Origin of the sequence: Pseudoalteromonas sp. SCSIO 43088, from assembly GCF_023650795.1 — a bacterium.
GTDB lineage: Bacteria > Pseudomonadota > Gammaproteobacteria > Enterobacterales > Alteromonadaceae > Pseudoalteromonas > Pseudoalteromonas shioyasakiensis.
The window spans coordinates 2955845-3186530 of the sequence record NZ_CP072675.1 but is presented as its reverse complement, the minus strand read 5'-3'; the positions used below and the strand labels follow the sequence as shown (position 1 = coordinate 3186530).

Annotated in this window: 206 protein-coding genes, 1 tRNA gene, 4 pseudogenes and 1 riboswitch (2 of these 212 cut by a window edge); of the genes and pseudogenes, 124 read left to right on the top strand and 87 right to left on the bottom strand. The window is 41.9% G+C overall.

Going from position 1 to position 230686, the window contains the following annotated elements:
• The 12 genes from J8Z28_RS14695 to rsmD form a co-directional block, all read right to left on the bottom strand.
• Positions 1–360, bottom strand: partial view of an EAL domain-containing protein gene (locus tag J8Z28_RS14695; RefSeq protein WP_062566447.1) — the beginning only. It extends 2139 nt beyond the left edge of the window; only the first 360 of its 2499 coding nucleotides appear in the window; the start codon lies at positions 358–360; the stop codon falls past the left edge of the window.
• A 94-nt stretch (positions 361–454) separates the two neighbouring features.
• Positions 455–1741, bottom strand: a complete 1287-nt coding sequence (gene purD, locus J8Z28_RS14690) for a phosphoribosylamine--glycine ligase (RefSeq protein ID WP_062566446.1) — start codon at positions 1739–1741, stop codon at positions 455–457.
• Between the two features lie 15 nt (positions 1742–1756).
• Positions 1757–2578, bottom strand: a complete 822-nt coding sequence (locus J8Z28_RS14685) for a class I SAM-dependent methyltransferase (protein WP_058585847.1) — start codon at positions 2576–2578, stop codon at positions 1757–1759.
• A 102-nt stretch (positions 2579–2680) separates the two neighbouring features.
• The gene (gene purH / locus J8Z28_RS14680) at positions 2681–4267 is read right to left on the bottom strand and encodes a bifunctional phosphoribosylaminoimidazolecarboxamide formyltransferase/IMP cyclohydrolase (RefSeq protein ID WP_054551039.1); all 1587 of its coding nucleotides are present in this window, start codon (positions 4265–4267) and stop codon (positions 2681–2683) included.
• A gap of 230 nt (positions 4268–4497) precedes the next feature.
• Entirely contained in the window at positions 4498–4788 is a 291-nt protein-coding gene (fis, locus tag J8Z28_RS14675) for a DNA-binding transcriptional regulator Fis (protein ID WP_002957804.1), read from the bottom strand.
• Positions 4789–4809: 21 nt separating this feature from the next.
• Entirely contained in the window at positions 4810–5781 is a 972-nt protein-coding gene (gene dusB, locus J8Z28_RS14670) for a tRNA dihydrouridine synthase DusB (protein ID WP_054560983.1), read from the bottom strand.
• 271 nt (positions 5782–6052) lie between these two features.
• Entirely contained in the window at positions 6053–6934 is an 882-nt protein-coding gene (prmA, locus tag J8Z28_RS14665; RefSeq protein WP_055020740.1) for a 50S ribosomal protein L11 methyltransferase, read from the bottom strand.
• A 64-nt stretch (positions 6935–6998) separates the two neighbouring features.
• Entirely contained in the window at positions 6999–8858 is a 1860-nt protein-coding gene (rpoD, locus tag J8Z28_RS14660) for an RNA polymerase sigma factor RpoD (RefSeq protein ID WP_062566445.1), read from the bottom strand.
• A gap of 123 nt (positions 8859–8981) precedes the next feature.
• Entirely contained in the window at positions 8982–10733 is a 1752-nt protein-coding gene (gene dnaG, locus J8Z28_RS14655) for a DNA primase (protein WP_062566444.1), read from the bottom strand.
• 136 nt (positions 10734–10869) lie between these two features.
• Positions 10870–11316, bottom strand: a complete 447-nt coding sequence (locus J8Z28_RS14650) for a GatB/YqeY domain-containing protein (protein WP_054551044.1) — start codon at positions 11314–11316, stop codon at positions 10870–10872.
• A 21-nt stretch (positions 11317–11337) separates the two neighbouring features.
• Entirely contained in the window at positions 11338–11553 is a 216-nt protein-coding gene (gene rpsU / locus J8Z28_RS14645) for a 30S ribosomal protein S21 (RefSeq protein ID WP_002957797.1), read from the bottom strand.
• A gap of 145 nt (positions 11554–11698) precedes the next feature.
• Positions 11699–12316, bottom strand: coding sequence for a 16S rRNA (guanine(966)-N(2))-methyltransferase RsmD (gene rsmD / locus J8Z28_RS14640; protein WP_062566443.1), 618 nt, complete (start codon positions 12314–12316; stop codon positions 11699–11701).
• Positions 12317–12525: 209 nt separating this feature from the next.
• Between rsmD and ftsY the strand changes: the two genes are divergently transcribed.
• From ftsY to glsB, 5 genes are all read left to right on the top strand, one after another.
• The gene (gene ftsY / locus J8Z28_RS14635) at positions 12526–14622 is read left to right on the top strand and encodes a signal recognition particle-docking protein FtsY (protein WP_082710969.1); all 2097 of its coding nucleotides are present in this window, start codon (positions 12526–12528) and stop codon (positions 14620–14622) included.
• A gap of 53 nt (positions 14623–14675) precedes the next feature.
• Positions 14676–15353: a cell division ATP-binding protein FtsE gene (ftsE, locus tag J8Z28_RS14630; protein WP_054560978.1), complete on the top strand. Its 678-nt coding sequence runs from the start codon at positions 14676–14678 to the stop codon at positions 15351–15353.
• Complete coding sequence (gene ftsX / locus J8Z28_RS14625; protein ID WP_054551047.1) at positions 15350–16336, top strand: permease-like cell division protein FtsX; 987 nt, start codon at positions 15350–15352, stop codon at positions 16334–16336. Before ftsE ends, ftsX begins: the two co-directional genes overlap by 4 nt.
• 225 nt (positions 16337–16561) lie before the next feature.
• Positions 16562–17425 (top strand): RNA polymerase sigma factor RpoH, encoded by an 864-nt coding sequence (rpoH, locus tag J8Z28_RS14620; RefSeq protein WP_054551048.1) that lies wholly within the window; start codon positions 16562–16564, stop codon positions 17423–17425.
• 81 nt (positions 17426–17506) lie between these two features.
• A complete protein-coding gene (gene glsB / locus J8Z28_RS14615) occupies positions 17507–18427 on the top strand; it encodes a glutaminase B (protein WP_054560977.1) in 921 nt (306 codons plus the stop codon).
• Between the two features lie 6 nt (positions 18428–18433).
• Here glsB and J8Z28_RS14610 read toward each other — a convergent pair whose 3' ends face one another.
• Positions 18434–19738, bottom strand: coding sequence for an inosine/guanosine kinase (locus J8Z28_RS14610; RefSeq protein WP_054560976.1), 1305 nt, complete (start codon positions 19736–19738; stop codon positions 18434–18436).
• A 180-nt stretch (positions 19739–19918) separates the two neighbouring features.
• On the opposite strand from J8Z28_RS14610, the gene tadA reads away from it, so the two are divergent.
• The gene (gene tadA, locus J8Z28_RS14605; protein ID WP_054560975.1) at positions 19919–20416 is read left to right on the top strand and encodes a tRNA adenosine(34) deaminase TadA; all 498 of its coding nucleotides are present in this window, start codon (positions 19919–19921) and stop codon (positions 20414–20416) included.
• On the opposite strand, the gene J8Z28_RS14600 is transcribed toward tadA, so the two are convergent.
• Positions 20417–20587 (bottom strand): hypothetical protein, encoded by a 171-nt coding sequence (locus J8Z28_RS14600; RefSeq protein ID WP_165385080.1) that lies wholly within the window; start codon positions 20585–20587, stop codon positions 20417–20419.
• Between the two features lie 94 nt (positions 20588–20681).
• The gene (gene mltF, locus J8Z28_RS14595) at positions 20682–22151 is read right to left on the bottom strand and encodes a membrane-bound lytic murein transglycosylase MltF (protein ID WP_062566442.1); all 1470 of its coding nucleotides are present in this window, start codon (positions 22149–22151) and stop codon (positions 20682–20684) included.
• A gap of 311 nt (positions 22152–22462) precedes the next feature.
• Between mltF and purL the strand changes: the two genes are divergently transcribed.
• The 4 genes from purL (at position 22463) to J8Z28_RS14575 (ending at position 29470) form a co-directional block, all read left to right on the top strand.
• Positions 22463–26347, top strand: a complete 3885-nt coding sequence (purL, locus tag J8Z28_RS14590) for a phosphoribosylformylglycinamidine synthase (protein WP_062566441.1) — start codon at positions 22463–22465, stop codon at positions 26345–26347.
• Between the two features lie 134 nt (positions 26348–26481).
• Complete coding sequence (locus J8Z28_RS14585; protein ID WP_130166220.1) at positions 26482–28950, top strand: intermembrane phospholipid transport protein YdbH family protein; 2469 nt, start codon at positions 26482–26484, stop codon at positions 28948–28950.
• Positions 28943–29125 carry a YnbE family lipoprotein gene (locus tag J8Z28_RS14580; RefSeq protein ID WP_054551055.1) on the top strand — a complete coding sequence of 61 codons (183 nt, stop codon included), beginning with the start codon at positions 28943–28945 and terminating at the stop codon, positions 29123–29125. Before J8Z28_RS14585 ends, J8Z28_RS14580 begins: the two co-directional genes overlap by 8 nt.
• A gap of 9 nt (positions 29126–29134) precedes the next feature.
• Positions 29135–29470: a YdbL family probable chaperone protein gene (locus J8Z28_RS14575; protein ID WP_054551056.1), complete on the top strand. Its 336-nt coding sequence runs from the start codon at positions 29135–29137 to the stop codon at positions 29468–29470.
• 75 nt (positions 29471–29545) lie between these two features.
• On the opposite strand, the gene J8Z28_RS14570 is transcribed toward J8Z28_RS14575, so the two are convergent.
• Both J8Z28_RS14570 and waaA read right to left on the bottom strand, forming a co-directional pair.
• The gene (locus tag J8Z28_RS14570; RefSeq protein WP_062566595.1) at positions 29546–30088 is read right to left on the bottom strand and encodes a DUF1415 domain-containing protein; all 543 of its coding nucleotides are present in this window, start codon (positions 30086–30088) and stop codon (positions 29546–29548) included.
• A gap of 50 nt (positions 30089–30138) precedes the next feature.
• Positions 30139–31398, bottom strand: a complete 1260-nt coding sequence (gene waaA, locus J8Z28_RS14565; RefSeq protein WP_062566439.1) for a lipid IV(A) 3-deoxy-D-manno-octulosonic acid transferase — start codon at positions 31396–31398, stop codon at positions 30139–30141.
• A 188-nt stretch (positions 31399–31586) separates the two neighbouring features.
• On the opposite strand from waaA, the gene J8Z28_RS14560 reads away from it, so the two are divergent.
• Together J8Z28_RS14560 and hldE are read left to right on the top strand one after the other, a co-directional pair.
• Positions 31587–32177, top strand: a complete 591-nt coding sequence (locus J8Z28_RS14560) for a D-sedoheptulose-7-phosphate isomerase (RefSeq protein ID WP_058585836.1) — start codon at positions 31587–31589, stop codon at positions 32175–32177.
• On the top strand, positions 32177–33616 hold the full coding sequence (gene hldE / locus J8Z28_RS14555; RefSeq protein WP_062566438.1) for a bifunctional D-glycero-beta-D-manno-heptose-7-phosphate kinase/D-glycero-beta-D-manno-heptose 1-phosphate adenylyltransferase HldE: 1440 nt from the start codon (positions 32177–32179) through the stop codon (positions 33614–33616). The genes J8Z28_RS14560 and hldE overlap by 1 nt, the downstream gene beginning before the upstream one ends.
• Before the next feature lie 33 nt (positions 33617–33649).
• Here the strand turns inward: hldE and J8Z28_RS14550 are convergent, their stop codons facing one another.
• Positions 33650–35224 (bottom strand): capsule assembly Wzi family protein, encoded by a 1575-nt coding sequence (locus tag J8Z28_RS14550; RefSeq protein ID WP_062566437.1) that lies wholly within the window; start codon positions 35222–35224, stop codon positions 33650–33652.
• A 212-nt stretch (positions 35225–35436) separates the two neighbouring features.
• On the opposite strand from J8Z28_RS14550, the gene J8Z28_RS14545 reads away from it, so the two are divergent.
• Positions 35437–36450, top strand: a complete 1014-nt coding sequence (locus tag J8Z28_RS14545) for a glycosyltransferase family protein (protein ID WP_244269410.1) — start codon at positions 35437–35439, stop codon at positions 36448–36450.
• On the top strand, positions 36447–37538 hold the full coding sequence (locus J8Z28_RS14540; RefSeq protein ID WP_062566435.1) for a glycosyltransferase: 1092 nt from the start codon (positions 36447–36449) through the stop codon (positions 37536–37538). The genes J8Z28_RS14545 and J8Z28_RS14540 overlap by 4 nt, the downstream gene beginning before the upstream one ends.
• Here J8Z28_RS14540 and J8Z28_RS14535 read toward each other — a convergent pair whose 3' ends face one another.
• Complete coding sequence (locus tag J8Z28_RS14535) at positions 37539–38258, bottom strand: 3-deoxy-D-manno-octulosonic acid kinase (RefSeq protein ID WP_062566434.1); 720 nt, start codon at positions 38256–38258, stop codon at positions 37539–37541.
• A gap of 124 nt (positions 38259–38382) precedes the next feature.
• Here J8Z28_RS14535 and J8Z28_RS14530 point away from each other — a divergent pair, with 124 nt between their 5' ends.
• The 6 genes from J8Z28_RS14530 (at position 38383) to glpG (ending at position 43603) form a co-directional block, all read left to right on the top strand.
• Positions 38383–39441, top strand: a complete 1059-nt coding sequence (locus J8Z28_RS14530) for a glycosyltransferase family 9 protein (protein WP_062566433.1) — start codon at positions 38383–38385, stop codon at positions 39439–39441.
• Positions 39441–39992, top strand: a complete 552-nt coding sequence (gmhB, locus tag J8Z28_RS14525) for a D-glycero-beta-D-manno-heptose 1,7-bisphosphate 7-phosphatase (RefSeq protein ID WP_062566432.1) — start codon at positions 39441–39443, stop codon at positions 39990–39992. Before J8Z28_RS14530 ends, gmhB begins: the two co-directional genes overlap by 1 nt.
• A gap of 149 nt (positions 39993–40141) precedes the next feature.
• Positions 40142–41338: a glycine C-acetyltransferase gene (locus tag J8Z28_RS14520; RefSeq protein WP_054560964.1), complete on the top strand. Its 1197-nt coding sequence runs from the start codon at positions 40142–40144 to the stop codon at positions 41336–41338.
• A gap of 55 nt (positions 41339–41393) precedes the next feature.
• A complete protein-coding gene (gene tdh / locus J8Z28_RS14515; RefSeq protein ID WP_054551064.1) occupies positions 41394–42419 on the top strand; it encodes an L-threonine 3-dehydrogenase in 1026 nt (341 codons plus the stop codon).
• A 54-nt stretch (positions 42420–42473) separates the two neighbouring features.
• Positions 42474–42791, top strand: coding sequence for a thiosulfate sulfurtransferase GlpE (glpE, locus tag J8Z28_RS14510; RefSeq protein ID WP_062566431.1), 318 nt, complete (start codon positions 42474–42476; stop codon positions 42789–42791).
• Entirely contained in the window at positions 42788–43603 is an 816-nt protein-coding gene (gene glpG, locus J8Z28_RS14505) for a rhomboid family intramembrane serine protease GlpG (RefSeq protein ID WP_062566430.1), read from the top strand. The genes glpE and glpG overlap by 4 nt, the downstream gene beginning before the upstream one ends.
• A gap of 41 nt (positions 43604–43644) precedes the next feature.
• Here glpG and J8Z28_RS14500 read toward each other — a convergent pair whose 3' ends face one another.
• Positions 43645–44013 (bottom strand): flagellar basal body-associated protein FliL, encoded by a 369-nt coding sequence (locus tag J8Z28_RS14500; protein ID WP_371351978.1) that lies wholly within the window; start codon positions 44011–44013, stop codon positions 43645–43647.
• 201 nt (positions 44014–44214) lie between these two features.
• On the opposite strand from J8Z28_RS14500, the gene J8Z28_RS14495 reads away from it, so the two are divergent.
• Positions 44215–44760, top strand: coding sequence for a chorismate--pyruvate lyase family protein (locus tag J8Z28_RS14495; RefSeq protein WP_062566429.1), 546 nt, complete (start codon positions 44215–44217; stop codon positions 44758–44760).
• Entirely contained in the window at positions 44757–45635 is an 879-nt protein-coding gene (gene ubiA / locus J8Z28_RS14490; protein WP_062566428.1) for a 4-hydroxybenzoate octaprenyltransferase, read from the top strand. The genes J8Z28_RS14495 and ubiA overlap by 4 nt, the downstream gene beginning before the upstream one ends.
• Here ubiA and J8Z28_RS14485 read toward each other — a convergent pair whose 3' ends face one another.
• The 4 genes from J8Z28_RS14485 to J8Z28_RS14470 all read right to left on the bottom strand — a co-directional run bounded on the left by J8Z28_RS14485 (position 45636) and on the right by J8Z28_RS14470 (position 49388).
• Entirely contained in the window at positions 45636–46256 is a 621-nt protein-coding gene (locus tag J8Z28_RS14485) for a 2OG-Fe(II) oxygenase (RefSeq protein WP_062566427.1), read from the bottom strand.
• Between the two features lie 140 nt (positions 46257–46396).
• Positions 46397–47284 carry a LysR family transcriptional regulator gene (locus J8Z28_RS14480; RefSeq protein ID WP_054560958.1) on the bottom strand — a complete coding sequence of 296 codons (888 nt, stop codon included), beginning with the start codon at positions 47282–47284 and terminating at the stop codon, positions 46397–46399.
• A gap of 118 nt (positions 47285–47402) precedes the next feature.
• Positions 47403–48929 carry a response regulator gene (locus J8Z28_RS14475; protein WP_062566426.1) on the bottom strand — a complete coding sequence of 509 codons (1527 nt, stop codon included), beginning with the start codon at positions 48927–48929 and terminating at the stop codon, positions 47403–47405.
• Between the two features lie 51 nt (positions 48930–48980).
• Positions 48981–49388, bottom strand: coding sequence for a DUF2721 domain-containing protein (locus J8Z28_RS14470; RefSeq protein WP_054560956.1), 408 nt, complete (start codon positions 49386–49388; stop codon positions 48981–48983).
• Between the two features lie 86 nt (positions 49389–49474).
• Here J8Z28_RS14470 and J8Z28_RS14465 point away from each other — a divergent pair, with 86 nt between their 5' ends.
• The 3 genes from J8Z28_RS14465 to tsaD all read left to right on the top strand — a co-directional run bounded on the left by J8Z28_RS14465 (position 49475) and on the right by tsaD (position 51490).
• A complete protein-coding gene (locus tag J8Z28_RS14465; RefSeq protein WP_055198283.1) occupies positions 49475–49840 on the top strand; it encodes a putative signal transducing protein in 366 nt (121 codons plus the stop codon).
• Entirely contained in the window at positions 49824–50414 is a 591-nt protein-coding gene (locus tag J8Z28_RS14460; RefSeq protein WP_054551075.1) for a YjaG family protein, read from the top strand. The genes J8Z28_RS14465 and J8Z28_RS14460 overlap by 17 nt, the downstream gene beginning before the upstream one ends.
• Positions 50415–50476: 62 nt before the next feature.
• Positions 50477–51490 carry a tRNA (adenosine(37)-N6)-threonylcarbamoyltransferase complex transferase subunit TsaD gene (gene tsaD / locus J8Z28_RS14455; protein ID WP_054560954.1) on the top strand — a complete coding sequence of 338 codons (1014 nt, stop codon included), beginning with the start codon at positions 50477–50479 and terminating at the stop codon, positions 51488–51490.
• Positions 51491–51499: 9 nt separating this feature from the next.
• On the opposite strand, the gene plsY is transcribed toward tsaD, so the two are convergent.
• A complete protein-coding gene (gene plsY / locus J8Z28_RS14450; protein ID WP_250659647.1) occupies positions 51500–52102 on the bottom strand; it encodes a glycerol-3-phosphate 1-O-acyltransferase PlsY in 603 nt (200 codons plus the stop codon).
• Between the two features lie 228 nt (positions 52103–52330).
• On the opposite strand from plsY, the gene folB reads away from it, so the two are divergent.
• The 8 genes from folB to trmB all read left to right on the top strand — a co-directional run bounded on the left by folB (position 52331) and on the right by trmB (position 58486).
• Positions 52331–52687 carry a dihydroneopterin aldolase gene (gene folB / locus J8Z28_RS14445; protein ID WP_062566424.1) on the top strand — a complete coding sequence of 119 codons (357 nt, stop codon included), beginning with the start codon at positions 52331–52333 and terminating at the stop codon, positions 52685–52687.
• Positions 52688–52689: 2 nt separating this feature from the next.
• Positions 52690–53178: a 2-amino-4-hydroxy-6-hydroxymethyldihydropteridine diphosphokinase gene (gene folK, locus J8Z28_RS14440; RefSeq protein WP_062566423.1), complete on the top strand. Its 489-nt coding sequence runs from the start codon at positions 52690–52692 to the stop codon at positions 53176–53178.
• Positions 53175–53978, top strand: coding sequence for an undecaprenyl-diphosphate phosphatase (locus J8Z28_RS14435; protein WP_054560951.1), 804 nt, complete (start codon positions 53175–53177; stop codon positions 53976–53978). Before folK (J8Z28_RS14440) ends, J8Z28_RS14435 begins: the two co-directional genes overlap by 4 nt.
• Before the next feature lie 160 nt (positions 53979–54138).
• Complete coding sequence (gene mpl / locus J8Z28_RS14430) at positions 54139–55482, top strand: UDP-N-acetylmuramate:L-alanyl-gamma-D-glutamyl-meso-diaminopimelate ligase (protein ID WP_062566422.1); 1344 nt, start codon at positions 54139–54141, stop codon at positions 55480–55482.
• A gap of 22 nt (positions 55483–55504) precedes the next feature.
• Positions 55505–56128 carry a flavin prenyltransferase UbiX gene (locus J8Z28_RS14425; protein ID WP_054551081.1) on the top strand — a complete coding sequence of 208 codons (624 nt, stop codon included), beginning with the start codon at positions 55505–55507 and terminating at the stop codon, positions 56126–56128.
• Positions 56125–57054, top strand: coding sequence for an ABC transporter ATP-binding protein (locus tag J8Z28_RS14420; protein ID WP_054551082.1), 930 nt, complete (start codon positions 56125–56127; stop codon positions 57052–57054). The genes J8Z28_RS14425 and J8Z28_RS14420 overlap by 4 nt, the downstream gene beginning before the upstream one ends.
• Positions 57054–57821 (top strand): ABC transporter permease, encoded by a 768-nt coding sequence (locus J8Z28_RS14415; RefSeq protein ID WP_036970898.1) that lies wholly within the window; start codon positions 57054–57056, stop codon positions 57819–57821. Before J8Z28_RS14420 ends, J8Z28_RS14415 begins: the two co-directional genes overlap by 1 nt.
• A complete protein-coding gene (trmB, locus tag J8Z28_RS14410) occupies positions 57821–58486 on the top strand; it encodes a tRNA (guanine(46)-N(7))-methyltransferase TrmB (protein WP_062566421.1) in 666 nt (221 codons plus the stop codon). The genes J8Z28_RS14415 and trmB overlap by 1 nt, the downstream gene beginning before the upstream one ends.
• On the opposite strand, the gene J8Z28_RS14405 is transcribed toward trmB, so the two are convergent.
• The gene (locus tag J8Z28_RS14405) at positions 58483–60333 is read right to left on the bottom strand and encodes a bifunctional diguanylate cyclase/phosphodiesterase (protein ID WP_062566420.1); all 1851 of its coding nucleotides are present in this window, start codon (positions 60331–60333) and stop codon (positions 58483–58485) included. The two genes, trmB and J8Z28_RS14405, sit on opposite strands and share 4 nt — an antisense overlap.
• A 248-nt stretch (positions 60334–60581) precedes the next feature.
• On the opposite strand from J8Z28_RS14405, the gene panP reads away from it, so the two are divergent.
• Positions 60582–62210: a pyridoxal-dependent aspartate 1-decarboxylase PanP gene (gene panP / locus J8Z28_RS14400; protein WP_054560945.1), complete on the top strand. Its 1629-nt coding sequence runs from the start codon at positions 60582–60584 to the stop codon at positions 62208–62210.
• A 19-nt stretch (positions 62211–62229) separates the two neighbouring features.
• On the opposite strand, the gene argE is transcribed toward panP, so the two are convergent.
• The gene (argE, locus tag J8Z28_RS14395) at positions 62230–63381 is read right to left on the bottom strand and encodes an acetylornithine deacetylase (RefSeq protein ID WP_062566419.1); all 1152 of its coding nucleotides are present in this window, start codon (positions 63379–63381) and stop codon (positions 62230–62232) included.
• A 221-nt stretch (positions 63382–63602) separates the two neighbouring features.
• Here argE and argC point away from each other — a divergent pair, with 221 nt between their 5' ends.
• From argC to J8Z28_RS14355, 8 genes and pseudogenes are all read left to right on the top strand, one after another.
• Complete coding sequence (gene argC / locus J8Z28_RS14390; RefSeq protein ID WP_062566418.1) at positions 63603–64613, top strand: N-acetyl-gamma-glutamyl-phosphate reductase; 1011 nt, start codon at positions 63603–63605, stop codon at positions 64611–64613.
• A complete protein-coding gene (gene argB, locus J8Z28_RS14385) occupies positions 64613–65374 on the top strand; it encodes an acetylglutamate kinase (protein WP_054560942.1) in 762 nt (253 codons plus the stop codon). The genes argC and argB overlap by 1 nt, the downstream gene beginning before the upstream one ends.
• Before the next feature lie 7 nt (positions 65375–65381).
• On the top strand, positions 65382–66302 hold the full coding sequence (locus tag J8Z28_RS14380) for an ornithine carbamoyltransferase (protein ID WP_055198268.1): 921 nt from the start codon (positions 65382–65384) through the stop codon (positions 66300–66302).
• 9 nt (positions 66303–66311) lie between these two features.
• Positions 66312–67514, top strand: coding sequence for an argininosuccinate synthase (locus J8Z28_RS14375; protein ID WP_054551091.1), 1203 nt, complete (start codon positions 66312–66314; stop codon positions 67512–67514).
• A gap of 52 nt (positions 67515–67566) precedes the next feature.
• Positions 67567–69431: pseudogene (argH, locus tag J8Z28_RS14370) on the top strand (argininosuccinate lyase).
• A gap of 251 nt (positions 69432–69682) precedes the next feature.
• Positions 69683–69889, top strand: a complete 207-nt coding sequence (locus J8Z28_RS14365; protein WP_062566416.1) for a hypothetical protein — start codon at positions 69683–69685, stop codon at positions 69887–69889.
• A gap of 18 nt (positions 69890–69907) precedes the next feature.
• On the top strand, positions 69908–70438 hold the full coding sequence (locus J8Z28_RS14360) for a hypothetical protein (RefSeq protein WP_058585809.1): 531 nt from the start codon (positions 69908–69910) through the stop codon (positions 70436–70438).
• Positions 70439–70946: 508 nt separating this feature from the next.
• Positions 70947–71480 (top strand): hypothetical protein, encoded by a 534-nt coding sequence (locus J8Z28_RS14355; RefSeq protein WP_062566414.1) that lies wholly within the window; start codon positions 70947–70949, stop codon positions 71478–71480.
• 10 nt (positions 71481–71490) lie between these two features.
• Here the strand turns inward: J8Z28_RS14355 and J8Z28_RS14350 are convergent, their stop codons facing one another.
• Together J8Z28_RS14350 and coaD are read right to left on the bottom strand one after the other, a co-directional pair.
• Positions 71491–72867 carry a capsule assembly Wzi family protein gene (locus J8Z28_RS14350; RefSeq protein ID WP_062566413.1) on the bottom strand — a complete coding sequence of 459 codons (1377 nt, stop codon included), beginning with the start codon at positions 72865–72867 and terminating at the stop codon, positions 71491–71493.
• Entirely contained in the window at positions 72864–73346 is a 483-nt protein-coding gene (gene coaD / locus J8Z28_RS14345; protein ID WP_058585805.1) for a pantetheine-phosphate adenylyltransferase, read from the bottom strand. Before coaD ends, J8Z28_RS14350 begins: the two co-directional genes overlap by 4 nt.
• Before the next feature lie 217 nt (positions 73347–73563).
• On the opposite strand from coaD, the gene J8Z28_RS14340 reads away from it, so the two are divergent.
• Positions 73564–74217, top strand: a complete 654-nt coding sequence (locus J8Z28_RS14340; protein WP_054560933.1) for a TetR/AcrR family transcriptional regulator — start codon at positions 73564–73566, stop codon at positions 74215–74217.
• Positions 74218–74325: 108 nt separating this feature from the next.
• Entirely contained in the window at positions 74326–75783 is a 1458-nt protein-coding gene (gene thiI, locus J8Z28_RS14335; RefSeq protein WP_062566412.1) for a tRNA uracil 4-sulfurtransferase ThiI, read from the top strand.
• A gap of 133 nt (positions 75784–75916) precedes the next feature.
• On the opposite strand, the gene J8Z28_RS14330 is transcribed toward thiI, so the two are convergent.
• A complete protein-coding gene (locus J8Z28_RS14330) occupies positions 75917–76810 on the bottom strand; it encodes a ketopantoate reductase family protein (RefSeq protein WP_062566411.1) in 894 nt (297 codons plus the stop codon).
• Entirely contained in the window at positions 76803–77153 is a 351-nt protein-coding gene (locus tag J8Z28_RS14325) for a VanZ family protein (protein ID WP_055021578.1), read from the bottom strand. The genes J8Z28_RS14330 and J8Z28_RS14325 overlap by 8 nt, the downstream gene beginning before the upstream one ends.
• A gap of 158 nt (positions 77154–77311) precedes the next feature.
• Between J8Z28_RS14325 and J8Z28_RS14320 the strand changes: the two genes are divergently transcribed.
• The 3 genes from J8Z28_RS14320 to J8Z28_RS14310 all read left to right on the top strand — a co-directional run bounded on the left by J8Z28_RS14320 (position 77312) and on the right by J8Z28_RS14310 (position 80410).
• Positions 77312–77794, top strand: coding sequence for a YajQ family cyclic di-GMP-binding protein (locus tag J8Z28_RS14320; RefSeq protein WP_054551104.1), 483 nt, complete (start codon positions 77312–77314; stop codon positions 77792–77794).
• Positions 77795–77937: 143 nt separating this feature from the next.
• Positions 77938–78177: a hypothetical protein gene (locus J8Z28_RS14315; RefSeq protein ID WP_054551105.1), complete on the top strand. Its 240-nt coding sequence runs from the start codon at positions 77938–77940 to the stop codon at positions 78175–78177.
• Between the two features lie 189 nt (positions 78178–78366).
• A riboswitch (cobalamin riboswitch) is annotated at positions 78367–78522 on the top strand.
• 34 nt (positions 78523–78556) lie between these two features.
• Entirely contained in the window at positions 78557–80410 is a 1854-nt protein-coding gene (locus J8Z28_RS14310) for a TonB-dependent receptor domain-containing protein (RefSeq protein ID WP_062566410.1), read from the top strand.
• 148 nt (positions 80411–80558) lie between these two features.
• On the opposite strand, the gene msrA is transcribed toward J8Z28_RS14310, so the two are convergent.
• The 3 genes from msrA to J8Z28_RS14295 form a co-directional block, all read right to left on the bottom strand.
• The gene (gene msrA / locus J8Z28_RS14305; protein ID WP_054560929.1) at positions 80559–81092 is read right to left on the bottom strand and encodes a peptide-methionine (S)-S-oxide reductase MsrA; all 534 of its coding nucleotides are present in this window, start codon (positions 81090–81092) and stop codon (positions 80559–80561) included.
• Between the two features lie 84 nt (positions 81093–81176).
• Positions 81177–84275: an efflux RND transporter permease subunit gene (locus tag J8Z28_RS14300; protein WP_062566409.1), complete on the bottom strand. Its 3099-nt coding sequence runs from the start codon at positions 84273–84275 to the stop codon at positions 81177–81179.
• A gap of 2 nt (positions 84276–84277) precedes the next feature.
• Positions 84278–85330, bottom strand: coding sequence for an efflux RND transporter periplasmic adaptor subunit (locus J8Z28_RS14295; protein WP_062566594.1), 1053 nt, complete (start codon positions 85328–85330; stop codon positions 84278–84280).
• 241 nt (positions 85331–85571) lie between these two features.
• Between J8Z28_RS14295 and J8Z28_RS14290 the strand changes: the two genes are divergently transcribed.
• The 4 genes from J8Z28_RS14290 to J8Z28_RS14275 all read left to right on the top strand — a co-directional run bounded on the left by J8Z28_RS14290 (position 85572) and on the right by J8Z28_RS14275 (position 88928).
• Positions 85572–86279: a DUF2982 domain-containing protein gene (locus tag J8Z28_RS14290; RefSeq protein WP_062566408.1), complete on the top strand. Its 708-nt coding sequence runs from the start codon at positions 85572–85574 to the stop codon at positions 86277–86279.
• A gap of 33 nt (positions 86280–86312) precedes the next feature.
• On the top strand, positions 86313–86645 hold the full coding sequence (locus J8Z28_RS14285) for a hypothetical protein (RefSeq protein ID WP_062566407.1): 333 nt from the start codon (positions 86313–86315) through the stop codon (positions 86643–86645).
• A gap of 83 nt (positions 86646–86728) precedes the next feature.
• On the top strand, positions 86729–88405 hold the full coding sequence (locus tag J8Z28_RS14280) for an Lcl C-terminal domain-containing protein (protein ID WP_062566406.1): 1677 nt from the start codon (positions 86729–86731) through the stop codon (positions 88403–88405).
• A gap of 1 nt (position 88406) precedes the next feature.
• Entirely contained in the window at positions 88407–88928 is a 522-nt protein-coding gene (locus J8Z28_RS14275; protein ID WP_062566405.1) for an Lcl C-terminal domain-containing protein, read from the top strand.
• Here the strand turns inward: J8Z28_RS14275 and J8Z28_RS14270 are convergent.
• Positions 88916–90025, bottom strand: a complete 1110-nt coding sequence (locus J8Z28_RS14270) for a tRNA nucleotidyltransferase/poly(A) polymerase-related protein (RefSeq protein WP_062566404.1) — start codon at positions 90023–90025, stop codon at positions 88916–88918. The genes J8Z28_RS14275 and J8Z28_RS14270 overlap by 13 nt on opposite strands.
• A 125-nt stretch (positions 90026–90150) precedes the next feature.
• Here J8Z28_RS14270 and J8Z28_RS14265 point away from each other — a divergent pair, with 125 nt between their 5' ends.
• Both J8Z28_RS14265 and J8Z28_RS14260 read left to right on the top strand, forming a co-directional pair.
• Positions 90151–91068, top strand: a complete 918-nt coding sequence (locus tag J8Z28_RS14265; protein WP_062566403.1) for an ExeA family protein — start codon at positions 90151–90153, stop codon at positions 91066–91068.
• A gap of 13 nt (positions 91069–91081) precedes the next feature.
• Positions 91082–92134 carry a general secretion pathway protein GspB gene (locus J8Z28_RS14260; RefSeq protein WP_062566402.1) on the top strand — a complete coding sequence of 351 codons (1053 nt, stop codon included), beginning with the start codon at positions 91082–91084 and terminating at the stop codon, positions 92132–92134.
• 18 nt (positions 92135–92152) lie between these two features.
• On the opposite strand, the gene J8Z28_RS14255 is transcribed toward J8Z28_RS14260, so the two are convergent.
• Positions 92153–93361, bottom strand: coding sequence for a cyclic di-GMP phosphodiesterase (locus tag J8Z28_RS14255; RefSeq protein ID WP_062566401.1), 1209 nt, complete (start codon positions 93359–93361; stop codon positions 92153–92155).
• Between the two features lie 160 nt (positions 93362–93521).
• Positions 93522–97325 carry a bifunctional proline dehydrogenase/L-glutamate gamma-semialdehyde dehydrogenase PutA gene (putA, locus tag J8Z28_RS14250; RefSeq protein ID WP_062566400.1) on the bottom strand — a complete coding sequence of 1268 codons (3804 nt, stop codon included), beginning with the start codon at positions 97323–97325 and terminating at the stop codon, positions 93522–93524.
• Between the two features lie 166 nt (positions 97326–97491).
• Here putA and J8Z28_RS14245 point away from each other — a divergent pair, with 166 nt between their 5' ends.
• On the top strand, positions 97492–97974 hold the full coding sequence (locus J8Z28_RS14245; RefSeq protein WP_054551119.1) for a winged helix-turn-helix transcriptional regulator: 483 nt from the start codon (positions 97492–97494) through the stop codon (positions 97972–97974).
• A 48-nt stretch (positions 97975–98022) separates the two neighbouring features.
• On the opposite strand, the gene J8Z28_RS14240 is transcribed toward J8Z28_RS14245, so the two are convergent.
• The gene (locus J8Z28_RS14240) at positions 98023–98622 is read right to left on the bottom strand and encodes a TIGR04211 family SH3 domain-containing protein (RefSeq protein ID WP_054560918.1); all 600 of its coding nucleotides are present in this window, start codon (positions 98620–98622) and stop codon (positions 98023–98025) included.
• A gap of 213 nt (positions 98623–98835) precedes the next feature.
• On the opposite strand from J8Z28_RS14240, the gene J8Z28_RS14235 reads away from it, so the two are divergent.
• The 3 genes from J8Z28_RS14235 to J8Z28_RS14225 all read left to right on the top strand — a co-directional run bounded on the left by J8Z28_RS14235 (position 98836) and on the right by J8Z28_RS14225 (position 101486).
• Positions 98836–100356, top strand: a complete 1521-nt coding sequence (locus tag J8Z28_RS14235) for a CYTH and CHAD domain-containing protein (RefSeq protein ID WP_054560917.1) — start codon at positions 98836–98838, stop codon at positions 100354–100356.
• A gap of 37 nt (positions 100357–100393) precedes the next feature.
• Positions 100394–101002 (top strand): START domain-containing protein, encoded by a 609-nt coding sequence (locus tag J8Z28_RS14230; protein WP_062566399.1) that lies wholly within the window; start codon positions 100394–100396, stop codon positions 101000–101002.
• A gap of 79 nt (positions 101003–101081) precedes the next feature.
• The gene (locus J8Z28_RS14225; RefSeq protein ID WP_062566398.1) at positions 101082–101486 is read left to right on the top strand and encodes a diacylglycerol kinase; all 405 of its coding nucleotides are present in this window, start codon (positions 101082–101084) and stop codon (positions 101484–101486) included.
• A 37-nt stretch (positions 101487–101523) separates the two neighbouring features.
• On the opposite strand, the gene J8Z28_RS14220 is transcribed toward J8Z28_RS14225, so the two are convergent.
• Both J8Z28_RS14220 and metK read right to left on the bottom strand, forming a co-directional pair.
• Complete coding sequence (locus J8Z28_RS14220) at positions 101524–102852, bottom strand: IS4 family transposase (protein ID WP_442961228.1); 1329 nt, start codon at positions 102850–102852, stop codon at positions 101524–101526.
• 123 nt (positions 102853–102975) lie between these two features.
• A complete protein-coding gene (metK, locus tag J8Z28_RS14215) occupies positions 102976–104127 on the bottom strand; it encodes a methionine adenosyltransferase (RefSeq protein ID WP_054551125.1) in 1152 nt (383 codons plus the stop codon).
• A 266-nt stretch (positions 104128–104393) separates the two neighbouring features.
• Between metK and tkt the strand changes: the two genes are divergently transcribed.
• The 6 genes from tkt (at position 104394) to J8Z28_RS14185 (ending at position 110524) form a co-directional block, all read left to right on the top strand.
• A complete protein-coding gene (tkt, locus tag J8Z28_RS14210) occupies positions 104394–106385 on the top strand; it encodes a transketolase (RefSeq protein WP_054560913.1) in 1992 nt (663 codons plus the stop codon).
• Positions 106386–106645: 260 nt separating this feature from the next.
• Complete coding sequence (locus J8Z28_RS14205) at positions 106646–107320, top strand: winged helix-turn-helix domain-containing protein (protein WP_240701461.1); 675 nt, start codon at positions 106646–106648, stop codon at positions 107318–107320.
• Between the two features lie 173 nt (positions 107321–107493).
• Positions 107494–107820, top strand: coding sequence for a hypothetical protein (locus J8Z28_RS14200; RefSeq protein WP_062564831.1), 327 nt, complete (start codon positions 107494–107496; stop codon positions 107818–107820).
• 91 nt (positions 107821–107911) lie between these two features.
• On the top strand, positions 107912–108223 hold the full coding sequence (gene ppnP, locus J8Z28_RS14195; RefSeq protein WP_054551131.1) for a pyrimidine/purine nucleoside phosphorylase: 312 nt from the start codon (positions 107912–107914) through the stop codon (positions 108221–108223).
• Positions 108224–108405: 182 nt separating this feature from the next.
• The gene (hpf, locus tag J8Z28_RS14190; RefSeq protein WP_054551132.1) at positions 108406–108762 is read left to right on the top strand and encodes a ribosome hibernation-promoting factor, HPF/YfiA family; all 357 of its coding nucleotides are present in this window, start codon (positions 108406–108408) and stop codon (positions 108760–108762) included.
• Positions 108763–109351: 589 nt separating this feature from the next.
• Positions 109352–110524, top strand: coding sequence for an NRAMP family divalent metal transporter (locus tag J8Z28_RS14185; protein ID WP_425272495.1), 1173 nt, complete (start codon positions 109352–109354; stop codon positions 110522–110524).
• A 245-nt stretch (positions 110525–110769) separates the two neighbouring features.
• Here the strand turns inward: J8Z28_RS14185 and J8Z28_RS14180 are convergent, their stop codons facing one another.
• From J8Z28_RS14180 to J8Z28_RS14170, 3 genes are read right to left on the bottom strand one after another with little or no spacing between them, the layout of a single operon-like run.
• On the bottom strand, positions 110770–111957 hold the full coding sequence (locus J8Z28_RS14180; RefSeq protein WP_062564833.1) for a vWA domain-containing protein: 1188 nt from the start codon (positions 111955–111957) through the stop codon (positions 110770–110772).
• A gap of 1 nt (position 111958) precedes the next feature.
• The gene (locus J8Z28_RS14175) at positions 111959–112807 is read right to left on the bottom strand and encodes an AAA family ATPase (protein ID WP_250659646.1); all 849 of its coding nucleotides are present in this window, start codon (positions 112805–112807) and stop codon (positions 111959–111961) included.
• A gap of 52 nt (positions 112808–112859) precedes the next feature.
• A complete protein-coding gene (locus J8Z28_RS14170; RefSeq protein ID WP_371319660.1) occupies positions 112860–113093 on the bottom strand; it encodes a DUF1653 domain-containing protein in 234 nt (77 codons plus the stop codon).
• A gap of 63 nt (positions 113094–113156) precedes the next feature.
• Between J8Z28_RS14170 and J8Z28_RS14165 the strand changes: the two genes are divergently transcribed.
• From J8Z28_RS14165 to rpoS, 11 genes are read left to right on the top strand one after another with little or no spacing between them, the layout of a single operon-like run.
• A complete protein-coding gene (locus J8Z28_RS14165; protein ID WP_062564834.1) occupies positions 113157–113639 on the top strand; it encodes a DUF2947 domain-containing protein in 483 nt (160 codons plus the stop codon).
• 59 nt (positions 113640–113698) lie between these two features.
• Positions 113699–114331, top strand: coding sequence for a hypothetical protein (locus tag J8Z28_RS14160; protein ID WP_062564835.1), 633 nt, complete (start codon positions 113699–113701; stop codon positions 114329–114331).
• Positions 114332–114353: 22 nt separating this feature from the next.
• A complete protein-coding gene (gene ftsB, locus J8Z28_RS14155) occupies positions 114354–114644 on the top strand; it encodes a cell division protein FtsB (protein WP_054560903.1) in 291 nt (96 codons plus the stop codon).
• A complete protein-coding gene (ispD, locus tag J8Z28_RS14150) occupies positions 114634–115335 on the top strand; it encodes a 2-C-methyl-D-erythritol 4-phosphate cytidylyltransferase (protein ID WP_054560902.1) in 702 nt (233 codons plus the stop codon). The genes ftsB and ispD overlap by 11 nt, the downstream gene beginning before the upstream one ends.
• Positions 115332–115814, top strand: a complete 483-nt coding sequence (gene ispF, locus J8Z28_RS14145) for a 2-C-methyl-D-erythritol 2,4-cyclodiphosphate synthase (RefSeq protein ID WP_055198208.1) — start codon at positions 115332–115334, stop codon at positions 115812–115814. The genes ispD and ispF overlap by 4 nt, the downstream gene beginning before the upstream one ends.
• Positions 115811–116839 carry a tRNA pseudouridine(13) synthase TruD gene (gene truD, locus J8Z28_RS14140; protein ID WP_062564836.1) on the top strand — a complete coding sequence of 343 codons (1029 nt, stop codon included), beginning with the start codon at positions 115811–115813 and terminating at the stop codon, positions 116837–116839. Before ispF ends, truD begins: the two co-directional genes overlap by 4 nt.
• Positions 116840–117604 (top strand): 5'/3'-nucleotidase SurE, encoded by a 765-nt coding sequence (gene surE / locus J8Z28_RS14135; RefSeq protein WP_062564837.1) that lies wholly within the window; start codon positions 116840–116842, stop codon positions 117602–117604.
• Entirely contained in the window at positions 117594–118232 is a 639-nt protein-coding gene (locus J8Z28_RS14130) for a protein-L-isoaspartate(D-aspartate) O-methyltransferase (protein ID WP_054551144.1), read from the top strand. Before surE ends, J8Z28_RS14130 begins: the two co-directional genes overlap by 11 nt.
• A gap of 11 nt (positions 118233–118243) precedes the next feature.
• Positions 118244–118822, top strand: a complete 579-nt coding sequence (locus J8Z28_RS14125; RefSeq protein WP_054551145.1) for a YqaA family protein — start codon at positions 118244–118246, stop codon at positions 118820–118822.
• A 42-nt stretch (positions 118823–118864) separates the two neighbouring features.
• A complete protein-coding gene (locus J8Z28_RS14120) occupies positions 118865–119689 on the top strand; it encodes a peptidoglycan DD-metalloendopeptidase family protein (protein ID WP_055021015.1) in 825 nt (274 codons plus the stop codon).
• Positions 119690–119749: 60 nt separating this feature from the next.
• On the top strand, positions 119750–120733 hold the full coding sequence (rpoS, locus tag J8Z28_RS14115) for an RNA polymerase sigma factor RpoS (RefSeq protein ID WP_250659645.1): 984 nt from the start codon (positions 119750–119752) through the stop codon (positions 120731–120733).
• Between the two features lie 86 nt (positions 120734–120819).
• On the opposite strand, the gene mutS is transcribed toward rpoS, so the two are convergent.
• A complete protein-coding gene (gene mutS / locus J8Z28_RS14110; RefSeq protein ID WP_055021014.1) occupies positions 120820–123393 on the bottom strand; it encodes a DNA mismatch repair protein MutS in 2574 nt (857 codons plus the stop codon).
• 21 nt (positions 123394–123414) lie between these two features.
• On the opposite strand from mutS, the gene J8Z28_RS14105 reads away from it, so the two are divergent.
• Positions 123415–123912 carry a CinA family protein gene (locus J8Z28_RS14105; protein WP_062564839.1) on the top strand — a complete coding sequence of 166 codons (498 nt, stop codon included), beginning with the start codon at positions 123415–123417 and terminating at the stop codon, positions 123910–123912.
• A gap of 58 nt (positions 123913–123970) precedes the next feature.
• Positions 123971–125017, top strand: coding sequence for a recombinase RecA (gene recA / locus J8Z28_RS14100; protein ID WP_054560894.1), 1047 nt, complete (start codon positions 123971–123973; stop codon positions 125015–125017).
• Positions 125018–125096: 79 nt separating this feature from the next.
• On the opposite strand, the pseudogene J8Z28_RS21925 reads toward recA, so the two are convergent.
• The 3 genes and pseudogenes from J8Z28_RS21925 to J8Z28_RS14090 form a co-directional block, all read right to left on the bottom strand.
• A pseudogene (locus J8Z28_RS21925) lies at positions 125097–125177 on the bottom strand (hypothetical protein); the annotation flags it as partial.
• Between the two features lie 179 nt (positions 125178–125356).
• Positions 125357–127480: a TonB-dependent siderophore receptor gene (locus J8Z28_RS14095; RefSeq protein ID WP_062564840.1), complete on the bottom strand. Its 2124-nt coding sequence runs from the start codon at positions 127478–127480 to the stop codon at positions 125357–125359.
• A 192-nt stretch (positions 127481–127672) separates the two neighbouring features.
• Positions 127673–128839 (bottom strand): DcaP family trimeric outer membrane transporter, encoded by a 1167-nt coding sequence (locus J8Z28_RS14090; RefSeq protein WP_062564841.1) that lies wholly within the window; start codon positions 128837–128839, stop codon positions 127673–127675.
• 282 nt (positions 128840–129121) lie between these two features.
• Between J8Z28_RS14090 and acs the strand changes: the two genes are divergently transcribed.
• Positions 129122–131062, top strand: coding sequence for an acetate--CoA ligase (acs, locus tag J8Z28_RS14085; protein WP_054551154.1), 1941 nt, complete (start codon positions 129122–129124; stop codon positions 131060–131062).
• 96 nt (positions 131063–131158) lie between these two features.
• Positions 131159–131809 (top strand): response regulator transcription factor, encoded by a 651-nt coding sequence (locus tag J8Z28_RS14080; protein ID WP_054551155.1) that lies wholly within the window; start codon positions 131159–131161, stop codon positions 131807–131809.
• A gap of 52 nt (positions 131810–131861) precedes the next feature.
• Here the strand turns inward: J8Z28_RS14080 and purU are convergent, their stop codons facing one another.
• Positions 131862–132692: a formyltetrahydrofolate deformylase gene (purU, locus tag J8Z28_RS14075; protein ID WP_062564842.1), complete on the bottom strand. Its 831-nt coding sequence runs from the start codon at positions 132690–132692 to the stop codon at positions 131862–131864.
• A 340-nt stretch (positions 132693–133032) separates the two neighbouring features.
• Between purU and J8Z28_RS14070 the strand changes: the two genes are divergently transcribed.
• Positions 133033–134394, top strand: coding sequence for a hypothetical protein (locus J8Z28_RS14070; RefSeq protein WP_062564843.1), 1362 nt, complete (start codon positions 133033–133035; stop codon positions 134392–134394).
• Between the two features lie 106 nt (positions 134395–134500).
• The gene (locus J8Z28_RS14065; protein ID WP_250659644.1) at positions 134501–137104 is read left to right on the top strand and encodes a DUF2339 domain-containing protein; all 2604 of its coding nucleotides are present in this window, start codon (positions 134501–134503) and stop codon (positions 137102–137104) included.
• 23 nt (positions 137105–137127) lie between these two features.
• On the opposite strand, the gene J8Z28_RS14060 is transcribed toward J8Z28_RS14065, so the two are convergent.
• Positions 137128–140568 (bottom strand): PAS domain-containing hybrid sensor histidine kinase/response regulator, encoded by a 3441-nt coding sequence (locus J8Z28_RS14060; RefSeq protein ID WP_062564845.1) that lies wholly within the window; start codon positions 140566–140568, stop codon positions 137128–137130.
• Between the two features lie 387 nt (positions 140569–140955).
• Between J8Z28_RS14060 and J8Z28_RS14055 the strand changes: the two genes are divergently transcribed.
• The 12 genes from J8Z28_RS14055 to J8Z28_RS14000 all read left to right on the top strand — a co-directional run bounded on the left by J8Z28_RS14055 (position 140956) and on the right by J8Z28_RS14000 (position 154584).
• Positions 140956–141219 carry a DUF4212 domain-containing protein gene (locus J8Z28_RS14055; RefSeq protein ID WP_054551160.1) on the top strand — a complete coding sequence of 88 codons (264 nt, stop codon included), beginning with the start codon at positions 140956–140958 and terminating at the stop codon, positions 141217–141219.
• Positions 141220–141229: 10 nt separating this feature from the next.
• Entirely contained in the window at positions 141230–142954 is a 1725-nt protein-coding gene (locus J8Z28_RS14050) for a sodium:solute symporter family protein (protein ID WP_062564846.1), read from the top strand.
• 119 nt (positions 142955–143073) lie between these two features.
• Positions 143074–144912, top strand: a complete 1839-nt coding sequence (locus tag J8Z28_RS14045; protein WP_062565099.1) for a DUF294 nucleotidyltransferase-like domain-containing protein — start codon at positions 143074–143076, stop codon at positions 144910–144912.
• A gap of 8 nt (positions 144913–144920) precedes the next feature.
• Positions 144921–145544: a 3'-5' exonuclease gene (locus J8Z28_RS14040; RefSeq protein WP_062564847.1), complete on the top strand. Its 624-nt coding sequence runs from the start codon at positions 144921–144923 to the stop codon at positions 145542–145544.
• The gene (locus J8Z28_RS14035; RefSeq protein ID WP_062564848.1) at positions 145541–146002 is read left to right on the top strand and encodes a methyltransferase family protein; all 462 of its coding nucleotides are present in this window, start codon (positions 145541–145543) and stop codon (positions 146000–146002) included. Before J8Z28_RS14040 ends, J8Z28_RS14035 begins: the two co-directional genes overlap by 4 nt.
• A 451-nt stretch (positions 146003–146453) precedes the next feature.
• The gene (gene epd, locus J8Z28_RS14030) at positions 146454–147470 is read left to right on the top strand and encodes an erythrose-4-phosphate dehydrogenase (RefSeq protein WP_054551164.1); all 1017 of its coding nucleotides are present in this window, start codon (positions 146454–146456) and stop codon (positions 147468–147470) included.
• 42 nt (positions 147471–147512) lie between these two features.
• Complete coding sequence (locus tag J8Z28_RS14025) at positions 147513–148688, top strand: phosphoglycerate kinase (RefSeq protein ID WP_054551165.1); 1176 nt, start codon at positions 147513–147515, stop codon at positions 148686–148688.
• 196 nt (positions 148689–148884) lie between these two features.
• Positions 148885–149949 carry a class II fructose-bisphosphate aldolase gene (gene fba, locus J8Z28_RS14020; RefSeq protein WP_054560883.1) on the top strand — a complete coding sequence of 355 codons (1065 nt, stop codon included), beginning with the start codon at positions 148885–148887 and terminating at the stop codon, positions 149947–149949.
• Between the two features lie 400 nt (positions 149950–150349).
• The gene (locus tag J8Z28_RS14015; protein ID WP_062564849.1) at positions 150350–151300 is read left to right on the top strand and encodes a porin; all 951 of its coding nucleotides are present in this window, start codon (positions 150350–150352) and stop codon (positions 151298–151300) included.
• 146 nt (positions 151301–151446) lie between these two features.
• Positions 151447–152136 carry a phosphate regulon transcriptional regulator PhoB gene (phoB, locus tag J8Z28_RS14010; RefSeq protein ID WP_054551169.1) on the top strand — a complete coding sequence of 230 codons (690 nt, stop codon included), beginning with the start codon at positions 151447–151449 and terminating at the stop codon, positions 152134–152136.
• 56 nt (positions 152137–152192) lie between these two features.
• Positions 152193–153524, top strand: coding sequence for a phosphate regulon sensor histidine kinase PhoR (gene phoR, locus J8Z28_RS14005; protein ID WP_062564850.1), 1332 nt, complete (start codon positions 152193–152195; stop codon positions 153522–153524).
• A 91-nt stretch (positions 153525–153615) separates the two neighbouring features.
• A complete protein-coding gene (locus J8Z28_RS14000) occupies positions 153616–154584 on the top strand; it encodes a PstS family phosphate ABC transporter substrate-binding protein (protein WP_062564851.1) in 969 nt (322 codons plus the stop codon).
• 52 nt (positions 154585–154636) lie between these two features.
• Here the strand turns inward: J8Z28_RS14000 and mdoH are convergent, their stop codons facing one another.
• The 10 genes from mdoH to sfsA all read right to left on the bottom strand — a co-directional run bounded on the left by mdoH (position 154637) and on the right by sfsA (position 165079).
• The gene (gene mdoH, locus J8Z28_RS13995) at positions 154637–156619 is read right to left on the bottom strand and encodes a glucans biosynthesis glucosyltransferase MdoH (RefSeq protein ID WP_062564852.1); all 1983 of its coding nucleotides are present in this window, start codon (positions 156617–156619) and stop codon (positions 154637–154639) included.
• Positions 156591–158309 (bottom strand): OpgD/OpgG family glucan biosynthesis protein, encoded by a 1719-nt coding sequence (locus J8Z28_RS13990; protein WP_130166529.1) that lies wholly within the window; start codon positions 158307–158309, stop codon positions 156591–156593. Before J8Z28_RS13990 ends, mdoH begins: the two co-directional genes overlap by 29 nt.
• A gap of 346 nt (positions 158310–158655) precedes the next feature.
• On the bottom strand, positions 158656–158856 hold the full coding sequence (locus J8Z28_RS13985; protein ID WP_372799652.1) for a hypothetical protein: 201 nt from the start codon (positions 158854–158856) through the stop codon (positions 158656–158658).
• Positions 158857–158952: 96 nt separating this feature from the next.
• On the bottom strand, positions 158953–159804 hold the full coding sequence (gene panC / locus J8Z28_RS13980; RefSeq protein ID WP_062564855.1) for a pantoate--beta-alanine ligase: 852 nt from the start codon (positions 159802–159804) through the stop codon (positions 158953–158955).
• Positions 159805–160599: a 3-methyl-2-oxobutanoate hydroxymethyltransferase gene (panB, locus tag J8Z28_RS13975; RefSeq protein ID WP_062564856.1), complete on the bottom strand. Its 795-nt coding sequence runs from the start codon at positions 160597–160599 to the stop codon at positions 159805–159807.
• A 29-nt stretch (positions 160600–160628) separates the two neighbouring features.
• Complete coding sequence (gene folK, locus J8Z28_RS13970; protein ID WP_062564857.1) at positions 160629–161117, bottom strand: 2-amino-4-hydroxy-6-hydroxymethyldihydropteridine diphosphokinase; 489 nt, start codon at positions 161115–161117, stop codon at positions 160629–160631.
• A 2-nt stretch (positions 161118–161119) separates the two neighbouring features.
• Complete coding sequence (pcnB, locus tag J8Z28_RS13965) at positions 161120–162406, bottom strand: polynucleotide adenylyltransferase PcnB (protein ID WP_244269378.1); 1287 nt, start codon at positions 162404–162406, stop codon at positions 161120–161122.
• A 292-nt stretch (positions 162407–162698) separates the two neighbouring features.
• Complete coding sequence (gluQRS, locus tag J8Z28_RS13960) at positions 162699–163643, bottom strand: tRNA glutamyl-Q(34) synthetase GluQRS (protein WP_062564858.1); 945 nt, start codon at positions 163641–163643, stop codon at positions 162699–162701.
• Between the two features lie 20 nt (positions 163644–163663).
• Positions 163664–164107 carry an RNA polymerase-binding protein DksA gene (dksA, locus tag J8Z28_RS13955; protein WP_054551179.1) on the bottom strand — a complete coding sequence of 148 codons (444 nt, stop codon included), beginning with the start codon at positions 164105–164107 and terminating at the stop codon, positions 163664–163666.
• Between the two features lie 252 nt (positions 164108–164359).
• On the bottom strand, positions 164360–165079 hold the full coding sequence (gene sfsA / locus J8Z28_RS13950) for a DNA/RNA nuclease SfsA (protein ID WP_062565101.1): 720 nt from the start codon (positions 165077–165079) through the stop codon (positions 164360–164362).
• 149 nt (positions 165080–165228) lie between these two features.
• Between sfsA and pepB the strand changes: the two genes are divergently transcribed.
• Positions 165229–166524 (top strand): aminopeptidase PepB, encoded by a 1296-nt coding sequence (gene pepB / locus J8Z28_RS13945; RefSeq protein WP_054560873.1) that lies wholly within the window; start codon positions 165229–165231, stop codon positions 166522–166524.
• A gap of 207 nt (positions 166525–166731) precedes the next feature.
• Complete coding sequence (locus J8Z28_RS13940; RefSeq protein WP_054560872.1) at positions 166732–167298, top strand: phosphoribosyltransferase; 567 nt, start codon at positions 166732–166734, stop codon at positions 167296–167298.
• Positions 167299–167513: 215 nt separating this feature from the next.
• On the opposite strand, the gene J8Z28_RS13935 is transcribed toward J8Z28_RS13940, so the two are convergent.
• From J8Z28_RS13935 to J8Z28_RS13925, 3 genes are all read right to left on the bottom strand, one after another.
• Positions 167514–168479 carry a hypothetical protein gene (locus J8Z28_RS13935; RefSeq protein WP_250659643.1) on the bottom strand — a complete coding sequence of 322 codons (966 nt, stop codon included), beginning with the start codon at positions 168477–168479 and terminating at the stop codon, positions 167514–167516.
• Positions 168470–169441, bottom strand: a complete 972-nt coding sequence (locus J8Z28_RS13930) for a hypothetical protein (RefSeq protein WP_250659642.1) — start codon at positions 169439–169441, stop codon at positions 168470–168472. The genes J8Z28_RS13935 and J8Z28_RS13930 overlap by 10 nt, the downstream gene beginning before the upstream one ends.
• A gap of 383 nt (positions 169442–169824) precedes the next feature.
• Entirely contained in the window at positions 169825–170481 is a 657-nt protein-coding gene (locus J8Z28_RS13925) for a Crp/Fnr family transcriptional regulator (protein WP_054560870.1), read from the bottom strand.
• Positions 170482–170749: 268 nt separating this feature from the next.
• On the opposite strand from J8Z28_RS13925, the gene J8Z28_RS13920 reads away from it, so the two are divergent.
• A complete protein-coding gene (locus J8Z28_RS13920; protein WP_062564860.1) occupies positions 170750–170980 on the top strand; it encodes a YgjV family protein in 231 nt (76 codons plus the stop codon).
• A gap of 2 nt (positions 170981–170982) precedes the next feature.
• Here the strand turns inward: J8Z28_RS13920 and J8Z28_RS13915 are convergent, their stop codons facing one another.
• From J8Z28_RS13915 to J8Z28_RS13895, 5 genes are all read right to left on the bottom strand, one after another.
• Complete coding sequence (locus J8Z28_RS13915) at positions 170983–172623, bottom strand: amidohydrolase (protein WP_062564861.1); 1641 nt, start codon at positions 172621–172623, stop codon at positions 170983–170985.
• Positions 172624–172716: 93 nt separating this feature from the next.
• Positions 172717–172950, bottom strand: coding sequence for an EF-hand domain-containing protein (locus J8Z28_RS13910; protein ID WP_054560867.1), 234 nt, complete (start codon positions 172948–172950; stop codon positions 172717–172719).
• Between the two features lie 4 nt (positions 172951–172954).
• Positions 172955–173188: an EF-hand domain-containing protein gene (locus J8Z28_RS13905; RefSeq protein WP_054560866.1), complete on the bottom strand. Its 234-nt coding sequence runs from the start codon at positions 173186–173188 to the stop codon at positions 172955–172957.
• Positions 173189–173291: 103 nt separating this feature from the next.
• Positions 173292–173519 (bottom strand): PLC family EF-hand domain-containing protein, encoded by a 228-nt coding sequence (locus tag J8Z28_RS13900; RefSeq protein ID WP_054551189.1) that lies wholly within the window; start codon positions 173517–173519, stop codon positions 173292–173294.
• Positions 173520–173528: 9 nt separating this feature from the next.
• Entirely contained in the window at positions 173529–173756 is a 228-nt protein-coding gene (locus J8Z28_RS13895) for an EF-hand domain-containing protein (RefSeq protein WP_062564862.1), read from the bottom strand.
• Positions 173757–174068: 312 nt separating this feature from the next.
• Here J8Z28_RS13895 and J8Z28_RS13890 point away from each other — a divergent pair, with 312 nt between their 5' ends.
• Genes J8Z28_RS13890 through J8Z28_RS13875 form a run of 4 tightly spaced genes read left to right on the top strand, consistent with a single transcriptional unit; the run spans position 174069 to position 177910 of the window.
• Positions 174069–175526 (top strand): HAMP domain-containing sensor histidine kinase, encoded by a 1458-nt coding sequence (locus J8Z28_RS13890; RefSeq protein WP_062564863.1) that lies wholly within the window; start codon positions 174069–174071, stop codon positions 175524–175526.
• A gap of 1 nt (position 175527) precedes the next feature.
• Positions 175528–176055 carry a hypothetical protein gene (locus tag J8Z28_RS13885; RefSeq protein WP_062564864.1) on the top strand — a complete coding sequence of 176 codons (528 nt, stop codon included), beginning with the start codon at positions 175528–175530 and terminating at the stop codon, positions 176053–176055.
• Positions 176056–176057: 2 nt separating this feature from the next.
• The gene (locus J8Z28_RS13880; RefSeq protein WP_250659641.1) at positions 176058–177401 is read left to right on the top strand and encodes a sigma 54-interacting transcriptional regulator; all 1344 of its coding nucleotides are present in this window, start codon (positions 176058–176060) and stop codon (positions 177399–177401) included.
• An 8-nt stretch (positions 177402–177409) separates the two neighbouring features.
• The gene (locus J8Z28_RS13875; RefSeq protein ID WP_058585737.1) at positions 177410–177910 is read left to right on the top strand and encodes a DUF1543 domain-containing protein; all 501 of its coding nucleotides are present in this window, start codon (positions 177410–177412) and stop codon (positions 177908–177910) included.
• A gap of 211 nt (positions 177911–178121) precedes the next feature.
• Here the strand turns inward: J8Z28_RS13875 and J8Z28_RS13870 are convergent, their stop codons facing one another.
• The 4 genes from J8Z28_RS13870 to pdsR form a co-directional block, all read right to left on the bottom strand.
• Positions 178122–178331 (bottom strand): hypothetical protein, encoded by a 210-nt coding sequence (locus tag J8Z28_RS13870; protein WP_054551195.1) that lies wholly within the window; start codon positions 178329–178331, stop codon positions 178122–178124.
• 50 nt (positions 178332–178381) lie between these two features.
• Positions 178382–178552, bottom strand: a complete 171-nt coding sequence (locus J8Z28_RS13865; protein ID WP_156426462.1) for a hypothetical protein — start codon at positions 178550–178552, stop codon at positions 178382–178384.
• Between the two features lie 113 nt (positions 178553–178665).
• Positions 178666–180792 (bottom strand): proteobacterial dedicated sortase system histidine kinase, encoded by a 2127-nt coding sequence (gene pdsS, locus J8Z28_RS13860; RefSeq protein ID WP_062564866.1) that lies wholly within the window; start codon positions 180790–180792, stop codon positions 178666–178668.
• A complete protein-coding gene (gene pdsR / locus J8Z28_RS13855; RefSeq protein WP_062564867.1) occupies positions 180792–181481 on the bottom strand; it encodes a proteobacterial dedicated sortase system response regulator in 690 nt (229 codons plus the stop codon). Before pdsR ends, pdsS begins: the two co-directional genes overlap by 1 nt.
• Before the next feature lie 219 nt (positions 181482–181700).
• On the opposite strand from pdsR, the gene pdsO reads away from it, so the two are divergent.
• Genes pdsO through J8Z28_RS13840 form a run of 3 tightly spaced genes read left to right on the top strand, consistent with a single transcriptional unit; the run spans position 181701 to position 185040 of the window.
• Positions 181701–182438 (top strand): sortase-associated OmpA-like protein PdsO, encoded by a 738-nt coding sequence (gene pdsO, locus J8Z28_RS13850; protein ID WP_062564868.1) that lies wholly within the window; start codon positions 181701–181703, stop codon positions 182436–182438.
• Between the two features lie 26 nt (positions 182439–182464).
• Positions 182465–184465 carry a marine proteobacterial sortase target protein gene (locus tag J8Z28_RS13845; protein ID WP_062564869.1) on the top strand — a complete coding sequence of 667 codons (2001 nt, stop codon included), beginning with the start codon at positions 182465–182467 and terminating at the stop codon, positions 184463–184465.
• Positions 184453–185040 (top strand): class GN sortase, encoded by a 588-nt coding sequence (locus J8Z28_RS13840; protein WP_062564870.1) that lies wholly within the window; start codon positions 184453–184455, stop codon positions 185038–185040. The genes J8Z28_RS13845 and J8Z28_RS13840 overlap by 13 nt, the downstream gene beginning before the upstream one ends.
• On the opposite strand, the gene J8Z28_RS13835 is transcribed toward J8Z28_RS13840, so the two are convergent.
• Complete coding sequence (locus tag J8Z28_RS13835; protein WP_062564871.1) at positions 184947–185894, bottom strand: DMT family transporter; 948 nt, start codon at positions 185892–185894, stop codon at positions 184947–184949. The genes J8Z28_RS13840 and J8Z28_RS13835 overlap by 94 nt on opposite strands.
• 122 nt (positions 185895–186016) lie before the next feature.
• Here J8Z28_RS13835 and proB point away from each other — a divergent pair, with 122 nt between their 5' ends.
• From proB to gltX, 4 genes are all read left to right on the top strand, one after another.
• The gene (gene proB, locus J8Z28_RS13830) at positions 186017–187120 is read left to right on the top strand and encodes a glutamate 5-kinase (RefSeq protein ID WP_054560854.1); all 1104 of its coding nucleotides are present in this window, start codon (positions 186017–186019) and stop codon (positions 187118–187120) included.
• A 63-nt stretch (positions 187121–187183) separates the two neighbouring features.
• On the top strand, positions 187184–188155 hold the full coding sequence (locus J8Z28_RS13825) for a GGDEF domain-containing protein (RefSeq protein WP_062564872.1): 972 nt from the start codon (positions 187184–187186) through the stop codon (positions 188153–188155).
• 66 nt (positions 188156–188221) lie between these two features.
• Complete coding sequence (locus tag J8Z28_RS13820; protein WP_054560852.1) at positions 188222–188581, top strand: glutathione S-transferase N-terminal domain-containing protein; 360 nt, start codon at positions 188222–188224, stop codon at positions 188579–188581.
• Positions 188582–188661: 80 nt separating this feature from the next.
• Positions 188662–190146, top strand: a complete 1485-nt coding sequence (gene gltX / locus J8Z28_RS13815; protein WP_054551203.1) for a glutamate--tRNA ligase — start codon at positions 188662–188664, stop codon at positions 190144–190146.
• Between the two features lie 124 nt (positions 190147–190270).
• On the opposite strand, the gene J8Z28_RS21870 is transcribed toward gltX, so the two are convergent.
• Positions 190271–190399: a hypothetical protein gene (locus tag J8Z28_RS21870; RefSeq protein ID WP_269407463.1), complete on the bottom strand. Its 129-nt coding sequence runs from the start codon at positions 190397–190399 to the stop codon at positions 190271–190273.
• Positions 190400–190661: 262 nt separating this feature from the next.
• Between J8Z28_RS21870 and J8Z28_RS21865 the strand changes: the two genes are divergently transcribed.
• On the top strand, positions 190662–195983 hold the full coding sequence (locus J8Z28_RS21865; protein ID WP_062564873.1) for a S8 family serine peptidase: 5322 nt from the start codon (positions 190662–190664) through the stop codon (positions 195981–195983).
• A gap of 331 nt (positions 195984–196314) precedes the next feature.
• Complete coding sequence (locus tag J8Z28_RS13800; protein ID WP_062564874.1) at positions 196315–197157, top strand: MipA/OmpV family protein; 843 nt, start codon at positions 196315–196317, stop codon at positions 197155–197157.
• Here the strand turns inward: J8Z28_RS13800 and J8Z28_RS13795 are convergent.
• From J8Z28_RS13795 to J8Z28_RS13785, 3 genes and pseudogenes are all read right to left on the bottom strand, one after another.
• Positions 197141–198331, bottom strand: coding sequence for an ATP-binding protein (locus J8Z28_RS13795; protein WP_062564875.1), 1191 nt, complete (start codon positions 198329–198331; stop codon positions 197141–197143). The two genes, J8Z28_RS13800 and J8Z28_RS13795, sit on opposite strands and share 17 nt — an antisense overlap.
• Positions 198328–199017 (bottom strand): response regulator transcription factor, encoded by a 690-nt coding sequence (locus J8Z28_RS13790; protein WP_054560845.1) that lies wholly within the window; start codon positions 199015–199017, stop codon positions 198328–198330. The genes J8Z28_RS13795 and J8Z28_RS13790 overlap by 4 nt, the downstream gene beginning before the upstream one ends.
• Positions 199017–199316: pseudogene (locus J8Z28_RS13785) on the bottom strand (DUF3019 domain-containing protein); the annotation flags it as partial. The gene J8Z28_RS13790 and the pseudogene J8Z28_RS13785, both read right to left, overlap by 1 nt.
• A gap of 639 nt (positions 199317–199955) precedes the next feature.
• On the opposite strand from J8Z28_RS13785, the gene J8Z28_RS13780 reads away from it, so the two are divergent.
• From J8Z28_RS13780 to J8Z28_RS13770, 3 genes are all read left to right on the top strand, one after another.
• The gene (locus tag J8Z28_RS13780; protein ID WP_062564877.1) at positions 199956–200657 is read left to right on the top strand and encodes a DUF3581 domain-containing protein; all 702 of its coding nucleotides are present in this window, start codon (positions 199956–199958) and stop codon (positions 200655–200657) included.
• Between the two features lie 95 nt (positions 200658–200752).
• On the top strand, positions 200753–201988 hold the full coding sequence (locus tag J8Z28_RS13775; RefSeq protein ID WP_062564878.1) for a DEAD/DEAH box helicase: 1236 nt from the start codon (positions 200753–200755) through the stop codon (positions 201986–201988).
• A 48-nt stretch (positions 201989–202036) separates the two neighbouring features.
• Positions 202037–203005, top strand: a complete 969-nt coding sequence (locus J8Z28_RS13770; RefSeq protein WP_062564879.1) for a sensor domain-containing diguanylate cyclase — start codon at positions 202037–202039, stop codon at positions 203003–203005.
• Here the strand turns inward: J8Z28_RS13770 and J8Z28_RS13765 are convergent.
• Complete coding sequence (locus J8Z28_RS13765; RefSeq protein ID WP_250659640.1) at positions 203002–203958, bottom strand: methylenetetrahydrofolate reductase; 957 nt, start codon at positions 203956–203958, stop codon at positions 203002–203004. The two genes, J8Z28_RS13770 and J8Z28_RS13765, sit on opposite strands and share 4 nt — an antisense overlap.
• 247 nt (positions 203959–204205) lie before the next feature.
• On the opposite strand from J8Z28_RS13765, the gene J8Z28_RS13760 reads away from it, so the two are divergent.
• Positions 204206–207091: a M16 family metallopeptidase gene (locus tag J8Z28_RS13760; protein ID WP_062564881.1), complete on the top strand. Its 2886-nt coding sequence runs from the start codon at positions 204206–204208 to the stop codon at positions 207089–207091.
• Positions 207092–207126: 35 nt separating this feature from the next.
• Here J8Z28_RS13760 and J8Z28_RS13755 read toward each other — a convergent pair whose 3' ends face one another.
• The 3 genes from J8Z28_RS13755 to J8Z28_RS13745 all read right to left on the bottom strand — a co-directional run bounded on the left by J8Z28_RS13755 (position 207127) and on the right by J8Z28_RS13745 (position 209075).
• A complete protein-coding gene (locus tag J8Z28_RS13755) occupies positions 207127–208068 on the bottom strand; it encodes a sensor domain-containing diguanylate cyclase (RefSeq protein WP_062564882.1) in 942 nt (313 codons plus the stop codon).
• Between the two features lie 281 nt (positions 208069–208349).
• Positions 208350–208667, bottom strand: coding sequence for a helix-turn-helix transcriptional regulator (locus J8Z28_RS13750; protein WP_062564883.1), 318 nt, complete (start codon positions 208665–208667; stop codon positions 208350–208352).
• Between the two features lie 3 nt (positions 208668–208670).
• On the bottom strand, positions 208671–209075 hold the full coding sequence (locus J8Z28_RS13745) for a hypothetical protein (protein WP_062564884.1): 405 nt from the start codon (positions 209073–209075) through the stop codon (positions 208671–208673).
• 338 nt (positions 209076–209413) lie between these two features.
• Here J8Z28_RS13745 and cysE point away from each other — a divergent pair, with 338 nt between their 5' ends.
• Together cysE and J8Z28_RS13735 are read left to right on the top strand one after the other, a co-directional pair.
• Positions 209414–210238, top strand: coding sequence for a serine O-acetyltransferase (cysE, locus tag J8Z28_RS13740; RefSeq protein WP_054560835.1), 825 nt, complete (start codon positions 209414–209416; stop codon positions 210236–210238).
• A gap of 86 nt (positions 210239–210324) precedes the next feature.
• On the top strand, positions 210325–210912 hold the full coding sequence (locus tag J8Z28_RS13735; RefSeq protein WP_062564885.1) for a hypothetical protein: 588 nt from the start codon (positions 210325–210327) through the stop codon (positions 210910–210912).
• A gap of 2 nt (positions 210913–210914) precedes the next feature.
• Here J8Z28_RS13735 and xseA read toward each other — a convergent pair whose 3' ends face one another.
• Complete coding sequence (xseA, locus tag J8Z28_RS13730; protein WP_062564886.1) at positions 210915–212249, bottom strand: exodeoxyribonuclease VII large subunit; 1335 nt, start codon at positions 212247–212249, stop codon at positions 210915–210917.
• Positions 212250–212383: 134 nt separating this feature from the next.
• Here xseA and guaB point away from each other — a divergent pair, with 134 nt between their 5' ends.
• The 5 genes from guaB to rimI all read left to right on the top strand — a co-directional run bounded on the left by guaB (position 212384) and on the right by rimI (position 216558).
• Positions 212384–213853, top strand: coding sequence for an IMP dehydrogenase (guaB, locus tag J8Z28_RS13725; RefSeq protein ID WP_054551225.1), 1470 nt, complete (start codon positions 212384–212386; stop codon positions 213851–213853).
• Between the two features lie 100 nt (positions 213854–213953).
• Positions 213954–215531, top strand: a complete 1578-nt coding sequence (guaA, locus tag J8Z28_RS13720) for a glutamine-hydrolyzing GMP synthase (RefSeq protein WP_054551226.1) — start codon at positions 213954–213956, stop codon at positions 215529–215531.
• Between the two features lie 146 nt (positions 215532–215677).
• Positions 215678–215754, top strand: a tRNA-Trp gene (locus tag J8Z28_RS13715).
• Positions 215755–215822: 68 nt separating this feature from the next.
• Positions 215823–216125, top strand: a complete 303-nt coding sequence (locus J8Z28_RS13710) for a hypothetical protein (protein WP_062564887.1) — start codon at positions 215823–215825, stop codon at positions 216123–216125.
• On the top strand, positions 216112–216558 hold the full coding sequence (gene rimI / locus J8Z28_RS13705; protein WP_054551230.1) for a ribosomal protein S18-alanine N-acetyltransferase: 447 nt from the start codon (positions 216112–216114) through the stop codon (positions 216556–216558). The genes J8Z28_RS13710 and rimI overlap by 14 nt, the downstream gene beginning before the upstream one ends.
• Here the strand turns inward: rimI and J8Z28_RS13700 are convergent.
• Positions 216555–219209, bottom strand: a complete 2655-nt coding sequence (locus J8Z28_RS13700; RefSeq protein ID WP_055020975.1) for a hybrid sensor histidine kinase/response regulator — start codon at positions 219207–219209, stop codon at positions 216555–216557. The two genes, rimI and J8Z28_RS13700, sit on opposite strands and share 4 nt — an antisense overlap.
• A gap of 1102 nt (positions 219210–220311) precedes the next feature.
• Between J8Z28_RS13700 and J8Z28_RS13695 the strand changes: the two genes are divergently transcribed.
• On the top strand, positions 220312–220632 hold the full coding sequence (locus tag J8Z28_RS13695) for a helix-turn-helix domain-containing protein (protein WP_250659639.1): 321 nt from the start codon (positions 220312–220314) through the stop codon (positions 220630–220632).
• Complete coding sequence (locus tag J8Z28_RS13690; RefSeq protein WP_250659638.1) at positions 220625–221839, top strand: type II toxin-antitoxin system HipA family toxin; 1215 nt, start codon at positions 220625–220627, stop codon at positions 221837–221839. Before J8Z28_RS13695 ends, J8Z28_RS13690 begins: the two co-directional genes overlap by 8 nt.
• A gap of 427 nt (positions 221840–222266) precedes the next feature.
• On the opposite strand, the gene J8Z28_RS13685 is transcribed toward J8Z28_RS13690, so the two are convergent.
• From J8Z28_RS13685 to J8Z28_RS13675, 3 genes are all read right to left on the bottom strand, one after another.
• On the bottom strand, positions 222267–223508 hold the full coding sequence (locus tag J8Z28_RS13685; RefSeq protein WP_250659637.1) for a tyrosine-type recombinase/integrase: 1242 nt from the start codon (positions 223506–223508) through the stop codon (positions 222267–222269).
• Position 223509: 1 nt separating this feature from the next.
• The gene (locus J8Z28_RS13680) at positions 223510–223656 is read right to left on the bottom strand and encodes a hypothetical protein (RefSeq protein WP_250660401.1); all 147 of its coding nucleotides are present in this window, start codon (positions 223654–223656) and stop codon (positions 223510–223512) included.
• 125 nt (positions 223657–223781) lie between these two features.
• Complete coding sequence (locus J8Z28_RS13675) at positions 223782–224756, bottom strand: ParM/StbA family protein (RefSeq protein ID WP_250659636.1); 975 nt, start codon at positions 224754–224756, stop codon at positions 223782–223784.
• Positions 224757–225238: 482 nt separating this feature from the next.
• On the opposite strand from J8Z28_RS13675, the gene mobI reads away from it, so the two are divergent.
• Positions 225239–225664, top strand: a complete 426-nt coding sequence (gene mobI, locus J8Z28_RS13670) for a conjugative transfer protein MobI(A/C) (protein ID WP_008845657.1) — start codon at positions 225239–225241, stop codon at positions 225662–225664.
• A gap of 10 nt (positions 225665–225674) precedes the next feature.
• On the opposite strand, the gene umuC is transcribed toward mobI, so the two are convergent.
• Positions 225675–226847, bottom strand: a complete 1173-nt coding sequence (gene umuC / locus J8Z28_RS13665) for a translesion error-prone DNA polymerase V subunit UmuC (protein WP_008845658.1) — start codon at positions 226845–226847, stop codon at positions 225675–225677.
• Between the two features lie 274 nt (positions 226848–227121).
• Here umuC and J8Z28_RS13660 point away from each other — a divergent pair.
• Positions 227122–227949: pseudogene (locus J8Z28_RS13660) on the top strand (Tn3 family transposase); the annotation flags it as partial.
• Between the two features lie 78 nt (positions 227950–228027).
• Here J8Z28_RS13660 and ggt read toward each other — a convergent pair.
• Entirely contained in the window at positions 228028–229731 is a 1704-nt protein-coding gene (ggt, locus tag J8Z28_RS13655) for a gamma-glutamyltransferase (protein ID WP_250659635.1), read from the bottom strand.
• A gap of 232 nt (positions 229732–229963) precedes the next feature.
• Here ggt and J8Z28_RS13650 point away from each other — a divergent pair, with 232 nt between their 5' ends.
• Positions 229964–230686 carry the 5' portion of a S9 family peptidase gene (locus tag J8Z28_RS13650; RefSeq protein ID WP_250659634.1) on the top strand. 2139 nt of this gene lie beyond the right edge of the window, so only the first 723 of its 2862 coding nucleotides appear in the window; it begins with the start codon at positions 229964–229966; the stop codon falls past the right edge of the window.

Genomic DNA, 230686 nt, shown 5'->3' with positions numbered 1-230686 from the left:
AACATGATAAACGCTAAGATAATCAACCATAGGGTTATCAAAGTGAATCGCCAGCTCCACAGGCTTTGCTTGACGGTTTTCTAAATCAAGCTTTAACCAATAATCTTGCGCCGCTAAATCCCACTCAACATCTTTAAAAGGGCGCTGTTTAAGTTTGTCTGGTTCAGCTAAAAACTGCTCGAGAGTCAGCGCTTTACTACTATCTATTCGATAAGCTGTATTACTGTAGATGGGGGCTGTTTTATCTATAGTGTAGCGGGTAGGGCTGGCTAAATGTGCAGCTAGGGTAGCAATGATAAAAAACAAAATTGTCAGAATAAGAAATGAAACAAAGTTATATTTCAGTGCTTTATTATTCAAAATTAGTTCTTTATCTAGGTAAATGTTCTTAACAGTGTAGCATTAAAAAAGCGCAGATAAACTGCGCTTTTTTCAGAATTAGACTGGTTTGACCTTAATTCTGTTCGCGAGCAATAGCACGGTAAGCGATATCAGTACGATATTCCATGCCTTCCCAGCTGATTTCATCAACTAGTTTATAAGCACGTTGTTGCGCTTCGGTTACTGTGTTGCCAAGTGCCGTAGCACAAAGTACACGACCGCCAGCAGTTACAACGTTTTCGCCATCTTGCTTAGTCCCTGCGTGGAATACTTTCTCACCTTCAGGGTAAGTAACTTGCAAGCCGCTGATTGCATCACCTTTCGGGTAGCTATCTGGGTAGCCTTTAGCTGCTAATACAACACCGACTGCTGCACGTGGGTCGAACTCGATTGCTGTTTTATCTAGTTCTTCACGGTTAGCCGCTTCGATAAGTTCAACAAGGTCAGACTTAAGACGAAGCATCATAGGTTGTGTTTCAGGGTCGCCAAAACGACAGTTGTATTCGATTACTTTTGGCGTACCATCAGCGGTGATCATTAAACCTGCGTATAAGAAACCTGTGTAAGGGTGGCCTTCTTTTGCCATACCTTCAACCGTTGGGTTGATCACTTCGTTCATAATACGTTGGTGAATTTCATCAGTCACCACTGGAGCCGGTGAGTATGCACCCATGCCACCAGTGTTTGGACCTTGGTCACCGTTGTAAGCGCGTTTGTGGTCTTGGCTAGTTGCGAATGGCAGTACGTTTTTGCCATCAACCATCACGATGAAAGAGGCTTCTTCGCCTTCTAAGAACTCTTCGATAACTACACGGCTACCCGCTTCACCGAAGCTGTTGCCTGCAAGCATATCGCGGATAGCTTCTTCAGCTTCAAGCTCTGTCATCGCAACGATAACGCCTTTACCAGCTGCTAAGCCATCAGCTTTAACAACAATTGGCGCACCTTTTTCTTTTAGGTAAGCAAGTGCAGGGTCGATTTGTTCAAACGTTTGGTAATCAGCTGTTGGAATGTCGTGACGTGCTAAGAAGTCTTTAGTGAATGACTTAGAGCCTTCTAGCTGTGCAGCACCTGCTGTTGGGCCAAAGATAGCTAGACCGTTTTCACGGAAAGTATCAACGACACCTAAAACAAGCGGTACTTCTGGACCAACAATAGTTAACTCAACGTTGTTTTCTTTAGCAAAAGTAACTAAACCTGCCAGGTCTTCAACGTTGATAGCAACGTTTTCAAGTTTTGGCTCTAGTGCAGTACCTGCGTTACCTGGAGCAACGAAAACGGTGTTTACTTTAGTATTTTGTGCAGCCTTAAACGCAAGAGCGTGTTCGCGGCCGCCACTGCCGATGACAAGTACATTCATGGCGTATAATCCTATTTATAGCGGTTTTTTAAACTTCAGCGTCATACGATCACTTTCACCAATCGCTTTATATTTAGCAGCATCTTTTTCGTCAAGTGCTAAACGCGGTGGTAGTGTCCACACCCCTTTAGGGTGATCCGCTGTATCAAGAGGGTTTGCATTAATGTCACTGCTTGCCACTAGTTCAAAGCCAGCTTGCTTTGCAATTTCAATTACATAGCTTTGCTTCATATAACCTGATGATTTCTGATCTTCATCGCTGCGCGCTTCAGGTAGGCGGTGTTCAACCACACCTAAAGTGCCGCCTGGTTTAAGTGCTTTATAAAATGCTTTAAACGCACTTAACGCGCCTTCTTTATCTTTACCCATGTACCAGTTGTGTACATTTCTAAATGTTAAGACAAGATCTGCGCTACCCGCTGGTGCAATATCAAGATGTGTTACTGGCGCAAATTCAGTTAGTTTAACTTCACTGAAGCGTGCGTCATCGCTCATCTTTTTCTTAAAACCAGCTAATGAACGTTGGTAATAACCCACCTCAGAATCAGCAGGGAAATGTGCCGCGTAGTAAACACCATGGCCTTTTACAGCTGGCGCAAGAATTTCGCTATACCAGCCACCGCCCGGTGCAATTTCAACAACTGTCATGTTTGGCTTAAAGCCAAAGAACTCAAGTGTCTCAACTGGATGGCGATATTTATCACGTGCGCTATTTTTAGCATCACGTTCGCTTGATTGCACAGCTTGTGTAAGCGCTGATTCATGAGAATGGCTTAAAGCCTGTGCTGATGTCAGTGCAAGGCTGGCAACGAGTAACGATTTTACGGCAAATTTCATCATCTGTTCCTTCATTATATGGGTAATTATTATTATTAATCAGAATACGTGAATTTGTGGCAAACAAAAAGGGTTAAGCTATGTGCTTAACCCTTTATGTGATTAGTGGCGGAAATGGCGCATACCTGTAAATACCATTGCCATACCAGCTTCGTCAGCTGCAGCGATAACTTCTTCATCGCGCATTGAACCACCTGGTTGAATAACTGCTGTGATGCCAGCCTCTGCTGCTGCATCAATACCGTCACGGAATGGGAAGAATGCATCCGATGCCATAACTGAACCTTTTACTTCAAGGTTTTCGTCAGCAGCTTTGATACCAGCAATTTTCGCTGAGTAAACGCGGCTCATTTGACCTGCACCTACACCAATTGTCATACCGTCACGTGCATAAACAATTGCGTTAGACTTAACGAATTTAGCTACTTTCCAGCAGAATAATAAATCTTTTAATTCTTGCTCAGTTGGTTGACGCTTAGATACAACCTTAAGGTCGCCTTGCGTTACCATGCCTAGGTCGCGGTCTTGAACTAGAATACCGCCATTAACACGCTTGATGTCGTGACCTGTTGCATTACCCGTCCATTCACCACATTCTAATAAACGAACATTTTGCTTAGCAGATACGATTTGTGCAGCGGCTTCAGATACTTTAGGTGCAATGATAACTTCAACGAATTGACGAGCAACAATTGCTTCAGCTGTGTCTGCATCAAGCTCTTTGTTGAATGCGATGATGCCACCAAATGCTGATGTAGGGTCAGTTTTGAATGCGCGATCATAGGCTTCAAGAATGTTGTCACCAATTGACACACCACAAGGGTTCGCATGTTTTACGATAACACACGCTGGTACGTCGAATTCTTTTACACACTCTAATGCTGCGTCAGTGTCAGCAATGTTGTTGTAAGAAAGTGCTTTACCTTGCAGTTGAACTGCAGTCGCAACAGATGCTTCAGTTAGGTCGTTTTCAACATAAAAAGCAGCGTCTTGGTGTGAGTTCTCACCGTAGCGCATATCTTGCTTTTTAGTGAACTGCATGTTGATAGTACGTGGGAATTTAGTCTCTTCAGCAGCTTCCTCTGTGTAGTCAGGAACCATTTTGCCGAAGTAGTTTGCAATCATGCCATCGTACTGAGCTGTGTGCTCGTAAGCAGCAATAGCTAGATCAAAACGTGTTTTATAAGTTGTTGAACCGTTGTTGCTTTGCATTTCGCTGATCACACGGTCGTAATCTTTTGCATTAACTACGATAGTTACGTCTTTATGGTTTTTCGCCGCAGCGCGAACCATAGTTGGACCACCGATATCGATGTTTTCAATCGCATCTTCTAGGCTGCAGTCTTCTTTCGCAACAGTGTTTGCGAAGGGGTATAAGTTAACTACAACGATATCGATAGCAGAGATGTTGTTCTCGCTCATTACGTCTTCATCTTGACCGCGACGCGCTAAGATGCCGCCGTGAATTTTTGGATGAAGTGTTTTTACGCGACCATCCATGATCTCAGGGTGACCAGTATGGTCAGATACTTCAGTGACTTTGATGCCGTTATCAGCAAGTAATTTGCAAGTACCGCCAGTTGATAAAATATCCACGCCTTGTGCTTCAAGAGCGCGAGCAAATTCAACGATACCGGTTTTATCTGACACACTTAATAGTGCGCGACGAATTGGACGATGTGTATCCATTGTAGTTTTGATTACCTCAATGTTTGAGCTAGCTTAGAAAGGCGGTATTTTAACTGAATCTGCTTTAAAAAACGACGTTTAAAGCGTGAGGATTTTGCATAGTTTTTAACAGCTATAAAAAAAGCACCCTAAGGTGCTTTTTTCAAATAACTTATTACCAGTTACTATGAAGCTGTAAGCAATTATAACGATGGCTCGTTAAACTGATTACGGATTCAATATAACGGGTATTAGTTCATGCCGTACTTTTTAAGTTTCTTACGTAAAGTACCACGGTTGATACCTAGTAAGATTGCAGCACGAGTTTGGTTACCACGCGTGTACGTCATTACTTCTTCAAGTAATGGTGCTTCTAGCTCAGAAAGAACAAGGTCGTATACGTCTTGTACGTCTTGACCATTAAGTTGCTTTAAGTAGTGATGAACAGCTTTTTTCACTGCATCACGCAACGGCTGTGGTTTCTCGTGTGACTGTACATGAGGGTTTGTGATAAATGGAGAAGTCACGTTTTGTTCGAACATCGTTATATGTCTCTTTCTTTCTTAGTTAGCTGCTAGTGTTTTAAAGTATTCTTCTAATGCGTCGACTTGTGCCTGTGGGTTATCTAACGCATTAAATACTCGCCTAAACTGACCGTCACTGTCATGGGTTTGCAAATACCAAGATACATGCTTTCGAGCGATACGCGCTCCCATTGGCTCCCCGTAAAACTGATGAAGATTGTCTAAATGCTCCATCAAAATGCTGCGCACTTCTGAAATTTCAGGTGCTGGCAAATGTTCTCCAGTTCGCAAATAGTGGTCTATCTCCCTAAAAATCCAAGGGCGACCTTGGGCGGCTCGACCAATCATAATGGCATCTGCACCCGTATAATCCAAAACCTGCTTTGCTTTTTCTGGTGAAGTAATATCACCATTGGCAACGACAGGGATAGACACTGAACGTTTAATATCCCTAATTGTGGCGTACTCTGCTTCACCTTTATACATACATGCGCGCGTTCGCCCGTGTACTGCCAGTGAGGCAATGCCATAACGTTCAGCTATTCTCGCAATCTCGACACCATTACGGTTATCCTGATCCCATCCGGTACGGATTTTTAAAGTGACAGGGACATCGACAGCATTAACAACGGCATCGAGTATCTCTTGTACTAATTCAGGAAACTGTAATAAGGCAGAGCCTGCGAGTTTCTTATTCACTTTTTTAGCTGGGCACCCCATATTGATATCTATGATCTGTGCACCATTGCTGACATTGAATTGTGCTGCCTGTGCCATAAGCTCAGGATCGGCTCCGGCGATTTGCACCGAACGAATTCCCGACTCACCGCTGTGATCCATACGGTTCATCGATTTTTCAGTTTTCCATACTTTCGGGTTTGACGAGAGCATTTCAGAAACAGCAAGGCCCGCACCTAAGCGACGGCAAAGTTGTCTAAATGGTCTGTCTGTAATGCCTGCCATTGGCGCGACAATTACATTGTTCTCAAGTTGGTATGAACCGATACGCACTGTTATTCAATTGGCCTCTTTTCAAGGGGCGCTAAGTTTACGGCTTTTTTTACAAAAATCAAAGGCTATAAATTGAACAAAAGTGACTTTTTTTTGCCCTTTTCGTATTGACTTTTGATAACAGTTTGACGGGTAGGTTGATTTGTTTGATATTTGAACAGAAAAATTTTTTACTCACAAAAAAGTGAGAAACTACTAACTGTAAAAATAAGGTAAAGCCTGTTAAATACTGGCTTTACCTATTATGTTTGAGTAAATACTCTAGTGCTATTTAGGCTTTCTTGATGCCGCTGACTCGGGTCCATTCACCCTCAACAGCCACGTCATCAAGTGCTAAAAACGGGGCGTAAACATCGGCTACAGACTGAGCTTGTTCTTCTAAAATACCTGACATAGCAATTTTACCATTCGGTTTTAAAAGACCTAAAATCACTTCATGTAGTTCGCGAAGTGGTTGAGCTAAGATGTTTGCAACCACAATATCGGCTGTAAATTCTGGCTGATCTTCAGGTAAATACACTTCAAGTTTATCTGCAACGCCATTACGTTTTGCATTATCGCGGCTTGCTTCAAGGGCTTGAGGATCTATATCGATACCGATCATACGTTCAGCGCCGAGTTTGATCGCCGCAATTCCTAAAATACCTGAGCCACAACCAAAGTCGACCACGGTTTTACCTGTTAAATCTTGGCTTTCTAGCCATTTTAAACAAAGCGCAGTCGTTGCATGGGTGCCTGTACCAAAAGCAAGGCCAGGGTCGAGCAATACATTAACCGCATCAGGATCTGGAATATCGCGCCAGCTTGGGCAGATCCATAAGCGCTCACCGAATTGAATAGGGTGGAAGTTATCCATCCACTCACGCTCCCAATCTTTATCTTCAAGCTGTTCAATTTTATAAACGAGCTTATCGGCGAGTGTTGCTTCAGCATTTAATGTTGCTACTACGCTGTCCATATCATGGTTAGCGTCATACAGGCCAATCACAGTGGTATCAGCCCATAACTGCACAGTACCAAGTTTTGGCTCATAAATAGGGGTATCTTTGGCATCAACATAGGTGACTGACGCACTGCCAGTGTCCATGAGTAAGTCGCTGATTAATTCTGCGTTGTCTGCATTTGCGTTGATGCGAATTTGGATCCAAGCCATGAATATCTCTCGAATAGAAAAAAGGCCGCAACAGCGGCCTTTTAGTTAATAACGCGATACTAAATTACTTAGCATCTAAGAAGCTTTTTAGTAAGTCAGAGCGAGAAGGGTGACGTAATTTACGTAACGCTTTCGCTTCGATTTGACGAATACGCTCACGTGTTACGTCAAATTGTTTACCTACTTCTTCTAATGTATGGTCAGTGTTCATGTCGATACCGAAACGCATACGTAGTACTTTAGCTTCACGTGCTGTTAAGCCCGCTAGTACATCGTTTGTTGCGCCACGTAGTGATTCCATGGTTGCAGAATCAATAGGTGAGTCGATAGTGGTATCTTCAATGAAGTCACCTAAGTGCGAATCTTCATCATCACCGATTGGTGTTTCCATTGAAATTGGCTCTTTAGCGATTTTAAGTACCTTACGGATCTTGTCTTCAGGCATTAACATACGCTCAGCTAATTCTTCTGGGCTCGGCTCACGACCCATCTCTTGTAGCATTTGACGAGAGATACGGTTTAATTTGTTGATCGTCTCAATCATGTGCACAGGAATACGGATGGTACGTGCTTGGTCAGCAATCGAACGTGTGATTGCTTGACGGATCCACCATGTTGCATAAGTTGAGAACTTATAACCACGGCGGTATTCGAACTTATCAACCGCTTTCATTAGACCAATATTACCTTCTTGGATAAGGTCTAAGAACTGTAAACCACGGTTGGTGTACTTTTTCGCAATTGAAATTACAAGACGTAAGTTCGCTTCAACCATTTCTTTCTTCGCACGGCGGGCTTTCGCTTCACCAATACTCATACGACGGTTGATATCTTTAATTCGTTCGATGCTAAGACCTGTGCTTTCTTCAATTGCACTTAGTTTGCTGATGCAACGAATTATTTCTGGTTTAACTGATTCAAGTGCTACTGAGTATTTCTCGTTTGCAGCAATCTCAAGGTCAATCCAGCTTGTGTCTGTTTCGTTATTTGCAAAGTGCTTGATGAAGTTCTTTTTCGGTAACTTAGCAATTTGTACAGCTTGCTTCATGATGATACGTTCTTGTACACGAACGCGGTCCATCATTTCACGCATGTTGTTAACCATGCGGTCAAACTGTTTTGGCACTAATTTAAATGTTTTAAATAGTTCGCCGATTTCTGCAATAGCTTCAAGTGAATCAGGGTGTGAGCGACCTTTTTCTTCGAACGTTTCGCGTGCTTTGTTATAAAGCTCACGTAAGTTTTCGAAGTGAATACGGGCTTCTTCAGGATCTGGACCTGTGTCGCCATCGCTATCATCATCGCTATCATCATCACTATCTTCGTCATCATCGTCTTCGTCGTCTTCTTCGTCGAGTTGCTCTTCGTTTAACTCAGAACCGATGTGTGTTGCAGAAATTTGTGATTCGTCTTCATTATTAGGATCAAAGAAGCCAGAGATAATATCGCTTAAGCGCATTTCTTCAGCTTCGAATTTGTCCCATTGCTCTAGTAGATAAGTAATTGCTTCAGGGTATTCAGCAACTGAAATCTGTACTTGGTTAATACCTTCCTCAATACGCTTAGCGATTACGATTTCGCCTTCACGCGTAAGAAGTTCAACAGTACCCATTTCACGCATATACATACGTACAGGGTCAGTTGTTCGACCGATCTCTTTTTCTACAGTCGCAAGTGCAGCTGCCGCGGCTTCTGCTGCGTCTTCGTCTGTCGTTGTTTCTTGCATCATTAATTCATCGGCATCAGGTGCGTTTTCGCTTACCTTGATACCCATATCATTAATCATGCTAATGATATCTTCTACCTGATCTGAGTCGATAATGTCTTGTGGAAGGTGATCATTAACTTCTGCAAAAGTTAAATAACCTTGCTCTTTACCTTTTTGAATCAGAAGCTTTAATTGTGACTGAGGAGTTGGATCCATAGAGATTTATTCTTCCACTCTGAAAGTTGATACAACAGGCGCCAGCTCGCTTACTAATTAAGCGACACGAAAACTAACTAGACGCAGTGAATAGCACAGTATAACAGCATTATTCAATTCTGACTAGCTGTTGCTGCCTTTTAACGCTTGCGTCAGTAAGTGGCATTCTAGCCTTTCTTCGCTGCTTAAGCCTTGGGTCTTGTCTTTTATTAATAGGGTCTCTAGTCGATAATTTAAACACTGGTCTTCAATAAATTTAAAAGTATTTTTAAAAACCGTCTCTAAACGATCGTCATTTATTTGGTGCTGCCAAGTTGCTAGTTTCACTAGCGCGTCATATTCAGCGCCATCCCTAAATGACTCTAAAATTTGTGCCGTCGTGATACCTTCACGTTCTAGTGCTAAGTGCTGAATGCGTAAAAATAGCTCAATACCGGCTATTTTCATCTCAGCTAACTCTGGCATATAAGCAATGCTGGTCGCCAAATTTGGGTGTTGTAATAAAATACCAATCGCTTGGCGCATCGGCGTTATTTTAAATTTACGCTCAATCGCATGCTGTTGCTTTGGCGACTTAACGCGATTATTTAATTGCTCTCTTGTTCGACCAATTAAGCGGCCAAGATGTTCCAAAATATTTTCTTGGTAAAAATCACTAGGGATTTTTTCAATTAGTGGCAGGGCATCACTAAGGAGCTTTGCTTTACCTGCGTCTTGAGTAAGGTCTATCTCTTGGCTGAGTTTATTAAACAGCACCTTAGTAAAATCATCCGCTTCGCTTAACCTTGCTTCGAAAGCGTCTTTACCTTCTTGTTGTACCAGTGAATCAGGGTCTTCACCATCTGGTAAAAACACAAACTTTAACGACTTACCATCACCAAGATAAGGCAGTGCATTTTCTAGTGCACGCCAAGCAGCATCGCGGCCAGCACGGTCACCGTCGTAGCAGCAAATCACTTTATCTGTGGTTCTAAATAAAGTGTGCATATGTTCTGCGGTCGTTGCTGTGCCAAGGGCGGCAACGGCATATTCGATGCCTTGCTCAGCTAAAGCAACAACATCCATATAACCTTCAACAATTAAAATATGTTCAAGTTTTTTATGTGCTTGCTTGGCTTCGTATAAACCATATAGCTCAAAGCCTTTATGGAAAATACGGGTTTCTGGTGAGTTAAGGTATTTAGGACCTTGATCCGCTTGCATAACACGGCCACCAAAGGCAATCACCCGACCGCGTTTATCGCGAATAGGGAACATGAGTCGATCACGGAAGAAGTCAAATTGGCGACCAGGCGACTTTTCAGAGGCTAGTTTTAGTTCTACAAGCTGCTCTTTTTGTTCTTTGTTGCGGCCAAGTTGCTGGCATAGCGCTTCCCATTCACTTGGCGCATAACCAATCATGAACTTTTTCGCTGTTTCACCACTTAAACCACGGCCCTTGATATAGTCGATAACCGTTTTTGAGTTGGCATGATGCTTTAACTGATGCTGATAAAAGCGAGCAGCATGTAACATTAAATCGTAATCGGAGCGCTTTTGTTCTGCGGTGCGTTGTGGGCCTGAACTTGTGCCTTGTTCGCGAGGTACGTCTAAATTGAGCATACTCGCTAATTCTTCAATGGCGTCAACGAACTCTAATTTGTCGTATTCCATGACAAACGAAATTGCATTGCCATTGGCACCACAACCAAAGCAGTGGTAAAACTGTTTATCTTGAGAAACGGTAAATGAAGGTGATTTTTCGTTATGGAATGGGCAACAGGCTTGGTAGTCTTTACCTGCTTTTTTAAGGCCAACTCTCGAATCAATTAACTCAACAATATCTGTGCGAGCAAGTAAATCATCAATAAACTGTCGAGGGATCTTTCCGGCCATAGCTGTTGTATTTTCCTGCGCTATCTATGCGTTGTAAAATAAGATTTGAACACAATTACTGTGTTTATGAAAGACTAAAAGCAAGAAACCGAGCACTAGGCTCGGTTTGCTTGAATCATACATCTGTATGTGGGGGTTAGGCAGTTAATCGTTGCTTGATTAAGCCAGAAATCTTACCTAAATCGGCACGACCTTCAGCTTTGCTTTTGATAACTCCCATTACCTTACCCATGTCTTGCATACCCGCTGCGTTTGTATCAGCTATAGCCGAGTCAATAAGAGCAATGATTTCTTCTTCACTCAATTGTTGAGGTAAGAATTCTTCAAGTGCTTTAATCTCACTGGCTTCAATTTCAGCTAAATCTTCACGACCCGCATCAATGTACTGGGTGTAAGAATCGCGACGTTGCTTAACAAGCTTTACTAAAACAGCGGTAATACCGTCGTCGTCAAGCGTAATTTGCTCGTCAATTTCACGTTGCTTGATTGCAGCAAGTACCATGCGGATAGGTTTAAGACGTTCTTTGTCTTTTGCCTTCATCGCATCTTTTTGCGCATCTTTTAGCGTTAATAAAAGGCTCATTTATACAAGACCAAATACTGATTAGTATAATTTAACGCGACGTGCGTTATCGCGAGAAAGCTTCTTCATGTGACGCTTTACTGCAGCAGCTTTTTTACGCTTACGCTCAGCTGTTGGTTTTTCATAGTGCTCGCGACGACGAACTTCTGAAAGGATACCTGCTTTTTCACATGAACGCTTGAAGCGACGAAGTGCTACGTCAAACGGTTCGTTCTCTCTTACTTTAATTACTGGCATTAAAAATTCACCTACCTAAATAATGAGCGTTGCTCAAGTTGATCGAATAACGACCAAGTGGTTCAAAAATGGTGCGGTATTGTAATCCGAAGCAACACCACATGTAAAGAATAATATTAACAGAAACTAGGTTTGCAAAACAGAGTTAATTTGTCTCGCGTTGATATAGCCGACAAATCACTTGTCCGGCAGCTTTTTCTTTTAAAAGCATCCAGTTATCTGGAGTATCTAGGTCGCTTAGTTCGCTTTCGACCTCAACATATATAAGTGCTTGAGCAGATAGCCAGTTATTTTTTTCGAGTAAAAAACAACTTTTTTCAGCTAAGTTTTGTCGAAATGGTGGGTCAACAAAAATTAGATCAAATTGCTCGTTTTGCGTGTTTTGTTCTAATAATGAAAGGCTATTGCCTTGTTTTACGGCTGCATTATCCAATTTAAGGGTGCTAATGTTTTCTTTTAGTTGGCTAGCGGCGCCTTTATCTAGTTCGAAAAACACAGCATGATCAGCAAAGCGCGATAACGCCTCAAAACCTAAACCGCCGGAACCGGCAAAGCAATCGAGTACCGCTGCGCCTCGGGTATCTTGCATTAGCCAGTTAAATACAGTTTCTTTTATTCGGTCTGTGGTTGGGCGCAAGCCTTGCACATCTTTTACGGGTAATTTTCTACCGCGAAATTGCCCACTTATAATACGAATAAAACCATTTGCTGATTTATTGTTCGCTGCTTTAGCTTGGCGGTTAGCTGTTGATTTTTTTCTCATTTAACTCACTAATCATTGGTAACTGACCACTAGCTCAGATAATATTGTATGCAATAGCTAGCGCGTCATTTTTCTACTGCGCTAAAAGTGATAGTATTGCGACCTTAGCGATAGATGGTACCTGTTTATGTTTGGCTTAAAAGCTGAACTGTCACCAAACTATTATTCATGTAAGTTTATCAGATTTTTATAAGTGGTTATTAGCAAGTATGGCAAAAAAAAGTAAATTCCTGTCTTGGTTTGGTTTTGGCAAATCAGATAAGCAACAAGCAGAGCAAGCAGCAAAAGAGGCTGATAACCAGAAGCAAATAGAAGAACAACAGCGAATTGAAGCCGAAAAAGCAGAAGCGGAGCGTTTAGAGCAAGAGCGCATTGCGGCAGAAAACGCAGAGGCTGAGCGTCTAGAGCAAGAGCGTATCGCTGCTGAAAAAACAGAAGCGGAGCGTTTAGAGCAAGAGCGCATTGCGGCAGAAAACGCAGAGGCTGAGCGTCTAGAGCAAGAGCGCATTGCGGCAGAAAAGGCAGAGGCGGAGCGTCTAGAGCAAGAACGCATTGCGGCAGAAAAAGCAGAAGCTGAGCGTTTAGAGCAAGAACGCATTGCGGCAGAACAAGCAGAAGCTGAACGTTTAGCTCAAGAGCAGCAAGCGGCAGAACAACAACGTCAAGAACAACAAGCTCGTCTTGCTGAGCAAGAAGCAGCAATGAAATTAGAGCAAGAGCGTGCTGCAGCAGAACAGGCGCAGCGTGAAGCCGAGCAAGTTGCTGCGCAGAAGGCCGAGGCAGAACGTCTAGAGCAAGAACGTATTGCGGCAGAAAAGGCAGAAGCGGAGCGTTTAGAACAAGAACGCATTGCTGCAGAGAAGGCAGAAGCTGCTCGCTTGGAGCAAGAACGTATCGCTGCTGAACAAGCAGAGGCTGAACGTCTAGAGCAAGAACGCATTGCTGCAGAAAAGGCAGAGGCGGATCGTTTAGAACAAGAACGCATTGCTGCAGAAAAAGCAGAAGCGGATCGTCTAGAGCAAGAACGTATTGCTGCAGAGAAGGCAGAGGCGGATCGTTTAGAGCAAGAACGCATTGCTGCAGAAAAGGCAGAATCGGAACGTTTAGAACAAGAACGCATTGCTGCAGAAAAAGCAGAAGCGGATCGTCTAGAGCAAGAACGTATTGCTGCAGAGAAGGCAGAGGCGGATCGTTTAGAGCAAGAACGCATTGCTGCAGAAAAGGCGGAAGCAGCTCGCTTAGAGCAAGAACGCATTGCTGCAGAAAAGGCAGAAGCGGAGCGTTTAGAGCAAGAACGCATTGCTGAAGAACAAGCAGAAGCTGAGCGTGTAGAGCAAGAGAAAGCTGCTCAAGCCGCTGCTGAAAAACCAAAGAAAGAAGGTTTCTTCGCACGCCTTAAAAAAGGTCTATTAAAAACTCGCGTTAATATTGGTTCAGGCTTTGCGTCTATTTTTAGTGGTAAGAAAATTGACGATGAGTTATTTGAAGAACTAGAAACACAATTACTAACAGCCGATTTAGGTGTTGATACAACAATGAAGTTGATTGATAACCTAACCGATGCCGCTGATCGTAAGCAATTAAAAGATGGTGATGCTTTATATGAGTTAATGAAGCAAGAAATGGCTAGTATGCTTAAAACCGCCGAGCAGCCGCTGGTTGTAAGTGGTGATAAAAAGCCATTTGTTATCTTAATGGTGGGTGTAAATGGTGTAGGTAAAACCACCACGATTGGTAAATTAGCTAAGCAGTTCCAAAACGAAGGTAAGTCAGTAATGCTTGCTGCGGGTGATACGTTCCGCGCTGCAGCGGTTGAGCAGTTACAAGTATGGGGTGAGCGTAATAGCATCCCAGTGATTGCTCAGCATACAGGTGCAGACAGTGCGTCAGTGGTATTTGATGCATTTCAGGCTGCAAAGGCTCGTAATGTTGATGTGTTAATCGCCGATACAGCAGGTCGCTTGCAAAATAAAGATAACCTAATGCAAGAGCTTGAAAAAATTGCCCGTGTAATGAAGAAAATTGACCCAGATGCGCCACATGAAGTTATGCTAACTATTGATGCAGGTACAGGTCAAAACGCAATTAGCCAAGTTAAATTATTTAATGAGTGTGTTGGTTTAACGGGCATTACTTTATCTAAACTAGATGGTACCGCCAAAGGTGGTGTGATTTTCGCCGTTGCAGATAAATTTAATATCCCAATTCGTTACATTGGTGTTGGTGAAGGTATTGATGATTTACGTACCTTTAATAGTAGTGACTTTATTGATGCACTATTTAGCCAAGACGAGGATGACGCATAATTAACTAAAGGGAGCTTGCTCCCTTTTTCGCTGCAAGATGATTGATAACTAAAATGATAAATTTTCAGCAAGTCAGTAAAACATATCCAGGTGGCCATCGTGCCCTTGAAAAAGTCAGCTTTCATATTAAGCCTGGCGAACTGGCCTTTTTAACCGGGCACAGTGGGGCAGGTAAAAGTACACTATTGAAGCTTATCAGCTTGATGGAGCGTCCATCAGCCGGGCAGGTGCTTATTAATGGTGTTGATTTAAATGCTGTTAAATCACGCCAGATCCCTTATGTGCGCCGCGATATTGGTATCATCTTTCAGAATCACCGCTTACTAGAACGTTACTCAGTGTTTGATAATGTTGCCTTACCTTTAATCATTGAAGGTACGCACCATAAGCAAATAGCTAAACGTGTTCACGGTGCGCTTGATAAAGTAGGGTTACTTGATAAAGCTAAGTGTAATCCAGCAACCTTATCAGGTGGTGAGCAGCAGCGTGTAGGTATTGCTCGCGCTATTGTCAATTCACCGCCAATCCTATTAGCCGATGAGCCAACTGGTAACTTAGACCCTGAACTTTCGATGGACATTTTACGTTTATTCGAAGACTTTAATAATCATGGTACAACCGTGCTGATTGCAACCCATGATATTGGTTTAATTGCGCGTATGCGTTATCGCAGCCTAACACTGAAAGATGGCCGTATGATTGACGATCCGTTAGCTGAGGGGGCACTATGAGTTTATTGTTTAAAAGCCGCAACAGCCAAAACGAACGTCAGAAGAAGTCATTTTTAGCAGCGCCTTATTTCTTCTTTATTAATCTTATTCGCCAAGGTGTGCACAGCCTCGGTGAAATGTGGCGAACGCCTTTAGCCTCATTGATGACCATTGCGGTATTGGGATTAAGCTTAACACTGCCAGCGACGCTTTATTTAGTGGTTAAAAATGTCTCGCAAGTGAGCAGTGGCTTTGAAGATGCCGCAGAGATCTCGTTGTTCGTAAAAGAAACTATGAGCGAACAGCAAACGCAAACCTTGGTTAAGCGTTTAGCACTCTACCCTGAAGTAGATAAAGTGGAGTTTATATCAAAAGGCGATGCCCTCACTGAATTTAAACAAGTATCAGGATTTGGCCAAGCACTTGAATATTTAGATGCGAACCCGTTACCTGATGTTGTTATTGTTACGCCGACAGCACGATACCGTCAGCCAAATACGGCAAAACAATTACTGCAAAAACTTGAAGGCGAAAGAGAAGTTGATTTTGGTAAACTCGATATTGCTTGGCTTGAGCGATTAAATGCACTTTTAAGTTTATTAAAAGAAAGCGTGATCACCATTGCTCTACTATTATTAACCTCCGTCACCCTGATCATTGGTAATACTATCCGCTTATCAATCATGGATAAGAAAGACGAAATTCAAGTTATGAAGTTAGTTGGGGCGACAAACACCTTTATTCATGCGCCATTTTTATGGACAGGGATTTGGTACGGTATTATTGGCGGTTTGTTCTCTTTTATTTGTGTTGCGTTAATGATGTGGTGGCTTGGTGCTGCTGTAAGTGATGTTGCGGGTGTTTATGAAACCAGCTTTGACTTGATTGGTTTAACACTCACAGAGTTTGGCATTTTAGTCGCTCTTGCAACAGGCTTAGGATTTGTTGGTTCATACTTATCAGTTAACCGCTACATAAAAGAAATTGAACCCGATAAAGTGTAACAATTCATTGTTACACTGCTCTTTTAGCGATAAATATTAGTCGCTGTTAATTTATCAAAATATCACTCCAAGCTAGAATTCATCGCTTATTCAGCGTGTTAGCGTAGACTAAAAATAGATGCAAAAACCACTTGATTTGAACTTTAAAAAAGTTTTTAATTGAAGTTAGCACTCTCGCTTAAAGAGTGCTAAGATGGTTTCAAATGTTTATCACTGAGGTGAAAAATGAGTAAAGATTTATACGCAATGGCACTTACTGCAGGTCAACAGAGCGCAAGTATGGACGGCTACCTTCAAGCGGTTAGCACTATTCCTATGCTTGATGCAGAGAAAGAAAAGCAGTTGGCGACACGTCTTCAGGAAGAAGGTGATCTTGAAGCTGCGAAGCAACTCATTATGTCGCATCTACGCTTTGTTGCTCATATTGCGAAAAGCTATTCAGGTTATGGCTTACCGCAAGCTGATTTAATTCAGGAAGGTAACATCGGTCTGATGAAAGCGGTAAAACGTTTCGACCCAAGTGTAGGTGTTCGCTTAGTTTCATTCGCAGTACACTGGATCAAAGCTGAAATTCATGAATACGTACTGAAAAACTGGCGTATCGTGAAAGTTGCAACTACAAAAGCGCAACGTAAATTATTCTTCAACCTGCGTAAAAACAAAAAACGTTTAGGTTGGTTTAACCAAGCTGAGGTTAGCACAGTTGCTAATGAGCTAGGTGTAAGTGAAAAAGAAGTACGTGAGATGGAATCACGTATGAGTGGCCAAGATATGGGCTTTGACTTAACGGGCGACGACAATGACGACGCACCGACAAGCACATACTCGCCAGTACAGTATTTAACAGATGGCAGTGCTGACCTTGCTGATGATATCGAAGAGCAGCAATGGCAAGAACAGTCTCATGCACGTTTATTCAGCGCCTTAAAAACCCTTGATGAACGTTCTCAAGACATCGTAAGTGCACGTTGGTTAGCTGACGATAAAGCAACATTACAAGAGCTTGCTGAGAAATATAACGTTTCAGCAGAGCGTGTTCGTCAGCTAGAAAAAACAGCGATGAAAAAACTGCAATCAGCGATGAGCTAATAGCAATCGCTATAGCAAACCATCTTTAGTAGACTACAAAGCCTCGCAAATGCGGGGCTTTTTGTTTTAAAAGGACGCGGTATGTCACAGATTGATTATCAACATGTATTAGATGAAATCACAAAAGAAGTTCAACCATTACTGAGCCAAGGTAAGGTTGCTGATTATATTCCTGCGCTTGCAGAGGTTGAGCCAAACCAGTTTGCCATTGCTATTCATACAGTAGATGGGCAAACCTATTGCGCGGGTGATTGTAGTGCGCGTTTTACAATTCAATCTGTTTCGAAAGTAATGACCTTAACTTTAGCACTTCAGCGTTATGGTGATGAGCTGTGGCAACGAGTCGGTAAAGAGCCTTCAGGCACCGCTTTTAACTCACTTACACAGCTTGAGTTTGAACAGGGCATACCACGCAACCCATTTATTAATGCCGGCGCGATTGTCACCTGTGACGCGTTATATAGCCGTTTATCTGCGCCAATGCACTCTATGCTTGAGTCATTTCGTCAGTTATCAGGAAATGCTCAGGTTGTTATTGATAAGAAAGTGGCAAATTCTGAATATGAGTTTCGTCATCGCAACGCCGCGATGGGGCATCTAATGAAGTCATTCGGCAACTTTAATAATGAAGTTGATGATGTGTTATGGGCTTACTTTAACTTCTGTGCCATAGAGTTAAACTGCGTAGAATTAGCAAAAGCTTACAATTACTTAGCAAACCAAGGTAAAGATGCCAATGGCCAAGAAGTACTCAGTGCAAGGCAAAATAAGCAGTTAAACTCGTTACTGTTTACCAGTGGTTTATACGATGCTGCTGGGGATTTTGGCTACCGTGTTGGTATGCCGGGTAAGTCTGGGGTGTCGGGTACTATTTTAGCTGTATTACCAAATCAATTTACTGTGGCTGTGTGGGCGCCAAGACTTAACTCGTATGGTAACTCAGTAGCTGGGATAGCGGCTCTTGAGCGTTTATCCCAGAAACTGGATATTTCGATTTTTTAGTCGCGCTTACTGATCCCAGTAAACTTGCTCTAAACAATCTTCACGTTCAGGTAAGCCACGAGATAAACGTGGCGAGTGCTGAACAAGTACTTCATAACTTGCACGGTTAGCGTATTTACTAATTTGTGCAAGCGATGAGTAGGTCATAGCAGGCTGCTGATGCTTCGCTGAGTTTGCCACATTAAGTTTGTGGTAAACGTTTGCTGATAAGTCATGTAGTACCGCGGCCAGAGCACAATCGCCTGCGCCATTGGTATTTTTAATACTATCTGGGCCGCCCATAAACGGTGCTGTGTGGCTGTAAGCACGAATTGGGTTTTGGCAGTCGTCTTTACGCATTGCGCGCGAAAATTCATAACGGTTAAAGTCAGCAATCGCGCCTGGTAATAACGGGTATTCTGTTTCACGCTTGAATGAGTCGTCTACGTAACCGGCCATAAACAAGCCTTTTTCGCCAGCCGTGCAAATAACTAAATCAGTCCAATCTAGCGCTTTGTCGGCTGCCAGAAGCGGATCTTCAAAGCCAGTAATCGCAAGACCTTCCTCTTCGTTCATAGCAAGAATATCAACATGCTCTTTTACAAAGTCAGCCCACCAAGCAGGGTCTTGTTCAATTAGAAACTTAGTGCCAAGGGTTAAAACCACAGGGACACCTGCATCATTGGCATATTTCACTGCCTGCATGGTCGCTTCTGTCATGGTTTCATCACCTTGAGTACGCATTAGGTATGCGCTGATCACCAGTGCTGATGAATTCTCAATAAGTGCCTGATCGATTGATTCAGGGCGCAGGTGATTCATAAGCCCCGCGCTGATTGCGAAGGTACGCTCACCGGTCTCGTCAATTAAGGTAAAACAACGACCAATAGGGCCATCTACAGGCTGAAGGTAGTCAAGGTCAACGCGGCTAGAGGTGTTACATAAAAAACGGTATGCATAGCTGCCGATTTTGATATTTTCACTCATTACCCCTAACAGTACTGATCGGTCGTCAGCTAGGGTAGAGTAGTTGTGCATGGTGTTACCTACCGTACCACCGGCAAACTCATAATCGATCATATTGTCGAGTTTTAGTCTGTCGTATAGCGCGTTGGTAATATCGTTATCGATCACTTGCGACATGCCACGGCGCAATTGAAATTCATCTAGGAAAGCTTGATCAACTTTCGCTTCAATATCTACCACAATTTGGTCGATACCCGTAATATAACTACGTTGTAGTCGGTCGGTTGAGTTAAGTTGATTCGTCAGTGGATCTTTGGCTTCCACCGGAAAATAATGTTTATGCCTGCGGCGTCCAGGAAATTTCATTTGCTACCCGTGTTGTAAGCTAAATAAAAAAAGCGCGAGATTATAGCGCAATATGGGTCCATTGAGCCATGAAAAAGCCACTAAATTTTGCGTTAATTTTTAAGTGTAGCAGTATTTATTGCCGACATTTTTCACTAACTAGGTATAATTACTCACAGTTTTACAAGATTTGTGTGATATATGAGCGAACAATTTAGCGACCAATATTGGATGGAAAAAGCATTAAACTACGCTAATGAAGCGGCTGCTATTAATGAAATTCCGGTTGGTGCTGTGCTGGTAAAAGACAATCAACTGATCTCCTATGGTTATAACCGCTCAATTATCGATAACGACCCATCCGCTCATGCTGAAATGATGGCAATCCGCGAAGCAGGTAAAGTACTTAATAACTACCGATTAATCGATTGCACCTTGTATGTTACGTTAGAACCTTGTTCTATGTGCGCAGGTCTGTTGGTACATAGCCGTATTAAGCGATTGGTATTTGGTGCTAAAGATGCCAAAACGGGATCGGCAGGATCAATTATGAATCTGCTGCAAGAACCTAGGCTTAATCATCAAGTTGAAGTAACCGGTGATGTTATGAGTGAGCAGTGTGGGGCGGTAATTTCAGCGTTTTTTAAGCGTCGTAGAGAAGAGAAAAAGGCGGCAAAGCAGGCTGCTCGCAACGCCTAGTTATACAACCGGCGTTGCAGGAACTTGTGCTTCCATTAACTGCATCGCAAATAAGCGGCGACGCCAAATAACTTTTTTGTGTGTATTACGTAGCATGATACGACGGCGGGTCGCCGTTGAGTAAATAACATTACGCTTGAACTTATGTGTCGTGCGTCTTCTTTTTAACATGAGTGCTCCTTAAGTGAGAGTAAAGCATTATATTGATCTCTACAGGAAGATAATGATCATTTGATGACAAGTAAACAGATTTCGGTGCTTGAAGTTAGTTGTTTTCTAATTCTTGCTGCTCCGAGTTGGTTTGTTGCGTGTTGTCATTTGGCTTTGGTTCGCTCGCTTGCGCTTCAGGTTGAGCTTCTTCAGTGCTTTGTTCTTCTTCGCTTGGGTTAGCAATCGCATCATTTTCATCAAGCCAAACCAGTGCGTCGTAATAGCGACGGATATTATCAACGTACTTTACTGCAACATCGCCACGGGCATAACCATATTTGGTTTTTCGATAGTAACGCTTTTTAATTAAAAGCGGTAAGCGCTTTTTAACATCAGCCCACTTATCGGGGCTTGCACCTTCTTGCTCGGTAATAATACGTGCGTCGTTGACGTGTCCCCAGCCAACATTGTAAGAGGCTAAGGCAAACCAGGTTCTGTCGGGCTGCGGAATGCGTTCAGGGATCCAAGAAATCACTTTGGCAAGATACTGCGCACCGCCTTTAATATTTTGCTCAGGCTCTAGTCGATTTGTTACGCCGACCTGTTTTGCTGTTGCTTGGGTTAGCATCATTATGCCACGTACACCGGTTGGTGACTTAGCCCTTGGGTTCCACATTGATTCTTGATAACTCAAAGCTGCCAGTAATCGCCAGTCTATGTTACCTGCGTATTGCTCAAACCAAGGTTGGTATTTAGGTAAGGTGTCTTTTATTGCTTCGATATAAGCAAGGGTATTCACATAGTTAAACTGACGAACATGGCCGAAGTATTTTTCTTCTAACACATAAAGCTGGTTGCTTTTCTTAACGTCGCCAAAAAATGGCACCATCAAGGCATATAAAGAGTCGTCACCATCTTTTCTTAGTAACCAAGCGATAGGGTCGTTACGGGTAACCGAAAAGCCGATACTCAAATTTGGGTGATAGCGGCGAAACAGCGATAAGGTGTGTGAATCTGCTAGGGTGTAATCAATTTCACCGTCTATAACTGCTTGCAGAAGCTCTTCTTCATCCATATCTTCTGTTTCGTTCCAGCTAAGTTCAGGATGCAGTTGTTTTAATTGTTGTAGTGCTAACGAGTGGCTGCTTTTGGCTAAAACAGTGAGATTACCGGTTAAATCCTCAAACTCTCGAGGGCGAGTACGGCCTTGTTTGTAAACTAATTTTTGGCTAATTGTGCGATAGGTTGGGCCAAATCGATAATGCTCTGCCCGAATCGTATTATAGGTAAGACCTGAAGCTATAATATCTAAATCGCCACTTTCTAAGCGTGCAAACATATCGGATAGATTAAAAAAAGGCACCATCTCGAGCTCTACACCAACATAGTCAGCAAACTCTTGGGCAAGCTCATATTCAAAGCCTTGCACACCTTGTGGAGCCTGATAGTAGTTACTCGCGCCAGCTAATGTGCCTACTCTAATTTTGTTCTGTGCCTTGATATGAGCAAGTTGCGACGGTTGCTGTTGCATATCACACGCACATAACATGAGCACTAAACTAAAAATAGCGAGTAACTTTTGCATAGATTATAAATGCCCCTTAAACCATTACCTTAGTGTTATAACAAAACTTCTAAGCCACGTCACTTGGCGAATAGTTTTAGTTATCTATTTAAAAATTAATAACTATAACAAGGCAGCTGGTAGATAAGTCATACAGAACAAGTACCTGCAGAGAAATAAAGACGACTAAGATAGTTAATTGTTGCAACCATAAAAGCGGTTATGAAGATTATTTAAATAAAAGCGTAATTTTGAGTTAAATCTAGACGTTATTTGCACTATAATATGCGCCTAAAATATCGTTCAATCCCTAACCCCGGATGAAAATACCTATGTTGATCCTTCGTGGTGCACCAGCACTTTCCGATTTTAGAGTTCAGAAAATTTTAGCGCGTTGCCAACAGGCACAACTTCCAGTCACTGACGTTTATGCTGAGTTCATGCATTTTGCTGATCTTACAGCCGAGCTTTCAGCTGATGAGCAAACCAAGCTGGAAAAACTGCTTACTTATGGTCCAACAATTGCCGAGCATACCCCTGCTGGCACGTTAATTCTTGTAACGCCGCGTCCAGGTACTATCTCGCCTTGGGCATCAAAAGCAACTGACATCGCACATAACTGTGGCTTAAGCCAAGTTCACCGTGTTGAGCGTGGTATTGCATACTACGTAGAAGGTAATTTATCAGCTCAGCAAACAGCTGAAGTTGCAGCGTTATTACATGACCGTATGACTGAAGCAACGCACGCGGATATGGCTGATGCAGCTAAATTATTCCGTCATGATGAACCGCGTCCAATGTCATCAGTTGACATTTTAGGTGGTGGCCGTGAAGCGCTTGCTAAAGCAAACGTTGAGCAAGGTTTTGCGCTTGCAGATGACGAAATTGATTACTTGGTAGAAAACTTCCAAAAGTTAGGGCGTAACCCGAACGACATCGAATTATTCATGTTCGCGCAAGCAAACTCTGAGCATTGTCGTCACAAAATCTTTAACGCCGATTGGACAATTGATGGCATCGAACAGCCAAAATCATTGTTCAAAATGATCAAAAACACTTACGAGCAAAACCCTGAAAACGTGTTATCTGCATATAAAGATAACGCTGCGGTAATGAAGGGTTCTGTAGCGGGTCGTTTCTTCCCGAATAGTGAAGGCGAGTACGCATACCATCAAGAGAACATCGAAATCTTGATGAAAGTTGAAACGCACAACCACCCAACAGCGATTGCGCCATTCTCAGGTGCATCAACAGGTTCTGGTGGTGAAATTCGTGATGAAGGTGCAACAGGCCGCGGCTCTAAACCTAAAGCTGGTTTAGTTGGCTTCACTGTATCTAACCTACGTATTCCTGGCTACGAGCAGCCATGGGAAACAGACTTTGGTAAGCCTGGTCGTATCGTTAATGCACTTGATATCATGACTGAAGGTCCATTAGGTGGCGCGGCATTCAATAACGAATTTGGTCGTCCTAACTTACTTGGTTACTTCCGTACATACGAAGAGAAAGTATCAAGCCATAACGGTGAAGAAGTACGTGGTTACCACAAGCCAATCATGCTTGCAGGTGGTTTAGGTAACATTCGTTCTGAACATGTTCAAAAAGGTGAAATCCCTGTAGGTGCTAAGCTAATTGCACTAGGTGGTCCGGCAATGAACATCGGTCTTGGTGGTGGTGCTGCCTCTAGTATGACATCAGGTCAATCAAACGAAGACTTAGACTTTGCATCTGTTCAGCGTGAAAACCCAGAAATGGAACGCCGTTGTCAGGAAGTTATCGACAAATGTTGGCAGTTAGGTGATGCAAACCCAATCGCTTTCATCCACGATGTGGGTGCAGGTGGTCTTTCAAACGCATTCCCTGAGCTTGTAGACGACGGTGGTCGTGGTGGTAAATTCCAACTTCGTGATATTCCAAACGATGAGCCGGGTATGGCACCACACGAAATTTGGTGTAACGAATCTCAAGAGCGTTACGTATTAGCTGTTGCAGCAGAAGACTTCGCGCGCTTTGAAGCAATCTGTAAACGTGAGCGTGCAGAATACGCTGTTATTGGTGAAGCAACAGAAGAGCGTCACTTAACGGTTGAAGATAGCCACTTTGGTAACAACCCTGTTGATCTACCGCTTGATGTTTTACTTGGTAAAGCACCAAAAATGCACCGCGAAGTTGAGTCTAAAAAAGCACAATCACAACCATTAGACGTTGCAAACATTGATGCTGCAGATGCTGCACAACGTTTATTACGCCTACCAACGATTGCTGAAAAAACATTCTTAATCACCATTGGTGACCGCACGGTAACGGGTTTAGTTGCTCGTGACCAAATGGTAGGTCCTTGGCAGGTGCCAGTAGCAAACTGTGCGGTAACAGCCGCTGCGTTTGATACTTACCACGGTGAAGCAATGTCACTAGGTGAACGTACACCAGCTGCACTGTTAAACTATGGAGCTTCTGCTCGTTTAGCTGTGGCTGAGTCATTAACGAACATCGCGTGTGCTAACATCGGTGGCCTTGAAAATATCAAGCTATCTGCAAACTGGATGGCCGCAGCTGGTCACCCTGGCGAAGATGCAGGTCTTTACGAAGCTGTTAAAGCGGTAGGTGAAGAGCTTTGTCCAGCACTTGGTTTAACAATCCCTGTGGGTAAAGACTCAATGTCGATGAAAACTCAATGGGATGAAAACGGTGAGCAAAAATCGGTTACTGCGCCATTATCACTAATCATCACTGCCTTTGGTCGTGTTGAAGATGTGCGTAAAACAGTAACGCCACAGCTACGCACTGATAAAGGTGAGTCATCACTATTATTAGTTGATTTAGGTGCGGGTCAAAACCGTATGGGTGCATCAAGCCTTGCACAGGTTTATAAGCAATTAGGTGATGTAACACCTGATGTTGATAGCCCTGAGTTATTAAAAGGTTTCTATGAAGCAATGCAAGCGCTTGTTGCTGATAACAAGTTACTTGCCTACCATGACCGTTCAGACGGTGGTTTATTCACAACTGTTGCGGAAATGGCATTTGCTGGTCACACGGGTGTTACTGTTGACCTTGCAGGCCTTACAGGTTCAGACATCGAAGCACTTTATAATGAAGAGCTAGGTGCGGTTATCCAAGTGGCTAATGCTGATTTAGATGCAGTGAAAGCCGTTCTTGCTGATCACGGCTTAGCAGCTATCAGCCATGAAATTGGTGCATTAAACGCTGATGACCGTGTGGTATTCACTCGTGGTGATGATGTGGTACTTAACCACACGCGTACTGAGCTTCGCACTATTTGGGCAGAAACAACTTACCAAATGCAAGCACGTCGCGATAACCCAGAGTGTGCTAAGCAAGAATTTGACGCTAAGTTTGACGCAAAAGACCCAGGTCTAAACGTAAAACTAAGCTTTGACTTAAACGAAGACGTTGCTGCGCCTTACATTGCAACTGGTGCGAAGCCGAAAATGGCGATTCTACGTGAGCAAGGTGTTAACTCTCATTTAGAAATGGCTGCGGCATTTAACCGCGCTGGCTTTGCAGCGGTTGACGTACACATGAGCGACATCCTTGAAGGTCGTTTAACACTTGAGCAATTTAAAGGCTTAGTGGCATGTGGTGGTTTCTCTTACGGTGACGTATTAGGCGCAGGTGAAGGCTGGGCTAAGTCAATCTTATTTAATGAGATGGCGCGTGAGCAGTTCCAAAGCTTCTTCCACCGCGAAGATACATTCAGCCTAGGTGTGTGTAATGGCTGTCAAATGCTTTCAACATTGAAAGAATTGATCCCAGGCACTGAGCACTGGCCACGTTTTGTAACCAACAAGTCAGAGCGCTTTGAAGCTCGCTTTAGCCTTGTAGAAGTGCAAGAAAACCCATCAGTATTCTTTAACGGTATGGCTGGTTCTCGTATGCCTATCGCTGTTTCTCATGGTGAAGGTCATGCTGAATTCGCTAACAGCGATGCAGTTAAAGCTGCGCTTGAGTCAGGCACTGTGGCAGTGAAGTTTGTTGATAACTACGGTAACCCAACAACGCAATACCCAGCTAACCCGAACGGCTCGCCTGAAGGTATCACAGGTATTACCTCTACTGATGGTCGTGCCACGGTTATGATGCCGCACCCAGAGCGTGTATTCCGTACTGTTGCTAACTCATGGCACCCAGATGAGTGGCGTGAAGATAGCCCATGGATGCGTATGTTCCGCAACGCACGTAAAAACGTTGGCTAAAACTTAGCTATATACCTAGCTATACAAGCTAGGTTCATACAAACCGTTTAAACTAAAAAGGCTGCACTATTAAGTGCAGCCTTTTTGTTTATAATGGTGCTAGTAAGTGTAAGTTCAAAGGCAAGGAGAGTTTTTTGAGTTTTAAGCGGGTAAGCGTAGGGTTGCTAGGTATCGTGCTAAGCATGCTGCTGTTGGCGTATCTGTTCAGGCTACCACTGACATCGTGGTACTTAACGCCTATGCTTAGTAAAAATGGCGCTGAGCTTCACTGCATTGATTGGTCATTGACCAGCCAGCTTGATTTAAATATCGAGAAATTATGCTTAACTTATCAAGGGCAGCAAATAGAGTTAGCTGGTATCCTTGCTAACAAGCAACAGGTTAGGGTTTCTCGCGCTAATCTCATCGTTAGCGACCTTGCAAATAAAAAACAACCAGAATCAGCACAGACTGAATTTAAAAAGCTCGCTTTAGTATTACCAGAGCAAAGACCGCTAATAAGCATTGAGCAGCTTGATGTAGTCTCACCATTTACCGATAGCCCTGTTAGGTTGGCAATACAAGAAAAACGCTTAAACCATTTTACGATTTCACGTGATCTTAATGCAGATGTTGAAATATCTAATTATGAAATAAAAGCCAACATCACCCTTGATGAGCAAGTAGCTAGGCGGTTCATAACATTGCCACAAAGCAGCCATTTTGGCACTCAATCGCAGGTTAAGTTTGATGGTATTACGGTTGCAATTGAAAGCACCGTCAATGCAAGTTATCAGCATGCTCTAGCGCAATGCGACCTAGGTTTTACCACCGAAGGGCAACTGAGTGCGAAGTATCAATTAAACCAACAGCATTTATATGCGGATTTATCAGCGTTACAAAATCAACTTAGCGCAAACCAAGCATGTTTAAGCATCATCAAAGACCAACAGCATCAATCATTTGTTGAAGCGCAGTTACCGCTTACTTGGCAGTTACACATTGACAAACCAGTTAGTGTAGAAGCCGAGCAGCTATCAGTCCCAATCGTAAAACTGCTAGCAACTAAAGGGCAAAGTGAAGTGACAGTCAGTAATACTACCTTTTCTTTACAGGATCCGCTCGCATCACTTAATAGCCAAGTTAGCATTGATTTTAACAGTAAAGATATTGATGAGCTTAAGCTAAATGCGCATTTGCATGAAAGTGACGTTAGCGCTGATTTTCAACTGTCACTTGATTCACTCCCTGCATTTTTAGATTTTCAGGCTGACGGTGCTCTGGTTGAGGGTATTGGGGCTAAAGGAAAGCTAAATATCGATGAGTTATTTACTAGCCCTACAGCTAAACTGAATACCAATATCAGTGCTAAAAATGCGCTAATATCAGGTGCACAGTTAGCTGATTTTAGCAGCGCGATTGACGCTGAGTATAATGCCCAGCAGCACCTCGTTGTTAAAGCCAATAGCAAGGTTAAATCATTAAATTATGATGATATTAGCGCAGTAAAAATAAGTAATGAGCTAACCCTTAGTACAGACCTCAGTGTGGGGGAATTATTTGCTGATATTGATGCCAAAACCACTGTCGCTAAATTATCAACAGCAGAGCTTAGCTTAAATAAGTTGTCTGTCGTTACAAATGCCCTCCAAAGCCGCGCCCTGCAGGCAACGCATCATGTGTTTGCAGATGGCTTTGAAGCGCTTGTTAGCCATCATATGTCTAAGGTTGCGCACCCATTTGAATTGGTGATACCTGAGCAGGCAGTAGCCAAGCTTAATCCGATAATTGCTCAGTTTGAGCCCCTTGCAACCATCACTGATGGGGTGGTTTCAGGGATTATTAAAGGTGATGTAAATCTTCAGCAAGCAGAAGGTAGTGTTCACATTAATAAACTCAGTGCGCTTTATAATGACTACCTAGCAAATGATTTTGCCGTGGATTTAGATGGGACGTTTAATTCAGGGCAGCTTAATATTGCAGCGACTAAATTTACACTCAATGAACTGCGCGCAGGTGCTGTGGTCAAAAATATGCAGGGTCAGTTGCAGGTAACGGCTAATCAGCCTTGCGCAGCTGATCTAACCGGTCAGGTTATGGGCGGCAAATTTGTGGTGAATAAATACTGCCCACTGAGTGACAACCAAACCGCGACCGTTAAGTTTGAAAATATTGATGCCAGCAAATTAGTCACCCTTGATGCCGAGTCTGGAATTAGTTTAAGCGGGCGCTTAGCGGGCACCTTACCTGTTGTTATAAGCAAACAGGGCATAGAGGTAAAGCAAGGGCAGCTAGTTAATCAAGGTGATGGTAAATTACTGATCACTAATAATGCGGGTTTTGAAGCTGTAAAAGCGCAGCAACAGGAGCTGAGTACAACGCTGAGTTTACTCGAGAATTTAGATATTAAAAAACTACGCAGCAGTGTTAACCTCAAACCTGATGGTTGGTTACATTTAGGTGTTAATTTAGAAGGTTATAATGAAGCGCAGCAGCAAGCAGTGAACTTTAATTATAACCATGAAGAGAATGTATTTACTTTACTTAGAGCGCTGCGTTTAAGTGATGAAATTACTCAAAAAGTTGAGAAAGAGTATGCAAAAAAAGGAAGCAATGATGGCTAAGTGGTTAGTAATGCTGACGGCAGTAGGCATGCTGAGTGCCTGTACTCACCGTGTTGAGGTGGCAGCAAAAGAGCCGATTACAATCAACTTAAATGTAAAAGTTGACCATGAGATCCGCGTAAAAGTGGATAAAGAACTTGATACCTTATTCAGTGATGACAGCGAATTATTCTAAGGAGCACACATGCGTAAATTACAACTTAAAAAACTAAATGTGATCACCTTGATCAGTGCTGTTTGTTTATCTTTCTCAGCTTGGGCTATCAGCCTTGATGATGCAAAGAGCCAAGGTTTGGTGGGTGAAGACAGCTCAGGCTATTTAGGTTTAGTGGTTAATAACAGCGAAGCAAAAGCGGTCGTTGATGAAATTAATGCAAAGCGTAAAGAGCAATATTTAAAACTTGCGAAAAAGAATAATCTTTCGTTAGCGCAAGTTGAAGCCCTTGCTGCGGCAAAAACTATCGAAAAAACTAAGCCGGGTCACTACATTGAAGTGAACGGTGAGTGGGTAAAAAAATAGCTCACTAAATTTAATAGCTATAAAAAATAAAAAGCCAGCATTGCTGGCTTTTTATCTATTAAACGCCGGTAGGTGTTAGCGCTTATCGATGCAGTTTTGCAGCAGCTGCTGCCAAAAGTCGATGCCTTTGCGCCTTGCTAGTTTAATGTTGTGCTCTGGGATAGATTCGGGTTCATTGTAGCTGTCTAACGCTTCGCTCATGCTGGCTTCACGGATCAAATGCAGTGTTGGGTAAGGTGCACGATTCGTATAGTTTGCAGCATCGCTGTCATCGCTATCAGCAAACACATAGTCAGGATGAAAGTTGGCTATTTGATACTTACCTTCATAGCCTTGCGCAGCTAAAAGCGCATTGGCTAAATCGACTAAATCTAAGAACTCTTCAAAATCCTTAAAGCCTTGCTCAAACATTAACAAAGTGGTTTCGCGCTCTGCTTGTTGGTCTAATGCGCTACATTGCTCAAGCATATCCATTACTGCATCATCAAGAGTAGTAGACTGGCTGATTTGATAATGAATGCAATTGCTTTCAACTTCTTTACGGGCAAATGGACAGAAATTGTATTTTACGATTACGCTTGATACCCATTCGCGCATTTGTATTTCTGGGCGATTCATCGCTTGCTTTGAAGTCACATTATTTCTCTATTCTATTTTACTTTTCTATCTTACTTTTCTAAGTAATGCTCAATTAAATTAACCGTTTTACTGATGGCGCCTTGATTGTTAGCAACGCATTTCGCAGCTTGTTGACCGAGCTTAATCGTCTTTTGTACATCAGTGCTCAAAGCGATAAGTGTGTCAGCAAGGTGATTTTCATCGGTAACGGTTTTAGCTCCCTGAGCACTAATCAGTTCAGGATAAATATGGTCGAAGTTATAGGTATGAGGGCCTGCTAATACGCCAACAGAAAACGCTGCTGACTCTAACGGGTTATGGCCGCCTCGCTCTATTAAACTACCGCCAACATAGCTGATGTTTGCCACACCATATAAGCATTGTAACTCACCTAACGTGTCAGCTAACACAACTTGTTGGTTGTTATAGTTATCTTCACTGCGACGACTAAAGCTCAAATTTGAGCTTTTTAATATCTCCGCGACTTTATCAAATTGCTCTGGGTGACGTGGAGCAATAATCAAAAGTGCGTGGGGTAACGCTTTTAATAGCTTCTCATGAGCAGTTAAAATAAGCTCATGTTCAACAGGATGAGTGGAGCCTGCAACCCAGATAAAGCGCTCGTTGTTATACTGTTTTTTTAGTGCTGCAACTTTATTTAATTGCTCTTCTGTAGGCGTGATATCAAATTTAATTGAGCCAAATACGCGTGCCTTTTCAGGTTTTAAACCAAGTTCAATAAAACGTTTGGCATCATTTTGATTATGACTAGCAAGATCGCTAATAGACTGCATGATCACCTTAGTTAAAGGCATTACCTTTTGGTAGCCTTGCTGTGATTTAGCTGAAAGCCGGGCATTTAAAACAAGTACTTTTGTGCCGGTGTTGCTGCTTTGCGCCATCAGGTTTGGCCAAAGCTCAGTTTCTAAAATACACAGTACCTTTGGCTGGATTCGTTTTAAAAATCGATTGGTAGCGAAGAAAAAATCAATCGGTAAATAACTACAGCTAACCGCATCTTTAAAGTTATTTTTTACTTGCTCGCGACCTGTTGGGGTATTACAGGTTACTAAAATAGTAAGCGCTGGATTTTCTGATTGAACAGCCTTAATAAGCGGGGTTGCCGCTAACACTTCACCAACAGAGGCACAATGAAAAACAACATCGTGGTGCGATAAATTCGAAAAGCCAAAGCGCTCAGCAAAATGCTCACGGTAACCCTTATTCTTTTTGCCACGTAAAACATACAGGTAAAAAACAACCAGTGGGCTTAGTAGGTATAAAAGTAAAGAGTATAAAATGCGCGCCATAATTTTTAATATATAGAGTTTTAGGGTAGTTTAACGCTAATCGAGCTGTTGCCAATAGTTAGTCTACATATAACTGTAATTATCCAGTCGATATTCATAAAAGTACGATAAACTGAACACAAAGAAATAAATCTGTGGAATAATAACATTATTACTCCTGCCAAAGTTTGTTCCAAAGAGGGATATTCATGCCTGAATTAGATTCTGTAGCAGCAAGCTACTTAGAAAGTTTGAACCGCCATCAAATGTTATTTGAAACGATGGATACATATCACCCAGAAGTGATGCAATTACTTGAAGTATGTCACAGCGCTTTACAAGCTGGTGGTAAGGTAATTTGGTTTGGTAATGGCGGTAGTGCGGCTGATGCACAGCATTTAGCTGCTGAGTTTGTCGTACGTTACAAATTGGAACGCGGTCCACTTGCTTCTATCGCATTGACAACAGATACTTCAATTTTAACCGCTCACAGTAACGACTATCATTTTGATACTGTATTTGAGCGCCAAGTGCAGGCGTTATGTAAACCTGAAGATTTGGTGATTGGCTTAACCACCTCAGGCACTAGCCCTAACATCAATCTTGCACTGGCAGCGGCAAATGAAATTGGCGCCTTTACAGTCGCATTAACGGGCCGAGATGGCGGTAAAGTAAAAGATATCGCTAAGCTACCTATTATCATTAAAAATGATGAAACAGCGCGTATCCAAGAGGCGCATATGTTCATCGGACATTGGCTATGCGAAGCCATCGATATGGTTGTAGCGGAGCAAAAGTAATGGATTTAGCGTTACTAAAAAACCTTTCAAAGGCTCGTATTTTAGTCGTTGGTGATGTCATGCTAGATAGATATTGGCATGGCGATTCAGGGCGTATTTCGCCTGAAGCCCCTGTACCTGTTGTTAAAGTCAGTAAATTTGAAGACAAAGCTGGTGGTGCAGCAAACGTAGCAAAAAATATTGCCCGTTTAGATGGTAAAGTGGGCCTACTAGGTTTAGTTGGTGAAGATGAAAGTGGGCAAATCCTCGAAACAATTTTAAGTTCGGAGAAAATTGATTCTCAATTAGTGAGTGTTTGCGATTTACCGACTATTTCTAAAATGCGAGTAATCAGCCGTCATCAGCAAGTTGTTCGATTAGACCTTGAAGAGAGCTTTACTGAGCAACACAGCCAATTGTTATTAAACCGTTTAGAGCTGGTTTTAGATGACTACGATTTTGTGTTGTTTTCTGACTACAACAAAGGTTCTCTGAGCTTAATTCAACAAATGATTCAGGTTGCAAAGAAAGCGGGTAAAACGGTACTTATTGATCCTAAATCATCTGATTTAAGCTTATATCGTGGTGCTGATTACATAACCCCTAACTTAAACGAGTTTAAGCTTGCTGGTGGTTTGACGGACTCTGAGCAAAACTTGACTGACAGCGCACGTAAGCTAATCACTGAAGCAGGCATCGCTGCTATGTTGTTAACTCGCTCAGAGCAGGGTATGTCGTTAATTAGCCAAGCAGAAAAACATGATTTTGCAGCCCAGCAGCTTGAAGTTAGCGATGTTACTGGCGCAGGCGATACCGTAATCGCGACGCTTGCAGTGATGCTTGGTGCGGGAATGGCAGCAAAAGATGCGGTCGAAATTGCCAACCTTGCTGCCGGAATTGCGGTGAGTAAACTGGGTGCCGCAACTGTGTCGCCAGAAGAGTTGAGCCGTAAGCTTGGTCAATATTTACAGCAAACTGGCGAGCATTACCAAACGCCTTTTGAAGATGTGCTTCAGCACATTGAGTTTGCTAAGCAAAATGGTGAAAAAATAGTTTTCACTAATGGTTGTTTTGACATCCTTCACGCAGGCCATGTGCGCTACCTAGCACAGGCAAAAGCACGAGGTGACAGGCTGGTTGTTGGCTTAAATAATGACGAATCAATCTCTCGTTTAAAAGGCCCAGAAAGACCGATTAATCCATTGGATGAACGTGCCATGGTATTAAGTGCGCTAGCGTCAGTTGATTGGGTTATTCCATTTGGCAGCATTGAAGAAAATGACACGCCAGCTAAGCTTATTGAGCAAATTAGCCCTGATGTACTGGTTAAAGGCGGTGATTACACCGTTGACCAAATTGCCGGTGCCGAGCATGTGTTACGCCATGGCGGAAAAGTCGAAGTACTTGAGTTTCTTAATGGTTGCTCAACATCAAACGTAATTAGCAAAATCAAAAGTTAATAAAAAAGCCAACATGTGTTGGCTTTTTTGATTCTAAAAGTTCATTTCATATTTCATAAATGCGGAGGTTTCAGTGTCTGATTCCTCCATTGATTTATTCTTAGCAGCCAGAGCACCGAAAGAGATTCTTCCTTGTAATGCTAACATTCTGTAGCGCAGTTCTAGTTGTGTGCTATCAATGGCATTTTTAGTGATTGTATGCCCTAAATCTGGGTTGCTAGGGTAAAGATCTACATTGTCGTTGTTATAATCAACTTGGCGCAGTTTAACCTGCCAATCGTTGCCATTTCTATGCTGCCCAAGCACTGTGAGTACAAGGGATTCTGTGTCGTTATCAAATGTAGAGCCTATCGTTCTTCCTTGGTAGCGATAACCAGAATTATATTTACCATGCTCGTAATAGCAGTTATTGAAGATTTCAGCACCAGGCACAGATTCATCACCAGAGCATGAAACCACAGTATCAATGTATTCAATGTTTACTTTGATATTTTGCTCTGCAAATGGAATTGTTGTTTCTACACCTGCTAAATACGCTCTGTCTGCGGGTTTAAAGTAGCTACTAGCGTCTTCGCCAATCGTACTTACATAAATAGCGTACGGGTATGAATAGAGAGTATCTGACCAGCGTAAATCAATACCTGCCAGTTGGTTGCCTAATTTTGACTTTTCAGCTTCAGTACAGTCTTGCGAACCATCAGGACAAGTACTTTTACCTGAAACCATATCAAAAAATTCTGAGATAGATTGGGGTTCACCATCCCCGCCCCATTGTGCAGACCAGCTTAGAGCAACTTCAAGTTGCTGAATTGGCCTAAAGTTCACTCGGCTACTCCAAAGTAGCGCATCAGGGACTGCTCGGGTTGATTCAAGCTTAGCCATTTGAGTTGTTAAGCTCCAAGGACCAATCCAGCTCAACCAAGCTGATTCAAAAGCGGTGGCTTTTTCACGACTGATGCTGAAAGCTTGTAAAGGTTTACTATTCGCTGTGAGAATTAGACTGTTGTCAACACCTGGTCCCCAGAATTGTTCAACTGCACCTGCACGAAAGACCCAATTGCCAATTTTATAGGCAAGGTAACTATGGTCAAAAGTAATATCATCACAGTCAGTAAGCGCTTGATGATCTTCAGCTATGTCTGATTGTTCCATGCCCTCTAGATAGCATTTTCGACCATCAGAACGATAATTAACTGCTAGTTTACCAGCTAAACTTTCACCTAAATAACTATAAGCGACGGTCGCTTCTGATTTTTGTGTGTTGGTGGCGCCAAAACTCGTGGCTGGTAATGTATCTGTTGATAGAAAAACTTCAGTATGGAAATTGTGCTGTTCGGTATTTTCGGCTTTATATCTGTGTTGTACTCGAAGTAAAGCATCTTGAACAAAACTAGGTAATTGCTCTAGTGTGGTGTCATTTAATTCATCAATAAAGCTATTCCACATTAGCGGGTATGTAGTTACAGGAGCTTTAATCACTCCTGTATCCGCTAATAATTGAATGTCGGCTCGTAAGCCATAGTCGTCTGGTTTAACCCAAGGTTCAGCAGCTAGAGGTAGACTAAATGCGCTAGCAAGAGCGAGTAATAAAAGTGTTTTTTTAGGCAATGCTTAATTCTCGGTTTGTTTTTTGGGACTAGAAGTCTACCAACCCTACATGATGATTGCAGTAAATAATTCACAACGAGCAATTCGTCTAGGTATCGTAAAAGGAACTCAATTTGATGTATAATCTGGCAAATTTTATAATTTAAAGTGTAATGGAAAAAAAACGCCTTTTATTTATCCCCGTGTCATCATCTGAAGGAATAGGTGAATACATGCGTTCGTTATCATTTGCTCATTATTTAGATGAGAGTTTTCCCGATCGTTTAGACATCCACTTTTTATTAAATAAACATACAAATTACGCCCTTGATTGCCCATTTGATACAACACTGATAGAGCAATCAGCGACAAAAGAAACGCGTAAAGTTAATCAGTTAATTGAAACATTTAAGCCTAACTTGGTTGTTTTTGATTGTGCAGGTAGAGCAGCCCAAATGAAAACAGCAAAGCGTGCAGGGGCTAAAGTGGTGTTTATTTCACAGCATAATAAAAAAAGAGCGAAAGGCTTAAAGCTAAATCGTTTAAATTTAATAGATAAACATTGGGTTGCACAACCTGACTATTGTATTGAAAAAATAAGCTTCAGTGAGCGATTAAAGCTTAAGCTCTTCCCTTTGTCACCTCCGGTAAATGTGGGTCCTTTCTTCTCTCAGTCATCAAGTACCGAAACGTATCAATTGTTAGCTCAGTTAAATCTTACGAATGAAGGTTATTTTTTAGTAAATGCTGGGTCAGGTGGGCACGGTGAAAAAAACCAGTTATTTGCTGATATTTTTTATCAAGCAGCGAAGAAAATAGCTGCTGAAACAGGCTTGAAAGGTATCGTTGTTTTTGGTTCTAACTACCCAAACGATCTACCTAAAGATGATACCCTGATCATTTTAAAAAGTTTACATGCAAGTGAATTTGTTGGTGTATTAGCACATGCTAAATTTGCAGTGTTATCAGCAGGGGACAGTTTATTACAAGCTATTTCACTCAAAGTCCCCACTGTTGCTGCAGCAATTTCCAAGGACCAACCGAAACGTTTGCAAAACTGTGTTGAAAGTAACTTAACTTTAGCCGCAGACCCAACGTTAGACAGTTTAAGTGACGCTGTTAAACGATTACTGGAACCTACAACTTATCAAGCAACTAAAAACGTTTTGGCGAAAATAAAACCGCATAATGCCAAGAAAGAAATGCTGCAAGGCGTGTCTGAGTTATTGTTTGGGGTTTCTAAATGAAGGTTGCCATAGTTATTGATTCTTTGGTTGGCGGTGGGGCTGAGAAAGTCATGCTGACGCTGGCTGGCGAGCTTTTGGCTCAACAACATGAAGTTGTCATTCTTAGTTTAGCGAATTCGATTGAATATACCTTACCATCACAACTAAATGTTGAATGTTTGTTTGACCATAAAGCAAAAAAAGTTGATAGGTTCTGGCAACTAAAAAAAAGCGTAAAACGTATCGAAAATTGGTTTGCACAATACCAATCTAAAAACGGGGAATTTGATCTCGTTTTATCAAATTTAGATCGCAGTAATAATTTGTTAATTTGCAGTACTGTTAAACATGTTTTCTATGTCATTCATAACTCAATTACGGCTGAGTTAAATAGACAAAAGAAACTTGGACCATTTGCTTATCAATATTTACTGAAAAGTAAAAAGCGCTTGTCAGGACAAAACTTAATTTGTGTTTCTGAAGGTATTGAAAGTGAAATTAAGCAGCAAAAGTTGATTGCTCCCCGCACTATCACAACAATTTTTAACCCGTTTAATGTTCAAAGCATAGTCAAAAAAGCGAGTGAAGCTGAGTTAGGATTACCACGTGAGCCCTATATTATTCACGTAGGTCGTTTAGCCAAACAAAAAAGACATGATGTTTTATTTTCAGCATTTGCTAATTTAAATACATCCCATAAGCTTGTTTTATTATGTAATAAAGTTAATAAAGCTGCCAAACTCGGTCGCCAGCATGGTATTGAAGATAGGCTTATTTTGCCAGGCTTTCAGCAAAACCCATATGCTTGGATTAAAGGCGCTGATGCTTTGGTACTGAGTTCAGATTATGAAGGATTACCCACTGTTCTCATTGAGGCGCTCATACTGGGTACGCCAGTTGTAAGCACCGATTGTACTCATGGACCAAAAGAAATCTTAACGGGTAGTTTAGCCAAGTATTTAGTTCCTACAAATAACCCTGAGGCTTTAACTCAAGCTATTGAGTCTGTGTTAAACGATAAGCCAGAGGTTGTTGATGCAGAAATACTATCAAAAATATCAGCAACACAAGTTGCAGAAAACTATTTAGCATTGGCCCAAAATCGATAATTAGTTCAGCAATGCTTGGTAGTCACACACCAGTGACTGCCAATCACTTTGTTGCCAATGCATCACTTCATTACGGCCTTGCTCTTTTGCAAACGAACGGGCAAGGCGCTTGATGTTTTCTGTTTGCCAGCTAGCATGTGGCTGTTTGATTTCACCGCGGTCAAAGTCGATGATAAACACCTTACCTGTGTCATCGAACAGTATGTTATTGATGTTTAAATCTGCGTGATAGACGCCGTGATTGTGAAACTCGCTGAGAGTCACTGCTATCGCTTTTAGCTCAGACTGGCTAAGTGGGCGCGTGATTAAAATATCTAGCACGCTTTTTGCGCCTGTTACTGCCTCGGTAATGATATCGCCGCGATAGATTAAGCCACGGGTGGTCACTTTTGCTGCAATGGGTGTAGGCACATTTAGGCCAAGCTCAATTAAGCGCATCATCAGTGTAAACTCTTTATAGACACGAGTTTGCTTTAAACCAAAATATAAGTACTGATCGCTCAGCAACTTACCTATTAAACCACCACGCCAATAGTGGCGAAGAACGCCTGTAAGCTGTTGATGTTTAAAAAACCACGCTGTTGCGCGACCTTTTTTTGCTCCAACGATTTTATCTTGTTGTTGCCAATAATTGGCATCGAACCACTGTTGCGTGAGCTCATCTTTATAAGCTGGGTGACACAAAAGGGTGGTGTTCTGCAGATGCTGAGTTTCAAACATAACAACTTCAAGATTAAATAAAATTAGCGCTATCTTACCGTATTTTTAGCTTTTCGCATAAGTGCTTGCATTAGCATCAAGTTAATTTAAGATCGCATATTATTTGCTGTAGCTAAGGGCGCACGTGACTCAATCAACCTCCTATTCAGATATTTGTATTTTAAGGCTTTCGGCTATTGGTGATGTATGTCATGCCGTATCAGCAGTGCAAGCAATTCAAAAGGCACATCCGAAGGCAAAAATTACTTGGGTGATTGGTAAAGTTGAGGCCATGTTACTGGCCGATTTACCAGGTGTTGAGTTTGTTGTATTCGATAAAAAACAAGGCAAACAGGCTTATCAGCAACTAAAAGATACGTTCAAAGGGCGTAAATTTGATGTGCTATTACATATGCAAGTCGCACTCAGAGCGAATCTAGCAGCCCGTTGTATTCCGGCAAAAGTCAAAGTGGGGTTTGATTGGGCGCGCTCAAAAGAGTTACATAGCTTGTTTATTAATAAGCGTATTGCCCCGCAATCAGAGGCGCATGTATTAGAGGGCTTTAAAGGTTTTGCTCAAGCAATTGGGACGCCTGATTACAAACCTCAATGGAAAATGCCAATTACCGAACAGCACCAACAAGCAGCCGATGCGCTATTAGGTGAAGAACGTTTAGCCGGGCGTATTTTTGTTATCTCGCCTGCGGCAAGTAAAAAAGAGCGTAATTGGTTACCTGAGCGTTATGCTGCACTTGCTGAACATGCTCATCAACAAGGCTTTTCGGTGGTTATTACTGGTGGCCCAACCCCTTTAGAAATTGAACTTGCCGAGCAAATTATCGCGCAGAGTTCGGCACCTGTGCTTAACTTAGTAGGGAAAACCCAACTAAAAGAACTGTTATGTGCTTTGAAACGTGCGGCGTTAGTGCTAGCTCCTGATACTGGGCCTGCACACATGGCTGTAACGGTAGGAACGCCTGTTATTGGTTTGTATGCCCACTCAAACCCAAAACGCACAGGGCCTTATTTATATCAAGATTATGTTGTTGAGGTTTATCACCAAAATTTACGTGAGCAAACAGGCAAAACAGCGCAAGAGCTACCTTGGGGAACACGCGTTAAAGGGGCTGATTTAATGGCGCAAATCAGTGTTGAAAAGGTGATTTCGATGTTTGACCACGTGGTAGATAAAGAGCAATTGTAATGAGCAAAGTTTTATTTTTAGACCGTGATGGTGTGGTCAATATTGATCATGGCTATGTATACAAACCAGAAGAGTTTGAATTTGTACCCGGTGTATTTGAGGCGTGCAAAGCCTTCGCTGATGCGGGCTATCAAATTGTGGTAGTAACTAATCAGTCAGGTATTGGCCGGGGTTATTATGCAGAGCAAGATTTTTATAACCTCACTGAGTGGATGAAGGGCGAATTTTTACGCCATGGCGTTACTATTCTTGATGTCTATTTCTGTCCGCATCATCCAAGCAAAGCTGAGCCTGCCTATTTGCAAGAGTGTATTTGTCGCAAGCCTGCCCCAGGTATGCTTTTACAAGCCATTGATGAGCATCAAATCGATCCATCTCAAAGTATTATGGTTGGTGATAAGCTTGGCGACCTTATTGCCGCTGAGAGAGCCAATATCGCTACCCGCGTTTTAGTTCGTTCAGGGCAAAGTTATGCCGAGTCAACTGAACAACACGCCGATGTAGTCTGTGAGTCTTTAGCTGAGTTACCTGCTTTAATTTTACAGTCTTAGCAGGTAAGACCAGTTTTATTTCGCAAGCCTTAAGGCCTGCGACGAACTGCAAACAGTGCAATTGTTCGTCTAAGCTTTTACAATAGGCGCAAAATTTAATGTCATGCTAATCATTTCTGGTTAGATACAAGAATATGTGGAGATTACAGATGAGAGCATCTGCGTTTTTTAATCAGTTGCAGCAGCAAATTGATGAAGTGAAAGCTGAAGGCTTATACAAAAGCGAGCGTGTTATCACGTCACAGCAACAGGCTCAAATTGAAGTTGCCTCTGGTGATAAGGTCATTAACTTTTGTGCTAATAACTACCTTGGCTTAGCAAATAGCCCAGAGTTAATTAAAGCAGCTCAACAAGGCCTTGACGATCATGGTTTTGGTGTTGCGTCTGTACGCTTTATTTGTGGTACTCAAGATATTCATAAAACTTTAGAGCAAAAGATCTCTGAGTTCTTAGAAACCGAAGACACTATTCTTTACTCATCATGTTTTGATGCCAACGCAGGTTTATTCGAAACAATCTTAGGCCCAGATGATGCAATCATCTCTGACGCGCTAAACCACGCTTCGATCATTGACGGTGTGCGTCTTTGTAAAGCAAAGCGTTTCCGCTATGCAAATAACGACATGAGCGACCTTGAAAAACAACTTATTGCTGCTGATGAAGCGGGTGCTAAAACTAAGCTAATCGCCACTGACGGTGTTTTCTCAATGGACGGCGTAATTTGTAATCTAGAAGCGGTTTGTGACCTAGCTGATAAATATGATGCATTAGTGATGGTTGATGACTCTCACGCGGTTGGTTTTGTTGGTGAAAATGGTAAAGGTACGCCAGAGTACTGCGGTGTACTAGACCGTGTTGATATCATCACAGGTACCCTTGGTAAAGCACTTGGTGGCGCATCAGGTGGTTACACTTCAGGTAAAAAAGAAATTGTTGAGTGGTTACGCCAACGCTCTCGTCCATACCTTTTCTCAAACTCACTTGCACCATCAATTGTTACTGCATCAATTAAAGTACTTGAGATGCTAAGCAATGGCGGCGAATTACGCGCTAAGCTTTGGGATAACGCAAAGTATTTCCGTGAACAAATGGAAGCAGCAGGATTTACCTGTGCAGGTAAAGACCACGCTATTATCCCTGTCATGTTAGGCGATGCTAAAGTTGCCTCAGCCATGGCTGACAAATTACTTGCTGAAGGTATTTACGTAACAGGTTTCTCATTCCCTGTAGTACCAAAAGGCCAAGCACGTATTCGTACGCAAATTTCTGCGGCGCATACAAAAGAGCAATTAGATACCGCTATTGCTGCCTTTACCCGTATTGGTAAAGAAATGGGTGTTATCTAATTTTATTTCCTAAACCGAAGCTTTTGCTTCGGTTTTGTTTAATTGAGTGTAAATCATGAAAGCATTATCTAAATTAAAAGCAGAACCAGGGATCTGGATGACTGATGCGCCAAAACCTGAAGTTGGCCATAACGATCTGCTTATTAAAATCCGCAAAACAGCAATTTGTGGAACAGATGTCCATATTTATAAATGGGATGAGTGGGCACAAAATACAATTCCTACGCCAATGGTTGTTGGTCATGAATATGTAGGTGAAGTGGTTGATATGGGTCAGGAAGTACGTGGTTTCCAAGTGGGTGACCGTGTTTCTGGCGAAGGTCATATTACCTGTGGTCACTGTCGTAACTGTCGCGCTGGTCGAGTGCATTTATGCCGTAATACAACTGGTGTTGGTGTAAACCGCGAAGGTGCATTTGCTGAATACCTTGTGATCCCAGCTTTCAACGCATTTAAAATTCCAGATAACATTCCTGATGAACTAGCATCAATCTTTGACCCATTCGGTAATGCAGTGCACACAGCGTTGTCGTTTGACTTAGTAGGTGAAGACGTATTAATCACAGGTGCTGGTCCTATTGGTATCATGGCTGCTGCTGTTGCCAAACATGTTGGTGCACGTCATGTGGTTATCACCGATGTAAACGAATACCGCTTAGATTTAGCACGTAAAATGGGCGCGACTCGTGCTGTAAACGTAGCAACTGAAAAGCTTGAAGATGTAATGAAAGAGCTTGGCATGACCGAAGGCTTTGATATTGGTCTTGAAATGTCAGGTGTGCCAGTTGCATTTAACAGCATGCTAAACAACATGAATCACGGCGGTAAAATTGCCATGTTAGGTATTCCACCTTCAGATATGGCGGTTGATTGGAACCAGGTTATTTTCAAAGGTCTAATTATTAAAGGTATTTACGGCCGTGAAATGTTTGAAACTTGGTACAAGATGGCGAGTCTAATTCAGTCAGGTCTTGATCTGAAACCAATTATCACTCACCAGTTCTCCGTGGATGACTTCCAAGCAGGCTTTGATACAATGATTTCAGGCCAATCAGGTAAAGTAATCCTCAACTGGGATTAATACCGAGTAATTTGATAAGGCGGCTTTGGCCGCCTTTTTAGTTTAGAGAGTACTATGTCGTATAAACATATTTCAGTGAGCGATACGTTTGCGCTGTTAGATAAAGAAGAGGTTGTGATTGCTGATATTCGCGATCCTAACTCATTTCAAACTGGGCATATCCCAGGCGCTGAGCATTTATCAAATGCTAATATCAGCGAATTTATGATGCATAAAGAGTTTGATCAGCCAATCATCATTGTTTGCTACCATGGTGTGAGTTCTCAAGGTGCTGCGAGCTATTTAGTAGAGCAGGGGTTTGAAGACGTATACAGCATGGATGGTGGCTTTACAGCTTGGCAGACACAACTTCCGGAGCACATTGAACGATGATTGAGTTGGGTAGCATAAATAATCCTCGCGCCGCACAAGGCTTTATAGATTACATAAAAAGTAAGGGCTTACATGGAGAGCTGCGCTCGCAAGATGGACAAACTGTGATTATTTGTGTTGCTCCAGAGCACTTTCATCAAGCTCAACCTCTTTGGCAGGAGTTTGCTGCTAACCCTCATGACGAAAAATACCAACAAGCTTCATGGCAGGTAGGCAGTACACAATCGCCTCTGTCATATCAAGGGCAATCCCTTAATTTAAAAGCTCGCTTTAAGGCATTAAGCTGGCTAAACCGTACAGTTACTTTAGTCTCGATAGCTATATTTATTGCCTTCTTATTAGGTGGTTTTGAAACTATTTACAGTATGTTGCAGTTCAACCCTGCACAGCCACTAACTTGGTTTACACCTGCCATTGTGCATTTTAGCGCTATTCATCTTATTTTTAATTTGATCTGGTGGATGACGCTGGGTAACGATATAGAAAAACGCAGTGGCAAAATAACCTTAGTGGGTTTATTTTTAGTGACGGCATTCATTAGTAACTGGGCACAGTTTTTAGTAGTTGGGCCTAACTTTGGTGGTTTAAGCGGCGTTGTGTATGGCTTACTGGGTTTTTGTTGGATTTACAGTGTAATGAGGCCAACAGAGCCGCCACTAGTAAGTAATAGCATCGTTGGTTTTATGCTGGTTTGGCTTATTTTGGGCTTTGTAGATATGTTGCCTGTGAGTATGGCGAACTGGGCGCATTTAGCAGGGTTATTGGCTGGTATGGCTTATGCTGTGTCAGACAAGCTGCTTTCACGCAAATAATCGCGTAAATAAAAATGGCGGCTAATGCCGCCATCTTACAATTAATGATATAAATACTTAGTAAATAACACTTCTCGGACAATTTCTTGTCCTGTTTCTTGTTTTAGTAGTGCTTTTAGCTTTTCGGTGCAGCGCTTTCTGATTTCTTCGCGACCGGTAAGCGATTTAATGTTTTCTTCAGGCTCTTTTGAGAGTATTTCAACAATCGCATCACGCAATAGTGGAGTGTGATGTTCTACGATTGCGATATCAGATAGATCATTGAGCATGAGATCCACCGTTATACGAACATAGCCAAGCTTTTTATTACCTTGACCTATGTAGTTTGTGATGATGTCAGGCTCAAAACCAAAGTAGCCAACATTTGATTCAGCGCGTACAGACCAACTTGTTGCAGTAACAAGTAGCATGCTTATCAAGTAAATTGATAACAATGATTTTTTCATAGTTAAGAATATTCCACCCTTTCAATGATTTTTAGTCTATACCCAAATTCACTTAAGATACAGGCTGTTCTGCGTTTTTTAACCCTGCTTGAGATTAAATCATGACTTTTTCGAAACGTGCAGCAGTGATATCATTTGCACGGTTTTTAAAAATAATGAGTCGTTGTGATCACATTCCCAGTTTCATTAGCTGCAAATTGGCAGCCTGCTTCAGCATTTCCAGATTTGACGCAACAACAGCAAAGTTGGTTGCTTGAAGCTGGGTCATTAACAGCCAAGCTTAAAAGTCACTGTCAGGCCTTTTCAGTTGAAGTTTTAAACGAAGCACCCTTTGACCTAACCTGCGAGCAACAAGCGTTACTCAATACCTCTCTAAGTCAGGCTTTAAACCGCGAAGTGTTACTTCTATGCGATGGTAAACCAATGGTTTATGCACAAAGCTGGTTGCCGGCAGATGATACATTAAAAAAGCAGCAGTTACTAAGTATGGGAACAAGGCCGCTTGGTGACGTTATTTTTCAAGACCCAAGCTTATCGCGCACAGAAATAGAAGTTGCTGAGTTTTCACAGCAGCACGCTATCCAAGCTTTAACATCTGAAATTGGCTTCTCTTCAAAACCATTGTGGGGAAGACGCAGTGTTTTTAGCTTATCTAATGCTCATTTTCTCGTGGCTGAAGTATTCTTACCTGGAGCATATATTTACCTATGAAGCTAGCTGCACTTAAGGTCGCACATATACCTTACTATAAACAGTTAATGCGTACCGATAAGCCAATTGGCACCTTGTTACTATTGTGGCCAACTTATTGGGCGCTGTGGCTTGCTGAGCTTGGCACACCGAGCTTATTAAATTTTGTGGTTTTTAGTTTGGGCGTCTTTGTGATGCGCAGTGCTGGGTGTGTAATTAATGACTTTGCCGATCGTAAAATAGATGGCTCTGTTAAGCGCACAGCCCAGCGACCGCTGGCAGCAGGTTTGGTATCAAGTGGTGAAGCTCTGAGCTTATTTGTACTGCTTATTGTGGTGGCCTTTGGTTTAGTATTAACACTAGGGTGGTCAACGATATTACTGTCGTTTGGTGCCTTAGCACTGGCTTTCTGTTATCCCTTTATGAAACGCTACACGCAATTACCGCAAGTTGTGCTTGGTGCTGCATTCAGTTGGGCTATTCCAATGGCCTATATGGCATCAATAGGCTCAGTACCATTAGAAGCATGGCTCCTATTTACCGCGAATCTTGTGTGGACTGTGGCTTATGACACTATGTATGCCATGGTTGATAGAGATGATGATTTAAAGATTGGCGTTAAATCAACGGCAATCTTGTTTGCCAGCTATGACAGACACATCATCTTTTTACTCAATGCCTTGTTTATTACGATTCTTGCTTACATAGGTATGAGTAATCACCTTGGCTTGCCTTATTGGGTGGGCTTAGCTGCAGCGGTTGGTTTTTTACTTTATCAACAAATGCTTATTCATAAACGAGAACGAGATCCTTGTTTCAAAGCATTTTTGAATAACCATTATGTAGGGTTAGTGATTTTTATCGGTATAGCAGCATCCTTGCCACTGCCATTTTAATTACCTTGGTGGGTCGATAATACCGCTGATTGAGGCATTTTTTCTGAACCAGCCTGCAATAGAGTAGCGTACATCGTTTGCGGGTAATACTTCATGCATAAAGCGTTCGCTTTCAAACATAACCAATAAGCCCGCTTGAGGTTTAATGACTATTTCAATGTCTTTACTTTTTGGTTTGTAGATCACCAATTCACCGCCAGACTCTGGCGTATTTAAGTAACAAACCGTTGTAAAAATGCGATTCGAACGGCCTTTGAAGGCATCATAGTGCTTTTTATAAAAGTCACCTTGTTGATACTTTGCATAATGGCATTCATAATCAAATAAGCCTAAATAGAAGCTACGGTTTAACTGTGTCTTTATTGCTTCCATGGTCGCCAGATAAGTAATTTGTGCTTGGCTAGAGCTATCAAACCAAAAGGTTTTATCTTTACGCACAGTTTTATCTATTTGTTGGTCGTTTAATCGGCCAATACCTGCGGTATGAAAATGCGGATTAATGCGATAGCAATCTGCAATTAAATCAGCAATTAAGCTTTCATCAATCGCGTTTTCAACAACAGCATATCCTGTACGTTCAATAGCATCTAAGTATGTGTCGGTAATTAGCGGTGCGGTCATTCATGTGCACAATCAAAAAAAGGTGCGTAAGTGTATATGAAAAATTCTGCGATGCACGCTTTTTATGCATTAAAAGATGAAGAAATAAAGCGGATTGGCTAGCCTGATTAATTACAGGCTAGCAGTATATATTATAGCTATTAGCTTTGGCTTGATAACGCCGTTTTTTCAATGAGGTCAAGTAAATGACTAACATGAGAATTCTCATTGATTTGTTGATTTGTTTGGATCACAAGCTGCTCGTGTGCGATACCTTTATTGGTTTTCAATAACAGTAAATCTGGATCTGAAGAGACAATATTTGTGTGTTCAATACTGGCTATTGCGATGTGGTTTGACTTTTTAAGGCCATCCATTACTTGCTCGATGCTACCTACTTTGATGCTTGATGTTTTATCAAAAGATTCGATAGCATCGTTTAGCATAGCTTGCACTTGTTTAGACTGTGAAAAACAGCTGTACATAGGGTAGTCTGCAAAGTCGCGTTTACTAATGTCGCTCTTATGCGCAAGTGGGTGGTTTTTAGCTACAAAAATAATCAGTTGATCAGGTAAATGTATATCACTACCAATGCTGTTCATTGCCTGCGAGCATACGCTAATATCAATTTCACCTAATTGCAGTTTACGTACAAGTTCACTTTGCTCTTGTAGTTGCATCTCGATTTTTACATGCGGATACTGCGCTAAAAATTGGCCGCAAGAAACAGGCACAACCGTGCTTGCTTTGTTGGTATAACCAATAACTAATTTTTCGTTAGTGCAACCGTTTAAAGATTCGAATAAACGCTTTTTGGTTTCTTCTAGGTTGTCGAGGGTTTGTTTAGCGTACTCAAGGAAAAGTTCACCTTCTTTGGTTAACTTAACTGAGCGTGTAGAGCGGGTAACGAGCTCATAACCAATTTCATCTTCGAGCGTCTGAATACTGCGAGTTAACGCTGAAGTGCTGATTTGGGTTTTTTCTGCAGCTTGTCGGAAATGCCTCAGCACCCCGAGCGCCACAAATTGTTCAAGTTGTTCAAATCTCACTTTAATAGTCCCTTGTTATAAGTAAGCCTTTTACGTCCAGGCAATATTATTATACTTCACGGTAGGCATAGTAAATTATTGTACCTATTTTGGGAAGTGTTTTACAGAAAAGTTACATCTAATCAGGATAACGGTCCTTAATCTCTAAGAAAAGTGGTAAATTTTCAAGTAATAAGTCGACTAGAATTGGATCAAAATGTTTCGCCCGCTGATCTTTTATGAGAGTTAACGCCTCTTCTAATGGCCAAGCCTTCTTATAACAACGGTCGCTGCAAAGGGCGTCAAACACATCGGCGAGGGCGGTTATGCGGCCAACTATATTAATATCGTCTGCCATTAAACCTTGCGGATACCCTGAACCATCCCACTTTTCATGATGCTGGTAAGAAATTAAAGCACCGCATGTCAATATCTCGTTACTTGAGTTTTTTAATATTTCATAGCCGATTTCTGCATGGGTTTTCATTATTTCCCACTCACCATCAGTGAGTTTACCAGGTTTATTCAATATGCTGTCTGGAATGCTGATTTTACCTATGTCATGTAATGGTGAAGCAAGCTTAATGATTTCACATTGAAATGGGTTAAGCTCTGAAAGCTGAGCAAGTAATTCACTATATAAAGCAACACGTTTAACGTGAGAGCCGGTTTCTTTAGAGCGTTTTTCTACTGCTTCTCCAAGAATGTACGACAGCTCTTTTTGCGACTCTTTTACCATTTCTCTGAGTTTTAAATTATCGTAAGCAAGCGCGATATTGTTGGCATAAAACTCTAACAGTTGATGTTCTGTGGCCTGTAACTTACTGCCTTTATGAACATAAAGCATGGTTTCAAGGCCGGCTTTGGTAGGGAAGTAACCAATATAATCATTACTTGTTTTTAGTGATGATTTTCGCTCATGTGCATCTATAAATAAGTTTTTTACTTCATCAGGAATGGTATTTTGCTGTGGTGTGGGGCCTACACCTGAGGCTGCAAGTAATTGAAAATCTTTTGCTGGTGACGATTGTAGATTAACGGCCGCAGCACAATAAATTTGCGTGTCATTAATGCCCATCACGTTAGTAACATGGCTTAAAATTGTTGAAGCAAATTCATGAACACTGTCACATTTTAAAAAGTTAGCAGACGCGTTGATGATCTGTTCAAGACCATGCTTGTGCCGGTCTATAATTTGAATATCGCGATGTGCTCTTAACGCCGAGTAGAGCAAGGTTTTAATTTTAATCGCGGTGAGCTCAGTTTTGTTTTTATAATCGTTAATGTCGTAATCGCGGATAATCGCTTCTTCAGGGGCTTCACCTGGCTGACCTGTGCGAAGAATTAAACGAATATCGTGGTTTTCTATTTCATCGCGAATGTATTGAATAAGCTCAAGACCAGCATGATTGGTTTCCATTACTACATCAACTAGAGCAACAGAAAAGGGAATATCTTTTTTTAAAAACTCTTTTGCTTCCGCCGCAGAGTAGGCGTCATAAAAGCGCAGACCTTTATTTTCGAAAGTGAAGCCAGCTAATACTAGTTTCGTAACTTGATGGATATCTTCTTCATCATCAACAACAAGAATATGCCAGTATTCAGGCTCTTCAGTTTCTATATTATTTTCTTCTAACTGTTCTTCAGAAAATAAGAAATCATCCACAAAAACACCACTTATTGTTGTATCTCATACAATAAGTATAGAGGCAGAAATTTACTCTGCCTTATCTGAAACTGGTTTTTTTTCGATATTCTTTAATTCGATTTCAATAGCATCACAAGAAATGTGGATCTCATACAAAGAGGTGAGAAGTGATAAGGCTAAGCAAGCGAGGCTGATGCCAAATAAAATGATTCCAGTAGTATTAAACTCAATAAATAAAGCAAACATTGATAAGGTACACATTAAAAAAGAGGCAACGCCATAAACCTGCATAACCCGAATGAGTTTAATGCGTTTTCTTAAATTGGTAATTTGCGCAACAACTAACGGGCGGATACTTTCCCCTTCACGTGCATTGAGCTCTCGAATAAGCTGAGCAAGCACCAAAAAACGGTTGGTGTAAGCAAGTAACAGTAAAGAAATTGCTGGGAATAACAGTCCCGGTGTTGTTAAAGTCATGTGGCTACCTTGAAATAAGCATTGCAGCGAAGTTAGTTGCTAGCGTAGTTTAGGATTTAAAGATAGAAAAGTAAAAGGGAAGTGATTTGCAAAACAATAATTTAAATCAACCTGCTAAGCAGGACCCATTCGCTTGGGTGAAAGTGTTTCAGGCTGAAAATGGCTTAGAAGCCAACATTATTAAAGGGCTTTTAAAAAGTAAAGGGATCGAATCGCAACTGCAAGGTGAGCTTTTACAAGGTGCGCTTGGAGAGATCCCATTTGAACAAACAGGGGTCGATATACTCGTTTACGCATTAAAAGAGCGCCAGGCGCAAGAAATATTGCTAAACTACCGGCAATTAAAACAATCGGCTCCTGACTGGGTATGTCCTAAGTGTCATGAGCTTAACGGAGCAACATTTGAAATATGTTGGTCTTGTGGGACTGTAAAGAATGACAAAAGCGAATAATTTTCAACGTATTAGAGAATTAAACTATTTGCAAAAAGCGGTTTTAGGTGGCGCATTACTTGAGCGTATGCTGCCTAATTACAGCTTATTTAGTGAAGCAACAGGGTTTGGTGATGCCGCGGTTTTTCGTAGCGCATTAAGTGTCTGCTGGGAAAAAATCTTACTACCAAAAAGTAAAATCAGCCTTGAAAAGCAAATTGAAAAAATAGAGCCGAATGTGCCAGAGCTTACTGACTTTGACATGTTCGGGACTTATCCCGCAATCGATACAGCAACCGCTTTGCTTGGCATGTTGCACGGTTTGATAGCTAAAGATGAACAAGAGTTTTTAAATATTAGTAAAATTTCACAGGCTTCAGTGGCTCGTTTTATTGAATATCAACTAACAGTAGATGGTGAAATTGCTGATAACAAAGCTGTTCGTGAACACCCTTTAATGCAGTATGAAATTGATGTGCTTGCAGAGCTTATTGATTTTGTAGAGCAAATGGGCCGAATTACCTCAGAGAACGTAAAAGAGCTTAAGCAACTTGCTGTATCTGACGGCCAAACCAACATAGGTATTGCAATTTAATATTCAGTAATGCGTATTTTCACTGTAAAATACGCGTTTGTTTTTTCTTGGCGGAGTAATTGATGCGAATTTTAGGTATTGAATCATCATGTGATGAAACGGGTATTGCCATTTATGATGATGAACAAGGCTTATTAGCACATCAACTGTATAGCCAAGTAAAAGTGCATGCCGATTACGGCGGTGTGGTACCTGAGCTTGCGTCACGCGATCACGTACGTAAAACCTTACCTTTGATTGATGCTGCTTTTGCACAAGCTGGTTGTGGCCCAGAAGACTTAGATGGCATTGCTTACACCGCAGGCCCTGGACTTGTTGGTGCACTCCTTGTGGGAACTTCTATTGGTCGCTCGTTGGCCTATGGTTGGAATATTCCTGCTGTTGCTGTTCATCATATGGAAGGCCACCTACTTGCGCCAATGCTTGAAGAGGACAAACCGGAATTTCCGTTTATCGCACTACTGGTGTCTGGCGGTCATACTATGATGGTTAAAGTATCTGGCATTGGTGAATACGAAGTGCTGGGAGAGTCAGTTGATGACGCTGCCGGTGAAGCATTCGATAAAACCGCGAAGTTATTAGGTCTTGATTACCCTGGTGGCCCACGTCTAGCAAAACTTGCGGAGCAAGGTACGCCTGAGCGTTTTGTATTCCCACGTCCGATGACTGATAAACCAGGCTTAGATTTTAGCTTCAGTGGCTTAAAAACAGCAGCGTCTCTTGCGATTCGTGATAGCGATGATGACGAGCAAACCAAAGCTGATATTGCTCATGCATTCCAAACAGCGGTAATAGATACTCTAATCATTAAATGTAAGCGTGCATTAAAGCAAACAGGTATCAAACGTTTAGTGATTGCCGGTGGTGTAAGTGCAAACGTGCAATTGCGTGCGCAACTTGAACGAGTAATGCAAGGCATGAAAGGGCGCGTTTATTACCCGCGCACAGAGTTTTGTACAGATAACGGCGCTATGATTGCTTATGCTGGTATGCAGCGTTTGAAAGCAGGTCAGTTTGCTAGCCTTGATATGAAAACAAAGCCGCGCTGGCCTATTGATTCACTCGAAGCACTTTAATTTATAACACTATTCCTGCTCTGGGGCTTTTTTCTTAGCCCCTACTTTAGGCTCTTCCCTCGCCATCAAGCGAGTAATATTTGCTCTGTGACGGAAAATTATCAACACGGTTAAAAAGGTAACTGGCAAGGTATACAAAGGTTTTATCCACCAAGTATAAAGAGGTGCTAACGAAACCGTAACCAGTGCTGCAAGCGATGAATATCGTGTGATAGCAATAATTATGAGCCAGGTTGCGATCAGCATCCCACCTAGCGATAAACCAATGGGTAATAACGTGCCAAAAGCGGTCGCGACAGCCTTACCACCTTTAAAGCTAAAAAACAGCGGATACATATGCCCTAAACAGGCTGCCACACCAATTAAACCTAGCATTAGCGGGTCTATTTTTAAAAAGTAGGCACCCCAGACAGGGATGGTTCCTTTTAAAATATCAAAGACAAGAACTAAAACAGCGGGGACTTTTCCCCCAAGGCGATAAACATTTGTAGCACCAGGGTTATTCGATCCATGACTGCGTGGGTCTGGTAGTTTAAACAGCTTTGATACAAGGATAGCGGAAGAGACCGATCCCAGTATGTAAGCTAAAACTAACATTAAAACTTCTAACACGCGCTTCCTTATTTTTTAATCTGCACTTTTGGGCTATCATTGGCGGCAAAACCATCTGCCGCTCTCATCGAGTAGAATGTAAGCACCTTATTGCAATGCATCTATCCGTTATTGTAGGGGTAATTTTTATATATTAAAACAGTATGACAGCTTATATAGCGCATTATTGTTATCAATAAGCGTTTAGTATGAGGAGTTGTTTTAATATTCATGTCACTTGGAGTATCAATGGACAAGGTATATATATCACAACTACATGTAGACACCATTATTGGCGTGTATGATTTTGAAAAAGAAAGTAAACAAAGCCTGTATTTTGATATCGAAATGTTATGTGATATTTCTGCCGCAGCGGCAACTGATGATATAAATTTAGCACTTGATTACGCCAAAGTGAGTGAACGAGTGATTGAGCATACAACGGCAAAACCAATTGAGTTACTTGAAACTTTAGTTGAGCAATTAGCTGCCATTATTTTAGCTGAGTTTGCGACTAACCAAGTCACTATACGTGTTAGTAAACCAGCCGCAGTACCACAAGCGCAAACGGTGGGAGTTGAGATCACCCGTCGTAAGGCAAACTAACCATGGCGCAAATTTTTATAAGCTTAGGCTCTAATGTCAATAAAGAGCATTATCTTCGACAAGCGCTTATTGCCTTAAAGCCTTTTTTTCCAGACTTTATACATTCGTCTGTTTATGAAAGTGAAGCGGTGGGGTTTGCAGGTAGTAATTTTTATAATTCAGTGGTCGCAGCAAAAACAGATATGCCATTAGCTGAACTATGTAAACTACTGAAAAAAATTGAGCTTGATAATGGCCGCACTCGTGAGGATAAAAAGTTTAGTCCTCGCACATTAGACCTTGATTTATTGTTTTATGATGACATTATCTGTGATTCGCCTGCGCAATTACCGCGGGATGAAATAACCAAAAATGCGTTTGTATTGCAGCCTCTAGCTGAAATTGCTCCTGATTTTTATCACCCCGTAGCTAAGCTAACTTTGGCTGAGTTATGGAATAATTATAATAACCCACAACAAAAACTATGGAAGGTGGAGTTTTCTAACCCATGAGTATTATTGAGATAATTGTTTTAGCCTTAATTCAAGGATTGACTGAGTTTTTACCTATTTCGAGCTCAGCACATTTAATTTTACCCTCACAAGTTTTAGGTTGGCACGACCAAGGCTTGGCATTTGATGTTGCGGTACACGTAGGTACGCTAGGTGCTGTGGTACTGTATTTTCGTAAAGAAGTGGTGGATATTCTCGGTGCGTGGTTTAAATCGTTTGGTTCACAAGGGGCAACCGATGATAGTCGTTTAGGCTGGTGGATTATTGTTGCGACCATTCCAGCATTATTAATTGGTTATTTATTTAAAGATTTTGTGGAAAGCTACTCGCGTAATGCCTGGGTTATTGCTACTTCAACCATCGTATTTGGTTTGTTACTTTGGTATGCCGATGTAAAAGCAAAGCAAGTTAAGAATATTTACCAAGTAAACTTTTTCAGTGCGCTTTTATTAGGCTTCTCGCAAGTGCTCGCTATGGTATTTCCTGGTACATCCCGTTCAGGTATTACCATTACTGTGGGCTTAATGTTGGGTCTAAACAAGCAAAGCGCCGCACGTTTTTCGTTTTTAATGTCAATTCCAGTTATTGCTGCAGCTGGTTCATATTATGTGTATCAGTTGGCTACAGCGGGCGAGGCGATTGATTGGCATGCAATTCTATTAGGCGCAGGTTTATCATTTGTATCGGCTTATGCATGTATTTTCTTTTTCTTAAAAGTGATTGAGCGCATGGGCATGATGCCATTTGTTATCTATCGCTTACTATTAGGTGTAGGTTTGTTTGCATTCTTAATGCTGTAAAATAGGCTTTAAACTTAATTAAAAAACACCTCAAGTTGAGGTGTTTTTTTATGTCGGCTATTTGGCAATACTCTAATGCCGTGTAGTAATGGTAAGTAAAGCTTATATTTGGCATTATAACGCCTTACTTATCTCTTATTCATTTTGCTCAGGACAGTAGATGCATATTCACATTCTTGGAATTTGTGGCACCTTTATGGGTGGTATTGCCGCAATCGCTAAATCGTTAGGTCATACAGTGACAGGCTCTGATCAAAATGTGTACCCGCCGATGAGCACGCAATTAGAAGAGCTAGGGATTACACTCACCCAAGGTTATGACGTTGCCCAACTAGAACCCGCGCCAGATATGGTGGTGATAGGTAATGCTATGAGCCGAGGCAACCCTTGCGTTGAATACGTACTTGATAAAGGCTTGCCTTATACTTCTGGTCCAGAATGGTTAAAGCATAATTTACTGCAAAACTCTTGGGTGTTGGCTGTGGCCGGAACACACGGCAAAACGACTACAGCCAGTATGCTGGCATGGTTACTAGAATACGCAGGAATGAAACCGGGCTTTTTAATTGGTGGTATCGTACAAAACTTTGGTGTGTCTGCCCGTGTAGGCGAAACGCCATTTTTTGTTATTGAAGCCGACGAATACGACACGGCGTTTTTCGATAAACGCAGTAAATTTGTACATTACTTACCACGCACCTTAATTCTAAATAATCTTGAATTTGATCATGCTGATATTTTTGAAGATTTAAACGCGATAAAGAAACAATTTCACCACTTGATGCGTACATTACCCTGTAGTGGCAAAGTGATTTGGCCAAGCCAAGACGAAGCACTACAAGATGTGATTGAACGCGGCCTTTGGAGCGAGAGCGAAACACTGGCGGGTGATTGGGATTATCGCTTACTTAAAGCTGATGGTAGTGAATTTGAAGTGCTACTAAATTCACAAGTGCAAGGTGTTGTCAGTTGGCAAGCTATGGGCGAGCACAATGTCAAAAATGCCATTATGGCCATTGCAGCAGCTAGACACGTAGGCATCGCGGTATCAGTCAGTATTGCAGGCTTAGCTGAGTTTATCTCTCCTAAGCGCCGTATGGAGCTTAAAGCCGACGTTAACTCAATAAAAGTGTATGACGATTTTGCCCATCATCCAACGGCAATTAAAACGACCTTAGCAGGTCTACGTGCAAAAGTAGGCACTGAGAAGATAATTGCTATTTTAGAGCCTCGTTCAAACACTATGAAAATGGGCGTGCATCAACAAACCCTGATTGATTCACTCGATGCAGCAGATGATGTGTATTTATTTGAGCCAGAAAATTTAAGCTGGTCACTTAAAGAGTACGCAGACAAAGCAGGTATGCATTGCATGAAAAGCACTGAGGAAATCATTACTCAGGTTGTTGGCAATAGTGCGCCGTCACAACATATTTTAATTATGAGTAATGGTGGTTTTGAAGGTATTCATCAGCGTTTAATCACTGCCCTTGAACAAAACTAACCAGTATACGGAGCTTAACTGTATGCAATTTAAAGATAAAATAACGTTAGCTTTTAGTGGTGCCTCAGGGGCCCCTTATGGCTTAAGGTTATTAGAAGTATTACTTGAACAGCAGTTTCAGGTGTATGTACTGATCTCAAGTGCGGCAAGAGTGGTCTTTGATACAGAATCGAATATCAAACTTTCAGGTAATGAAGACAAAGCGACAGAGCAGCTGAGTACACTTTTTAATGCCGCTCCTGAGCAACTTAAAGTATTTGGTAAAGACAACTGGTTTAGCCCAGTTGCATCCGGCTCAGCTGCGCCGAAAAAAATGGTGGTATGCCCTTGTAGTGCAGGTTCAGTATCTGCAATTGCGGTCGGGGCATCAGATAACTTACTCGAACGCGCTGCTGACGTGGTTATTAAAGAGCGTGGGCAGCTGATTTTAGTTCCGCGTGAAACGCCATTTAGCGAAATCCACCTTGAAAACATGCTGAAGCTAGCACGACTAGGCGTAACTATTATGCCTGCGGCACCGGGGTTTTATCATCAACCAGAGCAGATTTCAGATTTGGTTGATTTTATGGTGGCGCGAATTTTAGATCATTTAAACATTGAACATACTTTGACGAAACGTTGGGGTTATGGAGAGGGCAAACAGTGAGCGAAAAAACGATCGCATTAAATATTGAAGGCCTAAAAAAGGTTTATAAAAATGGTGTTGAAGCCGTAAAAGGCATTGATTTACAAGTTCAGCAAGGCGACTTCTTTGCCTTACTTGGACCAAACGGGGCAGGTAAATCAACCACTATTGGTGTTATCTCATCGTTAGTGAATAAAAGTGCCGGTCGTGTCCAGGTATTTGGTCACGATATTGATACAGACCTTGAAGCTGCTAAGTCTGAACTTGGCTTAGTACCGCAAGAATTTAATTTCAGTCAGTTTGAAACACTAAATCAAATTTTGGTTAACCAAGCAGGCTATTACGGTGTACCAAGAAAGCTGGCGCATGAGCGTGCTGAAAAATACTTAAAGCAGCTAGGTTTATTTGAGAAAAAAGATAAACAAGCGCGCACCCTTTCAGGTGGTATGAAACGCCGTTTAATGATTGCTCGTGCACTGATGCATGAACCTAAATTACTCATTTTAGATGAACCAACAGCGGGTGTTGATATTGAGCTACGCCGCTCTATGTGGGATTTTCTTCGCGAGATTAATAAGCAAGGTGTGACCATCATCTTGACCACCCATTATCTAGAAGAAGCCGAGCTGTTATGTAAAAACATCGCGATTATCGACAGTGGTGTGATTGTTGAAAACACCACCATTAAAGCGTTACTTGCCAAGCTTGATAAAGAAACTTTCGTACTTGATTTAAAGCAACCAGTGCAGCCAATTAGCATTGAAGGTTATAAATACACACTGACCGATGATCACACTTTAGAAGTTGAAGTGGCGAAGTCACAGGGCTTAAACCAGGTGTTTAGTGCGCTGACTGAACAAGGTAATACTGTGCTGAGTATGCGAAATAAAGCAAACCGTTTAGAAGAGCTGTTTGTAGGGTTATTAGAACAAGGGCGAGGCGAATAATGTTTAAATATGGAGTAGCGCTAAAAAGTATTTGGATCAAAGAGTGTATTCGCTTTTTACGTATTTGGGTGCAAACCTTAGTTCCGCCGGCAATCACGATGAGCCTGTATTTTGTGATTTTTGGTAATCTGATTGGTTCTCGTATCGGTGATATGGGTGGCTTTAGTTATATGGAGTTTATTGTCCCAGGTCTGATTATGATGTCGGTGATCACCAACTCTTACTCGAATGTTGCCTCGAGTTTTTATTCGACTAAATTTCAAAAAAGCATTGAAGAGCTCTTAGTTGCACCAGTGCCAAACTACATCATTGTACTTGGCTACATGGGCGGTGGTATGACACGAGGTATGCTGGTTGGTTTAATTGTTACCTGTGTCTCTTTGCTATTTGTTGATATTCAAATTCATAATATTTTTGTGATTATGGCTACGGTTATTTTAACGTCGGCTGTATTTGCGTTAGGTGGACTTATCAATGCAATTTATGCTAATAGCTTTGATGATATTAGTATTATCCCGACCTTTATTTTAACGCCGCTGACTTATCTCGGTGGGGTGTTTTACTCTATCACCTTGTTGCCAGAATTTTGGCAAGGCGTATCGCAAGTAAACCCAATTATTTATATGGTGAATGCATTTAGATATGGTTTCTTAGGTGTGTCTGATGTCGATTTATCGGTAGCATTTGGTGTACTTGGTTTATTTATTGTGGGTTTATTTACGTTAGCATTAACCCTTATTAAACGTGGTGTGGGGCTTAGACACTAATGACGGATGCAAATTCGAGAAGTATTGTATCGAATCAACCTGGCTTACATGAAAAGCTAGACGAAATTGTTTTAAAGCACTTAAGTGCTGAATTTAAAAAGCCGATTGCAGAGCATACGCAAGCAGCTTTTGATCAGGTAAACGAAAAGGTGCAGGCATTTAACGGGCCTATTATTCTTGATTCGTGTTGTGGTGTGGGTGAAAGCACCGCTAACTTAGCTAAACGTCACCCTGATGCATTGGTGATTGGTATTGATAAGTCATCACATCGTTTAGATAAGCATGATATTGAATACAAGCAAACAGATGCAGGGCAGTACATTTTAGTACAAGCTGATTTAAATGATTTTTGGCGCTTAGCGGTGGCTGCAAACTGGCAACCGAGTCATCATTACTTGTTGTATCCAAACCCTTGGCCAAAAGCAAAGCACTTGCAAAGACGCTGGCACGGCGCTGCAATTTTTCCGTATATCGTTAAATTAGGCGGCCGCTTAGAGCTGAGAAGCAACTGGGATATATACGTAAAAGAGTTTGCTCGCTCATTAGAGCTTGCAGGGCATAAGTGCGATGTTGAGCTGTATGAAAGCGATACTGCAATTACTCCATTCGAACGTAAATATTGGGCCAGTGGTCAACAAAGTCACCGTTTGGTGATCAACCTTTAATGAATATAGGGGGTCGGTGGTGCAAAGTGACTCCCTTGCATTAAAGTAACACCCGCTCGAGCAAGCGCGTCAGCTATTTGTTCGTTATCAACTTGCTCAGCAATTACATCTAACTTTAATTGCTGAGCATATTTCACCAAGTTTTCAATAAACAGATAGTTATCAGTATTGGTATGAATTTGGCTCACCAACCCTTTATCTAGCTTCAAGCCATCAATTTCTAGCTTTCTAATGTGGGGTAAGTTTGAAAAGCCCGCGCCGAATTCATTGATAATAACCTGAGCACCTTTATTTTTTAGGGTGTTAATAAAGGTTTTTACTTCACTAAAGTAAGCAATGGCATCACGCTCATAAAACTGAAAAATAATATTATGAGGCTGCGGATAGCGCCTAAGTTGTAACTCTAAAAACTCGCTTAAGCTTGGGTCGAGAATATCTTGTGCGGTAATGTTGATACTCCATCGCACATTGGTTTTCCTAAACTGCTCAATGCAGCGAGTAAACATGGTGCGCCTTAAAAGACCGTCCATACGTGAGCGCTTTAGCACCATCATAAAGTAATCTGGCGCATGAATACGACCTGTAGCACTGGCCATTCTGGCTAGGCATTGATAATGGTCAATGTGTTTGCTTTGGTTATTATAGACCGCTTGAAAGTAAGGTACGATGCGATTGTTATCGAAGGCTTCTTTTACTTCTTTGGCAAGCGTAACATTGCTTCTAAATTTCTCTTCAACCTGCTTAAACACATTTTCATAACGTACAATACGCTGATTATTAAGCTTTGCTTGCTGCAGCGCAACATGGGCATTTTCAATCAGCATTAATTTATTACCTGTAGCAATACCTGCATACAAGCTCACGTAGATATAAGGCTCTTTCAACGCAGGAATTGCATAGTTAAAAGCATTAATAACATCATCGATATTACGCTCATCACTATGCGTTCGTAATAGCGCAATTTTATTCGTTGCTAATCGATAGACAAACCCTTCGCTAGGCATCCTTGATTGAAAATAGCTAAGCAAGTTACCCATTACTTTGTCGCTCACTTCAGTGCCATAAAAACTGCTAATATCTTCTAACTCATTAATGGCAATAACTGCTAGCTCCATACGGTGTTTGGTGGTTTTCTTTATGTAGTATTCCAGCGCGACATGGTTAGCAAAGCCGGTGCGGGCATCTGTTGAGAGGGAGCGTTTTAGTTGTAAAAAATACAGCCCAGCAATTAGCGCTGCAATAAAGAAAAAGAAACAGCCTGTGATCATTGCACGGGTCACACTGTGCTGCAGTTGCTGATTTAAGTCACTAATGGTTATGTCGGCACCCGTTATATAGGTGTGACCATTATCATCGACAAAAGTGACAAAGATGCTTTTAAAATAGCCCCATTGATCTTTTGATACCTCAAATACAGGCTCTGTTGAAAAAAAAGCTTCTTTGTTAAGTTCTGTCGCTTCGGGGTAGGCATCTAGAAACTGTGTTACGCGGCCATTGTTTTGATCTTTTTGCGTGTAACTCGACGCACTAAAGTAGACTTTGCCGTCGCGCAGTACCATTGCGTACACATAGGCAAGCTGCATTTGTTTTGCATACTCAGATAGGGCTCGGCTTTTGTCTTTATATATTGCCGAAGAGATTGGTAAGCCCGCATTAACTATATTGTGATAGTCATCACCTAGGATATGTTTGACACTGACCGCGGCATTAAGCAGTTTGGTATCGATATTTTCCATGATCTCACTACGCGTGGTTTCATAGGTGTAATAGATATAGCCAAATAAGCTAATAAAAAATGCGGCGAAGCCATATAGCAGCCAGCTGGTTTTTTGCATTCCTTTGGGCATAGAGGTTCCCTTAGCAGTTATCGTTTGATTATACTCAAAAAAAGCGTGTCTGATAGTATAAAATGACTGCAAATTTCATTAACCGATCACTTTTTTGTCATCGAAATTAGCGCTTTTTTGCTTTATGCGAGACATTTTCGTGATATTCCAGTAAAGTTAGCCAATTTCGTAGAAACAGTGCCGCAAAAGTGCTTACCCAGATGTCCCATCATCGGGTGCATTTTTAGCTGCTAATTATGGGTATTAGGATGGATCAAAAGCGTTGTGCCGTCGCCTCTAAAGAAAGCTTGATTCGTATTTTTACGGTGCCAGAAGCACCAGACTCGACATTAAGTAAAATCGAATCTGAAATTTCTAGCAACTTAGCAGGGTTCTTAAATGAGAACATAGCTGCTATCGAAAAGCCTTTGCACGAAATTGAAAAAGACTTTCAAACGGCTACTATTCCAGAAGAGCCGACCTTTGTATCTGACTATGCTCAAGACATTATGGAGCAGTTGGTTGCTCATTCTGTTCATACCGCTGCGCCGAGCTTTATTGGCCATATGACCTCAGCATTACCGCATTTTGTGTTACCGCTTTCTAAGTTAATGGTCGGTCTTAACCAAAACCTAGTAAAAATTGAAACTTCAAAGGCATTTACGCCTCTAGAAAGACAAGTTTTGGGCATGATGCATCACCTTGCTTATGGTGAGGACGACAGCTTTTATAGTAAATGGATGCACAGTGCGAAAACGTCATTAGGCGCATTTTGTTCAGGTGGCACTGTCGCTAACATTACTGCTTTATGGATAGCCCGCAACCGTTTATTAAAAGCGGATGGTGACTATAAAGGTATTGCTGCACAGGGTTTAATCGCTGGAATGCTGCATTATGGTTATAAAGGCTTAGCTGTGCTTGTTTCTGAGCGAGGCCATTACTCATTAGGCAAAACCGTTGATTTACTGGGTATTGGTCGCGATAACATTGTCGCAATTGCAACCGGCGAAAATAATAAAGTTGATGTCGATGCGATGCGTAAAAAGGCCCATGAGCTTGAAGCCTCTGGCATTAAGGTAATGGCACTTGTGGGTGTTGCAGGGACGACTGAAACAGGCAGCATAGATCCACTAAATGAAATGGCTGATTTGAGCGAAGAACTTGGCTGTCATTTTCATGTCGATGCTGCATGGGGTGGTTCAACCTTATTATCTTCAAATTACCGCCACCTATTGAGCGGTATCGAACGTGCTGATTCAATAACCATTGATGCACACAAACAAATGTATGTACCAATGGGGGCTGGTCTGGTGTTATTTAAAGACCCAGCTGCGACGGATGCTATTGAGCATCATGCGGAATATATTCTTCGTAAAGGCTCAAAAGATTTAGGCAGTCATACCCTTGAGGGCAGCCGCCCTGGTATGGCAATGTTAGTGCATGCTTGCTTACGTGTTATTGGCCGTAAAGGCTACGAGATGCTAATTGATCGCAGTATCGTGAAAGCCCGCACTTTTGCCGACATGATCAAGCAGGATGAAGACTTTGAGTTAATCTCAGAGCCTGAGCTTTGCTTATTAACCTATCGTTACGTACCAAAAGAAATCCAAGCGAAGCTTAAAGATGCTGACGAAGAAACGAAATTAGATATTTACGCTTCGTTGAATCGCTTTACTGCAAGCATGCAAAAGCGTCAGCGTGAAGCGGGTCGTTCTTTTGTATCGCGTACTCGTTTAACTCCTGCAAAATATGACCATCAACCCACCGTGGTATTTCGCGTTGTATTAGCCAACCCGTTAACCTCTAAAGCAATTCTAAAAGATATTTTAGCGGAGCAAAAAGAGCTGGCGAAAACTGATCCGGTATTTAAAAAGTACTTGAGTAAGTATATGGATTAGAAAAGGGAGCGTGATGCTCCTATTCGCTAAAGCAGCTTGCTTTAATCATGTCACTGATAATAGCTTGCGAAGGTTTTATTTTTTCCATCGCCAAAAACTCATCTGGCTGGTGGGCTTGGTTAATTGAGCCAGGTCCCATGACGATGGTTTCACAGCCAAGCTGTTGAATAAAAGGAGCTTCGGTACAATAGTTTACAGCGACAGCTGGTTGACCCGAGATTTTTTCGGCCAGTTTTACTAATGCTGTATCAGTGCTACCACTAAATGCTGGGATAGGTTCATGCATGTCGATAACGCTCACTGCATTTGGGTATTGGGCATTAATCTCTTCTGCGGCTGTTAGCAAAATCGCTTGTAGTTCTTGCACACTTAAACCAGGTAAAGGCCGCATATCAATGTGCATTTCACAGCAGCCACAAATGCGGTTGGCATTATCGCCACCATGGATATGGCCAAGGTTCAAAGTAGGGTACGGAATTTCAAAGTGCTCAACTGAATATTTATTCTTTAATTCTTCTTTGATGATTAACAATTTTGTAATCATTTTATGCATGACTTCGATGGCGTTTAAACCACGTTCAGGATCTGAACTATGGCCTGAGCGACCAATTACTCGGATCGCTGTACTCATATGGCCTTTATGAGTAAATACTGGTGTCATATCAGTTGGCTCACCAATAATACAGCGCGCTGGTTTTAAGTCTGGGTGGCGGCAAATTTGTTGTGCACCGGCCATTGTGGTTTCTTCATCGGCTGTGGCTAAAATTAATAGTGGCTCTGTTTGTTTAGTTTCATCGAGCTCACTAATTGCTTGCAATACAAAGGCAAAAAAGCCCTTCATATCAATACTACCTAAACCGTAAAGTTTATTGTCATGTTCGCTGAGTTTAAACGGATCGTAATTCCAGCGGCTATCATCAAATGGCACTGTGTCAGTATGACCTGCAAGCATTAAACCGCCATCTCCTTCACCGCGCTTCGCTAATAAGTTGTAACGGCCTTTACCGTTTTCAAGCTCTGTGATTTCACATGTAAAACCAAGGCTTTCGCACCAGTTTGCGAGCAAGGTAATAACCCCTTTATTGCTCATGCACAAAGAATCTTCAATCGCACTAATTGAAGGGGCAGCAATTAGCTGCTGATACATAGATATAAAAGAGGGTAGCGACATAAAAAAATCCAAAAATAATTATTCAATCTAATTGCATAACAATATAAAAGTATTTATGATGAATATCAATTCACTTTTTAAGCATAAATATTAGTAAAGCTGTACGATGAACACGAAACGACGATAACCTGATTTCATTACTTTAGACAGTGTTTTTATTCGCAATTGAGCGAGTAATTTTAGGCGTATCGATAAACAGATTTAATAGGTAAAAGTAAGCAATGAATGTAGTGATTATTGGCGCGAGTGGTTATAGCGGCGCAGAGCTGGCAAGTTTAGTTGCTAAGCATCCAAAACTGACCCTTAAAGCATGTTATGTGTCTGAAGGGAGTTTAGATAAAGGTAAATTATTAAGCGATTTATACCCTGAGCACCTTGGATTGTTAGAGTACACACTGCAACCTCTAACTTCTGAAGCGTACAAAGATATCGAAAGCAATGCTGACTATGTATGCCTGTGTACAGATCACAAGGTCAGTGTTGATCTTGCTCCCCAATTTTTAGCCATGGGTAAAAAAGTATTCGACCTATCTGGTGGTTTCCGTTTAGCTGGGAATGAGGATTACCTAACTTATTACGGTTTCGCACATGAACATCCTGAGCTTTTAGAGCAAGCAGCATATGGTTTAGCTGAATGGAATAGCGATGCGATTAGTAAAGCAAACCTTGTTGCTGTAGCGGGTTGTTACCCAACAGCAGCACTTAATTCTTTAAAACCACTTAAAGAAGCGGGTTTATTAGCTGATCAAGCCATTATTGTTAATGCGGTGTCAGGTGTTACAGGCGCTGGTAGAAAAGCCAGTGTTAATACTCACTTTTGCGAAGTGTCACTTGCTCCTTATGGCTTGTTTAACCACAGACACACACCTGAGATTGAGCAGCACCTTGGTCACTCTGTGCTATTCACGCCACATTTGGGTAACTTCCCCCGTGGAATTTTAGAAACTATTTATGTGCAATTAAAACCAGGTGTAACTGCAGAGCAAGTGAGCACGGCATATCAAGTGTTAGCAAATGAGCCTTTAATTCGTTTACTTGGCAATAAAATTCCAAGCATTAAAGGCGTAGCTAAACAACCATATGTTGATATTGCATGGCAACAAAAAGGTGAGCAACTCATCGTTATGTCAGCGATTGATAACCTTCTAAAAGGTGCCGCTGGGCAAGCATTACAGTGCATTAATTTAGCCATGGGTGAACCTCACCATACTGGCTTAGTAGGAGCGCTGTAATGAAAACTTGGATCATTAAAGTCGGTGGTGCTGTGTTAAATAGCGCAGATGCCGCAAAAGCGCTTTTTGATGTTTTAGCCTCTGAGCAACAAGATAACTTTGTCATTGTTCATGGTGGTGGTGCCTTGGTGGATGCTTGGCTTAAAGACGCCGGCTTTGTGACTGCAAAACATCAAGGTCTACGTATCAGCCCAAATGAGCAAATGCCATATATTGTTGGTGCTCTTGCCGGTTGTGCCAATAAACAATTGATGAGCCAAGCAATCAGCGCTGGCCACAAACCTGTGGGTTTAAGCCTTTATGAAGCGGGTGTACTGGTATCTGAAAAACTTAAAGTATTGGCGCAAGTAGGTCAGTGCTCAGGTAGTTGTGACAGCGTGCTACCTAGCATGCTTGAACAAGGTCGTTTACCCCTAGTGAGCTCTATTGGCTTTGGGGAAGATGGCCAATGGTACAACGTCAATGCAGATGAAGCTGCAGCGGCTATCGCTAAAGAGCTTAATGCAGAACTTATTTTTATGACAGACGTAGAAGCTGTGCTTGATGCCAATAAGCAGCCTCTACATCAACTTAATACGCAGCAAATCGAAACACTTATCCTTGAAGGAGTCATTCAGGGCGGGATGGAGGTCAAAGTAAAGACCAGCCTTCTTGCTGCCCAACATTTACGACGTGGTGTGTATATCTCAAGCTGGCTGAAGCCAGAGAACTTAGTCGCTTTATTAAAAGGCGAACATGTAGGAACGAAAATTACACCATAGGTATTTCATGTTAAAGAATTTCTTAAATGGTCTTGAATTAGACCAAAAAGGCGCACTTAAATTACTAAATTTAGCGCAAAAAATTAAAGCAAACCCAGCTGACTTCAGCCAAGCATTAGCGGGCAAATCAGTGGTTACATTGTTTGAAAAGCCAAGTTTACGTACTCGTTTATCATTTGATATTGGTATTAATAAACTAGGTGGTCACGCAGTTTATTTAGATTCACAAAATGGTGCCATGGGCGCTCGTGAATCAGTTAAAGACTTTGCTCTTAATATCTCAACTTGGGCAGATGGCATTGTTGCTCGTGTGAATGCACACAAAACACTGACCACGCTTGCTGAGTATTCATCGGTGCCTGTTGTTAATAGCTTATGTGACTTATATCACCCGTGCCAAGCGCTTGCTGACTTTTTAACGCTGCAAGAAGTCCATGGCGATGTTAGCAAACTAAAGCTTGCTTACTTAGGTGAAGGTAACAACGTCACACACTCTCTAATGTTATTAGCCGCTACTTTAGGTACTGATTTTGTTGCAGTTTGTCCTAAAGGTAGTTCGCCAGATTCGCAAATTCTTAAGCAAGCAGAGCAAATTGCAGCAATGAATGGTGCCTCTGTCATGGTGAGTGACAGAATTGAGGCGGCAGTTGGCGCAAATGCAGTCTATGCTGATACCTGGGTTTCAATGGGTGATAAAACACCGCTTGAGCAGGTTAAAGCTAAATATATGCCTTATCAGCTTAACCAAGCCCTACTAGAGAAAACCGGTGCGCAAACGGTACTGCATTGTCAGCCAGCGCATCGTGAGTTTGAAATTACCTCTGAGGTAATGGATGGCCCAGCATCAAAAATTATCCAACAAGCAGAGAATCGTATGCACGCGCAAAATGCTCTACTTGTCACATTATTAAATCCAAATTTTGTTTAAGGAACACCAATGAGTTCAATTAAAAAAGTCGTATTAGCCTATTCTGGTGGTCTTGATACATCGGCAATCGTGCCATGGTTAAAAGAAAACTACGGCTGTGAAGTAATCGCGTTTGTTGCTGATGTTGGCCAAGGCGCAGAAGAGCTTGAAGGCGTTGAAGAAAAAGCCATAGCTTCAGGTGCGTCGGAATGCCATATCGTTGACTTAAAAGACGAGATGGTCAGCGACTATATTTACCCAACTTTAAAAACGGGTTCTATTTACGAAGGCACTTATTTACTAGGTACATCTATGGCGCGTCCAATCATTGCTAAAGCGCAGGTTGAAATTGCCCGTAAAGTAGGTGCTGATGCGCTTTCACATGGTTGTACTGGTAAAGGTAACGACCAAGTACGTTTTGAGTCATGTTTCGCAGCCCTTGCACCAGATCTAAAAGTGATTGCACCATGGCGTGAGTGGGACTTATCAAGCCGTGAGTCATTACTTGATTACTTAGCTGAGCGTAATATTCCATGTTCTGCGTCAGCAACAAAAATTTATAGCCGTGATGCGAATGCTTGGCATATTTCTCACGAAGGTGGTGAGCTTGAAGATCCATGGTGCCAACCAAGTGATCAAGTATGGACTTGGACTAACTCGCCAGAGCAAGCACCCAATGAAGCAGAATATGTAACATTAAACGTTGTTGAAGGTGAAGTGGTTGCTGTTAATGGTGAATCGCTTAAACCATATGACTGCTTAGTTAAATTAAATGACATTGCTGCTCCGCATGGTGTGGGTCGTGTTGATATCGTAGAAAACCGCTTGGTGGGTATGAAGTCGCGTGGCTGTTATGAAACACCAGGGGGCACTGTGATCATGGCTGCTCTTCAAGCTATTGACGAGCTAGTGCTAGATAAATCAAGCCGTAAATGGAAAGAAGTACTTGGTGGCGAGTTCTCTCACTTAGTCTATGACGGTCGTTGGTTTACGCCATTAAAAGACTCGATTCTTGCAGGCGCTGAATCACTGTCTAAGTTAGCAACGGGTGAAGTAGTGCTTAAGCTTTATAAAGGCCAAGTCACTGCGGTACAGAAAAAATCACCGAATAGCTTATACAGCGAAGATTTCGCAACCTTCGGCGAAGATGATGTATATGACCAATCACATGCAGAAGGCTTCATTCGTTTATTCTCGCTTTCAAGCAGAATCTCAGCACTAACGAAAAAGTAATTTAATTATTGCCCTGCATTGCAGGGCAATAGCCGAATTTGGAGACAGTTCAATGGCACTATGGGGCGGACGTTTTTCTACGGGTCCAGATGAAGCGTTTAAACAATTCAACGATTCACTTCCTTTTGATTATCAACTTGCAGAGCAAGACATTATTGGTTCAGTTGCTTGGGCTGGAGCGTTAAAACAAGTAAACGTTTTAAACCAGCAAGAATACGATGACCTAGTTGCAGCACTTAATAAGCTGTTAGATGAAGTTAAAGCGAACCCACAAGCAGTTGCTGTAGCAGGACATGAAGATATTCATTCTTATGTTGAATCAGCACTGATTGATAAAGTGGGTGACCTTGCTAAAAAGTTACACACCGGTCGTAGCCGTAATGACCAAGTAGCAACAGATTTCCGTTTATGGTGTCGTGATACAGCTGAGCATATTCTTGAAGCAATCGCAGAGCTGAAAGGTGAGTTTATTGCCTTAGCTGAGCGTGAGCTTGGCACTATTTTACCTGGTTACACACACTTACAGCGCGCCCAACCTGTGCTATTTAGTCATTGGTGTATGGCCTATGTTGAAATGCTTGAGCGTGATGAAAGCCGCTTAACCGATGCCAAAAATCGTATGAATTATTGCCCACTTGGTAGCGGTGCATTAGCCGGGACTGCGTACCCAATTGATAGGCAAACTCTTGCCGAAGGGTTAGGTTTTACCGGTGCCACACGCAATAGCCTTGATGCTGTATCAGATCGTGATTTTGTAGTTGAGCTATTAAGCTGCGCATCGATTTCGATGATCCACTTGTCGCGCATGGCTGAAGATTTAATTTTCTATAACTCTGGTGAAGCGGGCTTTATTGAGCTTTCTGATGGGGTGACATCAGGTTCTTCACTAATGCCGCAAAAGAAAAACCCAGATGCACTTGAATTAATCCGTGGTAAAACAGGCCGTGTTTTTGGCGCATTCAGTGCCATGATGATGACACTAAAAGCCCTACCACTTGCTTACAATAAAGATATGCAAGAGGACAAGGAGGGCTTATTTGATGCGATGCCAACTTGGCTGGCATGTATTCATATGGCGCAAGCGTGTATCAAAGGCATTAAAGTTAATGCAGATAAAACATTAGCAGCTGCAAAAGGTGGTCACTCAAATGCGACTGAACTTGCTGACTATTTAGTGGCTAAAGGTATTCCATTTAGAGAAGGTCACCACATTGTTGGTACGCTCGTGCAAATGGCTATTGCACAAGGGAATAACTTAGAAGATTTAAGTTTAGAGCAATTTAAGTCTGTGCATAGCATTTTCGAATCAGATGTATATCCTGTATTAGAATTAGACGCCTGTATTAAAGCAAGACAAGCTCTGGGTGGCACCTCTGTTGAGCAAGTAACTAGTGCCATCAAATACGCAAAAAAAAACAGCAAATAGCGGTACGTGACGCAACCTTAAATGATGTTGAGTCTATTGCTAAGCTAATTCAGCATTGGGCTACGGTAGGTGAAAACCTACCACGAGCTAAAAGCGACATGATTCACTCAATTAATGAGTTTGCTGTCACTGAAGTTGAAAACCAAGTTGCAGGCTGTGCCTCGCTGTATATTTACGACACTGGCCTTGCTGAAATTCGCTCGCTCGGGGTGGACCCCGAATCACGAATTGCCGGCCAGGGGCGTCAACTTGTTGAACATTTGCTAAAAAAAGCCAAAAGCTTGGCGCTTAGTCGGGTAATTGTCCTGACAAGAGTGCCAGAGTTTTTTGCAAGCCAAGGTTTCAGCTTTTGTAGCAAGGACAGTTTGCCAGAAAAAGTGATCAAAGATTGTGAGCTTTGCCTTCGCAAAGAGAACTGCGATGAAGTGGCAATGGAATATATTTTAAAGCCAAGTAATAGCGCGGTGATCCCGTGTAAACACGTGGCTTAAATTCCCTGGATGAGAAAAACGCACGGTTACCCCTGTGCGTTTTTTTATGCCTGAAATTTAGATTTGCTGACTTTTATGATCAAAAAGATCAAAATTTATAAAAGTTGGATCGTTAATTGCTTTTATTATCAGCGCGGTGGCAACGTCGCGATGAAGTATAAAAAAGCGTCAAAAAAATGAGAACGCTTAACTCAGCTTGCAAGCTATTGTAAGCTGTACTGAAAAAACAATTAACTTAAAGGAATTAACTTATGCAAGTTTCAAACAATAGCCAATTGCAAATGCAAGCTTACAGCCAAATGCAACAAACAAAGCCAGCTATGGAACAAACTACTAGTAATAAAACCCTGCAATCTGATACAGTAACTTTATCAAGTGAAGCCATGGCTTTATCTGGCGGTGCTGAAATCCAACGCGGTGGTATCATTGTATTAGATCCGGATAAACGCCCAAATTAATTACACTATGAGTAAAAGATGTATTTAACAGAACATTTTGGTTTATCTCTTCCTGCAATGGTTGTATGGGGATTAATGATGGCATTTTTTTTTAATGCCTTTCTCTGGATTGCAAATGCTAAAAGAAATAATGTTCTGTTAATGCTATCGCTCGTTGTTTTTGCATCATACTTTACAAGTGATCATCTATTCTCTTGGTTCGATAATTCAAGTGTCTACCTTAGTTGGGCTATCTATGATGTAATTACCCTAGCTGTAATTTTTAGTTGTACCTACTTTATTAAGGGTGTTAAGTCACCAGCATTTACCTATGTAATTTTTGTACTTTGCTCAAATACGATACTTCAATTATTGATGTATTATGATTTACATATTACTGGTAATGTAAGTCCTTGGTTCTTATGGGACTTTTACTCATTCACCGTCTACTTACTCGATTTTACGATGATTATCGCACTCATCGTTGATAGAGATATCTTGGGTCTAAATGCGTTAAAGAACCGCTTTTTACGTACAGGTAAGTCAAAACAACTTCAAAAGCAGTTATAGAACTTAAAGATGTATATAGATGCTTTTTTGGGGGACTTGTTAGGGGCCTTCATAGAGTGGGGCTTTTTGATGGCCTTTTTATTTAACTTAGCGGTTAATATCAATAAAACAGATAGTAGAGTTCTTGTTTTATCTTTTATTATGATGATTTCATACTTCATCAGCGGCTTCGTTAAACTCTCTGTTTATAGTTATTTGAACAGGTTTTACTTTGACTTACTCACTATAGCTTTAGTCTTATCTTGGATGTATTGTGCCAAGGTAGCTAACTTTTGCGGAACAACATATATCCTCTTCGGACTTACTCTCAATTCCATCCTAATGTTATCGATATACATCGATATTTTTATATACGAAAACAAATCTGAATGGTTTCTTTGGACTTTGTACTCATTTGGCGTAAACACTGTAGATGTCACTATGATTCTCGTGTTGCTTTTTAATAAGGATTTTCTAAAGCTTCATCGTGTTGTATGCATGAATTTTTCAAAAGAAAAGGTGAAAAGCTTTGGCTGAGTTTCATAAGTATGTAAGTGCTTATCTAGCAACATTTATTATGTGGGGATTTCTGATGGCTTTCCTATATAACATGGTTAGTAAATCAATAGTTCCCAATGGTGATAAAACTTTAATGTGGATTTCGCTAACAATGTTTTTGTCTTATTTAGCCTCAGATCCACTAACTTCAGCTACTTTCCAGATAGAGTCGATGAGTTATGCAACTGCCTATGTAGTTTGGACAGTTCTAGATCTCACCTGTATTGGTGCAATACTGCTTATATCTAAAGGTAAATCGATCGATAGTTACCCTGCAAAACTCTATGTGTTATTAGGTTTATTAATTAACAGCTCTCTTTTTATCAGCATGTATATAGATATTAATATACTTGAGAATACCGAAGAGTGGTGGTTATGGGGCTTTTATACGGTTACTGTCAATATTATGGATGCAATGATGCTCATCGCACTTTTCAGTAATAAAGATTTTTTAGGGCTTGTGAAGCTTTATAGGCGAATTCGAGGTCAAGCTGAACCAGCTTAACCTCAATTAGTTAAAAGCGGTATTCCCAACTGGTTCTAAGGGCTGTATTTGTTTCTGACTCATCACCTATTTCATCTTTTGAAACAAGTCCTGTCACTTTCCACAGGCCGTTAAACACAGATTGCTGATAACCGAGTTCTAACTGCAGCTGACTCATATCTGACGCGAGCTCAGCGTGTTTGGTTTCGCTTTCAATCCAACGAAGCTTAGCATGGCCACCATAACCGTTTAGAGTGTGGTAATAGGCGCCAAGGATAGCCGATTTGCTTTGTAGTGGTGTTGAGCTGCCAATTAAGCGCGAGCGTTGTGTATAGCTGCCAGAGCCATATACGCAATCGCTAATTTGCTCACAAGTTTGCTCTGTATTTGAGTATTCAAAATAGCTTTTTAATAGGCTCTCTTTCGAGCCAAAATAGCTTTCAACACCTAGCGTATAAAATGGCTCGCTCGGTGCTAAGCCACTTTCATTTCGACCCATTACCTCAGCATAAAAAGCAATAGGTTGAGCCGCTAAAGTGGTTGAGTACTTAACATCTAAACTAGTTAAACGATGTGTTGATTCATTGCTTTCGAGTGTAACAGGGTCAATTTCTAGGTTAGTTAAATAATCAGAGCCTGCACTGTTAATTGCTATTTCAAGGCCTGTTAATGGGGTGCTTGCAAATCGGAGCGCCCAAAAGTCACCGTCATCTGAGTTATTTAGATATGGCTTTTGTTTGGCGTAGATACCCGTTAACTGCCAGTTACCGATAAATGATAACCAAGTTGGACCGACATATTGTGTATTTGCTCTGGTAAAGCGCACGCCTTTCATTGGCGCCGCATTATTTGATAGTAGTAGGGCGTTATCGTTACTTGGCCCCCACCAATGGCTTACTTGCTCCACACTAAGTGACCAATTACCCAGGAGTACGGCTAAATAGCTATCTTGGTAAGTAACATGCTGCTTATCAAGGGCGTCATCGGCGTAATTTACACTGACTTTAGCGCTAACACGCTTCCCTGTGATTGAACCATAACTATTTACACCGCTTTCTTGCTGGTGGCGTTTACCAAAACCTTGCTGAGCGAGAGGTTCGCTGTTGTAGTTTAGGCGAATACCTGAGCTGCTTTTTTGTTTAGCATTATCAAGGGCATGCTTAACATGCTGGTAGGCAAATAAGCTTCGTTCATCTAGTTGGCTGGTATTGGCAACGTCTAGGTCGCGTGCGATACCTTGCCACATTAATGGGTAGCTATTAATAGGCTGTTTAATAATGCCTTGGTTAAATAGCATTTCGATTGAAGCGCGAAGTAAAGGGTCGTCACTTTCTATCCATGGCCCAGCAACACTAGGTGCAGAGATCATTAGTAATGCAGTTAAGCTAATGAACTTTTTTAATTTCATCCGTGAATTTTATCCTGTAAGGCTTTAGCTACAATAGGGTCAACAAACTCGCTCACATCGCCATTGTGGCGTGCGACTTCTTTGACGAGAGTCGATGAAATAAATGAATTTTTTTCTGCCGGTGTTAAAAATACACTTTCTAGATCTGGATTCAGGCGACGATTCATATTAGCTAACTGAAATTCATAGTCGAAGTCAGACACCGCACGAATACCACGAATAAGCACTTCGGCATTATGGTCGCGAGCTAAATCAGCTAATAAGCCTGAAAAACCAATTACATTCACGTTATCAAGATGCGCCAAAATTTTATTAGCAAGCTCAACGCGCTCATCAAGGGTAAAGCAGGGTTGTTTACTTGGGTTATGCGCAATGGCAACAATTACTTTATCGAACATTTTTGCCGCGCGATGAATTAAGTCTGTATGGCCATTTGTAAGTGGGTCGAAAGTGCCCGGATAGATTGCAGTAACGTTCATAACTATCAGCGATTTATAAATTTGCCTGCTATATTAACAGTGTTTTCTCGACGATGCAGCTTAGAAAATACGCGTATCGGATTAGGAACCTTCACCTATATAAGGTACTAAACCGATTGAGGTTAATATTTTTCAAGGTAGTATTTAATTGCCGCGCATTTGTTTATACTGCTCGGCTGGGGAACGTAATAATCATAAAAAACAGAGTAATTAGGCTATGAGCACAAAGGACAAGATCATACACACCAGCATCGAGTTATTTAATCGCCACGGTGAGCGTGCCATAACAACCAATCATATCGCTTCGCATATGGGGATAAGCCCAGGTAACTTGTATTATCACTTTAAAAATAAAGAAGATATTATTCGTCACATATTTGCTTTGTATAGCGACCACTTACACACACACTTTAAGCCTTTGACGCCTGATGATGATGCGCTAGAGAATCTAGCCGGTTATCTAGATTCACTGTTTGAATTAATGTGGCGTTTTCAGTTTTTCTACGACAACTTAGGCGATATTTTATCTCGTGATGAAGAGCTGAAAAAAGGCTATATTGCGTTTCAAGCTGAGCTTTTAGAGCAAGTCAAAGATGTGCTATTTGCATTACGTGAAGGTGGTGTTATTTGCATTGAAGACGAAGATGTTACAGAACTTGCGCATATGCTTAAAATGACCGTGAGCTTTTGGACGCCTTACATCAAAGCTCGTCGCTTAAGTGGTGAACTTGCCAGAGCTGATATTTATAACGGTATTTTAAAAGTATTACTGCTATTAAAAGCTCATTGCACTGAGCAACACCTAGAGCAAGTTAACCAATTAAGAGCTAAGTATTTAGCCCTTGCTGAAACAGAGCAAAGCGAACAATAATCCCGCAAAGCAGTTTATTTCCTAGACGCTATAATTTTTGTTATAATCGCGCGCCCTTGAGGTTGCTATACCTCAGGGCGTGTGAAATCCACAGTCTAAGAGTGAACTATGCTTAAATTTATCGTCAAATTACACCCTGAAATCGCGATCAAGAGTAAATCTGTTCGTAAGCGTTTTACCAAGTTATTAGAAAATAACATTAAGATCGTTTTGCGTCGTGTTGACGAAAAAGTTCAGGTAAGAAACAACTGGGACAATATCTCTGTTGTTAGCTTACTAGAATCTGAGCAAGTTCGCTTAGATATTATCGATGGCTTAAAACGCATTCCAGGTATCGTACAGTTTATTGAAGTAACAGAAACAGACTTCGACTCAATCGACGATATTTACCAAAAAGCACTTGAACTAATCGGCCATACGATTGCGGGCAAAACCTTCTGTGTGCGTTGTAAACGTTCTGGTAAGCATGATTTCACATCGAGCGATGTAGAGCGCTACGTAGGTGGTGGTTTAAATCAGCATGTTGAAGGTGCGCGCGTTAAATTATCTCACCCTGAAGTGACTGTTCGCTTAGAAGTACGTGATGATAAAGCATACATTGTTACTCAAACTCACTTAGGTATGGCGGGCTTCCCGCTGCCAACACAAGAAGATGTATTGTCGCTTATGTCGGGTGGCTTCGACTCTGGTGTTGCCAGCTATCAAATGATCCGTAAAGGTGCGCGTACTCACTTCTTGTTCTTTAACTTAGGTGGTGCTGCGCACGAAATCGGTGTTAAGCAGGCGAGTTATTATATCTGGAAACAGTTCAGCTCTACTCATAAAGTGAAATTTGTTACTGTTGATTTTGAACCTGTTGTAGCAGAAATCTTAGAGAACGTTGAAAACAGCCAAATGGGTGTTGTGCTTAAGCGAATGATGATGCGTGCCGGTAGTCAAGTTGCAGAAAAACTAGGTGTACAAGCACTGGTAACAGGCGAAAGTATTGGTCAGGTATCAAGCCAAACATTGGCTAATTTGAGTGTGATTGACCGTGTGACGGAAACTTTAATCATTCGCCCGTTAATCCAACACGACAAGCAAGATATAATCAATATTGCGCGTCAAATCGGCACGGCTGAGATGGCAGAAAGCATGCCTGAATACTGTGGCGTAATTTCTAAAAAGCCAACGGTTAAAGCGAAAATCAAAACTATTCTTGCCGAAGAAGCTAAGTTTGACTTCGACGTGCTAAATACAGTTGTTGAGAATGCGCGTGTGATGGATATTCGCGATATCGACACCGAAGCAAAAGAAGAAGTGAAAGAAGCTGAGTCTGTATCTGATTTACCTGAAGGGGCGGTTGTTGTTGATATTCGCTCACCTGAAGAAGAAGACGCAAACCCATTAGAGCTTGAAGGTATTGAAGTTGTACATTTACCTTTCTTCCGCTTAGCGACTAAATTTGGTGACTTACCAAAAGATAAAGAATATTACTTATATTGTGCTAAAGGTGTGATGAGCCAGCTACAAGCGCTGATCTTGCACGAAGAAGGCTTTAGCAACGTCAAAGTGTATCGTCCGTAAGAGATACTGATAAAAGCGCGACATGTTCGCGCTTTTTTAATGCCTGAAATAATTACGAGAAACGAGAAACGAGAAACGAGAAACGAGAAACGAGAAGCAAGTAACTTTACTCTTTCTCCTTTCCCCTTGTAGCTTAACTTTTTATTTTTATCATGCTCAGCATGGCCTGATTATAGGGAGTTTTTACCCCTAACTTAGCGCCTTGCTCGCACACATAACCACAAATTGCATCAATTTCAGATTCTCGATTATGGCTGATGTCTTGCTGCATAGAAGAAAAGTTTTCAGCGGTGGCTGTCATCACAGAATAGGCTTGATCCAGCGCCTCGCTGAGTTTTACTTTAACCCCTTGTTTATTGGCGACCAGGCACGCTTCACTAAGTAAATTGATTATGCGCGTGCTAAATTGCGGTGCACGTAGCTGGCCATTTTTTACGTTATGAATCGCTGTTAACGGGTTAATTGCAATATTCACTAACAGTTTTTGCCATCGCAATGAGTGAATATCATCGCTCACAGAAAAGTGTGGTAAGTAACTAAACTGCTGCTTAAGCTCACTGAGTCTTTCACATGCAGCTGCATTACATGCACCTAACACGCTTTCACCATTACCTGTATGGCTCACACTATAAGGCGTTGTTTTAAAACCAGCTAAACGCGTTGTTAAAAACGCTAACCCTTGTGTGTTTAAAAGTTGGGTATTGAGCTCATCGACATTCCCCATGCCATTGTGAGAAAGAATGATTTGGCATGTTTTACTGAGATAAGGTTCTACTTGTCCAAAGGCAGTTTGCACCTGAAATGCTTTTACTGTTATTAACACCAAGTCAAAGGGGGCGGATTGGCTTAGCTCTTTGTGGTGAATAAGGCGAGCTTTAATTGGGTGTGATTTACCATTACTCGCTTGATAAAAACGCGTGGTCAGGGTCGGCTTACGGGTCAGCAATGTAATGTCATGTTGTGCAGATAAAAAATGACTAAACAATAAGCCAATTGCACCGTCGCCAACAATTAAAATGTTAGCCATTACGTTGCTTACTACCTAAATGAAAACCAAGTTTAATAATAAAGTAACTTACAGCGCCGATAAAATCAGCTACAAAATCCCCAACCGAAGCTTGACGGTAAGGCAGCATATCTTGCATAAACTCTATGGCTGCACCATATCCGGCTAACAGTAAAATTTGCACCATAAGTGGCAATTTAAAGGCTTTGTCCATCACCATGGCCAGTACAAAGAAAATACCAAAATGCGCCACTTTATCAACGTGTGGAAAGAGGTTGCTCACCCCTTTAATTTCTTTGGCAAATAAAATAGTAAAGCCAATAATGCTGGCTAAAAAGATAACTTGGTAAACACGCCTTGTCACAATAAACCCTAAAAAATGCCGAAATTGAATGGCCAGTATATCAAACAATTTTTGCATCGCACCTGAACAAGTCGGATAAAAATAGAAAGAATCGACAAATAAGCGTTATAATTGCCAACCATAAATGAATTTAAAAAAGACTATGTTAGGAGAACCCCATGCCTTCATTTGATATTGTTTCTGAAGTAGAAATGAACGAAGCGCAGAATGCAGTAGATAATGCAAAGCGTGAACTAGAGACGCGTTTTGATTTTCGTGGTGTTGATGCATCAATCGAACTAAGTGACAAAGTAATCAAGTTAAAAGCAGAAGCACCACAACAAGTTATGCAACTTTTTGACATTCTTGCTGCGAAAATTTCAAAGCGTGGCTTAGATGTATCTAGCCTTGAGCTTAAAGATGAGTCGCGTAGCGGTAAATACGTAATGCGTGACGTTGCTCTTAAGCAAGGTATCGAAAAAGACGTAGCGAAGAAAATCGTTAAGTTAATCAAAGACTCAAAGATCAAAGTACAAGCTGCTATTCAAGGTGAAGAATTACGTGTAACTGGTAAAAAGCGTGATGATTTACAAGAAGCAATGCAAGTTGTTCGTACTGCTGATTTAGGTCAACCATTCCAGTTCAAAAACTTCCGCGATTAATACTCTATGTTTTTAGCTTTAAGCTGTAAGTTTTAAGCTATAAGCCTACAAGTTTCTGAACTTTACAAGGAGCGTATTTTGAGACAAATATTAGGTTACAGAGAAAAAGATATCTTCTAGCTATTTTCAGCTAGAGGATATTTATGTCAGTAAAAAACAAAGCAATAGATCGTAATAAACACGGTAAAATAAACAGAAAATACACAGGCCCACACAGTACTTATTTTTACCAACAAACACCAAGTTGGTGGGTGAAAATGACGATGACCAAGCCAAGAAGACGTTTAAATAAAGCTCTTTGTAAGCTTGTGCTGAATGGTGCTGACCCAGAAGGAATTGTTTTTCCGTTAGGAAACTCGAAACCTCATGAGTATTTCTGGTAATCATTGTTTTATAAAAGCCAATCAGCCATGCTGATTGGCTTTTTTACTTTCGGCTTACACCTTAGCACTTAACTTGCAGCTTGAAGCTTTAGACTTAAAACTTTGGTTTAGAAGTATAGCCGTCCATTGACTTTCTTCCCCAAAATCATCACAATAACGGCCTATTTTCGAGGTGCTTGCTGTATCTTCAGATACGTTTTATTTCAAAGGGTGAAATAGTCGCAAGATAATCGGGAAGTCGGTGCGTTTTCAGGGAGAAAACAATGCCAACACTGCCCCCGCAACGGTAATGTATATGCCATGCATTTACAGAGTCCGGAGACCGGCCTTGAAGTAACTTACTATTCGCGTGTGCGGTGGGCACAGGCTAGGGGATATCATGCTAAATAAATCTGCGTTAGGCGTAGCGGTTGCTGCTGCGTTGTCTTTTTCTGTATCTGCTGACGAGCAATCGATCGAGCACATCACAGTTACTGCCAATAAATTCGAACAATCAATTAATGATGTATTAGCCAGCGTTACTGTCATTGACCGTGCTGATATTGAAGCAAGCTATGTTCGTGACTTACCAAGCTTACTGGCCACTCAAGCAGGCTTTCAAATTAATGCTAATGGTGGTTTTGGGCAAAGCTCAGGTGTGTCATTACGTGGTGCAAGTTCTCGTCATACGCTAATTTTAATTGATGGTGTACGCACCGGCTCTGCAACACTTGGCTATAAAAGTATTAGCAATATTCCTTTAAACAGTATTGAGCGTGTTGAAGTAATTAAAGGCTCACGTGCTGCTGTATATGGTTCTGATGCGCTAGCTGGTGTAATTAATATCATTACGCGTAAAGCACAAAATACGACCTTAGATGTTACTTTTGGCTCAGACTCTTACCAAGAGTACCAAGTAGCGACAGGTGGTCAGTTTGCGGGTGTTGATGTGGCCGTTAATGCCGGTTACGAAAAAACAGATGGATTTGATGTTCTGCAAGGCTTAGCGCCAGATGAAGACGGCTACGAGAACAAAAACCTTGGCTTTAACCTAGGTTATCAAAATGAGCAGTTAGGTGAGTTTTTAGCGCAAGCACAATACTCAGAAGGCGAAGCAAAATACGATAGCGCTTATAGCCCTGCAGACAGCACTGTAGAAAAAGGCGAGTTTGAAAACTACCAAGCTTCACTAGGTTGGAAAAAAGCTTTCGAAAAACACAGCCATGCCATTGATATTGCAATATCAAGTGATAGTTCAGATGACTCACGTATTGATTACACAGGCGCAACGGTGGTCGATAAGTTTGAAACTGAGCGTGAGCAAATTGATTACAATGGCCAATACTTTTTCAATCAAGCGCTGACTCTTAGTGGCGGTTTGAATTGGTATAAAGATGAAGTGAACACTAACTCAGGTACTTACTTAAAAGACAGCCGTGAAGTATTCGCTGCGTTTGTTGGCGCTTATTATGACGACGAACAAGTACTGGCAAACCTAACAGTTCGCCAAGATGATGATCAACAGTTTGGTGATGAAACAACTTACACCGCAGCTGTTGGCTATCACTTAAATGACATCGCTACATTCCGCGTAAGTCAAAGTACGGGTTTTAAATCTCCAACATTTAATGACCTATATTACCCAGGCTCAGGTAACCCAGAGTTAAACCCTGAAACATCAGATAACCAAGAGCTTGGCTTATCACTCAATGTGAATGATATCAGCCTTGATATTGCGATTTTCCGCAGCGAAATCGACAACAAAATCGCTTGGGCACCAAATGCATCAGGGCAGTGGATCCCAACCAATATAAACGAAGCTCGCCACGAAGGTGTTGAGTTTAGCTTTAAAAACCAGGTGTTTGGCTTTGATCACAGCTTTAACTTTACCTACCTTTCAGCGGAAGATACTGAGACAGGTCAGTCACTAACCTATGTGTCAAATCACAGTGTGAATTGGTCATTAAACAAAGCATGGGGTGATTTTGATGCCGGTATCGATATGCAATACCGTGGTGATCGTGATGGCAAGTTAACGCACTTACCTTCGTATACGTTATGGAATTTAGTTGGTCACTACCAAGCAACTGACAACTTAACTGTGTCACTACGTGTAGAAAACCTATTCGATAAAGAGTACAACGCCGTTGATGCCTATGGTACAGACCTAGATGGTGATTACATCAACGACGAATTTTATTACTACAACACGGCCGAGCGTCGCCTGTTTGTAGGTGCCCGCTATCAGTTCTAATAACCAATAAGGTCAGTTGAGCTGTTTACTTATAGCTAGTAATTGACATTAATTTGCCCGTTGATGTCATTAGTCTTAAGTTAAAACAAGCTCAGCGTTATTATTAGTTCTGCGTCTAAAAGCTCGCTACCTACTTAGCGGGCTTTTTTCATTTTAGTTTATCTGCGTAATACTGTTCGAACTTTGCAAGCTTAGGGGCAATCAGAATACTGCAATAACCTTGATTTGGGTTTTCATTGTAATAGTCTTGATGGTACTGCTCTGCAGGGTAAAAGTTTGTAAGCGGGCTAAGCTCGGTGACAATCGGCTCACGAATTTGCTTTTGTAAGGCATCAATCATGGCTTGAGATTCTGCTTTTTGCTTTTCATCATGATAGTAAATAACACTTCGATACTGGGTGCCGACATCATTACCTTGGCGGTTTAACTGTGTGGCATCGTGTAAAGTGAAGAACATTTCAAGTAGGGTGTTATAGCTTACAATACTGCTGTCAAAATCGAGCTGAACAACTTCAGCGTGACCCGTTAAGCCAGTACAAATTTGCTGATAACTTGGGTTTTCAATCTCACCGCCGGCATAGCCAGAGCTGACATTAAGCACGCCTTTTACGCGTCTAAATGCGGCATCAATACACCAAAAGCAGCCGCCGCCAAAAGTGGCTATTTGTATGTTGTTATCCATATTTCACTCCCTTACCGTTTTGCTGACTATAGCCGAAAAAACAAAACGCCGTAAAGACGGCGTTTTGTTAAAGCTCAAGCTTGTTTAAATTTCTTCTAACGGCTTGTCTTTTGCTTGTTGTTCTAACTTGCTCTGCAAGTACTCAGGCGACTGGGTATTTCGAGCAAGTGCGCTGTATGCTGCAGGTACTACGAATAAGGTCAGTAAGGTTGCAACAATAACACCTGTAAATACCACCACACCAATTACCATGCGACTTTCTGCACCTGGGCCACTTGCAAGTACTAGCGGTACCGAGCTCATTACTGTGGTCAATGAGGTCATAATAATTGGGCGTAAACGCTGCGTTGCCGCTTGGCTAATCGCTTCGTTAAACTCAACGCCTTTATCGCGCAGCTGATTTGCAAACTCAACAATCAAGATACCGTTTTTCGCACTCAAGCCTATCAGCATTACGATACCAATTTGGCTGTAAATATTTAGAGTAAGTCCGGTGTACCACAAGCCAAATAACGCACCCACTAAACCAAGTGGCACAGTAAGCATGATCACAAATGGGTGAATAAAGCTTTCAAACTGGGCTGCAAGTACTAAGAAGGTAACTGTCAGTGCCAGTATGAATACATAGGTCATCGCCGATGCACCTTCATAGAACAGCTGCGATTCACCCTTGTAGTCAATTGCACCGTCGATGTCGTTTTCTTCTGCTGCAACTTGATTTAAGAAGTTAAGCGCTTCTTCTAGGGTATAACCATCTGCTAAGTTCGCACTTAACGTAATTGCGCGCATACGGTTATAACGGTTTAAACGCGATGCAGTGGCTTCTTCTTTTAAGCTAATTAAGCTATCAAGCGGCACTAATTCGCCACTACGTGATTTTAAATAGATATTTGAGATATCAGTTGGGTTAGCAAAGTCTTCTTTGGTGCCTTTTAAAATCACATCGTATTCTTCACCGCGGTCGATAAAGGTCGTTACGCGGCGTTGCCCTAACATGGTTTCTAGCGTGCGACCCACATCCGATACAGAAACCCCTAAATCAGCGGCTTTGTTTTTATCAATGTTGATTAAAAACTGCGGGAATGTTTCTTTGTAATCGTGGTCAATTCTTACCAAGCCTGGGTTTTTCTCAGCACGCTTAATAATACGGTCTCGCCAATCGGCTAGCTGGTCGTAATCGTTACCTTGCAGTACAAATTCAATCGGACGAGATGAACCGCCGCCACCAATACCACGGCGCATAATGGCAAACGCACGCACATCAGTCACTTCAGTCATTTTACCGCTGATTTCGTCCATCACTTCCCAGGTTGAGCGCTTACGCTTATCCCAGTCGGCCATACCAATGATAGCAACACCACCTTGGCCGCCCCAGCCCGGAACACGAACAAGCACTCGGCTCAATTCACCAGACTCAGAGTAAGGCATTAAACGCTCTTCAATTTTAGCCATGTTTGCAGCGTTATTTTCATAACTTGCGCCCTCTGGGCCACTCATCATGATAAAGAAAGTACCGCGGTCTTCTTTTGGAGTAAGCTCTGAAGGCACTTTTTGAAACAGCATAAAGCTGGCAACACCGGCCAAAATCATAGTCAGTAGTAAGCTCCACTTACGGCCCATATTTGAAGCCAGAGAGTTACGATAGGCGTTTTCGATTTTGGCGAAGGTTCTATCCATCCACTGGCTAAATTTACTCTCTTTTTCTGAAGCTTTTAACACTTTAGAACAAAGCGCCGGAGAAAGCGTTAACGCCGTAATACTCGAGAAGAACACCGCGGCACTTACTGCCATCGCAAATTCGGTAAAGAGGGCACCAATACGGCCATCCATAAACACTAGTGGCACGAATACCGCAATCAATACGAGGGTAGTGGCAATAATCGCAAAGCCAACTTCACGGGCACCACGGAATGCAGCAAGCAGTGGCGGCTCACCCAACTCTATACGACGATGAATATTCTCAAGCATTACAATCGCATCATCTACCACTAAACCGATAGCAAGCACGAGTGCCAGAAGAGTTAACAAGTTGATTGAGTAACCCATAGCCAGCAAGAACATAAAGCTGCCTACTAACGCCACTGGTACGGTTACAGCAGGTACTAGGGTTGCGCGGATATTGCCTAAAAATAGGTAAATAACCAAGACAACTAGCGCCATTGAAATCCCAAGGGTTCTATAAACTTCATCAATAGACTCTTTGATGAAAATAGATGAGTCATAGCTGTCTTGAATGGTGGTGCCTTCTGGCAGGTTACGCTTAATTTTTTCAAGCTCTGCGCGGGCATTATCAACCACGGTTAGGGTATTGGCTTTGGCTTGTTTTACAATACCCAAACCAATCATATTACGGCCATTGCCACGGAATAAGCTTTCGTCGTCAGCAGCTTCTAAGTGAACATCAGCCACTTCACCTAAACGTACTAAATAGCCATCATCGCCACGTTTGATTACTAGGTTTCGAAAGTCTCGCTGATCTTTATAACTACGCGCGGTACGTACTGTAAAATCACGGTCGATAGATTCGATTTCACCGGCAGGTAATTCAACGTTTTCAGTGCGTAAGGTGTTTTCAATATCGCTACTGGTAATACCGCGTGCTGCCATCGCTTTACGGTTTAACCAGATTTTCATTGCGTATTTACGCTCGCCACCAACGCGTACGTTAGAGACACCATCAACAACGGCTAATCGGTCAACAATAAAGCGCTGTGCGTAATCAGATAACTGCAATGAATCCATAGTGGTACTGTTTAGTACAAACCAGGCAATTGGGCTTTCATCACTATTTGACTTAGAGACCTCTGGTGGGCGAACTTGCTCCGGTAAGCTATCAAGGGCACGGGCTACACGTTCGCGTACATCGTTTGATGCGGCATCGATATCGCGGCTGATATTAAACTCAATGGTGATATTTGAGCGACCATTTCGGCTTGATGAGTTAATACTTTTAATGCCTTCGATACCCGAAATGCGGTTTTCGAGTACTTGGGTGATTTTCGTTTCAATAATCTCTGCGCTGGCACCTGTGTAATCAGTGCTAACGCTGACAATCGGTGTTTCAATATCTGGGTATTCGCGCAGTGGCAGCATAGAAAATGCCACTAAACCAAAGGTAAGTAACAACAGGTTTATTACGATAGCAAAGACCGGGCGTTTAACACTAGTATCAGTAATTTTCATGTTTAGCCCTTGATACTTACTTTGCTGCCAGTACGGATTTTAATGATGCCTTCAGTCACGACTTGCTGACCATTTTCAAGGCCTTTATCAATAGCTACCCAGCCATTGTGACGACCCGCCACATGTACTTCGACTTTGTTAGCAACGCCACCTTCAATTTGGAACACGTAGTGTTTGTCTTGCTGAGGAATGACGGCTTTCTCTGGCACCATTAGCGCTTGGTTTGAGCTTAACTCTAGTGCGGTGTTTAACAGCATACCTGGGCGTAAAAGGCCTTTTTCATTGATAAAGCTTGCAGTCACTTCAACGCTACGAGTGACTGAATCGATACGCGAGCTAATATGCGTCACTTTACCGTTAAAGGTTCTATCTGGGTAAGCATCGTTTTGGGTCATCACTTTCATTCCTAGCTGTAACTGCGCTAGGTATTTTTCTGGTACTTTAAAGTCGACTTTAATGATGCTGATATCATCAAGGGTGGTGATGTTTGTAGTATTGCTAACATAAGTACCAATTGAAATTTCGCGCTTGCCAAGTAAGCCAGAAAACGGTGCTTTAATCGTCATTTCGGCAAGTTTTGTTTTAGCGCTTTCAAGTTGTGCTTCGGTTGCGTCTACGCGAGATAGCTGCTCTTCTAGTAACGATTTAGCCGTAGCCTGTGAGCGAGATAGCTCAGTAAGGCGTTCAAGTTGACGGCGTTCTTCACGTAAATTAATGCTTAACTCTTTTACTGCTAACTCTTCTTCTTGAGATTGCAATTGAACTAGCTTTTGACCTTTACTAACTAAGTCGCCATCATTGAAAAAGATATCGGTAACATAATCGTTTTGTGCACTGCGAATATAAATCGCTTGGTTAGCACGAGCACTACCAATTGCTTCTATTAGCACCGCATTTTCTTCGGCTGTAACAGTGTGTGCTGTCACCTGCGTTGCTCTGTCGCCAAAGTTGCTTTGCTCACCTTGGCTTGAAGGTAAATACAAATAAATACATAACCCTAGCAAAAGGGTAATAATAAAAGGAAAAAGTGCTTTACCAGATTGTGTAGAATACATCATCGTGTTACCAGAAAATTAGTTGAGTGTAGTGTACAAAATTAGTACGTGCCCCGTATGTCAGGTATCTCATAAATTTGTGCATTTGGCGTAAAAGTTAAAAGTTCGGCTAATTTGTTCCTTTATTGTGACTAAAAGAGAGGTTTTAGTATGGGTAAAGAGCCAAAATGTAATTATTGTTTAACGCTTAGAAAGATAGTTTTGGTCACAATTGTGATGTTTATTTTTTACTTTTCTGTTTATGGATAAGAAACCTCCTGCACTTAGAGTGCGCGCACAAGCATCCCGCCATGGCAGTGAGTTTTTAATTGTGGGCGGTATTGGGTTAATCATTATTATGCTAGTTAACCTATTGAGGCCCGGTGAAATTAGCATTGTTGAGATTTTTTTAGCCACAACCTGCATAGCGGCAATTTTTATTGGCTTTTTAAAAACTCAAGAACCATACTTTAGCCTAACATTTACTCAGAATTTACTTATTTATCATCACAAAGTTGGGAATTGGCAGCTAAATCATGCTAATTTTCATCATAGTGGTATACCAAAAGTGGAACAGGGCTTAGAATACCTTGAGTTAAATGCAGTTGGTATTAAACTCAATAACATAGATGAATTTTTAACACAGATTCACCCAAGAATTGCCGGACGATTACTAATAGAGCAGCGTCATCTATTTATGCAAGTTATTCAAAAACATTGCAAAAATGGTGATTGCCCATCAAAATGGTTAATAGAAGAGACGGACTACACTGCCCCAAGTGGTCAGCTTTACAAAGGATTGATTGCCATGTTTGCCAATCGTACGCAGCATTTAAGGCAGTTGACAGGATACGACTTATTATTGCCTGCCAATGTACTTGATGTTGATATTTGGCAATTTAGTGCTGATTTGAATCGTTGGAAACTGAATCCTAGTGAGTTTATAGAGACTCGCTTACTGAAAAAGTAAGCTATAGGTGGCAGTAAGTAGTAGGAAAAGGCTATGAGTCAAGAACGTTCTTTTATTAAAAGCGGTCGAAACACAATTATACATAAAGATAAAAAACTCGACTTAGTGATTGTGAATGGTGAGAACCACCCACGCATTAAAGTTACTCAAAATGGTTTAGAGCCGTTTAAAGAAGACCTGCCAAAAAACCGTCGTGAAGCCAAAGAGCGCTACTTAGAGATGGTGTATGTATCAAGCCCAGATGTATTTGCAGAAGAAAAGCGTTTGTTGTTTATCCAAGCCTTAGATGGCAGAGAGTACAAAGTTGATTACAGTAAAATAGGCACTAAGCTCTTCGTACGTATTCATCAAGAAAGTTATTTATAACCCCGACTCTGGCACTTTAATTGCTTGTTATTAGCTTATTTGGCAGTCGGCCATGACCGACTTTGCATTTTAAGGTGGTAAACATGAGATTAGTGCCTCTTACCCTAGTTGCATTAACGACATTAACAGCCTGTGGCGGCGGTGGCGGTTCGAGTGATTCGAATACAATCGCAGCAACAGTTAATGCAGGCTCAGATCAGCAAATTATTGAAAAAAGTGAATTTACTGTCTCTGCCCAAGGCTCACCAGCTGATGGCACCTTTACTTGGGAACGAGTCAGTGGCCCCGCACTAGAAGGGTTCCCTGCAGAGGGCGCTGAACAAACCATTACCGCGCCTGATATTAAACTCGACTCTGAACTTGTTTTAAAAGTGAATTATCAAACCGATGGGCAACTTGTTTCCGATCAAGTCAGTATTTTTATTACATCAAATAATCAACTGCCAGTTGCAGTGATCACGCAAACAGCTCCTGAAGAGTTACCATCACAATATAGTGATGTGATCACATTAAGTGGCGAAGAGTCTGCTGATATCGATGAAAATGGCTCAGTTGACAGTTACTTGTGGACTCAACTTGATGGCCCTGATTTAACGGCTGACAGCTACAACAATCAAACCATTAGCTTTACTCACCCACTACTTGAATCGAATACAGCGATGACATGGCGTTTAACTGTAACGGATGATGAAGGTGGCTCAGCAAGCACTGAGGCGTCGTTTACCTTAAACAAAACCGTTGAAGTTATTATTGCGGATGCAGGTGAAGATCAACAGATTATTGAATTTGATACTGTAACCCTTGATGCCAGCAATAGTGAAATTGTGACGGCAACAAAGTCATGTTTTTGGGAGCAATTAACAGGCGAAACTGTGACCTTGGCAAACCAGAACCAGTGTATCACGACGTTTGTAGCCCCTGATGTTGATACCGATTCAGAGCTGAGCTTTGAAGTTACCGTGACCGACAGTAAATCGCGAAGCGACACAGATACTGTGATTATCGATATTAGTCCAAAACCACTTGGTTTAATTAACGATACAGGCATGAGTGATTGCTATAACAACTCACAAAAAATTAATTGTGACAGCGAAGACTTCCCAAGCCAAGACGCCGATGTAGGTCGTGATAGTGTCGCAAACCAACTAGATAAAGTAGGTCAGGGCGACTTAGCGTTTGATTTTACTAAAATGAACGAATATGCCGACGAACTCCCAGATGATGCGACCAGCTTTAGTTGTGTTCGCGATAACGTCACGGGGCTTATTTGGGAAGTAAAAGAAGCCAGTTCAACATTACCACCGTCGACAGCCGATCGTGCAGCAACAAACCATTATACCTGGTATTTAAATGGTTCAAGTGGTGTGCAAACGGGTAGTGTGCAAGGGGCTGCGAGCTCTACTTGCCCAAGCACCAGTGACTGTGGCCTGCAAACTTACATTAATGATGTGAACAGCAACGATTTTTGCGGTGGTACAAATTGGCGTGTGCCAACTTACACCGAGTTATTAGGGTTATTAGATTATGCCAAGCAAGGTGAGTCTACGTTACTTAATAGTGATTTCTTCCCAAATCAACCAAGTGATATTCAGCTAAGCAGTGATAGCAGCTCATTTATGCCTTATTGGACTTCGCAAACAGCGGCAGATGGTACGAGTTTATCGCAAGCTTATATTATCGATATGAGTAGTGCTAATGACTTAGCATATCCAAAAAGTAATACCGCCTTTGTGCGCTTAGTTAGAACGCCGGGAGAGTAATATGCGAAAGTTACCTTTAATCACAGTAATTACCGGTATTGCTCTGCAATCGGGTTTTGCTGCTGCGCAAGTATGTTACAGCGCCGTCACAGAGACGACCCCTGATAGCCGTTTTGTAATAAACGAAGATGGTACAGTAAGTGATAGCGAAACGGGTCTTATGTGGCAACGTTGTACGTTTGGTCAAAGTTATGATAGTGACACGGATACTTGCGAGGGCACGAGCCAGCAACTTACTTGGGGCGAAGCTTTACGCGGGGCTGAAAATGCAACCTTTGCTGATTACAGCGATTGGCATGTACCAAATGTTAAAGAGTTAGCAAGTATTTTAGAGCATAGTTGTGTGCAGCCTAGCATTAACGAAAACGCATTTTTATCGACTAAGCTGCAAAACTACTGGAGTAGCACTTCAGGGATCAGTCGCACTGATCTAGCTTGGGTGTATCAATTTGATAAAGGCATCAACAGCCTTCACGCAAAAACGTCCGATGTTTATTTGCGTTTAGTGCGCTACGAAAAGTAGCCTTTAATAATCTCTAACCGCGCTTGCTCAAGCGCGGTTTTTATTTCTGCGCCTTTAATACCTTGTGCAATAAACTGTTGCGGGCTGACTGCTCGTGCTTGCGTGGCTGCATTTACTAAAGAGTCATAGCGGGTTACTGGCTGTTGTTGACTTATCTCTAACACCTTTAAAACTTGCTCAAAACGTTCAGGGCGACGCCATAAATCAAGTTGGTTAAAGCAAGCAAAAACGGCCTCGCTAGATGGTTTTTCTGCACTTAACGTTGTTTGATGTGTTTGGCTAAATAGCGCTAAATCGCGCACTTCATTAGGTAAGCGTATCTTGCTAGCCATCGCTTTTATCTCGTCGCTTGAAAGCGCTAAGGTAACTTGGCTAAATAACAACGCAGTGTCACTAACTTGCAGTTTATTCGCATAGGCAAAGCGAGCTTGTAAAGTACGGTAAAGCTCATCACACCATTTACTTTCAAGCTCAGGGCTAATTACATGCAGGCCGCCAATACTATCAAGTACATTTAAAAACTCGCTAAATGCGCCATCACTGAGGGATTTTTCGCATTCTAACCAAACGCGCTCAGCTGTGAGGGTGCTCAGTTCACCGGCTTTAACCATCTCGGTTAATAGTGACTGGGTTTCTGGGGCGATAGTAAAGCCTAGGTAATGATAACGAGCAGCAAAACGGGCTACTCGCAATATGCGCAAAGGGTCTTCACTAAAGGCATCGGAGACATGACGTAATACACGATTTTCAAGATCCTGCTGACCAGAAAATGGGTCGACTAAGCTGCCATCTTGGGCTTGAGCAATGGCATTTACGGTGAGATCTCGACGTATTAAGTCTTGCTCTAATGTGACATCAGGCGCGAAATCACAAATGAAGCCGGTATAACCTTGGCCTTGTTTTCGCTCGGTGCGCGCTAGCGCATATTCTTCTTTACTTTGTGGGTGTAAAAATACCGGAAAATCTTTACCAACTTGTTGATAGCCTTGGCTGATCAGTTGCTCAGGCGTTGCACCAACTACCACATAGTCGCGCTCTTTAACGTCACGACCAAGTAGGGCGTCTCTGACTGCGCCACCGACTAAATAAACCTGCATAAAACACCTATAATTTTGCCTTTTCGCTATTTTACGTTATTTAGCCAATAAAATGTAAACAAGGTTTTAAGTAGCGATGTTTTTTGCCATTATAGACCGTGATTTTAAACGCAAGGAATAACACGGTGTATTTAAGCTATTTTGGCTTGTCAGAAAAACCCTTTTCGATTGCCCCAAATCCTGAGTATTTATTTCTTAGTGAGCGCCATAAAGAGGCGTTAGCGCACCTTACCTATGGATTAGGTGAAGCGGGTGGCTTCGTTTTGTTAACAGGCGAAGTGGGTACAGGTAAAACAACACTAACAAGAAGTCTGCAAGAGCAGTTACCTGAAAACACCCAAGTGGCACAAATTCATAATCCGGCTTTGTCACAACTTGAACTGCTTGCCAGTATTTGTGATGAATTAAAGATTGAGTACGACTGTACTAATGCGACTCTGAAGACCCTTACTGATGTGATTAAAAAGCACCTTGAGGCAAACAATCAAGCGGGCGGTCACACCATCTTAATTATTGATGAAGCACAATTACTCGCACCTGATGTGCTAGAGCAGCTGCGCTTGTTAACCAATATCGAAACAGATCATAAAAAGCTGCTGCAAATTGTATTAGTAGGGCAACCTGAGCTTCAAGAACTACTAAAACGCACTGAATTAAGACAACTTGCCCAGCGTATTACTGCGCGTTATCACTTATTACCACTCACTGAAGGACAAGTGTTTGCCTATGTTAAGCACCGTTTATTTAAAGCGGGCACAGAGCAAGCATTGTTCTCAGGGGATGCGTTAAAAGCGATTTATCAGGTTACTCAAGGCGTACCAAGATTGATCAATTTATTATGTGAGCGCTGTTTAGTGGGGGCATTTTCACAGCAAAAATTGAGTATCGACAGCGAACTTGTGATGCGCTCAGCCGCAGAAGCACTGCCGCCAACCAGCACTCCTGTTGCTGTAGCAAATAAAGAGCCGAGTTATGTTTGGCTTTACCCAGTTTCATTTTTAGCCGTATTAGGAATGGGTATTGGTTTATCCTACCTAATATAACGAGTGTTCATTTATGTCATTATTACTAGATGCAATTAAACAATCAGATCAGCACGCACAAACTGCCGTTGATCATGACCAAGCCGCACTTGCGCTCAAACAACAGCAAGAATTAACACGGTATCGACGCTTAGCTTTTTCATTTGGGCTATTACTGGCGGCAATATTGACGCTTATGGCAGGATTTTCGATTGGTAAATGGTTACAGCAAACTAAACCTGCTGCTGAGCAGCCAAAGCTTGTTAATAACAGCAATGAAACCACAGAAAGCGTTGCCACTGAGGCTCAGGTAAGTCCTGAAACACAGCAACCCGCTAAGCAACAGCAAGTAGCGCAAAGCCAAACCCCGCAAGCGACCAATAACCCAGCCCAAGTAACAACGATGCAACAAGGGCAAGTGCAACAATCTGTACCACAACAAATGATGCAGCAGGTGCCAGTGCAAGGTCAGCAATATCAGTGGGTGCAAGTTCCGGTAAATTCAGCCCCTGTGTATGCAAATCAAGGTTATCAAGTACAACCTCAGTACCAGCAACAAGCTGTGTATCAAAATCAGCCAGTGTATCAATCACAGCCACAGTTTTCGCAGCCAATGCAACAAATCAATCCGCAGCAAATGAGCAGTAATGGCATTGATTTAAGTAAATACAAGGTGCTCGGCAAGCCACTTAATGGTCAGCCAACTCAACCAGCTTCTCAACCATCAACAAATGATGAGCTTAAAGATGTACCAGATACATTGAAAGATGCTTTTGCTAAAGCGGTTGAAGATGTTGATAACAAACACAGTGTTGATATTACCCGTAGCACTAAAAATACGTCTTATGCAGAGCCAATTGAGCTCTTGCCTGATGCATTACAAAGTCTCATTCCTACCATTAAATACCAAGCGCATATTTATGCTTCAGAAACATCGAAGCGCTGGATTAAGTTAAATGGTCGTGAGTTATACGAAGGCGATAACATCGGCGTGTTATCAGTCATTGAAATCACTCCAGAGCAGAGCTTATTAAGCTACGATGGCTATGAGTTTACTTTAAAAGCATTACAAGACTGGCCTGAGTAGCCAGCCTTTATTTTAGGGCTAAGGTAAAATAGCACTCTTAAAAAAGCGGATCAGGTCGATGTTAAAGTCTCTCGGCCTGACTGCTGATTCTAAGCTATCGTGGCAACGGCTGTTAGCCAAATCAATATCTTGCACTTCGGTATAGCGTGCATGTTTAGCGTTATAAAACACTTTAACTTGAGGTTTTAAAGGACTAGTAGGGTTACTGTGAGTGACCACACCTAATTTTTGGCTTTCAAGTTTCACTAAGGTGCCGACTGGGTGAACACCTATGCACTGAATAAACTTAGTGACTAGGTCTCCGTCAAAGCTATCTGGGCAGCCATCTTTAAGTATCTTAAACGCCTTAATTGGCTCCATGCCTGCTTTGTAAACCCGCTCAGCGGTCAATGCATCATACACATCAACAATCGAAGCCATACGTACATATAAGCTTATCTCGTCACCACTTTTACCAAACGGGTAGCCACTGCCATCTAAACGTTCGTGATGGAAGCCAGCTATATCTACAGCAATCCCGCTCAAGCCTGCTTGCTCTAAAATTTCTTTACTGAAACGAGCATGGTCTTGAATTACTTGGTACTCTTCGTCGGTTAATTTGCCAGGCTTATTGAGTATCTCATCGGGAATATTGATCTTGCCAATATCGTGAAGTAAAGCACCGGTCGCAAGCTCTTCAATAATGGCTTTTTCAATACCTAAGTGCTTAGCAAAAATACTCATCAAAATTGATACATTGATAGAATGCTCAAGTAGGTAAGCATCTTTTTCACGCATACGAGTGATACAGGCAAGCGCATCTTGGTTACGAAAAACCGAATCAATAAAGCCACTTGCGAGTTCTTTAAAAGGGGCTATATCAATTTTGTTGCCATCGCGGATATCGTCAAAGGCTTTGCTTTGTAATGACCTTGCTTCGTTATATAAGCTGTTTGCTTTGCCCATTTCTGCCGACACACTGTGAGTGGTGTGCCAAGGATCGAATGCGGTCGTCTCGCCAACAGGTTGCGGATTATGTTGCTGCTCAACCACTTTATTCTCACTGTCTAAGGTCAGTGTTTTGTCTGGGTCGATAGCTATTTCTAATATGCCAGCCTTGATCAGCTTATCTATACTTCCCTGTGTTTTTACCCAACCTTGGTTTTTTATACGGATCTTGCCTGTTTGTTTTGTCACACTTTGGACAAACATGCCGGGCTTTAGTTGATTGATAGGGAGTGTTTTCAAAGCCTTTACTTCTAGTCGAATACATTACTATAAAACTAGCAGAAAATTTGTAGCTCGGTAAACAAGAATAGTAAAAAGGTATCTGTAAAATCAAAAGCCCCCGCAAATGCGAGGGCTTTTAATTAGCTCAGGAAAGTTTAATTTCCTTTAACTTATACGATTACTCGTCGTCTTCAACTAAGGTCATTAGTGATGTGTTACCACCTGATGCGGTTGTATCAACACTGATTGTTTTCTCAGTGAGTAAGCGCTTGATTAGCGTGTCGTAGTACTCAGAGCTGATCACTGGCAGAATAGCACCTTTACGTTGTGCTAGCTGCTGGCTAAAGTAGCCTAAGCGTGATGAACGAGCTGCAACAACCGCACCTGCAAGGTGAGGGTGCGCCAAGATAGCTTGTAACTGATTAGGTTTAGCTACTTGGAATACACCTTCAGCGATACCTGTTGAGATAAACTTGTCTCTGAATGCAACCGCTTCGTCAAAGAATAACTCAGAAGCAACCGTGATTACTGTGTTACCAGCAGCAAGTGCTGTGATAATCGAAATTGCCCAGAAGTTAAATGACGTACTCTTATCAGCATAACAAACCACACAGCCACGAGGCTCTAAGTGAAGTGTGTTTGACTCACCCGTTGGTCCAGGCAACACAGTGTGCTTACGCATGTGTTTTTCAAGACGGTTAAGTTGCGCACGAGCATCAGCTAGCGTTAATGCTAAATCATCGGCAAGCTCGTCGATAATTTCTACAGTCGCTACTTTTGCAAGTAATTGACGCACAGCAGAAACTCGGTCGTTCAGTGGTGTCGCACGCCAGATTTTCTCGTCGCGTAATGAGTTATCCATTAGCGTAGCAACTTGCTCAGCTGCACCTGAATAGTGGTGAGTATCTAACTCATCAGGTGTTAGGTTAGTCATTTGTACGTTATCTGGTGATGCTTTTTCTTTCACTAGGCGTTGTAGGTAGTTAGGACCACCCGCTTTAGGGCCTGTACCAGATAAACCACGTCCACCGAAAGGTTGTACGCCAACAATAGCGCCGATCATATTACGGTTGATGTAAACGTTACCTGCACGTGACATTTTCGCTAGGTATTCACAGCGCTCTTCGATACGCGAATGCACACCCATAGTTAAGCCAAAGCCTGTGCCATTGATTTGGTCAATCACGTTATCAAGCTCTGTGCCTTTAAAGCGGATGATATGTACACATGGGCCAAATACTTCGCGCTTAAGTACAGATAAATCTTTGATTTCGTATAAACGAGGCGCGAAGAAGTAAGCACCATTTTCATTGTTATCAGGAATAGCACACTCATAGTGAAGTGTTGCATTACCTTTTAAGTATTCAACATGGTCATTTAAATTTTTCAGTGCTTTTTCGTCGATAACAGGACCGATATCAGTTGAAAGCAATGACGGGTCGCCAACGTGAAGCTCTTTTAAAGCACCTTTGATCATCTCAATGATGCCATCAGCTACGTCTTCTTGTAAGAATAATACACGCAGTGCAGAACAGCGTTGACCAGCACTTTGGAAACCTGAACTGATCACATCGTCAACAACTTGCTCTGGTAGAGCGGTTGAGTCAACGATCATACAGTTTTGACCACCAGTTTCAGCAATAAGTGGTACTTGAATATCATTACGCGCAGCAAGAGTTTGCGAAATAACAGTACCAGTTTCTGTAGAACCTGTGAACATAACAGCTTGAATGCGCTCATCAGGAACGATGGTTTTACCTACTTCGCTACCACGAGCAATAACAGGTTGTACAACGTGCTCTGGTAAACCTACAGATAGCATAAGTTCAATGGTACGAAGTGCGATTAAGCTTGTTTGCTCAGCTGGTTTCGCAATAACTGTGTTACCAGTCACGATTGCTGCAGCTACTTGACCTAAGAAGATTGCAAGTGGGAAGTTCCATGGGCTGATACATAAGATCACACCACGTGCTTCGAAGCGCTCATCTTCAGAAAGTTCCTCAGCGCGTGCAGCGTAGTAGCGGCAGAAATCCACTGCTTCACGAACTTCATCGATACCATCTTGCGTTACTTTACCTGCTTCTTTGATACATAGTGCCACTAACTCATCGTGGTGACGCTCTAAGATGTCAGCAACACGACGTAATAAGTTTGCGCGCTCTTTTACTGGCGTTTGTGACCATGACTCAAATGCTTTTTCTGCATTTTCTAAAAGAGCAGTCATTTCGTCAGAAGATTGTAGTTTCACATGACCAATGATTTCTTTGTGATTTGCAGGGTTCTTCACAGGAAGAGAGCCTTCTGGCACATCGCTTAATTCAATGCGGTGCTCAGCAAACCAGGTATCAAGGTTTTCTTTAAATGGTGTGATTACATTGATATCAGTTAAGTCCATGCCTTTTGAGTTAGCACGTTCTTCACCGTATAAATCAATAGGCATCTTAATTTGCGTGTTGTACTTGTTACGTAAACCTTGCAGTGTTTCTACAGGGTCAGGTAATAGTGATTCAACAGGCTTAGTCGTATCAACAATCGCATTAACGAATGACGAGTTAGCACCGTTTTCTAATAAACGACGTACTAAGTAGGCAAGTAAGTCTTCGTGTTGACCCACTGGTGCGTAAACACGACATTGAATTTTCTCTTGGGTTACGATTTGGTCGAATAACGACTCACCCATACCGTGTAGGCGTTGGAATTCAAAACCTTCGTTATCACCTTTTGCAACTTCTAAGATTGTTGCTGCAGTGTAGGCGTTGTGTGTAGCAAATTGCGGGTACAGTACATCACGTGCTTCTAGAAGCTTAATTGCACAAGCTTTGTAAGAAACGTCAGTGGTCGCTTTACGTGTAAATACCGGGTAATGATCTAAACCATCTTGTTGAGTGGTTTTGATTTCTGTATCCCAGTATGCACCTTTTACAAGGCGAACCATTAGTTTACGACCAACGCGACGAGCTAGCTCTGCAACCCACTCAACGACAAAAATAGCGCGCTTTTGGTATGCTTGAACTGCTAAACCAAAGCCGTTCCAGTTACCTAAATCGTCATCACTGAATACCGCTTCAATAACATCTAAAGAGATATCTAAACGGTCAGCTTCTTCAGCATCAACAGTAAAGCCGATATCGTAGCTTTTCGCTGCAAGCGCAAGTTCTTTTAACTTAGGTACGATTTCAGCAATAACACGTTCACGATGTGTGAATTCATAACGTGGGTGAATCGCAGAAATTTTAACTGAGATACCAGGGCTCTTGATTGGACCACGGCCATTTGCTGCTTTACCAATCGCGTGGATAGCTGTCATGTAGCTGTTGAAGTAACGCTCTGCATCTTTCATTGTGCGTGCGCCTTCACCTAGCATATCGTATGAGTATACGTAGCCTTTTTGCTCTTTATCGGCTGCACGTTCAATTGCTTCGTCGATAGTACGACCCATAACGAATTGCTTACCCATGATCTTCATCGCGAAGTTCACAGATTTACGAATAACAGGCTCACCTAAACGACCAATTGTTTTCTTAAGAACACCGAATTGCTGCTCTTTTGACTTGTCGCTGTAGTTAACCATTTTACCGGTTACTAACAGACCCCAAGAAGAGGCGTTTACAAATAAAGAATCGCTGCTACCTAAATGAGAGCTCCAGTCACCTTTAGCAAGTTTGTCACGAATTAGTGATTCTTGCGTTGCTTTATCTGGAACACGTAATAGTGCTTCTGCAAGACACATTAATACAACGCCTTCCTCACTTGAAAGTGAGAATTCATTTAATAGTGCATCTACACCGCTTTGACCATCCTGATCGCGACGGATATTTAAAACCATTTGACGAGCACGTTCCCACGCTCGGCTACGCGCTTTCACGCCTACTTCAGCCAAAGGCAAAATATGATCAATAACCGCATTTTCGTCAATACGGTAGAAATCACGGATCTTTTGTCTAATTGGACATTCAGTTGTCAAATCGCCATTAAATAGCATATGTAACCCTCTGGTATGTGGAGTCTAGAAATGAACTTATTGCATTTCTTACCATTGATATAATTCGTGCATTCTAATTAAAATCCAGCAGAATATGCTGGTTAAATTTTTCGATTTACGATAATTTACAGGGCATACCGTTAACTTAGCCGCATAAAATTCTGTTATGACCAGTCCGAATAGATTACGCATGTTAGATCGCATCGATTTAGCAATTTTAGACGCTCTGCAAAAAAATGGCAGAATATCGAACGTAAACCTCGCAAAACAGGTAAATCTGAGCCCAAGCCCGTGTCTAGATCGTGTAAAACGTTTAGAGCAAGAAGGCTACATCGAAGGCTATTACGCAAAGCTTAGCGAAGCAAAGCTTAACCAGAGCTTGTTAGCACATGTGCAGGTATCGTTAGTGACCTCGAATACATCGGTATTTAAAGTCTTTCGTGAATATATTTTAAATATTCCACAAGTGGTTGAATGCGACATGGTTGCTGGTGGCTATGACTACTTATTAAAAGTACGGGTGTCTGATATGGATGAATACCGCCAAGTGCTGGGGGATTTAGTTGATATCCCAGGGGTAGGTACGCATCACACCTATATGGTGATCGAAAAAATTAAACAAGATACCGGACTAAGGTTCGATATATAGATACAAAAAAAGCACCATCAGGTGCTTTTTTATTGACTATTTAGTGGCTTATGCCCAGCCGTCGTAACGTTTACGGCGAGATAACACCACGGTTAAGATAATACCTAACAGTAAGCCGATAAATGCAATTGCTCCGCCATATGTAAGTAGCTGACGCTTCTCTTTAGCACTGGCTGTTTGCTTTGCGTTGCGCTCAGACTCAATGGTGTTCTTAAGTGTTTCGATTTGCTTGCTAAGAGCTAGGTTTTGCTCTGTAAGTGATTTGTTCTGCTCTTGAAGTTGTGGCAGTTCAATTTCAGCTTGGCGAAGCTGCTCTTGCATTACCGTCATGTCGTTATTCAGCGCTTGAAATTGTTGTTGAATACCCGCGTTTTCAGTAACAAATTTTGACTCTACCCAACCTTCACGATCTTTATCATCACGAATTTTAAAGTAGCCATTATCTTCACCTGACAACAACACAACTTGCGTACCAGCATCAACTGAGCCCAAAATGCGGTAGTTTTTGCTTGGGCCTGAGTGCATAAAGGTGTACAGGTTATCGACTATGTATGCGGTGTTTTGGCTGTCGCTGCTTGGAGCTTCTTCTGCGTAGCTAATAAAAGAGGTGGCCGCAAGGAGCAACCCAAAAATACACTGTTTTAACATCAATCTACCTTGTTAATGTGATCTTGCCTAGAAGTGGCTAAATTTATAATTTCTTTATGTATAGAGATAGTAGGGATTTCAACTATTAATAGCAAGGCTGATATTGTAATCCGTGCGTGAGCTTAACCGTAAAAAACAGGAAAAAATTTGCATTAACAGTCTGCTTTGTTTATTTTGATCACTTATTTATTTTAAATGTACTCCGCAAAGCGAATGGATACTGAGATAGAACTGAAGTTTTTGGTGTCAGATGCCGTTGTTCCACTGATCCCCGCATTAATTACCCAATTTGCAAAAACCGTTACTAACAAACCGTCACGCAATTTACAAAATGCTTATTACGATACGCCAAGCCGAGAATTACGCGCTTTAGATATTGGCCTTCGTACTCGCTGTTGTGATGGTGAGTGTGAACAAACTATCAAGCTTGCTGGCGAAGTGGTTGGCGGCTTACATCAGCGCCCAGAATACAACTTACCACTGTCAGGTAACCGCCCTGATTTACTCGCATTTGATGCTGCTATTTGGCCGCATGGCATGCAAGTGTCTGGTATTGCAGAAAACCTATACCCAATTTTTAGCACTAACTTTATACGCCGTACTTGGTTACTCGAAACCGAAAATGGCGCAAAAATTGAAGTGGTATTAGATAAAGGTGAAGTTGCTGCCTCGGGTCAGGTTGAGCCAATCTCTGAACTTGAAATCGAACTGATCGAAGGTAGTCGTAATGAGTTGTTTGCTTTGGCAGATAAACTGGTTAGTGAAAGCCATGTTCGCTTAGGGCTTTATTCTAAAGCTGCTCGGGGTTATCGTCTTGCTGATGACAAACCATTAAAAGCAAGCAAATCAATTGGCTTTGTGCCACTAAAACGTGGTGCAACCCAAGAACAAGCTTTAGTAGAAAGCATTAACTACGCGATTCGCTTTGTACAAAAACATGAAGCCTGCTATTTCATAAAACCAAGCTTAAAAACCCTTAAGCGTGTCACAGACGGTATTCGTTTAATTCGCCATACATTTTGGCTGTTTGACGATATTGTTAGTAAAGACGATACCGACTCATTGCGTACAGAGTTAAAGTGGTTATTGAGCGAATTAGCGTGGGTTGAAAATGCTATCCAGCTAAAAACCTACACATCTAAGCGCCACGCATACTACAAAAAAATCAACAGTGCGCCTGAGCTCACACAAGTTATTAATGACTTAAAAGAGTTACAGCCAAGCATTGATGATATTGAAACTCTTTTTCATAGCACCCGATACAACCGCTTATTGTTACAATTAACTACGTGGTTAATTGAAAAACAATGGCGCAAATCATGGGGGCAGGCTGAGTTTCAGGCAGCAGAAAAACCAGTTGCCGATATTGCTAAGCGTTTATTTGCCAAAGACTGGCACGACATGCACGAGCTTATTCCTGAGCAGCAAGTGTTTACAGATAAAGACTATTTGGCACTACGCACTCGCCTTGAAAACTCATTACTCAGCGGCAATTGCTTAGGCGCTTTGTTCGATAAAGAAGACAGAAATGAGTTCCGTATGCCGTGGGTTGATATCTCTCATGGTATTTATGAGTTAAGCACCCTTGAGTACTTAAAGCAGTTATGCGCAGGACAAGACGACTTAGAGCTGACCAAAATTCAATCATGGCTTGATCAAAAGTCAGAGTTTCTGGTCAGTGCGATGGAGCAAAGTCGCCACGCGTCATTTAATACAGACCCTTATTGGTTTTAAATAAATGCACTTGTGCCTATGGATAGGGTTAGTATGTTTGAGTCTCTCGGCAGTAGCTAACCCTATTGAATGGCAAACTTACAAACAGCAAGACGACATCACCGTTAGCTATAAAAAGCACGAAACTGGCATTATTGAAATTAATGCTTCTGTGCTGGTGAAAAATGCCAAAGCCAGTGACTTTATGGCATTGCTCAGTGATACCGACAACGCCGCAAACTGGCTTGAAAATGTCAAAAGCGTGACGCTAATGGAGCGCTTAAGCCCCTCAGAAACCCTTGTTTATACTCATTTTAATTCACCTTGGCCGGTGTCAGACCGTGACTTGGTGAGTTATTCTTGTTATCACGCATTAGATGAGCACAAATCCGAGTTACAAATCAAAAGCCAACCTTATGCAAAAGCCGAAGTCTCTGGCGTTGTGCGTATTAAAGACCTTACCGCCTATTGGCGCTTTGAACAGCAACAAAGTAACTTGTTAGTAAGCCATCAAGCCTACGCAGACCCAGGTGGTTCCATTCCGCATTGGTTAAGTAACAAGGTATCCCTAAAAAGCGTTTATAAAACGCTACAAGCACTGAGAGAACAATTAACTAACAATCAGTTTTCCCGCGCTAACACCAGCAGCATTCCAGGTGATTGCTAGTTTTTAATCAAGCGTATTTGGGTGACAGAGTAAGAATTTATCATTATGATCAGGCTAGTTCTGAGCGGGTAGGTAAAAAATGAAAGAACCAAAAATTCCCCTAGTTAATAAGCCAAATGGTATTGGCTTTGGGCGTATTTTAAAAGCAACCAAGTGTTCTATTAAAGGCTTTAAAGCGGCATTTAAAGAAGAGTCGGCATTTCGCTCTGAAATCTATTTAGGGGTGTGCTTATTACCCTTGTCAGTGGTTTTTGCACAGTCATTAAATCATTGGTTAGTCCTATTTATACCTTACTTGTTATTATTAATTGTTGAGTTACTGAACTCGTCGATAGAAGCGCTCACTGACCGAGTAGGGATTGAGTATCATGTATTATCGGGACGAGCTAAAGATATGGCTTCTGCGGCAGTGACATTGAGCTTGCTAATTCTAGCCTTAGTTTGGGGTGTTGCAGTTTACGAAAAGATAGTGAGTTACCTTTAAATCAGACACAAAAAAAGCGCCAAAAGGCCAATGCCAGTCAGTTAAGCTGACTGGCATTTCTTTTTTTATGTGGGTACTTTGATGGCTTAGGCTTTATCGCTCTTGGGTATCGCCTATCTTCTCTTCTAGGTGGCAGTTTAAATAGTCTCAGCGTACCTAACAGATGATCCCAGTGAATTGGAATATTACCGGGGCTCATAATTGATATTGATGAGAAGTATTGAATAACTGCCATCGAGCAGCTTGAGAAACTGAGTTGGTTAGGCCATATTCCTTCAGCTTTTGCTGCTAGGGTCATCAACCTTCGAATTAAATTGTATGCGAGGAGGATCCCCCATAGCTCCTGTCTGACCATATCAGGGCGCTTACTCCGAAGGTGGTATGTGCTATCTAGCATTGTTTGCTTTATTTCTCGATACCCTAATTCTATTTCCCAGCGATGGCTGTATAAATCAACTATTTCGCTACTTGGAAAACGAAGTCTATCTACCATCGAGGTTAGTATTCGGTAATTTTTACCTTTTATGGTTTTACTAACCAGTCTTGCTTTAATAACTTCGGGAACATCGGGGAAATTCTTTTGCGCATGCTTAGTGGTTTTGAGCTCAATTATCAGGTCATTGTTACCAACCTTAGAAACGACTTCGTATTGTAAATCAGGTCTTGCAGGTATTAGCCAATGCCTTTCTTCTCCAGTGCTGTGCCATCGATTTAACAAGCCCAGTGAATAGTACCCTTTATCAAACATGGTCAATGAATGGTTAGGTGTACGCTCAATCAGTCGTTCAGCAAGCTTCATTTCATTCGTCTTATAGTTATCAAACTCACTGCTTATCAGTTGGTGACTGGTGAGTTCCATATGACAAACCATACGAATTTGTGGGAATCCTGTATCACCATATTGGTTGCTAGCCGATGAGAATGCTTCACGATTCTCATCTGAATCGGCCGTACGCCAAACAACGCCATCAACCGCTAATAAATTTAACCCAGCCCACGTGTCAAACTGTTCTGTATGGTACATATTATCAGCAGCTTTATTAAAGACTTGCTTAACGGGGTCATCACCTAATCGCTGGCGAGCTTGAACCATGGCACTCGGGGCGACTAACTGATTTTTGCCAGGCAGCATAATGTCTAGTTTATTCGCAATATTCCAGACAGACTCTTTACGAAATAATGCCATGCCAATAACAGACCAAAGCACAGCTTCTAAAGGCAACCTGCGCTTTCTAACTGTGGCTACTCCTGCTTGTTGAAAGCCTTGTTCAATCAGGTCAGAAGATAAAATTTCAGATAATTTTTCAAACGTGTGGTAACGAGTGCTTTCTTCGAAAGCAGAATGAAGAGCTTGTTCTATATTCACAAAAAAATCCGTAGTTAGTTGCCTAACTACGGATTGTGCATGATCATTCTGATCGGTCAACTGATCAACTTCTTAACTGATCAGCATTAGCCAAAAGGCGCTTTTTTCATTTTATCAAACCTATTACAGGCCTGCAGCTGCGCGAAGTGCGTCTGCTTTGTCTGTACGCTCCCAAGGGAACTCATCACGACCGAAGTGACCGTATGCCGCAGTCGGTTGATAGATAGGACGCTCAAGATCAAGCATTTGGATTAAGCCGTAAGGGCGTAGGTCGAAGTGCTCACGTACTAATTCGATTAGACGCGCTTCTTCTAATTTACCTGTACCAAATGTCTCGATGCTGATAGACGTTGGCTCTGCAACACCGATAGCGTAAGAAACTTGTAGCTCACATTTGTCAGCAAGGCCAGCAGCAACCACGTTTTTAGCAACGTAACGAGCAGCATATGCAGCTGAACGGTCAACTTTTGATGGATCTTTACCAGAGAAAGCACCACCACCGTGACGAGCCATACCACCGTATGTATCAACGATGATTTTACGACCTGTAAGACCACAGTCACCCATTGGGCCACCGATAACGAAACGGCCAGTTGGGTTGATGAAGAACTTAGTTGCGCTAGAGATTAGCTCGGCAGGAAGAACCGGCTTAATGATAGTTTCCATTACCGCTTCAACTAAGTCGTTTTGTGAGATTGAATCACAGTGTTGAGTTGAAAGAACAACGGCATCAATACCAACAGGCTTGCCATTTTCGTATGCAAACGTTACTTGAGATTTTGCATCTGGGCGTAACCAGTTAAGCTCACCGCTTTTACGAACTTCAGCTTGACGCTGAACTAGACGGTGTGAGTAAGTGATTGGTGCAGGCATTAAAACGTCAGTTTCATTACATGCGTAACCGAACATTAGACCTTGGTCACCAGCGCCTTGCTCTTCAGGGCGAGCACGGTCAACACCTTGGTTGATGTCTGGAGATTGTTTACCGATAGTGTTTAGGATTGCACAAGAGTCAGCATCGAAACCCATGTCTGAGTGCGTGTAACCGATTTCACGTACTGTTTTACGTGTGATTTCTTCGATATCAACCCAAGCGCTAGTTGTGATTTCACCACCAACCATCACCATACCAGTCTTAACATAAGTCTCACATGCAACACGGGCATGAGAATCTTGCTCAAGGATAGCATCTAGAACCGCGTCAGAGATTTGGTCCGCGATTTTATCCGGATGACCTTCAGAAACAGATTCAGAAGTAAATAAATGTTTTGCCATTGTATTTCTGCTCACAAATATTGCGCTTCACAAACGTCGGTAATAGCGCTAAAAAATTAAGGGGCGTATTTTATCTAAAACAAATATGTTTGCATAGTAATTTTACGCCTAGACGTCTATTTAAAATTACTAATAACGTATTGTTCTTAACAAACGCCCATAATTGGTGCATTTAATGCGGATTTTTAATTGCACTGTACCCTTACAATAAGTAAGAATGGGGCTTCATAAACAACCAGCGCAAATACATAAAGGTAGGAGAATTCATGCCATCACGCAAAGAACTTGCAAATGCTATTCGCGTCTTATCAATGGACGCAGTACAACAGGCCAAATCTGGTCACCCTGGCGCCCCTATGGGCATGGCAGATATCGCAGAAGTACTATGGCGCGATTATCTAAAGCACAATCCAACGAATCCAGAGTGGGCAGACCGAGATCGATTTATTCTTTCGAATGGCCACGGTTCAATGCTGATCTATTCTCTACTGCACTTAAGTGGCTATGACTTACCACTAGAGGAAATTAAAAACTTCCGTCAAATGCACTCAAAAACACCAGGTCACCCAGAGTATGGATATGCACCAGGTATTGAGACTACTACGGGTCCATTAGGTCAAGGGATCACAAATGCAGTGGGCATGGCAATTGCCGAAAAAGCGCTAGCTGCACAGTTTAACCGTGAAGGCCACGATATTGTTGATCACTTCACGTATGCATTCATGGGTGATGGCTGTTTAATGGAAGGTATTTCACACGAAGCCTGTTCATTAGCCGGTACATTAGGCCTAGGTAAACTAGTTGCATTTTGGGATGACAACGGCATCTCAATTGATGGTGAAGTAGAAGGTTGGTTCAGCGATGACACACCAGCGCGCTTCAAAGCATATGGCTGGCACGTAGTTAGCGATGTTGATGGTCATAACCCTGATGCAATTCGCGCCGCTATCGAAGAAGCGCGTAGCATCACTGATAAGCCATCATTAATCTGTTGTAAAACAGTGATTGGCTACGGTTCACCTAACAAGTCAGGTAGCCATGACTGTCACGGTGCACCACTAGGTGAAGACGAAATTAAAGCATCTCGTGAATTCCTAGGTTGGACTGGCGATGCATTTGAAATCCCAGCTGATATCTACAGCGAGTGGGATGGCAAAGAAAAAGGTAAGCAACTAGAAGCAAGCTGGGACGAAAAGTTTGCCGCTTACGCAAGTGCACACCCAGAACTTGCTGCTGAGTTTAAACGCCGTACAAATGGAGAGTTACCAGCTGATTGGGCTGAAAAGTCACAAGCTTACATCGAAGAGCTACAAGCAAACCCAGCAAACCCAGCAACACGTAAAGCATCACAAAATGCATTAAACGCGTTTGGCCCGTTACTACCAGAATTCATGGGTGGCTCTGCTGACCTTGCAGGTTCTAACTTAACACTTTGGGATGGCTCAAAAGGCCTAGAAGCTAACGATGCTAGCGGTAACTACATTTTCTACGGTGTACGTGAATTTGGTATGTCAGCGATCATGAATGGTATTGCATTACATAAAGGCTTTATTCCTTACGGTGCTACATTCTTAATGTTTATGGAATACGCACGTAACGCAGTACGTATGGCCGCATTAATGAAGCAGCCAAGCATCTTCGTTTACACGCACGATTCAATTGGTTTAGGTGAAGATGGCCCAACGCACCAACCAGTAGAGCAAATTGCAAGCATGCGTTTAACGCCTAATCTAGTGAACTGGCGTCCATGTGACCAAGTTGAGTCTGCGATTGCATGGCAACAAGCTATTGAGCGTAAAGATGGCCCAACGTCACTGATTTTCACTCGCCAAGGCCTAGAGCAACAAACGCGTACCGCACAGCAGTTAGCAGATGTGAAAAAAGGTGGTTACGTACTTAGCTGTGACGGTGAGCCAGAGCTTATCCTTATTGCAACAGGTTCTGAAGTACAGCTTGCACAAGATGCCGCTGCAGAACTTCGTTCACAAGGTAAAAAAGTACGCGTGGTATCTATGCCTTCAACTGATTTATTTGATGAGCAAGACGCTGCCTATAAAGAAAGCGTACTACCAGCAAGCGTTACACGCCGCGTAGCAATCGAAGCGGGTATCGCAGACTACTGGTACAAATATGTAGGTCTAAACGGCGCAGTAGTTGGCATGACGACCTTCGGTGAGTCAGCACCTGCAGGCGAGTTATTCAAGCACTTTGGTTTCACTGTTGAAAACATCGTAAACAAAGCAAACGCCTTGTTCTAAGCTTTAGTCGCTAAAATTTAAAAGCCCGCCCTGTAAAACCACAGCGCGGGTTTTTTTGTGTTTGACTGGTAGGTTGGGTAGAACGGAGTGAAACCCAACACATTCACTATAAACCTCACTCCTCGTGATGTGCTAAAGAACTCTCTTCAATTATCACATCATGCAAGTTGTTAAGCTTTCCTAATGTGTTGTAAGAGATTAGTTAATAGGGGCTTTTTGCTATATTATCGTCCAGTCAAAGTAATATTTAAGGAATGAAAATGAAATGGTTGTATATGCTGGCTTTACTGTTAGCTAGTTTTAATAGCTTTGCTTTATGTTTTGATATGCCGTTTTTTCGAGTGGGTGTTTGTGGAGACGATCTTGAAAGTATTAGTATCGATTTGCCATTTATTTTATGGGTGCTTGCGGTTGTTTTCTTTGGGCAGTTATTAGTAAAAAGCAAGGTTAATGCTTACTTACTATCTTTACTTTTTATTCTCTCTCTACCACTTAGCCCAATTGTTCTTTTAGTGACTTACAGCTTTAAGTTAATTAGTAGAAATTATAAAAAAGTGCTGAGAAAAAGTGAGCAAGAAGATACTCAAGAAGTGGAGGAAAAAAGCTTTTCTCTTTCTGACCAAAGCACTTTGATGATCGGTGAATATACATTTAATTACGAAGAAAAAAGCATTTCAAAAGATGAGCAAGTAACTTATTTAGAACCAAAAATGATGCAAGTACTTAGCTATCTAATAGAACAACAACCTAGAGTCGTCAGCTTAGAAGAGCTACACAGCAATGTTTGGCAAAATCAAATAGTCACCGACACTGCTATTCGCCGAGTAATTAGTAAGTTGCGAAATGCCTTTTCAGATACTGATACAAAAAACCCTAAATATATAAAGTCCCAGATGAAAAGAGGGTATCAATTTATAGCTGAAGTTTTTAGCTAACTTTTTGATTTATAGGTATTGTTATTGGTGTGATTATAGTTATAACTTTGGTTATAAGTAAGTGATGATTAAGTAATGGCTAAATTATGGTGTAATTTTCAGAGTCATTTAAATTGAAATGACAGAGGCAGTTGCTTGCTTCTTTTTACTTTTAATTTAATAAGGAAATGACCATGAAATACATCATTACAGCAATCACTTTAATATCTATGACAGCACTTACTTTTTACGCACTAAATACAAGTCAGTGTATATCGTTTGATCTTTTATTAGTCGACGTTGCTTTCGGAAGCTGCGAATTGAAGGCTGAAAATACGAGCTTGTTATCGTACCTTATTCTCGCTGGTTGGCTAATTTGTAATTTCTTATATGGTAAGTTTTACATTAATGGAACATCTCCAAGAGTATTAACCCCATTGTTGTTTATTGTTGGTCTACCTGGAACTTTCTTTGTTTTCTTACTTGCTCAGTTTATTAAAGATAATAAAAAGCCAGCTTAAATAATGGTTTTAATTGAATAATCTTCAGTTGCTGCGCACTTGAAATTCGGGCAGGGTGGATTAGATTTAAAACAAAACAACAGGAGTGAGGATGTCTCAGTTTGATAATGTAAGTGTGCTGAAAAAAGCCAATGTGTATTTTGACGGTAAAGTGTCTAGCCGTACTGTGGTATTTGCTGATGGCAGCACGAAGACGTTAGGCTTTATGCAACCAGGTGAGTTTGAGTTTGCTACGAGCAAAAAAGAGTTGATGGAGCTTAACGGTGGCAGTTGGCAAGTGCTTTTACCCGGTGAGAGTGAATGGCAAACAATGCAAGCTGGAGAGTCATTTACCGTTGATGCAAATGTTACCTTTCTAGTAAAGGTCAGCGAGTTTGCTGACTACTGTTGTTCGTACAGTTAATGAGCAGTTGTTAACCTCTCTGAAAAGCCCGTGTGATGCGGGCTTTTGCATATTTTATCCGCAACGCATGATCTAAATCATCTGTGGTTACAATCAATTACTAATTATCTGCAAATTTCGCTTGTGTTAATTCAATTCGCCCCCAATACTAACTGTGAGGTAACAAGAAAAAAGGATACCCTATGAAGATTAATATTTCTGGTCATCATGTTGACGTTACTGAGGCTGTTAGAGCTCATATCAACGAGAAGTTCTCGAAAATTGCTAGCCATTTTCCATCATTAATATCACTCGATATTATTCTTTCAAAAGAACACAATAAGTATCAGGCTGAGATTAGTACAACCTATGAAGGCGCACGTTTATCTGTAAAAGCTGAAGATGATGTGATGTACCCAGCTATCGCAGGTGCTGCAAAAAAACTAGATGCATCACTTAAACATCGTAAAGGGCAAATGAAAGCCAAACTACACGAAAAGCCGGTCAGTACAACACCGGAAATTGCCCACGAAATCATTCAGGAAATGAACCTGAGCTAATTACAGAGCACTAGCCTAAGCGGCTAGACTTAAAACTAAATCTGAAAAAGCCAACCGTTGCGAAACGCTTGGCTTTTTTGGTTTTAATATTTAACTATTAGCCGTCAGCCGTCAGCCGTCAGCCGTCAGCCGTCAGCCGTCAGCCGTCAGCCGTCAGCCGTCAGCCGTCAGATTGAAGTTCCAAAAGTTAGCGAGTTGCTAGGGGAAAGAGTAAAGGTATTGAGTTAGAAAGAGTAAAGGGGAAAGTTTGCGAGTTTGAGACGTAGGAGGCGTTTTAACGCCGAACAAAAATGGAGATATTAGATATCAGTCGTTAGAAGTCAGATTAAAAAACCAAAGAGTAGCGAGTTACTTGACACAAGTGGTAGGCAGTCTAGTGTTGCTAACTTGCTAACTTGCTAACTTGCTAACTTGCTAACTTGCTAACTTGCTAACTTGCTAACTTGCTAACTTGCTAACTTGCTCAGCTTCCAATCTCACACAAAACGCTGTAAGTTGCTTGTTACTAAGAATAAAACACACATAACTTATGCAATCAGCAGTATCAAATTGGCAATCTAAATTAAATGCATTAGGGCCGGGAATTTTAATGGCTACAGCCGCCATTGGTGGCTCACATCTAGTAGCATCAACACAAGCAGGATCATTATTCGGCTGGCAGCTATTTTGGCTAATCATTGTAGTAAACGTATTGAAGTACCCATTCTTTCGATTTGGCATGGAGTACACCCTTGCGACCAAACAAAGTTTAGTTGAGGGCTACAAGCAAAAAGGGCCGGGGTATTTCTATAGTTTTATTGCGCTTAATATTGTCGCTGCGGTAGTAAATACTGCAGGGGTTTTATTATTAACGGCCAGTCTGCTGCACTATGCATTACCTGTCACTGTTTCTGTAACCTTATTATGCTGGCTGATCTTAGTTGTGTGTTTGCTTATTTTGTTGTTGGGGCACTTTAAGGCGCTCGATAATGTCTCAAAGCTCATTATGGGGCTGCTAACGGTTACAACCGTGGCTGCGCTAGTTGTCGCTATTAATAATGGCCCAATGGCGCCAGTTGACTATGTGGGCCCGTCGCCGTATGAGCTTGCCATGCTTGGCTTTATGGTCGCGCTCATGGGCTGGATGCCTGCACCCATTGAAATATCAGCAATCAGCTCACTGTGGCTAAAAGAAAAGCAGCATCAACAAGCCGTGACAAAGCAACAAGGCTTGTTTGATTTTAATTTGGGCTACTGGCTTACCGCAGCACTTGCGTTAGTGTTTTTTTCATTAGGTGTGTTAGTGCAATATGGCCAAGCACAAGCAGTGCAATTAGGTGGAGTCGCTTTTGCAAAGCAGCTAATTGATATGTATGCCCTCACTATGGGCGAGTGGGCAAGGCCACTGGTTTCAGGTATCGCTTTTTTATGTATGTTTGGCACCACGCTAACAGTGCTTGATGGCTACGCCAGAACATTAAATGAGTCGCATAAACTGCTACCGATTAAACAATCTAAACACAGTTTAAATATGTGGTTATTACTACAAGCATTTGCTGGCATGGCAGTGATTTTATTCTTTAAATCAGCCCTTGGCCCAATGCTCACTTTTGCTATGACCCTCGCTTTTGTAACCACTCCCGTATTTGCATGGCTGAACTTTAGTTTAGTACGCTCAGAACCCAGCATTCATCACTCACCTTTATTACGCACCCTAAGCTGGCTAGGCTTAGCTTATTTGGTGGGCTTTGCGCTAGTGTTTTTGGTTTGGAAACTCGCTTAGTTAGCGAGTTACTAGGGGAAAGAGTAAAGTTAGAGCTGTCAGATTGACAGTTAGCGAGTTACTAGGGGAAAGAGTAAAGTTGTCGAGCTGCTTGACTTAGATACTAGGTATTTTAGAGTTTCTAACTTTCTAACTTTCTAACTTTCTAACTTTCTAACTTTCTAACTTTCTAACTTTCTAACTTTCTAACTTTCTAACTTTCTAACTTTCTAACTTTCTACTTTCTACTTTCTAACTTTCTAACTTTAACTCAACTCCCTAATCGCATTACTAATCCCATCTAGCGTGAGTGGGTACATGCGGTTGTCCATTAACTGCTTTATAAAATCTATCGATTGATAATAGCGCCAGTGTTCAACGGGTTGTGGGTTGAGCCAGGCGACTTTATCAAAGTGATTGGTTATGCGGTTTAGCCAAGCGCTGCCGGGTTCTTCATTCCAATGCTCAACGCTGCCACCGGGGTAGGCTATTTCGTAAGGACCCATGGTGGCATCACCAACAAAGATCACCTTGTAGTCGCTGGTGAACTTGTTAATCAAGGTCATGGTATCAATGACGTTAGAGTGACGACGTTCGTTGTCTTGCCAAACATGCTCATACAAACAGTTATGAAAATAGTAAAACTCAAGATGCTTAAATTCGCTGTGGGCGGCACTAAATAACTCTTCACAGGTATGAATGTAATCATCCATTGAACCGCCGATATCAAACAGCATCAATACTTTTACCGCATTATGGCGCTCTGGTGCCATTTTTACATCGAGCATGCCGCCTTGCTTTGCGGTTGCGCGAATGGTTTCGGTTAAATCGAGAGTATCGCTTGCACCAGTACGGGCAAATTTACGAAGTTTTTTTAGAGCGAGTTTAATGGTGCGCGAGCCGATTTCACGGTCACTATCAAGGTTTCGGTAGCTGCGTTTATCCCATACTTTTACCGCACGGCGATGTCGGTTACCGTCTTGACCAATACGCACACCTTCAGGGTTATAACCATAGGCGCCAAATGGCGAAGTGCCACCGGTACCTACCCACTTATTACCTCCAGCATGGCGCTTTTGCTGCTCTTCAAGGCGTTGCTTGAGGGTTTCCATGAGTTTATCAAGGCCGCCCATGGCTTGTAATTGCGCTTTTTCTTCTTCACTTAAGTGCTTTTCAAACTCTTTGCGTAGCCAATCATCAGGCAAGGCATGTTGCTGTTTTAAGCTTTCGAGCAGATCAAGGTCGGCCACACCACTAAAGTAATCTGCAAAGGCTTTATCAAAACGATCAAAGTGGGTTTCATCCTTGACCATGATGGTACGCGCTAAGTAATAAAACGCGTCAACATCGGCAAAAATAACCCCTTGCTTGAGCGCATTGATCAAATCAAGTAGCTCTCGCAAACTAGCAGGTAAGCGGTATTCGCGAAGCTTGAAGAAAAACGCAATTAACATCTTAACGGCGGCTCATAAACGCAAGTTTTTCGACTAAGCTAATGTCTTGCTCGTTCTTTAATAACGCGCCAAACATTGGCATTAAGCCGCCTTTTTGGCTTTTATCATGCAGTGTTTTAGCATCTATATCTTCAGCCATCAGCAGTTTTAACCAATCAAGTAATTCGCTGGTTGATGGTTTTTTCTTAATGCCGTTTACGTCACGTAGATTAAAGAACACCTCAAGTGCTTGGCGAACTAGGTCTTGTTTAACGTGAGGGTGATGCACATCGATAATTTGCGCCATTTCTTCACTACTTGGAAAATCAATGTAATGGAAAAAACAACGACGTAAAAAGGCATCTGGCAGCTCTTTTTCATTATTCGACGTAATGATCACAATCGGACGTTGCTTTGCAATAACGCGCTCGCCGGTCTCATAAACATGAAACTCCATTTTATCGAGCTCTAATAGCAAGTCGTTGGGAAATTCAATATCGGCTTTGTCGATTTCATCAATCAATAGTACAGGGCGCTTGTTATGTTGCTCACCATAAGTAAAGGCTTGCCATAATTTCCCTTTTACAATGTAGTTGCTGATATCGTGCGCTCGCTCGTCACCTAACTGGCTGTCGCGAAGGCGCGATACCGCATCATATTCATACAGGCCTTGCTGCGCCTTAGTGGTTGATTTGATGTGCCACTGAATTAGTGTGGTGTCTAAGCTTTTTGCAAGCTCCTCGGCCAGCATGGTTTTACCTGTGCCAGGCTCACCTTTTATTAGCAACGGTTTTTCGAGCAAGATCGCTGCGTTAACCGCTTGTTTTAATGAGTTACTGGCAATGTAGTTGTCGGTTGAATTAAAAAGCACGATGTCACCTTATCTGGTCTGAGCAGTGATTAATAGCGTCATGATGCCACAGTTAGTCGGCGTCTGAAAGGTATGCAAAACGCGGTATCGTTTTACCCTCCACAGTGACGGTTTCTGTAAACATACTAAGCGGGCGTGCCCACATGCCAAATTCGCCGTATAGCGCTTGATAAATTACCAGTGGCTCATTCGTTTCGCTATGAGTAGCAACATATTCAACTTTGTATTTTGGACCTTTGTAATGTTGGTAAATACCGGGTTTGATTGTCATGTGTTTATCTCGCATCTTGGAGTCATTTGGGTATAATTGCAGTTTGCACATTTTACGCTGAAACAAACTGCCTAAACTATGAATTATATTTCGTTAGATGAATACAAAAAAGCCTGGGTTTTTCGTCATAAAGATATGCCGATAAGCAGCGAAGACGCAGCACAAATTAAACCAATGAGCGCTGAACGCGCTGCGGTTTTATGGACTACTATGGTGAGCCGCGAGCATGATCACCCTGACTTTTTTGATAAAACAGATTGGTGCGGCAAAGACGACAGCTTTTCAGAGACCATTAACTGGGAAAGTGCATGGGAAGCGGGCGATGAGCAGTTACCAGAAGAAATCCTTAACCACTTAGAGTGGGAAGCAAACACCACTGTTTATTTTTGCATGGCTCGCGACAATATTATTGAAACCAGCTTTGCCGTTTTTAAACGTTGTTGGCAAAACTTTATGTTTTTAGCTGATGGTAGTTTGTTATTAGGTAAAAAGCGTGATGCAGTGGTGCAGTTTTTAGAAACTGGTAACGCAAAATTGGGTAAAAAAGGCGCAGTAAAGTAGCGCTCAATAAACGCTCTATGCTATAAAACAGTCAAGCAATTGTTTTATAAGAGCGCGCATTGTCTAAACCAACTTCACAGAGCGAACACTCGCAACAAGCCGAAATTTGGCAAACTGATGCCGAGCGAGCTTTGTATGCGCAGTTATGTAATGCATTTTATGCTCGTGAGATCCCGCGTTTAGTTGATGAACCTGATACAGCAAGGCTAAAACGTTTATTAGCAAGCCTGCCTTACTATATTGAGCGTTTAGCTATGCGTATTGTCAGTGGTGATGCGCCACTACAGCTCGATTCACAAAATGGCAGTTGGCTTGAAAAACAAAAAACAACGCCGCCTGTTTATAACAAAAGAGACTCAAAAGACTTTTATAGTCAACATGCTAAGCGCGGGTTAATTGTTCCCGTGTTAATTAATGACGAGCAATGTACAACCGTTCGCATAGACAGCTTAGATCAAGTAAGCGACAATAAGGTACATTGCAACGAGCTTGGTTGGTTTGATACTTCCGGTGAATCGCTAGAAAACACGCATATTCAATTGCTTAAGCCTGCAAAGGCGGTGATGGCAGCGGCGTGTTGCGGTCATCAATGGCAATTTAATAAACGCATCACACCTAAGCGTTTGTCATTAAGAGAAATGCTGTTAGCAAGCAATATAAATTGGCGTAATTTAAAACGCCCTTTGACTTAATTTAACCGCGAAGGAGTGTTCAATGCGGGTTTTTCAATTCGCCTTGTTGTGTTTGGCTTTATTTATTCAGTACCGCTTATGGTTTGGCCATAATGGGGTGCAAGATTACACTCGTTTAAAACAAGCGGTTACCTCTCATCAAGACACCAATGCGAAATTATTAAAGCGCAATAAAGTGCTCAAAGCCGATATTGAAGACTTAAAACTCGGTCAAGAGGGCATCGAAGAGCGGGCGCGTAATGAATTAGGAATGATTAAACCTGGCGAAACCTTTATTCGCGTATTACCAGGTCAACAGCAAAATGAACACTAAGCAAACTATCACCGCCATTGTTCCCGCTGCGGGAGTTGGCAGTCGAATGCAGCATTCGGCGCCAAAGCAGTATATTGAACTTGCGGGTAAAACTATTTTAGAACATACCCTAAGTAAACTTGCAGAACTTAACGAATTAAACACCATCAAAGTAGCAATTAGCGATGATGACGGCTACTTTGCTGATTTACCACACATAGATAAGCGTATTGAGCGTGTGAGTGGTGGTAAAGAGCGCGCTGATTCTGTGCTTAACGCCTTGCTATCACTTGCTGACAACCCACCTGATTGGGTACTTGTTCACGATGCGGCAAGGCCGTTAGTGTGTCTTGCTGATATTCAGCGTTTAATAACTGAATGTATCGCTGCCAATGAAGGCGGTATTTTAGCGTCAAAAGTAAAAGACACCATTAAGCGCGGTCATACCCACAGTGAGCAAACGGTGCCACGTGATGATTTATGGCAGGCACTCACCCCTCAGCTTTTCCCTTATCAAGCGCTGACTAATGCGCTATCAAGTGCCCTTAAAAATGGTGTGACTATCACTGATGAGGCATCGGCAATTGAATGGGCTAAGCAGCCTGTTAAGCTGGTTGCAGGTCGCAGTGACAACATTAAAATCACCACCCCAGAAGATTTAGATTTAGCAGCATTTTTACTGCAAAAACAACAAAACGAGAGTACCTCATGATTCGAATTGGCCATGGCTTTGATGTACACAAATTTGGCGGCGAAGGCCCGTTGGTAATTTGTGGTGAAAAAATAGATTACCCACAAGGCTTTTTAGCTCATTCAGATGGTGATGTTGCCATTCACGCATTGTGTGATGCCATTTTAGGCGCATTGGCAATGGGTGATATTGGCAAGCATTTCCCTGATACTGCTAGCGAATACGAAAATATTGATAGCCGAATTTTACTACGCCACGTGGTTGGGCTTGCTAAAGAGCAAGGTTATGTACTTGGCAATGCCGACGTCACGATTGTTGCGCAAGCACCAAAAATGTTGCCACATATTCAAGCTATGCGTGAAAACTTATGCCAAGACCTTGAAGCTGATATTTCACAAGTTAATGTGAAAGCAACAACCACTGAGAAGCTTGGGTTTGAAGGTCGTAAAGAAGGTATCTCAAGCCACGCAGTGGTGATTATGAGCAAACAAAGCGCATGAGTGAGTTAAACTACCTATACGGTAAACCTCTTTCTAAGGCTGACTTTAAAACTCATGCTGAAGACTTCATGGTTGATGAAGACTTAGGTATTGAGTTTACCGGTTCTGGTGAACATGTTTGCTTGCAGGTTGTAAAAAAAGGCGAAAATACTCAGTTTATTGCGAAACGCATTGCCGAAAAAGCAGGGGTATCTCCACGTGATGTGAGTTATGCAGGCTTAAAAGACCGTCATGGCGTGTGTACCCAATGGTTTAGCGTGCCAGTTCCCATTAAAAAGCACATAGAATTTAGTGAGCTGAATAACGAGCAGTTTTTTGTAATATCGCAACAGCGCCATAACCGTAAGCTCAGAACTGGCTGCCATAAAGGCAATCGCTTTACCATTACATTACGTAATGTCACTGAGCCGCTGGATATTTTGTGCCGTATCAACGCGGTGCGTGCTGGTGTGCCTAATTACTTTGGTGAGCAGCGCTTTGGCCATGGTGGTCACAACCTTGAAATGGCAAAGCGCATGTTTGCTGGTGAGCGTATCCGCGATAAAAAATTGCGTGGCTTAGTTATTTCAGCTGCGCGCTCTTATGTATTTAATGAGATCGTGAGTATGCGAGTTGCCGAGCATGGCCTTGCGAAAACAATGCACCGCGAAGTGTTTATGCTCAGCGGCAGTAATGCATTTTTTGAAGACAATATTAGTGATGACAATATTGCGCGCTTAGCGTCTGGCGATATTGTGATGTCGGCACCTATGGTTGGTAAAGGCGAAAAAGGCCTGACCGAAACCGAAAAAGTGTGGCTCGAACCTTATCAGTCTTGGATAGATGGCCTTAGCGAACTTGGCCTTAAGAATGAGCGTAGAATGTTACGACTTATTCCTGATTCATTAGCTGTTGAAACGATTGATGAAACTACTTTAAAGTTAAGTTTTGGTTTACCAAAAGGCTGTTTTGCTACCGCCCTGCTGCGTGAGCTGGTGGACTATCAAGATACAAGCCCCAGAGAACAAAAACAAAAGGATGCGTAAATGAAAATCTTATTGAGCAATGATGATGGCGTACATGCTAAAGGGATTGCGGTTTTGTATCATGCATTGACGCAAATAGCAGATGTGACCTTAGTAGCGCCAGATCGTAATTGTAGTGGCGCAAGTAATTCATTAACGCTCATGAATCCACTTCGTGCAACTATCCTTGATAATGGCTTTATTTCGATTAATGGCACGCCGACTGACTGTGTGCATTTGGGAGTTAATGAATTAGTCGAGCAGCAGCCAGATCTAGTGGTTGCAGGAATAAACCACGGCGCCAACCTAGGTGATGATACCTTGTATTCAGGTACAGTAGCAGCGGCCACTGAAGGGCGCCACTTAGGACTGCCGGCGATTGCTGTGTCGTTATGCTCTAAAGAAGGAAATCACTTTGAAACTGCAGCTGCGGTTGCGGTGAGTATTATCAAAGAGTTGGCATCGCACCCATTACCGAAAGATCAAATCATCAACTTAAACGTGCCAGATATTCCGCTTACAGAGCTTAAAGGAGTTAAGGTAACCCGTTTAGGTTCGCGTCATAAAGCTGAAACCATGACGAAGCAACAAGACCCATGGGGCCGTGACATTTATTGGTATGGTACCCTTGGTGCTGAAAGTGATGCAGGTGAAGGCACTGATTTTTATGCCATTAATAATGGTTATGCATCAGTGACCCCACTTAGTGTTGATATGACGGCGAAAGAGAGCTTACAAGCCGTCGATAGCTGGTTAGCAAATATGGAGATTAATAGTGCTGACTAATTATAATCGCAGTGCATTGGCATTAGCTGAATTATTAAAACGCGAGGGTGTAGAAGACAGTACGGTGCTTGAAGCGATTGCCTCAACACCCAGACACATTTTTATTGATGATGTTTTGCAGCACAAAGCTTATCAAAATACCGCATTGCCAATCGGTCAAGGACAAACGATTTCGCAGCCATATATTGTCGCACGCATGACAGAGCTGCTTCGCTTAGCAGGCGTACGTGATAAAGTGCTCGAAATTGGCACAGGCTCTGGCTACCAAACGGCAATATTGGCAAAAACCTTCACTAAAGTGTGCTCGGTAGAGCGTATTAAAGCATTGCAATGGCAAGCAAAACGCCGTTTGCATAAGCTTGATTTATATAATGTCACCATGAAACACGGTGACGGTTGGCAAGGCTGGCAGTCGCAAGCTCCATTTGAGGGGATTATTGTTACTGCCGCTGCGGCCACTATGCCACAAGGACTTCTGGCACAACTTGCTGATGGGGGCGTTATGATTGCACCTATCGGTGAGCAAGATCAGCAATTAATGATGGTCGTTAGAAATGGCGATACATTTACAGAACATAAAGTTGCACCAGTAAGATTTGTACCTTTGGTACCTGGTGATATTGAATAGGACGTTATACTTTGAAGTTGTTTACTAAGTTATATGATATGGCGCTGGTATGGGCTAAACACCGTCATGCGGAGCGTTATTTAGCAGGGATGAGTTTTGCTGAATCTGTTTTTTTTCCGGTGCCACCGGATGTCATGCTAGCCCCTATGTCGCTTGCTCAGCCAGATAAAGCATGGCGCTTTGCCAGCTTTACGACTATTGCTTCAGTGATTGGCGGTATTTTAGGTTACTTACTTGGCTTTTGGTTATTCGAACCTGTAGTTGAGCCGCTGATTGCGCAAATGGGTTGGCAAGCTAAATTTGACACAGCGCTAAGTTGGTTTGAAAACTATGGTGTATGGGTGGTGTTTTTAGCGGGCTTCTCTCCTATACCTTATAAGGTTTTCACCATAGGTGCAGGTTTGATGCAAATGGCATTCTTGCCATTTTTAATTGCCTCGGCAATAGGTCGTGGCGCGCGTTTCTTCTTAGTGTCGGCTTTAATGAAGTGGGGCGGCGTTAAAATGGAGCAAAAATTACGTCAATATGTTGAAGCGCTTGGCTGGGGATTAGTTGTTTTAGTTGTGGTTGCGTACTTTTTACTACGATAACCCGCAAAACCATTAAACTAGTACGATAAGGAGCATTTTACGATGAGCAGGCAGTTAACAGTCTATGTTACTTTGTTTCTTAGTATTTTGCTCTTTGGTTGTACTTCTCGCGAAGCACCGGCACCGGTTAGTAGTTTAGATAATAAAGTTAAACCCGCCACACGCAAAGTAAATATCTCTGGCTCAAAATATGTAGTCAAAAAGGGCGATACTTTGTATTCAATTGCTTTTAGCGCTCAGCAAGATTTTCGAACGCTCGCAAAAATAAACGATATTCCAGCACCTTATACCATCTTCCCTGGGCAGAGTATTTCGCTCACAAAATCGGCACAAAAATCAAAAAAGACGAAAAAATATACGAATTCGAGTAAAAAGTCTACTGTTTCTATACAAAAAAATAACAAAAAATTAAAGAAAGGGCTTGATCAGCCAAAACAACGAGAGTATGTTCAGAAACAAGCCAACAAAATAATTAGTGAAAAAAAGCGTAATTCTAATGCCAAAGTTGTATGGGGCTGGCCTGCAAAAGGTAAAGTCACAAAACGCTTCTCTAATAAAGAGAACGGCTTTAAAGGATTACAGATCACTAATAAACAAGGGGCTTCTGTTTTAGCTGCTGCACATGGAACTGTGGTATACGCGGGCAACGCATTGAGGGGTTACGGTAATTTAATCATATTGAAACACAATGATGATTACCTAAGCGCTTACGCGCACAATTCAAAGTTGCTTGTAAAGGAAAAACAGGAAGTAAAGGCAGGGCAGAAAATAGCAGAAATGGGCAGTTCAGACTCTTCGGTTACGGCTTTGAGATTTGAAATTCGTTATCGGGGTCAAGCAGTCAATCCTGCTAAGTATCTACCTTAGCCATTTAGGGTATTGATAAAGTGATTTAGCTCAATCACATATTTGCTCGGGAGGACGCTTATGGGTCACACAGCAAAACTTGAGAAAAAAACTGACGCGATTGACGATAAATTTGATGACACGGTAGTCGAAGAAGAGTCTTCTGAATTACTTGAAGAAGTCGACAACGAAGATGAAATTTTTGCAAAAGAAGAAGTTGCCAAGAATTTAGATGCTACACAGCTGTATCTTGGTGAGATTGGTTTTTCTCCGCTGCTAAGCGCAGAAGAAGAAGTTTATTTTGCTCGAAAAGCACTGAAAGGCTGTGAAGCCTCTCGCAAGCGAATGATTGAAAGTAATTTACGTTTAGTGGTGAAAATTGCCCGCCGCTATAACAACCGTGGCCTTGCGCTACTAGACCTTATTGAAGAAGGTAATTTAGGCCTTATCAGAGCCGTTGAGAAATTTGACCCAGAACGTGGTTTTCGTTTTTCAACTTATGCAACTTGGTGGATACGTCAAACTATCGAACGTGCCATCATGAACCAAACACGTACGATTCGTTTACCTATTCACGTGGTTAAAGAGCTTAATGTTTATTTAAGAACAGCCCGTGAATTAACGCAGAAACTTGACCATGAACCAACCGCAGAAGAAATTGCAGAGTGCTTAGATAAGCCGGTTGAAGATGTCACTAAGATGCTGCGTTTAAACGAAAAAATCACCTCGGTGGATACACCTATCGGCGGTGAAAATGACAAAGCGTTATTAGATATTATCGCCGATGAGAAAGACTATGGTCCAGAGGGCGAAGTACAGAGTAATGACATTAACAAGCACATTGTTGATTGGCTTGGAGAGTTAAACCCGAAACAGCGTGAAGTACTTGCTCGTCGTTTTGGTTTACTAGGCTATGAGCCATCAACCCTTGAAGATGTTGGTCGTGAAATTGGCTTAACACGGGAACGTGTAAGACAAATACAAGTTGAAGCATTACGTCGCTTAACAGACATTTTGCAACACGAAGGGTTAAGTACAGATAGCCTATTCGACCAATTCACCTAATTTGACAACAATACATAGGCCTTCGGGTCTAGAACACACAAAAAAGCTGACGTTACGTCAGCTTTTTTTATGCCTCTTTTATTTCACTACAGTAAATCTTTTAATTGATACAGTAGTTGGTGTGCTTGTCTTGGCGTTAAGCTATCTGGATCAAGCTGTTTTAAGGTTAATTCAAGCTCAGAAGGCTCATCATCAAAACTTAATGTTTGCTGTTGTTGCTCAATAGGAGCAGTAACAGGTTGATGGTTCTCAAGCATTTTAAGCTTTTGTTTTGCTTGTTGGATAACCGCTTTTGGTACACCAGCCAAGGCAGCAACTTGTAAACCAAAGCTCTTGCTTGCTGCGCCTTCAAGCACGGTATGCATAAAGGCAATGGTGTCGTTGTGCTCAATGGCATCTAGGTGCACATTAACTAACCCCGTTTTTTGCTCGGCCAGTTCGGTTAACTCAAAATAGTGGGTTGCAAATAAGGTCTTAGCGGCAATTTTTGATGCTAAATAATCAGCCGTTGCATAGGCAAGCGATAAGCCATCATAAGTTGAGGTACCGCGACCAATTTCATCCATCAGTACCAGTGATTGTGCTGTGGCGTTATTTAAAATAGTTGCTGTTTCGGTCATTTCAACCATGAAGGTTGAGCGTCCTGATGCTAGGTCATCACTTGCGCCAATACGCGTAAAGATACGGTCAATATTCCCAATTTCTGCACTATCAGCAGGAACGTAACAACCAATGTGAGCCATTAGAACAATAAGTGCAGTTTGGCGCATATAGGTCGATTTACCACCCATATTTGGACCTGTGATAATCAGCATTTTACGGTCGTTATTAAGCTCTACAGGGTTAGCTATAAACGGGTCTTTCATTACCTGCTCTACTACCGGGTGGCGACCTTGCTTAATACTGATGTTATCGTTATCGCACAGAGTTGGCTTAGCATAATTAAGCGCTTGTGCACGTTCGGCTAAATTGTTCAGTACATCTAAATCTGCTAGAACAGCTGCCATTGTTTGTAGCTGCTCAATGTGCGGAGCAATAAACTCAAAGAGTTGCTCGTAAAGCTGTTTTTCAAGCGCTAGCGCTTTTGACTGGCTACCAAGTACTTTATCCTCATGCTCTTTAAGCTCTGGGATAATATAGCGCTCATTATTTTTTAGCGTTTGGCGGCGAATATAATCCGCAGGAACTAAATGTGAGTTAGCGCGGCTTACTTCAATAAAAAAGCCATGCACTTTGTTATAACCAATTTTTAAGGTGCTAATGCCAGTGCGCTCACGCTCACGCTCTTCAAGCTTTTCAAGAATATCGGTAGCACCTTGGCTTAGCGCTCGCCATTCATCAAGTTCGCTGTTGTAACCTGGTGCAATCACACCCCCATCACGAATAAGCACCGGTGGGGTTTCGATTACAGCACGCTCTAGTAAATCTTGTAGTTCAGGTAACTGTTGCGACTTAGCAATAATTTGACTAATACGCGGATCGTTAGCATCTAGTAATAGTTCGTGAAGTGGCGCGAGAGCTTGCAGCGCGCTACGCAGGCGCGTTAAATCTCGCGGCCTAGCAGTGCAAAGCGCTAGGCGTGCAATAACACGTTCAATATCGCCAATTTGCTTTAATGACTCTTGTAGCTCACCACATAATTGCGCATCGATAATTGCGCTAATTGCGTTTAGTCGAGAGTTGAGCTCTGTTTTGCTGCGCACAGGGGTATGAATACGACGCTTTAATAAGCGTGACCCCATAGCTGTGGCTGTTTTATCAAGTACTTGCGCAAGAGTGTTTTCGTAACCACCCGATAAATTAACCGTTAGTTCAAGGTTTTTACGAGTTGCTGCATCTAAGATCACCGCGTGTTCGTTTTGTTCAAGGGTGATTGCACGAATATGCGGCAGGGCTATACGCTGAGTGTCTTTTACGTATTGCATTAAGCAGCCTGCAGCGACTAAAGCTGCGTGTGCTTTGTCTACTCCAAAACCAACTAAATCTTTGGTGCCAAATTGATCGCAAAGTAAATGCTGCGCTGTATCTAGATCAAATTCCCATTCTGGGCGACGACGCGCACCTTTGATATGTTCAATTAAGTGCACATTTGCAAATGTTTCACTGTAAAGCAGCTCAGCAGGGGCTAAACGCTGTAATGTTGAGCTAAATGCTTCATCGGTATTAACTTCTAACACATTGAATCGGCCAGAGTTAATATCTAAGTAAGCAATACCATATAGGCCTTGTTTATTTTGCCATACACTGGTTAGTAAGTTGTCTTGGCGTTCTTGTAATAACGCTTCGTCAGAAATTGTGCCCGGTGTAACAATACGTACAACTTTACGCTCAACAGGGCCTTTGCTAGTCGCTGGGTCACCAACTTGTTCACAAATAGCTACTGACTCACCCATTTGTACAAGGCGAGCTAAGTAGTTTTCGACTGCGTGATAGGGTACGCCTGCCATTGGAATGGGATCGCCACCGGCTTTACCTCGATGGGTTTGAGAAATATCAAGAAGTTGCGCTGCACGCTTGGCATCATCAAAGAAAAGTTCGTAAAAGTCGCCCATACGATAAAACAATAAAATATCCCGGTGCTCGGCTTTTATTTTTAGATACTGCTGCATCATAGGGGTTTGTTGTTTTATAGTGTGCGGTGCATAAAGATCAAACGACATGTATTTACCCAAAGGCTGAATATGGAATTACATCAAGAGATTAAAACACTTGCTGCGAAATTAGGAGCTATTTTAACGGATAAACGCTTATGGATCACTACCGCAGAGTCATGCACTGGTGGTGGAGTGAGTTATGCACTAACCGATACCCCAGGCAGTTCTAATTATATTGATCGAGCGTTTGTCACTTATAGTAACCAAGCAAAACATGAGCTCATTGGCGTTAGCGAGCAGACCTTAAACAGCTTTGGTGCGGTGAGTGAGCAAACCGTTGTTGAAATGGCATCGGGGGCAGCAAAAGCAGCAAATTCAGATATCGCAATAGCTATTTCGGGAATAGCAGGCCCCGGTGGTGGAACACTGGATAAACCTGTGGGATTAGTATGGTTTTGCATTCATTTTGCTGGTCAAAACTACCCAAGTCAGCAAGTTTTCTCTGGCGATCGAGCTGAAGTTAGACTGCAAGCTATTGTTTACTCATTAAAAAATATAATTGAATTGATAAAATCTGAAAATTAGCTTGATACTGTGATTTCATACAGTATACTGTCTGCATTAGCCGGATTTGGAGAACAGAATGAACGATAACAAACAAAAAGCCTTAGACGCTGCTTTATCACAAATTGAGCGTCAATTTGGTAAAGGCTCAATTATGAAACTGGGCGACAATAAAGCCCTAGATATTGAAGCAATCTCAACAGGTTCACTAGGTATCGATATCGCACTAGGTATTGGTGGTTTGCCTACGGGTCGTATTGTTGAAGTGTATGGTCCTGAATCATCAGGTAAAACAACGCTTACTTTACAAGTTATCGCTGAAGCTCAAAAGCAAGGTAAAACGTGTGCATTCGTAGATGCTGAGCACGCTCTAGATCCTGTATACGCACAAAAATTGGGTGTAAACATTGATGACTTACTTGTTTCTCAACCAGATACTGGTGAGCAAGCATTAGAAATCTGTGACATGTTAGTTCGTTCAAGTGCTGTTGATGTTGTGATTGTTGACTCGGTAGCAGCTTTAACACCTAAAGCTGAAATCGAAGGTGACATGGGTGACTCACACATGGGTCTACAAGCTCGTTTAATGTCACAGGCATTACGTAAGCTTACAGGTAACATCAAGCGTTCAAACACACTATGTATTTTCATCAACCAAATCCGTATGAAAATTGGTGTTATGTTTGGTAACCCTGAAACAACAACAGGTGGTAACGCACTTAAATTCTACTCTTCAGTACGTATCGATATTCGTCGTATTGGTTCTGTGAAAGAAGGCGACGAGGTTGTTGGTAACGAAACTCGCGTTAAAGTTGTTAAAAACAAGGTTGCTCCGCCGTTTAAACAAGCTGAGTTCATCATCATGTATGGCGAAGGCATTTCTAAACAAGGCGAGTTAATTGACCTAGGTGTTAAGCATAAGATTGTTGAAAAATCAGGTGCTTGGTACAGCTACAATGGCAGCAAAGTTGGTCAAGGTAAAGCAAACTCAATTAAGTTCTTAAAAGACAACCCAGAGATCGCAGATGAGATCGAAGGTAAGTTACGTGAGATGCTATTACTTCAGGCAACAGAACAACCAGAAGATGGTGAAGATGCAGGCCTATTAGCTGAAGACGAGCTATAAACACCGCAAAAGAGTACAGTTAAGCGTGATTTGACCCGCACTTAACACAAAAAAGACCGCTACATAGTTAGCGGTTTTTTTATGGGTGAAAGTTAGCGAGAGTAAAGTTAGCAAGGGGAAAGTTAGCGAGAGTAAAGTTAGCGAGAGTAAAGTTAGAAAAGGTAAACTTTACTCTTGCAACTCTTTCATGTGCTTAAAGCTTAAAGCTTAAAGCTTAAAGCTTAAAGCTTAAAGCTTAAAACTTACAGCTTACAGCTTAAAACTTTCAGCTTACAGCTTACAGCTTAAAACTTACAACTTACAGCTTACAGCTTACAGCTTACAGCTTCTAGCTCAAGCTTACAGCTGCCAGTTGAAAGACACTGAGTAGTTACGCGGTGCGCCGTAATAACCTTGAGCCCAGAAAAGACTATGGATGTACTTTTCGTTGGTCACGTTATTAACGTTCAAGTTAACGCTCATATTGTCGTTAATATCGTAGGTTGCCATTAGGTTTAATAGGCCGTACGCATCTTGCGTTGTGGTGATAAGTGCAGCATTTGTTGCCGCATCACGCACTTGTACGCGCTTTGTATCGTCTTGCCAACGATAGTTTAGGCCAAAGGTTAAACCATCAATCTCAGGCACTTTATGAGTTACAGCAAGTTTGAACTGGTTTTCAGGTGTGTAGTCTTTTACTAACTCATCACCATCAATGTTTAGGTTGCTGTAGCTAAAGCTCGCACTCAGTGTTTCGTTGATTTGACCACTAAGTTCTACTTCAATACCGTCGCTGTTAATGCCATCTGCGCCATAGTAGCGAGTGTCATCAGGTAATGAATCAGGGATAGCAACAGCAAGGCCAACTTGTTTAGCGTCAAAGTAAGCAACTGTTACAAATAAGTCGTCATCAAGTAGCTGTGCTTTCACACCAACTTCGCTGCTTTTACCTGTGATTGGATCTAAGTAATCGCCATTGATGTCACGCTCTGTTTGCGGTACGAAGGTTTCTGTGTAGCTTGCATAAGTTGAGAAGCTTTCGTTGATATCATACACAGCACCGAAGTAAGGCACAGTTTGGTCGCTATCTTTGTCTTTTGCAACGCCGTAAGAGGCACCTTCAGTTTCCCAATTTACTTGGCTCACACCTGCTAACACACTGAATGAGTCAGTTGCACGGATACGTGTTGAAATATACGCTGAGCGTTGACGGCTGGTGATATCAGCACCTGTTAAACCATCGGTAAGTGTTGGCACTGGCGCAACACCATCCCAACCACCTAGCTCAGGCATTGCAGGGAAACCATTGCCTGTTGTACGGTCATACAATGATTTATCTTTGTTATCCATATCTGCTTGGTTTACACCAAACGACAGATCATGTTCCATACCAAATAAATCAAATTTACCCGTTGCGTAAATATCTAAAATATCGTGCTTATCTTTGTGGTCATATTCACTCGCATAACCCGTTAAGCCAAGACCTGTTTCTCTATCAGGTGTACCATAAACATAGAAAAGCTCTGAGTCTTGCTCATTTTCTAGGTGTGCGTAGCTGGCTTTTAAGAACCAAGTATTGGTAATTGCTTGCTCAATTGATAAGAACAGCTGCTCAGTTGTGTTATTCCAGTATGACCAATCAGACGCTGTGCTAGTTGAAGCGTCAAAGTTTGTTGCTGAACCATCGCTGTAATAAAGCGGTAAGGCACCCCACAGTGGGCTATCAGCATCTTTCTTTTGATTTACATAGTTTGCAGTTACTACTGTGCTATCAGTTAGCTGGCCTTCGTAGGCTAGGTAATAAATTGTTTTATCTTGCTCGTAACGGTCAAGGTATGACTCAGTTTTGTGCTTGGTAAATACAGCACGTACAGCGTGGTTTTCGTTGATAGCAGTTGAAGCGTCAAGCTCTAAACGCTTGTTATCCCAAGAACCATACGATACAGACGCATTTACTTGCGTTTGATAAGTAGGGCGCTTTAGAACCATGTTGACTGTTGCTGATGGGTTACCAGCACCTGTCATTAAACCATTGGCACCACGTACAATTTCAACACTATCGAAAATAGAAGTATCAAGAGTACCTTGGATTGAACCGTTGTCTTGCGGCATACCCATGCCATTAACTTGGAAGTTGGTGATCTCAAAACCACGAGCTTTAAAATAAGTACGGTCAGTTTCTATTTGCTCAACAGTGACACCCGGTGTGCTTTCAAGTACAGCATTAAGGTTATCGAGTGAGAAGTCATCCATTAGCGCACGTGATACAACAGAGATTGACTGTGGCGTTTCTTTAATTGTTAGCCCTAATTTGGTTGCTGACTGTGCTTCTTCAGTGATGTAGTTTTTATGATGCTGGCCATACACGGCAATTTTTTCAATTGCTTGTTCTTCTTTTTGTTGTTCTGCAAAAGCGTGGCCACTTAAAAGTGCTGAGGTCACAAGGCTTAATTGAGATAAGCGCAAAAATTTTGTTGATGACATGCAAAGTTCCAATTAGTTCAATGAATAGTGAAATTAATGCGTAATTTAATCTAAATGAAAATAATTTGCAATTAGGGTTTACTGTTTTAGTGAGTAATTGTTTGCAAAAAAGTTTAAAGGGCACAGAAATATAAAAAGGAGATATAAAAAAAGCGGCCGAAGCCGCTTCAGGAAGTAAAATAAGTTTAAATCTTAAAATACGTATTTTGCAGAGAACTGCAGACGGTCCATATCGCCGTCAGCACCGCTTTCTAACTCACGCTCAGCATGTTTAAACTCAACACCAAATGTAAGCTTTTTAACAGGCGAATACAAAAGGTTGGCACTATAGCTTTGGCTCATTTCTGTAGGGTCGCCAGTCACAGCAAGTAAATCTGTGTTGTTATCTGCTGAAAAGAATGAATAAAGGAAAGTTGAGCGCCATTGGCTGTTCCAGTGTTGTTGATAGGCAATGAAACCTGATGTTGAATCAATTGCATCTAAATCATCACCGTCAAGCACAGCACCATTGGCTACGTTTAAACCAATGTAGCGGCCTAAACCTGAGCCTTGAGTTAACATAAATTTAAGGTTGTTTTGGCCAAAATTTACTTTACCAGATGCACTGATACCGAACGATGATGTATCTGCATCAATGCCATTTTGTTTATAAGTTAACTGGCGAGCAAGACCGGTAAATACTAATTCACCCCAGTCAGCTTTATGTGCGTAACGTGCTGTAAAGTCAGGCATTGATGCATCATCAGTAGCTACACGTGCGCCGCCAACTGTGACTGTGCTCTCTGGGTTTTCGATAGAGAATGACCAATTACCGGTAGTGTAACGTGCCTGTGCTTGACGTACGAACACAGTACCTTCTGCAGGACCGACGAAGTCGAGTGTTTCTGGTAATGCACCTACGTTTTGAAAGTTTGACCAAGCTTGACCAAATAACCAACCATCATAAGTCACAAATGCTTGACGAATACGAGGCGCGTAAGAGTTACTAACACGTTCGTTACCGCCCGGCGCTGAAGCAATAAAGTCTATTTCAATTTTAGTTTTGATGGTTTTCCCATCGTCTAATTTTGTTGCTGTACCTAGGTTAAAGCGAGATTGGCGGGCATGCATGTCAAATACTGCATCGCTATCGCTGTCTACGCCTACCGGTGTTGTACCTGGTACATAGAAGTCACGGCCAATGCTGCCGCCAGCTGGTACGCCTGCAGAGTAATCACTCCACATAGCATCAAGTTTTACATAGCCACCATAAGAAACGTCTGTGTTACCAATGGTTGCGGCGTTAGCGGTACCTGCAAGTGCACATAAAACAGCTGAAGCTGTGAGTGTCTTTAATGCGGTTACTTTTGTTGTTGTCATAATGTGTATTCCTGTCGAAGCTACTTGTTGATTGCATTAATGTTGTTGTATCACTGTTGTTTAAGAAATGACTTCTCTCAATTATCTATTGGTCTATTAGACTAAGGTGGAATGGGTAGTTAAATCGCATCCAACCTAACATTGGACTAGATTATAGAAGGCAATTTTAAAGTTTTTTGTTAAATGACAAGATATACAACTAAGGTCTAATACTTTCAGGGGCTTTGCTGAGTGATCCTTGAAGCAGGCCGTAGGCAAGTAATTAAAATGGAGACGACAACAATGTCAGAAAGTATCTATCCAGTACCAGCGCATATCAAGAATGCAGCACTAGTTGATAACGATAAATATAATACACTGTACAAGCAATCTATTGATGACCCTGAAGGATTTTGGCGAGAGCACGGTAAACGCCTTGATTGGTCAACTCCTTATAACAAAGTAAAGAACACCTCATTCGACAAAGGCCACATCAGCATTCGCTGGTATGAAGACGGCCAACTTAACGCTTCTTACAACTGTATTGACCGCCACCTTGCCACTAAAGCCGATAAAACAGCTCTTATTTGGGAAGGCGATAACCCTGAACACAACGAAAATATTAGCTACCAACAGCTTCACGACGAAGTAGCTAAGCTAGCCAACGGCCTTAAAAAATTAGGTGTATCAAAAGGTGACCGTGTCGCTATTTACATGCCAATGACACCGCAGGCTATTTACGCTATGCAAGCGTGTGCGCGTATTGGTGCTATTCACTCTGTAGTATTTGGTGGTTTCTCTCCATCAGCGATTGCTGACCGAATTAATGACTCAGGCGCTAAAGTGGTAATTACTTCAGACGAAGGTCGCCGTGCTGGCAACTGCGTACCACTTAAAGCAAATGTTGATGAAGCGGTATCACAAGACTCTGTAACCACCGTTGAGCACGTTATTGTTCATCAGCTAACGGGTGGTGAAGTTGAATGGAATAGTCATGATGTTTGGTGGCATGAGCTTGTCGCTGACTTACCGGCTGAGTGTGAACCAGAGCCAATGAATGCAGAAGATCCGCTTTTCATTCTTTATACTTCAGGCTCAACGGGTCAACCAAAAGGTGTGGTTCATACTACCGGTGGTTACCTTGTTTATGCATCAATGACACATGAATATGTATTTGATCTTAAAGAAGACGATATTTTCTGGTGTAGTGCCGATGTGGGCTGGATCACAGGTCACAGCTACATTGCTTATGGCCCATTAGTGAATGGCTGCACGCAAGTCGTATTTGAAGGTGTACCAACTTACCCAACAGCGGGCCGTATGGGTGAAGTAATTGATAAGCACAACGTGACTATTCTTTACACAGCACCAACTGCTATTCGTGCTCTAATGGCGAAAGGCGATGAGCCAACAGCGACTTCAACTCGTAAAAGTCTTCGTGTTATGGGTTCTGTAGGTGAGCCAATTAACCCAGAAGCGTGGGCATGGTATTACGAACATATTGGTAACGAAAACTGCCCAATCGTAGATACTTGGTGGCAAACAGAGACTGGCGGCATCATGATCACACCATTACCAGGTGCGACAGATATGAAGCCAGGCTCAGCAACACGTCCATTCTTTGGTATTGCACCAGCATTATTTGATGCTGAGGGTAATACACTAGAAGGTGCGGTTGACGGTAACCTTGTTATTTTAGATAGCTGGCCATCACAAGCACGAACAGTTTATGGCGACCATGAACGTTTTGAACAAACCTATTTCTCAGCATACCCAGGCGTGTACTTCACAGGTGATGGTTGTCGTCGTGATGAAGATGGCTACTACTGGATCACAGGCCGTGTAGATGACGTACTTAACGTATCAGGTCACCGCCTAGGTACTGCAGAAATCGAAAGTGCATTGGTTGCTCACGAAGCAGTAGCAGAAGCTGCAGTCGTAGGTTACCCGCATGATATTAAAGGTCAGGGCATCTATGTTTACATCACTCCAAATGAGGGTGTTGTAGTGAGCGATGAACTAACAAAAGAGGTACGTAACTGGGTTCGTAAAGAGTTAAGCCCAATTGCATCACCAGATATGATCCAATGGTCTCCAGGTTTACCGAAAACTCGTTCTGGTAAGATCATGCGTCGAATTTTACGTAAAATTGCGGCAAATGAGCACCAACAGCTTGGAGATACTTCTACACTGGCCGACCCGAGCGTTGTTGATGAGCTAATCGAAAACCGATTAAATCGTTAAAATCGCGTTAAAAACTTGATTAGAAGTTGATTCTAAACGTAGTATATCGGCTGTCACTTAGAAATAGGTGTCAGCCGAATTTATTAGGAGTGAACCATGAGTCAGTTTTTAATAGCGGACGATCATCCGTTATTTCGTGAAGCGCTGAAAGGGGCATTGAGTGCTAAGTTCGCTGATTTAGAAGTGTTTGAATCGGAAAACTTTGATACCACCTTGCAGGTGCTGAGCGAGCAAGAAGATCTTGATATCTTACTACTAGACCTTCACATGCCAGGCAATGGCGATTTATACGGCCTTATTCGCATTCGCGAAGACTATCCAAGCTTACCAATAGCTGTTGTTTCTGGCAGCGAAGACATCAATGTAGTTTCTAAAGTAATGGGTTATGGTGCGATGGGATTTATTCCTAAATCATCTTCATCAGATGATATTGCGCTGGCAATTAACCACATTCTTGAAGGCGATGTTTGGCTTCCACTTGAGCTTAAAGATAAAGTGGCTGCCGTAGATGGCGAAGACAAAGAAATTGCAGCGCAAGTGGCTTCACTGACGCCGCAGCAATACAAGGTGTTGCAATACTTGCACGAAGGCTTGTTAAACAAACAGATTGCTTACGAGTTACATATTTCTGAAGCAACCGTTAAAGCACACATTACAGCAATTTTTAGAAAGCTAGGTGTGTATAACCGTACTCAAGCGGTATTAATTGCCTCTAAGTTACAATTAGAGCCTATTGAGTCGGCATAACAAAAGATAATAAAAACAATAAAGAGGCCACTCAGCCTCTTCATTTTATTGCTTAAGCGAACACCACGGTTCGATTACCATTGATAAACAGTTTATGTTCAGATGCGAGTTGCAGCGCTTTACAGAACACAGTTTTCTCTACATCTTTACCCATTTTTGCCATCATCTCTGCGGTATCAGCATGACTGACATGCGTCACATCTTGTAAAATAATCGGCCCTTCATCGAGCTCATTATTAACAAAGTGAGCGGTCGCGCCAATAATTTTTACACCGCGCTCAAATGCCTGATGGTAAGGCTTTGCGCCAATAAAGGCTGGCAAAAATGAATGGTGAATATTAATAATCTTACCTTCAAAGCGCGCCACAAATTCAGGGCTTAAAATACGCATATATTTAGCAAGGCCGATGATATCAGGCTGATAGCTGGCAATTAAATCACCGACTTGTTGATCATGCTCCGCACGGCTTAAGCCTTCGTGCGATACCACATGAAATGGCACATCAAAGCCTGCAGCCAGTGGCGCTAAGTCGGCGTAGTTGGCAATCACAGCCAGTACTTCGATGTTTAAGGCTTTTTCGAATTGCTTTAGTAATACACCACCTAAACAGTGCGCTTCTTTAGTGGCAAGCAATACCACTTTAGTTTTTTCGCTGCTGTGCAGGGCAAGCTCTGCGCCATCAGGAAGTAGCTCAGCAAGGCTTGATAAAAAATCATCTGAAATAACGCCGCTTAACTCTGTACGCATAAAAAAGCGTTTAGCGTCTTTATCTACAAATTCGTTATTACGTGTAATGTTTAAATTATGCTGATGACAAAGACCGGTGATCTTGGCAATTAGACCAACATCATCATCGCATTGTGTGGTTAAAATCGTGTTCATAGTCCTCATTCTAATCCCGTTTGTGTGAACACCATTATTTGCTAATTTTTTTGTGCTGCATAGCGCAAATTTAACTATCTAATAATTTATCTGATTTGATTGCATAAGCGCCTAAAATGTAATCATTATTTACTTTTCGTGTAAAAGTAAGCTGCTTTCACTATAAATATGATTTTCTGTCCATAATTATGATTAATTAAGTGCTTTTCTACATCATTTTCTACACTTTTTAACCTTATCGTAAGTAACTGTAAGTGAAGGTAATAGTTTGTAAAACATAGAATTTTTTCGCACTATTCGAGTCAGAATGGGGTATTACAAACAATAAGGAAAAAATTCCATGAAAAGCACTCTGCTTAAAACAATTGTTGCCTCAAGTTTGCTTTCGGTACTGGCTGCCTGTTCAAGCGATGACAGCAGCAGTAGCAACAGTGGCTATGTGCAACTGTACAATGGCTCTTACAACAGCCCATACACACGTTTATTTGTTGATGACACTGAACGTTCGGGCGCAGATTTTGGTGATGTATCAACTCGTCATAACTACAGTTCGGGGGAGTATGAACTCAGTTTTGAATATGTTGATGCCAATGATAGTTATATCACCATCGATGAAGAAACAATCAAAATTAAAAATGATCAAACTCAGTTGCTAGTAATGAACGGTGATTTTGCTGAACCAATTTTTACTGAGCTCAGTGTGCCGACGTCAAGCGATGAAGATGAATTCAATGTTGGCTTTTTTAATATCGTTGGTGAAGATAACCTTTACGATGTATACGTTGCTACTGACGACGGGTTATTTGATACCGCTGAGTTATTAATGACTTCGCAATACCTCGTTGAGCCAGAATTAGCGACGCTTGAGGAAGGTTATTACACTATTTATATTACCTCTAGCGGCAGCACTGATGTGATTTTTGAATCACCAACCGTGTACTTTAATGATGAAGCAACGTACATGGCGATGATCCGTCCAAGTTATGCAACAGAAGAAGATGGCATTACGCTTGATGTTGTGACGGCTAGTAGCTCAGTAACACAACTAAACCACCAAGACGCGCAAGGTCAGCTGCGTTTTATCAATACAATAGATGATTACACGCAAACCCAGTTTAAAGTAACCCGAGGCACAACGGCGACCAACACCGAAGTTGTTAGCAACGATAGTTACTCTGAATACATGAGCATGTCACCAAATAGTTATAGTGTCGCTATGTTAGATGAAGCTGGCGATACTATTGTTGATAACTTCTTAATGACATTAGAGCGTGAGCAAAGTGCGGTTGGTCTTTTCTACAATGACAAAGATTACGGCCCTCGTATGATGACCATTGAAGAAAACCTAACTCCAAGCAGTTACAGTCACGCAGTTACTGTGGTTAACTTAATTGATAGCTATGCAGGGCAAGAAATTGACGAAGTTGATGTGTACTTCACCCTCAATGGTGAAACGGTTGAAGATACTAGCAATGTTGTTGAAGGGTTAGATCAATACGACCAACAAGAGCAGGTAGTTGATAACGAAGTTTATACAACTTATGTGGTGTTTGAAGATAATGGTCAACAGATTGTGTTATTACAACAAAGCGATATGGATTTTACTGAAGAGGGTAACTATATCTTAGTGATTGAACACGATGAAACCACAGACTCAGGTTTTAAAATGACCTTAGAGCGTACGGTGACTGAACAGTCTTAACCGGCTAAAACGCAATATCGTTGTTTATTTACTCTTGCTAAGTGTTTATTGTATAAACAATTAAGGCTTTTGCTTTTTTTGTTTAAAGCATACACAAGGAGAGAGTATGGATGGCGGTATTGCGTTACTAGTATTACTAGCACTAGTTGTTGTCGGTGGCTCCATTGCGGGTATTTTTGCCTTTTTTCAACTCTCCAGTTTAAAGCGAGAAGTAGCTGCTCTTCGAGTAAAGCTTAACGCGACATATAGTCATAATCCACAAGCAAATACTGCAAACCAGTTTGATAATTCAAACGCCGAACTGACTGACACAGCAAAATTTGAACCAGAGCCGAAAGCCGTTATTGAGCCGATTGAGGCTATCCCTAAAAAGCCAGAGCAAACAAAATCCAAGCCTGCGACTTTAAATCAGCTAGTAAGCCAACTCGTTACACAAATCAAAGCCAATTGGTTAACTAGGGTAGGAGCGGTTGCACTTGCCTTTGGCGGTATCTTTTTAGCCCGCTATTCACTGGAGGCAGGCTTATTATCTGAAACCATGCGACTCACGCTTGGCGCTATTTTTGGTTTGAGCTTAATTGTTGCGGCGGAGGTTTTACATCGCAAAGGTATTATCTTTGATGGGTTTAGCAACTATATTCCCGCGGCGCTGGCAAGTGGCGGCTTTATTAGTTGTTTTGCATTGACCTTGCTGGCCTACAGCCATTATGGCTTACTGCAAGCTTTACCTGCATTTAGCATTTTAACCTTAGTTTCTGTAGCAGCAAGCTGGATGGCTCTGCGTTTTGGTCCAGTGCTTGCGGTCATTGGTATTATTGGCGCCTACAGTGTCCCGGTTTGGGTCAATACCGGGAGCAATGACTTTATAGCGCTGCTAACCTATGTTGCTTTTGTTAGTGTTTCTGCTTCGCTAGTCGCGCATTACGTAAAACGGCATTGGCTGTGGTATCTGTTATGGGCAGGTCATTTAGGCTGGTATTACTTAGTTGCGATGAGTGCAGCTAAAAACCTGCATTGGTTTATTAATCTTTATGCTCTATTTAGCATCGTATTGTTAATTGCGATTCCGCGCCTAGGGCTGAGTATTAAACAAATAGAATACCGTCCACATCGCTTTAAAACACTACTTAAGCAACTGCCCGACAACCCTCTGTTGATAGCTGTTGTCGTGCCACTTTACCTTTTACTCATCAGTCATAATGATCTGCTTACTTGGCAGCTTAGTATGTTGTCGTTAGTGGCTTTACTGCTTCTTTTGGTATTAAAAAACAGTGCATGGGATCACTGGCTGATACTAGCTGTGGTGAGTGTAATGTGTTTGCTAACAGGGCAATACAATTCTGTTGATTACTCTGAGCAGCTTTTTGTATTTCGGCAAAATTACGGAGCAGGGCTGTTTTTTATTGCTTTGTTTGCGGGTTATGGGTTTTTGTTTGGTCGTAAATACCCTAAACGCTTAGGTTTTGCTTTACTTGCTTCACTTTCAAGTTTTGTGATTATTAGTTGCTTATATGTCATCACTCCCGAACATGCCTTGATGACGGCGTATCCGGTTTGGTGCTTTGTATTACTGGCACTGTCTGCTTGGTTATTTAAGTTATCAATTAATAGCACAAATCCAATGCGGGTATTTAGTTACTGGCTTGGCGGTAATGCCAATATTAGCTTAGCGTTAACCATGCTCCTTGAAGGCAACAGCTTGACCTTAGCGCTTGCTGCGCAAGTGTTGTTGATCAGTTTTTATGTCAATAAACAGTCACTCAGCATACCTACTTGGCCGCTTAAGAGCTTAGTTGGCGCTTTACTAGTTAGGTTAAGCTTTGCACCTTGGTCAGCTGATTACAGTGGTGCGTTGCTGCTCGGTGTGCACTGGAGTTTGGTTGTATACCCAGTTTGCGCTTGCTTATTTTACTTTGCAGCGAGGCACTGGCAGCAGCAATCTGTTCGGGTGTGGCTAGAAGGTGCAACGCTTCATTGTATTGCTTTATTTCTTACCACAGAGACGAGCTATCAGTTGGTGGGGCACTACCCAGACTTTGAGAACTTGTCTGTGTATGAGCATATTTTATTAACCTGTAACTGGGGTATATTAGGTTGTATTTATTTACTGCGTTCACGCTTTACTGCGCAATTGGCAAAACTCTATCAAGTAGCAGGTTTTGCGTTATTAACACTGAGTGGCTTACTAATACTGAAAAGCTTTACTGCTGTAAATCCGTTTTTTGAGCCGATAAATATAGGCAGTTGGCCGATTATTAACTGGTTACTATTACTTTGGTTAGTCCCCGCCTGTATTGCAATTTGGGCAAGCCAACTGACTAAATCTCAGCACTATTTACAAAAGCTGTTTACAGCACTTGCAGGTGTGATGAGTGTTTTATATATCAATGCGGAAATTCGCCATAACTGGCAAGGCGAGTTTATAAATATTGCTTTGCCAACCTCAGATGCCGAGCTTTACAGTTATTCTTTAGTTTGGCTTGTTATCGGTGCCTTGGTGGTTGTGGTGGGGCAGTTAAGAACCATTACGGTATTACAAAAGCTCGGCCTTGGCTTATTGGCGCTGGTGGTGTTAAAAGTGTTCTTGATTGATATGGCAAACTTAACCGGGTTGCTGCGAGCTATTTCGTTTATCGGCTTAGGCTTGTCGTTAGTTGGGCTTAGTTGGTTGTTCCAAAAATTTAAGGCAAAGCCTACTGCTTTGCCTTAAATCGATGTTGTTAAAAACGTTGGTTAAGTACTGTGGTTAAGCAGTGCTTTAAGTTTTGCGGGCTTAACAGGTTTACTAAGGTAATGAATTTGCTCTTCTTTGGTTTGCTGTTTTAGGGCTTCATCACGCACCGCTGTGATTAAAATGGCAGGCACTGGGCTTTGCCAAATTTCTCTTAGGGTTTTAATAAGCGTGATGCCATCGCAATCATGACCCAACTGGTAATCCATTAAGATCACATCGGGCGCTCGGTGCTCTTTGGCATAGGCCATCACGGTTTCAACTTGATCAAAGAGCTGATAATTTGCCTGCCACTTTTGCAATAGGCTTGCCATGGCATTAAGGTTTTCAGGGTCATCATCCACAGCAATAATGTTCATTGCACTGCGGTTCTCAACCCCTTTTTTAGGCGTATCTTTTTGTTGAATAAATTGGCTTTCACCATAAGGTACTTCAATACTAAAGCGGCTACCTTTGCCAGGTGTTGAACTTACATCTAAACGTAAAGAAAGTAAGTCGGCCATTCGTTTTACAACTCCTAAGCCAAGGCCAACCCCTTTGTTATCACCGGCTTCAATACGATAAAAGTCATTGAAGATTTTCGCTTGCTCTACTTCTGTAATGCCGGGGCCTGTGTCCCATACTTCAATCCGTAAATGATGTTTGCGTTTGCGACAAGCAATTAAAACTCTGCCACTATCGGTGTATTTAACCGCATTTGACACCAAGTTTTGAATAATTCGGCGTAAGTAAGTGATATCACTATGAACGATAATTCCCTTTGAACGCACTGTCAGTTTTAAGCCTTTTTCGCTCGACATAATGGCGTATTCATTTTTCAGTGGGGCAAGTATGTCATCAATACTAAAGTGACGCGGAGTAGGGGTCATTGCTCCTTGCTCGAGCTTGGCAATTTCTAACAGCGCCGACATCAAATGCACCGTTGAATCTAAGCTTGCACCCAGCTTTTCAAAGTTATTTAAGTTGTTGCTCGAAAGGGTTTTATCATCAATAGCTGCAAGGTATAGGCGCGCTGCATTTAGCGGTTGTAAAATATCGTGGCTAGCTAAGGCTAAAAATCGCGTTTTACTGTCATTAGCTTGCTCAGCCTCTTTTTTCGCTAAAGTAAGTGCTTGCTCAGTTTGTACTCGGCTATCGATTTGTGCTTGTAAATCTTTATTGATAGTACGGATTTCTTGAGTACGTGCTTCAATGCGGTTTTCAAGATCCATGTTTACTTCTTCAAGCGCATTTTGCGTTTCGATATGCGTGGTAATATCAGAGAAACTTGTTACAAAGCCGCCATCAGGCAGTGGGTTACCAATCATTTCGAACACTTGGCCATTACGGCGGTGACGAATAAAGTGATGGGGCGTGCCGTTTTTAAGATGCTGCACGCGCTTTTCTACATGGCGTTCAACTTCACCGGGGCCACATTCACCGCGCTCGGCATTGTATCTAAGCACATCTTCAATTGGTTGGCCTACTTCGAGAAAGTCATCTGGGTAGGCAAACATCTCTGCGTAGCGCTTATTCCATGCCACTAAATTAAGTTCTTTATCAACAACCGAAATACCATGGCTGAGGTTTTCGAGAGAGGTAAATAATAAGTTTTGATTAAATTGCAGGGCCTGTGTGGTTTCATCAAAAAAGTTAACCACTTCTTCAAAGGCCATGCGTTTACCAGAAGCAACCGTGTGGATCAGCGCTTGTGCTGAAGAGGCACCAAGTACACCGGTTAAGGCGCGCTCACAATAAGCAATAAACTCAGGTTCTGGGTGCGCGTTGTTGTCATCTAAGTTATGCGACAACGCAAAGTGAGCCAGCACTTGCTGCGAGCGCTGCACACCTAAGAAGGTTTGCAGCAGTACTTTAAAATCGTAAACAGTGGCTTTTACGTTTTTATTTAAACGTCTAGCGAATACCGCTTGCTCTTTTGGATTAACAAAAGCAGCTGCTTGAATTTTATCAATTAAACGCTCATCTGCACCGAGTGAAAAACTTATGTAACAGCCAATATTGGCAAATAAGGCGATTAGGGTGCCACGAGTAATAAGTGTTTGTTGCAGCTCTGCGTTTAAGGTATTGCCTGCATCTAAAATAGGCAGCATTAAGAACAAAACCCAGCAAATAAAGCCTGCTAATAATCCGGCATAAACCCCATACGCATGGCCTTTTCGCCAGTATAAGCCGCCAACAATAGCTGGGAGTAATTGCGATACCAAAGAAAAGGCCACTAAACCCATACTAGCCAGCGCTTTACCATGGCCAAACCATTGCTGGTAGAAATACGACAAAATCAAAATGCCAGCAATTGTGAAGCGTCTCACTAACAGGATTTGCGACTTATAGCTGCTAGTAATGAGGTTACGTTTAAACTTACGACGCAGCATTAACGGCAGCACTACATCGTTTGAAATCATGGTACTGAGCGTGAGTGTGGCTACAACAATCATCGCTGTAGCCGCTGATAGACCTCCGATAAATACAAAGGTCGTTAAAAAGGCGTTTTCGTGCATCAGCGGTAGGGCTAATACAAAGCTATCTGGTGAGAAGCCACTGCCAATGCCAGGGTGTATAGCTGCCGTTGCAATAGGGAAAATCATTGCAGCAGTCAGTAATAAATACAGGGGGAATGCCCAGCGGGCAGTATAAAGGTGGCGTTTATCTTGGTTATCGACCACAGTCACGTGGAACTGCCTTGGTAAACAGATAATCGCCGCTGCCGCCATTAATGACTGGCCGATAAAGTTAAAGCTAAAAAAGTCGAAGTTCTGCCAATGTTGCCAAATAGAGCCCGTTAGCTGCTCTGTTTGCACAGTACTTAAATTAAATAATGTGTATAAAGCAAGCCCAGCAACGGCCACCAAAGCTAATAACTTAATCATAGATTCAAAGGCGACAGCGAGCATTAGCCCTGAGCGATATTCGGTTACATCGACTTTGCGCGTACCAAAGAATATCGCAAACATCGCCATAATGAGTGTTGCCGAAAGGGCCAGCACAGAGCCAGAAATACGATCGTCGTTTTGCAGTAGTAAGAAGCTGCTACTCAGTGCTTTTAATTGCAGTGCGATATACGGAATCGTCGCCAATAAAGCGATAATGGTTACCATAATGGCGGTGGTTTGCCGTTTACCATAGCGAGCTGAAATAAAGTCGGCGATGGTCGTAATATTTTGTTTTTTACTGACCAGTACTAATTTGCGTAAAAACCCTTGGCCAAAGAAAAAAAGCAACGCAGGGCCGATTAAAATAGGTAAGTAATTCCAACTGCTGGTGGCTGCTGTACCAACTGAACCGTAGTAGGTCCAAGACGTACAGTAAATCCCTAATGAAAAAGAATAAACAAATGGGTGGTGACTAATTCTTTTAGCAAGAGGAGTGGTTTTGTCTCCCCAATTTGCCAACCAAAACAACACGCCAATATAGGCGAGTGCAACAAATAAAAGCGCAGCTGTCATGTTTAAATTCAGTAGTTATTGTAATAACACTACCTTACCAGAATTATGCGCGATTTCGATGGCAAGATTTTTTGCAATAATAATTAATTAAATGCAAGTTGTTGAAAATTAATGAATAGTACTGTTTTGTGTATCTTTATTAGACTAATGTCGCAGATCATTCGTTTTTACTATTTTCGCTATTTCGCAAATTTATCTTTATAGGTTAAGTTGTTGTTAATTATTGTTTTTTACCATCCATTAACAAATGGTGTTTTGCAGTTTACGTAAACGTAAACTAGCTGTTACGACTATGGTCTCAATTCCATAAATCAGAACCCTTGCTAACTTAGTTAATGACAACTAATACCACTCATTACTTTCTTGTAATGCATAAGGGGATAAAAAATGGCTTTTAAAGATGAAGAACAAGCAAAAGCTTATTGGGCGGAAAACCTCGCACTGCTATTTAAATTATTAGCAATTTGGTTTGTCGTGTCATTTGGCTTCGGTATTTTACTGGTAGACGTACTTAACGAGATACGTTTCTTTGGGTTTAAACTCGGCTTCTGGTTCTCCCAGCAAGGCGCTATTTACACCTTTGTTGCTTTGATTTTTGTTTACGTTTTCAAAATGAATACGTTAGATAAAAAATATGGCGTAGACGAATAGGAGCTAAGCAATGGATGTTCAAACACTCACGTTTATTATCGTCGGTTTAAGCTTCGCGCTTTATATCGGCATCGCAATCTGGGCTCGTGCTGGGTCAACAAATGAATTCTATGTTGCAGGGGGCGGTGTACCGCCGCTAGCAAATGGTATGGCAACCGCTGCTGACTGGATGAGTGCGGCATCGTTTATCTCAATGGCGGGTATTATCTCGTTTGCGGGCTATGACGGTGGTGTATATCTAATGGGTTGGACAGGTGGTTATGTACTACTTGCACTTTGTTTAGCACCTTACCTACGTAAGTTTGGTAAGTTCACGGTGCCAGATTTCATCGGTGACCGTTATTACTCACAAGCTGCACGTGTTGTTGCAATTTTATGTGCCATCTTTATCTGTTTCACATACATCGCAGGTCAAATGCGTGGTGTGGGCGTAGTTTTCTCTCGCTTCTTAGAAGTAGATATTGAGACCGGTGTTTACATTGGTATGGTGATTGTATTCTTCTACGCTGTATTAGGCGGTATGAAGGGGATTACATATACGCAAGTAGCTCAGTACTGTGTACTGGTATTTGCTTACCTTGTTCCAGCAATCTTCATTTCAATGATGATGACAGGTCACTTCTTCCCACAAACAGGTTTTGGTGCAACGCTTAGCGATGGCTCAGGACAGTTTGTACTCGATAAACTAGATGGGCTCAGTACGGAGCTTGGCTTTGCGCAGTACACCGAAGGCTCGAAGAGCATGATTGATGTATTCGCAATCACAGGCGCACTAATGGTTGGTACTGCAGGTTTACCGCACGTAATCGTTCGTTTCTTCACTGTTCCTCGTGTTAAAGACACGCGTATCTCAGCTGCATGGACACTTGTTTTCATTGCAATTGTTTATACAACAGCACCTGCTGTAGCGTCATTCGCTCGTGTAAACATGATTGATACAATTAACGGTAAAGACGGTAGCGGTACAGAGTACGCTGAAGCACCAGCTTGGGTTAAAAACTGGGAAAGAACAGGCCTAATCACCTTTAATGATAAAAATGGTGACGGCAAAATGTTCTACTCAGCAGGTAAGATTGATGATCCAAACAGCGCAAACGAAGTTAAAGTTGACCGCGACATCATGGTACTTGCAAACCCTGAGATTGCAGACTTACCAGCATGGGTGATTGCATTAGTAGCAGCAGGTGGTATCGCAGCAGCGCTATCAACAACAGCAGGCTTACTATTGGTGATCTCGACCTCGGTATCGCATGACTTATTAAAACGTACCTTAAAACCAGATATAAGTGACAAACAAGAGCTACTAGCAGCGCGCCTAGCTGCGATGATAGCGATTGTAATTTCAGCTTACTTTGGTATTAACCCGCCAGGATTCGTGGCCTCGGTTGTTGCCTTTGCCTTCGGCTTAGCAGCGGCGAGCTTCTTCCCAGCCATCATTATGGGTATCTTCTCTAAGAAGATGAATAAAGAAGGTGCGATTGCGGGTATGGTGACAGGTATTACATTCACAGCGGCTTATATTATCTACTTCAAGTTCGTAAGCCCTGAATTGAATGCACCTGCAAACTGGTTATTTGGTATTTCACCTGAGGGTATCGGTCTTGTTGGTATGATTGTTAACTTTGTAGTTGCAGCTATCGTACTTAAACTAACGGCTGAAACACCAGTTGAAATCCAAGAAATGGTTGAAGGTATCCGTAACCCTAAAGGTTCGAGCGCAGCACACGCGCACTAATAAAACCATTTTATAAGAACACACTCTTGAAGTTCAAAAGCCCGACTTAAGTCGGGCTTTTTATTTATTTCAAACAGGGGTAGTGTAGATATTGTCTCTATTTTATAGCGAGAATGACCATGAATACCGAGCAACAGGAAGTCGCCCAATTTGTGATGCAGCAAACGCCATTTAATCAGCTTGATGGTGCTGCCAGTGAGTATTTTGTAAACCATCTCGATATTATTTATCTGACCCGCGAAAATCAAAATCAGTGGTTAAGTTCAGATAATCTCAGATTATTTTTAATTCGCTCTGGCGATTATGATTTAGTCGACCCAAAAGGCGATGTGATTACTAAGTTATCGAGTGGCGATTACTTTGGTTTTCCTTCACTGTTAACTGGCGAAGCGATTCAAAATAGCATTTCAGTGCAAAAGGAAGGCATTGTTTACATGCTAAACCAAGCGGCATTTGATTACTTACGCCGTGAGTATAAAGTGTTTGAGCAATACTTTGTTCGCGCCCACAAAAACCGTTTATTGTCGTCTCATTATAAAAGTCAAAACGACAGTTGGTCGGAGAAGAAAATTTGCGAATTGATGAATCGCAAAGCCGTTACCTTGGCTCCTGATGCAAGTATTCGTCAAACCGCTAAAAAAATGAAACAACAGGGTGTTTCGTCGATTATGCTAACTGAACATGATCGCCTCGTTGGGGTTGTCACCGACCGAGATTTACGCAACCGCGTATTGGCCGATGAGGTTGACCCTCAAGAGTCAGTAAGTAGCATCATGACGTGTAAACCCAAGTTTATTTTTGAAAATAACCGCGTGTTTTCGGCGCTGCACTTAATGCTTAAGCATAATATTCACCATTTACCAGTGCTTGATGAACATCATAAACCGCTTGGTATGCTCACCAGTACTGATTTACTGCGTCAGCAAAAAAGCGACCCAGTACAATTAATTGGGCGAATTTACAAAGCGCACAGCGTGGTTGACTTAAAGCGTTATTCGCAAGAGATACCCGGTTTATTAAAAGGTTTTTCAAACAATATTGATGATATCTCCTTGATTGGTAAATTATTAAGTGGCTTAACCGATGCACTGACTTCGCGTTTGATCCGTTTGTTCCAAGAAGATAATGGCGCGGCACCAACCAGCTTTAGTTTTATTTGTTTTGGTTCACAAGCGCGAGAAGAACAAACACTGCATTCTGACCAAGATAATGGCCTGTTGTTACCTGATGATTTAACAGAAGAACAACACGATTACTTTAAGCGCATGGGCGAGTATGTCTGTGAGCACTTAATTGAGTGCGGTATAAAACGTTGCCCTGGCAATATTATGGCGAGCAATGCACAGTGCCGTATGGGCATTAATGCTTGGACAGAAAAGTTTCATAAGTGGATCACCTCACCCACACCAGAGGCGATGCTCAATTGTAAGATATTTTTTGATCTACGTTTTATTGAAGGCTCAACCACCTTATATGCGCGCTTTTGTGAGCAGCTAAAACGCATTTCTAAAAACGACTTATTCTATGCAGCTATGGCCAGCGACATTAAAAATACGCCAGTGCCTATTGGTTTGTTTAATCAATTTAAATTAGAAACTGACGAAAAGCAGCATAAGTACCTCGACTTAAAAAAACGCGGTGTGGTGATCATCAACGACATAGTACGTTTATATTCGCTTAAAGCGGGTATTCAGCGTGCTAATACGCAAGAGCGTATTGATGCGTTAATGAAATTTTCGCTACTCAATAAAGATGACTTATATAACCTAAAAGACTGTTGGCGCTTTTTAACCCAGCTGCGTTTAGGTACGCAAATTAACGAAGAGGGATTGCCTAGCAACTGTATTAACCCAAATGCGTTGAATTCATTAGAGCGACATCAATTAAAAGAAGCATTTTATTTGGTTAAACAGGCACAGCAAGCGGCCGCATTTAAATTTGCTCGCGGTAGTTTATAGGAGGCGTTATGGTTAAACGCTGGTTAAGTCGGTATTTAGCACGTAAGCAACTCTTGGCAGCCGATGCCTATAAAGAGCGCTACGTAGTGATAGACATGGAATTAACGGGCCTTGACCCTCGCCAGCACGAAATTGTCTCAGTGGCGTGGGTAATGATAGAAGATCAGTGCATTAAGCTCAGCGGTGCGCAGCATTTAATAAATAAAGACGTGCAAAGCTTAGAACAAAGCCCGATTTATCACGGTATTGCAAAACAAGACATAGATACTGGTGAAAGCCTCGAAATCATTCTTGGCAAGCTGCATCAGCATTTTGGTGAGTGCATTTTAGTGTTTCATAATGCGGCACTTGATTGGGGGTTTTTAAAACAGGCCTGCAGAACGCTTGGCTTAGATGCAAAAGCGCGTTTAATTCTTGATACCTTTGTTATTGAAAAAAAACGCCTGCACCAGCAAGGCCACGAAATTGGCCACGATGATTTAACACTTAGCGAATGCCGTAAACGCTACAACTTACCGCATTACAGCTCGCACCATGCCCTTACTGATGCCATGGCAACGGCCGAGTTATTCTTAGCCCAGTGTCATCAAATTAGTCGTGGTAAGGCATTGAAAGTAGGGGAGCTTGTGTGAATCAGTTAGAATTAAAAATTCCTCCAGTCGCGCTGCTGCTGATCATTGCATTGATGATGTGGGGCACAGCTGAGTTGTTTACGAGTTTTAGCTTCTCGTTTTTTGTATCACCTTTTGTAGCACTACTCATAGCATTTTCAGGTGTGATGTTTGCTTTATTAGGGGTTTATCAATTTCGCAAGCAAGGCACGACCGTTGACCCTCGAATTCCAGAAAAGTCGGCGAGTCTTGTTACAAGTGGTGTTTATCAATTTAGCCGTAACCCAATGTATGTAGGTATGTTATTAATGTTAGTTGGTTGGGGAATTTATCTTGGTAATATTGCGAGTTTTATAATGCTGCCGGTATTTATTCTCTATATGAATCGATTTCAAATTATGCCAGAAGAAACGTTTATGGCAGAGAAGTTTGGGTCAGCATACCAGCAATACAAAAAATCTGTTCGTCGCTGGCTATAAAGGAAAAAAGTAAGATTGAGGTTGCTAACGCAGTTTTATTTACCTTGCCCTCTTATAAAAATGTGTAAGGTCGATTAGCAAAACTGCGCCATCTAAAACATACTAAGCAATTTTTATTTTGGCTGACCTCTTATAAAAACTCTTCAGGTCGATTACCAAAATTGAGCCATCTAGGGTTGTTAAAGTAGTTTTATTTACCTTGCCCTCTTATAAAAATGTGTAAGGTCGATTACCAAAACTGCGCCATCTAAAACATGCTAAGCAATTTTTATTTTGGCTGACCTCTTATAAAAACTCTTCAGGTCGATTCCCAAAATTGAGCCATCTAGGGTTGTTAAAGTAGTTTTATTTACCTTGCCCTCTTATAAAAACTTCAAAGGTCGATTACAATACCGCCATCTAAAAGGCAGTTGCCTTTATCTGCAAGCAAATAGAGTGGATTTTCTTCTTCATGGCAATCAAACTTGCAATTAATGGTTTTGGTCGAATCGGGCGCAATATCGTCCGTGCACTGTATGAATCAGGGCTTGAAGATCAAATCAAAATTGTCGCTATTAACGAATTAGCCGACCCTAAGGGCATTGCCCATCTCCTTAAATACGATACATCTCACGGCCGCTTTTCATTCCCTGTTAATCTTGGCGAAGATACTTTAACGGTTGCTAACGACTCTATAGCCTTATTTGCAGAAGAAAACCCTGCAGAACTACCTTGGCAAACTCTTGATGTTGATGTGGTTCTTGAATGTACTGGGGTGTATCACTCTCGTGAACATGCAGAACTACACTTGGCTGCTGGTGCAAAAAAAGTATTGTTTTCACAGCCTGCAGATGCTGATGTTGATGCCACAATTGTGTATGGTATTAACGATGATGAGCTAAAAGCTGAACATACGATTGTTTCAAACGGTTCATGTACCACAAACTGTATTGTGCCAGTAATTAAAGTGCTGGATGACGCATTTTCGATTGAATCTGGGGCTATTACAACGATTCATGCCTCGATGCATGATCAGCAAGTGATTGATGCGTATCATCATGATTTACGTCGTACTCGCGCTGCAAGCCAGTCTATTATTCCGGTAGATACAAAGCTTGCTCGTGGTATTGAGCGTATTTTGCCTAAGTTTCATAGTCGCTTCGAAGCCATTGCTGTTAGGGTACCAACTATCAATGTGACGGCGATGGATTTAAGTGTAACAGTGAATACCGATGTGAATTTAGCGACTGTCAATCAGGCACTTAAGTTAGCTGCAAAAGACCGCCTTGACGGTATTTTAAGCTACACAGAAGAGCCATTGGTATCGGTAGATTTTAATCATGACCCACATTCTTGTATCATAGATGGCACTCAGACACGTGTTAGTCATAAACGACTGATAAAGTTGTTAGTGTGGTGCGATAATGAGTGGGGCTTTGCGAATCGTATGCTCGACACTGCGCGTGCGATGATGGCTGTAAGCCAATAATTTATAAATATAATATTAGTATCGTTAACTAAGGAGAAGTCCATGTCGGTCATTAAAATGGCAGATTTAGATTTAAACGGCAAACGCGTGTTAATTCGTGAAGATTTAAATGTGCCTGTAAAAGAAGGTAAAGTGACCTCTGATGCACGTATTCGTGCAGCATTACCAACTATCAAATTAGCGTTAGAAAAAGGCGCTAAAGTAATGGTGATGTCACACCTTGGCCGCCCTACGGAAGGGGAATATGATGAAGCGTTTTCGCTTGCCCCTGTGGTTAATTATTTAAATGATGCCCTTGAGCAAACAGTTCGTCTTGAAAAAGACTACCTAGAAGGCGTAGACGTTGCTGATAACGAAGTGGTTGTTTTCGAAAACGTGCGTTTTAACGCTGGCGAAAAGAAAAACGACGAAGCACTGTCTAAAAAACTAGCTGCATTATGTGATGTTTACGTAATGGACGCATTTGGTACGGCTCACCGTGCACAAGCATCGACTCACGGTGTGGGTTTATTTGCTGATGTTGCGTGTGCAGGTCCACTACTTGCGGCAGAGCTAGACGCACTAGGTAAAGCGCTTGATAACCCAGCTCGTCCTTTGGTTGCTATTGTTGGTGGCTCTAAAGTATCGACTAAGTTAACTGTACTTGATTCACTTTCGAAAGTGGTTGATCAACTTGTAACGGGAGGTGGTATCGCTAATACCTTCATCGCAGCGGCAGGTCACCCAGTAGGTAAATCTTTATTTGAAGCTGACTTAATTGATGAAGCAAACAAATTAAGTGCTGCGGCAAAAGCTAATAACGGTGAAATCCCGGTACCAACTGATGTTGTTGTAGGTAATGAGTTCTCAGAATCTGCAGTGGCGACATTAAAAGATGTGAATGAAGTAACAGACGAAGACATGATCTTCGATATTGGTCCTGATACAGCAAACCAATTAGCAAAAATCATTGCTAATGCGGGCACTGTTGTATGGAATGGTCCAGTTGGTGTATTTGAATTTGACCAATTTGGCAACGGCACACGTGCTATTGCTGATGCGATTGCTAACTCAAGTGCATTCTCGATTGCTGGTGGCGGTGATACGCTTGCAGCGATTGATAAATACGGCATTGCCGATAAAGTTTCTTACATTTCAACCGGTGGTGGTGCTTTCCTTGAATTTTTAGAAGGGAAAAAATTACCAGCAGTTGCTATGCTTGAAGAACGTGCTAAGTAATTAGTGCGTATGCCAGCGTAGTTATTAGGTAATTACGCTGGTTTAGCTGTTAATAAAATACCTCTCACCCTCGTTTTATTTACAGCTGTTACGGTAGGCGCGAGCTTTTCGTGATGCAGTGATGCATCAAAAAATAACTTATCCGTTCAAACTAGATAGTAGGAAACTACTGTCGATACAATTTGGAGAATACCAAATGGCTTTAATCAGTATGCGACAACTTCTTGATCATGCAGCTGAAAATGGTTACGGCGTACCTGCGTTTAACGTTAATAACCAAGAGCAAATGCGTGCAATTATGGAAGCGGCTGACAAAACAAACAGCCCGGTAATTGTACAAGGCTCAGCAGGCGCACGTGCCTATGCTGGTGCCCCTTTTATTCGTCATATGATTTTAGCAGCCGTTGAAGAATGGCCTCATATCCCAGTTGTAATGCACCAAGACCACGGAACTTCACCAGGTGTATGTCAGCGCTCAATCCAGTTAGGCTTTTCGTCAGTTATGATGGATGGCTCATTAATGTCTGATGGTAAAACCCCTTCAAGCTACGAATACAATGTTGATGTAACACGTCAAACAGTTGAAATGGCACATGCTTGTGGTGTGTCTGTTGAAGGCGAGTTAGGTGTTTTAGGTTCACTGGAAACAGGTGAAGCAGGTGAAGAAGACGGCGTTGGTGCTGAAGGTAAATTGTCTACTGATCAAATGCTAACAGATCCTGAAGAAGCCGCTGATTTCGTTAGTAAAACTAAGGTTGATGCACTTGCTATTGCTTGTGGTACATCACATGGTGCGTACAAGTTCACTCGTCCACCAACAGACGATATCTTAGCGATTGATCGCATTAAAGAAATCCACGCGCGTATTCCTAACACACACTTAGTAATGCATGGTTCGTCTTCTGTGCCACAAGAGTGGTTAGAAGTGATTAACCAATACGGTGGCGAAATTCCTGAAACGTATGGCGTGCCAGTAGAGCAGATCATCGAAGGTATTAAATATGGTGTTCGTAAAGTTAATATCGATACCGATCTTCGTTTAGCATCAACAGGTGCAATTCGTCGTCACTTAGCTTTAAACCCAGCTAACTTTGATCCACGTAAATACTTAGCTGAAGCAACGAAAGCAATGACAGAGATCTGTGTTGCTCGCTACGAAGCATTTGGTACGGCAGGTCAAGCTGGTAAGATCAAGCCAATCTCTTTAGATGATATGCATCTTAAATACTTATCAGGTGAACTTGATCCACAAATCAAGTGATTGATAGTAAAGTGAAAAAGCCGGCTTTATGCCGGTTTTTTATATGATTCGATCAAGGCGGATCAGCGATATACTTACTCGTGTTTTTCAGGATCACTGTTTTACTAACCTTAGCTTTCACGGATCATTATTTTACTAGTTGTATACTGATCACAGGCTTTTCTTTGCTCATCTTTTAAACGAAATGCTGAGCGCCTTAACATTAAATCAACAAGTTATCTTATTCTCTAAGTAAAAAACTGATCTGAAGTTGATCTTCTTAGTAAAAATCTGATCCTGATCTGATTAAGTTGGTAGATCAGTGATCCGTGATTTTTATGTGAAATATCTCCTCCTCGGCTTGACCAAAAGCCCTTTATGTTCGATTTTTAAGTTATTGCTTAAATTGAGGATCGCTACCATGAATAAACCTGCCATGATGTTGTCGAGCTTTGCAATGTGCATTATTTCTTTTCATAGTGCTGCCGAAGCTGTAGATGTGTATGGTCGGGCCCATTTAGGGGTTGCTAATAGCGACACTGGCGATGGCAGCGAAACTTCTATTGAGAGCTATAACTCTCGTATGGGGATCAAAGGCAGCGGTGAAATAAGCGATGGGTTAAAAGCCGTATATAAGTTTGAATTTGCAGTAAATGCGGCAGATCAAGATAGCGATGGTAAAACTGAAGAGAATATTACTGCGCGTAATCAATATGTTGGTCTACAAGGCAGTTATGGGCAGGTAGTGCTTGGTCGTCACGATACGGCGTTAAAAGTATCGCAGGGTAAAATTGATTTAATGAACGACTTTAATGGTGATGTTAAAGCCTTGTTCAATGGTGAAAATCGCCTTGGTGATGTGGTTCATTACAGTTCGCCAATTGTTGGCAATATGCAATTTGTGGTCACCTATATTGCTGAAGATAACTCCAAACAAGATGAAGAAACCGGTGTTTCTGCGGCATTTATGTATGGTGATAGTAAATTTAAAAAAGCGCCTTACTTTGTAAGTGTTGCCCACGACAGTAAAGTAGCCGGTTATGATACAACACGGTTTACGGCGCAAGGCCAATTAGGCGATTTAACCCTAGGCGGTATGTATCAACAAAGCGAAAAAGTCACAGGTTCTGACAAAGAAGATGGCTTTTTGGTGAGCGCATCTTACAAAATAGATAAATATAAGTTGCTGGCGCAATATCAAGATACTGATGGCAGCTTTGGTAAATTGAAAGATTCGGGTAGCGGTACTTCTGTTGGTGTTGAACGAAGCCTGTCAAAACAAGCACGTATGTACATGTGGTATACGCAATTTTCACTAGATAATAATGCTGATGAAGATCATCTTGCAGTCACTTTAAGGTATGACTTTTAATCCGAAATTTACTATTTAAGCGTAAAAAATGGCTATTTTTGCTTTGATTCTTTTGCGCTTTTTCAATTACTCGTTAGACTTTCATAAAAATGTCATACTTAGTCATAATAATGAAACCAGTTCGCTAACGAAAGAGATAAATTGGAATGTCACGTAAAGTACTAGTCGTCGATGACGAAGCGCCTATCAGAGAGATGCTGGTTTTTGTTTTAGAGCAAAATGGTTTTCAAGCAATTGAAGCAGAAGATTATGACTCTGCGATTGAAGCTATGGTTGAACCATACCCAGATATGGTTTTATTAGATTGGATGTTACCTGGTGGTAGCGGTATTCAAATTGCTAAGAAATTTAAGCAAAACGAATATACTCGTCAGATCCCTATCATTATGCTGACTGCTCGCGGTGAAGAAGAAGACAAAGTACGCGGCCTTGAAGTAGGTGCTGATGATTACGTAACCAAACCATTTTCTCCTAAAGAATTAATGGCGCGCATTAAAGCGGTTATTCGCCGTGTTTCACCAACCTCATTAGAAGAAGCCATTGAAGTTCATGGCTTACGCCTTGACCCAATCTCACACCGTGTAACATCAGAAGGTAGTGAATTAGATATGGGGCCTACTGAATTTAGATTACTACATTTCTTCATGACGCATCCTGAACGTGTTTACAGCCGTGAACAATTACTTGATCATGTATGGGGAACAAATGTATATGTAGAAGACCGTACTGTTGATGTACATATTCGCCGTCTACGTAAAGCGATTGCACCATTAGGGCATGACCGTTTAGTGCAAACCGTTCGCGGTGCAGGCTATCGTTTTTCAAGTAAATTATAAGTGTCATGGCAATGACCTTAACAAGCTAATTTACATACTTAAGGTAAAGTGAGTGTATGTATCGAGTAGTGAATAAACAGGCGTTAGCAAAACGCCTGTTTATGTATTTCTTACCCTTGTTATTAGTTGGCGTACTTGTAGGTGCGCCTTTTTTGCTTTTATTTTTAGGCTCTTTTGCACTTTTAATTTGGCATTATCATCAATTATATCGCCTCAGCGATTGGCTCCTTAATCAACGTAGTTTTAACCCACCCGAAGGGGAGGGAGCGTGGGAGCAAGTCTTTGAAGGGATCTATCATTTACAACACCGCAACCGTAAAAAACGCAATGAATTGGCAGACTTAATACGCCGTTTTCGTGATGGTGCCGAAGCTGTGCCTGATGCGGTTGTCGTATTACAAAAAGATCTTAGCATTATTTGGTGTAACCAATTGGCTTTAAAGGTTTTAGGTTTACAATGGCCTACCGATCATGGGCAACGCTTAGATAATCTTATTCGCGATCCTAAGTTTGCAAAGTACATGCATAAAGCTTGTTTCGATGAACCGCTCGAGCTTGATGGTGGCCACAGCTACGATCAAACCTTAGAGTTTCGTGTTATGCCCTATGCGAGTTCACAGTTGATGATGGTGGTGCGTGATGTTACTCGCTTAAAGCAACTTGAGCAGATGCGTAAAGACTTTGTGGCCAATGTTTCTCATGAGCTGAGAACACCGCTTACTGTGGTAACCGGTTACTTAGAAATGCTTGATTCAGATAGCTTACCACCTCCTGCAATGTGGCAAAAAGCGCAAACAACCATGCTTGAACAATGTAAGCGTATGGATAGCTTGGTCAATCAATTACTGTCTTTGTCGCGTATTGAAGGGGCACGTCGTCAAGATAACGATAAGCCTGTCAATGTGCCGCAGCTTCTTACCTATATTCAAACCGAAGCACAGTCATTGAACCAAGACAAAGGCCATGAGCTTATATTTAATGTTGATACGAGTTTAGACATTAAAGGGGCCGAAGACGAATTACGTAGTGCCTTTTCTAACCTTGTTTTTAATGCCATTCATTACACCAAGCCAGGTGGCAAGATTGTGGTTGATTGGCAGCTTAAAAATAACCAAGCCGCATTTAGTGTGACTGATAATGGTGATGGTATTGCCGCAGAGCATATTAACCGTTTAACCGAGCGTTTTTATCGTGTCGATAAAGCTCGTAGCCGAACGACAGGTGGGTCTGGGCTAGGTTTAGCAATTACAAAACATGTACTTACAAGGCATGACAGTCGATTAGATATCAGCAGTAAATTAGGACAGGGCTCTACCTTTGCGTTTGCATTTGGTAGCGAAAAAGTCGTACGTATTGAAGAAAAAATAGAAAAAACTGCAAAGTCATAAAAATGTCATTTAAGGGTAATCTAACTGTCATCTAGTGTCATTAGAGTAGACCGCAGTTAGGAAATGGGACGAACAAATCGGAGTAACCCCTATGAAATTCAAAAATCTCGTTGCCGCAATGGGTGTGGCTGTAACAACATTTGTATCAGCACAAGCAGCTGCAGTTGATAAAGATATGCCTGAGTACACTAAAACAAGTGGTATCTCTGGTAACTTCTCATCTGTTGGTTCTGACACTCTTGCAAACATGATGACGTTCTGGGCAGAAGAGTACAAACGCTTCTATCCAAACATAAACATTCAAATCCAAGCAGCGGGTTCTTCAACTGCTCCTCCAGCATTAACTGAAGGTACAGCAAACTTCGGCCCAATGAGCCGTCGTATGAAGTCAAAAGAAATCGAAGCATTCGAAAAGCGTTACGGCTACAAGCCAACTGAAGTTCGCGTTGCAATCGATGCTCTAGCTGTATTCGTACACAAAGATAACCCAATCAAAGGTTTACGTATTGACCAAGTTGATGCGATTTTCTCTTCTACACGTAAATGTGGTGCAAGTGAACAAGTTAACCGTTGGAGCGAAGTAGGTCTTGAGGGTGATTGGGCTGCAAAAGATATCCAGCTTTACGGTCGTAACTCAGTATCAGGTACTTACGGTTACTTCAAGAAGAAAGCCCTTTGTAAAGGTGACTTCCGTAACAATGTAAACGAACAACCAGGTTCTGCATCTGTAGTACAGTCAATCTCTTCTTCTGTGAACGCGATTGGTTACTCAGGTATCGGTTATAAAACATCAGGTGTACGTACAGTACCACTTTCTAAGAAAGGCGATAACTTTGTTGATGCAACATTAGAAAATGTAGCAACAGGTAAATATCCACTATCTCGTTTCTTATATGTTTACGTGAACAAGCACCCTAACAAGCCGCTTTCACCAATCGATGCAGAGTTCTTAAAAATGGTTCTTTCTGTAGATGGTCAAAAAATTGTTGAGAAAGATGGTTATGTGCCACTTTCAGGCAAAATGGCAATGGCTGAACTTAAAAAGCTAGGCCTTCTGTAACAACCATACAGACATAGATGAAAAAACCGCTCATTGAGCGGTTTTTTTTCGTTTAGCTTTTGGCAAAGAGCTTGGCTTTAATACGTTGCTGAGCAATACGTACTTGCTTGCGCTTTTTGCCTGAGGGTGCCTTAAAGCTTTGAATAGGCATTACCGTTGGGTATTCATTAGGTAATGCTGGTACATTAAAGTCAGCGTGTTCATCTTTTGGCAAGCCAATTTCTTGTTGATGTACACGAAGTGCCGCTAAGGTATCATCGTTTTCAACTTCACTTGGACATAAAAATAAACCCATTTTTCGCATTTTCACACCTAAGCCGATGCTGCTTGAATAGCGTACAATTGGCGCTGCTAAAATAAGGCCTACTAAAATAGGTGATAACCACCAAAAGAAAGTCGGTGTGTAATAGTAGGCAACCGAACCCCAGATAATCGCGGTAATAGTCGAAAATAACGTATAACCAATCGCTTCTTTCCACGGCACCATTCTGCCTTCGCGAGGTTGTGCATCCCAGCTAACTTTTTTGCCTAAAAATACGCACACTACAAAGTAGCTATGAAACACCATCATTAAAGGGGCAATCACAATCGCAAAAATAGTTTCGATGAGTGAACCGGCAATTAATTTCATCGTACCGCCAAAGGCTTTATTACGATGCACTAAAGTCACAATTACGCCCATTAATTTAGGCAGTAACAACAATACAGCTGTAATAAATAACAACGAATCAATTAAATCCGTTTTAGCAATTTGCCAGGTTGGGAAAAGTTGATAAGCATGATTAAAGTACACGTCGCTATTAAGTGCACGAGTTACTGCATCTAAGGTACTTAATGCCAGCATAGATAACCAAATCAACGATGAAATATAAGCTGTGGCACCAAATAAAAAGTGCATTTTACTCATTAGCTTAAGACCTGATTTAGGCAGTAAACCTAAATGCTGGATATTACCTTGCACCCAACGTCTATCACGAATCGCGTAATCGAGAATGTTACTTGGTACTTCTTCGTAACTGCCTTCAACATCGCTAAGCAGTAACACATCCCAACCACTGCGGTGTAGCAGAGAAGCTTCTACAAAGTCATGACTTAAGATCTCACCACCAAATGGGGCATTACCTTTTAAAACAGGTAGGCCGCAGCACTTTGTGAATGCTTCAACGCGAATAATCGCATTGTGGCCCCAGTAGTTTGCTTGGTTTGTTTGCCAAAAAGCAGAACCAGTTGCCAGCATTGGGCTATATAAAATTGATGCAAACTGTAAAAAACGACCAAAAAACGTGTCTTGGCGAACTGGAATAGGGATCGTTTGGATCAAGCCTGATTTTGGATTGCTGATCATGCTAGAAGTCAGTTCAAGCATACATTGACCCGTCATAATGCTATCGGCATCAAGCACAATCATGTGATCGTACTGGCTACCCCAACGTTCACAAAAATCAGTTAAGTTACCCACTTTACGGTGTTTATTATCTTCACGGCGACGATAAAAAGTATGCTTTGCTAAATCACCTAAGCGCTCAGTAAGTGCATTCCACGCTTTAAGTTCATTACGTGCAATTTCAGGGTCTTGCGTATCACTTAGCAAGTAAAAGTCGTAATGCGGCATTTGCCCTGTTTTAGCCAGCGAGCGTAAACTTACTTCAAAACCGGCGATGACACGCTCTGTATCTTCGTTGTAGATAGGCATAACAATGGCTGTTTTAGTTTGGCTCAAGGCATGCTGATTAATCTCGATTGGCTTTTGACGTTTTAAGGTCAACGGGTCAATACGAAATAATTGCAAGATAAAGCCCATACAGCCACTACAAAAGGCTGTAACAATCCACGCGAAGGTAACTGTAAATAATGCCAGTAAAGCGTACTCAAGCGGTGTCATGCCGTTTGAATTTAAAATATCGAACATGATCCACACGCCATAGGCGGTAATGGTAAGCGCTAGGCTCGAAAAAAGCCAAGCGCGGGTCTTCTTAAATGGCATTGCTGTTGCCTTTAATGCTTTACTATTGGACGTCGTTTGGATACCAGACATAGCTCCATACCTCGCTGATTTCTTTATCACGTAGTTTTAACGATAAGCGCATATCAACAGGCTTATCTCCCTCTGGCGCCACTTTAAATGCTACGCGCCATCCTTGATTGTTTGGTAACTGCTGTACCGTTTTATCGCTTATTTGCCCAGCTGAGAGTGTAAGATCCGCCTGCATGGCAAAATTAGCAGATAGTTGATTAATCGTTTCGCCACTAAAATCAACGGTAAATTGGCGGTGGCTTTTTGGTGGTGGATTGTCTTCACCAGGTAATGCTGCACTACCAATTCGAGTTCTTAACACACTCGCTTTATCTTGAGTTGCAAGTGTGGCATTGAAAGTCGACAGCTTGTAACTAAAACTTAAGCTGTCACCAGCTTTCATTGGCTGCTCTGGCACCCAGTAGCTAACAATATTGTCGTTAGTTTCGGTATCTGTTGGGATCTCTACTAACTCAACACGCCCTTTACCCCAATTACCCACTGGCTCAATCCACATGCTCGGACGGTTGTGATAATGCGCTTCGGTATCAAGGTAGTTATTAAAATCTCGGTCTCGCTGCGCAAGGCCAAAGCCTTTAGGGTTCGCGTAGCTAAACGAAGTCACGCTCAATTTCTTCGGGTTATTCAGTGCACGCCAAATCCATTGACCTTGTTCTGATTGCATTAATAGGCCATCAGAATCATGTACTTCAGGGCGGTAATCATCAAAAAACTTAGTACTATTTTCACCGTGGTAAAACATACTTGTTAGCGGGGCTATGCCGAGCTTTTTAATGTCTTTACGGGCAAAAATTTGCATCTCGGTTTTTACTTCAGTGTTAGTAGAAGGTGTTAGTTCAAAACGATAGGCTCCCGACACTGAAGGGCTATCTAATAATGCATAAAGCACGATGGTAGTATCTTCGGGTGCAGGTTTTACTAACCAGAACTCTTTGAATACAGGAAATTCTTCGCCTGAGCTCAGTGCTGTATCAACTGCAAGACCTCGAGCTGACAGACCATATACTTGATGCGGGCCAACTAAACGAAAATACGAAGCACCTTGGAACACAGCTACTTCGTCTTTGTACTGGTTGTTGTTCAGTGGAAAATGCAAACGAAAACCTGCATGGCCAAGTTGTGTATTGGCAATAGCGGTGCTGATCTCTTGCTCTAACGGGGCAGCAGTTGCATCGTAACGATAGTAATCTGTTTTAAAAGGTAAACTTTTTACTTCGGCATTTTGCTCAAGAGTATTAATTGCAACCGGTGAGCGATATAAGAAGCCTGGGTGGAATAACTGCACTTCATACAGGCTTTGATCTTTCCAAATTGCTTGCTCAGTACGAAAACGAATTGCACGGTAGTCCTGATAACCAATGCTAGTTAATGCTTCAAGCTCTAACTCCTTAGGGGCTACATACGGCTCAGAGGCTAATTTCTTCGCACGTGCAGTGATAACTTCAAATAGCTTTTCTTCTGGAATCGTGATCATTGCAGGCTTAAGCTCAACCGCAGCACTATCCTTTACTTGCTGTTTTTCATTTTCGGTTGCTTGAACCTCAGCGGCTGTTTGTTCTGTTTCAGTTGCTTTTGGCTGATCTGGTTCTTCAACTGCGTAACTATGACCTGCGCTGATGGCTAATAATACGCCCAAGAAGGTCTTCTTTTTAATAGCGCTGAAGAGCTTAGTTCGGGTTTCTGGTTTCATTCAATTTTCCTTTAGCCGTAAATCACGTTAATTCTTTCATATCTCATAGCAATTACTGGACCCAAAATAAAAACTAACAATCTCAATGGCTTTGAGTTGGTGCAGCTAAATGCGAAGAGTAAAATTTTGAAATTAGTGCGAAACAATTACACGGTTGCAGTTGTTTATTCGTCACCAATATGGAGAAGTTTAATGAACGAAAGCTTGCCCTAATATGAATAGCTTAAAGGGTAAACAAAAATATGAACAAAATTACCAGAGGCTTAATTGTGCGAGTGAAATTGTAATCGTGAGGGGGAGTGCAGGCACCGAATAGGTTTTCAGTGCCTTAAAAAGCGAGTCGTTGTTATTTAACTTCGCCTAACTTTTCTGCATTGGCTTTACATTGGTTGTAAGCTTCAATGCACTTGTTGCTACAGACTTTATGAACTAAGCCATCAGCGGTGCTTTGTTGCTCACAGCTCGCTTCGCATTGATAGTTTTGCTGAGCACATTGCTGCATTTCTGGGTTGTCAATTTTGTTTGAGCAGGCAGACAGTAATGTCATAGCAAACAATGTTGCTGCAATTGCTGGTAATTTTTTCATGCTTATCCCTAGTTTATGTCTTTTCTTTGCAATCCATCTTACCCAGATTGTTGCTATTTAATCCAGCTCAACTTGTAAATTGTCAATTAAACGTACTGAGCCCAAATAAGCAGCAGCTAAAATAACAAGTTGTTTGTCAGCCACGGTGGCTGGTTTTAGTGTAGAGCGCTCTGCAATCGAATAATAGTCAGGTTTTAGTCCTGCCTTTTCAAGTTGTGCTTTTGCATCTGCCTCAAGAGCTGCAATGTCTGCGCTGCCTTGTTTAAGTGCCGTTGCAGTATTATTTAGTGTGGCAAACAGTACTTTTGCGGTGTCTTTTTGCTCATCAGATAAATAGCCATTACGAGAGCTCATTGCTAAACCAGAGATTTCGCGGCAAGTAGGTACGCCAATAATTTCAACTGGGATAGATAGGTCGCGCGTCATGGTTTTAATAACCTGTAGCTGCTGAAAATCTTTTTCACCAAAACAAGCAAAGTCAGGTTGTACTAAATTAAATAATTTAGTGACAACGGTTGCAACGCCTTTGAAGTGACCAGGACGCGAGCCTCCACAGTAACCCATAGAAACCCCCGGTACATCGACAAAGCTTTGCTCGCCTAAACCATTTGGGTAAATTGTTTCAACGGATGGGGTAAACACGATATCAGTACCAAGATCTGCTAAACCTTGTTTATCTTCGTTTAGTGTACGCGGGTAACTATCAAGGTCTTCGTTGGCACCAAATTGCATCGGGTTTACAAAGATACTCACAACCACTTTATCAGCCAATGTTTTGGCTTTTTCAACAAGTGAAAAGTGACCTTGGTGTAAATTGCCCATGGTAGGCACTAGCGCAATGCTCAGGCCCGCTTGACGCCAAGCTTTGATTTGGCTGCGTAACGATTTAATTTCAGTGATTGATTGCATTTATTTAAACTCGTGTTCGGTACTTGGGAAAGCACCACTTTTTACATCTTCACAATACTTTTGCACTGCTGCTGGCATATTGCCGGTTTCTAATAAAAAGTTCTTTGAAAACTTAGGGATATAACCTGCCGAAATACCAACTAGGTCGTGCATTACTAAGATTTGGCCATCAGTTTGATTACCTGCACCAATACCAATGGTAGGAATGTTTAGCTCATCAGTAATACGTTTAGCAAGCTCACTTGGAATACATTCTAAAACAAGTAACTGTGCACCTGCCGCTTCAAGTGCTTTCGCATCGCTGACCATTTTATCGGCTTGAGATTGCTCACGACCTTGAATTTTAAAACCGCCAAAAACATGCACTGACTGAGGTGTTAAGCCTAGGTGGCCACATACTGGAATACCTTGTTGGGTCATTGCACGAATGCTGTCGTGCAGCCATTCGCCACCTTCAAGCTTAACCATGTTTGCCCCAGCACGCATCAGCTCTGCTGCATTTTTACAGGCATCAGCTGGGTTGGCATAGGTCATAAATGGTAAGTCAGCAATCACAAATAATTCGCGGCTACCGGCACGCACACAGCGAGTATGGTATGCAATATCTGTGTTGGTTACAGCAAGGGTGTCATCAGCACCTTGCAATACCATGCCTAGTGAGTCACCGACTAAGATCACCTCGACGCCATTATCATGAAACAATTTAGCAAAGCTGGCGTCGTAAGCCGTTAATGCGGTGATTTTTTGTTGTTCTTGTTTCATTTTATTCAAGGTTGAAACGGTGATTTTAGACATAATTTCCTCTAAGGCTTAGCCTTGGTTGATTACTGCTGAGGGAGTTGTTGTAAATCGTTTAAAGGCAACGTTTTTGTTATATCAGCAAGTGATTGATTATTCGGTAGTACAAGTGTTGGTGCAATTTCCAACAAGGGATAAACAACAAACTCTCGCTCTGTTAGGCCATAATGAGGCACAGTTAAGCGAGGGGTGTCTATCACGTCATTACCGAACAATAAAATATCTATATCAAGGGTACGCGGACCCCAGCGTTCTTCTTTTCTAACACGGCCATGCTCAAGCTCAATGGCTTGAGTTAAATCAAGTAACTGCTCTGGCTTAAGTGCAGTTTTAACACACGCGACTGCATTTACATAATCGGGTTGATCTTGTGGCCCCATTGGTTTGCTTGCGTAATCATGGGATACACAAACAAACTCAACATCTTTTAATGCTTTTAGGGCAGTGACAGCAGCATGAATTTGTTTACGTGGTGTGTTTAAGTTGGCACCTAAACCTAAATAAACGGTATGCATACTTAGTCTACTTTTTTCTTGCGTGGGCGACGACGGCGCTTAGGGCCACCTTGGTGTCCTAAGTTTTTAACCATCTCTTTTTGGCCATTAATGTCTTGGCTTAGGTAGGTTGTCCACCAATCAGCAAGCTCTTTTTGTTGCTCTTCGCCAGCTTGCACACGCAGTAATAAGAAATCATAAGCGGCTTTGAAGCGAGGCTGTTGAGTGAGCCTATAAGCGCGCTGACCACCTCGTTTATCAAGGCGTTGCTGAATATGCCAAATATCGCGTGCACCCAAGGTGAAGCGTTTTGGTACTGCTACCTGTTGCGCGTTTTCACTCTGCACTTTGTTCATTGCTTGTGCAAATGCATCGTACTCTGAAAGTTGGTCGCGTTGTTGTAACTTCTTCGCAATGCTCTGCAATGGGAACCACAATAAGGCTGCAAAAATAAAGGCTGGGGTGACTTTTTTATCAGCATTAATACGTTTATCGGTGTTTTTAAACATTTGCAGGATAAACGTATGCTCAAAGCCTTCAGGGTTGGCATCTAAGATTTTATCAAGCGCAGGAAATAATGCTTTGAATAAACCATATTGGCGTAGCATTAAGTAGTTTTCTTCAGCTTTGCCGTTTAAAAACAATTTGAGTGATTCTTCAAACAAACGAGCTGGCGGAATATGATCAAGTAAGTTAGCAAGGCTTTTAATTGGCTTTTCGGTGCCAGGTGCAATGCTCATTCCTAGTTTGGTGGCAAAACGCACTGCACGTAACATGCGCACAGGGTCTTCACGGTAACGTGTTTCTGGGTCGCCAATCAGCTCAATTTGTTTTGCTTTTATCGCGCTAATGCCATTGGCATAGTCATAAATACAAAAATCGTTAATTGAGTAGTAAAGTGCATTAATCGAAAAGTCGCGGCGCTCGGCATCTTCTTCGATGCTGCCATAGACATTGTCACGCAGGAGTTGGCCGTGTTCACTTGATTGACTAATTTGATTTTTGCTTTCTTCGGCTTCGTGATGGCCACGCATGGTCGCCACTTCAATAATTTCTCGACCAAACACGATATGGGCTAAACGAAAACGGCGACCAATTAGGCGACAGTTACGAAATAGCTTTTTGATTTGCTCAGGGGTTGCGTTTGTTACAACGTCGAAGTCTTTTGGTTGTTGGCCTAACAATATATCTCGAATACAACCACCTACAAGGTAGGCATCAAAACCACCTTCTTTAAGGCGGTACAATACTTTGATTGCATTTGGGCTAAATTGTTTGCGCGAAATACCATGTTCACTGCGCTCGATCACCAAAGGTAACTCGCTCGTTGGCAAAGCATCACTTGATGTCGTGGCATTTGGGCCAATAATCTGCCGACAAAATTGAAAAAGCTTAGAAATAATAATCTGTCTCCTACGACGCGGACTTTGCGACTCATCAAGTATAGCGTTTGTTTGATACTTCGCCGATGTGAGATTGACGTGTAATCAGTGTGTTTTAAATGGCGCTAAATTAAGGTGTTGATGATTCGCACACTTTGGGTCGCTATCATATACCAGCAGGGCTGAAAAATTAAGTTACTCGGCCTTTAAAATTGGCAATTTATTTTTCAATAGTAACAAAGTTACAAAAAGGAGAGTTTGGATCCTCGCTAACTTGTATTTCTTGCACCTTTGGTATGTGTTCAAGGCGGTAAGTTTCAATAGCCCAAGCTAACATCTGTTCGATATTTAACGATAAAAGTGAGCTTTCTGGCTTTAAGCCTAAAAAGCGCAAGGCATCGAACAACGCGGGCTTTGGATCTGATTTTGCTATTGCCGGAGCGTAATTTTGTTTTGATAGCTTAAAACCGGGTTTAGCTACTGCTAAAGGTAGGTGGGCGTATTCTGGGGCCGGTTTATTTAGCTGCTTAAACAAACTGAGTTGTCGTGCGGTCGGTTCGAGTAAATCAGCTCCGCGAACGACTCTTGTAATACCTTGTGCAATATCATCGGCGACTACGACCAGTTGGTAAGCAAATAAACCATCGCTGCGCTTTATTAAGTAATCTTCTTTGGCAAGTTGGCTATCAACAGACACTTTACCTTGAATTAAATCATGGTAGTGACTGGTTGCAAATTGCTGGGTTAAACGTAGCGCTGAATCAGTTAAAGCGTGGTTTTTATAACGGCAGTGGCCTTGGTATATCCCACCGATTGCTTTAATTTCTTTGCGCGTGCAATGACATGCATAAACAAGGTTTTTCGAAATTAACTCGTCAACAATGGCTTGGTATTGCTCATGACGCTGGGTTTGGTATATAACAGGCTCGTCCCAGTAAAGACCGTAAGCCTCTAAGGTATGTAATATATCGTCGCTAGCACCGCTTACAACACGCGTTGTGTCGATATCTTCAATGCGTACTAACCATTTTCCTTGATTGGCTTTTGCATCGAGGAAGCTACCCACAGCCGCTATAAGTGAGCCAAAATGTAATGGCCCTGAAGGGGATGGCGCAAAGCGGCCACGATATTCACGCATTGGCGTGTTAACGGCTGTGGTAGACATGGGCTAATTAAAGGATGTAATTAACCGCGTCCAGATTGCTTTTCTTTAATTTCCGCAAGCGTTTTACAGTCTACACATAAATCAGCTGTAGGACGCGCTTCTAGGCGGCGGATACCAATTTCGATACCACATGATTCACAGAAACCAAAATCGTCTTCTTTGATTAATTGAATCGTTTTTTCAATTTTCTTGATCAGTTTACGCTCACGGTCACGAGTACGAAGTTCTAATGAGAATTCTTCTTCTTGTGCTGCACGGTCTACTGGATCCGGAAAGTTAGCTGCTTCGTCTTGCATATGCGATTTAGTACGGTCTACTTCGTTACGTAAATCGTTACGCCAAGCTTCTAAAATTGTTTTGAAATGAGCACGTTGTGCTTCATTCATATACTCTTCACCTGGCTGTTCCTGATATGGTTCTAACCCGGCCTGAGCCAATAACCCTAGTCTTTTTTGGTCTGGCATAACTTTCTCCTAAATCCTTAATATTTTGCCCAGCGTTAGCCGGCGGCTATAAATAGCAGAATCATTAGACTGAGGCAAATTTATTTTTAATTAATCCTCTTGACCTTGCGCTAATGATTGCTCAAATAATTATGGGCGGTTTTGTAAGCCCTTAACTATCCATAAATTTTTTAAATTTGCTAAGTTATATGGGCAAAAAAAAATAATACAACTAAAATAGTGCTTTTATTGTCGTTTTCGTAAAAGAGTAGCTTAGTTCAGAAAATCACATTTTTCTTGCAACTTAATTTCTTCTGCCGAAATTTTTGCTTTATAAGCAATCACTTCAACACCATTATCTATAGCTTCAGTTAAAAGTTGGGCGTATTTTGAGTCGATATGTTTTGCCGCACTCACTTGATTGATACCTTCATGTAAAACTGCAAAAAATAGCACTGCACGATGCCCTTGTTGCACCATCTCTATTAGCTCTCGCAGATGTTTTTGGCCTCGCTCAGTTTTTGCATCCGGAAAATACCCTTGCCCAGATTGTGGTTCTGTTTGCGAAAGCAATGTCACAGATTTTACTTCTACATAGCAATGGGGTTTATGTTTATCTGTTAATAAAAAGTCGATACGGCTATTTTCTTGGCCGTATTTTACTTCTGCAGCAATTGTTTGATAGTCAACAAGTTCAGCAATCGCGCCTGCATTTAAGGCTTCTTGCACAACTTTGTTTGCAATCGCGGTATTAACACATATTAAGTGATCGAATTGGTTCTGAGTTAATTGCAAGGATTGAGGGAACTTACGTTTAGCATTATCACTGGTTGAATAAAACGCTTTAAACCCAGGCTCTGCACATCCCGTCATTTTGCCGGTATTAGCACAGTGAGCTGTAAACTCTGTGCCATCGGCAGTTTTTAAGTCGGCTAAAAAACGTTTGTAGCGTTTAATTAAGGTAGCTGTTTGTAATGCGGGAGTAAATTTCATGGCTCTTAGTAATTCGTTTTTCTTTATTGTAAGTGATTCATTACGAGGATTGAACCACATCTCATAATGCTATTTATCGCAAGCTGTTGGGAACTGACGTTGGCTGTAGTAAACTCGAGTAACATTTTTAGCGCAAAGAGTATTCTAACATGTCAGAAAAATTTCTAGTTCAACTTAGCGAGCAGGGCGCTGCCGCACATTGGGGCGAAAAAGCCGCTCTTTCTTTTACTGAACAAGGCGCAACTGTTCATTTAACTGAGCAAGATACACTTAAAAACGTACAAAAAGCAGCACGTACGTTAGCTAATCAAGGCTTAAAAAATATTGCCTTAGTGGGCGATGTTTGGTGTACAGAAACACAATGGGCTTTCTACCAAGGCTTTGTTTCACCAAAGAATTTAGATGCTATTGAGTTTGTTGAAAATGCAAAAACAGACGGCAAAGAATTGGCTTCTTTAAAGCAAGCTGCGACGTGGGCTCGTCAAATGATCAATGGCACAGCTGATGATATTTTCCCAGAGAGCCTAGCTGGTAAAGCAGCTGAGTTTATTCAGTCACTAGCACCTGAGCACGTAAGCTACCAAATTATTAAAGGTGATGCTTTATTAGAGCAACAATGGATTGGTATCCATGCGGTAGGCCGTGGTAGTGAACGTCCACCAGTATTATTAGCATTAGATTACAACCCAACTGGTGATGAAAACGCGCCTGTTGCAGCCGCTTTAGTTGGTAAAGGCATTACGTTTGATTCAGGTGGTTACTCAATCAAAGCAAGTGAAGGCATGTTAGGCATGAAATGCGACATGGGTGGCGCAGCAACTGTGACTGCAGGTTTAGCACTTGCTATTAGCCGTGGTATCAACAAACGCATTAAGTTGTTCTTATGCTGTGCTGAAAACTTAATTTCAGGCCATGCCTACAAACTTGGTGATATCTTAACGTATAAAAATGGCACCACAGTTGAAATCGTTAATACCGACGCTGAAGGTCGTTTAGTGCTAGCTGATGGCTTAATGGCTGCAGGTGAGTCTGGCGCGCCATTAATCATTGATGCAGCAACGCTAACAGGCGCTGCGCTTGTTGCTGTTGGTCAAGAGTACAATGCATTGTTCGGTCTTGATAAAGAGCTTGTACGTGACGTACAAGACTTTGCAGAGCAAGAAATGGAAGCTGCTTGGCCACTACCACTTGAAAAGTGGCACCAACAAAATTGCCCGTCGCCATATGCTGATACGGCAAACAGTCGTCCACAAAAAGGTGGTGGCTACGGTGGTGCTTCTAATGCGGCTGGTTTCTTATCACGCTTTGTGCCAAATGAAGGTAAAGGTTGGGTTCACATTGACCTTGCTGCTGCATTTAACATGGGTAGCACAAGCGAGTGGGCTGCAGGCGCAACAACACAAGGTATGCGTACCGTTGCAAGAACATTACTAGAAAAAGCATAAGCAATTACCTTTTTCTAGTTAATTAAAAGCCCCTTAACTTTATCTAAGTTAAGGGGCTTTTTTAATCTAAAGGGTAATTTTACAAACTGATACAAGCTTTTTTGAGTAAATTAGTATAAAATCACGCCCCACATTTTCTCATCCTGTGGTTAGTTTTTATTAAATTAGCTACACTTGAATGATCAATTCACACTGGGGTCTCTATTTATGTCAGATAAGTGCTATATCACTGCGCAGCAGCTTCTTGAAGATTCATTTCGTGTTGCGGCACAAGTTTATGAAGATGGTTTCCGTCCTGATTTCATCATTGGTATTTGGCGTGGTGGTGCTCCAATTGGTATCGCAGTTCAAGAATATTACGATTACAAAGGTATAGAAACTGACCATATCGCAGTGCGTACTTCTTCGTATTACGGTATTAACCAGCAATCTAAAGAGATCAAAGTTCACGGTTTGCATTACATCATTGAAAATGCCAATGCAGACAATTCATTACTAATCGTTGATGACGTGTTCGATTCTGGCCGCAGTATTTTTGCATTAAAAGAAAAGCTTTCGGAGTTAATGCGTTTAAACCTACCACGTGATATTCGCGTTGCATGCCCATATTACAAGCCGAAGAACTCAAAGGTAGACATGGTGCCAGATTACTTCATTCATGAGTCTGAAGAGTGGTTAGTGTTCCCTCATGAACTTTCAGGCCTAACGCCAGACGAAATTATCGAAGGTAAATCTGATTTAGCGAACATCCACGACATTTTACTTGAAAAGTAACCTTGTCCAAATTTTTCATAAAAGGCTCTTAGTGAGCCTTTTTTATTGTCTTAAATTAAGAGCGTAAAACTCCCTATTGATAATAGGGTAGTTTAAGCTGCACAAATGCATTGATGCTTATCAAAAAAGAAAAGATTGGTGTTTATGTATATTTTTTAAAGGCAATAAAAAACCGCGCATAAGCGCGGTTTTAAAAGCTTTATTAGCGTCGTGGACTAGCCACCGTTACCAGAACCACCAGTACCACCAGTACCACCAGTACCACCTGTGATTGGTTGCTCAACAACTTCACAAACTGTAGGTATATCAAGAGTTACAGGTGTTGTGTTTACCTCTAAATCTTGAGAAAGCCATTGTCTATTACCATAGTCATAATATCTAATTGAATAGCTTGAACCTTCCTCTAAAGCAACATTAAATGTAGCACCTTCTCCATAGTAAGTATTTACAAGTGCATTACCTGAGAATAGACGAGAATATGTAGGTGTAGGAACTGGATCAGCGTTAACATCAAAGTCTTCAGTGTTACTACAAACTAACTGAGTAGTAACTTGCTTAGAAATAATGCCAGGGTTTGAAGTAGTTAGCTTTAAAGTTTCGCCATCTAAATCACAAATATTACTAACGCTCAATTTCGTAGCAGTAGTACCCGCATCACTTGCTAAACCGGCTAAAACGTTTGCACCCTTTTGACGTATTTTCAATGTAACAGGGAAGCCAGGAGGATTAGCTATATTAGCTTGTGAATAATCGCCTCTATTAGCTCTTAAATTACGAACATTACGGCGGAAACCGTTATTCTCAATTACTAGACTATATCGGCCTGCATTTGGTTGGTCGTTACTGTCAACAATATCGAATGATACGCTAGAACATTGATTATTGTTGAAGTAATCTAAGTTCCAATAAGATAAGTGATTAACGTCTACAGAAACGTCAAACGTGTCTGCACTATCATTGTCTGTAACTTCACCATAGCTTTCAAAAGACCACTTACCAGCGTCTTCATCATAACTCCAAACTGGGAATACATCACCTACAGCGATTTTACGAGCTGTTGGAGAAGTTAACGTACAAACACCCATGCTGTAGCCATTAGCTTCTGCATATGCCGAAAGGTCAGTTGTACCAGCCGGAACTGAAACTGGACATGGGTTTGAAGTATTCTGATCTACCTGCATTGCAACAGTAAGAGAGTTTCCTTCACCGAATGTTTTACTTTATTACCAGCATCATCAGTAAGCTCGATTGCAACGAAACCACCTGATGTAAATGAACCAGAAACATTTGAATCTGAGCCATCAGGGTTTGCAACAGAAAGGGCTAAACCACCAGGAAATGCATCAAGAGATGAATTTTCAACTGTAGCGCTATCAGCTTCAGTTTCATTACGTGTTGCTTCGTTAGCAAAGTAAGCCACAGTGATTTCAGGCACTGTTTCTAAAGCTGTACCGTCAGCAGTTAAAAACTGAGTACCGTTTTTAATTTTAACAGTAGTACCACCAACAGCAACGCCAGCTTTGTTTACAGATTGAGGAAGTTCAATTTCGTCTTTATCACCAGAAACACTTAAGCCGGTTGTTGGATCATAGGCTACAGTTGTATTTTCACCTTCAGGTACTAAAGATTCTAATGATTTAGTTTCTGCAACAATAGGAACATCAGAATCAGCTAAATTACGTGGCGTTAGTCGGATTTCATCAGCTGCTACGTTTTCAGTAGTTGTTACTGTGAATGAGCCAGAATTATTTAAGTATCCTTCAGCAGAAACAACATAATCGTAAGTTACGCCGTCAGCAGGGATCGACTCAAGAGTAAAGCTGAAAGCTCCATCTGTAGTTGACTTGTCTTCATCAGAAAGTGCATCACCAGCAACACTTAGTAAGCCATCTTCAGAAGATGTAAATGTGATGGTTGCCGTCACTGATTCATCAAGCAATTCGCCTGTAGCATCAATTAAGCTAACGGAGATAGCACCTGCTTGAGTCTCAGCTGCCGTAGGTGGAACTGCTACATCTTGTGTTGGAACTGGTGGCTCAGGCACTGTGTCGTTTTTGTCGTCATCACTCAAACAACCACTTAAGCTTAAAGTGACACCTAACGCTAGCGCTAGCTTGGTTAGTTTAAATTCATTGTTTCCCATAATCGTTACCTTTCTTTCCTTTCTCGTAAAGTAATCAGACTTTTATTAGAGCAAATAGTACCGGTTTGTGCACCGAAAAAACGCCACACATGGTTATCTGTTATTGAAGGATAAGCGTACATTATATATACGTCAAGTGAACATTATATATACGTCAAGTGAACATTATATATACTTTCATTAATAAAATAAGAAAGTTCTGTCTTATCTTTCAAGTGCAACAGCTGATAACAAACCGCTTTGCTAAATTGTAATATAGAGTCTTACTGTTAAGAAGCTTAACTCTATGAATATTTATAGATTATCCAACTGAACTTGTGCTGACTTTGCTTTTCAGTTTGGTAATATTATTTTAAAGCATTTAAGAAAAATTTGTAACACATTTATAACTGCGCAAAACTTTCTACGTAGTCACTAAGCTTGTCGATATCTACCACTTGTAAACCTTGATTGCTTCGCTGCACTAAGCCTTTTTCAACTAGTTCTGTAACTACTCGTCTATAAGCTCTTTCTGTGGTAGCAAAGCGCTCAGCTTCAGCATTTACGGTAGGGTAGGCACGCAGTAGTGTTGGGTTGCTGTTTTCTGCTCTTAATAAGCAATCTTTAGCTATGTTGTAGCTTAGTGGTAATAGCAGCTTATCTAAGTTTATTTTTTGGTTTTCTTGGAACTTAGCAGCAATTGTTTGCGCCGTGTACAAGCTTAACTCTGGCTTTTCTAATAGTAGTGCGCGCCAGTGTTTAAGCTCAATTAGGTTATAACTTACATCGCTAAAGCACGTAACTGTGTAAATACACGGGTAGTTATTCAGTGCTTCAATCTCACCAATCAGTGTGTTGTTACAATCAAGCTGGCCCAAAAGAAGGCGTCGGCCATTACCCACGTCATAGCTGAACGACACTGTGCCGCTTCTCACTAATACGAGTTTTGACAAAGGTTGATCTTGGTGGATCAGCACTTCTTTTTTAGCTTGTTGAAAACTACTGCCAGCAAATGTCAGTAATTGGTCAACAAGATAGCTTGAAAAATGATATTGAAACATTAACGCCGCTCTTCGGACAATTGTCCTATTTATTACATCTTAATGACGTTAGCATTAAGATTCTAAGAATTTACGCTAACTTGCTAGTAAGGTGTTTCACGTTACTGATACCTTCATTTCCCGTGTAATGATTTTAAAGCCAAGATTATTCTTAAGCTTTACAAGGTTTTTAGTAAGTTAGCTTTTTTATTTTATTGTCAAACTAGCACAGAGTGCGTCAAAAAAAATGACAAGCTCCAATGCTAACCTAAAGCCTAGGAGAGAACAATTGAGTTGGGAATATTTAGGCTATTTAGCGTCAGCACTGTTGGTTGCTTCTTTGACAATGAGCGATGTAGTAAAACTACGCTGGCTCAACCTAGCAGGATGTATTGCATTTACCTTCTACGGGCTGGCAATTGGTGCCGTTCCGGTAGCCTTTACCAATGGCTTACTGGCGTTTGTAAATATTTACCACATCGTTAAATTAAAGCGTCAGCAAAAAGCTGACGCTAAGTAGCATTATTCCTCTTTTTTATATTTTAGCTCGCCCGCAATCCAAGTTTGCGTCACGTTTATATCGTGGATCTCAGAAACTGGGGCTTTGTAATAGTCTTTATCAATCAAAATAAAGTCAGCCCACTTTCCTTGTTCTAAACTACCTACCTTAAACTCTTGATGTGCAGCATAAGCACCACCTAAAGTAAACGCACGCAAAGCTTCATCACGCGATAGCAGCTCTTGTGGTCGCCAGCCACCTTCAGGAAGTTGATTATGATCCATTCGTGTAATGGCTGAATATAAGCCATCAAACGGATCAGCAAGTTCTACAGGAAAGTCAGAACCTGCTGCAATTACAGAGCCTTGCGCTAAAAAGGTTTTCCAAGCATACGCCCCTTCAAGTTGTTTTTCAGTTAGGCGCTGCTCTGCCATATGCATATCAGAGGTTGCATGAACAGGCTGCATTGATGGAATAATTTTTAACGTTTTAAAACGAGGGATATCTTCAGGAGTAACAATTTGTGCATGTTCAATTCGGTTACGCAGTAAAATCCCACCGGTTTTTTTAAACACATTTTCATAGGCATCTAGCACAACATGATTGGCTTTATCACCAATGGCGTGGGTGTTCGCACTAAAGCCATGGGCAAAGCTTAAGTTGAATAGTTGCTCAAGTTTTTCTTGGGTTTCAAGCATTAAGCCATGGTGATTTTTACGATCAGCGTATTCCTCGATAAGGGCTGCGCCTCGGCTTCCTAAAGCACCATCCGCATACACTTTGACACTTCGAATCGACAGCATGTCATTCATGTCTTTATATTTGCCCGCTTTGAGCATGGTTTCTAGTTGAGGATCGGCAGCACTTAGCATGGCAACGATTCTTACGGGAAGGGTATTTTGCTCAGAGCGCTGCTTGTACACTTGCCACGTGTCGTAATCGATACCGGCATCATGGGTTGATGTAATACCCAAACTTAGTAGATGTTTACCTGCATTATCTAATGCCGTATTAATGCTGGCATGGCTTGCTTTTGGTACATGTTGGGTAACAAGCGTTTCGGCTTTATCAATGAATACCCCTGAAGGTAAGCCAGAATCTAACTTTAAAATTTCACCGCCGGCAGGAGAGGGAGTTTGTTTGGAAATACTTGCAAGTTCCATGGCTTTTGAATTAACCCACACAGCATGGCCATCAACGCGAGAAAGCACCACAGGTTTGTCTTTTACATATTTGTCTAAATCAGCTGCAGTTGGAAACTCACCGCCTGGCCACTGCTCTTGATTCCAACCGCGACCAATGATCCAACCTTGTTTATCTTTGGCAAACTCAGCCAGCATTTTGCCAACCTCATCTGCCGAGTTCGTATTTCTGACATCAAGTTGTGAAAGGTTATTACCTAAACCAATTACATGGCCATGAGCATCGACTAAGCCAGGTAACAACGTGGCTTGCTTGCCATCAATTGCGGTGGCGTCAGGGAAGCTATTTTTAATTGAGTCATTGCCTGTTTTTACGACTTTACCGTCTTTAAAAACCAGTGCAGAAAAGTGTTGGGTTTCGCCTTTGTAGGTAGGCGTGTAGCCATTTATATTATAAATAACAGTGGTGTTGGCAAAGCAGCTAAGTGAAGCTGTTGCTAGTAAGCTGATGATGAGTTTCATAATCTTCTAATAGTTTTTATTGATTTATGAAAACAGTATCAGAGTTGCAGTAAACTGCAACTCAGCAGCAAGTAAATAGTTAATTGTAACGCTTTATTTGCTTGCGTAGACCTTAAATTCACTAAGCGATAATTTATTATCTTTATCGCTGTCGTAGTTTTTGAAACGTGACCACAGAGCAGGGTCTCTCGCTGACTCTGAACGAGTCAGGTAACCATCGTCATTACGATCAAGTTGTTTAAATTTTTCACCAATACTATCTGCAGCAAAACTTATTGTGCTAAATACACCACATAAAATTAGGCTGGCAAAGGTTAATTTTGACATTATTTTAACTCTTGTTTGTTAAATAGTGTTTAAATTCAAGGAGCGAGATTTGTTGATCTTTATCTGTATCCCACTGTGCTATGCGTTTTTGCAAGTGCGGTTGAGAAGACAGTTCCTGCACAGATAAAAAACCATTTTTATCTTTATCAAGGTGATCAAATCTCTGTTTTACATCCAATGCTAAGCTATTGAAGCTTATAGTAATTAAGGTACATGAAGCAAGCCAGAAAATTCTCATAATTACTCTCCTTTATAAATAAAAGCGCTTGCCATAATTTAACTCCCAAAATTTAAATCCGTTTACACATTCCCTCTGGGATTATGGCAAGCACTTTAAGCCGTTAAGGTTTAAATTTTTCAAACTCTTGTTCAGACAGAACCTGATCGCCGTTTTCATCCAGATCGGCAAATTGCTTAAGTAGGTTATCGTGTTTGGTTGCTTCAGTTAATGAAATCTCGCCGTCGGCGTTTGTATCAAATTTAGCAAATCGAACATCCATTTGTGATGCTAAAACGGTGGCGCTGATAACTAAAAACATTAGCGAGAATGCAGCTAATAGTTGTTTCATTACAATCTCCTATTGAATAAACGACTGAAACTCAGAAAATGAAATTTGGCCATCTTGGTTACTATCAATTTGCGTAAAGTTGCCATGTAATAATGCATCTTCAGATGCTTCTGCTTCACTCAAAAAACCATTACTGTCTTTATCGAGTTCGTTAAACGTTGTTTGCAAATCAAGTGCATAACTACTTAACGAGATGAGACTTATAAGCAGGGTGGCTGCCAAGGCCGTTACTTTCATTTTGTGTCCTAAATAACTAATTTGCTTAGTACTAATCAAAATCAGTGCCAATTTTAAAAGTTCTTAATTATCAATTAGTTATTAATTTTATGTGGTTTTGAATGCGAAATAGTTACAGGGTATTGTGTCTTTTTTGCAACGATTTTCAGGTGTTAAAAGTTTATTCTTATTATTTCAATTAGTTAGCATGTTGCCAAATAGCAACTTTGTATCGGTTTTTGGGTAAAAATCAGCACTTTTTAAGGTCGGATTCAGCGAGTGTCTAAGTTTGTTCACTAATAATCTGCATCTGCAATTATGTTGAGAGTGAATATGCAAAATACAGTAGCGATAAAAATAAAACAGTTACTCAATTGGCGACCTAGTCTTATTGGCCAGTTCGTCTGTAGCATTTTGCTGTCTTTACTACCGTTATCTTTGGTGGTGATTTTATTTTTAAATGCGCTTAATAAGCAGCTTGCGGTGACTCAAGAAATCGTCGGTGACAATTACGAAATTACCAAAGCATTTAACAACCTCAAACAAGACTTAAATAGCCTTGAACGAGCAACTCGACAAAACTGGGTGCTCAAAAGTGAATCCCTCGATAGCTTGATTGCCAACAAGTGGCAATCGTCACTGCAAAGTGTCGATGAGCTCATTTTCTTAAGCCCAACCGCTGATTATGTCTCGCAGTGGCGGCAATTGGCTGAGGTATTACAATTTGCGCATCAATATTTATTAATAGAACAAAAGCAAGATGGTGAGCTGTTTGCACCCGCTAGTAAGCTTATCAGTGAGCAAACAAATTGGCTCAAAGAGCAAAATGAATTACGCATCACAAAAAATCAGCAGCAATTAAAAGCACTTCAAGCTTCATTTATTAATTGGTTGGTTGCGTTAATTCCACTCACTTTATTGGTCGGGGGAGGGTTTCTTTGGCGGATCAGCGGACGGCTCAGAGAACTCACAAATGTAATTGATAAACTTGGACAAGGCCATTGGCAGCAAAAAATTCAAGTTCGAGGCTCGTCAGAGTTAGTTGAATTAGGTAATAAACTTGAGTGGGTTCAAGCGCAGTTACATATGCTTGAGCAGCAAAAAGATACGTTTTTACGCCATGTGACACATGAACTAAAAACGCCCCTTGCTTCGATGGTTGAAGGCACAGATTTACTTGCAGATGAAATTGTTGGCCCAATCAATAGCGAGCAACAAGCTGTCCTTGAGTTAATAACACAAAGTATGGTGCGACTCAGAGCCATGATTGAAAGCTTATTGAGTTACAACGCGATTCGAACGAGTAAGCAAAGCCTAAGCGAGCTTAACTTTAACTTGATGATGAATAAAATTGAGCGTCATTTTGAGCACCGATTATCAGCGCGTGATTTATCCATTACTTGGGTTAACGAGTTACCAAATAAAGCCTTGTTTATCTCAATTGAGCTACTTGAAATGGTGCTTATTCAGCTTACCTCAAATGCGCTGAAGTTTTCGCCGGAACACGAGTCAGTGACAATAAAAGCAAGCTTAAAACAGGGGCAGTTAATTTTGAGTGTCAGCGACTTAGGAGTAGGGATAGAAGATACTGAAAAAGCCGCTGTGTTTGGGGCTTTTTACCAAGGTAAGAATGCAAAACAACATACTGAAATGGGCAGCGGGCTTGGTTTAACCATAGTTAAAGAAACCGTTGAACAATTAAACGGTAAGCTCTCTATTACAGATAATGAGCCACAAGGGTGTGTATTTACAGCCATTTTACCAATTCAATTAACCCAAGGAGTTAACTGATATGGGCTTAGCGAATAAAGCCAGTTTTATGCTTGTTATAGGCACACTTTTTATAACAGGGTGCACGATCACGCAAAAGCATGTTGAGCCAGAGCAAGTAGAGCCGACAACAGGTGTGAAACCTCAAGGGCAACCTAATCCAAAGCCTCGGCCGAAAAGTGAGCCGTTATACCCGCCTACAAGTACAGTCATTGCTTGGCATGCTGCTAAGTGTGGTGGCTTTAAAGCAAGCTCTGATAAAGCAAATTATGTTGGTGAAAATGAGCTAAAGCGTCTGTTTGAGTCGATTTGTTTACTCGGGGCTTCTGAGCCAGAAAAAGCCCTTAATCGGCTTGAACAAAGTGACCATGCTTTTTATTGGCCAGATGATATTAAGCAGTATCTTTGGTTACAAAAGCAATATTTACAACAGAATTTAGCGGCAAAACAAGCTAAGCAAGCGCTAAGTGATGAAATGGAAAAAACCTTATCGTCGCTTGCGACTATCGAACAACAACTTCTGCTACGTGATGAGACCAAGGAGCAGTAACCATGAATGAAGTAACAAAACCACGGGTTTTATTAGTAGATGACGATGCGAGTTTATTAAAGTTACTAGCGATTAGAATTGAGTCAAAAGGCTATTTGGTAAGCACAGTTGAAAGTGGCATTGAGGCATTACAAACGTTAAAAAACCAAACCTATGATGCGGTGATCACTGACTTAAGAATGGATGAAATGGACGGCATGGCTCTACATCGCCAGTTACAAAGTCGTTATCCTTCAATGCCGGTGATTATGATGACAGCACATGGTTCGATACCTGATGCAGTGGAAGCGACGAAGCAAGGTATATTTGCATTTATTACCAAACCGGTTGATAAAGATGAGCTGTTCGACAGCCTTGCTAAAGCTATCGAGATCCATGGTGTACATGGTGATGAAACACCCACACAAACAAATATTGTCACCCGTAGCGGCGCGATGTTGCATCTACTTGAGCAAGTTAAATTGCTTGGTCCAACGCAAGTGAATGTGTTGATCTCAGGTGCCAGCGGCACAGGTAAAGAGCTGCTTGCACAAGCGATACATCAACACAGCCATGTTAGTGACGGGCCATTTGTGGCAATTAACTGCGGCGCTGTGCCGGGGGAGCTTTTAGAATCTGAATTGTTTGGGCATAAAAAAGGCGCGTTTACTGGCGCAGTCAAAGACCATCAAGGTTTGTTTCAACAAGCACAAGGTGGTACCCTTTTTCTATACGAAATTGGTGATATGCCGCTAAATTTACAGGTAAAACTACTGAGGGTTTTACAAGAGAAAACCATTCGCCCTGTGGGCTTTCAAGAAGAGATCCCAATTGATGTGCGGGTGGTGTCGGCGACTCATAAGAACCTCCCTGAGGCAATCAATAATCAGCAGTTCCGTGAAGATTTATATTACCGATTAAATGTGGTGAACTTAAAATTGCCTCCGCTTTGTGAACGCCGAGAAGATATTAGTTTGCTAGCACAGCATTTTGCAGGTCTAATTGCTAAACGTATGGGGCAAGAGCAAAAGCAGTTTGCCAATGATGCGATGCATGCTCTGATTCGCTATGACTGGCCGGGTAATATCCGTCAATTACAAAATGTGATAGAGCAGGTAGTAGCCCTTACACCTGGTAAAGTGATTGCTGCTCAGTTAGTTGAGAGTGCATTAAACAGTAATGTTAGTATTGCTGAGCCACTTTCGTTAAATGATGCAAAAAAAGAATTTGAGCGAGACTATTTAATTAATACGCTGAAAATGTCAGCGGGTAATGTTGCCGAAGCCGCAAAGCTTGCGAAACGTAATCGCTCAGATTTTTATAAATTAATTAAAAAGCACAACATTAATGTTGAAAGCTTAATATAAGGAAAAACATGGCGCTTTTTTTAGTCTATCTGGGTGGTCGTATTCAAGGTTGTCACATTGAAATGCACGACGTTCGATTTGTCGTAGGTGATAACATTGAGCAAACCTATTCAAAATTAAAAGCACAGTGGGTGGGTGATAAAAGCAATGTGCACATGGATAGTTACATGCAAATTCAGCACATCGATGGCTATCAGGTCGAAGTGGTTGATACTGCGCATCACCAAGCCGAAAAACTGTATTTTGTAAATTTAGGTGCCTATCGAGCTGATAGTCTTGCGGAGCAACATGATTTTGCATTGTACGTTGCCCGTAGCAGTGAAGAAGCAAAGCAACGCGCTAAAGAGTCTTTATTGGCGGGAATGACTCATCTTCATAAAGATGACTTACACGATGTAGACGATTGTTTTGCTATTGATTTATTAGATAGCAACTTATCAATAAAATTAACGCCAAGCGGGCAAGCTCAAGCAATGAAGCCCGATTGGTTTGGCTATCACGTTCTGTAATACCAATCCGCAATAATACTTAATCATTTTGAGGGATTAAACCTGTCGCTACCTGCGTTAAAAATTTCTGATTTACGACTGCATGGATGCAGAAGGTAGAGCAATGCAGGAGCAATTGCCGAGCACAACTAAATAACGAAATGTTTGCCTTGCTATCAACAAGGTTTTCTTGCCTCAAAATAGACCACTTAATTAAGCCAATTGGTATAAGCTATTCTTGGTTATCGTTTTTACTGGCAACTTTAAAGGCGATGATCACCAATCCAAATAAGGCAAATGGCAGTGCAGCAAGTAAATACTCAACGGTATGGCTGTCTTGATAGTTAGGCTGGAGTAGGAAGTGACCTGCAACACAAAGTAAAATAGCCACGAATAAAACGGGCAGTAAAATCAGTTCTTTTTTAGGTGAGTGTTTTTTCATTACAAGGCGTTATATTCCAAAGGTGCGCCATTGTAATGATCTCGCCTTACTCAGGTCAAATAAGTTGCTTTGTAGTTTGCTTTATATTGCGCTGTATCAACTTTTTTTGTGTCAGCTTTTACAGGCTGCTTTTTTGGAGCCGCTGGTTTATCGGTTGCTTCATTATAGCTAAATAGCCCCATAATGAACTCAATCTCTTCACGTTGTAACCCAGATCGCATGATGCCCTCCAAAGAATAATTTGCCTTTTGTATTACAAATATTACGTCCTGTAATCTGAATTATCGGTGAATACCCAGTCATTAAACTGTAATCATATGTAACGCAAATATGCTTATTTAATAGGCAGCTCCACAGTAAACACAACACCTGTGCCATCATCTAAATTTTCTGCCAATACTTTACCGTGATGGTAATCGCAAATAAGCCTTACAATATAAAGACCTAAACCCAAGTGGGGCTGCTGCTGATGTTGCTGACTTCTCACCGAGACCATTGAGTCGAAAATGTGTTCAACTAAACCGTCAGGGAGCAAAGGCCCTTGGTTGCTGACTTTTAATAATGCATGGTGCTCTTGCTTGGTTAAGCTGACTGAAATTGTGCTTTGCGGGGTTTTAAACTCAAGTGCATTGTTGATGAGCTTATCGAGTAATTGCGCAATAAATTCTGGTGCGCCACTAACATTTAACGGCTCCTTACAAAGCGACAAGGTAAATAGGCTTTCACCATAGGTTATTTGATAGCCCTGCATGCAGCCGGTGATCACCTTGGTCAGGTCAAACTCTTCTGCCTCGGCATTTTGAATACTTTGTTCAAGGCGCGTTGCTTCACTCATGGTGGTAATAATTTTACCTAACCGCTCAACCCCTTCACTGGCACGGTCGAGGTATTTTTGACTCAGTTCAGATTGCGGCTGCATTTGTAAGTTTTCAAGTGATGAGCGCACAACAGCCACGGGCGTACGCAGTTCATGGGAGAGTCGTGATGACATATTTTCTAGGTAATCAGTATAACCACTTAAACGGCTAACAATGTTGGCAAAGCTGCGAGAAAGGTCGCCAATTTCGTCATTCGAATCGGCATAAGTAATCTTGCCAGTGATCCGCCCTTGAGCATCAATAGCTTGCTCGGCATTATCACGTAAGCGGCGAATACGGCTGGAAATTCTTGAAGCAAAAAAGAACAGTGTCACAGTACCAACAAGCATCACCGCTAAAATCACATTAAAGAGCTTTTCTAAGGATTTATTACGCAGAGTGCGCACGCCGTTGGTGGTTTCTTCTGCGATTACTGCACCAATGACTTTGTCTTGGATCCAAATAGGGTAGGCCGCCGATAAAATAACGGCTTTGTTATCTGGGGTTAAGCGCCATGATGATGCGGGTTTACCATTTAAAGCACTGGCTATGTGAGTACCTTGCATCGCTGCGACATCATGCAAGGTATCAATAAACTCATTTTCTGGGCGAGTTAAAATTTTATAGTAAAGTGGGTGTAAGTAATCTTGCTCAAAGCGTTGCCACCAGGTTGTTGCAGGCTCCTCTTTTAGGCCGTCTGCCCAAACGCCATCGGCATGATGAATTGAGCCTGATTGCGCAAGTACGCGATGATGGTTATCGACGACCCAAATTCGGCTGCCACTGTGGCCCATGCCTTTCAAAATACGGTTAATTTCTGGTGAAGGCACTAAAACAGAGCCGATATCATTGGGGTTTTGTAGGTTTGAGGTCGACATAAGCTGAGGCTCAACCTTGTCTTCATCCCAATCTTCAATCGCAAAACCAAGCTTATTACCTAGCATCGAAAGCGGGAAACGCAGCTCTATGTTGTAACCTGTGTCGGTGCTTTTAAAATAGCCTTGGATTTTAGTGACAGGCTCCTGTGTTGTGGCATCAAAGGCATTAACCCAACCATCTTGACGGGCGGCCACCACATAACTTTTAAATTCACCTTCAGGTGTTTTTAACATGATCTGTAAGTGATCATTACGGGTAAAGCTAAGCACATTTTTAGCACGATACACCAGGGAGCTGTCAGTGACTTTAAAAGCCGCATAAAGGTAGTTTTCGTATTTGCCTACCATGTGATCAAAACTTAGATCACTTTCTTGATGCTCATTGCTTAGCCCTTGTAAGTAGCGCTTGTCATAATGCCAAAATAAGCTTTGATAAGGCTGCCATTCCGACAATTTACCATCAAGTTGAATCGGGTTATTTAGATTATAGGCATATAAATCTCGGCCTTTTACAACTTGATCTAAAAAGTTGGTTTGCGAGTCAAACAAAGCGGGGCGCTCATGTAATGCGGTTGCGAGTGCGCGGGTGGTGCCCACTAAGGTTTTTTCTTGCCCTTGTCTTAAGAACTTTTCCATTTCCCAAACATATTCATAGCCAAGCCAAGGCAATAAAAATAAAAAGCAGGATAAGAAAATAAACTTTGTTCTAAGCCCCAAACGCAGCATTAAGCTTGCTCCCAGCGATAACCCATACCGTAAACGGTATCAATGCAGTCAAATGCATCATCTAAAGCAATAAACTTTTTACGAATACGTTTTACGTGTGAGGTAATAGTGCTGTCATCAACATAAATCTTCGCATCACTCATTAATTCGTTGCGGCTTTTAACATGGCCTGGACGCTGTGCAAGTGAATGTACCATCCAAAATTCTGTCACAGTTAAATCAACCAGTTGCTCTTGCCAAAAAACCTGCATGCGCTGGGTATCTAACTTTAACGGGCCGCGATGCAAAAGAGCGGTTTGATCGGCGGGTTGGTCGAAGGCATCAAGGCGTCTAAACAATGCGCCAATTCGAGCAGCAAGGTGCGCCATACTGATGTCTTTAGTTAAGTAATCGTCTGCTCCCATGCGCAGGCCACATACGGTATCAATTTCGCTATCACGGGCGGTTAAAAATATAATCGGTAAGGTTTTAGAAAGACTGCGTAATGTTTGGCAAAGTAAAAAACCACCATCCACTTCATGGCCAAGGCCAATATCAACAATGGCTAAATCAGGTAAAGATTGACTAAATGCCAGTTCAGCACTGGATCTGTCAGCAAAGCCTACAACCTGATAGCCCTGAGCGCTGAGCATTTCAGTGTAGTTTTCTCGGATTGCTGTTTCATCTTCAACGATTGCTATTTTCTTCATTGTTAATACTTACTTAAATTCTTTCTATAGTGAACTATACCTAATTTTTTGCCTTGCGTACTGGCAAAAACGCGATTGCCATTTTTCTGCCACAATTGCTCAGCAGTTTGCCTTTTTTGATCCCCTTTATTGCCATTTCGACTTGTTTTAATAGCTCCATACCAAGTTTGCAACACCAACCAATGTTGCCAAGCAATTAAGTAGAAAAAGGATTAAACCATGAAAAAATTAATTATTGCCGCTGTTATCACATCTGCTGTATCTGTAGCCCCTTTTGCAGATGCTGCGAGTCAAAGTAAACAAGAAACACCAAAAGAAACAGCCATTGGCTTAGGTGCTGGCGCAGTTGTTGGCGGCATAGTCGGCGGCCCAGTGGGAGCATTTATTGGCGCGTTTGCTGGTGGCTTAATTGGCGAAAAAGAAGCGGCAGACAACACCATTGATGAACAAGCTCACGCATTAGTTGTAATGAAGGAGCAAACCGCTGATTACCAACAAGTGATTGCCGATAACGCAGCACTAAGTGAGCAGCTTGAATTATTAGCTGACGAAAAAGAGCAGTTACTACAAGCCCAATTAAACACCTTACTGGCGATGACGGTACAGTTTAAAACCGGCTCTAGCGAAATTGCCCCACACTTTGCTAATCAACTCGACAAAGTCGCGCAGTTATTGATTGCCCAGCCAAATTTGGCTATCGACTTAAATGGCTTTGCAGATCAGCGTGGTGATGAATTGGCTAATTTAATGCTCTCAAAACAGCGTGTAAATGCAGTGCAAAGCTACTTAATTAAACTAGGTGTGCCTCATACGCGCTTAACCGCAACCGCCTTTGGTGAGCAGCAAAGTGTTGCCGATTCAAATAACTACGAAGACAACGTGTTTGACCGCCGCGTAACCTTAACGACACGCCCTGTGTCACAAAGCAGCTTACGTACAGCACAAAGTAATCACTAATTCATCGGTCGATGGAGTGACATATTATGTTGAGTAACCGTACCAAAAGGCTCCTTTTTGGGAGCCTTTTTATCCTCTTATTAGGTTATGCAGTTAACCCTGCATTTGCAGCCAATGCCAGTGTCGAACTGCGTTTTTATGATGATTCAAATAGCCAAGTGTCGTCGGGCTTATTAGTGAAAAACGATGTCACTATGACGCTCACTGGGCTTATTAATCATGTTGTTGTTAAACAACGTTATCAAAACCCGCACCCGTTTGCGGTTAATGCCCGTTATGTGTTTCCGTTACCTGATGAAAGTGCAGTTCATGCCATGCAAATGCAAATTGGTGAGCGCATTATCACCGGTAACATTGCCCTTAAACAGCAGGCTGAACAGCAATTTGAACAAGCTCAAAAGCTGGGTAAACGCGCCGCTTTAGTTCGTCAGCAACGTGCGAATATTTTCTCTACTGATGTGGCAAACCTTGGAGCAGGGGAAGAGATTGAAATTACCTTGCAATACCAAGAGATAATCGGTTTTCGAGATGGTGTGTTTTCACTGCGCTTTCCTACCACTATTACGCCGCGCTACGAACCTTTAACGGCAGAACTACAGCAAAAAGCGAATCTAGAAACAAAAGACACAGAACAACAGAACGACGCAACAGCTAACACAGCGCAAGTGGCATCAGCGTGGCTGAAACCTGTTTTTCATCGCGCACAAAGCCAAGAGTCTGATGCGAGCCTAAACCTTGCAATTGCGATGGATATTGGCCTTGAACTCAGTGATATCAGCGCTAATTTAGCGGGTATGCAAATCGATAATCCAGGTTTTGGTCGGTACCAGTTATCACTTAATCGTGATGTTCCAATGGATAGAGACTTTGAGCTGACATTTAAACCCCTTGATAAAGCCCACTCTCAGGCTGCATTTTTTACCGAAACAGTAGCAGGGCAAGAATATGGTTTACTGATGTTAGTACCGCCAAGCGATCACTTTACCTCGCAAGCTCGTCTTCCTCGCGAAATGGTGTTTGTTGTTGATACCTCCGGCTCAATGCATGGTCAATCTATGGAGCAGGCTAAACAAGCCTTGTTTTATGCCCTTTCGTTATTGGATGAAAATGATAGTTTTAACATCATCGGCTTTGATAACGAAGTGTCAGTGTTAAGTGACACGCCAATGATTGCCAATGACTTTAACATTCGCCGTGCAGAGCGCTTTATTTATGGCTTACAAGCTGATGGCGGCACCGAAATAGCAAAAGCACTGACTCAGGTACTTGATGGTAAACAGCATGATGGCTTTGTACGCCAAGTGGTGTTTTTAACCGATGGCAGTGTGGGTAACGAAACGCAGCTATTTAAACAAATTCAAACAGATTTAGGTGACAGCCGACTCTTTACCGTCGGTATTGGTAGCGCGCCTAATAGCTTTTTTATGACCAGAGCTGCTGATATTGGTCGTGGTACATTTACTTTTATAAGTAGCACCAGCCAAGTACAGCCAAAAATGCAACTACTTTTTGATAAGCTGGCGCATCCAGCTGTTACTGAGCTTGCTCTTGAAGGCGACAAAGCAGCCCTTGAGTATTGGCCATCGCCATTACCTGACTTGTATTTTTCAGAGCCGGTTTTGGTTGCCGTGAAGCTTGATGGCAGTCAGCACTTAACATTAAAGGGGCAGACAAACACAGGGCCAATGACGATTAATTTAGCAACTGCCAATGCTGCACACGGCGAAGGTATCGCTAGACTCTGGGCCAGACAAAAAATTAAGTCATTACTGCTTTATAACGAAAAACAGGCGGTACGCGCAGAAGTCGAAGCATTAGCACTTCAGCATCATTTACTTAGCCCTTTTACGGCCTTTATTGCAGTTGATAACTACGCGGGGAATGAGATTGCAGAGCGTTCAATGCAAGTACGAAATAAACTTCCTAATGGCATGACGCTACCGCAAACCGACGGACAAAGTCGAGTGTTTATGCTACTTGGGTTGTTGCTGCTTACATTCTCATGGTTATGGCAATGGCGACGCTAAAAAAAGCGCTGCCATTATGCAGCGCCTTACTTGGTATCGCACTATTTGTTAATGGTGGATATATGCAGGCGAAAGCGTGGCTGGCACAGGCATTGATTGAATCTGCTTGGCAGCAAGCTTTGCAAAGTCCTAATCAGCAAGTAAGGCCTTGGTTTTACGCCGATGGTTATGTCACTGCACACATAAATTGGCCAAGCCAGCAGCAAGAGTTGACTGTGCTTGCTGGTGCATCGGGGCGAAACCTCGCGTTTGCCCCCGGGCATTTTTTGCCAAGCGGTGAACTTGGCAGCTCAAAAGGGGTGTTAATAGCTGGCCATAACGACACCCACTTTGCATTTCTAAAACATGTCGCAGTGGGTGAGCAGTTCAGTATGCAGTTGCAAAGTGGCCAGATTGAGCACTATCAAGTTCGTAGCATTGATGTTATTCATCAAAGCGAACAGGGCTTTTTAGCACAATCAGGCCTTTATTTATTAACCTGTTACCCTTTTGACTCGTTAGCTTCCGGGACTGAGTTTAGGCTATTGGTGTCGGCTGATAAATTATCGTCGTCTACGTCAACTTTCAGCTCTTGATGACGTTGACTAACAATAACACCGGCGAATACCACTGCGATACTCACCCATTGCCAAAGTGTGAGTACTTCGCCAAGTAGAATGGCTGACAAAATTAACGCAAAAATTGGAATGAGGTTTGAGTAAGCAGCTGCGGTTAATACCGACACCTTACTGATGGCGTAGTTGTACATGCCATAGCCGCCTAGAGTGACACATGAGCCTAAATATAAAATGCTCAATAGGGCACTTAAATCGTGCTGATTTTCGCTGGGTAGTTCGATGAAAAATAAAAAAGGCGCAAAGAACAAACTACCACTAAACCCTTGAATTGCAATTAAAGTAAGTGGTGAATAGCGGGTCACTAAGTGCTTTACACTGACGGTATAAAAGGCGGCGCACACCATCGCCATCAATTCTAAAAAGTTACCGAGCAGTGGGTTAGGGGCTTGCTCTGTGCTTGGTGATAATAGCGTTAATAAAATACTGCCACCAATACACAAGGTAAAACCAACGACGATGGCTTTACTGATGTACTCTTTTAATATTAAGAACGCCAAAATAGCGACGATAATTGGTAAACAAGAAACAATTACCCCAGCTTGCGATGCCGAAGTGTATTCAAGGGCATGCCCTTCAAATAAATAATAAAAGCAAGGCTCAGCCAGCGACATACCAATTAAGTACTTCCAGTCACCTGGTTTAAACTCAAAACGGATTATATAGCGCCATAAACATAAGCTAATCAATAATGTGGTTAGCATTCTTAAAAAAATCACTAACACAGGGTCATAAACATTGATTGCATGCTTTAAAGCAATGTAAGAGCTACCCCATAAAAAGGTCGCGATAATTAAGCATAAACTGGCTGGCATAGGCGTCGCTATTGAGTAAAAAAACGAGAGCGCGATCCTAGCATGAATTTTTTTAACTTGTTCAAAAACTGTTAGCTGGTATATATAAATTCTCTATTTTAATTACAGAATATAAGAATCAAATGCAAAGGCCACACGTCGTTGTTGTAAAGCTGGGCACAAGCGTGCTGACAGGCGGTACCGACAAATTAGATAAAGCACACATGGTTGAACTTGTTCGCCAATGTTGTGAATTAAAAAAACAGGGTTATCAGGTTGTTTTAGTATCAAGCGGCGCGGTTGCTGCAGGTCGCGAGCAACTCATTACCCCCTGTGGTCGTTCTTTGATTGAAAAACAAATGCTTGCCGCAATCGGCCAAGGACAGCTTATTCATATTTGGCAGAGTCTGTTTGCTTTGTATGGTGTGAATGTTGGACAAATGCTACTGACCCGCGCCGATGTAGAAGACCGTGAACGTTACTTAAATGCCCGCGATACCTTAAATGCACTACTTGCGCACAATGTGGTGCCAATTATTAACGAGAACGACGCCGTGGCAACCGCCGAAATTAAAGTAGGTGATAACGATAACTTATCTGCTTTAGTCGCGATATTAGCGAATGCAGAAAAGCTGTTACTGTTAACTGACCAAGAAGGCCTATTTACAGGCGATCCTCGCTCTGATGCCAATGCGACACTTATCAACGAAGTTGAGCATATTAATGATGAGCTAAGAGAGCTCGCTGGTGGCAGTGGCACTACCCTAGGTACCGGTGGTATGGCAACCAAACTGCAAGCAGCCGATATTGCACGTCGCGCTGGTGTTGAGGTCATTATTGCCAAAGGGGCAGGTAAAAATGTGATTTTAAATTGCATGGCCGACAAGCTCCCTGGTACACGCTTTTTAAAACTCACCGCACCAAAAGATGGCCGCAAAAAATGGTTACTTGCAGGACCTAAAAGCACGGGGCAATTAGTGATTGATGATGGCGCAAGCCTTGCACTTAAAGAGCGTGGTGCAAGCTTACTGGCAAAAGGCGTAAAAACTGTGCGAGGGCAATTTGAACGCGGTGATGTGATTGAAGTGGTGACGTGCCAAGGGCAATGTATAGCCAAAGGCCTTGTTAATTTTAACCATCAAGAAATTGATCAAATTAAGGGCTGTCATTCGTCGCAAATTACCCAGTTGCTTGCATTTGCACCAAGCAGTGAAGTAATCCATCGAGATGATATGATTTTGTTATAGTTTTTTAGTAATTCTGATAAAGTTAACTAAACTAAAGTAATAAGCAGTTTTGGGGACTTTTAGATGGCGGCTAACGCTTGCGGACATGACTGGGTTGTAGAAATTACCCAACAAGAAGAAGAGCCTGAGCTCGATCAGGCGCTTATCAATGCCGTGAGTGAATTAGATGAATTCTCTCGTTTCGCTATTTATATCAATAAATTTTTCAAACCAGGCCTGCCTGCAAGGCTGCTAAATAAAGATTCAGTTATCGAAGAGCTCAGTGAACACGAAGTCAATGAGCTCATCGAAAAAGTCAGCCGCAATAAAATTCGCATCAGTCGCAACTACGGCTTTATTTCTACTTATGTGCCCATTTATTACATGGGGAATGTGGTTGGTGTACTGGTCATTGAGTCTGAAAAAGAGCTTTCAGAGCGCTGTAGCATGCTCGCCATCTACATGCTAAATATCTACGCGAATCAACTGTCGTTACTTTATAAGTCGCAACTTGACCCTTTAACTGAGCTTTTAAACAGGCAAACCTTCGATAAAAAAGTGATTGAAATTGCAGCCGATGCCGCTGTAGGCCATGAAAGCCATGACTCAAAGCAACGTCATTGGTATTTGGCGATGGTCGATATTGATCATTTTAAAAGCGTAAATGACAACTATGGCCACGTTATTGGCGATGAAGTGATCTTGTTAGTAGCACAGTTATTAAAAAATAATTTTCGAATAGAAGATTACGTTTTTCGCTACGGCGGCGAAGAGTTTGCTGTGTTATTTCAAGCAAGTGACGAGCTCGATGCACGTAATGCCCTTAATCGCTTTCGTGGCTGTGTGGCAGAATACCCTTTTCCTCAAGTCGGTAACTTAACTGTGAGTAGTGGTTTTATGCCAATTTACGAGTTTGAAATGGTTGCCAGCCTAGTCCAAAAAGCCGATCAGGCCTTGTACCATTCTAAAAACAGTGGTCGTAATTGCGTGACTGCCTATTCCGAGTTAGATATTCAACAAAGCCAACCTCAAGATGATTCAATAGAGCTGTTTTAAGGTGTTGCAGCGCGCTTAGCTGTGTTAAAATTGCCCACTATTTTTAGAGCCACATGAGAAGGTAAGATGAAGTTTGTTCGTTGGTTGTTAGGCCGCATCATTTTGTTTTTTGATTTTGTATTCACACCACGCAGTAAAAAGCGTCCGGCAGCAGAGCAAGCAGCGCTTGACTCAGTGACGTCACAATTTAAGCTTTATCAATTTAAAGCCTGTCCATTTTGCGTGAAGGTACGTCGTGCTATTAAACGCCAAGGTCTATCAGTTGAAACCCGTGACGCTAAAGGTAACGAGCAATTTCGCCAAGAGCTATTAGAGCAGGGCGGCAAAGTGAAAGTGCCTTGTTTACGTATTGAAGAAAACGGCCAAGTAACTTGGTTGTATGAATCAAACGATATCATTGCTTATTTAGATAAAGTCGCTGCATAAAGCGGCTTTTCACTTCGATTATAGCCCGTGCTGTGCTAGCATTTGGGCAAATTTTTAATTGTCTTTTGAGAGATATAACCATGACAATTCGCACCCGTGTTGCTCCGTCACCGACTGGTGACCCGCACCTAGGTACTGCATACATCGCATTATTTAACTACTGTTTTGCTAAGCAGCAAGGCGGTGAGTTTGTGTTACGTATTGAAGATACAGACCAAGTTCGTAGTACGCCAGAATCAGAGCAAGCTATTATGGATAGCTTACAATGGTTAGGCTTAAACTGGGATCACGGTCCAGATGTAGGCGGTGAGTTTGGTCCATACCGTCAATCTGAGCGTAGCGATTTATATAAGAAATTTGCGCATCAGTTAGTTGAACAGGGTAAAGCTTTTTACTGTTTTGCTACGAGCGAAGAACTAGACCAAATGCGTGAAGAGCAAATGGCCGAAGGCCTACGCCCTAAATACGATGGTCGTGGTTTAAATCTTTCTGAAGATGAAATTAAAGCAAATCTTGAAGCAGGTAAGCCTTACGTAATCCGTATGAAGATCCCAAGCGAAGGCACGTTCAAGTTTAACGATTATCTACGTGGCGAAATTGAGATCCCATGGGAAAATGTAGACATGCAAGTGCTACTTAAAGCTGACGGTTTCCCAACTTACTTCCTTGCCAACGTTGTTGATGACCATCACATGCAAATTAGCCACATTTTCCGTGGTGAAGAGTGGATCAATTCAGCGCCTAAGCTATTAAAGTTATACGAAGACTTCGGTTGGGAAGCGCCAGTACTAGGTCACTTACCGTTACTTCGTAACCCAGATAAGTCAAAATTATCGAAGCGTAAAAACCCAACTTCAATCAACTACTACAAAGAAATGGGTTACCTACCAGAGGCACTATTAAACTATTTAGGCCGTATGGGTTGGTCAATGCCTGATGAGCGTGAAAAGTTCACGTTAGCAGAGATGATTGAACACTTTGATATGAAACGTGTGTCGCTTGGTGGCCCTATTTTCGACATCGATAAGCTTAGCTGGTTAAACGGTATGTGGATCCGTGAAAACTTATCTGATGCTGAACTAATGCAACGTTTTGTTGATTGGAAGTTTAATACTGAGCTATTCGCTAAAGTATTACCAGAAGCAAAAACGCGTATTAATACGCTTTCTGATATGGTTGACCTTGCCGGTCACTTTGTCGGTGGTATTCCAAGCTATGATCCTGCGCTATTAACAGCAGGTAAAGCTGATGAAGATGTAATCCGTCAAGCATTACAGTTCTTCATCTGGCAATTAGAAGGTTTACGCAGTTGGGAAAAGCCAGCGATTTTTGCTATCGCAAAAGAAGTGGCGACTTTCCATGAATTGAAGATTAAAGACTTCCTTGAGCCAATTTTTGTGGCTATCACAGGTAAGACATCTTCAACTTCAGTACTGGATGCGATGGAAATTTTAGGTTCTGACTTATCACGTGCTCGTTTACGTGTTGCACTAGCACACCTTGGTGTGTCTAAAAAGCAAGCGAAAAAAATTGAGCGTGCATACCGCGATTATCCACAAGCATAATCGTGATAAAACTTCCAAAAACCGAGCTCTATGCTCGGTTTTTTGTTTTTAGCTGTAGCTGTTAAAAGTGCCTGCTTAGTAATAAATAAAGCGAAATAGTCCTCAGTAACTATATGTCTTACCTTTAGTCACTGGTAAAGTCTTTACAGCTTTCAATCCAGTAGCCATTGCCACCTCTATTTACTACTTCAAGTTTTAGTTGCTCAATAGCAATACTATTTATCTCAGTCGGGCTGTAGCCACCAGATTGCACTGAGCGTTCACCAAGACAACTAAATCCTTCAACATCAGCTAAGTATTAAGCGCCACTTTTCTTTTATATTCAGTAATATTGTAAGAAAAAACGAAATATTGATGCTTCTGTAGTAACTTTAATGTTAACAGTGTGTACAAAACGCTACACGAATGTACGACATTTTTAAAACCTCTTGTGGTTATATTGTAGTCGCAAGCAGTGAAATGGATTTTCACGTAGCTTGAATAATTACTCTAACTAACTATCCAGGGGATACTTTATGCAAGTGAAAACACTCTCGATTGCTGTTGCCGCAGCTCTCTATAGTGCCAGTGCTGCTCATGCAGTGGGTGTAGATAACAACCAAGTTAAACACCAATTAAAAGCACCGAATATCACATTTGAAGAAGTAAAAGCGTTTAGCAAAGAGTTTAACCAAGGTGACTCTAGCAACATGCTACAAAACGATGGTCTAAATGTTCAGCTAAATAGCAAAGCAAATAAATTTGCTGAAGAAGGCATTGATGGCGAGCATGTTTATATTATTCGTTTACGTGATAACTCAGTGGCACTTGAAGCCCGCGATTTAACCTCGCCATTATCACAATCACTTCAAGCACAAGGCGTTTCAAAAGTATTTGAAAAAGGTCAAGCAGCGGTCTCTGCCGTAACTGATTATCAAAATAAACTACTTTCAAAACAACGTACTGTAATGCAAAACGTGACAGCGGTGACTGGTCGTACTGAGATGCGTCGTCAATTCACTAAAGCATTAAATGGTTTCTCTGTAAAAATGACTGAGCAAGAAGCGATGCGCGTTGCAGAGCTTGGTGCAGTTGTTTCTGTGATGCGTTCGAAAAACTATGATCTTCTTTCTGATGAAGGTCCTAAGCATATCGGTGCGGATCAAATTTGGGATGGCTCAAGCGTTCCAAGTGGCATCAAAGGTAAAGGTGAAGGCCAAATCGTTGGTATTATCGATACCGGTATTAACTCAGATCACCCTTCATTTGCAGCTGTAGGTGGTGATGGTTACGAGCATGAAAACCCGTTTGGTCCAGGTGTTTATGTAGGTGACTGTGTTGAAGAGCCTGAAGAAATCCAATGTAACAATAAATTAATCGGTGTGCGTTCTTATGATGTGATCACGGATGCGTTTGATGCCATGATCCCAGGCTGGCCTGCAATTGGTGAAGATTACCAAGGTCACGGATCACATGTAGCTTCAACAGCAGCTGGTAACGTGGTTAAAGATGTACCGTTTATGCTTCCGAGCTTTGGTGAAAACACCGATGGTAATATCTTAAAAGAAGGTTTATTCCCTGAAATCTCAGGTGTTGCACCGCACGCAAATATCATTGCTTATCAAGTATGTTACCCATCAAGTGACGAATACGCAGGCTGTCCTGGCGAAGCACTCGTAGCGGGTATTGAAGATGCTATTTCTGATGGTGTTGATGTAATCAACTTCTCAATTGGTGGAGCCGATTCAAATGTGTGGGCCGATCCAGTACAACTTGCATTCTTAGCAGCGCGTGAAGCGGGCATTAACGTTGCCGCGGCAGCAGGTAACAGTGGTCAAGCATGTGGCGCGGCTGAGTGTTTTGGTTATTTAGATAATTCATCACCTTGGCTTGCACAAGTTGCAGCAACAACGCATGGTCGCACTGTGGCTGTTGAAACGGCCGTTGAATTTGCTGGCTTTGCAGATGAAACTCTGGGTTCAGAAGTACCTAGCTGGTCAGAAACAGGCCTTGTTGGTGGTTCAATTAATAGCGAAGAAATTACCGGTGTTGTTGTTTGGGCTAAAGATTACGAAGACGTCAATGGCTTTAAAGATTACAACGGTTACTGTACAGCAGATTACCCAGAAAATACCTTCAACTTCTACAAAGATGGTACTGAAATCGCGGGCGCGGCTGATGGTAGCACCAATGTTATTGTTATCTGTCAACGTCACGATCCAAATGATTCAGCAGCCAATGCGCGTACTGCAAAAGTTGATCACGTAAAAGCTGGTGGTGCAGATGGTTTCATCATGTTTAACCGCAACAGAGACCAAGGTACTGTAGCAGAAGGTTATTCATTACCAGGTGTTCACTTTACCTATGACCAATGGAATGGCGTTTATCCAGAAGATGGCTTAGAAGATTGGGTAGATAGCTACTCAGAACTTGGTCACATGATCACTATTAAGCCAACAGTGATTGAACGTCGTGTTGATGCTGAAGATGCTGATTGGTTAGCGACATTCTCATCACGAGGCCCGTCTTATTCTAATGTTGAAGTACTTGCTCCAACGCTTGCAGCTCCAGGTGTTGATATTTACGCGGCTTACTCTGATGAGCATCCGTTTGTGACTCCGCATGGTCAAGATTACGCTGCAATTAGCGGCACATCGATGGCATCACCGCATGTTGCAGGTTCTATGGCGTTACTACGTCAAATTCACCCTGAGTGGACCGCAGCTGAAATTCAATCTGCATTATCAATGACTGCTGAAAACGTGGTTAAATATCACCGTTTAAACAGCGAAAGTGATGTTGTAGCTGATGCGAAAATCTATCGCTCTGGCGCAGGTCGTATCAATGTTGCTCTTGCTGCTAAAGCGGGTTTTGTAATGGATGAAACAGCTGATAACTTCTTAGCTGCTGATCCATACAATGGTGGTACGCCACATAAACTTAACTTACCAAACCTTGTTAATTTCTCATGTGCACCTGAATGTCAGTGGGTTCGTACCATTAAAGCAACAGAAGATGGTACTTGGACTGTAAGCCACGAAGATGTTGAAAACTGGGCATTTGATGTAAACACACAAACAGCACAAAATGGTGTGAACATCGATATCTTCCCGAAAACTTTCACACTGAAAAAAGGTGAAACACAAACAATCATTGTTAAAGCATCAATCATGGATACTCAAGATTGGTTCAGTAACTCTGAAGTTGAGTTGCATACAAACCTTGTTTTCCAAGCTGAAGAAGCAGATATCCCTGATGCGCATTGGCCTGTGGCGTTTAAATATGATCGTGGTAACTTACCATCATCATTAGAGACGATAGCTCATTCAAATGAAGGGACTTATGTTGCTAAAGGTATTGTATTACCTAGCGTTGAAGCACCTGTAGCTCGTGCATATGAGCCAGTTAAAGCAGATATCACTACGGTAACTTTACCAAAAGACGATGACCGTACTTTCCCTTGGGCTATGAATCGCACTGATGATGTAGATGCGGCAGATATTTTAGATGAAGCAACATTTACTAAGTTTGTTACTGTGCCAGCTAATTCTAAACGTTTTATTGCTGAAACAGTCGGTGTTGAGTCAGAACTTGAAGGCACCTTGAACGTAGGTAACCCTATTTTATACGTAGGTAAAGACTACAACGGTGATGGTATTGTTCAGCCACAAGATGAAATTTTATGTGTATCTAACCATAAGATTTATAAAAACTTCTGTAATATAAACAACCCTGAAGAAGGTGAGTATTGGGTTGTAGCTTATAATACGAATCAATCGTCTGTTGATGCAGTTGAAGAAACCTTTGAGCTTGCTACAGCGGTTGTGTCAGACCAAGTTGCATCAGGTATGACTGCAAGTCTGCCAGGAAGTGATGGTCAAAATACTGTTGAAATGACAGTCGACTGGGACATGGACCTTGATGCCGATAGCGTGTACTACTCATTATTAGATGTAGGTACATCGGCTGTGAACCATGGCAACCTAGGTTCTATTCCATTTAAGCTTAACCGTGGCAATGATGTTGCACACCTTGATGCGCCATACACAGGTGCAAAAGTGGGTGATATGGTGCCATACACATTTGAAGTGTTAGCGAATAATTCAGGTGTAGACCGTGAGTTCTCACTAGAGCTTGATATCCCTGCAGGTTTGGATATCAAAGCAGAAAATGTCATGGTTTCAACAGCATCAGAAATCAACGTTGAAATTGCTGACGGTAAAGTGATTGTAACAGGCACACAAGCGGATACTCGTGATGTTGAACCTGATTATATCGTGACAGATAACATCACTGATGAAATGTGTCGTACGCCTGATTTTGGTAACTCTAACCCAGGTGGTTATGTCGATTTATCAGAGTTTGGTATCACGCCAATTCTATCTGGTTTCGATGAGAACAACCTTTATAACTCTCGCAGTGGTTATTCATTACCAATCGCAAGCTTCTATAATGGCGCATATGACACATTTAGCCTTTATAACAATGCTGAAAATACTAATATCCAAAACTCGATTATTCAAATTCGTGGTATGGGTACAGTAAATACTAATGGTAGCCGTTACTTCTACCCAGTACATAACCCGTTCCCTTATAACTCATTCCCATATGAGAACATGGGTCCATTATGGCGTGGCTGGGAGTTCACTGATAATGGCTTATTACGCTCTGTAATGTCAGTTGGCTTATCGTCTAACGAAGGTATTTCACTAGCAAGTACAACAACTGGCTGGGGTATTATTGAGTGGGATAACGCATCAGACTACGATGATCCAGTGTATGACCGCACAACAGGTAAATACACTTACACTAAACGTGATAACTCATTTGACTTCCAAGTGTTATTTAATGCAAATACACGCTTCGGTAAAGGTGAGCATGAAATTTACTATGCATACGATAACCTAGACTATGGGTCTACACGTCCTGCCGGTAGTATTGGTCTGCAAGGTTTCCGTGGTGCACAGTATCAATATGGTCCACTTGAAAACTACCGTGGTATTCAAATCGCTTATAACAATCTAGATGAAGTTATCAGCGATGGTTACGTGGTGTGTATGGACTATGTAGGTCCAGAGTCATCACAATTTGAAGTGACTGCTTGGGCTGAAGTTACGCCGTCTGCAGCAGGTCAAACACTTGAAGTTGCAGCTAAAGCAGCAATCTCTGGTCTGAATGACATGACTTCAACAGCAACACTGGCCATTCCTGGCAACATCACAGTGGTAGCGCTTGATGACATGGTAACAACAGAAGAAACACCGATTAGCTTCGAAGTTCATCACATTGATGAAAAGAACTCGAAGAATGAAATCTCGGTAATTTCTGACGACGTAACCTATGAAGTTGATGGCGATACAGTAACGATTACACCAAATGATAACTTCTCTGGTGAGACCGAAGTAACTGTAATGGTATCTGATATTGAATACCCATCAGATGCTGCAAGTACAACCTTTATGTTAACGGTTGAAGCAGTTAACGATGCACCAGTCGTTGCCGTTGAGGCGAGTGCTCAACAAGTGACTGAGGGCAGCGTTATCACCCTAGATGCATCAGCATCACATGATTTAGATAACGATGAGTTAACTTTCTCATGGGAAGGCCCAGGTACAATCGCAAGTCCAACATCAGCAATCACTGAAGTATCAGGTTTAACGGCTGGTGAGCATCAGTTTACTGTAACGGTAAGTGATGGTGTTGAACCGATGGAACTAGGTGTAGCTGTGACGGTAACGGCACAAGAGACAACCGTTGTTCCTGAAGAAAAAGCGAAATCATCAAGTGGTTCACTTGCATGGTTAACAGTTCTATTAGCTGGTTTTGCAGGTGTTCGTCGCCGCGTAAAACGAGGCTAAGTACTCCCTAAGTATGTTATGTGACAAAGGGCCTTCGGGCCCTTTTTTTGGCCTAGAAAATCGTGTTGTATATTTTAATAACCAAAAAGAATAACTAACAACTGAAAACCTATGTAGCAAAATGTACAGGCTATTTTATATTTTTTTCAGTGTGTTAGTTTGAAGATAGGGCGTAAATTAACAGTCTACGCCGCTTTGTTGGTCAAAAAAATTATACAATAAAGCGCGCAAGCGATATGATCGTCCCGGATTAAGTAAAGACTAAAGACTCTTTGGTAGTATTAAGTTGTCATAGTAATTGTTATTTATGACATAAAGGTGAATTGCGTTAATGAAGAAATTGTTTGGCTTAGTATGTTGTTTAACTGCATCCACTGCGTTTGCGCAGGCTGATGTTAAACAACCTCAATTAATTAAAAAGTCGACAATACATGCCAGTATCACTGTGGGTTACGGGGGCATTGAAAACCCGGTACTTGATGCAGACGATGTCACTTCGCCAATTCTGCCAAGCTTTGCTTATTACGGTGATAACTGGTATTTCGATGATTTCTCTGTTGGCTACAGCCTCTATGAAACAGAGAACTTCTACGTTGATTTACTTGGGCGCTTTAATGATGATGGTTTTTTCTTTGAGCTGGATGGGGTAGATAAACTCTATGCCACCGGTGTTGTTCGTTCGAGCTCTGGGCGACCTACATTACCTACCGCATCACCGATTAACCTAACGCCTATAGAGCGTGACCTTTCTTACATGGCGGGGCTGTCATCGGCAGTAAACGTGTATGATAATATCTGGTTAAGTGCTGCGTATGTCCATGATGTAACCAATGTTCATAATGGTTATGAAATCTTGCTAAACGGCTATCAAGTATTTGAACTGTTTTCTGGTACTGCTGGCATTGAGGCGGGTATTAATTATAAAAATGAAGAGCTGATCGATTATTACTACACGGTTAATCCATCAGAAAGCAAAACGCGTTTACTAAGCTACAATTTAGAAAGTGCCACGAACTTCTACTTAAAAGTAAGTTACGAATATCCTATTAGCGACAGTTTCAGCCTTGACTTCAAACTTAAGCACACATGGCTTGATAGTAACTTAGCTAACTCACATATGATCAATAAAAACGGTTATTTCTCAGGTTTTACGGGAATTACTTACCACTTTTAGGCCAACTAATGGTGATCTCTGCACCGCCTGTTTGCGAACTGTTAGCCAAGCTAATTTTACCGCCATGCCAACTGGCAATACGATACACAATATAAAGTCCTAATCCATAACCACTCGCTAGTTTATCTCCTTCACCTTGTTTAAAAGGCTCAATTAACGCATCCGCATTAATTGGTAAGCCAGGTCCATCGTCTGTAATGCTTATACTGTAATAGCCCGCTTGTTCTGTGCTACTTATATGGATAGAGTGTTTTGCGTATTTTGTGGCGTTGATCAGTAAGTTTTGTACCGCGATTGCCATAAAGCTTGCTTCGCAATAGGCTGTGTCTACTTCAAGCGCAGGAATGAATTTGAGTTCTTTGTATAAATCAAATTTAGCAATTTCTGTGTTGATCAGTTTAGCTAAGTTAACTTTCTCCTGATTAAACACACTTTGTTGGTGCTCTAAGCGAGCGAACGATAAGTACTGCTCTAGACGTAATTCAATCTCATCGATATCGCGTTCTATTTGGCTACTTTCTTGAGATTCCAAATCGGCAATCGACAAAGCAAATCGCATACGGGTAAGGGGAGTGCGAATTTCATGAGAAATAATACGCGATAAGTCATTATGTAGCTGAACAAACTTATTGATGCGCTCAGACATATGAGTGAAGGTGCTGGCTAATGGCGCAATAGATGAATTTGGTTTTATATCAAGCTCTATGCGTTGCGGTTTTTTACTAAAGCGATGAGCTGCGCGTTGTAATAAGCTCAAATCGCGAAATACTGGGCGAATGAATAATAAGATCATCGAACCAAGTAAAAAGTAAAAGGCAAAAAAAGCAAGCCAGTCAGTTTTGGCTTGCGAAATCAAAGAAATGGGGCCAACTTTTTGGATGCTGCCGTTATTGCCTTTGAGGTATATATACTGCTGATTGTTTTCGGTGACGCTGATAATGCCATCTTTATCGAATTTAGCTTGTAATGAATCAGGTAAAACAAGCTCGTTTTGGTTAAAGGAGCTGATCCTCGTTTCTTTTTGCTCAGCTATTTGAGCAAGTTCAGCAACACTTATTTGCACACTCGGTATGTGCTCAGAAAAAAACTGATTATAAAGCTGGCCAAAAGCTAAAACTAAGGCAATTAAGCTTACCGTGATAATTAAGTACAGCTTAAAAAATTGTTGCTTCATATTTTTGAAATATCCAAGCTGTATCCTTTACCTCGTACAGACTTGATATCTAGCGTTTCTTTTTGCTCGCTAATGGTTTCTTTAAGCTTTTTACGTAAACGGCTAATTTTTAAATCAATCGCTCGGTCAAGTCCGTCATACTCACGGCCAATAACATGCTTGAATAATACCTCACGAGAAACCGGTTCAGGGGTGTTTTTCGCAAGGTAGGCAATGATCTCAAATTCACTTTCATTGAGATTCAATGCTGTGTTATGAAAATAGATATCGCGTTTTTTACTATCGATACGCAAAATATCAATTTGGTGCGAAAAGTTATCTTGGCCAACAGTGTGGGCGATAATCGTTTTAACTTTGGCGAGTAACAGTTCAGGCTTAATGGGTTTTACAAGGTAGTCGTAAGCACCTAGGTTTAAGCCCTTAATTTGTGATTGCACAGAATCCAGTGCCGTTAGAAAAATAACAGGGCAACTGTACTTTTCTTTCAATTGAGAAATTAGCTCAAAGCCATTGCCATCCGGTAGCATCACATCACAGATGATCAGTGAAGGCATGAAGGTGATTTCACTGCTACGGTACGCCTCGGCAGTATTAAATACATCTATGGTATAGCCATGCTTTAACAAAAACGTTTGTATTAAGCTTGCTAATTTCACATCATCTTCAATTAAAAAAATATGCTGCATTATAAACTCCAGCCAAAGCGCCGTTTTATTCGGTAATCTTTAGCTTCATAGCTTGCTATTGACAGTAGTTGTTGCTTAACAACTTGATTGCTCAATGGATCAATTAATTTCACTGTAAGCGGATGCTCAGTCTTAACCGTTAATTTCTCGATAATTAAACCACCTTGTTTGTAACACTGCGTATACTGAGGACGCTGAGTTATTTCTAAACAAAGTTCTTTAAAGGGAGCAACACGAAAATGAATCTGTATATTAAACTCACAGGCTTTTTGTTTTGCATCTGTCACACACACGGTGGGTGAGACTTTAAAAAAGGTTGCTCGGGACTGTCATCGCTTAAACAAAGCGACGAAAAGCAAAGACAAAAAAACAGTAATAGCCAACTAAATCGGTTTATCATTTAACCAAGTCTCTGTTTTTTAGAAGTCTTTTCTTCAAAGTAACAATAACCATCGAAAGCTGATGTAACCTGCCCAACTCACTTTGAGTACTCATTTTTTTGCCGTTTATTATAATTATTATTTATGCAGCCTATGAGTGGCGATTACACGATAAAAAAGCGTGTCTATCATACCTCATTTATCGTTATAGCTACAAATAGGTGCTATGCAAAGCCAGTAATTTCAACCTATTGGCGTATTTTCTTTATATTCTAAAGTTAGCTTGTTGTTTTAAAAGGGAAACTGAATTTATATTTAGTTTTAGCTAATAGTTTTTCACTAAATTTAGTTGGGCCTTAGTCTTTACTATTCTGCGTTATTTGTTAATTGTTTCGTACAAATTGATACAATTTAAATTTAGCCTATCAAAACCACTATTTTAGCTCATGCATTTAAACATATGCTGAGCGCGTGATTAATAATTAACAGATTCGACCTCTATTTTCATTTTATCTGGTAGTATAGTCAGGTTATAAGTAGTTTAAGCAGTGAACAATTATGTTAAGTCCTTATTATCAGCAACATGCTGATTACGTTTCTATCTCACGTGAGCAAGGCTGTCGTTTTGCCAAGTTAGTGGCTGATGATTTCAATCCTTTACATGATAAAGATGCCAAAAAGTTTTGTGTGCCGGGCGATTTACTTTTTTCGCTGGTTTTAAACCGCTATGGCATCAGTGAAAAAATGGAATTCACGTTTGCAGGCATGGTTGATGAAAATTCAAAGCTGACTTTCCCTGAAGGGGCTGATGAGTTTGCGATCACCGATGGCGAAAAAGTCATGCTAAAAGTGAAACGAGAAGGGGCTATTAGCCAATGTCCTGAGTTAACAAATAGCTTAATCAAAAACTATGTTGAGTTCTCTGGCACGACTTTCCCGCACGTGATTATTCCATTGATGGGGAAGCAGGATGTGATGATCAACCCAGCCCGCCCAATGGTGATTTACGAATCAATGCTGATTAACCTTGATCGCCTTGATATCAGCGCACCTGAATTACAATTTGCTGAGCCTGATTTTGAGTTTACTGGCAAACGCGGCAAAATCACGCTTCGCTTCAACCTGTTAGAAAATGGCGAAAAAGTAGGGTCGGGTGAAAAACACATGCTTGTGTCTGGCATTCGTGATTATTGCCAAGCAACAGTTGATGACCTAATTAGTTTTTATAATCAACGTAAAGAATCACTTAAACCAGCGTAATCTTTACAATTGCTACAAAGGGCGCTCATTGCGCCTTTTTTGTTGCTGATGTTCCGCGTACAATAGCGCTTTTATAGCCAAATGTACTTCAGACTATGTCAGTAGCGACCTTTTCAGAATTAAATCTTGACCCTGCATTGCTAACAGCCTTGCAAGAAGAGAATTATCACACCCCCACAGCAATTCAAGCGCAAACAATCCCACTTATTTTAGCGGGTGCAGATGTAATGGGCAGTGCACAGACGGGAACGGGCAAAACCGCCGCGTTTGTTTTACCACTACTGCATAATTTGTTATCTGCTGAAGTACTCCCTGATGCCGTTAAAGTCCTAATTTTAACGCCGACCCGTGAGCTCGCTCAGCAAGTATTTGCAAGTGTAGAGCGTTATGCAGCGCATACTGAAATAAAAGCAGCACTGGCTTATGGCGGTGCTAGTATTGGCCCACAAATTAAAGCCATAAAAGGGGCGCAGATTGTAGTGGCAACACCAGGGCGTTTACTTGATCATGTGATCAAAGGCAGTATTAAACTTTCCAGCATTAACGCCTTGGTATTCGATGAAGCTGATCGCATGCTTGATATGGGCTTTATTGACGAAATTAAACGCATCTTGCGCCATGTGCCAAAAGAGCGCCAAACTTTACTTTTTTCAGCCACATTTGACGACAGCATCTTTAAACTCAGTAAGCAGTTATTAAATGATCCTAAATTAGTTGAAGTGAATAAACGCAACTCAGCAGCGGTTGAAGTTGAGCAGCTAGTATATGCGGTTGATGAAGACCGTAAACGCGAGCTGGTATCACACATGATTGGCATGAAAAATTGGCAGCAAGTACTGATATTCACTCGTACTAAACAAACCGCCGATGTGCTTGCTAAAGAAATGTGTAAAGACGGCTTAAAAACCGAATCTATTCATGGCGATAAAAGCCAAGGTGCGCGTGATAAAGCACTGCAAAATTTTAAATCAGGTGCGACAAGAGTACTGGTTGCGACAGATGTTGCTGCCCGAGGTCTTGATATTGCCTCACTCAAGTATGTGATTAACTATGAGTTGCCTTATGTGGCTGAGGACTACGTACACCGTATTGGTCGAACAGGGCGTGCTGGCGAGAAAGGGATGGCGATGTCGCTGGTTAGCATCGATGAGCAGTGGCTATTGGACGAAATAGATATCTTACTCGACACAAGGCTCACGCCGCAGTGGTTACCAGGGTATGAGCCTGATTTAACCAAAGAGCCAAAGCAAGTTCGTAAAAATACGAATAAGGCACGCCGCTCTCGTGATAAAAAACGTATTTTAGGGCAAAAAAGTAGGAGACGTTCCTAAATCTGGCATATATTTATACTATCCTCCGGCTAAAGTTGAGAGTTTAGTATGTTAGAAGAGAATAAATGGACGTTCCGCCGCGCTGATAAACAGTTCTCCTTAGAAAAGTGGCAGAAAACAATTGATCTCATGACCGAGTTGTTTTCTGCTCCCGCAGGCTTCATCGTTCATAAAACAGATGATGTCTATCGTATTATCGTCTCCAGTGAGCAACAAGAAAATCCCTATGATGCCGGGGCTGAATTAAGCGCCGACGATAATATCTTCTGCAAAAAAGTACTGCGTGACATGGCACCGCTTTATGTTGATCACGCCAGTCAAGATAGTCAATGGGATGACAGCCCACTGGTAAAAGATGGTTTTGAGTCTTATCTTGGGGTGCCAATTAGCTGGCCAAGTGGTGATCCGTTTGGCACCTTTTGTGTTATGGATTTTAAACAAACCCATTATCAACAGAGCTTTTTAGAACTAATCGAGCAGCTTCGCGATATGGTTGAAGATGACCTTGCACTGTTAGACAACTTTACGCAGATGCGTGAAATTGCCATGCTCGATTCACTCACTAATATTTATAACCGCCGTGCAATAGATCTGCTTTGCCAACATAAATTAAATATATCGAAACGTCTTGGTTTTGATATTAGTTGTTTATTTATCGATATAAATAGCTTTAAACCACTCAATGATACGTATGGCCATGAAGTGGGCGATCTCGCACTGATTTGTTTAGCTGACACGATGAAAGAATGCCTACGTGAAACCGATATTATCGGCCGCTTAGGGGGTGATGAGTTTATTGCGTTATTGCAAGTTCAGCCCGGTGATTGCGTAGACAGCATCGCTGATAAGCTAAACACCACTTTCCAAGTGAATTTAGAGAAGAGGGGCATTCCTGTCACGAGCTTAAGTATTGGTTCAGGGGTAATAGCTCAGCCAAAAGAAAACTTTGCTGAGCTATTAAAACGAGCAGATGAAGACATGTATGAGAAAAAGCAAGCCTCTAAGGCTGCACGTTAAGCTATTTGCTTCTCAGCTAGGTTTAATTCCATGGTTGCTTTAAGTAAACGATAAAGGTTAATTGACGCATCAATTTCTTCTTTACGATTGGTTAAGCTCTCAATATTTAAACCTAGCGGTACATCTAAATGTGCGCAGCTTTGTAAAATTAAGTCGAGATTCTCACGGCAAATACGCACTGATTCACTCAATGTATTTGCCGAATCTAACATACGGTACTTAGTTGCTTCTGGTACTGAGATACCTAACCATTCCATAAACTCTAAGGTTTTTTCACCACCACAAGGGGTAAACGTTAGAATAATGCGTTTTGGTGTTGTGCCTTGTGCTTTACAGCTACGCGCATAGCTAGTGATCAAATCAATCGTTGCTTGAGCATTGTAAACCGCTTGCGAGATGAAAAACTTACAACCTTGTGCTGTTTTTTCAACTAAACGCTCATGTTCATTGCGTTTGCTGGCATGACGCTCTGCAATAGTAACGCCACCTAAAAATACATCATTGTTCTGTTTTGCCAGCGTTTTATATGCATCAGGTAGGCTTAATTTGATATCGCCATGAGATGATGGACTACCCACTAACACTAAGTTTTTTAGTTCAAAGTCGTTACGTGTTTCGTTTAACCACTCGGTAAACTCTGCTTCTCCACGCTGGGCAACACTTTTATAAGTGATCACATCAAGTTGCGACAAGCTACGTAGTAACTGACTGTATTCACGGGGATCTACCGTTTCTTTAAACGGAAAAGGACGCGGGTTTGCAATACGGCTACTTTCATCTTGAATGTCGTAGATGATTACACCATCGTATTCAATTTCGTGTAAACGACCAAGTAGCTTCTGAGCAATGGTCTCAAGCTGTGCTTTATCAGTACCTGACTTTGGTGGTGTGGTACCAATTAGGTAGACGCCTTGATTGGTGTCTTCAATTTTCTCTTGTAATGATAAAGCCATAATCCTCATTCCAGCTCGTGCTAATGTCTATGACAAATAATATAGCAGCCATTTAGACGTCTAGATAGATTTTTTTCTTGAAAGTTTTTCAATGACTATGAATTTTACTCAAGTTTAAAGCTGAGCGTTTCGCAAAATTGACACACCTGTTTACATAAATTATTGCTCTGACCCTCATATTTTCAGGCGCTTTGATGCATAATCAAGCAGCAATGATTATGAGAAAAATAACTAACAAGGGAACATTATGAAATTTAGATTATTAGCAACCAGTGTTGCTGTAACACTTGCTTTAAGTGGCTGCGCAAGTAACTCACAGTCAACTATGGTTAAAGAAGTCGAAATTGAGCAGCAAGTAAGCCAAGATGATAACCGTGTATTTAGCCAAGATTATCTATTAGAAGAGCTTGAGAATGGCCTTCGCGTGATGGTCGTTAAAACAGATTACCCTGATGTTGTGTCACTGCAAATTCCAGTATCGGTTGGTTCACGTAATGAGGTTGAAGCAGGTAAAACCGGTTTTGCACACTTCTTTGAGCATATGATGTTTAAAGGCTCTGAAAAATTCCCACAAGATGTGTATTCAGATATTTTAAAAAACTCAGGTGTTGATAATCGCGCGTATACGACTAACGATTACACTAACTATCACTTAAACTTCTCAAAAGAGCACTTAGATAAAGTGCTCGAAATTGAAGCTGATATTTTCCAAAACCTGACTTACAGCGAAGAGCAGTTCCGTACTGAAGCGCTGACTGTAAAAGGTGAGTATTTAAAGAATAATGCTAGCCCAATTCGTAAGTTACTTTCTGCGGTTCGTAACGAAGCATTCGAAAAGCATACCTATAAGCACACCACCATGGGCTTTTTCGAAGACATTGAAGCCATGCCTGATCAAATGGCCTATGGTAAAGAGTTTTTCGCTAAATTTTATAAGCCTGAGTATGTATCTTTAGTCATCGTAGGTGATGTTGATCCACAAGAAACCATGGCAATGGTGAAAAAGCATTGGGGTAATTGGAAAAAAGGCGATTACCAAGCAGATATCCCTGTTGAACCAAAGCAACAAGCCGCAAAATATGTACATGAAAAAAATGATGGTTTACCAGGCCACTGGTTGCTTGTGTCATACAAAGGCACTGCATGGGATCCTACTCAAAAAGACCGTGCCGCTCTTGATTTGATCTCACAGCTGTATTTCTCTAACAACTCGGCACTTTATCAAGAGCTTGTTGTTGATAAACAAATTGCCAGCCAAATGTTTACCTATAACCCAGATACTAAAGATCCGGGTTTACTACATGTTTTTGTAAAAGTCGAAAACGAAGCGGACCTTGCGAAAGCCCGTGATGCGATTAACCGTACTTATGCGCAAGCACGTACTGAGTTAGTTGATGCACAAAAGTTAGCGGATTTAAAATCAAACCTAAAATACAGCTTTATTAATGGTCTTGATTCATCGCAGTCAATTGCGTCAACGCTTGCAAGCTACATGCATTTTGAACGCGACCCTGAGGTTATTAACCAACTGTACGCAACTGCTGATAGCATCACGCCAGAAGATATCAAAGCGGTAGCAAACAAATATTTTGTTGATCCGAGCCGTACCACGGTGACAATGTCGGCGCTTGATAAAGTGGCTGGTTTTGAGCAAGAAGTTGATTTAAATGCCTTGGTTGCCAGTATTGAGCAAGCCCCAACAGAGCGTCACTTTAAAGTACTTGATAAAACCAATAGCTCACCACTGGTTGATGTTAACTGGTTATTTAATACCGGCGCAGCGGCTGATCCACATGGTAAAAAAGGTTTAGCAGCACTCACTGCAGCGATGCTAGCGCAAGGTGGCTCAGAAACGATGAGCTACAAAGATATTCAAAAAGCGTTATATCCACTAGCGGGAAGCTTTGGCTATCAAATCGATAAAGAGATGATTTCACTACGCGGCCGTGTACATAAAGACAATGCCGCGCAGTGGTATGCACTTGTTAGCGACCAGTTGTTAAACCCTGGCTTTAGAGAAGATGATTTTAAACGCCTGAAAAAAGAGCTTATTGATAGCATTAAAGCAGGTCTGAAAGCGTCAAATGACGAAGAGTTAGGTAAAGAAGTGCTATATCATCAGCTTTATAAAGGCCATCCGTATGAAAGCTATAACTATGGTGATTTATCAGATCTTGAAGCACTGACACTTGACGATGTAAAAGCGTTTTATGCTAACCAGTTTACTCAATCTAAATTAACAGTGGGTCTAATTGGTGCGATTCCGAGTGATGTTAAATCGACTATGCTAAAAGATTTAACATCGCTTCCGCAAGGTAAAGAAAGCCGCTTAACGATCCCTGATGCGCCAGAACTTAAAGGTCATCATGCAACGATTGTTGAAAAATCAGCGCAATCTACCGCTGTGTCATTTGGTTTCCCAATCGATACAATTCGTAGTAGCGATGACTGGACAGCGCTTTGGTTAGTGCGTTCTTACTTTGGCGAACACCGCAGCTCAAACAGCTTCTTGTATCAGCGTATTCGTCAAACCCGTGGTATGAACTATGGTGACTATGCATACATTGAGTACTTCCCACGCGGTATGTTCCAAACTAAACCTGATGCTAACTTAGGTCGTTCAGAGCAAATTTTCCAAGTGTGGTTACGTCCGCTTCGTTCTAATAACGATGCGCACTTTGCAACGCGTACGGCATTATTTGAACTTGATAAGCTAATTAAAAATGGCATCAGCAAAGAAGATTTTGAAGCGACTCGTAACTTCTTAATTAACTTTGTGCCACAAATGGTTGCAAGCCAAGATCGCCAATTAGGTTATGCGCTTGATAGTGAGTTCTATAACACTGAGAGCTTTGTTGACTATGTGCGCGGCAAGCTTGAAAAGCTAACCCTTGATGATGTTAACCGTGTTATTCGCGATAACCTGCAAACAGAGAATATTCACTATGTGTTTATTACTGGTGACGGCAAAGACATGCAAAAACGTTTAGTTTCAGAGCAAACATCACCTATGGTGTATAATGCTGAAAAACCAGCAGAACTTGTTGCTGAAGACAAAGTGATTGCTGACTATAAACTTGCAATACCAGCGAAAAACATTTCAGTACTTGATGTCGAAAAAGTATTTCAGTAATAACTGGATAAAAAAGCTCTAATCAATGCCCCTAATTAGGGGCATTGTTCTAGGTTTAATGGCTCGATGTTATCAGCAATTACAAGCTGATTTCGGCCAGCTTCTTTTGCTTGATAAAGCGCGTTATCAGCCATTTCAATGAGTAACATGGCATCATCAATGCTACTAGGGTAGATAGTTGCTAAACCAATACTAACCGTTAAGGGATGACCGGCAAGCTCTGGTAGTTGAAGCGTATTTAGCGCTGCCATAAACCGCGTCACGAGTTTTTGTGCTTGATGGCTTTGCGTATTACCGAGTACCAGTACAAATTCTTCACCGCCGTATCTAGCGCACAAGTCACCAGGTCTGCGAGTATAATCTGGTAATAGTTTTGCCACTTCTTTTAAGCAAATATCACCCACCAGATGACCAAAGTTATCGTTAAGAGACTTAAAGTTATCAAGGTCAATCATGGCTAACGACAAGGGGTGTTTTAAACGTGCACAGCGACTCCACTCTTGCTTATAAAAATCATCAAAATGACGTCGGTTAGCTATTAGTGTGAGGCCATCGATACGGGCGAGTTCTTGTACTTGCTGCTCGGCGATTTTACGTTCGGTAATATTTATATGGCTGATGACGATAAAGCGTTTTGATGCATGCTCGAAGGGCACTGCTCGCATTAAAAACCAACGCTTGTCGGTATTGCTATGACATGGATATTCTAGGTAATACTCGGTTAGTTGTTGGTTTATAACCTGACTAATACCAGATAAAGCTTGTGCACCAAACTCATCACCTTGCTGTGCAGCTGATTGACATATTGCGAGGTAGTTTTGCTCTTCCCACTGGGTATTACACTGGCAATTATTTTCATCGCCAAAAGTTTGCCAACTGCGATTCACAAATTGAATATCACCTTTCTCATCAATTACAACAATATGTTTTGAGATCGTATCGAGTATTGATTTTAGAAACTCTTTTGATTCAACCACATTCGTTCCTAGTCACTATCACTTTTTTAAGATTAGCAATAAATGCTGGGTTTTCACCGTGGTTTACATAAAAAACAATTAATAAGGTATTTGTAGGTGCTGATATGAAAAAACTGCCAGCACCTAGCTCAACGCTCAGTTCTGACAGTTATATTTTATTTATATGCTTAGAAATGCTAAAGCATTGCGCCAATTTTAACTGCTAGCGCAAATAGCATGGTTGCTATTACAAAGCCGATAAGTGTAGCGTAGCCGCGTTGTTCTTTGGTCATCTATCACTCCTAAAAAATAACAAATACCGTTGCCATACCAAGGGCAAAACTGACAAACGAAGAAGCCGCTACGATTGCAGCGAGATTTTGCTTACTCACTGCATGTGTTGTGCTTTGTTCTGATACTTCGTCATCGAGCTTAATAAGCTCACCTTGGCGCACTTCAAAAACTGCGCATAGGCCCATGGTGGTTTCTTTTGATGCCGCACCTTCTTTTTCAACTCGTTGAATGGTACGTAGGCTTACATCACAGGCATCGGCTAGTTGCTGCTGCGTCCAATCGAATTTAAGTCTAAGTGCTTTTATTGTATTTGGGTTCAGTTGCATTACTTACTTCCCAAGAAATGGTTCAATAAAAGTAACAACTGCATAACCCGATATTGCCCCACCAATAAAACAGCCTAAGGTAACCAAAGCTACTTGTTTTGGATTATCAGTAAGTGAGGTTTGTGTGCTCTGTTTAACTAATTTGTCAGCTTTATAAAACGAACATTCAAGCTTGCCTGTCAGTATATTTTTCATCTCGAATTTGACTGCATAAGCATTACCTTGGTAGCTAAAGTCATGATGGCTTTTAAAACCGAAGCTGCGTTTTTCACTTACCAATTCGTCGTTTACATATACTTTTTCTTTACCGCTCATGATGTGACCAAAGCAAGCGATTTGGTTGTCACCATCTTGAAAGTAAAATTTATAACCTAGCTTGTGTGAGTTTAGTACGTCGTTTTTCATCATCGTTTCCTTGTTAAGTTGATGATGTAAATTTAATGATTATTTTTGTTTTTTACGCCGTCAGCGATATGTCAGTGCCTATTTTGGCATATGACAGACAAGATGTCATATCTGTCTTGTTATTGAAAAATAAGCACTTTAATTAATTTGCTCGGCTAGAGTCAGAATTTGCTACTGTCATATGCGGTTGGCAAAAAAGCACAGTAAAAAGAGTAAAAATAGGTGTTGTTACTCTGGTTATTAGATATAACCAGAACAAATAAACAACGGGTTAGTACATCTTGCTACAAATCCGTTAAACTTAAGGCTTAGCAGTTAGGTACAACCAGAAAGGCAAAATTATGCGTCATGAAATTTGGCAAAAGCTTCGAGATGAAGCAAACGAAGTCGTTTCCCGTGAACCGCTTTTAGCAAGTCACGTTTATTCGTGTGTGTTAAATCATGAATGCTTAGGTTCGGCGCTGAGCTTTATTGTTGCAAATAAACTTGCAGATGCGGTGGTATCAGCATTTACTATCCGTGAATTATTCGACCAAGCCTTTGTTAAATGCGATCTAATGCTGACGCATGTGGCTCATGACATAAAAGCAGTTAAAGATCGCGACCCTGCGGCCGATAGTTACTTAACTGTTATTTTGAACCTTAAAGGCTTCCATGCAATACAAGCACACCGACTCGCAAATTGTTTATGGCAACAAAACCGAAAAGAGCTTGCTCGCTTCATTCAAAGCAGAACCTCAGAAGTATTTGGCGTTGACATCCATCCTGCTTGTAAAGTTGGTCATGGTATTATGTTTGACCATGCAACTGGGATTGTAATTGGTGAAACAGCGGTTATTGAAGATAACGTATCGATTCTACAATCTGTAACCTTAGGTGGTACAGGTAATGAGCAAGGTGACCGCCATCCAAAAATTCGCGCCGGTGTATTGATTGGTGCGGGTGCAAAAGTACTAGGTAACATCGAAGTGGGAGAGGGGGCACGTATTGGTGCAAACTCTGTCGTGTTAAGTGCGGTTCCAGCACACACAACTGTGGTTGGCGTGCCAGCTAAAGTGGTCGGCAAACCGAGCTGTCCCTGTCCAGCAGAGAGCATGAACCAAAACTTTTTAGATGATGGTACGACTACCGCTAGTAATGCCTCCCACACCAGTGCTATGTTGTAGTTTTACACTTTAAAAGAGCAATGGAATTGTCTAAGTTATCCTTCGGATTAGCTGTTACAGCGTCATTTATTTGTGGCGCTGTCGCTATGTCACTTTTTCAACCTACTCCACAACAGCCACACACTTATCAGCAAGAATTTGTTGAAGAACAAATAGTTCAAGCACCAGAGCAGCAAGTCACTGCCATAGCGCCTGTTATTAATAAACAAGTCGCTGAAGTTAATTCATATAGCTCAGCAGCTGTTAGCAAAAGTGAGCTTGAGCAACAAATAGCAGAGTTAAAGTTACAAGTCGAAAATCAACAAGCGGTGATTGCTAGTTACCGTTCAAGTGCGATACCTCCACAGCAAATCGACTCACACCTGGATGAACTTTATACCTTGTTAGAAGAGCAATCTCGGGATGAGGCTTGGGCCTACCAAGTTGAAACAGCTATGAGTGATTTTTTAATCATGGCCGATTTACCAGTGCAACCACAGCTTAGTGTCTCAACATGCAAAAGCTCTGTGTGTCAGTTTAAGCTATTGCAACCAGAGGATGTTGATGATTTGCCAAGCCATTATTGGCGCAACATGACCGATAAAATGATGGAGCAAACCTGGTGGAAGCAATTTAAATTTACCTCCACCACCTCAAGTGACGATAGTCTAACAATCATTGCAAGCACGGAGTAATTTTATACAACTTTTGATTGCAGTTGACCATCAGCAAGCTCGGTGGTTATAAGCTCACCTACGCTTACATCGTTAACCGATTTTACTACGCCACCTTGTTGGTTTTTAGTAATGCTGTAACCACGAGCTAACACACTAAGTGGACTCACAGAATCTAAACGACTCGCTTGTAAAGAAAGCTGGTTTCGAGAACTTGAAAGTTGCTGTTGCATCGCTTGTGTAAGACGGGCATGTAATTGCGTGAGCTGATGCTCGCTTTTCGCTAACTGCTTTTCGGGTGAGCGTTGCATCAAACGTGGTGTTAGGTTAGCAAGTACTCGCTCATATCGCTGGATTTTGCCACTCATTGCGCTGTGTAAGGCCAAACTAAGTTCATCGAGTTTTTGCGCTTGTTGATTGAGTTGATTACGGGGATGGCATAGCTGCAAGCGATGCTCAAATTGAGTGGCAGTACTGCGTTTTACAGCTAAAGAGTGTTTAAAGGCATGATTTAAGTGCCTAACTAACTGCGTAACTTTGTTATGTAGCTCTTCGGTATTTGGACTAACTAGCTCGGCGGCTGCAGAAGGTGTTGCGGCGCGAATATCGGCAACATAATCACTGATTGTGGTATCGACCTCGTGACCAACGGCGCTAACAATAGGTAAGCGACTTTCAAAAATAGCGCGAGCTAGTTGCTCATGGTTAAAACACCACAAATCTTCGAGTGAACCACCACCACGACCTAATATAAGCACATCTACTTCGTTGCGCTGATTGGCGATGTTTATTTTTTCTATTAATTGGCTGTGGGCATCTGCACCTTGCACCATAGCTGGGTAAATCACGACTTCAAGCTGCGGAGCACGGCGTTTAAGTACCGTTAGAATATCGCGTATAGCCGCACCTGTGGCTGAGGTGATTACCCCAACACGATTAATATTAGTTGGTAATGGTTTTTTATGGGCTGAGCTAAATAGACCTTCGGCAGCTAAGCGCATTTTTAGCGCATCAAATTCTTGTTTTAATAAGCCTTCACCTGCAGGGGCCATATGCTCAACAATCAGCTGATAATCACCACGAGGTTCATATAAAGATACGCGGGCACGCACAGTTACTTGTGCACCATTGCTCGGGCGAAAAGTTTGGCCGCGATTATTGCCACGCCACATTGCCGCTTTTACCTGTGCTCGGTCGTCTTTTAAAGTGAAGTACCAGTGTCCAGATGCAGGGGCTATAAAGTTAGAAATTTCACCATTTAAGATAAGCGATGAAAAGCCTTGTTCTAAAACATGGCGAATTTCCTTATTTAGGCGCGAGACCGTGTAAACAGGCTGTGTTGATTGCGTAAAAGCCATTAAAAACCCCAGTAAAAAATTCTCTGTGTACTTTAACACAAATAAATGAATAATTTTATTTACTCGTGCTCACAACGCTGATAAAATTTGGCCGCAATTCCTTATACTCAGATCCACATGTGAGAAGTTGCACTATGCTAAGAATCGCTAAAGAAGCTCTTACCTTTGACGACGTACTTTTAGTACCAGGTCATTCTACTGTTTTGCCACACACGGCAAATATTTCAACTCGCTTAACGCGTGGTATCAATCTTAACTTGCCGCTAGTTTCAGCATCTATGGATACTGTAACAGAAGCACGCTTAGCGATTGCTTTAGCGCAAGAGGGCGGTTTAGGTTTCATCCACAAAAACATGACAATTGAAGAGCAAGCTAAAAACGTTCGTAAAGTTAAAACTTACGAAGCGGGCATTGTTTCTTTCCCTGTTACTGTGACTGCGGATCTTACAATTGCTGATGCTATCGCGCTTTCAGAAGACAAAGGTTTTTCAGGTTTCCCTGTAACCGACGCTGACAATAACCTTGTTGGTATTGTGACAAGCCGTGATATGCGTTTTGAAACGAAACTTGAGCAACCTGTTTCTACAGTAATGACGAAAAAAGAATCGTTAGTGACTGTTAAAGAAGGTGCAGACCGTGATGAAATCTTAGGTCTAATGCACGAGCACCGTATCGAAAAAATTCTCGTAGTTGATGATGCATTTAAACTCAAAGGCATGATCACTGTAAAAGATTATCAAAAAGCACAAGACAAGCCGCATGCATGTAAAGACGAGCAAGGTCGTCTACGTGTAGGTGCAGCTGTTGGTGTTGGCGCGGGTACTGATGAGCGTATCGCAGCACTTGTTGAAGCAGGTGTTGACGTATTACTTATCGATACATCACATGGCCACTCACAAGGTGTTATCGACCGTGTTGCACAAACACGTCAAGCATACCCAGATCTACAAATCGTAGCAGGTAACGTTGCAACAGCTGAAGGCGCGATTGCCCTTGCTGATGCAGGTGTTGATGCTGTTAAAGTTGGTATCGGCCCTGGTTCTATCTGTACTACTCGTATCGTAACAGGTTGTGGTGTTCCACAAATTACTGCTATTTCTGACGCAGTTGAAGGCTTAAAAGGCCGTGATATTCCTGTTATTGCTGACGGTGGTATCCGTTTCTCTGGTGACATCGTAAAAGCACTTGTTGCTGGTGCATCATGTGTAATGGTGGGTTCAATGTTAGCCGGTACTGAAGAAGCACCGGGTGAAGTTGAGCTATATCAAGGTCGTTACTACAAATCATACCGTGGTATGGGTAGCCTTGGTGCTATGGACCAAAAAGAAGGTTCATCAGACCGTTACTTCCAAAAATCGAACGAAGCAGACAAGCTTGTTCCTGAAGGTATCGAAGGCCGTGTTGCTTATAAAGGTCCTATCGCGACAATCATTCACCAACAGGTGGGCGGTCTACGCAGTGCAATGGGCTTAACTGGCTGTGCAACAATTGAAGAGTTAAATACTAAACCTCAATTTGTTCGCGTAACTTCAGCTGGTATGGGTGAGTCACACGTTCACGACGTGCAAATCACTAAAGAAGCGCCAAACTACCGCTTAGGTTAATTACCTTAAGGTATTGAAATTACATGGGCTAGCATTTGCTAGCCCTAATTTATTGATCATCTCCCTTTGGGAGAGCAGTTCCTGACTAACGAGATACTCCATGAGCAAAGACATTCACGATTCACGAATTCTCATTTTAGATTTTGGTTCGCAATACACACAGTTAATCGCACGTCGTATACGTGAGATTGGTGTTTACTGTGAGCTATGGGCATGGGATGTAACTGAAGAGCAAATCCGCGAATTTAATCCACAAGGTATTATTTTGTCGGGTGGCCCTGAGTCTACAACACTTGAAAACAGCCCACGTGCTCCTGAGTATGTATTTAACGCAGGCGTTCCAGTACTTGGTATCTGTTACGGCATGCAAACAATGGCAACGCAACTAGGTGGTAGCGTACACAGCTCTGATAAGAAAGAGTTTGGTTATGCGCAAGTTGAAAAAGTAGGTAACTGTGCGTTATTCGATGCTATCGAAGACCACATTACTGACGGCGGTGCAGGCGTACTAGACGTTTGGATGAGCCATGGCGATAAAGTGATGGAAGTACCAGAGACTTTCAAAACAACTGCTAAAACTTCAACATGTCCACATGCAGCAATGTCTTGGGAAGAAAAACGTTTTTACGGCGTACAGTTCCACCCAGAAGTAACTCATACTCACCAAGGTTTACGTTTACTTGAGCGCTTCGCGATTGATATCTGTGGCTGTGAAAAGCTATGGACACCAGCTAAAATCATCGACGATGCTATTGAGCGTATTAAGGAAACTGTAGGTGATGACGAAGTTATCTTAGGCTTATCTGGTGGTGTTGATTCATCTGTTGTTGCCATGCTTATTCACCGTGCAATCGGCGACAAACTAACGTGTGTATTCGTTGATAACGGTCTCCTTCGTTTAAACGAAGGTCAGCAAGTTATGGACATGTTCGGTAACAAGTTTGGCCTAAACATTGTTAAAGTAGATGCTGAAGATCAATTCTTAGCAGACTTAGCAGGTAAGTCAGACCCAGAAGATAAGCGTAAAGCGATTGGTCATACCTTCATTAAAGTTTTTGATGAGCAAGCTAAAAAGCTGAAAAGCGCTAAATGGTTAGGTCAAGGTACTATCTACCCAGACGTAATCGAATCTGCTGCATCAGCAACAGGTAAAGCTCACGTAATCAAGTCTCACCACAACGTAGGTGGTTTACCAGACGATATGGAAATGGGCCTTGTAGAGCCGTTACGTGAGCTATTCAAAGATGAAGTACGTAAAATTGGTCTTGAGCTTGGCCTACCTTACGACATGCTTTACCGTCACCCATTCCCGGGTCCTGGTTTAGGTGTTCGTGTACTTGGTGAAATCAAGAAAGAGTACTGTGACTTACTACGTCGCGCAGATGCTATCTTCATCGAAGAGCTACACAAAGCTGAGCTATACCATAAAGTAAGCCAAGCCTTCACTGTATTCTTACCAGTTAAATCGGTAGGTGTAATGGGTGATGCGCGTAAATACGACTGGGTTGTATCACTCCGTTGTGTAGAAACAATCGACTTTATGACGGCACGTTGGTCACACTTACCTTATGAGTTCTTAGGTGTGGTTTCTAACCGTATCATCAACGAAATCGATGGTATCTCTCGTGTTGTTTACGATATTTCAGGTAAGCCACCGGCAACAATCGAGTGGGAATAATTTTATTATTCTGACCTGAATTGGTACAAAAACGGCGAATTAGCTTGCTAATTCGCCGTTTTGTTTATTTAAGAAGCAGTTAAACTAAAAACTGTGTTTTTTTACTTTACCTTTGAAAAAAGCTCTATATAATTCGTCGTCATTGCAGGGGCGTAGTTCCAATTGGTAGAACAGCGGTCTCCAAAACCGACGGTTGGGAGTTCGAATCTCTCCGCCCCTGCCATTTCTTCCTTCTTTACTTTAATCGCAAATCTCCCTATATTACTTGCTCTTAATCATGATTGAGTTGTTATGAATCCAAGTTACGCTGCGATATTCTCTGTACAATCTTTAGAGTTGAATCAACACTATCGAACTGCGCCTGATACTTCTGGCGAACAGATACCAAACACTCAACAAGAAACACTGACGCTTCCGTTACAGTTTCACCAAGACCTCGAAAAAGCATTTGCGCCGTTAGTGATCACTCAAATCGTTAAAACAGCAAGTATTAGCTGGCAAGAGGGCTGCTTAGGCTTACCAAGCGATAAGCTCAATGGCGAACAGAAAAAACAACTTTGGTCTTTAATCGGTGAACAACTTGATAAGCTTTAAACCTGTCGATGCAACCTATATTAGCCAGTTAATGGCTATCGAAAACGCCTGCCATAGTCACCCGTGGACAGAGAAAACCATGCTGTCGTGTTTAGCTGGGCGTTATTTTAACCTGGCCGCTTTTCAAGGTGATGAGATGCTAGGTTTTTATATCGGTGAACAAGCGGGCCCAGATTACACTTTAATGGATATTTGTGTTGCGCCGAAGTATCAAGGGCAGGGCATTGCTAAGCAGTTGTTAAATGCATTTATTGAGCACGGCGAGCAGCACCAAGCTGAAAACCTATTCTTAGAAGTGCGTGAGTCGAATGCTCCTGCTATTGGCCTGTACGAAAGCGCTGGGTTTTCACATATGTCGGTACGCAAGAACTACTATCCAACCGCGACAGGCAACGAAGACGCTATTTTAATGGGTATGAGCTTTAGCCTTTAAGATGCTTCTTCAAGGGCATTGATAAGCGCATCGTAGCATTGCTCCACCTGCTCAGTTTGATTACTGCGTAGCGCATTTTCAAGCTGACCCGCAGTCTTGTGAATAGCTTCAAAACTAAAACACCCCGCACTGCCTTTTAAGCTGTGTGCTAATGAACGTAGCGCTTCCCATTCTTTAGCGCGATACAACTGTACAACTTGGCTTAAATAATCAGGAAGTTTTGAGCGATAGTTGTCGTTAATTTGTTGGAATTTTTCACTTTTTAGTAAGTTTTCCCACTTGTTTTGACTATCTTTTTCAATGTGTAAGTAGCTTACAAGCACTTGCTCTAGAGCATCTTTGTCGATTGGTTTGGCGAGTGCTTCATCACAGCCCGCTTCAATATAGGTATCAACATCAGTTTTCATTACATTGGCCGTAAGCGCAATGATAGGGCCATCATAGGCTGCGTGACGTAGCATTTGCGTTGCTTCTAAGCCGCCCATGACTGGCATCTGCATATCCATGATGATCAGCTGATAATCATTAACTAATGCCATTTCTACTGCTTCAGCACCGTTTTTCGCGATGTCAGGCTCAAGCCCCCAAGTTTGTAACAGCAGTTTGATCAGCAACTGGTTATCTGGGTTATCTTCGGCCACTAGTATATTGGCATCAAAACTGTTTGCTGCAAATGAAAGCTGAACGTCTTTACTTGGCGATAGTTGCTCATAGCTATGAATAAAGGCCTCGTACTTAAGCTGTTCGGCATTTAAGTGAGCAGCAACTTGTACGGTAAAACAACTGCCGTTTCCAGGTTCACTAATCAGTTGTACATCACCACCCAATAACTGGGCTAAGTTCTTCGATATACACAAGCCAAGACCCGTACCACCAAAGCGGCGAGTTGTCGTCGCATCGGCTTGTTCAAACGGTTTAAATACCCGTTCGACTTCGCGCTCAGACATACCGATACCGGTATCTTGAATCGCAAATTGTAAATGCTGTTTTTCGCTGTTGTAGCTAATATCAATCGAGATACTGCCTTTCTCAGTGAACTTAACCGCATTGCTGGCAATATTGATCAAGATTTGTTTTAAACGTGTGGTATCGCTATTAATAGTTTTGGGTATTGGTAGCTTGTAGTTGATATTAAACGCCAGTTGCTTCTCATTAGCTAGTGGGCGAATAATCGAATCAATATCATGAATAAGCTGCACTACATTACATGGCCCGCGCTCAACGGCGAGTTTTTCAGCTTCAATTTTTGATAAATCAAGAATGTTATTGATGAGCTCAAGCAAGTGCTTAGAGTTACGTAAAATGGTGCTTAAATGCTGCTCATCATTCACCGCATCCTTGTTGTGCAGAAGTTGCTCTGTAAAGCCCATAATTGCGGTAAGTGGAGTACGAATTTCATGACTCATATTCGCTAAAAAGCGGCTTTTCAGTTGGTTTGCTTGCTCAGCTTGCGCAATGGCCACTTCTAGCTTGCTATTCATTGCTTCGAGGGCTTTAGTACGGCTCTCTACTTTTTCTTCTAGGTGATGTTTATATTCTTCAAGCTCGTCTTGGTAATGACGAATTTGGTTCACCATGTGATTAAAGTCATTAAAAAGCACACCAACTTCATCGTTTGTATGGGCGGGCAAATAAACAGATAAATCACCATCACCAACCCGGTGACTTGCAGCCCCTAATAATTCGACTGGGGTGAGTAGTAAGTTGCGCACCACAATGTAGATCAAAATAGGCAGTGAAATCACCGAAATAATAACAATTAATGCAGTAATTAAACTGATGGCTTTACCAGACTGATATAGCAAATCTTTGGGAGTGGTAGAGATAAAATAATCACCGTCGGTCATTTGTACCGCGTAGATGATGCGCTCTTCTTTATCGATACTCGACAGCTCAATACTGGCTAGTTTGCCGTAATCGGCCAAACTCTTAATTTGTTCAAGTTCGTATTCACTTAGGTAACTGCCGCGTAGGTCATAGTCTGAGCTAAATAAAATTTGCCCTTTAGTGGTCAAAAACAAATTTAGAGTGTTATTAAATGGCGCTTCTAAAATACTGGCATTTAATATCGACGGTTCAACATGAACAACAATAAACCCAAGTTGCTGCGGCTGTTTTAAGTAGTAATCAATATTATAAATGGGGTGCACAAAGTACAGGCTAGTTGAGCCATCTTCTTTGGAGATCATAAATTGCTGTTGGCGCAAATTTGATTGCAGTACTTGATCAAAAAATGGGTAACTTTTCGGCGCAGGGGTTAATTGGCTTGAATAAAATGCATCGCTTTTACCATCTGGGGCAACATAGTTAATACTTACAATGTCAGGGTAAGCTTCTGAATAACTTGCAAATACATTCATTAACTCGCCAAGGCGTTCAATGTATTGATTTTTTGATTCAGGTTCGCGGGCTAAAAAGTCTGCCAAAACTGGGGAGGTCGAAAGCAACCGGGTAATCGAGTGAAATGAGTCAATGTAATTGAAGATTTTTTGCTGCTGTTGCTCAACAAAGCGACTGACAATCAGCTCAGCTTGTTTTTTTGTTGAATTGGTCACATTGGTTAACGTAAAGCCACCTAAAAACAACAAAGGTAAGATCACTAATGGTGTGATATACCATAATAATCGAATACTGAGCTTACTGGTTTTCATGACCTAAATTGATATCCCTCCGTGCAATTTATCAATAGTATGCGTTACAACTTGATTACACAAGCTTAGCAAAAAAGTGAACAACGAAAATCCTCAACGAAAGGTGAATAATTACTTACAATCGCTGCTTTTTTGGCTAAGACAAACAAGGTATAATGCTCGGCAATTCTATTTTATTTTTACAGTGCGCACCGAGCTTTATAATTTATAAGGCAGTTAAGTGCGCTTTGTTATGACTAAAAGCAGCTTACATGTCTAATTTAACTACCGAAATTAATAAACGACGCACCTTTGCGATCATCTCGCACCCTGATGCCGCCCAGCCTTTCACCGCTTAAAACCACCTTTCATTGCACACCACAATCACATCTCTACGTACTGAATTTAAAGGCTTTTTGTCTTTTTCTCGTTTATTTGCTTTTCAATGATGTTCAAGCGTAACCTCGGAAAGTGTGTACAAACTTGAGTACAAATTCCGTTTTAGAGGCCTTTGGCGAAAATTCCATGACACAAACCTGTCTGTAGGCCTTGTGGTTACTGGGTTTGACGTAAAAAGTACTACCGTTAAAAAGAGTCTCTTTTTTGGTAAATGTTTTCTTCTGTACCAAATTACAAAATTTAATGAGGGAGTTTATTGTTGGTGTAATTTTTGCTTTAGTGTTTGTTTTTGAAGATGCTTGAAGCGAACCAATACGGTTATTTCTAATTGAGATATCAGACTTACCTTCAAATTTAGTTGCTGTTTACACCATCATTTTGCACTTGTTTTTCGACTTGTGTGTACAAAATTTCCTGTAACTGTGTACAAACTTCCTCTTTGTTGCACTTATCTTCTGGCGATTTGACGCGAGTTCTTCTTTAGCCCTTGCTGTATAAGGGCTGAGCGACAAAAGTACTTAGGGAGTTTGATGCGTCAGTTCGCGATTATCAGCGAGAGTATCGCTCTTTTGTCGATGACAAAAATCTCCTTCTACTTATATGTAATTATGTATCAGGTCATGGCTTTTGATATGTAATGGCTAATCGAATTTGTGTTATTTGAGTTACTGTGATATGTTTTTGTATATAATTATTCTTAAGTGATGCATTAAGGCGTATCGAAATGAGCTATGTAACAGAGCAGATACTAGAAAGTCTTCGAGAAGCTCGGGAACGAAAGGGGTTTAGCCAGAGAGAGTTAAGTGCTCGTTCGGGTGTGCCTCAAAGCCATATTTCGAAAATCGAGTCTGGCAGTGTTGATTTAAGAATATCCAGTTTGATTGCACTTGCCCGTGTACTAGACCTAGAGCTATTGGTTGCGCCTAAAAAGTCTGTACCTGCCATCAAGTCGATCATTCGAAGTGGCCAAGGTATTAACGGCATCAGCGATGAGGGTGAGCCAATGTCGCCCGCGTATCAGTTAGAGGAAGACGACGATGACTAACCATGTCTCTACGCTCAACGTGTTGCTCTATGGTGAACCGATCGCAACGATCACCAACGTGGGTAATGACAGAACACTTTTTGCCTTTATGGATTCGTACATTAATGACGAATCGCGGCCTGTGTTAGGGCTTGGCTTTAAAGATTCGCTCGGTGGCCTGCTGACTAGCTTCAAACCTACCCAAACTAAGTTAACCCCGTTTTTCTCCAACCTTTTACCAGAAGAAACCATGCGTAATTACCTGGCTGAGCGTGCTGGTGTGAACCCAGCACGGGAATTTTTTCTATTGTGGGTACTGGGGCAGGATCTGGCTGGAGCGATCACGGTTGAGCCTGCGGATGGTGAAGCCTTACCACCTAATGTGTATCAAGACATAGAAGATGAAACGAAGACAGATGGGCCAATGCGTTTTTCATTAGCGGGAGTGCAATTGAAGTTTTCAGCTGTGCAGCAGGCAAATGGCGGTTTGACGATCCCAGCAACCGGTCAAGGTGGCTCTTGGATTGTAAAATTACCGTCGTCTCGATTTGAAGCTGTGCCAGAAAATGAATATTCAATGATGGAACTGGCTCGAATGTTGGGAATGGACGTGCCAGAAACGCAGCTACTCCCTATTAATCGGATTACTAATATCCCAAATGGCATTGGCAAATTTGGAGATAGCGCTTTTGTGATCAAGCGTTTTGACCGTGCAGATGGTCAAGCTGTTCACATTGAGGACTTTGCGCAAGTGTTTGGCGTTTATCCTCAAGATAAGTACAAAAAAGCCAGTATGCGAAATATTGCTCAGGTTATCGGTATTGAAGGGCAAGACGAAGACATTGCAGAATTTACTCGCCGATTGGTGTTCAACACGCTAATTGGCAATGCCGATATGCATTTGAAGAATTGGTCTGTGATTTACAAAGATAAGCGCACTGCGTCTATTGCACCTGTTTATGACTTTGTTTCAACCATTCCTTATATCCCCGATGATAGTGCATCGCTGAAGGTGAGCCGTAGCAAGAAATTCAGCGATTTCACGCTGGATGAGCTATCACACTTAGCGGCTAAAGCCATGTTGCCAGAAAAATTGGTGTTAGATACTGCAAAGCAAACTGTAGCTGGCTTCCATGAGGTATGGGCAAAAGAAAAAGCGCATTTACCCCTCACTAGGTCAGTGATTGAAGCCATCGAAATGCACTTACGAAGTATACCGCTACGCTGAATTCCTAGTAGCTAGAGCGTGCATACCGATAAAGATGGTTTAACTTAATGCGATTTTACGGCGCTTTTCGCCGTAAACTGGAAATTTGGTAAACTGCACAATGATACCGGTGTCATGATAAGGCTGATCTTCTGAACAAATCATGCATCTTTCTGACCATCAACAAGTGATGAATCAGGCGATGATAGCTTTACATTGATTTTCAGGAGAATGCAGATGACAGCCGTAGCGCACCAGATAACCCCTTTTCTAACATCTTACGAAGTGATGGCTCGTTACCACATTAGCTATACGACGCTCTGGCGAAGAATAAAAGATGGCAGCTTGCCGCAACCTCGTATCAACCGAAATACACGAAACAAGCTGTGGCACATTGAAGATTTGGAGGAGTATGAGAAGAAAGAGGACTGAGCCTCTTTCTTTTATTTTATTGTCCGAAACGCCAGTTGAATGGAAAGCCTGTCGGCTCAATGATGGTTTCTAGTTGTTGATACCAAACGTCGTAAGCATGACGCATTTCATCCAGGTACTGATATTGGTTGTAGATAGCATCCAACCCTTTTTTGCTGTGGCCAATCATCAACTCGGCAACTTCTTGCGTGGTGATGGCTGACATTCGCGTTCGCATCGTTCTGCGAAGATCATGCATAGACCAGTGTTCCATCTCAATACCAAGCGATCTGCGAGCCCAGATTTTCACATTGTTAGGAATAGTGGTATCAAAGCCATTTGTGGCAAGCTCTTCTTGTCCGTTCGCGGGAAATAAGTAAGTTGATTTGCTCATCTCCATCGCCAGTTCAATCAGCTCGATAGCTGGTTTGATTAATGGCCGCATGATCGGCGCTCCAATTTTCTCACCTTGTTTGCGGATCTCTATGGGCACTGTCCACATTGCAGATTGCAAGTCAAAGTGATGCTTTTCAGCTTGAATGAGTTCTCCCTTACGGCCTCCCAATAACAGAAGCAATTTTATGTAGATGCGATTCTTCTCAGTGATTTTTGACTCATGCAAATAGCGCCAAAGTATCCTGATCTCGTTGTCATTTAGCACCCGAGTTCGTTTGCCTTTCTTACCGCCAACCTTCTTTGCTGTGATCCCAGCAGCAGCGTTAATTTCCAAAATTTGTTCATCAATCAGCCAGTCATAGAACTTATGCAGTACAGACACTAGGCGTTCTGTGTTTGAAGGGGACGACTCCGAAACCTCACGAAGACAGTTTCTTAAGGACAATTCATTGATGTCAGTTAATGGGTACTTGCCAAGTCGGGGCAGCAAATATATTTCACTGCTGCGTTTTTGGAAGTGCCACGTTTTCTCCTTTAGCCCTTGCTTACCGGCAGAGTCTATCCAGTCTCGAAAAATCGATTCGAAGCTTTGGTTGGCAGAATACTTGGCCCGTTCCTGCTGTAGGTAGAGCTTGGGGTTTCGGCCTTGATCAAGTACTGCCCTTAACCTATCCAGCTCATTCCTGGCTTCAGCAAGCTTCATAAGTGGGTAAGTACCAATGTCTACCCGCTGTTGCTTGCCATCAAAACGATAACGAAACTGAAAAACAATTTTTCCCTTGGGCGATACCCGAGCACTTAGCCCATCTCGGTCGGCTTTTACTACGGTTTCTTTTGCTTCTTTATTTAACCTGGCATCGAGCCAGCTAACTGATAACGCCATGTTATAAGCCCAGCCCTAGTTTTGATTTTAATGATTGTTTACGTGATTCTGCTTTGGGTTCTGGCGCTGTACTCATAGAAGTCACTTCACCATCTGGTGCAATGCCATCCACCGGTACAGATGACGTGGATAGATTGGGTTGGCTCATGTGAATTAACCCAAAGGTGGCCAGCATCCGCAGACGCTCAGCGCGTTCCCGTGGCGGCGTCTTTTCTAATTCTTTGAGCAGTTCCGGGTGGCTCCCTGGGGGAATGTTGACGACAACTCTCATAATCAGGCCCCATAAAACCAGAAGCCTCGGACGTTCGCCAAAACAGATTGTTCCGGCACGATGATCTTGCTTCGTGAAAAAATCTCCTTGGCCGCTTCCTTATAAGCCATGGCTCCACCTCCGGCGATCAATACCAAGTCCGCATTGATGCTTTCGTCACGCATGGATTGGCGCATGGCTGTAAGAGCAACAGGCGCTACCTTTTTCATGGCAGCATTTAGATAGGGTGAAATATCGACTTTTTCTCCAAACAGCAGCACCTGCAAGTCGCCGGTTCTCATGGCTTTTTCAAGTCGATCCATTCCTACTTTGGCACCGTGATCTTCTGAAATCAGCTTATCAATGGTTTCCAGTAGCACGGACATTGCCTGAAGACTGGTTCCTGATGAGCTGTAGCGAATTTCTCCGGCCTCAAGGGCAACCCAGTCAACAGAAAAAAAGCCTGGATCTATGACGACGACGCGACCTTCTTCAATCAAGCCCAAATCTCCACCTGTTTGAACCAGATCCATATAGGCACCGGCAGGCTGCGGCAGCACTTTGACGTCATGAACGGTGATGCTGCGCTTAGGCGTTACTTGATGAATACCTTTTAAACGCTTCACAAGGTCTGACTTACGTTGTGGTTCATGAAACTGGGAAACCGGTAATCCAGTGACAACCAAATCGATGGATTCTGTTTCAGCCATTAACAAGGCGGCATGAAAAAGCGCCTTATAGGTTTTTGTGGTGGGATATTCTGGGTGAAGCTCCCGTTCCCAACCTTGAAGGCGTCCAGCAGGCACACCAGCGGCCCAACGCTCATTCTCGACAGACACATACAAACAAGTTTCATCATCGCCTCCACCGATACGCTCCGGCATACGATCCGCAGGACCGGCCCCCGCAGGCAGAATAATAGTTTTCGGTTCACTGCCTGATTGGCCAATTGCCAGCTTCAGGTTCGAGTAACCGATATCTACGCCTAGTACAAACATACTTATCTCCTGTGCACTCAAAGTGCTCTAACGGTTTTCAACTAACCGCTCAGGTCACGCTTGGGCATTTCCAAGTGCTCTGGCGGTTCACTCAAATGTCATTATCAGGATTCGGTGCACTGGCGGTGGGCAGAAAGGTGACAAATCCTTTCATCTATCTGCCTATTGCATTTTCGCAAAAGTATGAGAATAGGCTCTGTTTGGCGGCGGATGACTAAGCCAAAAAAATCGAGACGCCAAACGTCGTTTGCCTTCTGGCCTGAACTCGCCAAACGGTTTGTATCTTCATGACGATACGTCTTTTCAGGCGTTTTTAAGTGAAATCGGGCTGCATCCCTTGTCAGGTATGGGATTGCGCGAGTTGATTTATATCGAGACGCCAAACAGCGATTGTTACGGCAGTTTTACGTTTGGCGTTTCGATCCAAAAGCCAAACGGATAGTGGTTTTGGCTTTTGGGGTTAATTGGATGGGGAAATTGGTTTGGTAGAAATCGTCAATGAACAATGGAAAGCAGAGATATCAGATTTACTTCAGCAAGAAACGGACAGGCTAAAAGCGCTGGCACGAGCTGAAGTTGATGACTTTTGGGTTACCCATTACAAGGTTCGTGAAAATGAGCCATTTAAAGATTGGGGGCTGCTTGGTGTCCGTATCAGAGACTTTAAGTATGGCTTTGGCATTGAGTGGTACATCAACAGCTTTCACGGTCAACGAGGCAAGCGCGTAGTCTTTAGTAAAGGACTGCGTATCTCAAAGACGAAGCTGAGATACTCATTTTTGGACTGCCAAGGTTTGGCCAAAGAATGGGAGTTAGCGCTGGCCATGGAGAAAGAGGAATTTTTCAGTGATATTCGACGCCAGGTTGATAAGCTCAACATGCTGCGTCGCAGAGTGAATGCCTACTGAATTCTCGGCGCTACTTCACTCGCGGCAACTGGTCCCAGCGTGTTGTATAAGCGGGAGATAAATGCTCTCGCTTCATCGACCAATCTTTCTTCGTACCTTGTCCAGCAAAGAAAACCTTTCCGGCACCACTTTGGTTAATGGTGTCCAATACAGACATTAACTGTTGGCTATTAGAGCGGATCGATACGTCATCGAATAGTCCTGGCTGAAACATGCCAGGATCGTAAAAGTCAGACAGCATGACGCCCGCTTTGGCATAACGAAAACCATCCTTCCATATCCGCTTGAGTAAATGACTGGCCAGCTCGATAAAATCCCTAGTATCGCAACTGGGGATCAGCAACTCACCCGATGCAGAGTTGCTGTATTGCGGCTCGTTGTCCTTAAAGGGGCTGGTACGTATGAACACGGTCATCACTTTGGCTTGCTGCTGTTCTTTGCGTAGCTTCTCAGTGGCGCGGGTTGCGTATTCACATACGGCCTCACGTAACAATTCAAAGTGCGTTACTTTTACGCCAAATGAACGGCTACAGACAATTTGTTTCTTAGTTGGTGGGATCTCTTCAAGTTCAATGCACGACTCACCATTGAGCTCTCTGACGGTTCTCTCTAAAACCACCGAGAACTGGTCTCTGATGGCTCTAGGTGAGGCATTGGCGAGGTCTAAGGCTGTGCTGATACCCAAGGCATTTAAACGCTTAGAAAGCCGTCTACCAACGCCCCAAACATCATCAACCGGGACTAATGCGAGCAATCGACGTTGCCGATCTGGATTGGTTAGATCTACAACCCCCTGAGTGGCGGGGTATTTCTTGGCGGCATGGTTAGCCAGCTTGGCGAGTGTTTTAGTCGGTGCAATGCCTACACAGACGGTGATCCCAATCCAGTGGCCTATGCGCTCTCGCACTTGTTGTCCGAACTCGACAAGGGATAGGACAGACTCAATACCGGTTAAATCTAAAAACGCTTCGTCAATGGAGTAAACCTCTACTCGTGGTGCCATCTCCTCCAAAGTGCGCATCACTCGACTGCTCAAATCCGCATACAGTTCATACAGTTGGCTAAGAATTCCCGCTAAAAATAGACGAGTAAGTGAGCAACCATTCTGCCGCATGGGTTGCTGGCGTCTAACACCAGAAAAATCACCCAGCCCAACCCGCTGTCTATTTTTTAAGGTGGGCATTCATCTACATGTCTAATTTTTTACCAATTTGATCGCTAAGATGTACTAATTTGATTACCGAGGGAGACTGACGGACTAATTACTTAGGGGCTTAATCGTACAATCTCCACTCGACACCACACAACTCACTTCTGGACATTTCTGAGTTGCATTTTAGCTAATTTAGAAAAACATGAATTAGATAAAGTATGGAAATTTCAAATCAATATGAGGCGGACATGAAGAAATTGAAAAAAGTAGCTTAACTGGGTTGGTCAATTTTGGTTGACCACGTCATGTTCCGGTGAGTACGCAAGTCATTGGCGCTAACGAATATGAAGGTCACTTTGCTTTTGACTTACTCTATAACAACTCTTCAGATATACAGCCTAATACCTTATCGACCGATACGCATGGTGTTAATCATGTTAATTATGCCTTATTGGATTTATGCGGTTATAGTTTTGCGCCTAGGTATGCTCAGTTCACCAGTGTGATCAATGACCTATTTAACGTAACTGAAAGCGACGACGGAAACACGCATCTGGCGCTGAAAAAGCCGATAAAAATGAATGTGATTGAAGAAGGCTGGCAGGATATTCAGCGTATTGTGTTATCCCTTCAAGAAAAACGCACAACACAGGCATTGCTAGTACGCAAATTATCTGGTTATCCATCTAGACACCCTATATTACAAGCATTAACGGAATATAATAGGCTCATCAAAGCCCAATATTTACTTGATTATATTGATGATGCAAGTCTGCGCCAATATGTTCAACGAGCACTGAACCGAGGCGAAGCCTGGCATTTCCTCAGGCGAGCTATTGCATCGGTCAATCGTGACCAGTTCCGTGGAAAAAACGAATCAGAAATAGTCGTCTGGAACGAGTGTGCCCGTTTGACGGCAAATGCTATTATCTACTTTAACTCGATGATCCTAAGTCATCTATTACTGCACTTTGAAGAAGTTGGTGACGAGGAAAAAGCAGCAATAACTCGACAAGTATCACCCGTTGCATGGCAGAACATTAATCTGAGCGGCACTTATCAGTTCGCTAGTAACCGCAAACTACCTGATTTACAGGAAATAACTAGGCCTATTGTTGAAAATGAAGTCTAAAATGAAAGGTAACCCAGCTCCACAAGCCATTAACTGCGAGGGTTGTGGCGATTTATGTTACTTTAGAGGGGAAAATCCCTAGAACCCCACATTTGCTTTAACACCGCTTTCAAGTTCTAAGGTACCGCCATCTTTCATACGCCCTTCCCATGTTGGCGATGTTGAGCCTTTATGATGAAAGCGCACTGCGTCGCCTGCTTGTTGAACATTCATACCAAAATCAACAATGTTAGTAACCATTTGCACATGACCTTGTGGCTGCATAGCACCGCCCATTAAACCAAAGCTCATGTACGGCTTGTTATCTTTGGTGATAAAGGCGGGAATAATGGTATGAAATGGACGTTTACCCGGCGCATAAACATTTGGGTGATCTTCAGTTAACGAATACTGCGCGCCACGGTTTTGAAAGATAAAGCCAAGGTCGTCAGCGACTAACCCTGTACCCATGCCGCGATAGTTACTTTGAATTAAACTCACCATCATGCCATTTTTATCGGCAACCGTTAGGTAAATGGTATCGCCTTCAATCAATTTCGGATCGCCGTGTTCCACTTGGTTGGCGGCTTTTTTCATATCAATGAGCTGTGCGCGTTTATTGCCGTATTGCTCAGACAATAAGTAGTTGATGTTGATATCGCGATATTCGGGATCGGCATAAAATCGCGCGCGGTCTTCAAAAGCGAGCTTTTTAGCTTCAGTCATCACGTGCAAATAATCCGCGCTGTTATGTCCCATATTCGCTAAATCGAAGTTTTCTAATACCGTTAGCATTTGTAGTGCGGCAATGCCTTGGCCATTTGGCGGTAACTCCCAAACATCATAACCACGATAGTTGACTGAAACAGGTGCTATCCACGTGCTTGAATGGTCAGCAAAGTCTTCAAACCTAAGCGGCCCACCTATGCGTTTAAAATAAGCGTCCATCGTTTTGGCAATATCGCCTTGGTAAAAAGCATCGCGCCCCCCTTTTGCTATTTGCTCTAAGGTATTGGCTAGATCTGGGTTTTTGAAAACCTGCCCTTCGGAAGGAGCTTTGCCGTTAATTAAATAGGTTGCTTGATAGTTGGCAATTTCTTCAATTTCACCAGCTTTAAATAAACGCTGATAGCGTTCTTGGTAGATGCCCATGTAATAGGCGATAACTTCAGTTACTGGAAAGCCTTGGCGGGCATATTCAATCGCGGGCTTTAAGTTTTCTGCCATCGACAACTTGCCAAATTTATTGTGGAGTTCAAACCAAGCGTCAACGGTACCCGGTACAGTTACTGGCGCGGTGCCCCAATTTGGAATTTGAGAAACATTGCCTATTTTCGCTTTTAGTTGCGCAAGCGTTTGACCTTTTGCCGAGCGCCCTGAACCGTTGAGCCCATGAAGCTTTTGTGTCTTTGGGTCCCAAACAATAGCAAATAAATCGCCGCCGATGCCGTTACCTGTTGGCTCCATTAAACCAATGGCGGCATTAGCAGCAATTGCCGCGTCCATAGCGGTACCGCCATCTTGTAAAATATCAATGGCGACTTGCGTAGCAAGAGGGTGAGATGTTGCTGCCATGCCATTAACCGCCAAAACAGGAGAACGCGTTGCCCATGGCGCTCCAACAACACGATCGCCACGACCATCTTCTCGCAGCTTAACAACCTTGCCAGTTATGTCATCAACAATTTCATCTGAGCTGCCAGCTCTACTTTGCTGCTGAGCAAGCGTATTGGAATTGGCAAAACTTGCTAGGCATAACGTGCTAACGGTTAATACTAGCGCCTTAAATTTAGGGTATTTCATCGATGGCTCCGCGTTCTTAGTTTACTTATTTAGTATCAAACTTAGCGCATTTTCCCTAGAGGCAATGCGTTAGAGTGCAAAGATTGTCGGTTCAAACTCGGTATCTTGGTTTAAAAACAGCGAAAATGCTGATCAACCTTTGAATTTTGCCGACTAACTCACTTTGGTTGCTTTCCTTGCTGATAAGCTCTAATAATCGACAGCATATATTCACTAAATAGAATACTACGCTATGAAATTAACTCCGTTTTCTCGTCTTCTTTTTCCCGTTTGTGCTTTAGCGCTTTCTGGCAATGTTTATGCTGAACAGTCGTTGGTTAGCCCAGACGCGTCTGCTGAAAAACGCCCGCTAGCTCTCGAAGATATTATGAAGTTCAAGTCGATAGTGGCACCACAAATTACCAAAAAAGGTAATTGGATTGGTTTTGTCGCTAAGCCAGATCGCGGCGACAGCACATACCATATTCAATCGACAACATCAGATGTGCATTACCAAGTTGCTTTGGGGAGCAAAGCGACTTTTAGCGCTGATGGTCGATTTATTGCGGTAGTGGTAAAGCCTGAATTGTTAATCTCTGAACAGGCGGATAAAAAAGCGAAAAAGAAGTTAAAAAACAACTTAGTGGTTATTGAATTAGCTTCTGGCAAACGCCAACAATTTGATGCTGTAGAAAGCTATGCCTTAAGTGATAATTTCGGCTACCTAGCCTTTGCCAGTAAACAAGCAGAAAAAGAAAAGGACGAACAAGATAAAACTGCTCAAAAAATAGAGGCAGAAGCCACAGCTAAAACTGAGCCGAAAGAAGAAAAAGAAAGTGAAAAGCTGTTCAATAAAAAGCGCATTAATTTTGATGTAACTTTGGTAAAACTTGCCGATTTTAGCGAGCAAACTTTTACTGATGTCGACCGCTTTTCGTTTTCGGCCAAAGCGCCACTTTTTGCTTACAGCACCTCA

Excerpts from the sequence above, each read along its gene's own strand:
- purD (WP_062566446.1), bottom strand. The coding sequence starts at position 1,741 with ATGAATGTACTTGTCATCGGCAGTGGCGGCCGCGAACACGCTCTTGCG.
- J8Z28_RS14685 (WP_058585847.1), bottom strand. The coding sequence starts at position 2,578 with ATGAAATTTGCCGTAAAATCGTTACTCGTTGCCAGCCTTGCACTGACA.
- purH (WP_054551039.1), bottom strand. The coding sequence starts at position 4,267 with ATGGATACACATCGTCCAATTCGTCGCGCACTATTAAGTGTGTCAGAT.
- fis (WP_002957804.1), bottom strand. The coding sequence starts at position 4,788 with ATGTTCGAACAAAACGTGACTTCTCCATTTATCACAAACCCTCATGTA.
- prmA (WP_055020740.1), bottom strand. The coding sequence starts at position 6,934 with ATGGCTTGGATCCAAATTCGCATCAACGCAAATGCAGACAACGCAGAA.
- rpoD (WP_062566445.1), bottom strand. The coding sequence starts at position 8,858 with ATGGATCCAACTCCTCAGTCACAATTAAAGCTTCTGATTCAAAAAGGT.
- dnaG (WP_062566444.1), bottom strand. The coding sequence starts at position 10,733 with ATGGCCGGAAAGATCCCTCGACAGTTTATTGATGATTTACTTGCTCGC.
- J8Z28_RS14650 (WP_054551044.1), bottom strand. The coding sequence starts at position 11,316 with ATGAGCCTTTTATTAACGCTAAAAGATGCGCAAAAAGATGCGATGAAG.
- rpsU (WP_002957797.1), bottom strand. The coding sequence starts at position 11,553 with ATGCCAGTAATTAAAGTAAGAGAGAACGAACCGTTTGACGTAGCACTT.
- rsmD (WP_062566443.1), bottom strand. The coding sequence starts at position 12,316 with ATGAGAAAAAAATCAACAGCTAACCGCCAAGCTAAAGCAGCGAACAAT.
- ftsY (WP_082710969.1), top strand. The coding sequence starts at position 12,526 with ATGGCAAAAAAAAGTAAATTCCTGTCTTGGTTTGGTTTTGGCAAATCA.
- ftsE (WP_054560978.1), top strand. The coding sequence starts at position 14,676 with ATGATAAATTTTCAGCAAGTCAGTAAAACATATCCAGGTGGCCATCGT.
- ftsX (WP_054551047.1), top strand. The coding sequence starts at position 15,350 with ATGAGTTTATTGTTTAAAAGCCGCAACAGCCAAAACGAACGTCAGAAG.
- rpoH (WP_054551048.1), top strand. The coding sequence starts at position 16,562 with ATGAGTAAAGATTTATACGCAATGGCACTTACTGCAGGTCAACAGAGC.
- glsB (WP_054560977.1), top strand. The coding sequence starts at position 17,507 with ATGTCACAGATTGATTATCAACATGTATTAGATGAAATCACAAAAGAA.
- J8Z28_RS14610 (WP_054560976.1), bottom strand. The coding sequence starts at position 19,738 with ATGAAATTTCCTGGACGCCGCAGGCATAAACATTATTTTCCGGTGGAA.
- tadA (WP_054560975.1), top strand. The coding sequence starts at position 19,919 with ATGAGCGAACAATTTAGCGACCAATATTGGATGGAAAAAGCATTAAAC.
- J8Z28_RS14600 (WP_165385080.1), bottom strand. The coding sequence starts at position 20,587 with ATGTTAAAAAGAAGACGCACGACACATAAGTTCAAGCGTAATGTTATT.
- mltF (WP_062566442.1), bottom strand. The coding sequence starts at position 22,151 with ATGCAAAAGTTACTCGCTATTTTTAGTTTAGTGCTCATGTTATGTGCG.
- purL (WP_062566441.1), top strand. The coding sequence starts at position 22,463 with ATGTTGATCCTTCGTGGTGCACCAGCACTTTCCGATTTTAGAGTTCAG.
- J8Z28_RS14580 (WP_054551055.1), top strand. The coding sequence starts at position 28,943 with ATGGCTAAGTGGTTAGTAATGCTGACGGCAGTAGGCATGCTGAGTGCC.
- J8Z28_RS14575 (WP_054551056.1), top strand. The coding sequence starts at position 29,135 with ATGCGTAAATTACAACTTAAAAAACTAAATGTGATCACCTTGATCAGT.
- J8Z28_RS14570 (WP_062566595.1), bottom strand. The coding sequence starts at position 30,088 with ATGAATCGCCCAGAAATACAAATGCGCGAATGGGTATCAAGCGTAATC.
- waaA (WP_062566439.1), bottom strand. The coding sequence starts at position 31,398 with ATGGCGCGCATTTTATACTCTTTACTTTTATACCTACTAAGCCCACTG.
- J8Z28_RS14560 (WP_058585836.1), top strand. The coding sequence starts at position 31,587 with ATGCCTGAATTAGATTCTGTAGCAGCAAGCTACTTAGAAAGTTTGAAC.
- hldE (WP_062566438.1), top strand. The coding sequence starts at position 32,177 with ATGGATTTAGCGTTACTAAAAAACCTTTCAAAGGCTCGTATTTTAGTC.
- J8Z28_RS14545 (WP_244269410.1), top strand. The coding sequence starts at position 35,437 with ATGCGTTCGTTATCATTTGCTCATTATTTAGATGAGAGTTTTCCCGAT.
- J8Z28_RS14540 (WP_062566435.1), top strand. The coding sequence starts at position 36,447 with ATGAAGGTTGCCATAGTTATTGATTCTTTGGTTGGCGGTGGGGCTGAG.
- J8Z28_RS14535 (WP_062566434.1), bottom strand. The coding sequence starts at position 38,258 with ATGTTTGAAACTCAGCATCTGCAGAACACCACCCTTTTGTGTCACCCA.
- gmhB (WP_062566432.1), top strand. The coding sequence starts at position 39,441 with ATGAGCAAAGTTTTATTTTTAGACCGTGATGGTGTGGTCAATATTGAT.
- J8Z28_RS14520 (WP_054560964.1), top strand. The coding sequence starts at position 40,142 with ATGAGAGCATCTGCGTTTTTTAATCAGTTGCAGCAGCAAATTGATGAA.
- tdh (WP_054551064.1), top strand. The coding sequence starts at position 41,394 with ATGAAAGCATTATCTAAATTAAAAGCAGAACCAGGGATCTGGATGACT.
- glpE (WP_062566431.1), top strand. The coding sequence starts at position 42,474 with ATGTCGTATAAACATATTTCAGTGAGCGATACGTTTGCGCTGTTAGAT.
- glpG (WP_062566430.1), top strand. The coding sequence starts at position 42,788 with ATGATTGAGTTGGGTAGCATAAATAATCCTCGCGCCGCACAAGGCTTT.
- J8Z28_RS14500 (WP_371351978.1), bottom strand. The coding sequence starts at position 44,013 with ATGCTACTTGTTACTGCAACAAGTTGGTCTGTACGCGCTGAATCAAAT.
- ubiA (WP_062566428.1), top strand. The coding sequence starts at position 44,757 with ATGAAGCTAGCTGCACTTAAGGTCGCACATATACCTTACTATAAACAG.
- J8Z28_RS14485 (WP_062566427.1), bottom strand. The coding sequence starts at position 46,256 with ATGACCGCACCGCTAATTACCGACACATACTTAGATGCTATTGAACGT.
- J8Z28_RS14470 (WP_054560956.1), bottom strand. The coding sequence starts at position 49,388 with ATGACTTTAACAACACCGGGACTGTTATTCCCAGCAATTTCTTTACTG.
- J8Z28_RS14460 (WP_054551075.1), top strand. The coding sequence starts at position 49,824 with ATGACAAAAGCGAATAATTTTCAACGTATTAGAGAATTAAACTATTTG.
- tsaD (WP_054560954.1), top strand. The coding sequence starts at position 50,477 with ATGCGAATTTTAGGTATTGAATCATCATGTGATGAAACGGGTATTGCC.
- folB (WP_062566424.1), top strand. The coding sequence starts at position 52,331 with ATGGACAAGGTATATATATCACAACTACATGTAGACACCATTATTGGC.
- folK (WP_062566423.1), top strand. The coding sequence starts at position 52,690 with ATGGCGCAAATTTTTATAAGCTTAGGCTCTAATGTCAATAAAGAGCAT.
- J8Z28_RS14435 (WP_054560951.1), top strand. The coding sequence starts at position 53,175 with ATGAGTATTATTGAGATAATTGTTTTAGCCTTAATTCAAGGATTGACT.
- mpl (WP_062566422.1), top strand. The coding sequence starts at position 54,139 with ATGCATATTCACATTCTTGGAATTTGTGGCACCTTTATGGGTGGTATT.
- J8Z28_RS14425 (WP_054551081.1), top strand. The coding sequence starts at position 55,505 with ATGCAATTTAAAGATAAAATAACGTTAGCTTTTAGTGGTGCCTCAGGG.
- J8Z28_RS14415 (WP_036970898.1), top strand. The coding sequence starts at position 57,054 with ATGTTTAAATATGGAGTAGCGCTAAAAAGTATTTGGATCAAAGAGTGT.
- trmB (WP_062566421.1), top strand. The coding sequence starts at position 57,821 with ATGACGGATGCAAATTCGAGAAGTATTGTATCGAATCAACCTGGCTTA.
- J8Z28_RS14405 (WP_062566420.1), bottom strand. The coding sequence starts at position 60,333 with ATGCCCAAAGGAATGCAAAAAACCAGCTGGCTGCTATATGGCTTCGCC.
- panP (WP_054560945.1), top strand. The coding sequence starts at position 60,582 with ATGGATCAAAAGCGTTGTGCCGTCGCCTCTAAAGAAAGCTTGATTCGT.
- argE (WP_062566419.1), bottom strand. The coding sequence starts at position 63,381 with ATGTCGCTACCCTCTTTTATATCTATGTATCAGCAGCTAATTGCTGCC.
- argC (WP_062566418.1), top strand. The coding sequence starts at position 63,603 with ATGAATGTAGTGATTATTGGCGCGAGTGGTTATAGCGGCGCAGAGCTG.
- argB (WP_054560942.1), top strand. The coding sequence starts at position 64,613 with ATGAAAACTTGGATCATTAAAGTCGGTGGTGCTGTGTTAAATAGCGCA.
- J8Z28_RS14380 (WP_055198268.1), top strand. The coding sequence starts at position 65,382 with ATGTTAAAGAATTTCTTAAATGGTCTTGAATTAGACCAAAAAGGCGCA.
- J8Z28_RS14375 (WP_054551091.1), top strand. The coding sequence starts at position 66,312 with ATGAGTTCAATTAAAAAAGTCGTATTAGCCTATTCTGGTGGTCTTGAT.
- J8Z28_RS14365 (WP_062566416.1), top strand. The coding sequence starts at position 69,683 with ATGCAAGTTTCAAACAATAGCCAATTGCAAATGCAAGCTTACAGCCAA.
- J8Z28_RS14360 (WP_058585809.1), top strand. The coding sequence starts at position 69,908 with ATGTATTTAACAGAACATTTTGGTTTATCTCTTCCTGCAATGGTTGTA.
- J8Z28_RS14350 (WP_062566413.1), bottom strand. The coding sequence starts at position 72,867 with ATGAAATTAAAAAAGTTCATTAGCTTAACTGCATTACTAATGATCTCT.
- coaD (WP_058585805.1), bottom strand. The coding sequence starts at position 73,346 with ATGAACGTTACTGCAATCTATCCGGGCACTTTCGACCCACTTACAAAT.
- J8Z28_RS14340 (WP_054560933.1), top strand. The coding sequence starts at position 73,564 with ATGAGCACAAAGGACAAGATCATACACACCAGCATCGAGTTATTTAAT.
- thiI (WP_062566412.1), top strand. The coding sequence starts at position 74,326 with ATGCTTAAATTTATCGTCAAATTACACCCTGAAATCGCGATCAAGAGT.
- J8Z28_RS14330 (WP_062566411.1), bottom strand. The coding sequence starts at position 76,810 with ATGGCTAACATTTTAATTGTTGGCGACGGTGCAATTGGCTTATTGTTT.
- J8Z28_RS14320 (WP_054551104.1), top strand. The coding sequence starts at position 77,312 with ATGCCTTCATTTGATATTGTTTCTGAAGTAGAAATGAACGAAGCGCAG.
- J8Z28_RS14315 (WP_054551105.1), top strand. The coding sequence starts at position 77,938 with ATGTCAGTAAAAAACAAAGCAATAGATCGTAATAAACACGGTAAAATA.
- J8Z28_RS14310 (WP_062566410.1), top strand. The coding sequence starts at position 78,557 with ATGCTAAATAAATCTGCGTTAGGCGTAGCGGTTGCTGCTGCGTTGTCT.
- msrA (WP_054560929.1), bottom strand. The coding sequence starts at position 81,092 with ATGGATAACAACATACAAATAGCCACTTTTGGCGGCGGCTGCTTTTGG.
- J8Z28_RS14300 (WP_062566409.1), bottom strand. The coding sequence starts at position 84,275 with ATGAAAATTACTGATACTAGTGTTAAACGCCCGGTCTTTGCTATCGTA.
- J8Z28_RS14295 (WP_062566594.1), bottom strand. The coding sequence starts at position 85,330 with ATGTATTCTACACAATCTGGTAAAGCACTTTTTCCTTTTATTATTACC.
- J8Z28_RS14290 (WP_062566408.1), top strand. The coding sequence starts at position 85,572 with ATGGATAAGAAACCTCCTGCACTTAGAGTGCGCGCACAAGCATCCCGC.
- J8Z28_RS14285 (WP_062566407.1), top strand. The coding sequence starts at position 86,313 with ATGAGTCAAGAACGTTCTTTTATTAAAAGCGGTCGAAACACAATTATA.
- J8Z28_RS14280 (WP_062566406.1), top strand. The coding sequence starts at position 86,729 with ATGAGATTAGTGCCTCTTACCCTAGTTGCATTAACGACATTAACAGCC.
- J8Z28_RS14275 (WP_062566405.1), top strand. The coding sequence starts at position 88,407 with ATGCGAAAGTTACCTTTAATCACAGTAATTACCGGTATTGCTCTGCAA.
- J8Z28_RS14270 (WP_062566404.1), bottom strand. The coding sequence starts at position 90,025 with ATGCAGGTTTATTTAGTCGGTGGCGCAGTCAGAGACGCCCTACTTGGT.
- J8Z28_RS14260 (WP_062566402.1), top strand. The coding sequence starts at position 91,082 with ATGTCATTATTACTAGATGCAATTAAACAATCAGATCAGCACGCACAA.
- putA (WP_062566400.1), bottom strand. The coding sequence starts at position 97,325 with ATGCTATTTAATGGCGATTTGACAACTGAATGTCCAATTAGACAAAAG.
- J8Z28_RS14245 (WP_054551119.1), top strand. The coding sequence starts at position 97,492 with ATGACCAGTCCGAATAGATTACGCATGTTAGATCGCATCGATTTAGCA.
- J8Z28_RS14240 (WP_054560918.1), bottom strand. The coding sequence starts at position 98,622 with ATGTTAAAACAGTGTATTTTTGGGTTGCTCCTTGCGGCCACCTCTTTT.
- J8Z28_RS14235 (WP_054560917.1), top strand. The coding sequence starts at position 98,836 with ATGGATACTGAGATAGAACTGAAGTTTTTGGTGTCAGATGCCGTTGTT.
- J8Z28_RS14225 (WP_062566398.1), top strand. The coding sequence starts at position 101,082 with ATGAAAGAACCAAAAATTCCCCTAGTTAATAAGCCAAATGGTATTGGC.
- metK (WP_054551125.1), bottom strand. The coding sequence starts at position 104,127 with ATGGCAAAACATTTATTTACTTCTGAATCTGTTTCTGAAGGTCATCCG.
- tkt (WP_054560913.1), top strand. The coding sequence starts at position 104,394 with ATGCCATCACGCAAAGAACTTGCAAATGCTATTCGCGTCTTATCAATG.
- J8Z28_RS14205 (WP_240701461.1), top strand. The coding sequence starts at position 106,646 with ATGAAATGGTTGTATATGCTGGCTTTACTGTTAGCTAGTTTTAATAGC.
- J8Z28_RS14200 (WP_062564831.1), top strand. The coding sequence starts at position 107,494 with ATGAAATACATCATTACAGCAATCACTTTAATATCTATGACAGCACTT.
- ppnP (WP_054551131.1), top strand. The coding sequence starts at position 107,912 with ATGTCTCAGTTTGATAATGTAAGTGTGCTGAAAAAAGCCAATGTGTAT.
- hpf (WP_054551132.1), top strand. The coding sequence starts at position 108,406 with ATGAAGATTAATATTTCTGGTCATCATGTTGACGTTACTGAGGCTGTT.
- J8Z28_RS14185 (WP_425272495.1), top strand. The coding sequence starts at position 109,352 with ATGGCTACAGCCGCCATTGGTGGCTCACATCTAGTAGCATCAACACAA.
- J8Z28_RS14180 (WP_062564833.1), bottom strand. The coding sequence starts at position 111,957 with ATGTTAATTGCGTTTTTCTTCAAGCTTCGCGAATACCGCTTACCTGCT.
- J8Z28_RS14170 (WP_371319660.1), bottom strand. The coding sequence starts at position 113,093 with ATGCGAGATAAACACATGACAATCAAACCCGGTATTTACCAACATTAC.
- J8Z28_RS14165 (WP_062564834.1), top strand. The coding sequence starts at position 113,157 with ATGAATTATATTTCGTTAGATGAATACAAAAAAGCCTGGGTTTTTCGT.
- ftsB (WP_054560903.1), top strand. The coding sequence starts at position 114,354 with ATGCGGGTTTTTCAATTCGCCTTGTTGTGTTTGGCTTTATTTATTCAG.
- ispD (WP_054560902.1), top strand. The coding sequence starts at position 114,634 with ATGAACACTAAGCAAACTATCACCGCCATTGTTCCCGCTGCGGGAGTT.
- ispF (WP_055198208.1), top strand. The coding sequence starts at position 115,332 with ATGATTCGAATTGGCCATGGCTTTGATGTACACAAATTTGGCGGCGAA.
- truD (WP_062564836.1), top strand. The coding sequence starts at position 115,811 with ATGAGTGAGTTAAACTACCTATACGGTAAACCTCTTTCTAAGGCTGAC.
- surE (WP_062564837.1), top strand. The coding sequence starts at position 116,840 with ATGAAAATCTTATTGAGCAATGATGATGGCGTACATGCTAAAGGGATT.
- J8Z28_RS14120 (WP_055021015.1), top strand. The coding sequence starts at position 118,865 with ATGAGCAGGCAGTTAACAGTCTATGTTACTTTGTTTCTTAGTATTTTG.
- rpoS (WP_250659645.1), top strand. The coding sequence starts at position 119,750 with ATGGGTCACACAGCAAAACTTGAGAAAAAAACTGACGCGATTGACGAT.
- mutS (WP_055021014.1), bottom strand. The coding sequence starts at position 123,393 with ATGTCGTTTGATCTTTATGCACCGCACACTATAAAACAACAAACCCCT.
- J8Z28_RS14105 (WP_062564839.1), top strand. The coding sequence starts at position 123,415 with ATGGAATTACATCAAGAGATTAAAACACTTGCTGCGAAATTAGGAGCT.
- recA (WP_054560894.1), top strand. The coding sequence starts at position 123,971 with ATGAACGATAACAAACAAAAAGCCTTAGACGCTGCTTTATCACAAATT.
- J8Z28_RS14095 (WP_062564840.1), bottom strand. The coding sequence starts at position 127,480 with ATGTCATCAACAAAATTTTTGCGCTTATCTCAATTAAGCCTTGTGACC.
- J8Z28_RS14090 (WP_062564841.1), bottom strand. The coding sequence starts at position 128,839 with ATGACAACAACAAAAGTAACCGCATTAAAGACACTCACAGCTTCAGCT.
- acs (WP_054551154.1), top strand. The coding sequence starts at position 129,122 with ATGTCAGAAAGTATCTATCCAGTACCAGCGCATATCAAGAATGCAGCA.
- J8Z28_RS14080 (WP_054551155.1), top strand. The coding sequence starts at position 131,159 with ATGAGTCAGTTTTTAATAGCGGACGATCATCCGTTATTTCGTGAAGCG.
- purU (WP_062564842.1), bottom strand. The coding sequence starts at position 132,692 with ATGAACACGATTTTAACCACACAATGCGATGATGATGTTGGTCTAATT.
- J8Z28_RS14070 (WP_062564843.1), top strand. The coding sequence starts at position 133,033 with ATGAAAAGCACTCTGCTTAAAACAATTGTTGCCTCAAGTTTGCTTTCG.
- J8Z28_RS14065 (WP_250659644.1), top strand. The coding sequence starts at position 134,501 with ATGGATGGCGGTATTGCGTTACTAGTATTACTAGCACTAGTTGTTGTC.
- J8Z28_RS14060 (WP_062564845.1), bottom strand. The coding sequence starts at position 140,568 with ATGACAGCTGCGCTTTTATTTGTTGCACTCGCCTATATTGGCGTGTTG.
- J8Z28_RS14055 (WP_054551160.1), top strand. The coding sequence starts at position 140,956 with ATGGCTTTTAAAGATGAAGAACAAGCAAAAGCTTATTGGGCGGAAAAC.
- J8Z28_RS14050 (WP_062564846.1), top strand. The coding sequence starts at position 141,230 with ATGGATGTTCAAACACTCACGTTTATTATCGTCGGTTTAAGCTTCGCG.
- J8Z28_RS14045 (WP_062565099.1), top strand. The coding sequence starts at position 143,074 with ATGAATACCGAGCAACAGGAAGTCGCCCAATTTGTGATGCAGCAAACG.
- J8Z28_RS14040 (WP_062564847.1), top strand. The coding sequence starts at position 144,921 with ATGGTTAAACGCTGGTTAAGTCGGTATTTAGCACGTAAGCAACTCTTG.
- epd (WP_054551164.1), top strand. The coding sequence starts at position 146,454 with ATGGCAATCAAACTTGCAATTAATGGTTTTGGTCGAATCGGGCGCAAT.
- J8Z28_RS14025 (WP_054551165.1), top strand. The coding sequence starts at position 147,513 with ATGTCGGTCATTAAAATGGCAGATTTAGATTTAAACGGCAAACGCGTG.
- fba (WP_054560883.1), top strand. The coding sequence starts at position 148,885 with ATGGCTTTAATCAGTATGCGACAACTTCTTGATCATGCAGCTGAAAAT.
- J8Z28_RS14015 (WP_062564849.1), top strand. The coding sequence starts at position 150,350 with ATGAATAAACCTGCCATGATGTTGTCGAGCTTTGCAATGTGCATTATT.
- phoB (WP_054551169.1), top strand. The coding sequence starts at position 151,447 with ATGTCACGTAAAGTACTAGTCGTCGATGACGAAGCGCCTATCAGAGAG.
- phoR (WP_062564850.1), top strand. The coding sequence starts at position 152,193 with ATGTATCGAGTAGTGAATAAACAGGCGTTAGCAAAACGCCTGTTTATG.
- J8Z28_RS14000 (WP_062564851.1), top strand. The coding sequence starts at position 153,616 with ATGAAATTCAAAAATCTCGTTGCCGCAATGGGTGTGGCTGTAACAACA.
- mdoH (WP_062564852.1), bottom strand. The coding sequence starts at position 156,619 with ATGTCTGGTATCCAAACGACGTCCAATAGTAAAGCATTAAAGGCAACA.
- J8Z28_RS13990 (WP_130166529.1), bottom strand. The coding sequence starts at position 158,309 with ATGAAACCAGAAACCCGAACTAAGCTCTTCAGCGCTATTAAAAAGAAG.
- J8Z28_RS13985 (WP_372799652.1), bottom strand. The coding sequence starts at position 158,856 with ATGACATTACTGTCTGCCTGCTCAAACAAAATTGACAACCCAGAAATG.
- panC (WP_062564855.1), bottom strand. The coding sequence starts at position 159,804 with ATGCAATCAATCACTGAAATTAAATCGTTACGCAGCCAAATCAAAGCT.
- panB (WP_062564856.1), bottom strand. The coding sequence starts at position 160,599 with ATGTCTAAAATCACCGTTTCAACCTTGAATAAAATGAAACAAGAACAA.
- folK (WP_062564857.1), bottom strand. The coding sequence starts at position 161,117 with ATGCATACCGTTTATTTAGGTTTAGGTGCCAACTTAAACACACCACGT.
- gluQRS (WP_062564858.1), bottom strand. The coding sequence starts at position 163,643 with ATGTCTACCACAGCCGTTAACACGCCAATGCGTGAATATCGTGGCCGC.
- dksA (WP_054551179.1), bottom strand. The coding sequence starts at position 164,107 with ATGCCAGACCAAAAAAGACTAGGGTTATTGGCTCAGGCCGGGTTAGAA.
- sfsA (WP_062565101.1), bottom strand. The coding sequence starts at position 165,079 with ATGAAATTTACTCCCGCATTACAAACAGCTACCTTAATTAAACGCTAC.
- pepB (WP_054560873.1), top strand. The coding sequence starts at position 165,229 with ATGTCAGAAAAATTTCTAGTTCAACTTAGCGAGCAGGGCGCTGCCGCA.
- J8Z28_RS13940 (WP_054560872.1), top strand. The coding sequence starts at position 166,732 with ATGTCAGATAAGTGCTATATCACTGCGCAGCAGCTTCTTGAAGATTCA.
- J8Z28_RS13935 (WP_250659643.1), bottom strand. The coding sequence starts at position 168,479 with ATGCAGGTAGATCAGAATACTTCAAACCCATGTCCAGTTTCAGTTCCG.
- J8Z28_RS13930 (WP_250659642.1), bottom strand. The coding sequence starts at position 169,441 with ATGGGAAACAATGAATTTAAACTAACCAAGCTAGCGCTAGCGTTAGGT.
- J8Z28_RS13925 (WP_054560870.1), bottom strand. The coding sequence starts at position 170,481 with ATGTTTCAATATCATTTTTCAAGCTATCTTGTTGACCAATTACTGACA.
- J8Z28_RS13915 (WP_062564861.1), bottom strand. The coding sequence starts at position 172,623 with ATGAAACTCATCATCAGCTTACTAGCAACAGCTTCACTTAGCTGCTTT.
- J8Z28_RS13910 (WP_054560867.1), bottom strand. The coding sequence starts at position 172,950 with ATGTCAAAATTAACCTTTGCCAGCCTAATTTTATGTGGTGTATTTAGC.
- J8Z28_RS13905 (WP_054560866.1), bottom strand. The coding sequence starts at position 173,188 with ATGAGAATTTTCTGGCTTGCTTCATGTACCTTAATTACTATAAGCTTC.
- J8Z28_RS13900 (WP_054551189.1), bottom strand. The coding sequence starts at position 173,519 with ATGAAACAACTATTAGCTGCATTCTCGCTAATGTTTTTAGTTATCAGC.
- J8Z28_RS13895 (WP_062564862.1), bottom strand. The coding sequence starts at position 173,756 with ATGAAAGTAACGGCCTTGGCAGCCACCCTGCTTATAAGTCTCATCTCG.
- J8Z28_RS13890 (WP_062564863.1), top strand. The coding sequence starts at position 174,069 with ATGCAAAATACAGTAGCGATAAAAATAAAACAGTTACTCAATTGGCGA.
- J8Z28_RS13885 (WP_062564864.1), top strand. The coding sequence starts at position 175,528 with ATGGGCTTAGCGAATAAAGCCAGTTTTATGCTTGTTATAGGCACACTT.
- J8Z28_RS13880 (WP_250659641.1), top strand. The coding sequence starts at position 176,058 with ATGAATGAAGTAACAAAACCACGGGTTTTATTAGTAGATGACGATGCG.
- J8Z28_RS13875 (WP_058585737.1), top strand. The coding sequence starts at position 177,410 with ATGGCGCTTTTTTTAGTCTATCTGGGTGGTCGTATTCAAGGTTGTCAC.
- J8Z28_RS13870 (WP_054551195.1), bottom strand. The coding sequence starts at position 178,331 with ATGAAAAAACACTCACCTAAAAAAGAACTGATTTTACTGCCCGTTTTA.
- J8Z28_RS13865 (WP_156426462.1), bottom strand. The coding sequence starts at position 178,552 with ATGCGATCTGGGTTACAACGTGAAGAGATTGAGTTCATTATGGGGCTA.
- pdsS (WP_062564866.1), bottom strand. The coding sequence starts at position 180,792 with ATGCTGCGTTTGGGGCTTAGAACAAAGTTTATTTTCTTATCCTGCTTT.
- pdsR (WP_062564867.1), bottom strand. The coding sequence starts at position 181,481 with ATGAAGAAAATAGCAATCGTTGAAGATGAAACAGCAATCCGAGAAAAC.
- pdsO (WP_062564868.1), top strand. The coding sequence starts at position 181,701 with ATGAAAAAATTAATTATTGCCGCTGTTATCACATCTGCTGTATCTGTA.
- J8Z28_RS13845 (WP_062564869.1), top strand. The coding sequence starts at position 182,465 with ATGTTGAGTAACCGTACCAAAAGGCTCCTTTTTGGGAGCCTTTTTATC.
- J8Z28_RS13840 (WP_062564870.1), top strand. The coding sequence starts at position 184,453 with ATGGCGACGCTAAAAAAAGCGCTGCCATTATGCAGCGCCTTACTTGGT.
- J8Z28_RS13835 (WP_062564871.1), bottom strand. The coding sequence starts at position 185,894 with ATGCCAGCCAGTTTATGCTTAATTATCGCGACCTTTTTATGGGGTAGC.
- proB (WP_054560854.1), top strand. The coding sequence starts at position 186,017 with ATGCAAAGGCCACACGTCGTTGTTGTAAAGCTGGGCACAAGCGTGCTG.
- J8Z28_RS13825 (WP_062564872.1), top strand. The coding sequence starts at position 187,184 with ATGGCGGCTAACGCTTGCGGACATGACTGGGTTGTAGAAATTACCCAA.
- J8Z28_RS13820 (WP_054560852.1), top strand. The coding sequence starts at position 188,222 with ATGAAGTTTGTTCGTTGGTTGTTAGGCCGCATCATTTTGTTTTTTGAT.
- gltX (WP_054551203.1), top strand. The coding sequence starts at position 188,662 with ATGACAATTCGCACCCGTGTTGCTCCGTCACCGACTGGTGACCCGCAC.
- J8Z28_RS21865 (WP_062564873.1), top strand. The coding sequence starts at position 190,662 with ATGCAAGTGAAAACACTCTCGATTGCTGTTGCCGCAGCTCTCTATAGT.
- J8Z28_RS13800 (WP_062564874.1), top strand. The coding sequence starts at position 196,315 with ATGAAGAAATTGTTTGGCTTAGTATGTTGTTTAACTGCATCCACTGCG.
- J8Z28_RS13795 (WP_062564875.1), bottom strand. The coding sequence starts at position 198,331 with ATGAAGCAACAATTTTTTAAGCTGTACTTAATTATCACGGTAAGCTTA.
- J8Z28_RS13790 (WP_054560845.1), bottom strand. The coding sequence starts at position 199,017 with ATGCAGCATATTTTTTTAATTGAAGATGATGTGAAATTAGCAAGCTTA.
- J8Z28_RS13780 (WP_062564877.1), top strand. The coding sequence starts at position 199,956 with ATGTTAAGTCCTTATTATCAGCAACATGCTGATTACGTTTCTATCTCA.
- J8Z28_RS13775 (WP_062564878.1), top strand. The coding sequence starts at position 200,753 with ATGTCAGTAGCGACCTTTTCAGAATTAAATCTTGACCCTGCATTGCTA.
- J8Z28_RS13770 (WP_062564879.1), top strand. The coding sequence starts at position 202,037 with ATGTTAGAAGAGAATAAATGGACGTTCCGCCGCGCTGATAAACAGTTC.
- J8Z28_RS13765 (WP_250659640.1), bottom strand. The coding sequence starts at position 203,958 with ATGGCTTTATCATTACAAGAGAAAATTGAAGACACCAATCAAGGCGTC.
- J8Z28_RS13760 (WP_062564881.1), top strand. The coding sequence starts at position 204,206 with ATGAAATTTAGATTATTAGCAACCAGTGTTGCTGTAACACTTGCTTTA.
- J8Z28_RS13750 (WP_062564883.1), bottom strand. The coding sequence starts at position 208,667 with ATGCAACTGAACCCAAATACAATAAAAGCACTTAGACTTAAATTCGAT.
- J8Z28_RS13745 (WP_062564884.1), bottom strand. The coding sequence starts at position 209,075 with ATGATGAAAAACGACGTACTAAACTCACACAAGCTAGGTTATAAATTT.
- cysE (WP_054560835.1), top strand. The coding sequence starts at position 209,414 with ATGCGTCATGAAATTTGGCAAAAGCTTCGAGATGAAGCAAACGAAGTC.
- J8Z28_RS13735 (WP_062564885.1), top strand. The coding sequence starts at position 210,325 with ATGTCACTTTTTCAACCTACTCCACAACAGCCACACACTTATCAGCAA.
- xseA (WP_062564886.1), bottom strand. The coding sequence starts at position 212,249 with ATGGCTTTTACGCAATCAACACAGCCTGTTTACACGGTCTCGCGCCTA.
- guaB (WP_054551225.1), top strand. The coding sequence starts at position 212,384 with ATGCTAAGAATCGCTAAAGAAGCTCTTACCTTTGACGACGTACTTTTA.
- guaA (WP_054551226.1), top strand. The coding sequence starts at position 213,954 with ATGAGCAAAGACATTCACGATTCACGAATTCTCATTTTAGATTTTGGT.
- J8Z28_RS13710 (WP_062564887.1), top strand. The coding sequence starts at position 215,823 with ATGAATCCAAGTTACGCTGCGATATTCTCTGTACAATCTTTAGAGTTG.
- J8Z28_RS13700 (WP_055020975.1), bottom strand. The coding sequence starts at position 219,209 with ATGAAAACCAGTAAGCTCAGTATTCGATTATTATGGTATATCACACCA.
- J8Z28_RS13695 (WP_250659639.1), top strand. The coding sequence starts at position 220,312 with ATGAGCTATGTAACAGAGCAGATACTAGAAAGTCTTCGAGAAGCTCGG.
- J8Z28_RS13690 (WP_250659638.1), top strand. The coding sequence starts at position 220,625 with ATGACTAACCATGTCTCTACGCTCAACGTGTTGCTCTATGGTGAACCG.
- J8Z28_RS13685 (WP_250659637.1), bottom strand. The coding sequence starts at position 223,508 with ATGGCGTTATCAGTTAGCTGGCTCGATGCCAGGTTAAATAAAGAAGCA.
- J8Z28_RS13680 (WP_250660401.1), bottom strand. The coding sequence starts at position 223,656 with ATGAGCCAACCCAATCTATCCACGTCATCTGTACCGGTGGATGGCATT.
- J8Z28_RS13675 (WP_250659636.1), bottom strand. The coding sequence starts at position 224,756 with ATGTTTGTACTAGGCGTAGATATCGGTTACTCGAACCTGAAGCTGGCA.
- umuC (WP_008845658.1), bottom strand. The coding sequence starts at position 226,847 with ATGCCCACCTTAAAAAATAGACAGCGGGTTGGGCTGGGTGATTTTTCT.
- ggt (WP_250659635.1), bottom strand. The coding sequence starts at position 229,731 with ATGAAATACCCTAAATTTAAGGCGCTAGTATTAACCGTTAGCACGTTA.